Origin of the sequence: Butyrivibrio sp. DSM 10294, from assembly GCF_028539135.1 — a bacterium.
Classification (GTDB): domain Bacteria; phylum Bacillota; class Clostridia; order Lachnospirales; family Lachnospiraceae; genus Butyrivibrio.
Window position 1 is genome coordinate 288358 of the sequence record NZ_JANSWL010000088.1, and the last position, 226362, is coordinate 514719.

General features: G+C 43.1%; 177 protein-coding genes, 1 tRNA gene, 1 other RNA gene and 2 pseudogenes (1 of these 181 only partly in view). 16 read left to right on the forward strand and 165 right to left on the reverse strand.

The annotated features are described in order from the left end of the window. The 37 genes from NXH67_RS17360 to NXH67_RS17535 all read right to left on the reverse strand — a co-directional run. A protein-coding gene (locus NXH67_RS17360; RefSeq protein ID WP_272798184.1) for an NADH-quinone oxidoreductase subunit 5 family protein crosses the window boundary here: on the reverse strand, positions 1-899 show its start. Its footprint begins 979 nt before the window's first position; only the first 899 of its 1878 coding nucleotides appear in the window; it begins with the start codon at positions 897-899; the stop codon falls past the left edge of the window. Between the two features lie 95 nt (positions 900-994). Beyond that, positions 995-1291 carry a metal-sensing transcriptional repressor gene (locus tag NXH67_RS17365; RefSeq protein WP_022778520.1) on the reverse strand — a complete coding sequence of 99 codons (297 nt, stop codon included), beginning with the start codon at positions 1289-1291 and terminating at the stop codon, positions 995-997. A gap of 173 nt (positions 1292-1464) precedes the next feature. Further along, positions 1465-1908 (reverse strand): MarR family winged helix-turn-helix transcriptional regulator, encoded by a 444-nt coding sequence (locus tag NXH67_RS17370; RefSeq protein WP_022778519.1) that lies wholly within the window; start codon positions 1906-1908, stop codon positions 1465-1467. Positions 1909-2012: 104 nt separating this feature from the next. Continuing rightward, entirely contained in the window at positions 2013-2291 is a 279-nt protein-coding gene (minE, locus tag NXH67_RS17375; RefSeq protein WP_022778518.1) for a cell division topological specificity factor MinE, read from the reverse strand. A gap of 13 nt (positions 2292-2304) precedes the next feature. Beyond that, positions 2305-3084: a septum site-determining protein MinD gene (gene minD, locus NXH67_RS17380; RefSeq protein WP_022778517.1), complete on the reverse strand. Its 780-nt coding sequence runs from the start codon at positions 3082-3084 to the stop codon at positions 2305-2307. A 24-nt stretch (positions 3085-3108) separates the two neighbouring features. Beyond that, positions 3109-3855: a septum site-determining protein MinC gene (minC, locus tag NXH67_RS17385; RefSeq protein ID WP_022778516.1), complete on the reverse strand. Its 747-nt coding sequence runs from the start codon at positions 3853-3855 to the stop codon at positions 3109-3111. A gap of 186 nt (positions 3856-4041) precedes the next feature. Continuing rightward, positions 4042-4995 carry a translation elongation factor Ts gene (tsf, locus tag NXH67_RS17390; protein WP_022778515.1) on the reverse strand — a complete coding sequence of 318 codons (954 nt, stop codon included), beginning with the start codon at positions 4993-4995 and terminating at the stop codon, positions 4042-4044. A gap of 189 nt (positions 4996-5184) precedes the next feature. After that, positions 5185-5952 (reverse strand): 30S ribosomal protein S2, encoded by a 768-nt coding sequence (gene rpsB / locus NXH67_RS17395; RefSeq protein ID WP_022778514.1) that lies wholly within the window; start codon positions 5950-5952, stop codon positions 5185-5187. Positions 5953-6320: 368 nt separating this feature from the next. Further along, on the reverse strand, positions 6321-7193 hold the full coding sequence (locus tag NXH67_RS17400) for a hypothetical protein (RefSeq protein ID WP_272798185.1): 873 nt from the start codon (positions 7191-7193) through the stop codon (positions 6321-6323). 4 nt (positions 7194-7197) lie between these two features. Beyond that, positions 7198-8325 carry a DUF6115 domain-containing protein gene (locus NXH67_RS17405; protein WP_272798186.1) on the reverse strand — a complete coding sequence of 376 codons (1128 nt, stop codon included), beginning with the start codon at positions 8323-8325 and terminating at the stop codon, positions 7198-7200. A gap of 82 nt (positions 8326-8407) precedes the next feature. Beyond that, complete coding sequence (locus NXH67_RS17410; RefSeq protein WP_272798187.1) at positions 8408-8800, reverse strand: hypothetical protein; 393 nt, start codon at positions 8798-8800, stop codon at positions 8408-8410. A gap of 94 nt (positions 8801-8894) precedes the next feature. After that, complete coding sequence (locus NXH67_RS17415) at positions 8895-10472, reverse strand: DUF342 domain-containing protein (protein ID WP_272798188.1); 1578 nt, start codon at positions 10470-10472, stop codon at positions 8895-8897. An 18-nt stretch (positions 10473-10490) separates the two neighbouring features. Then, the gene (locus NXH67_RS17420) at positions 10491-11264 is read right to left on the reverse strand and encodes a FliA/WhiG family RNA polymerase sigma factor (RefSeq protein ID WP_022778509.1); all 774 of its coding nucleotides are present in this window, start codon (positions 11262-11264) and stop codon (positions 10491-10493) included. A 19-nt stretch (positions 11265-11283) separates the two neighbouring features. Then, positions 11284-11685 carry a hypothetical protein gene (locus NXH67_RS17425; protein WP_022778508.1) on the reverse strand — a complete coding sequence of 134 codons (402 nt, stop codon included), beginning with the start codon at positions 11683-11685 and terminating at the stop codon, positions 11284-11286. Next, complete coding sequence (locus tag NXH67_RS17430) at positions 11682-12167, reverse strand: chemotaxis protein CheD (protein ID WP_022778507.1); 486 nt, start codon at positions 12165-12167, stop codon at positions 11682-11684. The genes NXH67_RS17425 and NXH67_RS17430 overlap by 4 nt, the downstream gene beginning before the upstream one ends. A 14-nt stretch (positions 12168-12181) precedes the next feature. Next, positions 12182-12814, reverse strand: a complete 633-nt coding sequence (locus NXH67_RS17435) for a chemotaxis protein CheC (RefSeq protein ID WP_022778506.1) — start codon at positions 12812-12814, stop codon at positions 12182-12184. Between the two features lie 15 nt (positions 12815-12829). After that, positions 12830-13324 (reverse strand): chemotaxis protein CheW, encoded by a 495-nt coding sequence (locus NXH67_RS17440; RefSeq protein ID WP_022778505.1) that lies wholly within the window; start codon positions 13322-13324, stop codon positions 12830-12832. Between the two features lie 24 nt (positions 13325-13348). Then, positions 13349-15472, reverse strand: a complete 2124-nt coding sequence (locus tag NXH67_RS17445) for a chemotaxis protein CheA (protein WP_272798189.1) — start codon at positions 15470-15472, stop codon at positions 13349-13351. 140 nt (positions 15473-15612) lie between these two features. Then, positions 15613-16683 carry a protein-glutamate methylesterase/protein-glutamine glutaminase gene (locus tag NXH67_RS17450; RefSeq protein ID WP_022778503.1) on the reverse strand — a complete coding sequence of 357 codons (1071 nt, stop codon included), beginning with the start codon at positions 16681-16683 and terminating at the stop codon, positions 15613-15615. A 2-nt stretch (positions 16684-16685) separates the two neighbouring features. Continuing rightward, entirely contained in the window at positions 16686-17405 is a 720-nt protein-coding gene (locus tag NXH67_RS17455; RefSeq protein WP_022778502.1) for a flagellar brake protein, read from the reverse strand. Between the two features lie 33 nt (positions 17406-17438). After that, a complete protein-coding gene (locus NXH67_RS17460) occupies positions 17439-18377 on the reverse strand; it encodes a MinD/ParA family protein (RefSeq protein WP_022778501.1) in 939 nt (312 codons plus the stop codon). A gap of 13 nt (positions 18378-18390) precedes the next feature. Further along, complete coding sequence (gene flhF, locus NXH67_RS17465) at positions 18391-19677, reverse strand: flagellar biosynthesis protein FlhF (RefSeq protein ID WP_272798190.1); 1287 nt, start codon at positions 19675-19677, stop codon at positions 18391-18393. A gap of 1 nt (position 19678) precedes the next feature. Next, a complete protein-coding gene (gene flhA, locus NXH67_RS17470) occupies positions 19679-21736 on the reverse strand; it encodes a flagellar biosynthesis protein FlhA (protein ID WP_022778499.1) in 2058 nt (685 codons plus the stop codon). A 50-nt stretch (positions 21737-21786) separates the two neighbouring features. Next, entirely contained in the window at positions 21787-22941 is a 1155-nt protein-coding gene (flhB, locus tag NXH67_RS17475) for a flagellar biosynthesis protein FlhB (protein ID WP_022778498.1), read from the reverse strand. Continuing rightward, positions 22916-23701 carry a flagellar biosynthetic protein FliR gene (locus tag NXH67_RS17480; RefSeq protein WP_022778497.1) on the reverse strand — a complete coding sequence of 262 codons (786 nt, stop codon included), beginning with the start codon at positions 23699-23701 and terminating at the stop codon, positions 22916-22918. The genes flhB and NXH67_RS17480 overlap by 26 nt, the downstream gene beginning before the upstream one ends. A 21-nt stretch (positions 23702-23722) precedes the next feature. Then, positions 23723-23995: a flagellar biosynthesis protein FliQ gene (gene fliQ / locus NXH67_RS17485; protein ID WP_022778496.1), complete on the reverse strand. Its 273-nt coding sequence runs from the start codon at positions 23993-23995 to the stop codon at positions 23723-23725. Positions 23996-24040: 45 nt separating this feature from the next. Next, on the reverse strand, positions 24041-24979 hold the full coding sequence (gene fliP / locus NXH67_RS17490) for a flagellar type III secretion system pore protein FliP (RefSeq protein ID WP_272798191.1): 939 nt from the start codon (positions 24977-24979) through the stop codon (positions 24041-24043). Beyond that, complete coding sequence (locus NXH67_RS17495; RefSeq protein WP_022778494.1) at positions 24979-25320, reverse strand: flagellar biosynthetic protein FliO; 342 nt, start codon at positions 25318-25320, stop codon at positions 24979-24981. The genes fliP and NXH67_RS17495 overlap by 1 nt, the downstream gene beginning before the upstream one ends. A gap of 16 nt (positions 25321-25336) precedes the next feature. Continuing rightward, positions 25337-26569: a flagellar motor switch phosphatase FliY gene (gene fliY, locus NXH67_RS17500; protein WP_022778493.1), complete on the reverse strand. Its 1233-nt coding sequence runs from the start codon at positions 26567-26569 to the stop codon at positions 25337-25339. Between the two features lie 3 nt (positions 26570-26572). Further along, positions 26573-27556: a flagellar motor switch protein FliM gene (fliM, locus tag NXH67_RS17505; RefSeq protein ID WP_022778492.1), complete on the reverse strand. Its 984-nt coding sequence runs from the start codon at positions 27554-27556 to the stop codon at positions 26573-26575. A gap of 40 nt (positions 27557-27596) precedes the next feature. Continuing rightward, complete coding sequence (locus NXH67_RS17510) at positions 27597-28136, reverse strand: flagellar basal body-associated FliL family protein (RefSeq protein ID WP_022778491.1); 540 nt, start codon at positions 28134-28136, stop codon at positions 27597-27599. Between the two features lie 20 nt (positions 28137-28156). Then, complete coding sequence (locus NXH67_RS17515; RefSeq protein WP_022778490.1) at positions 28157-28990, reverse strand: OmpA/MotB family protein; 834 nt, start codon at positions 28988-28990, stop codon at positions 28157-28159. Next, a complete protein-coding gene (locus NXH67_RS17520; RefSeq protein ID WP_022778489.1) occupies positions 28990-29793 on the reverse strand; it encodes a motility protein A in 804 nt (267 codons plus the stop codon). The genes NXH67_RS17515 and NXH67_RS17520 overlap by 1 nt, the downstream gene beginning before the upstream one ends. 67 nt (positions 29794-29860) lie before the next feature. Continuing rightward, positions 29861-30037 (reverse strand): flagellar FlbD family protein, encoded by a 177-nt coding sequence (locus NXH67_RS18475; RefSeq protein ID WP_022778488.1) that lies wholly within the window; start codon positions 30035-30037, stop codon positions 29861-29863. Positions 30038-30371: 334 nt separating this feature from the next. Next, positions 30372-31583: an ATP-grasp domain-containing protein gene (locus tag NXH67_RS17525; protein ID WP_272798192.1), complete on the reverse strand. Its 1212-nt coding sequence runs from the start codon at positions 31581-31583 to the stop codon at positions 30372-30374. 34 nt (positions 31584-31617) lie between these two features. Further along, positions 31618-32958: an MATE family efflux transporter gene (locus NXH67_RS17530; RefSeq protein WP_272798193.1), complete on the reverse strand. Its 1341-nt coding sequence runs from the start codon at positions 32956-32958 to the stop codon at positions 31618-31620. Further along, positions 32955-35021: a glycogen debranching protein gene (locus tag NXH67_RS17535; protein WP_272798194.1), complete on the reverse strand. Its 2067-nt coding sequence runs from the start codon at positions 35019-35021 to the stop codon at positions 32955-32957. Before NXH67_RS17535 ends, NXH67_RS17530 begins: the two co-directional genes overlap by 4 nt. Positions 35022-35326: 305 nt before the next feature. On the opposite strand from NXH67_RS17535, the gene NXH67_RS17540 reads away from it, so the two are divergent. Continuing rightward, a complete protein-coding gene (locus NXH67_RS17540; RefSeq protein WP_272798195.1) occupies positions 35327-36424 on the forward strand; it encodes a PD-(D/E)XK nuclease family transposase in 1098 nt (365 codons plus the stop codon). Between the two features lie 483 nt (positions 36425-36907). On the opposite strand, the gene NXH67_RS17545 is transcribed toward NXH67_RS17540, so the two are convergent. The 6 genes from NXH67_RS17545 to NXH67_RS17570 all read right to left on the reverse strand — a co-directional run bounded on the left by NXH67_RS17545 (position 36908) and on the right by NXH67_RS17570 (position 46747). Next, positions 36908-40045: a flagellar hook-basal body complex protein gene (locus NXH67_RS17545; protein ID WP_272798196.1), complete on the reverse strand. Its 3138-nt coding sequence runs from the start codon at positions 40043-40045 to the stop codon at positions 36908-36910. Between the two features lie 160 nt (positions 40046-40205). Next, complete coding sequence (locus tag NXH67_RS17550) at positions 40206-40637, reverse strand: TIGR02530 family flagellar biosynthesis protein (RefSeq protein WP_272798197.1); 432 nt, start codon at positions 40635-40637, stop codon at positions 40206-40208. A gap of 39 nt (positions 40638-40676) precedes the next feature. Then, positions 40677-41357, reverse strand: coding sequence for a flagellar hook capping FlgD N-terminal domain-containing protein (locus NXH67_RS17555; protein ID WP_272798198.1), 681 nt, complete (start codon positions 41355-41357; stop codon positions 40677-40679). Between the two features lie 65 nt (positions 41358-41422). Next, the gene (locus NXH67_RS17560; RefSeq protein ID WP_272798199.1) at positions 41423-42934 is read right to left on the reverse strand and encodes a flagellar hook-length control protein FliK; all 1512 of its coding nucleotides are present in this window, start codon (positions 42932-42934) and stop codon (positions 41423-41425) included. A gap of 80 nt (positions 42935-43014) precedes the next feature. Next, the gene (locus tag NXH67_RS17565) at positions 43015-43287 is read right to left on the reverse strand and encodes a hypothetical protein (protein WP_272798200.1); all 273 of its coding nucleotides are present in this window, start codon (positions 43285-43287) and stop codon (positions 43015-43017) included. Continuing rightward, on the reverse strand, positions 43262-46747 hold the full coding sequence (locus NXH67_RS17570) for a carbohydrate binding domain-containing protein (protein WP_272798201.1): 3486 nt from the start codon (positions 46745-46747) through the stop codon (positions 43262-43264). Before NXH67_RS17570 ends, NXH67_RS17565 begins: the two co-directional genes overlap by 26 nt. 169 nt (positions 46748-46916) lie before the next feature. Here NXH67_RS17570 and NXH67_RS17575 point away from each other — a divergent pair, with 169 nt between their 5' ends. Then, positions 46917-47681 (forward strand): AraC family transcriptional regulator, encoded by a 765-nt coding sequence (locus tag NXH67_RS17575; RefSeq protein WP_022778416.1) that lies wholly within the window; start codon positions 46917-46919, stop codon positions 47679-47681. Between the two features lie 154 nt (positions 47682-47835). Here the strand turns inward: NXH67_RS17575 and NXH67_RS17580 are convergent, their stop codons facing one another. From NXH67_RS17580 to NXH67_RS17675, 20 genes are all read right to left on the reverse strand, one after another. Next, a complete protein-coding gene (locus tag NXH67_RS17580) occupies positions 47836-48786 on the reverse strand; it encodes a hypothetical protein (protein WP_272798202.1) in 951 nt (316 codons plus the stop codon). Beyond that, the gene (locus tag NXH67_RS17585; RefSeq protein ID WP_272798203.1) at positions 48787-49254 is read right to left on the reverse strand and encodes a flagellar export protein FliJ; all 468 of its coding nucleotides are present in this window, start codon (positions 49252-49254) and stop codon (positions 48787-48789) included. Between the two features lie 13 nt (positions 49255-49267). Then, positions 49268-50623 carry a flagellar protein export ATPase FliI gene (gene fliI / locus NXH67_RS17590; RefSeq protein WP_022778419.1) on the reverse strand — a complete coding sequence of 452 codons (1356 nt, stop codon included), beginning with the start codon at positions 50621-50623 and terminating at the stop codon, positions 49268-49270. A gap of 1 nt (position 50624) precedes the next feature. Then, complete coding sequence (locus NXH67_RS17595; RefSeq protein WP_272798204.1) at positions 50625-51518, reverse strand: FliH/SctL family protein; 894 nt, start codon at positions 51516-51518, stop codon at positions 50625-50627. Next, positions 51511-52551 carry a flagellar motor switch protein FliG gene (fliG, locus tag NXH67_RS17600; RefSeq protein ID WP_272798205.1) on the reverse strand — a complete coding sequence of 347 codons (1041 nt, stop codon included), beginning with the start codon at positions 52549-52551 and terminating at the stop codon, positions 51511-51513. Before fliG ends, NXH67_RS17595 begins: the two co-directional genes overlap by 8 nt. 105 nt (positions 52552-52656) lie before the next feature. Continuing rightward, positions 52657-54273, reverse strand: a complete 1617-nt coding sequence (fliF, locus tag NXH67_RS17605; RefSeq protein WP_272798206.1) for a flagellar basal-body MS-ring/collar protein FliF — start codon at positions 54271-54273, stop codon at positions 52657-52659. A gap of 153 nt (positions 54274-54426) precedes the next feature. Beyond that, complete coding sequence (gene fliE / locus NXH67_RS17610; protein WP_022778423.1) at positions 54427-54768, reverse strand: flagellar hook-basal body complex protein FliE; 342 nt, start codon at positions 54766-54768, stop codon at positions 54427-54429. 52 nt (positions 54769-54820) lie between these two features. Beyond that, positions 54821-55273 carry a flagellar basal body rod protein FlgC gene (flgC, locus tag NXH67_RS17615; RefSeq protein WP_022778424.1) on the reverse strand — a complete coding sequence of 151 codons (453 nt, stop codon included), beginning with the start codon at positions 55271-55273 and terminating at the stop codon, positions 54821-54823. Positions 55274-55304: 31 nt separating this feature from the next. Next, positions 55305-55700 (reverse strand): flagellar basal body rod protein FlgB, encoded by a 396-nt coding sequence (flgB, locus tag NXH67_RS17620; protein ID WP_022778425.1) that lies wholly within the window; start codon positions 55698-55700, stop codon positions 55305-55307. A gap of 239 nt (positions 55701-55939) precedes the next feature. Next, positions 55940-56719 carry a GTP-sensing pleiotropic transcriptional regulator CodY gene (codY, locus tag NXH67_RS17625; protein ID WP_022778426.1) on the reverse strand — a complete coding sequence of 260 codons (780 nt, stop codon included), beginning with the start codon at positions 56717-56719 and terminating at the stop codon, positions 55940-55942. Positions 56720-56885: 166 nt separating this feature from the next. Beyond that, entirely contained in the window at positions 56886-59000 is a 2115-nt protein-coding gene (topA, locus tag NXH67_RS17630) for a type I DNA topoisomerase (RefSeq protein WP_272798207.1), read from the reverse strand. Between the two features lie 116 nt (positions 59001-59116). Then, positions 59117-60271: a GGDEF domain-containing protein gene (locus tag NXH67_RS17635; protein WP_272798208.1), complete on the reverse strand. Its 1155-nt coding sequence runs from the start codon at positions 60269-60271 to the stop codon at positions 59117-59119. Between the two features lie 286 nt (positions 60272-60557). Beyond that, positions 60558-63305 carry an FAD-dependent oxidoreductase gene (locus NXH67_RS17640; RefSeq protein ID WP_272798290.1) on the reverse strand — a complete coding sequence of 916 codons (2748 nt, stop codon included), beginning with the start codon at positions 63303-63305 and terminating at the stop codon, positions 60558-60560. A gap of 152 nt (positions 63306-63457) precedes the next feature. Continuing rightward, positions 63458-63802, reverse strand: coding sequence for a hydrogenase maturation nickel metallochaperone HypA (locus NXH67_RS17645; RefSeq protein WP_272798209.1), 345 nt, complete (start codon positions 63800-63802; stop codon positions 63458-63460). A 126-nt stretch (positions 63803-63928) separates the two neighbouring features. After that, the gene (hypB, locus tag NXH67_RS17650; protein WP_022778431.1) at positions 63929-64597 is read right to left on the reverse strand and encodes a hydrogenase nickel incorporation protein HypB; all 669 of its coding nucleotides are present in this window, start codon (positions 64595-64597) and stop codon (positions 63929-63931) included. Between the two features lie 36 nt (positions 64598-64633). Further along, a complete protein-coding gene (locus NXH67_RS17655) occupies positions 64634-65755 on the reverse strand; it encodes a DUF5692 family protein (protein ID WP_272798210.1) in 1122 nt (373 codons plus the stop codon). 233 nt (positions 65756-65988) lie between these two features. Then, a complete protein-coding gene (gene hemZ, locus NXH67_RS17660) occupies positions 65989-67551 on the reverse strand; it encodes a coproporphyrinogen dehydrogenase HemZ (protein WP_272798211.1) in 1563 nt (520 codons plus the stop codon). A gap of 30 nt (positions 67552-67581) precedes the next feature. After that, entirely contained in the window at positions 67582-68250 is a 669-nt protein-coding gene (locus NXH67_RS17665) for an MBL fold metallo-hydrolase (protein ID WP_272798212.1), read from the reverse strand. Continuing rightward, entirely contained in the window at positions 68250-70538 is a 2289-nt protein-coding gene (locus NXH67_RS17670) for a RelA/SpoT family protein (RefSeq protein ID WP_022778435.1), read from the reverse strand. Before NXH67_RS17670 ends, NXH67_RS17665 begins: the two co-directional genes overlap by 1 nt. Before the next feature lie 5 nt (positions 70539-70543). Next, positions 70544-71068 carry an adenine phosphoribosyltransferase gene (locus NXH67_RS17675; RefSeq protein WP_022778436.1) on the reverse strand — a complete coding sequence of 175 codons (525 nt, stop codon included), beginning with the start codon at positions 71066-71068 and terminating at the stop codon, positions 70544-70546. 162 nt (positions 71069-71230) lie between these two features. Here NXH67_RS17675 and NXH67_RS17680 point away from each other — a divergent pair. After that, positions 71231-71303, forward strand: a tRNA-Thr gene (locus NXH67_RS17680). 55 nt (positions 71304-71358) lie between these two features. Here NXH67_RS17680 and glgB read toward each other — a convergent pair. From glgB to NXH67_RS17750, 14 genes are all read right to left on the reverse strand, one after another. Continuing rightward, complete coding sequence (glgB, locus tag NXH67_RS17685) at positions 71359-73863, reverse strand: 1,4-alpha-glucan branching protein GlgB (RefSeq protein ID WP_272798213.1); 2505 nt, start codon at positions 73861-73863, stop codon at positions 71359-71361. Between the two features lie 69 nt (positions 73864-73932). Beyond that, the gene (locus NXH67_RS17690; protein WP_272798214.1) at positions 73933-75183 is read right to left on the reverse strand and encodes a DUF1015 domain-containing protein; all 1251 of its coding nucleotides are present in this window, start codon (positions 75181-75183) and stop codon (positions 73933-73935) included. A 96-nt stretch (positions 75184-75279) separates the two neighbouring features. Further along, positions 75280-76449: a phosphoglycerate dehydrogenase gene (locus NXH67_RS17695; RefSeq protein ID WP_272798215.1), complete on the reverse strand. Its 1170-nt coding sequence runs from the start codon at positions 76447-76449 to the stop codon at positions 75280-75282. Positions 76450-76469: 20 nt separating this feature from the next. Next, entirely contained in the window at positions 76470-77549 is a 1080-nt protein-coding gene (gene serC, locus NXH67_RS17700; protein WP_022778439.1) for a 3-phosphoserine/phosphohydroxythreonine transaminase, read from the reverse strand. Positions 77550-78044: 495 nt separating this feature from the next. Beyond that, positions 78045-80129: a glycogen debranching protein GlgX gene (glgX, locus tag NXH67_RS17705; protein WP_272798216.1), complete on the reverse strand. Its 2085-nt coding sequence runs from the start codon at positions 80127-80129 to the stop codon at positions 78045-78047. 48 nt (positions 80130-80177) lie between these two features. After that, positions 80178-81695, reverse strand: coding sequence for a L,D-transpeptidase (locus NXH67_RS17710; RefSeq protein ID WP_272798217.1), 1518 nt, complete (start codon positions 81693-81695; stop codon positions 80178-80180). Between the two features lie 14 nt (positions 81696-81709). After that, entirely contained in the window at positions 81710-83395 is a 1686-nt protein-coding gene (gene ilvB, locus NXH67_RS17715) for a biosynthetic-type acetolactate synthase large subunit (protein WP_272798218.1), read from the reverse strand. A 27-nt stretch (positions 83396-83422) separates the two neighbouring features. After that, the gene (gene ilvD, locus NXH67_RS17720) at positions 83423-85099 is read right to left on the reverse strand and encodes a dihydroxy-acid dehydratase (RefSeq protein WP_026668683.1); all 1677 of its coding nucleotides are present in this window, start codon (positions 85097-85099) and stop codon (positions 83423-83425) included. A gap of 18 nt (positions 85100-85117) precedes the next feature. Next, a complete protein-coding gene (locus NXH67_RS17725) occupies positions 85118-86716 on the reverse strand; it encodes a glycosyltransferase family 39 protein (RefSeq protein ID WP_272798219.1) in 1599 nt (532 codons plus the stop codon). A 73-nt stretch (positions 86717-86789) separates the two neighbouring features. Next, entirely contained in the window at positions 86790-87893 is a 1104-nt protein-coding gene (gene leuB, locus NXH67_RS17730; RefSeq protein ID WP_022778445.1) for a 3-isopropylmalate dehydrogenase, read from the reverse strand. Between the two features lie 23 nt (positions 87894-87916). Then, positions 87917-89281 (reverse strand): TrpB-like pyridoxal phosphate-dependent enzyme, encoded by a 1365-nt coding sequence (locus NXH67_RS17735; protein WP_022778446.1) that lies wholly within the window; start codon positions 89279-89281, stop codon positions 87917-87919. 79 nt (positions 89282-89360) lie between these two features. Further along, entirely contained in the window at positions 89361-89720 is a 360-nt protein-coding gene (gene yajC, locus NXH67_RS17740) for a preprotein translocase subunit YajC (RefSeq protein ID WP_022778447.1), read from the reverse strand. Positions 89721-89825: 105 nt separating this feature from the next. Beyond that, positions 89826-91007, reverse strand: coding sequence for a tRNA guanosine(34) transglycosylase Tgt (tgt, locus tag NXH67_RS17745; RefSeq protein ID WP_272798220.1), 1182 nt, complete (start codon positions 91005-91007; stop codon positions 89826-89828). A gap of 13 nt (positions 91008-91020) precedes the next feature. Continuing rightward, positions 91021-92142, reverse strand: coding sequence for a M15 family metallopeptidase (locus NXH67_RS17750; protein WP_272798221.1), 1122 nt, complete (start codon positions 92140-92142; stop codon positions 91021-91023). A 207-nt stretch (positions 92143-92349) separates the two neighbouring features. Here NXH67_RS17750 and aroC point away from each other — a divergent pair, with 207 nt between their 5' ends. Beyond that, positions 92350-93450 (forward strand): chorismate synthase, encoded by a 1101-nt coding sequence (aroC, locus tag NXH67_RS17755; RefSeq protein ID WP_272798222.1) that lies wholly within the window; start codon positions 92350-92352, stop codon positions 93448-93450. Positions 93451-93550: 100 nt separating this feature from the next. Here the strand turns inward: aroC and NXH67_RS17760 are convergent, their stop codons facing one another. Next, a complete protein-coding gene (locus NXH67_RS17760; RefSeq protein WP_022778451.1) occupies positions 93551-94630 on the reverse strand; it encodes a lactonase family protein in 1080 nt (359 codons plus the stop codon). A gap of 163 nt (positions 94631-94793) precedes the next feature. Between NXH67_RS17760 and NXH67_RS17765 the strand changes: the two genes are divergently transcribed. The 4 genes from NXH67_RS17765 to NXH67_RS18330 are packed head-to-tail and all read left to right on the forward strand — an operon-like array spanning position 94794 to position 98538. Continuing rightward, a complete protein-coding gene (locus NXH67_RS17765) occupies positions 94794-95867 on the forward strand; it encodes an ABC transporter ATP-binding protein (RefSeq protein ID WP_272798223.1) in 1074 nt (357 codons plus the stop codon). A 22-nt stretch (positions 95868-95889) separates the two neighbouring features. After that, positions 95890-96681, forward strand: coding sequence for an ABC transporter permease (locus NXH67_RS17770; RefSeq protein WP_272798291.1), 792 nt, complete (start codon positions 95890-95892; stop codon positions 96679-96681). After that, entirely contained in the window at positions 96678-97457 is a 780-nt protein-coding gene (locus NXH67_RS18325) for an ABC transporter permease (RefSeq protein ID WP_330676768.1), read from the forward strand. The genes NXH67_RS17770 and NXH67_RS18325 overlap by 4 nt, the downstream gene beginning before the upstream one ends. A gap of 10 nt (positions 97458-97467) precedes the next feature. After that, positions 97468-98538 carry an ABC transporter substrate-binding protein gene (locus NXH67_RS18330; protein ID WP_330676769.1) on the forward strand — a complete coding sequence of 357 codons (1071 nt, stop codon included), beginning with the start codon at positions 97468-97470 and terminating at the stop codon, positions 98536-98538. A gap of 71 nt (positions 98539-98609) precedes the next feature. Here the strand turns inward: NXH67_RS18330 and NXH67_RS17780 are convergent, their stop codons facing one another. The 26 genes from NXH67_RS17780 to NXH67_RS17905 all read right to left on the reverse strand — a co-directional run bounded on the left by NXH67_RS17780 (position 98610) and on the right by NXH67_RS17905 (position 131234). Next, positions 98610-99302 (reverse strand): hypothetical protein, encoded by a 693-nt coding sequence (locus tag NXH67_RS17780; protein ID WP_272798224.1) that lies wholly within the window; start codon positions 99300-99302, stop codon positions 98610-98612. Positions 99303-99443: 141 nt separating this feature from the next. After that, positions 99444-100880, reverse strand: coding sequence for a GH25 family lysozyme (locus NXH67_RS17785; RefSeq protein WP_272798225.1), 1437 nt, complete (start codon positions 100878-100880; stop codon positions 99444-99446). Continuing rightward, positions 100873-101967, reverse strand: a complete 1095-nt coding sequence (locus tag NXH67_RS17790) for a S66 family peptidase (protein WP_272798226.1) — start codon at positions 101965-101967, stop codon at positions 100873-100875. Before NXH67_RS17790 ends, NXH67_RS17785 begins: the two co-directional genes overlap by 8 nt. Before the next feature lie 20 nt (positions 101968-101987). Beyond that, the gene (locus tag NXH67_RS17795) at positions 101988-103121 is read right to left on the reverse strand and encodes a class II aldolase/adducin family protein (protein WP_022778457.1); all 1134 of its coding nucleotides are present in this window, start codon (positions 103119-103121) and stop codon (positions 101988-101990) included. Between the two features lie 28 nt (positions 103122-103149). Continuing rightward, the gene (locus NXH67_RS17800; protein WP_272798227.1) at positions 103150-104391 is read right to left on the reverse strand and encodes a glutamate-5-semialdehyde dehydrogenase; all 1242 of its coding nucleotides are present in this window, start codon (positions 104389-104391) and stop codon (positions 103150-103152) included. A 110-nt stretch (positions 104392-104501) separates the two neighbouring features. After that, positions 104502-106115, reverse strand: coding sequence for a response regulator transcription factor (locus tag NXH67_RS17805; protein ID WP_272798228.1), 1614 nt, complete (start codon positions 106113-106115; stop codon positions 104502-104504). A gap of 19 nt (positions 106116-106134) precedes the next feature. Then, positions 106135-108024 carry a cache domain-containing sensor histidine kinase gene (locus NXH67_RS17810; protein WP_272798229.1) on the reverse strand — a complete coding sequence of 630 codons (1890 nt, stop codon included), beginning with the start codon at positions 108022-108024 and terminating at the stop codon, positions 106135-106137. 59 nt (positions 108025-108083) lie between these two features. Then, positions 108084-108929, reverse strand: a complete 846-nt coding sequence (locus NXH67_RS17815) for a carbohydrate ABC transporter permease (protein WP_272798230.1) — start codon at positions 108927-108929, stop codon at positions 108084-108086. Continuing rightward, positions 108922-109833, reverse strand: a complete 912-nt coding sequence (locus NXH67_RS17820; RefSeq protein ID WP_272798231.1) for a carbohydrate ABC transporter permease — start codon at positions 109831-109833, stop codon at positions 108922-108924. Before NXH67_RS17820 ends, NXH67_RS17815 begins: the two co-directional genes overlap by 8 nt. Positions 109834-109941: 108 nt before the next feature. Beyond that, positions 109942-111297, reverse strand: coding sequence for an ABC transporter substrate-binding protein (locus NXH67_RS17825; protein WP_272798232.1), 1356 nt, complete (start codon positions 111295-111297; stop codon positions 109942-109944). Between the two features lie 139 nt (positions 111298-111436). Next, positions 111437-112039, reverse strand: coding sequence for a histidine phosphatase family protein (locus NXH67_RS17830; protein WP_022778464.1), 603 nt, complete (start codon positions 112037-112039; stop codon positions 111437-111439). A gap of 26 nt (positions 112040-112065) precedes the next feature. Continuing rightward, positions 112066-113799 (reverse strand): NAD(P)/FAD-dependent oxidoreductase, encoded by a 1734-nt coding sequence (locus NXH67_RS17835; RefSeq protein ID WP_272798233.1) that lies wholly within the window; start codon positions 113797-113799, stop codon positions 112066-112068. A 17-nt stretch (positions 113800-113816) separates the two neighbouring features. Continuing rightward, a complete protein-coding gene (locus NXH67_RS17840; protein ID WP_272798234.1) occupies positions 113817-114080 on the reverse strand; it encodes a hypothetical protein in 264 nt (87 codons plus the stop codon). A 390-nt stretch (positions 114081-114470) separates the two neighbouring features. Further along, positions 114471-115700: an aminoacetone oxidase family FAD-binding enzyme gene (locus NXH67_RS17845; RefSeq protein ID WP_272798235.1), complete on the reverse strand. Its 1230-nt coding sequence runs from the start codon at positions 115698-115700 to the stop codon at positions 114471-114473. After that, entirely contained in the window at positions 115697-117340 is a 1644-nt protein-coding gene (locus tag NXH67_RS17850) for a polysaccharide biosynthesis C-terminal domain-containing protein (protein WP_272798236.1), read from the reverse strand. The genes NXH67_RS17845 and NXH67_RS17850 overlap by 4 nt, the downstream gene beginning before the upstream one ends. A 24-nt stretch (positions 117341-117364) precedes the next feature. Further along, positions 117365-117868, reverse strand: a complete 504-nt coding sequence (gene ybeY / locus NXH67_RS17855; RefSeq protein WP_022778469.1) for an rRNA maturation RNase YbeY — start codon at positions 117866-117868, stop codon at positions 117365-117367. Next, positions 117852-119045: a hypothetical protein gene (locus tag NXH67_RS17860; RefSeq protein WP_272798237.1), complete on the reverse strand. Its 1194-nt coding sequence runs from the start codon at positions 119043-119045 to the stop codon at positions 117852-117854. The genes ybeY and NXH67_RS17860 overlap by 17 nt, the downstream gene beginning before the upstream one ends. A gap of 29 nt (positions 119046-119074) precedes the next feature. Next, a complete protein-coding gene (locus tag NXH67_RS17865; protein ID WP_022778471.1) occupies positions 119075-120109 on the reverse strand; it encodes a PhoH family protein in 1035 nt (344 codons plus the stop codon). Positions 120110-120143: 34 nt separating this feature from the next. After that, positions 120144-120623 (reverse strand): 23S rRNA (pseudouridine(1915)-N(3))-methyltransferase RlmH, encoded by a 480-nt coding sequence (rlmH, locus tag NXH67_RS17870; protein ID WP_272798238.1) that lies wholly within the window; start codon positions 120621-120623, stop codon positions 120144-120146. Further along, positions 120620-121666: a hypothetical protein gene (locus NXH67_RS17875; RefSeq protein ID WP_272798239.1), complete on the reverse strand. Its 1047-nt coding sequence runs from the start codon at positions 121664-121666 to the stop codon at positions 120620-120622. The genes rlmH and NXH67_RS17875 overlap by 4 nt, the downstream gene beginning before the upstream one ends. A 121-nt stretch (positions 121667-121787) precedes the next feature. After that, positions 121788-123173 (reverse strand): NADPH-dependent glutamate synthase, encoded by a 1386-nt coding sequence (gene gltA / locus NXH67_RS17880; protein WP_022778475.1) that lies wholly within the window; start codon positions 123171-123173, stop codon positions 121788-121790. 105 nt (positions 123174-123278) lie between these two features. Beyond that, positions 123279-124154 (reverse strand): sulfide/dihydroorotate dehydrogenase-like FAD/NAD-binding protein, encoded by an 876-nt coding sequence (locus NXH67_RS17885; protein ID WP_272798240.1) that lies wholly within the window; start codon positions 124152-124154, stop codon positions 123279-123281. A gap of 110 nt (positions 124155-124264) precedes the next feature. Beyond that, a complete protein-coding gene (locus NXH67_RS17890) occupies positions 124265-125716 on the reverse strand; it encodes a chitobiase/beta-hexosaminidase C-terminal domain-containing protein (protein WP_272798241.1) in 1452 nt (483 codons plus the stop codon). 6 nt (positions 125717-125722) lie between these two features. Further along, a complete protein-coding gene (gene folD, locus NXH67_RS17895) occupies positions 125723-126586 on the reverse strand; it encodes a bifunctional methylenetetrahydrofolate dehydrogenase/methenyltetrahydrofolate cyclohydrolase FolD (protein WP_022778478.1) in 864 nt (287 codons plus the stop codon). Between the two features lie 41 nt (positions 126587-126627). Then, positions 126628-128304 (reverse strand): formate--tetrahydrofolate ligase, encoded by a 1677-nt coding sequence (locus NXH67_RS17900; protein WP_272798242.1) that lies wholly within the window; start codon positions 128302-128304, stop codon positions 126628-126630. A gap of 50 nt (positions 128305-128354) precedes the next feature. Then, positions 128355-131234, reverse strand: a complete 2880-nt coding sequence (locus NXH67_RS17905; protein WP_272798243.1) for an FtsK/SpoIIIE family DNA translocase — start codon at positions 131232-131234, stop codon at positions 128355-128357. A 183-nt stretch (positions 131235-131417) separates the two neighbouring features. On the opposite strand from NXH67_RS17905, the gene NXH67_RS17910 reads away from it, so the two are divergent. Beyond that, positions 131418-132011, forward strand: coding sequence for a hypothetical protein (locus tag NXH67_RS17910; RefSeq protein ID WP_022778481.1), 594 nt, complete (start codon positions 131418-131420; stop codon positions 132009-132011). 98 nt (positions 132012-132109) lie between these two features. Here NXH67_RS17910 and NXH67_RS17915 read toward each other — a convergent pair whose 3' ends face one another. The 22 genes and pseudogenes from NXH67_RS17915 to NXH67_RS18020 form a co-directional block, all read right to left on the reverse strand. Next, entirely contained in the window at positions 132110-132913 is an 804-nt protein-coding gene (locus tag NXH67_RS17915; protein ID WP_272798244.1) for a LytR/AlgR family response regulator transcription factor, read from the reverse strand. Continuing rightward, positions 132894-134210 carry a sensor histidine kinase gene (locus NXH67_RS17920; RefSeq protein ID WP_272798245.1) on the reverse strand — a complete coding sequence of 439 codons (1317 nt, stop codon included), beginning with the start codon at positions 134208-134210 and terminating at the stop codon, positions 132894-132896. The genes NXH67_RS17915 and NXH67_RS17920 overlap by 20 nt, the downstream gene beginning before the upstream one ends. Before the next feature lie 119 nt (positions 134211-134329). Next, positions 134330-152092 carry an MBG domain-containing protein gene (locus NXH67_RS17925; protein ID WP_272798246.1) on the reverse strand — a complete coding sequence of 5921 codons (17763 nt, stop codon included), beginning with the start codon at positions 152090-152092 and terminating at the stop codon, positions 134330-134332. A gap of 299 nt (positions 152093-152391) precedes the next feature. Beyond that, positions 152392-153072, reverse strand: a complete 681-nt coding sequence (locus NXH67_RS17930) for a hypothetical protein (protein WP_272798247.1) — start codon at positions 153070-153072, stop codon at positions 152392-152394. Positions 153073-153075: 3 nt separating this feature from the next. After that, a complete protein-coding gene (gene proB, locus NXH67_RS17935; RefSeq protein WP_272798248.1) occupies positions 153076-153897 on the reverse strand; it encodes a glutamate 5-kinase in 822 nt (273 codons plus the stop codon). Positions 153898-154019: 122 nt separating this feature from the next. Next, positions 154020-154375, reverse strand: a transfer-messenger RNA (tmRNA) gene (gene ssrA, locus NXH67_RS17940). Between the two features lie 79 nt (positions 154376-154454). After that, positions 154455-154925: an SsrA-binding protein SmpB gene (gene smpB, locus NXH67_RS17945; protein ID WP_022778942.1), complete on the reverse strand. Its 471-nt coding sequence runs from the start codon at positions 154923-154925 to the stop codon at positions 154455-154457. A 617-nt stretch (positions 154926-155542) separates the two neighbouring features. Continuing rightward, positions 155543-157519 (reverse strand): annotated as a pseudogene (rnr, locus tag NXH67_RS17950) (ribonuclease R); the annotation flags it as partial. A 108-nt stretch (positions 157520-157627) separates the two neighbouring features. Continuing rightward, entirely contained in the window at positions 157628-157867 is a 240-nt protein-coding gene (gene secG, locus NXH67_RS17955; protein WP_022778940.1) for a preprotein translocase subunit SecG, read from the reverse strand. Positions 157868-157960: 93 nt separating this feature from the next. After that, on the reverse strand, positions 157961-159508 hold the full coding sequence (gpmI, locus tag NXH67_RS17960) for a 2,3-bisphosphoglycerate-independent phosphoglycerate mutase (protein ID WP_272798249.1): 1548 nt from the start codon (positions 159506-159508) through the stop codon (positions 157961-157963). A gap of 130 nt (positions 159509-159638) precedes the next feature. Continuing rightward, on the reverse strand, positions 159639-160043 hold the full coding sequence (locus NXH67_RS17965; RefSeq protein WP_022778938.1) for an acetolactate synthase: 405 nt from the start codon (positions 160041-160043) through the stop codon (positions 159639-159641). A gap of 47 nt (positions 160044-160090) precedes the next feature. Further along, positions 160091-160765, reverse strand: a complete 675-nt coding sequence (locus NXH67_RS17970) for a thiamine diphosphokinase (RefSeq protein WP_272798250.1) — start codon at positions 160763-160765, stop codon at positions 160091-160093. An 11-nt stretch (positions 160766-160776) separates the two neighbouring features. Further along, positions 160777-162177, reverse strand: coding sequence for a tetratricopeptide repeat protein (locus tag NXH67_RS17975; protein WP_272798251.1), 1401 nt, complete (start codon positions 162175-162177; stop codon positions 160777-160779). A gap of 182 nt (positions 162178-162359) precedes the next feature. Beyond that, positions 162360-163001, reverse strand: a complete 642-nt coding sequence (locus tag NXH67_RS17980) for an RpiB/LacA/LacB family sugar-phosphate isomerase (protein WP_272798252.1) — start codon at positions 162999-163001, stop codon at positions 162360-162362. A 112-nt stretch (positions 163002-163113) separates the two neighbouring features. Further along, a complete protein-coding gene (locus NXH67_RS17985) occupies positions 163114-163980 on the reverse strand; it encodes an HAD-IIA family hydrolase (protein WP_272798253.1) in 867 nt (288 codons plus the stop codon). 17 nt (positions 163981-163997) lie between these two features. Then, positions 163998-165230: an ion transporter gene (locus tag NXH67_RS18410; protein WP_272798254.1), complete on the reverse strand. Its 1233-nt coding sequence runs from the start codon at positions 165228-165230 to the stop codon at positions 163998-164000. Continuing rightward, positions 165230-167311, reverse strand: a complete 2082-nt coding sequence (locus NXH67_RS18345) for a DEAD/DEAH box helicase (RefSeq protein ID WP_330676773.1) — start codon at positions 167309-167311, stop codon at positions 165230-165232. The genes NXH67_RS18410 and NXH67_RS18345 overlap by 1 nt, the downstream gene beginning before the upstream one ends. A gap of 194 nt (positions 167312-167505) precedes the next feature. After that, positions 167506-168060 (reverse strand): CDP-diacylglycerol--glycerol-3-phosphate 3-phosphatidyltransferase, encoded by a 555-nt coding sequence (gene pgsA, locus NXH67_RS18000; protein ID WP_272798255.1) that lies wholly within the window; start codon positions 168058-168060, stop codon positions 167506-167508. Continuing rightward, on the reverse strand, positions 168057-169412 hold the full coding sequence (gene rimO, locus NXH67_RS18005; protein WP_272798256.1) for a 30S ribosomal protein S12 methylthiotransferase RimO: 1356 nt from the start codon (positions 169410-169412) through the stop codon (positions 168057-168059). Before rimO ends, pgsA begins: the two co-directional genes overlap by 4 nt. A 3-nt stretch (positions 169413-169415) precedes the next feature. Next, a complete protein-coding gene (gene rpoZ, locus NXH67_RS18010; protein ID WP_022778929.1) occupies positions 169416-169709 on the reverse strand; it encodes a DNA-directed RNA polymerase subunit omega in 294 nt (97 codons plus the stop codon). 47 nt (positions 169710-169756) lie between these two features. Continuing rightward, complete coding sequence (gmk, locus tag NXH67_RS18015; protein WP_022778928.1) at positions 169757-170398, reverse strand: guanylate kinase; 642 nt, start codon at positions 170396-170398, stop codon at positions 169757-169759. Continuing rightward, positions 170391-171278, reverse strand: coding sequence for a YicC/YloC family endoribonuclease (locus tag NXH67_RS18020; RefSeq protein ID WP_272798257.1), 888 nt, complete (start codon positions 171276-171278; stop codon positions 170391-170393). Before NXH67_RS18020 ends, gmk begins: the two co-directional genes overlap by 8 nt. A gap of 210 nt (positions 171279-171488) precedes the next feature. Between NXH67_RS18020 and NXH67_RS18025 the strand changes: the two genes are divergently transcribed. After that, positions 171489-172988, forward strand: a complete 1500-nt coding sequence (locus NXH67_RS18025) for a tagaturonate reductase (protein WP_022778926.1) — start codon at positions 171489-171491, stop codon at positions 172986-172988. A gap of 525 nt (positions 172989-173513) precedes the next feature. Here the strand turns inward: NXH67_RS18025 and NXH67_RS18030 are convergent. The 5 genes and pseudogenes from NXH67_RS18030 to NXH67_RS18050 form a co-directional block, all read right to left on the reverse strand. Beyond that, a complete protein-coding gene (locus NXH67_RS18030; protein ID WP_272798258.1) occupies positions 173514-173879 on the reverse strand; it encodes a hypothetical protein in 366 nt (121 codons plus the stop codon). A gap of 123 nt (positions 173880-174002) precedes the next feature. Continuing rightward, positions 174003-174575, reverse strand: a complete 573-nt coding sequence (locus tag NXH67_RS18035; protein ID WP_272798259.1) for an imm11 family protein — start codon at positions 174573-174575, stop codon at positions 174003-174005. An 18-nt stretch (positions 174576-174593) separates the two neighbouring features. Continuing rightward, positions 174594-174860: pseudogene (locus tag NXH67_RS18040) on the reverse strand (AHH domain-containing protein); the annotation flags it as partial. A gap of 12 nt (positions 174861-174872) precedes the next feature. Continuing rightward, on the reverse strand, positions 174873-175517 hold the full coding sequence (locus NXH67_RS18045) for a polymorphic toxin-type HINT domain-containing protein (protein ID WP_272798260.1): 645 nt from the start codon (positions 175515-175517) through the stop codon (positions 174873-174875). An 11-nt stretch (positions 175518-175528) separates the two neighbouring features. Beyond that, positions 175529-175972, reverse strand: a complete 444-nt coding sequence (locus NXH67_RS18050) for a hypothetical protein (protein ID WP_272798261.1) — start codon at positions 175970-175972, stop codon at positions 175529-175531. Positions 175973-176027: 55 nt separating this feature from the next. Here NXH67_RS18050 and NXH67_RS18055 point away from each other — a divergent pair, with 55 nt between their 5' ends. Then, positions 176028-176564 carry an IS66 family transposase gene (locus tag NXH67_RS18055; protein ID WP_272798292.1) on the forward strand — a complete coding sequence of 179 codons (537 nt, stop codon included), beginning with the start codon at positions 176028-176030 and terminating at the stop codon, positions 176562-176564. Between the two features lie 37 nt (positions 176565-176601). Here NXH67_RS18055 and NXH67_RS18060 read toward each other — a convergent pair whose 3' ends face one another. The 3 genes from NXH67_RS18060 to NXH67_RS18070 all read right to left on the reverse strand — a co-directional run bounded on the left by NXH67_RS18060 (position 176602) and on the right by NXH67_RS18070 (position 178663). Next, entirely contained in the window at positions 176602-177123 is a 522-nt protein-coding gene (locus NXH67_RS18060; protein ID WP_272798262.1) for a GNAT family N-acetyltransferase, read from the reverse strand. Positions 177124-177392: 269 nt separating this feature from the next. Further along, entirely contained in the window at positions 177393-178193 is an 801-nt protein-coding gene (locus NXH67_RS18065) for a hypothetical protein (RefSeq protein WP_272798263.1), read from the reverse strand. Beyond that, a complete protein-coding gene (locus NXH67_RS18070; protein WP_272798264.1) occupies positions 178190-178663 on the reverse strand; it encodes an RNA polymerase sigma factor in 474 nt (157 codons plus the stop codon). The genes NXH67_RS18065 and NXH67_RS18070 overlap by 4 nt, the downstream gene beginning before the upstream one ends. Before the next feature lie 120 nt (positions 178664-178783). On the opposite strand from NXH67_RS18070, the gene NXH67_RS18075 reads away from it, so the two are divergent. Next, positions 178784-178963, forward strand: coding sequence for a hypothetical protein (locus NXH67_RS18075; protein WP_272798265.1), 180 nt, complete (start codon positions 178784-178786; stop codon positions 178961-178963). Between the two features lie 233 nt (positions 178964-179196). Here the strand turns inward: NXH67_RS18075 and NXH67_RS18080 are convergent, their stop codons facing one another. From NXH67_RS18080 to NXH67_RS18090, 3 genes are all read right to left on the reverse strand, one after another. Then, positions 179197-180927: a sugar ABC transporter substrate-binding protein gene (locus NXH67_RS18080; RefSeq protein ID WP_022778925.1), complete on the reverse strand. Its 1731-nt coding sequence runs from the start codon at positions 180925-180927 to the stop codon at positions 179197-179199. A 136-nt stretch (positions 180928-181063) separates the two neighbouring features. Continuing rightward, complete coding sequence (locus tag NXH67_RS18085) at positions 181064-181936, reverse strand: carbohydrate ABC transporter permease (protein ID WP_272798266.1); 873 nt, start codon at positions 181934-181936, stop codon at positions 181064-181066. 14 nt (positions 181937-181950) lie between these two features. Continuing rightward, the gene (locus NXH67_RS18090) at positions 181951-182898 is read right to left on the reverse strand and encodes an ABC transporter permease (protein ID WP_022778923.1); all 948 of its coding nucleotides are present in this window, start codon (positions 182896-182898) and stop codon (positions 181951-181953) included. A gap of 310 nt (positions 182899-183208) precedes the next feature. Here NXH67_RS18090 and NXH67_RS18095 point away from each other — a divergent pair, with 310 nt between their 5' ends. Beyond that, positions 183209-185008 carry an Rqc2 family fibronectin-binding protein gene (locus NXH67_RS18095; protein ID WP_272798267.1) on the forward strand — a complete coding sequence of 600 codons (1800 nt, stop codon included), beginning with the start codon at positions 183209-183211 and terminating at the stop codon, positions 185006-185008. 3 nt (positions 185009-185011) lie between these two features. Here the strand turns inward: NXH67_RS18095 and NXH67_RS18100 are convergent, their stop codons facing one another. The 15 genes from NXH67_RS18100 to NXH67_RS18170 form a co-directional block, all read right to left on the reverse strand. Then, positions 185012-186103, reverse strand: a complete 1092-nt coding sequence (locus tag NXH67_RS18100) for a hypothetical protein (protein ID WP_272798268.1) — start codon at positions 186101-186103, stop codon at positions 185012-185014. Positions 186104-186217: 114 nt separating this feature from the next. Then, entirely contained in the window at positions 186218-187777 is a 1560-nt protein-coding gene (locus NXH67_RS18105; protein ID WP_272798269.1) for an ABC-F family ATP-binding cassette domain-containing protein, read from the reverse strand. A 152-nt stretch (positions 187778-187929) separates the two neighbouring features. Then, entirely contained in the window at positions 187930-189120 is a 1191-nt protein-coding gene (gene mmsB / locus NXH67_RS18110; RefSeq protein WP_022778919.1) for a multiple monosaccharide ABC transporter permease, read from the reverse strand. Positions 189121-189123: 3 nt separating this feature from the next. After that, a complete protein-coding gene (gene mmsA / locus NXH67_RS18115) occupies positions 189124-190668 on the reverse strand; it encodes a multiple monosaccharide ABC transporter ATP-binding protein (RefSeq protein ID WP_026668747.1) in 1545 nt (514 codons plus the stop codon). A gap of 225 nt (positions 190669-190893) precedes the next feature. After that, the gene (gene chvE / locus NXH67_RS18120) at positions 190894-191988 is read right to left on the reverse strand and encodes a multiple monosaccharide ABC transporter substrate-binding protein (RefSeq protein ID WP_022778917.1); all 1095 of its coding nucleotides are present in this window, start codon (positions 191986-191988) and stop codon (positions 190894-190896) included. A 216-nt stretch (positions 191989-192204) separates the two neighbouring features. Further along, on the reverse strand, positions 192205-193272 hold the full coding sequence (locus NXH67_RS18125; RefSeq protein ID WP_022778916.1) for a sugar ABC transporter substrate-binding protein: 1068 nt from the start codon (positions 193270-193272) through the stop codon (positions 192205-192207). Positions 193273-193312: 40 nt separating this feature from the next. Next, positions 193313-194923: a response regulator transcription factor gene (locus NXH67_RS18130; protein ID WP_272798270.1), complete on the reverse strand. Its 1611-nt coding sequence runs from the start codon at positions 194921-194923 to the stop codon at positions 193313-193315. Positions 194924-194951: 28 nt separating this feature from the next. After that, entirely contained in the window at positions 194952-196433 is a 1482-nt protein-coding gene (locus tag NXH67_RS18135; protein ID WP_272798271.1) for a sensor histidine kinase, read from the reverse strand. Continuing rightward, on the reverse strand, positions 196426-197505 hold the full coding sequence (locus tag NXH67_RS18140) for a substrate-binding domain-containing protein (RefSeq protein WP_272798272.1): 1080 nt from the start codon (positions 197503-197505) through the stop codon (positions 196426-196428). Before NXH67_RS18140 ends, NXH67_RS18135 begins: the two co-directional genes overlap by 8 nt. 2 nt (positions 197506-197507) lie before the next feature. Beyond that, positions 197508-199169 carry a putative polysaccharide biosynthesis protein gene (locus NXH67_RS18145; RefSeq protein WP_272798273.1) on the reverse strand — a complete coding sequence of 554 codons (1662 nt, stop codon included), beginning with the start codon at positions 199167-199169 and terminating at the stop codon, positions 197508-197510. Between the two features lie 143 nt (positions 199170-199312). After that, positions 199313-200758 (reverse strand): glycogen synthase GlgA, encoded by a 1446-nt coding sequence (gene glgA / locus NXH67_RS18150; protein WP_272798274.1) that lies wholly within the window; start codon positions 200756-200758, stop codon positions 199313-199315. Continuing rightward, complete coding sequence (gene trpS / locus NXH67_RS18155) at positions 200758-201852, reverse strand: tryptophan--tRNA ligase (protein WP_272798275.1); 1095 nt, start codon at positions 201850-201852, stop codon at positions 200758-200760. The genes glgA and trpS overlap by 1 nt, the downstream gene beginning before the upstream one ends. Positions 201853-201916: 64 nt before the next feature. Next, complete coding sequence (locus tag NXH67_RS18160) at positions 201917-203131, reverse strand: cobalt-precorrin-5B (C(1))-methyltransferase (RefSeq protein ID WP_272798276.1); 1215 nt, start codon at positions 203129-203131, stop codon at positions 201917-201919. 339 nt (positions 203132-203470) lie between these two features. Beyond that, positions 203471-203767, reverse strand: a complete 297-nt coding sequence (locus NXH67_RS18165; protein ID WP_155830788.1) for a hypothetical protein — start codon at positions 203765-203767, stop codon at positions 203471-203473. Between the two features lie 334 nt (positions 203768-204101). Then, entirely contained in the window at positions 204102-205943 is a 1842-nt protein-coding gene (locus tag NXH67_RS18170) for a C1 family peptidase (RefSeq protein WP_272798277.1), read from the reverse strand. A gap of 118 nt (positions 205944-206061) precedes the next feature. Between NXH67_RS18170 and NXH67_RS18175 the strand changes: the two genes are divergently transcribed. Beyond that, complete coding sequence (locus NXH67_RS18175; protein ID WP_272798278.1) at positions 206062-207795, forward strand: ABC transporter ATP-binding protein; 1734 nt, start codon at positions 206062-206064, stop codon at positions 207793-207795. Here NXH67_RS18175 and NXH67_RS18180 read toward each other — a convergent pair. The 4 genes from NXH67_RS18180 to NXH67_RS18195 all read right to left on the reverse strand — a co-directional run bounded on the left by NXH67_RS18180 (position 207788) and on the right by NXH67_RS18195 (position 211951). After that, positions 207788-208483 carry a C39 family peptidase gene (locus tag NXH67_RS18180; RefSeq protein WP_272798279.1) on the reverse strand — a complete coding sequence of 232 codons (696 nt, stop codon included), beginning with the start codon at positions 208481-208483 and terminating at the stop codon, positions 207788-207790. The two genes, NXH67_RS18175 and NXH67_RS18180, sit on opposite strands and share 8 nt — an antisense overlap. Further along, positions 208483-208950 carry a GNAT family N-acetyltransferase gene (locus NXH67_RS18185; protein WP_272798280.1) on the reverse strand — a complete coding sequence of 156 codons (468 nt, stop codon included), beginning with the start codon at positions 208948-208950 and terminating at the stop codon, positions 208483-208485. Before NXH67_RS18185 ends, NXH67_RS18180 begins: the two co-directional genes overlap by 1 nt. A 4-nt stretch (positions 208951-208954) precedes the next feature. Next, positions 208955-210631 (reverse strand): penicillin binding protein PBP4B, encoded by a 1677-nt coding sequence (pbp4b, locus tag NXH67_RS18190; RefSeq protein ID WP_272798281.1) that lies wholly within the window; start codon positions 210629-210631, stop codon positions 208955-208957. Between the two features lie 147 nt (positions 210632-210778). Beyond that, positions 210779-211951 carry an acyltransferase family protein gene (locus NXH67_RS18195; RefSeq protein WP_272798282.1) on the reverse strand — a complete coding sequence of 391 codons (1173 nt, stop codon included), beginning with the start codon at positions 211949-211951 and terminating at the stop codon, positions 210779-210781. 235 nt (positions 211952-212186) lie between these two features. Between NXH67_RS18195 and NXH67_RS18200 the strand changes: the two genes are divergently transcribed. Then, positions 212187-214091: a TaqI-like C-terminal specificity domain-containing protein gene (locus tag NXH67_RS18200; protein WP_272798283.1), complete on the forward strand. Its 1905-nt coding sequence runs from the start codon at positions 212187-212189 to the stop codon at positions 214089-214091. A gap of 98 nt (positions 214092-214189) precedes the next feature. Next, positions 214190-215218 (forward strand): 3-deoxy-7-phosphoheptulonate synthase, encoded by a 1029-nt coding sequence (locus tag NXH67_RS18205; RefSeq protein WP_022778903.1) that lies wholly within the window; start codon positions 214190-214192, stop codon positions 215216-215218. Positions 215219-215307: 89 nt separating this feature from the next. On the opposite strand, the gene NXH67_RS18210 is transcribed toward NXH67_RS18205, so the two are convergent. The 9 genes from NXH67_RS18210 to NXH67_RS18250 all read right to left on the reverse strand — a co-directional run bounded on the left by NXH67_RS18210 (position 215308) and on the right by NXH67_RS18250 (position 226016). Beyond that, positions 215308-216192 carry a tyrosine-type recombinase/integrase gene (locus NXH67_RS18210; protein ID WP_022778902.1) on the reverse strand — a complete coding sequence of 295 codons (885 nt, stop codon included), beginning with the start codon at positions 216190-216192 and terminating at the stop codon, positions 215308-215310. Beyond that, the gene (locus NXH67_RS18215; protein WP_272798284.1) at positions 216176-217984 is read right to left on the reverse strand and encodes a DUF6020 family protein; all 1809 of its coding nucleotides are present in this window, start codon (positions 217982-217984) and stop codon (positions 216176-216178) included. The genes NXH67_RS18210 and NXH67_RS18215 overlap by 17 nt, the downstream gene beginning before the upstream one ends. Next, positions 217984-219279 (reverse strand): diaminopimelate decarboxylase, encoded by a 1296-nt coding sequence (locus tag NXH67_RS18220; protein ID WP_272798293.1) that lies wholly within the window; start codon positions 219277-219279, stop codon positions 217984-217986. The genes NXH67_RS18215 and NXH67_RS18220 overlap by 1 nt, the downstream gene beginning before the upstream one ends. Before the next feature lie 128 nt (positions 219280-219407). Further along, positions 219408-220085, reverse strand: a complete 678-nt coding sequence (locus NXH67_RS18225; RefSeq protein WP_022778899.1) for a uracil-DNA glycosylase — start codon at positions 220083-220085, stop codon at positions 219408-219410. A gap of 19 nt (positions 220086-220104) precedes the next feature. Further along, on the reverse strand, positions 220105-220866 hold the full coding sequence (hisF, locus tag NXH67_RS18230; RefSeq protein ID WP_272798285.1) for an imidazole glycerol phosphate synthase subunit HisF: 762 nt from the start codon (positions 220864-220866) through the stop codon (positions 220105-220107). 27 nt (positions 220867-220893) lie between these two features. Beyond that, positions 220894-221511, reverse strand: a complete 618-nt coding sequence (gene hisH, locus NXH67_RS18235) for an imidazole glycerol phosphate synthase subunit HisH (protein WP_272798286.1) — start codon at positions 221509-221511, stop codon at positions 220894-220896. Between the two features lie 36 nt (positions 221512-221547). Further along, a complete protein-coding gene (locus NXH67_RS18240; protein WP_272798287.1) occupies positions 221548-224193 on the reverse strand; it encodes a hypothetical protein in 2646 nt (881 codons plus the stop codon). Beyond that, a complete protein-coding gene (locus NXH67_RS18245) occupies positions 224190-225008 on the reverse strand; it encodes a hypothetical protein (RefSeq protein WP_272798288.1) in 819 nt (272 codons plus the stop codon). The genes NXH67_RS18240 and NXH67_RS18245 overlap by 4 nt, the downstream gene beginning before the upstream one ends. A 102-nt stretch (positions 225009-225110) precedes the next feature. Continuing rightward, positions 225111-226016, reverse strand: a complete 906-nt coding sequence (locus NXH67_RS18250; protein WP_022778894.1) for a chemotaxis protein — start codon at positions 226014-226016, stop codon at positions 225111-225113. Between the last annotated feature and the right edge of the window lie 346 nt (positions 226017-226362).

Consider the following 226362-nt stretch of genomic DNA (forward strand, 5'->3'; position numbering starts at 1 on the left):
AATCTGATGAGCATGTAGACACCGATCTTAACCATGGTCGCTGAGTGAAGCAGCGCACTGGAAGGTGTAGGTGCCACCATGGCGCCGAGAAGCCATCTTGAGAATGGGAACTGAGCACTCTTGGTGAGAGCCGCAAATGCAAACAGGGTTGCAGGAATAATTACGAACTCTGCAGCTCCTATATCGGTAATCTCACTAAGGTTGGACATTCCAAGCTGAAGGTTGCAATACATAAGGCCTGCAGCGAAACCTACTCCACCGAGAAGGTTCATCCACAGAGCACGGAAGGAGTTGTTAACAGCTTCCTCTGTTCTTGTATAGCCAATCATAAGGAATGAGCATACGCTTGTGATCTCCCAGAAGAAATAGATCCATCCAAGATTGTCGGATGAAATAAGACCAAACATTGCTCCAAGGAATACAAACATAAGAGCAAGGAAATAGTTTGATCTGTCTGCTACATCTGTGTGATGATGATGATAATCTTTCATATAACCACTTGCGTAGATACAGATAAGAATACCTACAATACCTACAATAAGGTACATAACGGCAGCAAAGGTGTCGATACGAAGATGTGTATTGCCTTCCACTGCATTACCTGAAAGGTCCATCCAGAGCACGGGAATTGTACCTACAAGTGAAATTATAATTGCATAATACTTTTTGTACTTGATACTTAAAAAGCATACAAGACACATAAGAAATACTTCGCCGGCCATAATTACATAATTGGGGATCTCCGCATCCTCCAAATACATAAATTGTGAAGTATCACCGGACATAAGTACGTTAACGGCAACATAAATAGCAGCAGCCATAATAGTAAAACCGCCGAGCATGATTACAGCGCTTCTGAAAGGAGAATAATATCTGAGAAGCCCTATTATTATTGCCATTAAGAAAGGAAATAAAATTAAGAAATAAACTACATTAAGAATTGGGATAGCCAAGGTGTTTTCGCCCCTTTCACATACATTTTCGTAAGACTGGCTTACGAATTTTTCATAAATTTGTCGATGGCGTCATTAAGTTCATGAATTGCGTCATCATCGCCGTCCTGAACAGCATGAACAATACAATGACTGATGTGCTCTTTTAGGATTGCCTTGCCTGTGTTGTTAATGGCACTTCTCACAGCTGCCAACTGAATGAGAACTTCTGTACAATCCCTGTCATCTTCTACCATTTTTTTGACCGACTCAAGGTGTCCGATAGCCTTGGACAGTCTGTTGACAATGGCCTTCATGTTTTCAGGATCATGGTGATGATTATGATTGTGTGAACTCATAAAAACCTCCATAATAAATGTGCGTTTTTGTTAATTTTTTGACTTTTAACAGTGAAAAAATTTTTATCCCCAAAACCGCACATTTGACCGATGTTTATTATATTTCTAATAGCAGAAAAAATCAATAAAGATTATGTGTTAATTGATATAATTGAAAGAAAAAAGCATAAAGTTTATCTAATATTTCCGATAATCTTATACAAAAGGTCATAGAGAAGTTTGGCCTCTTCTTTGCTAAGGCGGACACAAGCTCCCATCTCTGCCGGAATATCAATAGCCATGTCCTTAAGCTTCTCACCTTCTTCTGTGATTGTTACAACAAGATTACGTTCATCCTCACTGGAACGAACCCTTGTTATGTAGCCCTTGGATTCAAGTTTCTTGAGAACAGGTGTAAGAGTACCGGAATCAAGATAGAGACACTCTCCAAGAGTCTTGACGTTGACTGTCTTCATCTCCCAGAGAACCATCATAGCAATATACTGAGTGTAAGTAAGGTCTATCTTATCAAGATAAGGCTTATACTTTCTGATGATTTCCTTTGCACAGGCATACAGCGGAAAACAGAGCTGATTGCCCAGCTTAAGTTGTTCATACTTTTCATTTTCATTACTCATAACAAAAAACTCCCACGTAAATAGATTTTATCCTATTTAATATTATCACACTGCATTAAATTTTGCATGGTTTTTTGCAACATGAGTTATTGAATATTTATGCATCATTTAACGTTGTGATTAATGTTTTTGATCGGAATATTAGCATAAAGAGCCGGTGCCGATTTACCACCGTTATCCTCTCCGTCCATCTGAGTAATATTGATGTCAATATTGTCCATATCAATCTCAGCGTACTTGGATAATACTTCTATGATATCGCTCCTGATCTTCTGCATTATCTCCGGTGAGCAGGATGCTCTGTCGGAAACGAGTACAAACTTAAGTCGGTCCTTTGCAACATCACTGGAAGATTTCTTCTTGAAAAAATCTGATAATTTCATTACAAAGTCCCCCTTATCTTTTCTTAAACCAGGAGAAAAGCCCTTTTCTTGCCTCAAGATCAAGGAAAGGAACAGACTCTCCGATTACTCTTCTGCAGATATTCATGTAAGCCTGTCCTGCAAGAGAATTGTCACCTACAAGAGGCTCACCGTTATTGGTGGCGATTACGATATTCTCATCATCCGGAACCTGTCCAATGAGGTCTACTGCAAGAATATCTATAACATCCTCAGCTGACATCATGTCGCCTCTCCTTATCATATCAGGACGAAGTCTGTTAACGATAAGATGTGTCTTCTTGATCTCATTTGCTTCCAGAAGGCCTATAATTCTGTCTGCGTCGCGAACTGCAGATACTTCCGGAGTTGTCACAACGAGTGCTCTGTCTGCTCCGGCAATGGCATTCTTGAATCCCTGCTCAATTCCTGCGGGGCAATCAAGAATAATATAGTCATATTCCTTCTTGAGCTCATCAGTAAGCTCCTTCATCTGCTCAGGTGTTACAGAGGTCTTATCTCTTGTCTGAGCTGCAGGAAGAAGGAAAAGATTCTCATATTTCTTGTCCCTGATAAGTGCCTGCTTAAGCTTGCAGTTTTTCTCGATTACATCAACCAGAGTATAAACGATCCTGTTCTCCAGTCCCATTACTACGTCGAGGTTTCTGAGTCCTATATCAGTATCAATGAGGACTACTTTCTTATTGAGCTTGGCAAGGCCGGTACCCACATTAGCTGTTGTGGTGGTCTTACCTACGCCTCCCTTTCCGGATGTGATTACAATAACTTCTCCCATATGTTTCCTCCAAAACTTAGATTATCAGATCCTGTAAAAAGATCTTAAAAACTGATGGCCATAGCCTGTCTTAATAATATGTCCATTCTCAATATAAGCTACTTCAGGTTCATCAACACTGTTCATTAGTTTTTTCCTGCGAAGCTTAAGCTTGGGACCTTTCTCTGCATCAGGTGAAATAGCAATGGCATCTGCTATTCTTACCTGCAGAGGATTGAGCTTCAATGCCATAACAACAGAGTCCCTGTCACCATCAGCACCAGCAAAAGCGTTGCCACGAAGCTCACCAAGTATAAAAATGCTGCCATAGGAAGTCACGCTGGCGCCGGGCTTAACATCTCCAAGAACAATAACGCTCTCCTTGCAGGAAATGTCCTGTCCGGATCGTAGATTACCCTTGATGATTCGTGCATTGGATGGATCAACTTGTGTAAACTCCGATGCTTCCTCCTGCTTCTCGGCTTCCGGATTCTGCAAAGTGCGGCGAAGGATTGCTTCAGCCATAAACTGATCAATCTCAGATTCCTCATTGATAATGCAGGAAATTGTAAGCTCAGAATTCTCTTCAATTATCTCAACGACTCTTGTTTCCTGCTCGTCATCCAGATCTCTTCCTCTGATAACAAGACCCATACTGCTCTTACCAAAGAAGGCTGCCGCTTCTTTGAATTTGTCTGCTATTTCTTTTTGTAACAATTCAAAGGGATATTTATCATCCAGAACCAGGATGATGCCTGATTTGGTACCTTTAATAGTAACTTTCTGATTCAATGATGGTCACCCAACCTTTTAAAAAATTCATACCCATCAATTATATGCCATTTAACATCAAATTTAAACACAAAAAATCCGCTTAAAATCTGACGAAATACAGTCTTTGACTGCATTTTCATTTAAAAAGACCGGGCTCTTTAAAGAACCCGGTCTCAAAAATCATATTATTGAGTCTTCGCTGAATTAGTTAAGACCTGCAGCCTGCTTAGCTACTTCCTCAGCAAAGTTCTCGTTCTTCTTCTCGATACCTTCGCCGGTCTCGAAACGAACGAATCTCTTGATCTTGAGGTTAGTTGAGTTAGCCTTACCAACCTGTGCAAGGTACTGGCTAACAGTCTGCTTGCCATCCTCAGCCTTTACATAAACCTGCTCGTTAAGGCAGATCTCCTTGAACTCCTTGTTAAGACGTCCAACAAGCATCTTCTCGATGATCTCCTGAGGCTTTCTCTTGCCCTCGGGAAGCTCCTCGTTCTCCTTCATAGCCTGAGCAAGAAGGATCTCCTTCTCGTGGTTTCTGTACTCCTCAGAGATGTCCTCTGAAGAAACGAACTTAGGATTAAGAGCTGCAACCTGCATAGCTACGTTCTTAACTGCGTTCTTGATGTCATCGTTAACAACATCTGTCTCAGCCTCTACGATAACTGAGATTCTTCCGCCACCGTGTGTATAAGGAACTACAACACCGTTAGAAGCAACAACCTTCTCGAAACGTCTGATAGAAAGCTTCTCTGAGATAACTGCTGTGATCTCGATAAGAGCTTCGTTAACTGTCTTGGACTCATCAAGATTCCACTTCTCAGCCATGAATGCGTCAAGATCAGCTGCATCTGAATTAACAGCCTGAGTAGCAACTGCCTCTACGAATGCCTGGAACTTCTCGTTCTGAGCAACGAAGTCAGTCTCTGAGTTAACCTCAACAACTGCTGCTGTCTGATCATCCTTAACAGCTACTCTTGTAAGACCCTCAGCTGCGATTCTGCTGGCTTTCTTCTCAGCCTTCATGATACCGTTCTTTCTAAGGTATTCTACTGCTGCGTCCATATCTCCGTTAGTCTCTGTAAGAGCCTTTTTGCACTCCATCATACCTGCGCCGGTAGACTCACGTAACTCTTTAACCATTGCTGCTGTGATAGCCATTTATTTTTCCTCCATATTATGTTTTAAATATAACGAATTGCTCCATTGCTTCGCAATTCTACAAACATTCTAAAATAGATATACTCATTCTTCGTATATCTATTTTCTCATGCTTGTTAAGTCTTCAAGGTCGAATACATCTTAATGCAAGCATTGATGTATTCGACTTTGAATCCATTTATCATTCAATTACTCAGCTGCTACAACTTCCTCGATATCAGAAGCCTCTGTCTCAGCGTCAGCTGCAACATAGTCAGCTGCTGTATCAGCCTCAGCACCCTGATTAGCCTCGATTACAGCGTCAGCCATCTTACCAACGATAAGCTTAACGGCTCTGATAGCGTCATCATTACCGGGGATGATGAAATCAAGCTCCTCGGGATCGCAGTTTGTATCGCCGATACCGATAAGTGTGATGCCAAGTGACTCTGCCTCCTGGATGCAGATTCTCTCCTTCTTAGGATCTACTACGAAGATAGCGTCAGGGATTCTCTTCATATCTCTGATTCCGCCAAGGTTAGCCTGAAGCTTGGAAAGCTCCTTCTTAAGCTGAGCTACTTCCTTCTTAGGAAGAACATCAAATGTTCCATCTTCCTGCATCTTCTCAATAGCCTTCATTCTTGCGATTCTTGACTGGATGGTCTTGAAGTTTGTAAGCATACCGCCAAGCCATCTCTCGTTTACATAGTACATTCCGCAACGCTCTGCCTCAGTCTTAACTGCGTCCTGAGCCTGCTTCTTTGTTCCAACGAAAAGGATTGTTCCACCCTGCTGTGCAATCTCGAATACTGCCTTGTAAGCCTCGTCAACCTTAACAACTGACTTCTGAAGGTCGATGATGTGGATTCCGTTTCTTTCTGTGAAGATGTAAGGAGCCATTTTAGGGTTCCATCTTCTTGTCTGGTGTCCGAAGTGTACACCTGCCTCAAGTAACTGTTTCATTGATACAACGCTCATGATATTACCTCCATTTGGTTTGTTCTTCCGTACAATCCTAAGCCCCATATCGCACCGCGGCGCGTCTTCCGTAATGCAAGGCTCTCAAACTGATCGGATATCATATCCGACACCGGAATGAGTCTGAATGCACGTGTTTATTTGTTTCCGCTGTTTCTTCAGGGCATAATTCACCCATAAGTCCACAGCTTTTTTACTATAGCATACAGTTTTTAATATTTCAAGAGGGGAATCAAACAAGATTTTTAGAATAACCGAGTAATTGGATGAGTTTTTATACCAATGGGGACGGTTCTGTTTGGTATAGTTTTTTGAAAAACTTTACCAAACAGAACCGTCCCCATTGGTATAAAAACTCATCCGGTAAATTATCCTCTACATATGATATTAGCAATCTGCTCATAATCAGATCCTGCTGGAATTGTCTTTGCCCCGCTTCTTATATATCTGTCCTTGTTATGCTCTATCAGGTAACGATTGAAATTGGTAGCATTATCAATGATGCCTTCTTTATATAGAATGGCAGCAACAGAATCGCTGCTCATACCACCGGGAATCGATACCGTTTTTGTTTCGGAAGTCTTAAAGCCATCGGTGGTAACAGGAGTATCATTCTCCGTTATTTCGCTCTCAGTCATGGCAACCTGAGTAGTAGCTTCCTCCTGCTTATTAGCATCAGACTGCTGTGTCTCAGATGAAGAATTTTCGTTGGTCTTGTATGATTCATCAGTCTTGGCCACATCTTTGTTTGCTTTATCAGTATCAGAATTTTTATCTGATTTATCTGATTCAGTCTTATTCTCTGTTTTTACGTCTGCTTCAGTTTTTCCTTCTGCTGACTTATCCGTTTTAGTATCTGAACTTGCCACTTCGTCAGAGTCCTGTTTAGAAGTTCCAGCAACTTCTGCTTTCTGATTTTCTCCTTCCGGCGTTTTCTCAAAAAGGTCCGAAATTGATTGATCTGTCGAAGCGACCCCTTGGTTGTTTTCTTCAGGTATCTTTTCTCCTGTTTCACCCAGTGACGAATCGGATGTAGTCTCATTATTGTCATCCTCCTGTTCCTGGCCGGAATATTGTGACAAAACCCCTGTTCCCGCCTCAACCATACCGAGAGTCTTGGCTCTCTCTATGACTTCAGCATCGCTGATTGTTTTCTTACGGCCTCCCAAGGCGAAGCCCATAACAATCGCGGTAAGAATTACTCCGATGCCCATTCCGCGAAGGTAATACTTGAGTTTCATCTGGTCATTTTACCTTTCTGTGTTTATTGGAAAGATCTATTACTAGCTTAACTTCACCTATTCCAAGCCCAAGCTCTCTGGCTATTACCATATTGGACTTGCCGGCTTTGTGCATCTCTATGATCTGCCTGTTCTGAGATATTGGATCATTGGCAGTTAATTCCTGCATATTCCTGTCGGGGTTCTCACGTCTGGGCGCATCGTTTATTGAAACAACCTTGGCCTGAGACGGCACTACAACTTCCTTGGAAGTATTGCCTATTACATGAAGATTGTTGTTCTTATCAGTGTTAACAACTTCTGACCTAATCTGACTCAGTTCCTTGAGCTCCTTAAGATTGCTCTCATCAACATATCCGCTCTCTATGGCAAGTGGAGCCTGTGGTACTTCGATCTTGTCGGGCTGCAATGGTTCAAAGGAAGGTTCTACGCTGTTGCTCTCAGCTCTGGCGCTTGCAGCAATTGCTGCTTCAATTTGTGCAGCCTGCTGAGTTCTGATGGGCTCAGGTCCGCTGACAGGAGTTTGCTCTATCTGGAGATTTTGTTGACCCGCTTCCGCAAGTCTCTGAAGTCCTGATACAGGCTTTTCTTTATATGGAATATGAATTCCGCTGAGCTTATCCTCCTCAGTATCAAGAAAGATTGCTCTGACATTTTCTTCTTTTGCTGCTCTTATTGCGGCTGCTTCCTGTTTGGCATCTCTTGCCGTTGCTTCGGCATCGAGAACAGCCTGTTTAGCTTCATCTGCACGCTTGGTAACCTCAGAGACAACTGAGGTGAGATTCTTATGCTTATCATTAAGCATATCGTACATGAACATTACTTCATCATGATTTTTGTGAATATCGTTTATGACAGTATCGGAATATTCTCCGATCGCAGAAAGTTTTTCGTTGGAAATGCGCTCCATGGCGCGCTCAGTTCTGTCAAGTGAATGATCAACAGTGTCATCAACCATGTTCTCAATGGTCTCCTTCTGATCCTCCACTTCACGCCGAACAAGCTCACGGATCTCCCTCTCCATGAGCAGCTTATCTTCTTCGTCCAGTTCTTTGCTGGCCGGAAGAAGGTAGCCCAGTATAATTGCTGCGAATCCCGCAACAATAAGTACAATCTCCGTAATGCTAATCATATCTCCGCCCAATACCCCACAAAAAAACGCACGCGCATACAATATATTGTATGCATGATAACTAAATTATAATATATTTATACTAAATCTTCAAATCAAATCCAGAGGAAATACTAAGATCGACAGGTTTTCCGTTTTTGTCTAACATACCGCTTGATATTTTCTCCATTTTCTCAAGAGAAAGCTGCTTTTCCAAAATTGCATTTTTCTCTTCTCCGCCTCGTGAACCCCTGCGATTCTGGCCACCGTCGCCCATATACTCATTGCTTCCCTTTTCCTGAGCATCAGAATGAAGCTCTCCCTGCCCTACGTCATCCTTCTGATTGACCTGATTCCTCTGGTTGTCAACCTCTTCATTGAACTGGGTCTGGAAATTCTGTTGATTAATTAACGGTCTTGCATCCTCGGCAGCCTTGATCGTGGACACTTCACTTGAGGCAGCAATAACACCGAAGTCAATTCTATTAATAGACATGACTACCTCCTCTCATTGCTGTTCATACCTGTAATGACAAAAGCTTTATGTATCCCCATACACGTAATGCAAGCTTTTTGTCACCTTAATTATATCAAAAAGGCGCCAAACGTACATCCCCTTTATCAACAACAAATCGCGTATGTTGTGCTTCTTTTTTGACTATCATAGAAAGCTCACCAATATTGACTGTAACTCCCGGGTAAGCAATGCCTTCAACCAGTACTTCAGCCTCTTTCTGTTCCTGAAGTTTTTCCATTAAGACGCCGTATTCTTCTCCTTCAGATTCCATTTTGGCTTTAAGAGCCTTATCGAGCTCCATAAGCTTTTTTACGTTTGCAATTTGATCAGGAGTAAGTTTGGCACCTGCCTTGAGTAGTTTGCCAAAACCATCCAACGTAGGTCTCATCGCTTCAATTTGCTTACCTGCCTCAGCCATGGACTTCTGTATTTCTTTTAGTCTTAGTTTAACCTGAGGATCTGCACCTACTTCAACTATTGTATTTGTGCCCATTTCCGATCCCAGAACCTTGGCTTCTATCTTTTCCGCAGCTATAACCTTACCGCCGGCGATGAAACCTCTTTTACCTGTTACGTTAACTTCGGTTCCGGATATAACCTGTGAATGTAGTATGCACTCGCATGTTACTCCGCCTTTGGCAGTAATCTTTGCATTCTCAATAAACTTGGCGATGACGTTACCGCCGGCGATGATATTTCCTCCGGCTTTAGCACCAACTTCCAGTATTACGTCGTTTCCTGCTTCTATTGTGGCACCTTCCACAATACCCTTAACGATAACATTTCCTCCGGCTTTCACACTGAAATTGGAGGCAACAACGCCTTTTACTTCAACGCTTCCCTCGCAGTCTATATTGCCTGTTTTAACGTCGACATTTTCAACCACCAGTACGTCAGAAACAGTAATCTTTCCTTCTTTAATCGTTACGTGACCGGATTTAGCTGCCGTAAGCGTGGTCTTATCCTCTGACAGCGTAGTGTTCTTGCCGAACTTGATCATTGAAGGTTTAACAGGTCTTGGCTTAACAGTCTCTCCATATACATTGGTTCCCGGTTCGCCCTGTTCTTCAGGATGATATGTGGCAAGAAGCTGCCCTTCCTGTACATTATTGATAATATTCAGATTAAAATAATCAACGCTCCCATCGGGCTTAAGAGTTGGCTTTGGTCTAAGACTTTTGTTAAAGTGGTATTCCACTTCCCCGTCGCGGCCTTCCTTTACAGGTTTTCCCTTGGCAACAACTATCTCTGTGCAGTACCTCCTTCTCTCAAAGAAACCATGAATTGCATCATTTTGTATTCCAAAAGTTATCTTCCTGTAGGCAAGACTGTCATAAATCTCTTTTTCCTGCATAAGCTCTGCGCCTTCAGAAGGAGGATAAAAAAAGGCCGTAACAGTCATACGGTCCTTGGAAACGTCGAATTTTACAGCTTCTCTTTCAGGCAAAATCTGCGCTTCAGAAAAAATGTATACTTCTCCGTCGGCCTTCGTCACAGCTTCATTTACAATAACAACGTCATGTTGAATTTTTCTGTCGTCCAAATAGTCCCGGACATCATTAACATTTAAGGGTTCACCTCCATTAGTTGGAGCATAAACCCTTAATCCAGTACCTTTTGGAGTGATAACAAGCTGAAAATACCCATCCATGCCAATACTCCTTATCGATTATCTGGAATTGGTGAGAATTCCCAAATAGGCTCCGAGCTTCTCTCTCATTTTATGAAGAGCCTTGGTATGAAGCTGGGATACTCTCGATTCCGATACCTCCAGAACTTCGCTTATCTCTTTAAGAGTAAGTTCTTCATAGTAATACAATAGAATTACTTTTTTCTCTTTATCTGTCAAAAGCTCAAGTGACTGCGCCAGCATTTTCTTAAGCTCTTCTTTTTCAATTGCTTCCTCGGGTTTAACAAATCCAGCGCTTCTGTTATTTACATCCTCCGGTATATCTGCGCCCTGGTCCATAAATTCGTTAAGTGAAACGACTCCGGTAACCTTCATCTGGCTCTGCCAGTTGGCGTATTCATCCTCGGAGATTTCCATCTTTGCCGCTATCTCGGCATCTGTGGCCACATGTCCTTTATCTCTTTCAATCTCACGGATTGCGGCATCAATTTTTTTCTGTCTCTGTCTTATGGTTCTTGGAATCCAGTCCATCTTTCTTATCTGGTCCAAAATCGCACCACGAATACGAAGGCTTGCATAGGTCTCGAATTTAACGTCCTTCATCAGATCGAACTTATCTATAGCATCTATCAGACCAAAGATGCCATAGCCTACCAGATCGTCGTACTCAACGTTAAATCCAAGGTACATGCTAAGTCTTCCGGCCACAAGCTTAACCAAAGGAGCATACTCCAAAATAAGCTGTTCCCTCAGTTCCTGCGTTTTATTCTTATGGTAATCTTCCCATAATTTATTCTTTCCCGCTTCATCCATGCGTCACAACCCCAAATTCTCAGAATATATTATTTGCGGGGAAATCCTGATCTTCACTTATCTGTGTTTCATCTCCCGCTTCAGCTTCCATAGCTTTTCTGGCTTCCTCGGCAAGTCTGTCAGCCTCTTCTTTTTCCGCCAGAAGCTTTTGGTAGTTAATTTCCAAAAATCCGGTTATCATCTTCTCGGTAATAAAACCAATAATCAGGAAAATGACAACAGATGAAAAAACAATAACAAACCAATCCCCCACCGGATAGCGCTTAAAGTACGTAAATACCGCAATCACGGCAGTAGCAGAAAGCACTATCAGTGGTGTGATCAGTTTAGTATTGATCTTTTTGATAGCTTCGATGTTATCAAAAGAACTATTTTTTTCTCTGGTTTCCTCGTTTTCGAGGTTTTCTGTATCCGTACTCATATCGTTTTCTCAGGCTTTCCAACAGCTCTGATTATATAGTTCCCGTTTTCCGGATAAAAAATGACTGTTCTTCCATATGAATCACCTGTATCCTGAGCAAGAACAGGTATGTTCAGTTCTTTAAGCTTCTTAAGAGAAGCCGCAACATTCCTATCACCCACACGCATTGTCTGGTTATTTGACTGGAACGCAAACATCTGGGCACCTCCGGCGATCTTGGCGACAAGCCTCGATCTGGACGCACCTTTAGCCACAATCTGTTTAACCAGTTCTTCAATACCGGTGTCGGCAAATTTGGGAATATTGGAATTGTTCTTTATCTCAGTGGAGTCAGGCAACATAACATGTGCCAGTCCGCCAATCTTGGTCACCGGATCCCTTATGGCTATGCCTACGCAGGAACCTAGCCCCAGTGTGGTTATACCGTCGGGGCTTACGCAAATATTCAGATCGGCCATTCCAACCTTAATAATCTGACTCATAAAATGCCCCTTCGTTAAAGTGAAATATCTCCCATTCCCAGTGAAGAGAGAATCTTTGTATAGCCATCCACATCAGGTAAAAGAATAAAGTAACCGGATAACTTAAGCTCATCAAAAAACTGTGTTTCAATAAGGAGTATCTTATCGCCCATCATACCGAACTGAATTGCCGGTACTGACAGTATAGCCGCAGCCATATCAATGGCAACGTACGGAATTGATGGAACAAGCTTGAGGTTCGTCATCATTGACAATGAATTAAGGTATGAACCTGTGATAATATTGCCGACTTCCTTAAGAGCCGACATCTCAACCTCATCAAAATCAGCTTCCTCAGGTTTACTTCCGGTTCCCATCAGTTTATCTACAAGATGTCTTGCAGCCTGTTTTCCCAAAAGGAACATGATACTTCCGTCTATATCTCCTTCAACGGCGAGGTAAATACCTGCCATGATCTTCTCTGCACCGCCCATAAGGTCTCCGACATCCTTAAAGTCAAGAAGTCGTACCTGGGGCACAGACATATCAACCTTGGTTCCGATCATCTGTGCAAGAGCTGTTGTGGCATTACCGGCACCGATATTACCAAGCTCCTTTAAGACATCGAAATACTGGCTGGATAAGCTGTCCAGACTCATTTCTCCCATGTTTCATACCTCCAATCAGCTTGCGCTTGCTGCCTTCTCTTTAATTTCCTTTTCTGAAACTACCGCATCAAGATCAAGAATTGATACAAGTCCTCCATCATAGTGACCAACTCCGCTTACGAAGGTTGTTTCCTCTTTGCTCTTCTTGTCATCATAGCGAACCTTCTCAATATTGTTGGAGCCAAGTGTAAGAACCTGGTTAACCTGGTCAACAATGATTCCAACAAGATCGCCCTCTGAAGTCTTAAGAATAATGATTCTGGACTTATTGGTAATCTCTTCCTCTGCGAGCCCCATCTTCATGCGAACACTCATAACAGGAACAATCTCGCCTCGGATATTTATAACGCCCTTAAGATAATCATCAACCTTAGGCACACGGGTAATCTGCTGCATTCTTACAATGTTATCAATAAATTTGATATTGATACCATATTGCTCTTCATCGATTTTGATAACGATATACTGAATAAGTTCTCCTACATCAGCGGTATCTCTAAGTTCATTCATAACGATTTCTCCTTTTCATCTTCATCAGAAAATTGAATTGGTATCAAGAATAAGAGCAATCTCACCGTCACCAAGAATAGTAGCGCCGCTGATGAGCTTACACTTATTGGTATATTTGCCAAGAGGCTTGATAACGATTTCCTGCTGCCCCATGAGTTCATCGATTACAAGACCTGCGAGCTGATCGCCCTTTCTTGCGATAACAACAACCATGTCTTCGTCAGGTGATCTTGTGGACTCAGTATCAAGAACTTCGTTAAGTCTGATGAGAGGAAGTACGCTTCCACGAAGGTTGATAACCTCTTTGTTCTCAACAAGCTTAAGATCTGCAGGATTAACATCCTCGATACTCTGAATTGAATCCAGAGGAATCGCATATTTTTCATTTCCGATAACAACCATGAGAGCCTGGATGATGGCAAGGGTAAGAGGAAGTCTGATAACCCAGGTTGATCCTTCACCAAGCTTGGTCTTTACAGTTACTTCACCGGAAAGTGATTCAACTTTAGATTTAACAACGTCAAGGCCTACGCCTCGACCTGAGATTTCGGAAACAACCTTTGCTGTAGAGAAGCCGGGATGGAATAAAAGCTCTACGCACTGTTTCTCTGTAAGAAGTGCTGCCTGCTCAGGAGATACGACACCTTTTTCGATGGCCTTATTCTTAACTGCCTCGGCGTCAATACCGTTACCATCGTCACCAACTTCGATAACAACGCTGTTTCCGTCCTGATAAGCATGGAGGAAAATCTGTCCAACTTCCGGTTTGCCACGCTGAGCACGAAGCTCTGCAGACTCAATACCATGGTCGGCACTGTTTCTGATAAGGTGCATCAGAGGATCGCCGATTTCATCAACCACGGTACGGTCCATTTCTGTCTCTTCACCGGTCATGGTCAGTTCCATCTTCTTGTTCAGAGTCTTGTTAAGGTCTCTGATCATACGAGGGAATTTCTGAAGAACGCTCTCGATAGGAACCATTCGAACTTTCATGACCGATTCATGAAGGTTGGTGGTTACACTCTCAAGATACTCTATCTGTTCATTTACGTTACTTACGCCTGATGTATTGGCTGCGGAAATAAGTGAGTTCTTAGCAATAATAAGCTCGGATACAAGGTTCATGAGAACATCGAGCTTCTCTATATCTACACGGACTGTTCTGTTAACAACGGGCTTACCAACAGGCTTCTTGCCGCCTGCTCCGCCGCCGGCTGCTGCAGGTGCGGGAGTATTGGCTGCGGGTGCTGCTGCAGCTGCTGGAGCTGCTGATGCTGCGGGCGCAGGTGCTGCTGATGCTGCAGGTGCTGCTTCTTCCTTATCCTCTGCAGCTTTCGCGCCGCTGGGATCAAATTCGCCGCAATCACAGCTCTCAACTTCAGAAACAGCCTTAACTATCTCTTCTACCTTTTCTTTTGCCTCATCAGTAATAAGGATAAGGGAGAAAGTGAATTCAAACTTTTCATCCTCAATATCCTGAGTTGTGGGATCAGAAACAGCGATCTCACCGATCTCTTCCAGTCCCTTGAATACAAGGAAACCTCTCGCAGCCTTAAGGATGCAGGATTCCTGGATATGAACGGTAACGCCGAAAATATTCTTACCCTGATTTTTGGCTTCTTCCAATGTGGATTTTACTGACGGATCAAGGCGAATTGCCCTGTAGTCTGATGCTCCGTCGGCTCCGGGAGCTGCATCGCCACCATCGCCGGAAGCTGCCTCTGCTGCAGGTGCTGCTGCGGGAGCTGCATCGCCGTCACCACTTACACCATTTCTGATATCAGCAAGAGACTTTATGATATTCTGATGTTCCTCAGTTCCTTCATCCTGATTCTCGGTGATATTGTCAACATATCCCTGAATAGCATCAAGGCACTGCAAAAGAACGTCGATATCGGCAGATTTGATCTTGATCTTGCCGGCACGAACATCGGAGAATACGTCCTCCATGTCGTGGGTAAGGTTCTGCATTCTGGTATAGCCCATGGTTCCGGCCATACCCTTCATGGAGTGGGCAGATCTGAAGATCTCATTAATACAATCTTCATTCTCAGGATCCTGCTCCAGAACCATAATATTATCATTAAGGGACTGCAGGTGCTCCTTAGCTTCATCGAGAAAGACACTTAGATACTGGGAAACATCCATAACCTATATACCTCCATAAGAAAAGTTAAGTACAAAAGTACACGTATATTATCGCATACTTTTGTACTAAATATCGACATTTCATATAGAGGAATTTGCTAAAAGTCTGTTAAAGAATAATTAAAAAGTAATGAAATCCCTCAAGACACGCCGACATTCATAATGATTTCCCGGGCAATGTCATCGAGTTTTACAACCTGATCAACAAGTCCGGCCGTTGCAACTGCTTTGGGCATTCCGTAAACGGTACAGGTACTCTCTTCCTGTCCGATCACATGTACTTTTTTCTTAGTCTTCAGATTTTTAATTCCTTCTGTTCCATCAGCACCCATACCTGTCATAACTACACAACAAATCTCATCATAATCGGATTCCATGAGAGATTCGTACATGAAGTTAGCACAAGGTCTGACGCCTTCTCTGGTGGGACCATCCATATAGTGAATAGTGCTTTTGCCCCCGTTTTTCACTATATGCATATGTTTGCCGCCCCTAGAGATGTAAACCGTTCCCGGCTGCAGGATATCTCCTTCAGCTGCCTCCTTAACCTTAACCTCTGAGAGAGAATCAAGTCTCTCCGCAAGAGATGCGGTAAAGCCTTCCGGCATATGCTGAACAAGTACAACCGGCGTTTTCAGATTCTTAGGAAGTTTTGGTATTACTGCCTGAAGAGCTCTTGGTCCTCCCGTAGAGCTTGCCACTGCTACAATTCTGTTACCTGTTATCTTGCTGGCAGATTTGCTGACAAGATCCACAACCTTCTTGGTTTCTTTCACATCTTCCATGGAGAAACTCTTGGTTGAAACAGGTGCCTTGGAATCGGCTACGGCTGCCAGAGTGTTAATAAAGGTCTTGGTAAAGTCCTCTCCCCTACACTCCGAAGCTCTATCCGGCTTATGAACGAAATCCAGTGCTCCCAGATCCAGGGCATCCATGGTAACCTTGGCACCCTCTTTCGTGTCGGTGCTGGCCATCATGATCTTGGCCTTGATCTTGGCCTTATTCAGCTCCTTGAGCATTGTGATTCCATCCATTCTCGGCATATTAATGTCGAGAACAACGGCGTCATAGGTCTTCTTTTTAAGTAAATCAAGTCCTTCAACACCGTCTTTAGCCTTATCTACTACCTGAAATCTTGAATCTGAATTAATGATATCACTGAGGACGGTTCTCATAAGTGCAGAGTCATCAATAATCAAAATTTTTTTCATAATTAAGTTTGCTTCTTTCTTATTTTTCGTTCTTCTTCAAAGATAAAATGTATAATATCTTCTCTGGAAGTCTCGTCAATGTAAATATACTGAATTCTGTGTTCATACAGGCCAGGCTTGGCTTCCAGCTCTTGAACCTTTAGAACATTGCATATCATTTCGTACTCTTTATCGTTAATATTTCCCGGTAGTCTATAGGAGCAGTAGATCGTACTTCCTTCCTCGTACATGAAGTTGGCAACAAATCTCAGGCCTCCTCCGCTGATATCTACCACAACACTTTTTTCAAGGGAACCCGGATCAACAAGATATTTTCTGTTTCTCTTGAAGGCTTCAAATTCTTCGGTGCTACATAACCTTGACTTAAGTTCCAAAGCGCAGCTGAATCTGTAATATTCCCTTCGTTGGAGCTTTTGCAGGTTGCTCGTCAGATCCAGCACCAAAATATACATGTTGTCGCTTCTGTACCGGTCTACAATCCTGGAATAGCATTGGAAAAGTCCCTTGGTGGAGTAAAAGCACAAACTGTACTCTCCGTCCACAGGCAGCAGCACAAGTTTTCCCTTCTCAAAGGGCATCAGCACCTCTATCCTGTCGTCAGAGGTGATATCCATGACCTTACTCATGTAGATCTGCTTTGTCCTAGCATCCTCATCCATCCAGATTTTGCCGGTAGCTTTCAGTTCTACTCTGTTTCCCGGTGAAATGTAATCAGCCAGCATAAATTGTCAGTTTCTCCATTTTCTCATAAGAAATTAGTTGGTAGTGTTTTGTAAATTGACAGGGCCGCTTGTCCCCGGCATTTGAGCACTGCTCAGTTTCCTGCCTGTTATGATATGTGAGAAAAAAGCAGCCATTCCCCTCTGCTTAATCTCCTTTGCCTCAGCCGGACTTACCAGTTCTCCGGCGATTCTCTCAAAAGCCTTAACCGACTTGGCATTGGGATACTGAAGTGAAACAGGTGACTGTTGCATCACGCTCCTTGACAGCATCTGATCCTGCGGTATCGCCCCCATATAGGTAAGTGGGAGTTTCAAATATCTTGCGACGACAGCATTTAATTTGTTAAACAACTGCTGACCTTCTTCGTCGGAGGATACCTTGTTGGAAACAACCTTGACCTTGGTGAAGTCTCTTGAGAACCTCGGCGTCTGATTAAGAGCCTTCAAAAGCGAATAGGAATCCGTAATTGATGTCGGCTCCGGAGTTGTAACCAGAATAATCTCACCACTGGCTACAAGGAACTCCATTACTGCACTGGAAATACCCGCTCCTGTATCTATTATTATTATATCAGCAATTGCATCAAGTTCGGCAAGATTTACGATAATATAAACAAGATAATCGCGGCTTAGATTGTACATGCCGGATATTCCTGATCCGCCTGAGATAAAACCGACTCCTTCAGGTCCCCAGGTTATGATATCCTTGATATTCTTGCCCTGATAAATAAGATCCGATAGATTATGTCTCGGAATGGTTCCGAACATTATCTCTATATTGGCCAGTCCGAAATCCGCATCGAGAATAATAACCCTCTTACCCATTTTTCTGAACTGAACCGCAAGGTTTATGGCCACATTGGACTTGCCTACACCTCCTTTACCGCTGGTAACGGTAATGATTCTGGCAAGCGGTCTTTGGGGCACACCCTGACTTTTTATGATATTTCGTAGTTGTTGTGCCTGATCCATAATAATCCCCGAATTAATTCTTTCCACCCAATAAATGTTTAACGATACGCTGAGCGTCAAATACGGCTATATCATCCGGAACATTCTGACCGTTGGTGATATATGCTATAGGTGCCCCTGTATGCATTCTGACATTATAGAGGTTACCCTTGGCTCCGGTTTCATCCATCTTGGTAAAGATCAGCTTGTAAGCCACCATGGATGAATAACAATCAGCAATTTCTATCAGATCTCTGTACTTGGTAGTAGCTGACAAAACGAGGAAATTCTCACATTCCATCACATCCTCCAGAACTCTGATAAAGTTCTCAACGCTCTCCTTGAGTTCCTCGTTCTTAAGCGAATGTCCGGCCGTATCTACCATGATGTAGTCATAATCCTTGAAATCTTCTGCAGCCTGCCTCATCTCATCCTCGGAGTATACAACTCTGAAGGGAATTCCGATTATTGAAGCGTAGGTTCTTAGCTGCTCCGCTGCTGCAATTCTGTATGTATCAACTGTCAAAAGTGCTACTTTTTTCTTCTGATTAACTGTAAGATCCGTTGCCAGTTTGGCAATTGTAGTGGTCTTACCAACACCGGTGGGTCCGACAAAGATCTCTGCTCTCGGCCCGTTCTCAACGTTATCTATGGGTTCGGATTTGCCAAACTTAAGTACCATCTTCTGATATACATTGGACAGAGCAAAGTCAAAGGGCATTCCGGGTTTACATATTTTCTCAACTTCATCCGTAAGCTGATTGACATAGATCTCATCAACTTCATTCTCTATAAGAGTATTATACAACAGTTTTATGAAGGACAGAGTCTCCTCGGAGATGTCGCTCTGCTTGGGCGTTCTCAGGGTCTCAAGTCCTGATTTGGCAGGCTCCTTAAGTTCCTTTGAAACGTCATCTTTTTCACTGAATTTAATATTTTTCTCCAGGAGGCTACTGAGATTATCGAGTTTTTCCTCGATAGCGCTGCTCTCATCGATGATATCCTTTGGCCTTGCGGGCGCAGAAGGCATTGACTGTGTAACGGCGCCGAGAGCCTGAGCTGTATCCTTCACTGCCTCATCGATTACAGGCTTTCTCGGAGTCGGCCTTGAGTTCTTATCGGGAGAAAAAGTCCTCTGCGGTTTCTCTGTCTCCTCCTCAAGAGCCACCGTCACCTCGATTTTCTGAGACTGAAACAGCGCAAGAAATCCGCTTTTTTTCATGGGTCTTACGTTCATAACGACGATGTTCTGCCCAAGCTCCTTCTTAGCCTCATCTGTTGCTTCACTTTCAGTTTTTCCAACATACTTTTTAATGATCATATTATGCAGTTACCATCCCCACTGATTGCAATTCTATGTTAGGTTCCACTTCGTTGTAGGAAATTACAACCAAATCCTTGTAGTAATCCTCGGTCATCTTCTTGAAATACATTCTGACAATGGGCGAAGCCATTATAATAGCTTGTTTGCCGGCTTCCTCCAGCTTTTGTACCTGTTCCCCTACAGCATTCAGAATGGATTTCGTTCTGGCAGGATCCAGAGTCAGATAAGCTCCGGTCTCTGTCTGTTTTACGCTGCTTAGGATCTCCTGTTCAACCTTAGGATCCAGAGTGACTACCGAAGTTGTTTCACCCACAGCAAAATATTTGCTTGAAATTGCTCTCTTAAGACTCTGTCTTACATACTCCGTAAGAATATCGGGATCTCTTGTGGACGGAGCAAAATCAGCCAGTGTCTCAAATATCGTAACAAGGTCTCTGATAGATACGCCCTCACGCAGGAGATTCTGAAGCACTTTCTCAATCTCTCCAAGACTCATGAGCTTAGGCACAAGCTCGTCAACAAGAGCGGGATTGTTCTCCTTGAGATTATCAACAAGATTCTGCACATCCTGTCTGGTCATAAGCTCGGCGATGTGCTCTCTTATAATCTCAGTAAGGTGCGTAGCAATGATCGATGGCGGATCTACTACAGTGTAACCAAGGCTCTCCGCCCTCTCACGCTGTCCTTCCGTGATCCAGATCGCAGGTAGATGGAAGGAAGGCTCGAAGGTTGGAATACCAGTGATCTCGTCCTCGACATGTCCGGGATTCATGGCCATATAATGATCAAACAAAATTTCGCCATCACTTACCTGTATACCTTTAATTTTAATGATATATTGATTAGGATTCAACTGAATATTATCCCTCAGTCGAATGATGGGAACCACCGTACCAAGTTCCAGTGCTACCTGACGCCTTATCATAACAACTCGGTCAAGAAGGTCTCCACCCTGATTGACATCAGCAAGAGGTATAATACCGTAGCCAAACTCAAGCTCTATAGGATCAACCTGAAGAAGGCTGGTAACATTCTCGGGCTGTCTGATCTCCTCAGCCTGCTGTTCTTCAGGTGTAGCAACTTCCGTCTCTGTCTTGACCTCTTCAATAGTTCTGCTGGCAACTCTTCCAAGTAGGATAAATCCTGCTCCGAAGGTAACATACAGTACCGTAGGAAGCGGTGATAAAATACCAAGTCCTGCAACTACACCGCCTACAAGGTACAACGTCTTTGGCATACCAAATAGCTGATTGATAAGCACATGACCGAAATCCGCTTCTTTTGATCCCTTGGTAACCAGAATACCGGTACTCATGGAGATCATCAGGGAAGGAATCGAACTTACAAGACCATCGCCCATGGTAAGGATTGAGTAAGTATCGATAGCTGCATTTACATCCATTCCACGTCTTAAAACGCCCATTGCGATACCGCCCAGGAGGTTGACTGCCGTGATAATAAGTCCCGCGGTAGCATCACCCTTTACATACTTGGTGGCACCGTCCATGGCTCCGAAGAAGCTGGCCTCTTCCTGAATCTTCTCTCGTCTCGCCCTTGCTTCCTGATCCGTAATGGCTCCGGTGTTAAGGTCGGCATCAATAGCCATCTGTTTACCGGGCATAGCGTCCAAGGTGAATCTTGCTGATACTTCAGCTACACGCTCAGAACCTTTATTGATGACCATCAGCTGTACGATGATGAGAATTACATATACGATGGCACCTACGATCAGATCGCCGCCACCCACGAAGGAACCAAATACCGTGATAACCTGTCCCGCACTTCCCTGGGTAAGAATAAGTCTTGTGGAGGATACGTTAAGGGCGATTCTGAAAATTGTGGTAAAAAGCAGGATTGTAGGGAAGAAAGACATCTCCAGAACATCCTGTGCAAACATTGCGGTGAACATAATTACAAAGGAAAGTGACATATCCATCGCAAGAAGTATATCCAAAAGCCAGTCCGGGAGCGGGATGATCAGCATTACAACCGCTGCCACGATATACAGCGCCAGGCCGTAGTCATATATTCGATCGACTATTCTTTTTTTATCCATCCCATGTCCCCCTTTCTAAGTATTTGACAGTACAGCTAAAAAAAGTACTATCATACCTTGCCCTGTAAGTGATAAACATATGCAAGAACCTCAGCAACCGCCTTGTACAGCTCCGGCGGTACCAGCTCGCCGACTTCAACGTTGGCATAGAGCATCCTGGCAAGGGGCTTGTTCTCAACAATCTCAACGCCGTTTTCTCTGGCTGTTTCCTTGATCCTCTGAGCCAGATAATCGGCACCTTTGGCGATGACCATTGGTGCTTCCTGTTCCTCAGCATCATATTTGATGGCCACTGCGTAATGTGTAGGGTTGGTGATGACTACATCGGCCTGAGGGAGCTGCTGCATCATACGTCTCTGGGACGCCTGCATCATTCTCCTTCTCTGAGCTGATTTAACGGCAGGGTCTCCTTCGGAGTTCTTGAACTCGTCCTTAACTTCCTGCTTGGTCATCATCATATCTTTGTTAAACTTGCGTCTCTGATAAATAAGATCCGCTAAGGCAATTATCATGTATGCTATGGCAATTCGAAGTCCCAAGTCAAAAATAAGATTTCCCATAAGGCCAATTGCCTGTCTGAGAGGCATGTCATACAAAAGGAACAGGCTCTCATCTCTGCCGATAAAAAATGAATATATAACCACAGCCATAACAAGGAGCTTAAGTATTGACTTAGCCAGCTCGAAGAGTTTTCTTGTCGAAAAGATCTTCTTCATACCTGAGATAGGATTGAGCTTGGAGAGCTTAGGCTGCAGCGGCTTGGAGGTTGGTTTAAATCCTACCTGAACAATGTCGCTCAAGAATGCGATCAGGAAACCTATCAGGAAAAATGGTGCACACAATAGCAGCATTGTCAGCATTGCGTTATTAAGCGTGCTTGTTATATAAGCCCAGGGAAGATGTCCGTCATAGGTTCTGGCAATATTTGGAATGTTGTCATACACTCTTCCAAATATACCTACAAAGTTCTCGCCCATGAAGCCATAGCCAAAACGAAGTATCAAAAACAAAGCGAGTAAGCTGAAGGCAGTGGCGATTTCCTGGCTCTTCGCAACCTGCCCTTCTTTTCTGGCATCATCCAGCTTTTTGGCGGTGGGCTGCTCGGTTTTCTCAGCACCGTTGGCATCTTCAGCGAAGAACTGCAGGTTATATTCTATTCGAAGCTGAAACCTCTCTTCTTCAGCCGCTCTGCAAGCTGTAAACAAATCTTTCCATCAGCTCCTTCATGTTAATGAAAATAAAGTTGGCAGCATCATCCAGCATTGTAACGGTGATGAACATTATCATTAGTCCAACGATGATCTTGATCTGAATACCAACAGAGAACATGTTCATCTGCGGCGATACCTTAGCCAGTACGCCAAGTACAACGTTGGTAATAAAGGTGATGATAAATACCGGAAGACAGATTCTGAAACCTATAACAATGTAATCCCTCATAAAAACAAGCATGGATTCAAGGAATCTGTCGGGATTGATCACCGCACCGTTTATCGGAACAAGGGTAAATGTATCTGCAAGTGCCCTAAGTATGTACTGATACATTCCCGTGATAATAAGCATCATTGTGAGAACCTGTGAATAAATTGTTCCCGTAATTGAAACCTGCTCGTTGGTATTTGGGTCAAACAGCGAAACCATTGACAGACCGATCTGCATATCAACGACGGTTCCTGCGAAATTGGCTATCAGTTCACAGATCATGACTGCGTAGCCGATAACCCAGCCGACCATAACCTCTTTTAACACAATAACGGTGTATCCGGTTATCGTATTGTATGCCGGCGGATTAAAAGGCACTGCACCGTACAAAAGTATCGCAAGTAGCAGGCCAAAACCTATCTTAACCAGGTTAGGTGTCTGTCTTCCTCCAAAGAAGGGGGCGACGAATATAAAGCTTGTAACTCTTACAAAGATCAATAGAAATATCTCAAGATCTCCGTAGCTGAAGGAATAATCAATCATGGCCCCGTCCTCTCCTTCGCCTTATCGGACATATTTGGAAAAATCCGACCAGAGAGAAATGATATATCCCGATAATTCGGTAAGCATCCAGTTGCCAAGAAGCATTATCATTACAAATACTCCGATTACCTTGGGCACAAAGGTAAGGGTCTGTTCCTGAATTGACGTAACGGTCTGAAAGATTGAAATAATAAGACCGATTACCATCGATGTCAAAAGGATAGGCAGTGACATCTTGATAACCATATAGAGGGCTTCGCTGATTATTAAGTTGATATCTGAAATTGTGATCATTATCTTCCCTCCCTCATATGGTTTAATGACTTAATTCTTAAAATATCAATAGAACGATTTCACCAGATTGCCGATCACAAGACTCCATCCGTCAGCCAGGACAAAGAGCAGAATCTTGAAGGGCAGCGAAATTGTTGTGGGCGGCAGCATCATCATACCCATACTCATAAGTACCGACGCCACAACCATGTCTATTACAATAAAAGGAACATAGATCAAAAATCCTATGATAAATGCAGTACGAAGTTCACTGACGATGAAACTTGGAACCAGAACAATATTGGGAATGCTCTCCAGCTCGCCATCCCACTCTATTTTGTCAATCTCCATGAAAAGCCTTACATCCTTGGTCTGAGTCTGGCCGTACATGAACTGCCTGAAGGGCTTCATTGCGGTGTCAAAAAACTCCTTCTGATTCATCTGACCGTCTTCAAAGGGCACAACCGCCGTATCATAAGCCTCTTTTAACGTAGGCTGCATAATGAACAACGTCATAAAAAGAGCGATTCCGATGATTACTATATTGGGCGGCGAAGTCTGAGTACCTATAGCCGTTCTTGTAAAGTGAAGCGCAACAATGACTCTGGTAAAAGAAGTCATCATTACGATAAGAGTCGGTGCAAGAGAAATAAGCGTTAAAGTAATGAGTATCCTAAGCGCACCGTTGAGGGATCCGTTGCCGTTGTCATAGGTTACCGTAACGGTATTGGCAATATTAAGTTCCTGAAGGTCTTCAGGATCCTCGGATACGCCAGGCGGATTGATATTGGTCCTCTCATCCTTCTCCCCCGTCAGATGCTGATCCTCATCAAGGGTTGGATCCGTAGGTGTTGAATCCTGGATGATATTCTCCGTAGCACCGGCTGAAATAGGAATGGAAAAAGAAAGAAATGCGAACATGCCAATTAAAGCAAGAGCTGAGATCAGCCCCTTCTTAAGATTGATTTTCAGATTGTGATTCCCATCTCCCCTTAGTCTCTTCATTAACCCTTTTTCTCGCCTTTAAATTTTTCAAGTATATCTTTGAAGCTAACGTTTTCCTGAGTTTCATCCTTGATGATAAGATCTTCCTTATTCACATCACCAAGTGATGTTACCTGGTCCTTGGACACTGCTATGGCGACGTATCTGCCGCCTATCTGAACTATCTGAATATACTTGGTCTGAGAAATCCTGCAGGTTTCAATAATCTTGATGTTTTTGCCGGTATTTCCCATTCCGCTCTGATAATTCGCGATCCATTTGGTGACATAGTAGGCTGCCGCAAGAACCAGGATAAAAATGATCAGGACCGAAATAAACTGTAAATATGTACTCCCCGTCATTTGCGGTCTCCCTTTTTTACTGAACGATCTCCGTTACACGGACACCGAAACTTTCTTCGATAACTACTACTTCTCCCTTAGCTACGAACTTACCGTTAACCAGTACGTCAACAGGCTCACCGGCAACCTTATCAAGCTCTATGATGGTTCCGGGTGCAAAATCAAGAATATCCGCAATGGGCTTGGCTGTTCTTCCAAGTTCTACGGTAACCTCCAATGGTACATCCTTGATAATACCGATGTTCTCGCCGCCTGCCATAATGGTGGTTCCACCTGCAAAATTCTGGAACTGAGCAGGCTGGATATTCATATTCATCATCTGGGGCATCATCTGCATCTGAGGCATCATCTGCATCTGAGGCATTCCCATCTGGGGCATACCCATCTGAGGCATTCCCTGCATCATTGAAGGATCCTGAGCAGGCATAGGTCCGGGTGCCGGAGCAGCTTCCGGAGCGGGCGCGGGTGCCGGAGCAGGTGCAGGTTCAGGAGCAGCTTCAGCGCCTGAATCACCAGAAATAACTGTATCCTTCAGAGTCTTGGCAAAATCTATGGGATACAACTGCATAAGCGTTGAATCTACCAGATCTCCGACCTGCATCTTGAAGGAAATTCTTACGAAGGTTCCTGTCAGGAAATCCGCAATATCCGAAGGATCGTCATTAATCATGTCAAGAAGGGTAGCCTGCGGTGGGCTGATATCTACCTTCTGATTGATCATGGTGGAAAGAGACGTAGCCGCAGCACCCATCATCTGGTTCATGGCCTCAGAAATGGCTGACAGCTGGAGCTCTCCGATCTCACCTTCCGTATTGGTACCGTCTCCGCCCATCATAAGGTCGGTGATTACCATTACGTCGTGTTCTTTCAGGATCAGGATATTGGTTCCGTCAAGACCTACGGTGTATTTGATCTGGATAAATACGCAGGGTCTCTCATAGTTATTGATCACAGTCTCCCAGGTAGCAAGCTCAACCTGTGGGGTTGTGATATTTACTTTCTGGTTAACAAGGGAATACAGCGTTGTTGCCGATGATCCCATGCTGATATTGGCCACTTCACCGATGGCATCCTTTTCGGAATCCGTAAGAAGTGACTCATCTATTCCGCCTGCAGCAGGCGCCGATGCGGCAGCAGCCTCGGCCGGAGCATCTCCTGCTCCATCACCGCCGGCATCACCTCCACCGCCGGAAGTATCCATACCGGCCAGTAAAGCATTAATTTCGTCCTGGGATAACATTCCATCCATGCTCTACTCATCCTCCTCTCTTACAACCGACGTAATTTTGACGGCATACTTGTCTTTGGCAGTTCCGGGCAATGCAGTAAATTTGAAGAGATTTCCTACATATATCTGCATGTCCGTATTTACTCTGTTATCAAGCCTTATTATGTCTCCGGCCTGTAAATGTACAAAATCATTAACTGAAACATTGCACTTACCAAGTATCGCTTTTACAGGAACATCAACGTGCTTGACCATGGTTTCAAGGGTCTCTTCATAGTCCTCGTCGTTGTTCTTCTGCATTGTTGAGAACCAGAACTTGGTATTGAGCTTGTCCATAACACTCTCAAGAGTGAAGTATGGAAGACAGACGTTCATCAGACCTTCCGTATCACCGATCTTGATGTTAAGCGTTACGATGGCGATCATATCCGTCGGTGAGATAACCTGTGCAAACTGCGGATTGGTCTCAATTCTCTCCATTACGGGATTGATGCCTGCTACGTTCTGCCAGGGCTCTACCATCAGCTGCATACAGATGGTAACAAGCTTCTCTATAAGGGGCATCTCAATGTCGGTGAAGGGTCTTGGTTTATCAAGGGTTCCTCCCTCACCTCCAAGCATTCTGTCAATAAAGGAAAAACCTATATTTGCCTGCAGCTCCAGAATGATGGTTCCCTGCAACGGAAGGAAATTGATAACTCCAAGGATTACAGGGTTTGACAGGGCGTTACTGAACTCGGAATATGTTACCGTCTCAGAGTTGGCCACTGATACCGATACATTCTTACGAAGATACAAAGGCAACGTGGTAGACAAAAGTCGGCCATAGTGTTCGTAGATCATCTCCAGAGTACGAAGGTGTTCTTTTGAGAACTTCGCGGGACGTTTAAAGTCATAGTCTTTGACTTTCTTTTCGTCCGCGGCCTGCATTTGGTCTACATCAAGCTCACCGGTTGAGAGTGCTGCCAGCAGACTATCTATTTCATTTTGTGACAGTACTTCACTCACAATGTCTCTCCTCTCTTAAAACTTTTTTCTGTAAAAAACATTACTGATACAGCACACTTGAGAAGCTTACTTCATAGATAAAGTTGGAACCGAACAGATCCTGAACAGATTCAAGGATCTCATCCTTAACAGTAGCTTCGTTGGCCTGAATCTCTTCCATAGTGTGTGATGACAGAACTTCCTGAACCTTAGCCTTTATAAGGCTCTTCTTTGCTGCCATTGATTCGGAACTTCCCATTGTTGCGTAGTCCGTATTGGCTGTATTAAGTGAGAATACAACTTCCACAACCATGTAATGTGTCTTTCCATCGGCTCCTGCCTTCAGGTTGATTGTCATCTTGTCATCGCCGGTAAGTTCGAAGGTAGCAAGGTTGTCAACGCCTACAGGCTGAACTGCCGAGCCCCCGAAGCCTCCGCCGGAGCCTCCGCTTGCTTCAAGTTCAAGAGCAGCTGCTATATCCGATATCAGTTTGGCTGTCTGGGAATTGGTGGACATGACGCTAAGAAGCATAAATCCTGTCATTCCCAGATTGATAACAAGTAATGCCAGAATAATGATGGATAAAAGGTTCTTTTTCATTGTCTGTTTTTTCCTCCTGCTCAATAAGAAGCGCTAAGTGGATTGTAGATCTTAATTTCAACTCGTCTGTTTCTTGCCCTGCCTTCGTCCGTGGAATTATCAGCAATTGGGTCGTATTCCCCTCGTCCTGTATGTACAATCTTTGAAGGGTCCAGGTTGGTGTTCTCTTGAAGATAATAGAACACCGACAGAGCTCTTCCGGAACTTAGCTCATCGTTATTGGAATACTTTCCTTTTCCTCCCATGGGTATGTTGTCTGTATGTCCCTCAATCTCGATGGTTCCTCCGGCGTAGGTCTCAAGGATCTGTCCCACTTTGTCAACGACGGGAAGTGCGTCCTCCTTAAGATCAACCTGTCCGGAATCAAAAAGTATTGCGCCCTGGATTGTGAGCTGCACATACTGACTTGTGTAATTTACATAAACCTGATCTTCTATCTCTCCCTCTTCAAGAGCTTTCTCAATCTTCTCAGCAAGCTCAGCGGATGCTTCCAGCTGTTCCTCTTCCGCTGCCTCCATGAGTTCCTGCTGTTCCATCTCTCCCACCGCATCTCGTTCCTCCTCAGCGTCATCACCGCTCTGGGCAAGGCCCATTGATGTGGTATAAGCAGATAACTCAGTCAGCTGGGACACACCGTCTCCAATAAGTGCTCCCTTGCCAATTGCCATCTCACCTCCGGAAAAGATACCGAAGGCTGAACTGAAGGATGCTGCCACCTCTTCAAACTTCGCTGCATCCATACTGGCCATTGAGAAAAGCAAAACGAAGAAGCAAAGAAGAAGATTCATCAGGTCACCGAAAGTTCCCTGCCACGCAGGCAAACCCGGTTTAATCTCTTCAGGTTTCTTTGCCATTATTCGCCGCCTCCATCGCTGGAACCATTCTCTGCCTCATAAGCTGCCCTGTCGGCAGGTGAAAGGAATGATTTAAGCTTTTCTTCGGTAACACGGGGGTTTTCGCCGGCCTGAATCGATAACAGACCTTCAATGATGATACTTTTTGCCATATATTCCGCATTGTCCCTGGCTTTTAACTTATTCTCCGCCGGGTAACAATACCAGTTAGCAAGAACTGAACCATAGAATGTAGTGATAAGAGCAACCGCCATGGACGGTCCGATTGAAGAAGGATCTGACATGTTCTGAAGCATCAGAACCAGTCCGAGAAGTGTACCGATCATACCCCAGGAAGGGCCCATGCCGGCAACGTCTCCGTAGAATGAATAGTTTTCTTTATGTCTTTCGGACATGGCATCGATCTCGGCTTCCAGAATGCTTTTTACAAGCTCCGGTTCTGTACCGTCGACGATAAGTCCTACGCCTTTTTTCATGAAAGCATCTTCAAGATTACCTGCCGCTTCTTCCAGTGCAAGGAGTCCTTCCTTACGGGCTGTATTGGACAGGTCGATGATCTGTTTGATGGTGCCCTTGGTGTCAAAATTGGGCATCTTAAAGATAAGGGTGTAAGCCTTCAGACCGTTAATGAAACTTGGCATGGTTCGCGAAGCAAGAACCGCCATGAAGGCTCCTCCGAATGTGATCATAGCAGAAGGAGCATCCAGAAAGTACTTTACACCGGTGATTCCGGCACCGAACACAATACTCAGGATCATGAATATGAAACATAATACTACACCAAGTAATGACGCTATATCCACGTAATATACCCCCTTATAGTATATTTGTACTACCTGTTCATAAGAAAATCACAAAAGACCAACAAGGTCATCCTTCCTGGATCATTTTTACAATCTCATCCAAGCTCTCTTTAACAATAAGTTTCCTTCCCCCGCTTAGAATTATGACTGTGTCCGGACTTGATTCAATTGTCTGAATACACCGAGAATTAATGACTATTTTTCGTGTATCCATCTTGGTCAAAATAAGCAATTGGCTGTCCATGTCATCTCATCCCCCGATGAATTTCATTTAGCCTATTATTTCAAGAATTTTGAAATTTTATTTCTGTCTATCTATATTTTATCATTTTTATCCCCCTAAATCTCCATGTAATGTTCACATTTTGGTCACAAATGGAGAATAATTTCATTTAACGAAAAATTATATGAAATTAATTTGCTAAAACAATAAATATAAAAAGGCATAATACTATATATTGTGGTATTAAAATAATTGTACCACTTATAAACGTAAAAAACAGTAATTTTTTGATAAAACAAAAATGGCGGCTGAAAATTTATTTTTCAGCCGTCATTTTATTATATAAAATAAGTTCTTAAGCGATTTCACGAACAGCGCAGCCCTTCTTGGCAAGAACTGTTTTCATGAAATTTTCAGCCTGCTTTGAAGTCTTGAATTTGGCGATATACATATACTGACCCATAGCTTCCCAATCTGATTCAGGCATAAAACGGTCGATCATAACAGCTTCGCCGAACTTCTCCATGAGCTCTTCATGGGAGAACTTGTAGCAGAAATGCTCTTTTCTTGCTGCATAGGCGCAGTAATAGGTATCCTTGGAAACCAGTTTCTTTAAATCCTCTCCCTTGACCATTCTTGCGTACAGGTCATAGATATCGCAGGAGCCTGTAAAGTTCATCATATCAAGAGTGAAACCGCCGGGAGCTCTCATGTTGTGCTCAAGTACTGATAAATCGCCCTTCTTCCCGATTCCAGGATAATCCTGGTCAAGTTTGATAAATTCAATATGAGCAAGGCCTGACTTGGCACCAAGGGTATCGATTATCTTTTTTCCAAGAAGATGCACATTAAGAGGCACCTTGGGAATTGTAAAGTAAGATAAATCATTTCCTTCAGCGACAGCATCCATGATAGGATCACATTCCATAAACTGCTCGAATACTATCTCACCATTGGCATCATAGATAGCATTGAATGCACAGATTCTTCCGGAGAGGAACTTCTCCATAACATAAGTAGTCTCGGGAAGCTCATCAAAAAATGCCTTCAGTTCCTTGTCATCTCTGATCTTCCAGGTTCCGGATGCCCCCATTCCTCTCTCGGGCTTAACAATAACAGGATAGCCAACCTTCTTGGCGAACTGCTTAGCCTTTCTAAGGTCAGTTATTGTGATCTGGGGTGCTGTAGGGATCATGGCATCTGCATACATCTGATGCATCATGGCTTTATGTACGTATTTATCAATCTCGCTGCCCTTAACGCCTGTATTAACATTGAAATCCTCGCGGAGTCTGGCGTCATTTTCAAGCCAGAATTCATTCTGGGATTCGATCCAATCTATTTTTCCATAGTTAAATGCGAAATATGCTACTGCCTTGTATACCTGGTCATAATCCATAAGTGAATCAACCTTGTAGTACTCGGTAAGTGCCTCCTTAAGCATATCAGAAAGCTCATCATAGGGAGCATCGCCGATACCAAGGACATTAACGCCGTTCTTTTTTAATCTGTCGCAAAAATTGCCGTAGCACTCAGGATAATTAGGTGATATAAAACAAAAATTCATTACTTCTCTCCTTTTTTACTCGAAAACCAAAAGCTCATCCCTTAACACTAATCCATTCCCTTACGGGTTCCTCCCCTTTTTTACCGTTAAATACTATGTCTGCGCAGACGAGAAGTATGCATAATAATTCTGTCAGCGGAAATGCAATCCATGCACCGTTTATTCCGATAACCTTTATCAGAACAACGGCAAGTCCCGCAATCATCAGGTTCTCAGCTATTGAAAAGACATTTACCAGAGTAATTTTCCCCTGACTCTGATAAACCTTCAGAAGAAGATTCAGTGCTGTGTTGAAGATCAAAAATGACGGGAACACCAAAAGCATGTCTCTTGTCATAATATAAGCCTCTTCATTAAAATCAAAATAAAATGATGCGATCATGCCGGAAAAGATCATAAGTACAGCAGCTGCAGTGACAGAAAGAGCTGCGCCGATCTTCATGGCAAAGCTAAACCCCTGGATAAAGCTCTTTTTATCCTTACTTCCGTAGTACATACTTCCGATAAAGAGGAAGGCTCCAGCACAGCCCTGGGGTATTGCACCAAGGAAGCTGCAGAGAGTTCCCTGAACGTTAGCTGTTGCAATGGCGGGAATGCCAAAGCTGCTGACAAGGACTCTGTTAAAAACATAAGCCTTAACTACGGTTCCCAGCGTAAACATAAGGTTCGGCGAACCAAGTCTGATGGCTTCAGGCATATCCTTGAACTTAAGGTTCTTAAAGCCAAGCTTCAAAAGTCTTCCGCTCTTGGTAAAGCCAGGAAGCATGATGGCTGCGGATAGAAGGTAGCTTACTGATGAAGCCAGGCCCATTCCGAAGGTTCCCATGTCCAGCACCAGTACATTAACCAGGTCAAGAATTATGTTTGAACTTATCATTGCCACAAGGCCGAAATAGGATTTTTTTGTATCGTCGTTCAGAGGCAGAAAGATCATAAATATGGCACACAGGACGTCCCCCACAAATCCAAGGGAATATCCCGAAATGTAGTCCATAAGGAGCTGCTTTGAGCTTTCATCTGCTCCAAGAAGCTGTGACAGCGGAGCTCTGAACAATATGCATATAGCAGTGGACAGTATGCACAGAAGGGCCGCCATAAATATACAGGTTGAAAAAAGTGCGCTGGCTTCTTTACTATCCTTTTTTCCCATGGCGTTACTACAGAGGATCTCAAAGCCTGTAATAAGGATCATGAAAAATCCCACCGCTGAGATAACAGGTGCAAAAAGGCCTATTGCTCCAAGGGCCTCAGAGCCAATGTATCTGCCGGTAATAACGCTGTCGATCAGAGCGTTTGTTGCCGACACCAAAATACCGATTATCTGGACCGGGAGTAGTTTTAAGTATTCTCTTTTAATATCTTCCTGTTTCTTCACTTAGAGCTCCTCCTTGTCTTTTTTGCAATAAGGATTGTAAGGCTACGGGGTTCTAATGTAATACTGTCGTTTATATCAGTTTTCTTATACTTCCTGTTGGCAGAGGTTACGTAAAGGCTCCATTCAAAGCCTTCCGGAACGATGGGGAGTCCTAAAGTCTGGTCTTCCCAGAAAGCGTTCACGCCGCAGTATATGAAGCAGTCTTCATCTGCATTGTGATCAGCCTTCGTCTCAGCATACATAAACCCGAAAGTTAAGAAAGGTGCATTCTCATCAAGCTCCCAGGGAGTGGTTCCATGGAAGGAAAGCTCCGGGTAATCGCTTGAATTCTTGTCAGTTCCTTTATATGTGGATCTAAGAACAGGATGATCCTGCCTAAGTTTAATTACTTCTTTAAAGAAATCGTGTACGTCCTTGTGGGCCTTCTCGTTTTTCCAGTTAATCCAGGAAATCTCGCTGTCCTGTGAAAAGACATTGTTGTTACCCTTCTGTCCGTTTCTGATCTCGTCACCTGCAAGCATCATGGCAACGCCGCGGCTTAGCATAAGAAGCGCGAAGGCATTTTTTACCTGCTTGCTGCGAAGGCTCTCGATCTCTTTATCATCAGATTCACCCTCTACACCGCAATTCCAGCTGTAGTTCTCATGGATTCCGTCTTCGTTGTTCCAGCCGTTTTCTATATTGTGCCTGTCATTGTAGGAAACCAGATCATTCATGGTAAAGCCATCGTGGCAGGTCACATAGTTAACACCAAAGTGTGTGTAAGTTTCGTTGTAAATATCAGGAGATCCCTTGATGCGCTTTATCAGCTCAGGGCCTGCGCTTTCATCACTCTTGATGAATTTCCTGATACAGTGTGAGAACTTGTCGTTCCACTCTCCCCAGCGGGAATCAGCGGGGTAACAGCCCACCTGATAAAGTCCTGAAGCATCGATAGCTTCAGCTATCAGGATTGCATCTGCGAGAATAGGATCTTTTGATATCATGTCGAGGACAAGAGGGTTACTCATTACTTCCCCTGTGGCGGATCTGCTGAGGATCGCTCCTTCGTCAAATCTAAAGCCATCCACATGATACTCATCCTTCCAGTATCTGAGGCAGTCCACGATAAAACCTGCCACCATGGGATCATTACATTTAAAGGTGTTGCCGCAGGCTGTGTAGTCTGCATACTCACCGTTCTCATCAAGAATATAGTAGTAACGGTTATCTATGCCGCGGAAATTGTAGGTAAGGCCCAGCTTTCCGTTATATTCCGCGGTGTGATTAAACACAACGTCAAGGATTATCTTTATACCGTTTCTATGAAGCTCCTGAACCATGTTCTTGAATTCATGAGCTATGCCGTCTGGAGTATTACTCTTGGCATAAGCAGCCTTCGGGGCAAAAAATGAAACCGTGTTGTAGCCCCAGTAATTGTAAAGAGGCTCTCCGTTGTAGGAACCGTTATCCTCCAGATCGTCAAACTCAAACACAGGAAGAAGCTCGATACAGTTGATTCCCAGGTCCTTGAGATAAGGAATCTTCTCTACAATGCCGTTATAGGTTCCTTTGCAATTTACCTTGGATGCAGGATCGTTGGTAAAACCTCTGACATGCATTTCATAAATTATTAAGTCGTTGTAGGAAAGGTCATTCAGTGGATTATCATCCCACCGGAACTCCTCTGTGAGAATCTTGCCTCTCATGGGAAGTGAAACATCCTTGTGCCACTCTTCTCTGCCCGTTACGCTCTTAGCATAAGGGTCAAGAAGTGACCAATCAGGATTAAACCTTAAGCCTTCAGAAGGCTCATACCTTCCTTCAAATCTATAATTATAGGAAATCATCTTTGGATCCAGTCCATAGACGATGATCGAATAGTTGTTGCCCTTTTTGAACTCCTGTGGAATCCTGATGTTTGCAAAAGCAGGTCCGTTGTCTTTTTTATATAGTTCAAGGATACATGCTTCAGCGTCTTTAGAATTTATGGAAAAATTGATTCCACCGTCACCTGTCAGCGACGCACCAAAAGGCAGCGCATGCCCCGGAGCACACTTAACTCCATCAAAAATATAGTTCATAGATTTTTTCCTCATAATCTAAACGAAACGCAAACGGCAATATTTAATCATAAAATTTTTCTAAAATCAATACAAAATACTGTTTTATAATTCACGTATTTTTATTACATTTGTATAAGGCCATTATCTGCAACTAAATTTCACAATTACTTCACGATTTTTGCCTGTGAATGTGCTATTATCCTTATGTCAGCAATTCTTGCTGATTTCAATTTGGGCTATGCCCTTCAATTTTGACTGATCGTCAAAGAATCCCAAGTATGCTTGTACACAGGGTTAATAAACATTAAAGAAAGTGAGATTTTATGGAAGAAACAAAAGAATCAAAAGAATTACAGGAATTAAGACAAAGAGTAATTAACAATTTATCGATGCCCGAAGATGTTAAGCAGAACCTGCTGGATATCTTTGACAACAAAAAGCTGGCCTCCATCGCAACAGATACAATCAGTAAACTCGTCCTCTCTCCAGACATCCATCCCGAGAGATTCGATTATCTAATGCAGCACGTAACCGGAGACTATACCATCTTTGCAAATAGCTCCGCCACAAATGAGCCACCGGTAGATTCATTCGAGGCCAAGAAATCTATAACTGATATCCCCTCTTGGCTTAAGGATGAGCGATATGCAGATCTGGAAATGCAGCAAGTGGCACAGGAATTTATATTTAACAGAATTGATATCTATTCCTCCAAGGCACTGCTTCTTCAATATTCTGCCAAAGCAGGAAAATCCAAAGGAGAAATCAACTATTCAAATATCTTAGATGTAATATTCGTCGTACTAATGAAGGAATCTCCCAAACTTTTCAAAAACTTTGACAGCTCAAGATACATACATCGTGTAAACAAAGCTATATCTGACACAGGTATGGAGTTCCCTATGCTCAGAAATATAGCATTTGTACAGTTAGATAAGGCTCTTGAACAGTTTGTGAACAAAACCTATAATGAAGATGAAGATTTAGAGCTTCTTACATTGCTCGCCATGATTGCAGATATCAATCATCCCGCTGTAAGAGAGGCAATACGAAGCAATCCTTTTCTTTTAGATCTTTATAAGGACGTTGCCAAGTTTTCAGAGAATCATGAGGTTAGAAAAATGATAACTAATGAAGAACTTGAAATGCTTACCATAAATAGTTATAAGCATCAATTCAGAGAAGAAGGCCTCGCCGAAGGACGTGAAGCCGGTCTTGCTGAGGGTCGTACAGAAGGCCGTGCAGAAGGCCGTGCAGAAGGCCGTGCAGAAGGCCGTGCAGAAGGTGAAAGCCATATAAGCCTTGTATACAAATGGCTCCTTGATTCAGGACGCAATTCCGACATGGTAAAAGCCCTTGATGATCCTACGTTCAGAGAACAGATCTGTAAAGAATACGACGAAGCAAACAAGCAAACCTAAGCATTTTCATATGCCTCGACTCCTTGAGTCGAGGCTTTTTCTATCTTCATAAAATCTCCTCTCTCCCCCAAACCAGCATGGACATGGTGTGGATAAATCCGCCATCACTTTGATTACACTACAACGCCTTAACGATTATTAAAATTTTAATATTCCCACTTGTCAATATCCCAAACGGGGAACCATTTTTGTTTGTTTCTAATATCCGTACACAGCTCCATTAGAAGAAACTACGCAAGGCGGTCCATGAAAATATTCGTAAAAATTCATCGATTTCGGTTCTATGGAAATGAGACCTATGAAATGCGAGTGCCTTATGCACGACCATTTCATGCACAGGGCTCATTGCAATGCCCAGAACCGTGAGATGCATTTTTACGAATATTTCAGTAACCACCCTGCATAATCCCCCATGGAGCGTCCGGGTATCCACCAACACAAAAATTCCCCGCTGCCATAGACAACGGGGAACCAAAATTTTAATTATCTCTTAAGGTTTGTAAGCTCCTCAAGAAGTGTGTCGGATACGGTGATAATACGGCTATTGGCCTGGAATCCACGCTGTGTCGTAATCATCTCCGTAAACTGTGACGACAGATCCACATTAGACATCTCCAAAACACCCGTACTCATATAACCACCATCAGTTGTAATATCCTGAATAGTTGCCTCACCTGAGTTAAGTGATGACTTATACAGGTTATCTCCTTCCTTGGTAAGACCTGAAGCATTAGCAAACTCAGCAGATGCAATCTGTCCAAGAAGCTTAGTCTGTCCATTTGAATAGGTTGCAAAGATCTGTCCGTCTGTAGAAACTGTAACACCATTCATCTCACCTACCGCACGTCCGGTATTAAGAGACTTCTTGTCACCCTTAACAGCCTTGATCGTAGCTGAACCATTGGTGTTGTAGTTGGTTACTGTTGAGAAATCAAGCTCGATGGTACCTTCTTTTGCAATCTCATCCTTATCATTCTCATTCTTAACCTGGAAACCAAAGGCTTCGTTTCCTTCATAGAACACTCTGTCCTCTGCGAAATACATGCTAACCTTCTGGTTATCTGTATTTCCGTTAGCAGAAATGATCTTACCTGTTGCTGAATCGAACAGAAGTCTTACTGTCTGAGAACCTGTTGAAAGTCTGATACTTCCGTCTGTAGGATCGATCTTATATGTACCGTCTGTACCATACTGTCTTGCGTCGCTATCGGATAATCCATATACATCCCTAAGAACTCCGGCGTATCTGGTTGTTCCTGTTGAAAGGAGATCCTTGATATTTCCTGAGATCGGGATAGTTGCATCTGTTCCGTCGAGGTTTTTATACTTACTTGTTCTGTTCTTATTCTTTACCTGATATCCATCAGATGCATTTCCGTCTGTGTAGTAATTGTTTGTATCGATGCTTATAGGATCTGAGGGCTTGGAATAAGAAACTGAAAGCTGTGATGCATTGATCTTAACGTTATAGTTGATACCTGCGTCAGAATATTCGCTCTTATCAAGGTTGAAAACTGTCTGAAGCATGTCTTCATCAAATTTGCTTATATCAGCTTCAGTCTCATTGAAGTAATAGCCGTAATCTCCGGCTGCGCTTGTGTTCCAGAGGATGTAGTTGGGAACATCAAGTGAATAACCGTTAGTTGTTGCTGTAGTTACAGGATTAAGGTTGAAGGACTTGGTGATCTTATCAGCTTCTGTGTAAGCTCTGGTAACTATTGTCGTAGGTGTTCCTGTTAAGTTCTCAAGCTTGAAATTTTCTGCATCGCTGCCGTATTCAGCTTTTAAATCCTGAAGAAACTTGGTTGCTGCGATTACATTTTTTTCTTCCTGACTTCCCGGTGTAATTGTATTTCCGGTCTTATAACTATTCAGGTTGGTCTGCATTGTAGTGATTGAATACTCTTCGTCTTCAGATATTGAAGAACCATTTATAGCATCGAGGGCAGTCTTGATAACTGTAATATTGTAAGGATATGTACCAGGTGCATAGGGTGTTCCGTCTACAGTATACTGTTCGGTAGTATCCAGATCTTTTATTGTATGATCGTCAGGATCAGCTGTCTTTGACAATGTGGCTTCTCCTGCAGGAAGATATTCAATGTTGAGGGTCTTTCCATCAAATGAATACTTAAGTCCTGAGGTTACATCAGCGGGAAGAACATCCTCGAGTCCGCTAAACTGAGTCTTATATGCAAGAAGTGTGTTACTTGTGGTATTTGTAAGGCTCTTTTTTGTCTCAAGTGCGAGCTTGTTATAGAATGTGATCTTATCACTTGTTGCGCCATGCTCAAACTCGTAGTTGTAAGCTGCTGTTGCATATGCGGAAACATCGGGATTAAATACTTTGCTCAGAGTCTTCTTGGAAAGATCTGCTGCTGATTCGGGAGCTTCCGTCTCAGGAATGGCACTGTAGATCACAGTATCGTTAGGGTCATTGGGAATATAGTAATTAGCCTTGGCATTTACATTGCTCTTATACTGGAAATTTGCGTTAGCGTATGCGTAATCATCCTGCCAGTTCCTGGTAATTGTAATGGATCCGTCAGAAGCAATGCTGTAGGTTGAAGTTGTTGAAATTCCCGAGAACTTAGCCTTATCTTCAGTTGTCGAAGGATTAAGGAGCTGCTTGTCTGTTATTCCGTAGCAGGTCTCAAGAAGTCCTGCATACTCTTTTTTACTATAAGTTGTTGATAAGATATCTTTCAGCTGACCCGTCTGAGGAACAAATGCTTCGTTGAAAAGAGCTGATCCTGAAGGCAGGTAAACAGTTGTCTCTTCTGTTGTATTATCAGTCTCAACTTCGTATTTTTCCTTGTTAAAAGCCTTAATATCGTTATCTGTAGTCTCAACGCTTCCGAATTTTACTGATGCAAGTCTGTCATCACCGATAGAAGTTCCGTTGGAATCAAGAATATCCATGAGCTGAATGGAAAACAGGTGATCATTGGGATCCTCTGTATCCTTAACGTTGAATTTTGCTGTGTAGAGATAGCCCTTGTTGTCGTAGAACTCAAGAGTTACTGTCTTTCCTTCGTCTGAATTGATGTTCTTGTCGTTGTCATCAAGGTTTCCACTGAAAAGTCCCTGAGTTGTTGATGCAGGGCTATAGGTTGTATTGTTGGCGCTCATGATCTGAAGATTTGAGAGCTCGCCATTTTTATTGATTGTGATCTCACCTGTCTCAGGATCTTCAACTGCATTCCAGCCCATTACGAAATAACCGTTTGACTGCATTGCCAAGTTGCCGGCACCGTCAATGTAGAAGGAACCGTCACGGGTGTAGAGGTTTTCTTTACCGTTATTTACTACAAAGAAAGCCTTACCGGTGATCATGATATCAAAGGGGTTATTTGTTGTCTGGGTTGCACCCTGGGATTCGATTGCGGTGTTGATGGCACCTGATTTTGCACCAAGACCAATCTGGCGGGCATTCACACCACCCTTAGTAAGGGTTGCGCCGGATGCTGACTGTGTGGTCTGATACATAAGGTCTGAGAAAGTGATAGACTGTGATTTAAAAGATGTGGTGTTAACATTGGCAATGTTGTTACCGATAACGTCCATCTTAGTCTGGTGGGTCTTAAGTCCTGCTACACCAGAATAAAGTGATCTCATCATAAGGCAGTGTCCTCCATCAAATATGAAACGATCTTGCGATTGATTTTGGACGAATGCGTGAATTGCTTAGATTAAGATGCTACCATCTGTCAGTCAGGTAGCTGAGATTTCCTAACACCGGCAGGAACTTCTGCCTTTCCGGTCCTTCGGGCCAATCTGCTTAAACAATCACTGCACCGTCTATATTCGTAAATATGCTATTTTTAGTCTCTGTCTGGTCCATTGCTGTAACCACTGTGTGGTTTGGCACGTTCACTATAAAAGCCAGCTGGTCCACAAGAATGAGCGAATCTTTGATGCCCTTCTGTGATGCCTCTATAGTTCCCTGGTTAAGTCTGTCCATCTGATCCTTCGTCAGAACTATCTCTCTGTCGTTAAGTCTGTTTGCTGCGTGCTTGGAAAACTTTAACTCTCCCGTGCTGATATTATTATCGGCATTTTCCCGCACTTTATTTAGGATAGATGCAAAAGAATTTTCACCTACCGGAAGGTTTTGCTGCGTATTCTTTTTCTCTGCTCCCGTGACAGAACCGGTCTTGATCTGATCCTGGACCTGTCCGATGGACATAAAGCGATGATCATCTATAGTCATCTGTTTTTTCCTCCATCGTTAATAGTTGTTTAAAGCGTATTATTCCTCAATCTTGAAGCTCCTGTAATCGTCTCCTCTGATCTCATCAATACGTGCTACATACTGCTTCAGAGCTGTTAAGTAGTTAGGATTCATCATGTTGCGTGCCTTCTCACCCATGAGATTCATGTAGTAGTTGTACATGGTATCAATTGTAAGGCCATGCTCTTCTTCACTGATCTCATCCAGGTTGGAAGGAAGCTTGTCGATAGCCTTCTGGAAGTCTTCAACAGCCTTGATCGCATCTGTGTAATCCGTATCAAGTACTTCCGTAACATCATCGATTGAATAATTGGTACCGTTGATGTTAAGGTATGCCTTGTTTCCGCTGAAGGTAACGTAATCTACAACGCCCTCAACCTGAGTTGACTCACCGGTATCGGCATTGGTCTGGGTGATCCTTACGGTCTTTCCTACCATCTCAGATGCTCTTGAAAGGCTCATGGCGTTGGCCATGTTGCTGAGCTGCTCAACCTGAGTAAAAGTAGCGTACTGATTGATGTATTCCGTATTGGATGTGGGCTCAAGAGGATCCTGATACTTCATCTGTGCTACCAGAATCTGCAAAAAAGAATCCTTATCATAGCCGGTAGGCATAACGTTTTTATTCTTGGTAGAATTATCGAGATTTTGGACTTCGCCATTCTTAATAATTGCACTCACTGAATTTTGATCTGCCATATCTTTCACCTTTTTTCTTTATGCAGGAAAGAGCTTGTTACCGCTCCTTCCTGCGATTTTACCTGTTATGCACTGAAGTCGACTGAATTTCCGTTCATTGCCATCATCTGAGCCGCGATTCTCTCTGCTTCCGACATTTCTTCCTCTTCAGCTTCGCCGATCTGCGTCAGGTTAATTCTGCGAAGACCCTTTTTACCACTCTTGGTATTCTCCTCAGGTTCGTTACCTCGGTCCTGCTGCTGAAGGTTCTGTTCAAAAGCGTGTGATGCGATCGTAACTTCAATTGATGTTACCTTAATTCCCGCTTCGTCGAACTTCTGCTGAAGCTGTGTCATCTGAGCTTCAACCGCCTCTTTTACAATTTGGTTCTGTGCTGTAAACTTGGCTACGATTCCTTCCTTGGAGCTGGTGAGCATGATGTTCACATTTCCAAGAGATGCGGGATGGAGTGAGAGCTCCATTGTGGTCTTATCCTCTGTTGCCATGATTGATATCTTTTCCGTAAGCTGTCTTACGATATTCTCCATCTGAGCTCTGTCCGTGTAAGAAAGAGCTCCCGTAGCCTGTACATCTACCGCTTCTGTTATGTTGTTTACAATCTGGTTAAAAAGATTTGCAGATTCAGATCCGCTTTGGAAATTCTGCTTACCGCTGTCAGTGCTGCTCTTCTGAGTGCTTACTACTGTAGCGATTTCTCTTTCCTCTGTGGTCTGTATATCTTTGAATCCCTCAGACTGTGATGCTTTGGTTTCTTTGTTATCTGTGATGGGTTTTGGATCAAGGTCCACTTTCTTGTGGGCTGTTTCGATGAGTTCCTCATCTACTTTGTTGGAAGAATCCACATGAGATTCGAAAGTCTCTTTGAAAGTCGGATCCTTAACAACTTCTCCAAAATCCTCTTCTGATAGGTCGAACTCATTCATAAGTTCGCTCTTCATACCTTCCGCACCCTCCATGAGGTCCTGCAGTGAAGTATATATATCAGAATCTGTTATGAGGTTCAGGGCTTGTTCCTGACCGCCTGCTGCTGTAACCACCTGCTGTAGATTCTCTGTACTTAACAGATCTACAAAGGTTAATCCCAGAAGCTCCATTACGTTTATCAGTTCTTCTTCCGAGATATCAAGCACATCGGTAATCTCTTCAGCGAGTTCTTCTCCTGCCTTCTCAAGCGCTTCTTTTAAGTCGTCTCCGGGTTCAGCCTTATCTTCCTTCTGAATATTGCCCTTACCATCTTTTGTAGTCTCTGTGTTTTGTACCTGTTTGTTATCGTCTTTAACTACAGTCTTCTTGTAATCAGTATTAAGAGCTTTATCAGTTGTATCAGCCTTAGTCTGCGTAGTTTCCTTTACTTGAACATTCTGCTTGGTATTATCCTGTGAGATATAGACTTCTTTAGCCGTATCCCTTGATCTGTTCTGAATAACCACATCCGATATCTGATTCAGGATATTGTCAAAACTTGCAGCTGCCTTATCGGCATTGTTCTTCTGACTGATATTTACGGAAGAATTGGTGGCAGCCCCGGTCATGTAGGTCGTGATCATAGCACCTACATTCGTAGCTGTACTACCCATTCTGTTTCCTCCTTTTTTCAAGGTGCAGGAACTTTTCTGTATATCCAGCTTATACACATACTCAGTCCATAATTCTTCACTCAATATATCGGCCAAATTCCCCAATACTTAACCTCTCTCACCCCTAAATTTCCCCCCTCAAAATTTCGCAATTTTCCTATATAAACCATACTCTTCCTCATACTGATTACTATCTTCATCCATATTCCTACCATCCTAATTCCCCTCCTCATCTCAATCCTCATATCTATACTCAATAAAAAGTCCACTAATTGAGAAAGGGGCAGACCCGTTAAAGGTCTGCCCCAAAGGGGGGTATATGAAAAATCATTTAATGAGAATGCCGTTTTCATCGAAGGAATAATAACTTCCCCACTTCTTAATCGTCTCGTTCCTAGCAAGTACTCCATCAGCCTTAGCATAATACTTCTTCTCGCCATCAACCTTAATCCAGGTCTGTCTCTGTACTGATCCTTTCGCATTGCTGTAGTAGAGATCATCACCAATACTAAACAATCCTGTACGAAGCTTGCCTTCTTCGTCATATGCGTAGGTGCTGCCCCACTTCTTTACAAACATTGACTTAGCAATCTTACCATCGTTGAGTGCGTAGTAAGTTCCATCCTCTAATCTGATGTAATCACATCTTACCATTGAACCGCTCTTTTCCTTGAAGTAATATGTTGCTCCGTTAATCTCGCGGAATCCGGTAAGCTTATTTCCATCAGCATCTACATAGTAGGTTGAACCCCACTTTGTAATAAGTGTTCCTTCTGGCTTCTCTGGCTCAGTAGGTTCTGTCGGTTCATCACCGGGCTGAGGATCAACAGGCTGATCAGGATCTGTAGGATCTTCAGGTGAAGGCTCCTCAGGGTCTGTAGGATCTTCAGGATCTGCAGGCTGACTGGGATTTTCTTCTTCAACTTCCTCAAGTACGATGTTATCGATATATACATCATGCTTCTGAGTAATTCTTACGCCGTCAACTGAACCCATTGTGATGTTGAATCTTGACTTTGTATCTGTAGGTGAATTCATTGTGAACTCACTTGTAAAGGTCTTGTACTCATTGCCGATCTGAACAGAACCGGTGTTGCTGTAGTTAGTCCAGCTTCCCTCAAACTGCTGCATACAATACTTAATAGTTCTGTCGATACTGGACTTAGCCATGAAGGAAAGTCTGTAGGTCTTGCCCTGCTCAAGAGTAATTCCATCCTGGTTGAGCTGTACATACCAGTCATTATCAGCTGTATCTGATACTGTATCTTCGATAGTGATAGCAAATGCATTGTCATTGCCGTTCATGCTGTCAATCACATAATTAGCAGTAACAGAATCATGAATATAAGGTGAGAATCCTGCAAGTCCTGCATTAAAGGAACCGTTCTTGATAAGTGCAGCCTCTGTGAGGAATACGTTATCAATATAGTATGTTCCTGCCTCATTGAAATGGAATGCTACATATGAAACATCTCTGTCTTTATCTTCTGTGATATCAAGCTTCTTTGCAAAGCTGCTGTTCTCAGATGTAGCCTTTGCTTCAAAAGCATTGCCGGCAACATCAACTGAAACGCTTCCGTTACCCTCTTCGTTTCTGATATCAAAGCTTAACTCATACTTGCCTCTTACGATAGGTGAAAGCTTGTTCTGAGCTACTTTAACAATCTGTCCCTCAGGAACTGTAACCTTAAGCTCTCTCTTACCGCCTGCATTTACAACTGAAACGTACTGAGCATCCTCTTCGCTGATCTCCCAGTATCCAAGTCTCTTATCGCCCTGATCAAAAGCACCGTTGTATACATAGTTGCCGTCAGGTCTTACTGTCTTAAGATTATCTTCCTTAACCTCTTCACCGGACTTGTGTGTAAGTCTGATATTTGAAAGAGCTACAGCAGCTGTGCTGCCAAGCTTACCAAGATTGAACTCAAGACATCCGTTTACGTCACTCTTCTCATTCATTGTGAATGTAAGAGTATAATTCTTTTTCTCTGTAGAAAGAGATACATTTGTATCCTGCATATATCTGATCCAGCTTCTGTCAGGACCTTCTACATCTACAACAATATCTCTGTCTTCTGTAGCATAAGCATCAAAGCTAAGTTCATACTCCCAGCCCTTGTGCATAGGAATTCCGGGTTGCATTAGCTGAATGCTGTAATTCTGTTCTCCGACTACGGAAGGGGTAATAACGATTTCGCCGTTGTTGATAGCAAATTCTGTACCTTCTGCGTCACTCTCAAGGTGAAGCTTGAAGTTGTCATCAACATCTCCCTCAGCACCTTCAAAAGTAATAGCCTGTGAAAAATCACCGTTAATTACATAGTTACCTGTCTCATCAGCTTCTCTGAAGCTCTTCTCAACCTTCTCAGGTCTCTTGGCTTCATTCTCAAGTCTCTCATACTCTTCCTGAGACTTCTGATATACTCTTACATAATCTACTTCGAACTTCTGCTCGTTCATTGCTTCGTAAGCAGCATCATCAGGGAATCCAACCCAGCTGCCACCTACTGCAAGGTTAAGGATAACGTAGAAGTTCTGATCGAAAGGTGCAGGATAAGTTACCTGATTATCATCATCGGTTCCTGTGTACCAGTCGTTAGTCTCAAATACCTTCTCGCCGTCAACATACCATGTGATAAGTCCTGGCTCCCAGTCAACTGCAAATACATGATACTCATCAGCGTAGTTGCTGTCCTTAAGTACATTGAAGCCCTGATTCTCCTTGTGTCCTGTTGAAGAATCATATCCATAATGGATGGTGTGGAAGGACTTGCTGACATTCTGTCCCATTACTTCCATGATGTCGATCTCACCACATCTTGGCCACTGTCCATAGAAGCTCTCGTTGGTAGCCATGAGCCAGAAAGCGGGAAGATATCCTCTTCCTACAGGAACCTTTGCTCTTGTCTCAAATCTTCCGTAAGTAAAGTCATGCTTACCCTGGGTTGTGATACGACCTGATGTGATCTTTCTGTCTGAAGCTGCGCTTCCGCCCTGGCTGCCGCCGAAGGCTGTTGCAGTAAGAGATGCAACAGATCCGCCATACCAGTAATAATTGTTATTCGGATCAAGAATTGACAGCTCGATCTTTCTATCTACATCTGCTGCAGCCTTAAGTGAAAATCTGTAGCTATGTCCTGCCTCAAGACTAACTCCTGACTGCTGAATCTGAATGTTCCAGTTAGCATCACCGGCGCTTACTACATTAACCTTCATGCCCTGTTCAACATATTCAATAGTTCCTTCACCGGGAGCATTTGCACCAAATGACCAATCTGAAGCTAAAAGCTCTGCATCATTATCAGCGCCTTCTGTAATATCCTTAAGTGAAATATCTGATACAAGAATTGTACCGGGAGCCTGTCCCTCTGCTGTATCATCGATCTTACCGAAATTAACCTGAATAGCACCTGTTGAAGTGGCCTTATTCTCAGGAACAGATATATCAAATGAAATATCTGTCTTAACTATTTCTACCGCCACTTCTTCCTCGGCATTTTCTTCCTTGGTCTCGCCGCCTTCTACATGGGGCTTGATCTTAAGTGTGCCTTCGCTTACCTCGATATTGCCCTCATCAAGAGCAGTGTATCTCTGAAGTTCATTGTTAACCCATCCGGGTTCGTGCTGTTCTACGTTCCAGTCATCGGTATTCAGTGTGTCCCCATCGAATTCCTCTGACCATACAAGGCTGTAACCATCGTCGCCTTCCTGCTGTTCCTCCGCCTTAACAGACTTGGTAAACGCAGTCATGTTGAAAGCCATTGCCATGGACAGCGCCACAGGCAAAGCCCTCTTAAAAAATACTTTCTTCATACCCATTCTCCCTCGTTACTCAAAACAACTTAGTATATTGTTCCTTCGAACATGCACTATACTACCAAACGCCCATGGAAACATATATCAAATGGATTGAAAAAATAACATAATCTTGACATTTTATGCTAAAATAAAGTCATGATTTTGTTAAAAAAAGGATTGTATTATGGCCTATAAAATATATTCAAATAATGATCTTTATAATAATGATGATAACTTCGTGCACAGACAGCAAAACGATGAGCTTCTTTTCTACAGCCAGGTTGTGGAAGGCGATATCGATGCGATAATGGAGAACTGCCGACAGCACCGCTTTCTTGACAAAGAAGGTGTCGGCATTTTGTCAAAAGATCCTGTAACCAACCTTAAATACCATTTTGTTGTAACCGCCGCCATTATGTCCCGTATCTGTATTGACGGAGGAATGGACATGGAGGATTCCTTCAGGCTGAGCGACTACTACATTGGACAACTGGATTATATCCAGAGCGAAAAAGAAGTTGAGCTTCTTCATAATAAAATGATTCAGGATTACACCAAAAGAATGAATAAGCTCAAAAATACCAAGGCACTGTCCAAGCCGGTATCAGATTGCCTTAGTTTTATTCACAGTCATATAAAAGACAGGATTACAATTGAAGATATTGCAGATTATACAGGGAAATCCATTAGTTATATTTCAAGACTTTTCAAGAACGAAATGAATATCGCAGTCAGCGACTATATCAGAAAGGCCAAGATAGATAAAGCCAAGAATATGCTAAGATACAGCACTGTTCCGCTTGTGGAGATTTCTTCTTATCTGTCCTTCTCTTCTCAGAGTCATTTTATTAAGCTGTTCAAAGAAGAGACAGGAATGACTCCCAAGAAGTACAGAAGCCAATACTACGGTACCGGTTGGCAGATATCGAGCGAAGAGGCTGTGGAATGATAAAGGTGCCTGTCCCCATTAACAGATAAAGGTGCCTGTCCCCATCAACAAACTGTGAACAACATAATCTTCCGGTAGTTTAAGAAGTTCACAATTTGTTAATGGGGACAGGCACCGTTATCTGTTTATGGGGACAGGCACCTTAGCGCTATCGTCATCCAGTCACCTTCGTCGACTTCTGCTCCAGCGCATTAGGCTCCAGGAGCTGAGTCAACTTGGCTGCATTTGGTTTCTCCATAGCAGCAAGCACATCGGCACGATTCTCTATAGTCATCTGAGCCAGTATCCTGGCAACCAGCTCAATCTGATTCTCAGATACCATCTCATCAAATATCTTCGCACATTGCTTAGCCTTCATACCCGAATAGGTCTTGGCAAAGGCCTGAATAGCAGCTTCATCCAGCTCATCCTGCTTGATCTTCTTGTACAGTTCAGCAGCTGTATCGGGATCGATCATCTCATAATATGAAGCAAAGGCTGATGGATCGGGAGAACCTTCACCATATACGATACTGTTATAAAAAGCAGCTCTTTCTTCATAGAATTCCTTTTGCTGTTTTTCAAAAGGAGCAAGTCTCGTAACTTCTGCTTCCAATCTCTCAATTGTGGCGGCGTAGGTGCTGTTCTGTGACATTTCTTCGCCAAGAACCTTCTCAAGACTGCCAATATATGCCTTGGCATCTTCCAAGGTATTGATGCCGCCAGAAGCCCCTTCAGAACTGTAATCCGAAATAAGCTCCGCCTGCTGCGCCGGCTGAGTAACACCTCTGGCGCTGTCAGGAAGGATCAGATTAAGCCCGGGCACATCCTTAATTAGCGGTGCCAGGATGTCAGATCCGAAGCCTCCCACATCAAGCTTTATCAAAAGGGCCATAATTGCAAGCCAGATAAGAATGATCAGGAATGTTATAACAATAGTAGCGAAGCCGCCGGCGTTATCGCCGTTGATCTCCGCTGTTCTGTCCGCAAATTCCTGCGCCTTTTCCTTCTGCTCTTTTCTCTGCTCCTTTAATTTTTTCTGATATTCTTTTTTATCCGCCTTAAGTTTCGCTCTGGCAGCCTTGGGGTCCTCCGGTGGTGCCCCCATTGATTTTATATCAGCCATTTACTCCTCCGATGCATTTTCTCTCTGTCTTTTTGTATAAGTAAAACTGGTTCTTTGATCAGTCTCTTTTGCTTCTTCCTGCTTCTCTTCTTCAAGATATTCTGCAAAAGCCCTGTCTCTCAAAGTCTCCTGCATCTTTCTTTCCTGAATCGCCCTGGTGAGGCGAATTCTGACTTTTTCAACTTCCGCCTCCTGTTTCCTTACGATTTTAAGCTGCGCAACGATCATGGAATCCATCTGAGCGGTAGCATACTGATTATCAAGTATGTCCTGAAGTTTGAGGCTTGCTTCATTACGAAGTTCCTCTGCCTCCTGAAGATACTTTTCTTTTCTGTCCACATATTCGTTCAAAATATCAATCTGACGGTTAAGCTCAGCCTGGGTCTCGGCAAATTCCATTTTGATCTGGCCTTCGGTCTTTTGCTTGATATTAAGAACACTCTGCATTCTGTAAACAAATCTTGCCATAGGCAATACCTATTTAATCATTAAAAATATCAAGAAGCATGCCTCGTATCTGCTCAAAAGTAAATTTCTCATCAGTCTCCTGCATCAAAAAGGCATTTACTCTTTCAATTTTGGATACGGCATAGTCAATGTTCTTGTTGGCGCCAGCCCTGTATGCTCCGATATTGATCAGATCTTCTGCATCGTTGTAGGTTGCAAGAACGTTTTTGAGCTTACCCGCAGCTTTTTTGTGCTCAGGATCCGCAATGGCTGACATACATCTGGAGATTGAAGCGAGTACATCAATCGCCGGATAATGGTTCTTCTGAGCAAGCTTACGATTGAGAACGATATGTCCGTCCAAGATACCACGGGCTGTATCGGTGATAGGCTCGTTCATATCATCACCGTCAACGAGAACTGTATATAGTCCTGTTATTGAACCCCTCCTGGATCTGCCGGCTCTCTCAAGGAGCTTGGGCATCTCAGCATATACACTTGGCGGATATCCTCTTGAAACGGGCGGTTCTCCGCTGGCAAGCCCTATCTCCCTTTGCGCCATAGAAAAACGTGTAAGGGAGTCCATCATAAGAAGTACATCTTTGCCCTTATCTCTGAAATATTCTGCGATAGAAGTGGCTGTCTTGGCAGCCTTAAGTCTCTCAAGTGCAGGCTTGTCGGAAGTAGCACAGACAACTATGGACCTCTTCATACCTTCTTCTCCAAGGTCACGCTCTATGAATTCTCTTACTTCCCTTCCACGCTCTCCGATAAGAGCAATTACATTTATATCGGCCTGAGTATTTCTGGCAAACATGCCAAGAAGTGTGGATTTACCAACACCGGAACCTGCAAAGATTCCGATTCTCTGGCCCTTTCCAACGGTGAGAAGGCCGTCAACAGCCTTGACACCAAGGGATAACACATCAGAAATAGGATCCCTGGTCATGGGATCCGGTGGCTGATTCTCAACCGAATACGCAACGCCGCCTTCAAGTGCAACGCCTTTACCATAGCTGGTGCCATCGATTCTTCCAAGGCCGTCGAGGGTCTTACCAAGAAGTCCCTCTCCCACATTCACACGAAGCGGGGAATCCGTATTCTCCACAATGCTTCCGTTGCCGATACCGCTGATATTCTCATAGGGCATCAGCTGAACGTGATTGTCTTTGAATCCAACAACTTCTGCCATGGAAGGTCTTACCACTCTGTCAGTGAGGTCATCATCCTTTTTCTTGGGGTAAATAAGGCAGATATCGCCAAGCTTGGCAGATGGACCCGCAGACTCTATGGTAAGTCCTATTACATTCACCACTTTACCCGACATTCGGTAAAATGGAGCGTTTTGCATCTTTTTGTACTTTGCAAGATCAATTGAACTGTTTAACATATCATCTCTTTTTTCTGTCAAAAGAAAGGAGCTTCAACTTTCTTGATACTTCCGAGAGCTCAACTCCCAGACTGCAGTCAAATACTCCGCTGTCGGACTCTATCATGCATTCGTTTTCCTTAAGAAGCGGATCTTCAATGATCTCCATAGTTGTATTGGGAGATGTAATACAGGCATCTATTGCCTCTTTCTGGTCCATGATATCATCATAATCATCGGAGGATACATGAACGATCAGGTTATTTCCGGGTTCAATCCTTGAGAGGGTACTCTTTAAGAGGTGAAGTATTATCTCTTTATCCTCTCGAAGATCAACGTTAAAAACATGTTCATAGATCTGTGTAAGAACATCCACCATCTCAGGTTCCAGCTCATCCACAAGGGCCTGGTACTCTTTTTCCAGATCTCCTCTCTGGCTTTCTATCTCAGCCTTCAAGGTTTCGGCAGCCATGACCCCCTCCTGATAGCCGGCATCATATCCTTCCTGTCTGCCGGACTCGATGGCCTGCTGTCTGTACTGTTCTGCATCAGCCTGAGCCTGCTGAATGATCATATCAGCCTGTTCCTGGGCCTGCTGAAGCTTAAAATCAATCTCAGCCTGCATGGCCTCCATATCGAATTGATTGTCATTACTCTCCTGAGGTTCGGAAAAATCCCCCAGCATGCTCTGATCTTCAGTAAGCTGCGACAGCTGCTCCATCTCTATTCCGGGGATAAAATCATCTCCGCCATGGCCCTCTTCATAGCCCTCTTCCTGAGCCATCTGAGCCCTTTGACGCTTGATTTCCTGCTCCCTGGCGGCTTCTATTTTTTTATTGGCCAGTTCGTTACTGTCGATAACACGTTTTTCTGTGTCATCATAGTTCACGAACATTCCTTTAAAAAGATTAGACAACTAATTCATCACCTCCGCCTCTGGAGATTACGATCTCGCCGGAATCCTCAAGCTTTCTGATAACATTAACGATCTTCTGCTGTGCTTCTTCAACATCCTTCATACGTACAGGTCCCATGAAGTCCATATCTTCCTTGATCATGGAAGCAAGACGCTTGGACAGGTTGTTGAAAATTGCGTTCTGTACATTCTCGGTAGCACCCTTAAGTGCAAGACCAAGGTCTGCGTTCTCAACTTCACGCAGCACTCTCTGAATGGATCTGTCGTCCAGAAGAAGAACGTCCTCGAATACGAACATTTTCTTTCTGATCTCGTCTGCAAGCTCCGGCTCTTCGATTTCCAGAGTTTCCATGATATGTTTCTCTGTAGCACGATCGACGGTATTGAGGATCTCTACTACTGCATCTACACCACCTACGATAGTGTAATCCTGGTTTACAAGGGATGATAGCTTTGATTCCAACACTTTCTCTACTTCCTTTATTGTATCCGGACTTGTACGGTCCATGGCTGCTATACGCTTGGTAACGTCCGCCTGTCTGTCCGGCGGAATCGCTCCAAGTATCATGGCACTCTGTGCAGGTGACATGTAGGACAAAATAAGAGCGATAGTCTGCGGATGCTCATCCTGAATGAAGGTAAGTATCTGAGAAGGCTCGGTCTTACGGATAAACTCAAAGGGCTTAACCTGAAGTGAAGCGGTAAGCTTACTGATAACGTCAAGAGCTTTGTCCTCACCAAGAGCTTTTTCAAGCAGCTCTTTCGCATAGGTAATACCACCTTCCGCAATATACTGCTGCGCAAGGCACACTCCGTAGAACTCCTCAAGAACAGCCTCTTTTATCTGAGAAGTAACACTTCTGGTATTGGCAATTTCCAGGGTGAGCTCTTCAATCTCTTCATCCTTAAGATGCTTAAATATGGCAGATGATTTCTCCGGTCCAAGGGCAATAAGGAGAATCGCTGCTTTTTGTGTTCCTGTAAAGTCGGCAATCAGGGAATTGCCGCCATCCATTTCAGCTGTTGGTTCCATATATTACTCCCCACATATTGAATAATTTACTATGGTGATATATGCATGATTTCATAAACCAAACAATTTGTGCAAGCACATTGTTTAGTTTACTCATTCCGAATATCACCCATAGTCTTCGTTCAGCCAGTTACGAAGTAGTGTCGCTGCTGCTTCAGGATTCTCCTCAACAAACTTCTCGATAAGTCTCTTGGTCTCGGAGCCGGTATCCATCTCGATATCTTCAAGCACTTCTTCAGGCTGGGATTCAAGGAGCTGTTCAACAGAAAGAGGCTCGGGTTCGGGCTCTTCTTCCTGCTTCTTGGAAGTCCACATGCTTCTTACGATGATAAATGCAAGAAGTCCAAGGATAATAAGGATCATCACGATCTGAAGAATATCGGTAAGAGTGATGTTCGATCCTGTTCTATCAAAATAGATATATTCAGTATAAGCCGCCATAGCTACATTTTCAGCTGAAATGCCGGTAGCCTTGGCAACTACATTGATCATCTCTTCGGGGACATCTTCTTTGACAGGCTCTGAATTGGCGACCTTGTACTCGTCCCAGGTCATATTATTGTTGTCGGCGGCTTTATAATCTTCCTCTTTTCTTACCACATAGTTGATAGCGGTGACGGATATGGAAGACTTGTCGTATTGAACAGCGCCGGGATTGTTTTCTTTTACAGTAATCTTCTCGTTAGGAAGATAATCTCTTGATTCCTCAGTGATAGTTGAGGAGGAATTGGTATTGTCCTGAGTCACATAGGTAGTCTCATCGCCCTCATTGGAGTCTGTTCCGGGAATACCGCTTACTCCGTTGACATTCTCTGCATTGTAGATATTCTCGTGACTGAGAACGCCCTGGGTCTGTCCGTCAGCAGGTGTATACTGATGATCTGTTACCTTCTCATTGGAGAAATCCATAACCAGATTGCTGGCAACTTCGACGTTGTCATAGAGCTTGGTTCCCAGAAGAACTTTTCTTACTTCTGATTTAACCAGCTGCTCCGACTTGGCCTTAAGTGATAACTGCGAGCTTGCCATACCGGCCATTGTAGTCTCTTCACTACCGGTAAAAAGCATATTGCCTGCTGTATCAAGAATAGTAATGTTATTGGTAGTCTTATTTCCGACAGAATTGGCAACCGCCCTTGCAAGGTAAGCTGCGTTATCCTCATTAAACTCAATCGTATCATCGAGAGTCAGAAGCACGAACGCAAATGCTTCCTCTTTATTTCCAATGAGTGTTCCGTCATTATCGGGAATATTAAGCTTGACCTTAGCAGTCTGAATAGCATCAAAAGTACTTATGAAATCCTGCTCAAGCTGACTTTCCAGATATTTGACATATTTCTTTTGTTTGTCGGATTCTGTTGTGGAGAAGCCTCCGTTAGTTACATTTTCAAAGGCATAGCTATAAGCCTGGATATCATTGGCTTCAAGGAGAAGACTCGTCTCTCCTCTGTCTTTTTTAAGAACCCTGAATTCCAGTCCGTCCTCTGACATTTTGTAATTTACTGAATTTGAATCAAGAAGTTCTTTGATCTGGGCAGCTTCCTTGCCGGACTGTGCCGTGGTCAAAAGAACATACTGAGGCTGGTTGAGCACTGTAACCAGAATGATCACAGTAAGCAAGATAACAGCGCCGGCCCCAACGATAAGACGTTTCTGGCCCGCGGTAAATTGATTCCACCAGTCGAGGATTTTTTGCCATATGGCCCGTAATCTTTCAGGCATTTATCTCCCTCCCCTAAAAAAGCATACTTCCACTACGAATGTTCCACTCAGAATCCGCATTATCATGCTACTTCCTCGTGTACGTTCGGCCATTTCATAAACAAAATTTTATGTGCAAGCACAAAAATCATGTTTACTCATGCCCTATATCGCTCAAATCTGCATCTGAGTCAGTTCTCTGTATGCAGACAGAGCCCTGTCACGCACTGCAATGGTATACTGAAGAGCTGTCTGGGCCTTCTGAAGTGCAATAGACAGGTCATGCGTATTATCTGTCTGTCCCAAAGCCCATTTGATCTCTTCGTTCTCGGCATCCGACAGATAGGCATTGGTAGTATTGATATTCTCCACCGCCTGATCGAATATGAATTTGAAGGAATCGTTCCCCTCTTCCTCCTTGCCAAGAACATTGTATACTCTGCTGTTGGTTTTCTCCGCGTTGCGGATAACCTGCGAGGATACATTTCTAAGTTGCGAAATATCCAGTGATGCCATAATTTAATCTCCCAAATTCAAGGCCCCTTGTGAAAGACCTGTAAATCATTTGTTATGAGTTACCCAGTTCCAAACCACGTGTAGCCATACTCTTACTGGCATTAAAAGCTGTTGCATTAGCCTCATAGGAACGGCTGGCGTCAATGAGGTTTGTCATTTCAGTAACAGTATTTACATTAGGATAAGTAACATATCCATTCTCATCAGCATCGGGATGTGACGGATCATATACGATATTCATTTGTGTCCAGGTATCGTCCCTAACTTCCACAACCTTAACGCCCCTGCCGGAATAATGATCCAGCTTTTCATTAAGGATTCTGGAAAATGGAGTCTGTGTGCCCTTCTCTGCGAAGGTTACAACCTTTCTGATGTACGGAGATTTGGCTCCATCCTCAGTTCTTGTAGTATTGGCATTAGCGATGTTCTCCGAAATAATGTCCATTCGAAAACGCTGCGCCGTCATACCTGATGAGTTGATATTGAAGGAATCAAAAATACTCATGGGCGTGCCCTCCTTGAAACATCATCAAATATTATGATGACTTTGATGCGGCCTGCAGGTTGGCGAATTCATTTTTGAGTCCTGCCATAAGACCCTGATATTTAACCTGGTTAGCTGCAAGGGTGACATTCTCCGTATCGATATCCACGTTATTCTTATCAAGTCTGTAGGAGAAATTGGAATAATCGTTGACTACTCTTGGCTGCAAATGCTTGTCTTTAAGATCTGCGACTTTGGCATCCATAGTTTTGTATCTGGAATTGCCAAGAGCCCTCTCAAGTTCATCCTCGAAATTGAGGTCCTGTCTCTTATAACCGGGAGTATCGACATTGGCGATATTGTTGGCAATGATCTCGTTTCTCGTCCAGGAGGCATCGGCAGCCTTGTCGAGAACATTGATATAATCAAACACATTGCTGTTTATCATAGTCCCTCCATTCATTACAACTAAACATGGACACTCTATCTTATTATATTAATGATAAGATTTTTTAATGAAAAACACAAGGGTTTTGCACTTTATATTGTGTTTTTATGAGCGTCTTACTACAAAATATACACTTGCAATCTTCGAATAATCAAAAAGGGATTTATCAACTTAATGATAAATCCCTTCATCAATGTCACATCCTGATAATAATTCATTTCAATATTATTGTCGGCTGTTTACATCTCTTGCTTTAGCTTTTTGATTTCGTTAAATACAACATCGTTGGTTACCTTGATGTAGGTTCCCTTCATTCCGGAAGATCTGGATTCTATGACTCCTGCGCTCTCGAATTTCCTGAGGGCATTGACAATTACACTTCTTGTAATTCCCACCCTGTCGGCAATCTTACTGGCAACCAGGACTCCTTCCATTCCGTCAAGCTCTTCGAAGATATGGATGATAGCCTGCATCTCCGAGAAAGAAAGTGTGCTGATAGCTGATTTAACAACCGCAAGTTTTCTACTCTCCTCGGCATTTTCCTCATTTACAGCCCGAAGCATTTCAAGCCCCACCACTGTGGTTCCGTATTCACAAAGAATAATGTCATCTATATCGTAGGGTGCCTCGGTTTTATAAATGAAAAGTGTACCAAGTCTCTCCCCTGCGATTTCGATAGGAGTTATGATCGCCTGGAATTTGGAAAAATCAATTCCTTCAAATCCAAGGGTCTCCAGATTAACATTCTCTTTGGTGGAAAGAATTGTTAAAAGCCTCTCGTTCAGCATTGGGTCGATAAAAGAACCTACATTGTCAACAAGCAGATCACTTAACGATTCCACGTTGGCACTTTCACCAATGCCCAAGACTTTACCCTTTTTGCTTATAACAAACATATTAGAGGATAATATGTCGCATAAAACTCTGCAGATATCGTTGAATACGACCTTGCCCGAATTACTATTGTGAAGAAGTTTACCAATTTTTCGGGTCTTATCCAGTAGCTGTACACTACTCATTGCATCTCTCCTTTAATTTGTTATTTCCCCTGTGTTATAGTTATCGAAATACCGCTAATAAAACTACTACACTATTGTTATGATAGCATAAAAAAATAGGCGCTTCAAACAATAAAGCGCCTACAATTATGAAAAAAAGCTTAATTTATCTAAAAATTTAATATATTCACTCTTCTGTCTTCTTTTCAGGCTTGGCTTCAACATGACCGCATTCCTGGTTAAGACATACGATCTTGTTGCCCTTAGCTGCCATAACGCCGCCGCAAACAGGGCACTTCTTGGCAACGGGTCTTGCCCAGCTCATGAAGTCGCAATCGGGATTACCGATACATCCGTAATAGATTCTTCCCTTCTTGGTGCGCTTCATTACAATATCTTTGCCACACTTAGGGCACTCAACACCTATTTTTTCAAAATAGGGCTTGGTGTTCTTGCACTCAGGGAAACCGGGGCAAGCAAGGAATTTGCCGTGAGGGCCGTACTTGATTACCATGTTTCTGCCACAGTTCTCGCAGATCTCATCGGTTACTTCATCCTGTACCTGAACCTTCTCAACCTCTGCCTCAGCAACCTTAACAGCCTTGTCAAGATCGGGATAGAAATTCTCAATTACAGTCTTCCACTTAACTTCACCCTCAGCGATTCCGTCCAGAAGCGCCTCCATGTTGGAAGTGAAATTAACATCAACAATCTGAGGGAAAGCATCATTCATCATCTTGTTTACAGCCTGTCCAAGCTCTGTGATGAAGATTGCCTTGTTCTCTTTGGTTATATAATGTCTTGCAAGAATTGTTGAAATTGTAGGTGCATAAGTACTGGGTCTACCGATTCCAAGAGCCTCAAGGTCATGAACCAGTGAAGCTTCTGTGTAGTGAGGAGCAGGCTGAGTGAAGTGCTGAGCACTGTCAAAGGACTCGAAGCTAATCTTGGTATTGGTATCAAGATTCTTCATGAGAACATTTTTCTCAATCTGATCATCCTCATCAGTGTATACATTCAGGAATCCATCAAAAACAGTCTTGGACGCAGCAACTGTAAATCTGTGCTTGCCTGCGTCAATCTTGACTGAAGTTGTTTCATATTTGGCAGCCGCCATACGGCTTGCCATAAATCTTCTCCAGATCAGCTGATAGAGTCTGAACTGATCTCTTGAAAGATAATCCTTGACCATTACTGGTGTATTCTCAATGTAGGTAGGACGAATTGCTTCGTGAGCATCCTGGATCTTACCTTCATTCTTCTTGGCTGTTGCGCCCTCTGACAGATACTTATCGCCAAAGTTCTCAGTGATATATGCATTGGCTGCAGCTACTGCCTCAGCGGACACACGGGTTGAATCGGTACGAAGGTAAGTAATAAGACCTACAGTACCCTGCTTGCCAAGCTCAATTCCTTCATAGAGCTGCTGTGCAACTCTCATAGTTTTCTGAGTTGAGAAGTTAAGGCTCTTGGAAGCTTCCTGTTGAAGTGTTGAAGTTGTAAAAGGAAGCGGAGCCTTCTTGGTTCTCTCGCCCTTCTTAACATCGCTTATCTGATACTTGGCACCCTTAAGCTCCTGACAGATCTTCTCAAGCTCTTCCTTGTTCTTGATCTCTTTCTTCTCACTGCCTTCACCATAATAGTGAGCAACAAGAGGTTTCTTCTCACCCTCTGCCTTAAGGTTAACATCAAGTGTCCAATATTCACTTGGAATAAAGGAATCTATCTCTTCTTCTCTGTCAGCGATGATCCTGAGTGCAACAGACTGTACTCTTCCTGCACTGAGGCCTCTCTTAATCTTAGCCCAGAGAATAGGTGAAATGCTGTATCCAACCATTCTGTCAAGAACACGTCTTGCCTGCTGAGCATCAACAAGATTCATATCGATGTCTCTTGGATGCTTCATTGCTTCCTTAACAGCGTTCTTGGTAATTTCATTAAAGGTAACCCTCTGCACCTGTGCATCAGCCTTATCAAGCTTAAGTGCTGTAATAAGATGCCAGCTGATTGCCTCACCCTCACGGTCCGGGTCGGTTGCGAGATATACTTTGTCAGCCTTCTTGACCTGCTTACGAAGCTCTGCAAGAACGTCTCCCTTTCCTCTGATGGTAATATATTTGGGTTCATAACCGTTCTGGATGTCTACCCCCATCTGGCTCCTTGGAAGATCTCTGACATGTCCGTTGCTGGCTGCAACCTCATAGCCTGTTCCCAGGAACTTCTTGATAGCTTTGACCTTGGTAGGTGACTCCACGATCAGAAGTGAATTTTTCTTTGAACTTGTTGATTTACTTGTAGCCATTACTGATTAATTGCCCCTTCATAAAAAATAATTGAATTAACAAATGTGATTTTCGGTCACTTTCTTATTAATATACATTTTTAAAGTTTTCGTCAAGCAATTATTTTTCAAGGCCTTTAAACAGTTGCCCTTCTTCTGTCCTTGAGATGATGTGACAGCTTTTCCTCATACATGCGTCTGTCTATGGATTCCATGAACTCCTTGACCTTCATTCCGCTATCTTTATCGTATACAAGAGCGCCCGCACTTACGGAAAGATTCATCTCTTTTTTGTTGCTCCAATCAATATCTGCAATGGATTCCTTGACATTCTCTATTCTTCTGTCGAGTTCCTTGGTGTCATTGATCCTTGTAATTACACAGAACTCATCTCCGCCGAATCTTCCAACAATATCATTATCATCAAAGCTTACTCTGAGTACTTCCGCAATACACTCAAGAACTTCATCACCGGCCTTATGTCCGAATTTGTCATTGATGGTCTTGAAGAAATCTACATCGATCATAATTGCAGCAAAATCCCTGTCCTGAGACTGTAATATGGCATTTCTCATAGCCATGTCAATTCCTCGTCTGTTAACAACTCCGGTAAGATAATCCAGGTTAATGTCTCTACGCTGAACATAGATAAGAAGTATCATGCAGGCAAAAATGGTTGCAGCATACTCAAGATTGATATTGTACAGCATTACCTGCAGAAATCCGCCTACTGCAATAATTAGCGGGAAAGTAATTATAGGAAGTCTGTAGCTTCTGATTATTCCCCTTCTGAACACCAATACATATGCCATTACCGCCAGGCATAAAACCACATGTGTGATACCTCTTGGAATAAACAAAGGTCCTCTGTTGTAGATACCGTCTGTATAGTAATAAAACCAGCCTTTTGAAAAAACAGCTGAAAACGTAACTAGAACAAGATTAATAAATGCATAAGCTTCAAGAGGTATAATAAACATTTTCCTCTTTTTCTTATCTGCATATATCGTGTAACAATCAATATATTTAAGCGCAAACAAAAATCCAAAGGGATCCAACGCAAAAACGCCGTAAGAAGCAATCATCTGCAGTATTATGAAATGGCCGCCAAGAGCTATTCCTATGTCCCCAACAGCGGAAATACCCACAAGCACAGCAACCAGTCCAACCAGTCTGATAAATGCCTTATTTGAGCGTGATTTCTTATCGTTCTCCTGGAAAAGAAGAAGCATCACAGCAAGAAATAACGTATAGATATTTAATACAAATCCCCCATTTGACAACAACAGCATATTTCTTCTCCCACGTAAAGTACGTTTTTCTCCTCCAAAAATTTAGCTAAACGAAAAAAACTTTGAATATACTTTTACTATATCGAAAGAAAATAATCAAGCGTTCACTTTACTTTAGTCAAATAAAGTGGCAGTACCCATCAAGGGTTCTGCCACTTTTGATTGTAATTATGAAATTTGCATAAAGTAATTATTAAATTTTTACAGGCTAATTTAAGTTATATGTCAACTAATTTAGTTAACATGCACTCAAAATTAGCATTCAAAATTTCGTATTAAAAATAACTTAATCTTCGAGCCATTTAGTCTCTTTATCAGTTTTCTTAGTAAACGGTCTCTTGATAGCCTGCTTAATGCCGTTAGGAAGGATATATTTAAGCTTCTCTTCCGCCGTTCTCATTGTTGAAGCATCCGGGTTATCCCTTGTAAGCTTGATGGCATCGAATTCGCAGCGTGTTGTGCAAAGTCCGCAGCCAACGCACTTGTTGGGATCTACAATTGAAGCTCCGCAGCCAAGACAACGGGATGTTTCCTTCTTGATCTGCTCTTCGGTAAATACCTTCTTGGTATCACGGAAGGTAAGCTCTCCGGGTTTCTTGGCATCAGCGGGAACCTGACGTCCAACATGGTCATAGTCCTTAACAAGAATATCATCCTTATCAAGCTCAATGAAGAAGTTAGGATCACGGCCGATTGTAAGTGATGAATGAGGCTGTACAAATCTGTGAATAGACTCAGCACCCTCTTTACCGCAGGCAATAGCATCAATGGCAAATCTTGGTCCATAGAACATATCGCCGCCTACGAAGATATCCTTAACTGTTGTCTGGAAAGTCACCTTATCAGCTATAGGAGCAGGTCCTCTGAATTCCACTGCTTCATCCTTAAGGAGGTCACCCCAGATAGTAGCCTGTCCAACTGAAAGGATAACGTTGGAACATGCGATTTCCATGGTCTCATTCTCATCATACTGAGGATCAAAACGTCCTTCGGCATTCTTAACCTGAGTACACTTCTTGAATACGATGCCCTTTACCTTGCCGTTCTCTGAAAGGATTTCCTTGGGTCCCCAACCGCCTCTGAACTCGATTCCTTCTGATTCAGCGATCTCGATCTCTTCAGGAAGAGCAGGCATGATATCGCGGGTCTCAAGTGATACCTGAGTGATCTTGGGAGATCCGCAGCGGATAGCTGTACGGCTTACGTCGATAGCAACGTTACCACCACCGATTACTACTGTATCGCCTGTAAGCTTATAATTCTCATCATCAATAACATCGTGAAGAATATCAACACCCTTGATCACGCCTTCTGCGTCCTCTCCGGGAACATTTACGCCGCGTCCACCCTGGCAGCCGATTGCGATATAAAATGCCTTATATCCCTCATCTCTGAGCTGCTTAAGAGTAATATCCTTACCAACCTCAACACCGAGACGAATGTCTACACCGAGGTCTCTTAATACATCAACCTCAGCCTCAACAATGTTTTTCTCCATAACGAAGGAAGGAATACCATAGGTAACCATTCCGCCGGGTTTCTTGTTCTTATCAAACAGTGTAGGCTTGTAGCCCTTAAGTGCGAGATAATACGCACAGGAAATACCTGCAGGGCCGGCGCCTATAATTGCAACCTTCTCGTCAAAGCCGCCGCCAAGCTTAGGGATTACCTTCTCAGGTACATATCTTGTCTCTGCGTTAAGATCACGCATAGCAACAAACTTCTTTACCTCATCGATAGCAAGAGCCTGATCGATGGTGCCTCTTGTGCATGCATCCTCACAACGGCGGTTACATACATGTCCGCAAACTGCAGGAAGCGGATTGTACTTCTTGATAAGTGCAAGAGCCTCGTCATATCTACCCTGAGAAGCCATCTTGATGTAACCCTGAACAGGAAGGTGTGCAGGACAAGCTGTCTTACAAGGAGCAGTTCCTGTCTTATGTGTGTTTATACGGTTGATGTCACGGTAGTCCTCAGTCCACATATCCTGTGACCACTTCTGCTCTGTAGGAAGAGGCATCTTGGGATATACAACCTCTGTGCCATCCTTTTTGCAGAGCTTCTGTCCAAGGGTTACTGCACCTGCAGGACATACTTCTACGCAGCGACCGCAGGCAACACAGTTATCTTTTTTAACATGAGCCACATATGCAGATCTTGACATATTTGGTGTGTTAAAGAGCTGTGATGTACGAAGAGCATAGCAAACATTAACGTTACAGTTACAGATAGCGAAGATCTTGTTCTGACCATCAATATTGGTGATTTGGTGAACAAATCCGTTGGCCTCAGCCTGCTTGAAGATATCAAGGGCTTCCTCGCGGGTAATGTAACGACCATCCTTCTGTGTCTCAACAACATAATCGGCCATATCACCGATAGCGATACACCAGCCTTCAGGATCATCGGCGCAGCCCTGTTCAAAGGTCTGTCTTGATCTTCTGCAGGAGCAGGGTGAAGCTGCATATTTGCCCTCATATTTATCAAGCCAGTGAGAAATATGCTCGAGATTAATGGACTCACTCTCCATCTCAATAGCCTTCTCAACAGGAATAACATGCATTCCTACGCCGGCTCCGCCCATGGGAACCATATGTGTAAGACCCTCAAGAGGAATACGGCTCATTCTCTCAAAGAAAGCACCTGCTTCGGGATGAGCTTCAAGAACCTTGTGGTTCATATTTCCGAACTCAGCAGATCCGGGAACGTACATAGGAAGAACATACTGTTTCTCATGCTTATCGTTCTCGTAATTCCACTCAATTACGCCATTGTAGGACATCTCATCAAGCTGCTTCTGAAGTTCTTCTTTGGAATACTCAGTACAAAGCTTAGCAATCTCCTCAAAAGTTCTGGGTTTACGCTTCTGCATTTTAAGCGCGATCTCACACTGTTCATCTGTGATCAGATTGTAAAGCCCCCAGTACTCAGGGCTTTCTTTGGTAATCTTTTCAAGTCCGAGCTTGATCTCTTTTCTGTCAGTTACGCACTTTGCAAATTTTGCAAGGGGCTCACGGAAGGGGGCGTTCATATCAACCGTATCTGGAATAATGCCGGCTCTGGGATCAACCTTATTACGGTTTGGATCCAGAGAATAAGGGGTCATCAGATCATTCATATCAAATTGATTTTTATCCATGTACTTTTATCCTCATCTTTCTAATCGTTAACAGTTCCCATGTATCAGGTCGCCGATATTTCTTTTATCATAAATTCATTACCTTTCAGCAGGTAGGTTCGTTCACTGCCGCAGTTGGGGCAGATCTTGCCATGTGCAACAGTTTCGTATTCGGTCTTACAATCCTCACAGAAGCTGACCGCCGGAAGACCCTCAATAATCAGTTCTGAATCCTTCATAAGTTCAGTTCTTGCAGAGGCCCACTTCCATGCATCCTGCAAAAAAGAAGGTACAACTCCCGATACTTCTCCAAGCTGAAGAGTCACCGAATGAATCTTTTCTATTTCATTTTCTTTACCGACTTCGGTAAGATCATCAATTATACGAAACACTACTCCTAATTCGTGCATTTTCCCTCATTTCTATATAAAAAAACGTTCTTTTGGGCAAAAAATCGTGCGATAAGCCGGAGAAAGATAAACTTCCCCTTGTTTATCGCACGATAATCTCAGTTTTAATGCAATAGCAAGAATAAATTATCTAATTGCTTCTTCAATATTCTCAGAAAGCCATTTAGCCCACTCTTCCATTCCTTCACCTGTCTTAGCACAGATAGGAATGATCTTAGCCTTGGGATTTCTGAAAAGAATATTTTCTTTGCATTTCTCAAGATCAAAGTCAAAATAAGGCATTACATCTATCTTGTTAATAAGTACCACATCGCAAATCGAAAACATAAGCGGATACTTGAGAGGCTTATCATGTCCCTCAGGCACCGAAAGGATCATCGCGTTCTTGGTGCTGCCCGTATCAAATTCCGCAGGACATACAAGGTTGCCGACATTCTCTAAAATAGCGAAGTCAACATCCTCAACTCCCAGCTCTCTGATGCCTTGTCTTGTCATGTCGGCATCGAGGTGGCACATACCACCGGTATGAAGCTGGATTGACTTAACTCCTGTTGCTGCTATTGTTCTTGCATCAACATCAGAGTCAATATCAGCCTCCATAACACCGATTCTGTACTTATCCTTTAAAAGTTCGATAGTACGTGTCAGTGTAGTTGTCTTGCCTGATCCGGGCGAAGACATAAGGTTAAGGAGGAATGTCTTGCTCTCCTTAAGTTCGCTTCTGAGCTTGTCAGCGTCCTGATCATTGCTCTCAAAAATGCTTCTTTTAACTTCGATTACTCTTACATTATCCATTTTTTCTGCCTTTTCCTTCAGCTTTTTATTTCTATATTATCTTTCGGCACGGTCTAATGCAAGCTGAAAATCCTTAGTATCTGTAAATACTTCGTTAGCGTAAGGATTCTTACCAATCTTAACGGATCTCTTGATGATCTCAGCAATACAGATCACATTGATAGCGATTGAAAGAATTGCTACAACACCCTGTGATGTTGGATTAGCTGATACTCCCAAAGCAGAAATTGCTTCGCCTGCTGCTACAGTCTTGCCTGCTCCGCTCTGATAAATCTGCATAGCAGAGTTATACAGCATCTCTGTATTAACACCAGCCTCTGTAGCACCACCGTAAACAGAAGGAAGTGCAGCCTGGAATCTGCCGATAAGCTGGAATGTAGGAACAACCTGAGCCCACATACACCAGATAGCAAGTGTGTTGGCACGGTTCTGGATCCATGCGCCCTTGTTCCAGAATGCATTAGCAAATGTAGGAGCAAGAAGAAGTGCAACACCGCAGTACCATGAATGTGTAGGAAGGTTGAGGTATGTATACTCGAAGTTCCATACATCATAAGCAAGGATGAACCAAACTGTCATATCAGGCCAAAGCATATCAGCGTGATTCTTATCCTTAGAAGAATAAAGATGTACACAGCCTGTCATACAGAAGATGTTGATCAAACCTGCAATTGCATTAACAACATTCCACCATCCGCCATAGATGAATACACCCTCATTTGATGCCCACCATGCACCTGAAAGGTCGCCGGTTATAGAAGCTGCAGCAAGAGCAGATTCCATATCTGAAACAACAGCGATTAAAATATTAGCAGCAACGATGAACCAAGGGAACCACTTGAACCATTTCTCTTTGCCAATGCCCCATTTGTACTTGATCATCATGAAGCCTACGCAGCCGATATCAGCAGCATAAAGCTTGAAATAATGGAACCATCCGTCCATGTATGCAACAGTAGGATTTTCCTTTCCTCCGAACATACCAAGATGTGCAAGAATGAAATAAATAGTAAGAATAGTAGGGATGATAACAAATACAAGAATACCACCCTGCTTTGTTCTACGACCGATCTCATTCATAAGAATGAGACCAACAAAAACCATGACCCAACCGATAAGTTGCATAGATGCAGTATTTCCATAAAGTTGGAATAGCATAAAAAAACCTCCTTGTGATATCGCTCTCTCCTTAATAATTATCGATATCGTTATTTTTTTGACATTAGTATAGCATAATGCACAATATTTAGCAATATTTGAGCAGTGTTTTAGGGCAAAAGGGGGCACTTAATTTATAAATATTAGTTTCCGAAATCATGAGAAATACTGCGTTTTATCACAATTATAATATTTTTGGTTTCCAATTATGTGAACAAATATTCATACGTTAATTATTTATCGCTAAATAGTTCACGTTTTCTATTTATCATTTCATCGATCTGTTCCATGTATAATTTCACATCCTTAACATTGTCACAGCGTTCAATCCTGCCATCATATCCGTATACTCTCTTAGTGACAGTGCCGGCTCCAAGAGCTACAATTGACTGAACTTCTTCATTAATTAGGATGTTATATATTCCGGCTTTGCCCGGTGCTGCATAGCCTGTATTCTCAAAATTTCCGCTGATATTCTTCTGCCTGTAGAGATAATATGGAGTAAGCCCCATATCGGCTGCACCGAATGCAGCAATCTTCATCATTTCTTCTGTATTATTAAATGAAGCAACATCGCCTTTTTGCGAGAATCCTCGAATTTCCTTCTCCTTGAGTATCTCAGCAAGCCTTGATCCTCTCTTTATTGCCAGCGAATGAACCGTAAGATCATCGGGACCGAGTTTTTTAATCTCATCCATTGTGTATCGCACATCCTCTGAAGTCTCACCGGGAAGTCCCAGGATGATATCCATGTTGATATTATCAAAGCCCTCTTCTCTTGCCATATGGAAAGAATCTATAAGCTGAGCCACATTGTGCTGTCTTCCGATGAGTTTCAAGGTCTCATCTCTCATAGTCTGCGGGTTGACCGAGATTCTGTCGCACCCTTGTCTCTTCATAGCCTGTAGCTTTTCCCTGGTTATGGAGTCCGGTCTTCCGGATTCAACTGTAAACTCTTTTACTCTGGATGTATCAAGTTTCTTGTGAACATATCCCAATAGCTCATCAATCTGATCCGGCAAAAGTGTTGTAGGTGTTCCTCCGCCTACATATATTGTATCCAGTGTCTTACCTTCGAAGGCGTCAGCCACATAGTCTATTTCCTTCTTAAGACATTTAATATAGTCTCCTACAATATTCTTGTAGGCTCCAATCGGATAAGATGTGAACGAACAATACAGACAGGTCGTAGGGCAAAAAGGAATTCCTATATATAAGCTATAGCCGTTCTCATAATCGATATCCTTAAGAATTTCCTTCTCACGTCTGGCAATTCTGATGCTGAGATCAATCTTCTCATCACTTACAAAATACATATCCTTCATATATTTCCTGATCTCATTATCGCTGCCGCCCTTGTCCACGATATTCATGGCGATTCTGGTGGGCCTAATGCCTGTAAGATTACCCCATGGCAGTTCCTTACCGGTTTTTCTGCTAAGAACCTTGTATATCAGTTTCTTGAGTGCATTCTTGGAATTATCCAGTTCCTGCGTAACGCCGTTGGTGGAATGGCTTGCCCCCTGGGCATTTTTATCCTTGTCAAAAAAGTCTGCGCTATCCATAATGTCCTCAGATACCTTAAGGGTTATGGTTCCGCAGCTTCCTCCTTCGCACTCCTTTATATCAAAATAAATAAAGGATATCTCATCATTATCAGAAATATCCTTCTCCTTGTCTTCATTATCTCCGGGTCTACCCACGATCATCCTGACATTGTCCATAGGATAGAATGCTTTGAACAATGAATGAATGTCATACTGAAACCTGTCCTCACTGAGGTAAATAACCTGCATTTTAATTTCTCCGTTTATACATTCAATAAATCAAGTATAATCCTCTCCGCAGAAGGGATTGTAAACTCTCTCATGACCTATGGTGGTCATCTCACCATGCCCCGGATAAACATAAGTATCATCCGGAAGTACAAAGAGCTTCTCACGAATGGATCTGATAAGTTCGCCTGTGGAACTTGTAGGGAAATCGGTTCTTCCCACCGACTCCTCAAAAAGAGTGTCGCCACAGATAAGAATTCCGGCTTCCTCGAAATAATAACAGCACCCGCCGGAAGTATGTCCGGGAGTAAAAATAACCTTGCACTTCATGCCGGCAGCCTCAATCTCTTCTCCGTCTCTGTAGAAATCATCAGGAGTTATGGTAAGTCTCATACCGTAATCATTGGAAAGATTGAGGTAAGGATCTTTGCACATTGCCATCTCTTTTTCATGGCAGCCAATCCTGGCACCGGTAAGCTGTCTTAGCTTCTCGGCTCCGCCAATATGATCGAAATGCCCATGTGTAAGCAGAATAAGGTCTACAACAAAGCCCTTCTCGGTAAGCTTGTCATATATCATCTCACCTCTGTCGGCGGGATCAAAGAAAATAACATGCTTCTTGCCGTCTTCAAATGTCTTTTCGTCATCAAAGACAAAGTAGCAGTTGGTTCCCACCATACCAAGTGTCATTGCTCCGACCTGTAGATTCTGTTTGCTCATCAGCCTGTTGTCCTTTCGATGTCGATAACGGAGTCGATCTGTCTGATCTTCTCAACGATGTCACGGAGCTGATCCCTTGAAGATACCTGGAAGGAAGTCTCCATTGTTGCAAGTCCCTGCTTGCTGGTTCTGGTATTCATTGACAGAATATCAATATCCTTCTCCGAAAGAGTTCTTGATACGTCTGCAAGTAGACCTGATCTGTTGTTGGCAAAGATTTTGATTGTAGCAGCATACTTGCCGTCTCCGGAAGTATCTGATTGCCATTTGGCTTCAATAAGTCTTGTCTTATCCTCTTCCTGCATCTTGATGACATTGACGCAGTCTCTTCTGTGTATTGAAACGCCTCGTCCTCTGGTAACAAATCCGCAGATTTCATCACCGGGTACGGGATTACAACACTTAGAGAAACGAACCGCAACGTCATGTACACCTTTAACGATAATGGCGTTATCATGGCCGGATATCTGAGGTGTTACATTGGACTCCGCAACTGCAGCAAGAACCTCTTCATCCGTAATATTGCGCTTGTGCTCTTTCTCTCCAAGCTCAAGCATTTTGTTGATGATCTGGCCTTCCTTGAGTCCTCCGTGTCCGACTGCTGCAAGTACAGCATTCCAATCATGGAATCCGTATTTCTTGATAACAATGTTCTGAATCTCAGGTTTGGAAATAGCAAAAAGATCTATTCCCTTACTTCTGCAATATTCAATAAGAAGATCTCGTCCCTTTGAGATGTTCTCTTCCTTAAATTCATTTCTGAACCACTGATTGATCTTGTTCTTGGTAGAAGAAGCCTTGGCAATAGCGAGCCAGTCTCGGCTTGGTCCCCTTGAATTCTGGCTGGTGATGATTTCAATTCTGTCGCCGTTCTGAATCTTATAATCAATGGGAACCAGCTTGCCATTGACCTTGGCGCCTATCATCTTGTTACCTACTGCGCTGTGAACACTGTAAGCAAAATCAATAGGTGTAGAGCCTGCAGGCAGATTCTTAACTTCTCCCGTAGGTGTAAAGCAATATACATCCTCAGAGAACAGGTTAAGATCGGACTTAAGCAGAGTCATGAACTCCTGGTTATCCGACATGTCCTGTTGCCACTCAAGAATCTGGCGAAGCCATATGAGCTTCTCTTCCTCACCGTTCTCAGCCTTCTTGCCATCGGAGGTCTCTTTGTATTTCCAATGGGCTGCGATACCGTATTCAGCAGCTCTGTGCATATCATAGGTACGAATCTGGATTTCAAAAGGCTGACCGGTCTGTCCAATCAGTGTTGTGTGAAGAGACTGATACATATTGGGCTTGGGCATGGCGATGTAATCCTTGAATCTACCCGGTATAGGCTTGTACATCTCATGGATAACGCCAAGAGCCGCATAGCAATCCTTGACAGTCTCAACAATAATTCTTATAGCAAAAAGATCATATATCTGATCAAGAGTCTTGTTCTGATTGCGCATCTTTTTGTAGATGCTGAAGAAATGCTTGACTCTTCCGTTGACTTCTCCGATGATTCCGGCATCCTTGATAGCATCGCGAACGCTCTTACAGATTTCTTCAACATATCTTTCTCTCTCACTCTTGCGCTGTGCAACCTTGTCAACCAGCTCATAGTAAACATCCGGTTTAAGATACTTGAGTGAAAGATCGTCAAGCTCAACCTTGATCCTGCTGATACCGAGTCTTGAAGCAATAGGTGAATAAATATCTATTGTTTCCTGAGCAATTCTCTGCTGTTTCTCGGGAGGCATATGATTAAGAGTCCTCATATTATGAAGTCTGTCCGCAAGTTTGATGAGGATAACTCTTATATCCTTAGCCATAGCAAGGAACATCTTGCGCAGGTTCTGAGCCTGCATATCGATCTGTTCCTGTGTTTTGTTAGTATTGTCCGGTGAATCAGATGACAGCTGTAAAGCAGTCAGTTTGGTTACACCGTCAACCAAAAGGGCAACATCGGCACCGAATTCTTTTTCAATTTCTTCTTTAGTAAGAATGGTGTCTTCAACGACATCATGAAGAAGCCCTGCAGCGATAGTCTCTTTGTCCATCTCCAGGTCAGCAAGGATAATGGCAACACAAAGAGGGTGAATGATATATGGTTCACCCGATTTGCGTCTCTGGTCCTTGTGAGCGTCATCTGCCAGCTGATATGCCTTCTCAATGAGTGAGATATCATCAGAAGGGTGATATTTTCTCACCCTCTGAATAAGTCCCTCATACAGCACGTCAGGGCTCTGAAACTCCTTAATGGCCTCAATTTTTCCGTCGTCAAAATGCTGCGCCATTAAAATTACTTCCCTTCGTAGCTGATAGCTGCATCAAGTCTGTAGTCCTTAAGTCTTTCTCTTCCGTTGAGGCCCTTAAGCTCCATAAGTACAAGGATTCCGGCAACCTCACCGCCAAGTCTCTCAACGAGCTTGATCATAGCTTCGATAGTTCCGCCTGTAGCCATAAGGTCATCTACAAGAAGAACCTTCTGTCCGGGCTTGATTGAATCCTTGTGAAGCTCAAGAACAGCCTTGCCATACTCAAGATCATATTCAACCTCGATAGTATCGCAGGGGAGCTTGCCTTTCTTACGAACAGGCACAAGAGCCTTGCCTCTGTTGTATGCTATAGGTGCGCTGAAGATAAAGCCTCTTGACTCAGCACCAAGTACAACATCAAAATCAAGGTCTTTTACAAGATTCTGCATCTCATCTATAGCAAGCTTAAACCCGTCAGGATCCTGTAAAACAGAAGTGATATCCCTGAACATAATGCCCTCTTCAGGGAAATTGGGTATCGTTCTTACGTAATCTTCTAATTTTTTCATCGTCATTTCCTTTCCTAATCAAAAAACTTTGACATTTTATTATAGCATAAATTGTAGAAAATATACTAATTTCTAAGAAATCTAAGTTTTAAAAGCCTTGAAAAAGGGTTTTAGAAAATGTATAATCTAATTTGTGCTTGATTTAAGCGCAATTTAACAACTGCTGGAATAGCGCAGTCGGTAGCGCAACTGATTCGTAATCAGTAGGTCGAGGGTTCAAGTCCCTTTTCCAGCTCGTCAAAAGCCGGTAGCAAATTTATTGCTTCCGGCTTTTGTTATTTCATTCGATATTATTTACTTTTCTTATCGGTCGAAGCTTTTCTGCCGGTAGTCTTCTGTGATGTCTTGTTAGCAGATGTCTTCTTTGCAGCTGTTTTTTTAGCAGCAGGTTTTTTGGCAGCCGGAGTAATGCTCTTTACCGCTTCCTCTGTAACGATACTGAAGATTCTCTCTTCTTCAATCTTCTCGTACTTGGCTTCGATAGCCTTCTCCTGCTCTGCAAGTTCTCTCTCATATTTAAGTCTGAGTTCTTCGAGAAGTCTTGCCTGTTCCTCGTCTCTTCTCTCCTGAAGAGCTCTGAGGCTCTCCTGGCGCTCAGCTTCTTTCTTGATCTCTTCCTCTTCCTTGATGGCGCGGATCTTCTTCTCCTGCTCTGTGTAAGGAACATAGTTAAAGATAGAGATTGAAGCGGGAGCAAGCTTAATGGAAATAGAATAATCCCTTCCGTCAACCTGCTTTCTCTTAGCTTCCATGCGACCTTCGTTAAGAATTCCGGTGCCGCCGAAGCTAATATTGTCTGAGTTAAATATCTCTGTATAACGTCCGTCTACAGGAACACCAATTTCGAAGTCTCTCTCAACGCCAGCCATATTTGCAACCACAAGAAGAGTCTCCTTGTCGCTGTCGCTCTTTCTTACAAAAGAAAGCATACATTCATTGGAAGCAAGGTCGTTTATCCACTCAAATCCGCTATCAGAGCTGTCAAGCTGATGAAGTGCATCATGCTTGAAATACAGTTCGTTAAGTGTCTTAAGAAGATTCTCAACAAATACAGCCTGATCAATAGTAAGGGCATCAGGTTCCATATACAGGTGTTTTCTTCCGGGATGAACCATCATAAAGCTAAGTGCCAGTCTCAAGTTAGCCATCTTCTGTGAAGAATCACCGGGCATAAGATAGTACAAGCCCTCAAGTCCTTTTTCAAGGTTCTCATGAGTAAAGGCAAGTATAAATCTCTCTGTATAGCTGTAAATAAGGCTGAAAGTAACCTCGTCATGATGCCCCGACCTAAACAAAGGATCATTTTGCATATAGTCAAGGAAATCATGGGTCCAGCCGTTGTTCCATTTATAATCAAAGCCAAGACCGCCATCATCAACGCTGTCAGTAACCTGAGGCCAGCAAGCAGTCTCTTTAGTAATTACGAGAACACCGGGTTCATCCTTGTGGATAATGGTGTTGAGCTGCTTGAGGAATTCAAGAGCCTCAAGATTCTCATTACCGCCGTAGATATTAGGCATCCACTCACCGGGCTTTCTGTCGTAGTCGAGATAGAGAATTCTGGACACATCAGAAGTTCTGAGTCCATCAATGTGGAATTTCTCAATCCAGTACAGGGCATTGGAAATAAGGAAATTGGTAACTTCCTTCCTGCCATAATCAAAGATCAGATCCCCGGACTTGGGATGAATACCGATTCTGGGATCAGAATACTCATAAAGCGTTCTTCCGTCAAAATCAGAAAGGCCGCAGGAAGCCTTGGGGAAGAATGTAGGAACCCAGTCAAGGATTACTCTTATGCCATTCTGATGCATCGTATCAACAAACTTCATGAACTCTTCCTGAGTTCCACTGCTCTCATCCAGTGCAAAAAAATCAAGAATATGATAGAAATGTCCGGGAACATGCTTCATTACAGGCATAAGCTCAACTGTATTAAAGCCGTGGTTCTGTACATATTCGAGAACATCGCCAGTAACTTCATCCATGCTGCTCTTTTTGCCATGTCTTCCGGCAAAGGCCTCAAGAGAAATCTCACAGATTGAAAGAGGATCCTCATCCACATTAAACTTCCTTCTTGCAGCCATCCACTTGTCATCGTTCCATGCAATTGACTTAACATTCTTGATAACGGAAATAACACCGTTCTCGCCTTTGGACTCAACAGCATATGGATCAGGCCTCTTCATTACAAGGCCGGATCTTGTCTTGATCTCAAACTGATAGCCGTCATTTTCCTTTGCACCGGGAATAAAGATCTCGAAAACTCCAATAGGATCAAGTCTGTGCATCTGGCACACTCTTCCGTCCCAATCATTGAAGTCGCCGATAACACTGACTCTGGCAGCTGAAGGTGCCCATACAGCAAAAGATGTGCCCTCAACGCCGTTTCTCTTCATAGGATGAGCTCCCAATTTTTCAAAGATATGATAGTGAATACCACTTCCGAGTTTGATGAAATCCTCTCTGTCCATAAGAGGCCCAAAGGCATAAGGGTCATCCTTCTTTTCCTGTCTGCCGTCGGGATATTCGATGATAAGTTTGTATTTCAATTTATCAACATAAGGAATAATAGTGGCAAAAAAACCTGCTTCATCCGCCAGTTCCATTTCAAAGGTCTTCTTCTGGTTCTCAATATAAACGCTTACTTTCTGCGCATCAGGATAAAATGCCTGAATAAGATAGCTGTTCCCCACTTTATGAGCACCAAGTATTCTGTGTGGATTGTCCCCATCTGAATAAATGATCTCCTCTATCTCAGGCCAGTTCATCATCTTGTAAAGTTTATTATTCACTTATTTCCCCTCCGAATTATTAAAAATTTGTCTATTGACTGATTAGTCAGTACACTATTCAAATTCACACTAAATTGTACCACAAATATCGTGTATAAATAACCCGCTAAGAAGCTTGGGCTCAAACCAGGTTGATTTAGGAGGCATCAGCCTTCCCGCATCAGCTACTGCAAAGAGTTCTCCAATTGATGTTGGATGCATTGAAAAAGCAAGCTTCATATCCTTGTGGCATCTGTTCTCAAGCTCACCAAGCCCTCTGATTCCACCTACGAAATCAATTCTCTTATCAGTTCTGGGATCCCCTATACCCAGAATAGGTGACAATACTTCATTCTGAAGAACGGAAACATCCAGACCTTCAACCGCATCATCGGGAACGATCTCCTTATGGATTGCAAGCCTGTACCACTTATCTTCAAGAAAAAGTCCAAATTCGCCCTTATTTTCAGGATGAACCTGCTCTTTTTCCTCTGTAATATCGAATTTCTCAGAGAGCTTATCCATGAATTCGCTTGCAGACAGCCCATTCAGATCCTTAACCACTCTGTTATAATCCATGATCATAAGATCACTGTCCGGGAAAAGAACGGAAAGGAAGTATTCAGACTTAAGCTTGCCTCTTACCTTGCCCTCGTTTTCTTCTCTTTTCTTAAGGCCAACCTTCACCGCGGAAGCGCATCTGTGATGACCATCGGCTATATAGACAGAATCAATTGTCACAAATACGCGGCAGATTGTCTCTGTTTCCTCAAGATCATCGATAACCCATACTCTGTTGAGCACTCCGTCCTCAGATGTGAAATCATAGACGGGTGTATCAACCTCTTTTACCCTGGACACCAGCTCAGAAAGAAGTCTGTTCTCTCTGTAGCACAGGAAAATAGGCCCGGTCTGAGCCTCGCAGTTATATACGTGTTTGATTCTGTCCTCTTCCTTATCTGCCCTGGTGTTCTCATGTTTCTTGATAACGCCCTTAAGATAATCTTCTATGGAAGCGCAGGCAACAATTCCGGTCTGTGTCCTGCCATTCATTGTCTGTTCATATATATAGTAGCAGGGCTTCTCATCCTGAATGAAGTCGCCCTTTTCTATTTTCTCCCAGAGCATATCATGCGCCTTCTGATACACTTCAGGAGCATACATATCATGCTCCGGTTCAAACTGAGTCTCAGGCCTGTCGATAGCCAGGAAAGATTCAGGTTCTTTCTGCACCTTCTCATATGCTTCCTGTCTGTTAAAAACATCATATGGCAAAGAAGCTATAGTCTGAGCCTTCTCCCCGCAAGGCCTGTAAGCTTTAAATGGTTTGATATCAGCCACTTTTTTCTATCCTCCGTTCTTATAAAATAATCGGGTAGGAACGCTAAGCACGTCGGCAGCCGTTCCCACCCGAATATTATAGCATAAATGCTGTATTTATACGTCTTTTCTAACGATTCTGACTCTTATAACGTCATCAATCTTTTCCATTTTGCTTACAAGAGCATCCTCGATCTCGTCCTCAAGATCAATAAGAGTATAAGCATAGTCGCCTCTGGACTTATTGGTCATATCAGAGATATTGTAACCTGCATCACCAAGAAGTGTTGAGAACTGACTGATCATGTTAGCAACATTCTTATGGATAATCGCAAGACGAGGGCCATGGCAAACGCCCATGTCGCAGTTAGGAAGATTAACTGAGTTGCTGATGTTGCCGTTCTCAAGGTAGTCTTTGAGCTCAAGGACAGCCTTAACTGCGCAGTTATCTTCTGACTCCTCTGTAGAAGCTCCAAGGTGAGGAATAACGATACATCCGTCATGACCTGCAGTTGTAGGGTTCGGGAAGTCAGTTACATACTTGCGGATCTTGCCTGAATTAATACCCGCAAGAATATCAACCTCATTGCAAAGGATGTCTCTTGCCAGGTTAAGTATGATAACGCCCTTCTTCATCTTAGCAATAGCATCTGCATTAATCATACCCTTGGTTGAATCAAGAGCAGGTACATGGATTGTGATGATATCACATTTGGAGTAAATGTCATCTACATTTGTTACATGCTTAACATCAGATGAAAGTCTCCATGCAGCGTCAATTGAAAGATATGGATCGTATCCGTATACTTCCATTCCCAGCTGTCTTGCAGCATTGGCAACTCTTACACCGATAGCTCCAAGGCCGATGATTCCGAGCTTCTTGCCTAAAATCTCAGTTCCTGCAAATTTCTTTTTGGACTTCTCGGTGAGTCTGGCGATGTCAGGATCACCTGCGTTTGCCTTAACCCACTCTGTTCCGCCGATGATGTCTCTTGATGCGATGAGCATTGCTGCGAGAACCATCTCTTTAACACCATTTGCATTTGCTCCGGGTGTATTGAAGACAACGATACCCTTCTGAGCACATCTCTCTAAAGGAATATTGTTAACGCCTGCGCCGGCTCTTGCAACAGCAAGAAGAGTATCTGAAAACTCCATCTCAAGCATATTGGCGCTTCTTACAAGAATACCTTCTGCTTCATCTACACTGTCTACAGCCTGATACTGATCTGTGAAATTATTAAGGCCGATCTTAGCGATGGGATTTAAACATTTATACTTGTACAAGTCTCTGTCCTCCGATTCTATTAGTTATTCTTCTCAAACTCGTTCATGAAGTCTACAAGCTTCTTAACGCCCTCAATAGGCATAGCGTTGTAAATACTTGCTCTCATGCCGCCTACTGTTCTGTGGCCCTTAAGGCTTACAAAGCCTGCCTTGGTAGCCTCAGCGATAAACTTGGCATTGAGCTCCTCTGAATCTGTAACAAAAGGAACATTCATAAGTGATCTGTCCTCAGGTCTTACTGTTCCCTTGAACATCTTGCTCTGATCAAGATAGTTGTACAGAACAGCTGCCTTCTCCTCGTTTCTCTTCTGCATCTCAGTAAGGCCGCCCTGCTCCTTGAGCCACTTGAATACCAGTCCGCACATATAGATGCTCCAGCAGTTAGGTGTATTGTAAAGTGAACCGTTGTCAGCCTGTGTCTTCCACTTAAGCATTGTAGGTGTGTAAGAAGGAACATCATCTGTGATGAGGTCTTCTCTGATAATGGAAATAACAAGGCCTGCAGGTCCTACGTTCTTCTGAACACCACCGTAGATAACACCGTACTTGGTAACATCAACGGGTTCTGAAAGGAAGCATGAAGAAACATCAGATACAAGAATATGTCCCTTGGTGTTGGGAAGAGTCTTGAACTTGGTTCCGTAGATTGTATTGTTCTCGCAGATATATACGTAATCAGCATCCTCAGGAATATCAAGATCTGAGCAATCAGGAATATACGAGAAGGTCTTATCTGCACTTGATGCAACCTCGATGGCCTCTCCGTACTTCTGAGCCTCCTGATATGCCTTCTTGGCCCACTGGCCGGTGATGATGTAAGCAGCCTTCTTGTTCTTCATAAGGTTAAGAGGAACAGCTGCGAACTGCTGGCTGGCTCCGCCCTGTAAAAAGAGAACCTTGTAATTGTCAGGAATATTCATAAGATCTCTGATATCCTGCTCGGCAGTCTGAATAACGCTGTCAAAGGTCTTGGATCTGTGGCTCATCTCATTGATGGACATACCGCAGCCATTGTAATCAAGCATCTCTGCTGCAGCCTGTTTCAAAACTTCTTCCGGAAGCACTGCCGGACCAGCTGAAAAATTATAAACTCGTGACAATTTAGTATTCCTCCTACACTTTTATGTTTAGATTGGTTTGTGTCAAAATCCATGCCCCGGCGGTTTCAAATCCAAATCCTAAGTATCGCTCATAGTGCTGAACACTACGCTGAACCCTGGGCAAAAAATCAAATGCATAAGGCATTTGATTTTTAGGTTTCATCTCCGTAGCACTAAAATCGCTCAACTTAGGACTTGGATTCGAAACCGCCGGGGCATGGATTTTGACACTTCGCCAAGGCAAATACTTTAACAAGTTGAATTGGTAAATAAATAAATTAATATCATTTTAACCTTGATTCAAAATTTGTCAAGAACGTGATTCCATAATTGATGTTATTTAATATTTTAAATTATAAAATTCGAAATGAAAAGTTAAAAGATTATTAAATAAATACAGACTAAAGCATCATAACAAAATTGATGTTTTAGTCTGTCAATCTCAGAGTTTATCTGTATTTATAGCTATTTTCCAAAATTCTTCAATCCAAATTTTTAGATTGCCACGAGTATAATTGTTGATCGAGGTTGTAGTTCAATTGTCTCTTTGTTTGAATATTTTTTAATTTTTTTGAAGTTAAAATCAGATGAATTTGTATCAAATTTTATGTGCCAATTCATGTTATTGGGAATGATTGGAAGATGAAAAATTCTCTTTTCCCAATATGAATTAACCAAAACATAAATGAATGTATCTTTTTTTGTGCCAAATTTTGTATGGTCTTCCGCATATAGGTATGCAAAAGACAGATTGGAAGCATTCTCATCCAGTTCCCAAGGGGTTGTGCCATGGAATGACAGCTCCGGATATCCGGTGCCGTTGGGACCAAAATCATAACTTGCTGAAGTCAATACAGGATGAGCCTTCCTGAAAGCAATAAGGTTTTTCACATATTCAAAGAGTTCTCTGTTTCTGTCAATATCGTTCCAGTCAAGGTACGATATCTCATTGTCCTGACAGTAGGCATTGTTATTGCCTTTCTGAGAATTGGCAAATTCATCCCCGGAGAGAAACATAGGCATTCCTCGGCTGGTTAGAAGGATTGTCATGAAATTCTTCATCTGCTTAAGTCTGCATTCATTAACCTCAGGATCGTCGCATTCGCCCTCTGCCCCGCAGTTCCAGCTGTAATTGTCATTGGAACCGTCTCTGTTATCCTCACCGTTTCCTTCGTTGTGCTTATCATTGTACGATACCAGGTCATTAAGCGTAAATCCATCGTGACAGGTAATGAAATTTACTGACAGTAACGGACTTTTACCTCCGTACAGATCCTCCGAGCCACGTATTCTTCTATACGCTTCAGGCGCAAGCTCTCCTGTTCCTTTTACAAATTGCCTTATAGCATCACGGTATTTTCCATTCCATTCGGCCCATCTGTTGTATGAAGGAAAACTTCCTACCTGGTACAACCCGCCTGCATCCCAGGCCTCTGCAATAAGAACACTCTTGCCAAGGACAGCATCATGAGCAAGACTCTCAAGAAGTGGTGGATTCATCATAGGATGTCCATCCTCATCTCTGGACAAGATAGATGCCAGATCAAACCTGAATCCGTCCACATGGTAGGAAAATACCCAGTACCTTAGGCAATCCAGAATAAAGTTTCTGACAACAGGATTATTGCAGTTCATAGTATTGCCACAACCGCTAAAGTTATAGTAACCTCCATCCGGCGTCAAAAGATAATAATTCCTGTTATCAATACCTTTAAAAGAAATATAAGGGCCGTTTTCATTCCCCTCAGCTGTATGATTAAACACCACATCCAATATTACTTCGATACCATTTCTGTGCAGGTGCTTTATCATATTTTTGAGCTCATCGCTCTCCATACCAAAGGGCGCAGATGCAGCATACCCTGCTTTTGGTGCAAAAAAACCCACAGTAGAATATCCCCAGTAATTCAGGAGTCTTTGTCCATTTACTACTCTGGAGTTCTCAAATTCATCAAATTCGAATATAGGCATCAATTCGATACAGTTTATACCAAGCTCTTTTAGGTATGGAATCTTTTCAAGAATTCCTGCATAAGTTCCCTTGTATTTCACACCACTGGACTGATGAGCCGTAAAAGACCTCACATGCATCTCATAAATAATCAGATCCTGCTGCAGAAGCTCTAACGGCTTATCGCCTTCCCAATCATAATCTTCTCTGATTATCTGTCCTCGATGCTGAAAATCATCTTTCCCCCGCTCCTTCCCCCAAACAGAACGCCCGGAAATTGATTTGGCGTATGGATCAAGGAGAACTTTGCTCTTATCAAATCGAAGCCCCTTTTCCGGCGCATATTCACCGTCGAACCGGTATCCATACTCAACAGTCTCGATGTTTAAGCCAAATACCATCATGGTATAGACATCCCCGATACGAAATTCCTCCGGAAAAGGTATCTCAACAAAGGGTTTATTTGCTCCGTGATTAAACAAAAGGAGCGTACAGCCCCTTGCCTCAGTGGAGTAAATACTAAAGTTTACTCCTCCATCGGTGACTGTCGCTCCAAAGGGCATAATACGCCCGATTCGATATTCAAGTCCTTTTATCTTGTTGGTAGGAAAAGTATCAACAAGTCTCATATAAATGCCTCTCGTCAAATAACGAAACACTTTATATCGGTAGCACTATTAATAATATAACACTACAGGGGTTCCTACTTCCACCACTTCCCACAGCTGACTTACCTGGGACTCAGGGCAGTTAATGCAGCCATGCGAACCGTCGCGTTTATAAATTTCTTCTCCGAATTTGTTTCTCCAGTTAGCATCATGAATACCGACTCCCTTGTGTACACCAAGCCAGTAATTGACGTAGGAAACATAATCAGCGCCTCTAAGATAGGTGTGATAGCGTTTGTTGTAAATGTTGTAGACTCCTGTCGGAGTACCTCTCCCGCGATTAATATTACCGGTAACCACGGGCATCTCCATATTGAGCTGTCCGTCAACGTAGTAGCGAAGCTCCTGCTTGCCCATATCTACTTCGATATAGGTTTGACCAAGCTCTTTAGCAGCATCGAAGGATTTTACACCATCAGCCATAGATATTTCTCTTTTAACGGATGCAGATTTGGTATCTGCCAAAAATGCCGCCTTAAGATATTCGAATTCTTCGTCAATCTCAATAAGACTTCCGTTTCCTCTGGAATTATCCCTGTAAAAAACTTCAGTTCCGGTGCCGTTTTTATAATTTTCAAGAAATCTGGAGGTATCGTAGGTCTCTTCAATTCCCTTGAGGAATTCATACATCTTGCGTTCACTGATGATCAGATTTCCATCATAGTCAAAAAGAAATCCATCTTCAGCCAGAACGCCTTCCTCCTCAAGATCCATTATCTCCCTGTTTCCGGCGATAAAGAGTCCCATACCGGGAGTTTTTTTGTCATACTCCTCTTCCAGCGCTGCCTCCAGATCCTTATCTGTAAGTATCCATTTCGATACCTGCTCCTTATTGACAGGTATCTCCTCGCCAATTACAGAGTAGCTGATACCGCAGCTCTGGACTTCATCAAGCTTGTCAAAGAGGGCAATTGTCCTTAGATCCTGCTCAGAGAGCTGAAGCTCTTCGTAGCAGCCTTCTGTTTCCGACAGATCAAGTGTAGTCTTATGCGTATCATAAGCAATATTTACAGCATTAAGAATATTTTCTTTGTTCGGAACAAGATTGTAAGCATCGTGAAGTTCATACCCGTTGCCCTTAACTATAGTGACATTGGGAATCTCTTTTTCTTCAAAAATCTCCCACGCTGCAACCTTATCAAGAAGAAGCGATCTGTCATAAGTTATATCAGGCTCATATTGAACAACCAGATTCTTAAATACGTTAAGTCCCCATGCATATGGGTTGGAATTATCAATGAACTCTCTCAGAGGCCCTGTAAAATCCACTTTCAGGTTCACATCCTCAGGTGATATTACCAGTTCTTCTCCGTCTGTGCCTTTAATGACAAAATCTTCGCACTTGTACTGCGCCACAAGTTCAGTATTGACCTGTTCCACGGTCATTCCGGTGCAATAAACACCATTTATCCAGGTAAAACATGGAAATCCGTCGGTATAGTACATTCCAAGAAGAACATAAAGGCCGGCGAAAATCACCAGCCCAATTGTTATAAATAAACCAAAAATTTTAAAACCTTTTTTCATACTCCCCACTTCTTTTAATTCTTAGACTTTTCCGCAAGATCCTTGGCGTCAAAGGTCTCGCTTAAGGAAGCTCCGGGTGAAACCATAGGGAATACCTTGTCATCCTCTTCTATTATGCATTCAAGAAGAACAGGCTTCTTGGAGGCTATAGCCTTCTTAAGAGCAGGTGCAACCTCAGACTTCTTGCTGATACGAATTGCATCGCAGCCAAGACTCTCGGCTACCTTGCAGTAATCCACTTTGTCCTCAAAAATAGTCTGTGAATAGTGCTGTGAATAGAACAAAGTCTGCCACTGTCTTACCATACCAAGAACATTGTTGTTGATAACAATCTCAATGATAGGAAGATTATATCTTGATGCTGTGGCCAGCTCATTCATATTCATTCTAAAGCAGCCATCTCCCGCAATATTTACGCATAGCTTGTCAGGGTTAGCTACCTGAGCACCTATGCAGGCGCCAAGGCCGTAGCCCATGGTTCCAAGGCCTCCTGAAGTAAGGAAGGTTCTGGGTGATCTGAATTTGTAATACTGGGCAGCCCACATCTGATGTTGTCCTACATCAGTAGAGATAATCGCATCGCCCTTGGTAAGCTTATCAAGCTCCTCGATGATATAAGGGCAGGTAAGCTTGTCAGTCTCATAGGACAGAGGGAATTTCTTTTTATAATCACTTATTTTGGCAATCCATTCCTTGTGATCCATCTTTTCAAGTTTTTCATTGAGATCCCCCAGAACCTGCTTAAGGTCACCAACAATAGCATAGTTTATTCTTACGTTCTTGTTGATCTCAGCAGCATCAATATCTATCTGAAGAATCTTAGCTTTGGATGCAAAAGTCTTGGCATTGCCGGTTACTCTGTCAGAGAATCTTGCACCTAAAGTGATCAAAAGGTCACACTCCGAAACGCCAAAGTTAGAGGTTTTGGTTCCGTGCATACCGATCATGCCTGTATAGAGCTTGTGAGTTCCGTCAAATGCACCCTTACCCATAAGCGTATCGCATACAGGAGCATCAATGAGCTCTGCAAACTCCTTAAGTTCCTTGGATGCTCCGGAGATAACAGCGCCGCCTCCGACATAGATAAAGGGTCTCTTGGAAGCCTTGATCATCTTAACCGCAGCTGCAATTTCATCGGAAGTATACTTTTTCTCAGGCTCTTCCTCAGAAATCTTCTCCTTACGATAATCGCAATGTGCCGCAGTAACATCCTTGGTGATATCCACAAGTACAGGACCGGGACGGCCTGTTCTTGCGATCTTGAAAGCTTTTCTCAAAGTCTCGGCAAGATCCTTAACATCTTTTACAATATAGCCGTGCTTAGTGATAGGCATTGTAATTCCGGCGATATCAACCTCCTGGAAGGTATCCTTGCCAAGAAGAGGCAGATTAACATTACAGGTAATCGCAACCATAGGCACTGAATCCATATATGCGGAAGCAATACCTGTAACCAGGTTGGTTGAACCGGGGCCTGAGGTAGCCATACATACGCCCACCTTGCCTGTTGATCTGGCATAGCCGTCTGCCGCATGGGCAGCTCCCTGCTCATGGGAGGTTCTGATATGCAGGAAGTTGTCCTGCTGTTTGTACAATTCATCGTAGATATTAAGGATTGTTCCTCCGGGATAACCAAAAACGGTATCTACTCCCTGTTCCTTAAGACATTCAAGAACAATCTGTGCTCCTGTAAGCTGCATTTTTTCACACTCCTCGTCTGGCAAATATTATTTTGAAGTACCGGGAATCTCAAGGATTGCTCCTCTGTTTCCGCTGGTAACAAGTTCTCTGTATCTTGCAAGATAGCCGGTTGTTACCTTGGGCTCTCTTGGCTGCCACTTAGCTCTTCTTGCAGCAAGCTCCTCATCGGATACCTTGACATTAAGAGCATTATTAGGAATATCAACGCTGATGATATCGCCTTCTTCAACAAGTGCGATAGGTCCGCCAACAGCAGCCTCAGGAGATACGTGTCCGATGGACGCTCCCCTACTTGCTCCGGAGAATCTTCCGTCTGTTATAAGTGCAACAGTTGAGCCAAGGCCCATTCCGGCGATAGCTGATGTAGGATTGAGCATCTCTCTCATTCCGGGGCCACCCTTAGGGCCTTCGTATCTGATAACTACTACATCACCCTCTTTAATCTTGCCACCAAGAATTGCGGAAATAGCATCTTCTTCACAGTCAAATACTCTTGCAGGACCCTCATGGGTCATCATCTCAGGTGCAACTGCAGATTTCTTGACGATACCTGTATCAGGTGCAAGATTGCCCTTAAGAACAGCAATTCCACCTGACTGCATATATGGATTCTCAATAGGTCTGATAACTTCAGGATTGAGATTAGTTACACCTTCAAGGTTCTCCTTGATAGTCTTACCTGTAACTGTAATAAGATCGGTATTCAAAAGATCCTTCTTAACCAGCTCAGACATTACAGCAAGAACACCGCCTGCCTCGTTCAGATCTTCCATGTAAGTAGGACCAGCAGGAGCCAGATGGCAAAGGTTAGGGGTTCTTGAAGATACTTCATTAGCAATCTCCATGTTGAGATCAACCCCTGCCTCATGTGCGATAGCAGGAAGGTGAAGCATTGTATTGGTTGAGCATCCAAGAGCCATATCCATAGCAAGCGCATTCATAAATGCTTCCTTGGTCATAATATCTCTTGGTCTGATATTTTTCTCAATAAGATTCATTACTGCATAGCCGGCCTTCTTGGCAAGTCTGATTCTTGCAGAATATACCGCAGGAATAGTACCGTTACCGGGAAGTCCCATTCCGATTGACTCTGTGAGGCAGTTCATGGAATTGGCTGTATACATACCTGAGCAGGAGCCGCAGGTAGGACATGCCTTTTCTTCGTACTCGCAGAGCTTGGCATTGGTCATCTTGCCTGCAGATACCGAACCAACTGCTTCAAACATGGCAGAAAGTGAAGTCTTGTGACCATCTACTCTTCCTGCCATCATAGGACCGCCAGAAACAAATACTGTAGGAATATTAACACGGGCAGCTGCCATAAGAAGTCCCGGTACATTTTTATCACAGTTGGGTATGCATACCATTCCGTCAAAAGCATGTGCCTTAGCAAGACACTCAGTGGAATCGGCTATAAGATCTCTGGTAACAAGGGAATATTTCATTCCGATATGTCCCATGGCAATGCCGTCGCAAACAGCAATAGCAGGAACAACTACGGGCATACCACCGGCTTCTGCAACCGCAAGCTTAACAGCCTCAGTAATCTTATCCAGATTCATGTGTCCCGGAACGATCTCATTGTATGAGCTGACAATACCGATAAGAGGTTTTCTTCTCTCCTCTTCGGTAAATCCAAGTGCATTAAATAAACTTCTGTGTGGAGCCTGCTGAAGGCCTTCCATAACTCTGTCACTATTCATAGCCATGTTCTCTCTCCTTTACCTTGTATAAACCAAAAAATTTTCATTTTCATATCTGACATGCATTGATTCAATATAGTCCCAGTTAATATCATCGTGAAATGCATAGAATTTCCAATGATTTTCTCCCAGATATTCATCCTCGAGAAGGACCTTATCAAGAATCACCAGATCACATCCTGTTACATCCGTATTCAGACAATCAATGTTCCAACCAAATTTCAAAAGATATCTCTGATCACAGTCCAGAGCGGCAATCTTGCTCTTATTTGAAACATTCGCAACATACAGTGAGTTGAAAAGATCATTTTCCCTCTCACCCAGCTGCATATTGAACTGAGGACCCGAAATACGTATCAAAAAGTAGATAAATATCACCAAAACAGGTAAATACACAAATGCTGAATTATACCATTTATCTGTTTTATTAATTATCTCAATTTCCTTATGGGGTGCATTATCAGCATCTGTATTTTCCATAATACCGTTGTAGATGCGAATGCCGAAGTTAATGATTTTCTCCAAAACTCCGCAGATACACAGCGATATTAGAACTCCTCCAAAGAAAAAGCTCTCAGCATAAGGAAGTTCGTGCCTGATTACAAGCATAAATCCCACAAGAATAAAATTAACAATAACAATCAAATTAATAACGGTTCTGCTGTACTCAAAGTGTCTGATACATTCTACCAGCAGTACCGATAATCCTGTTACCAGGAACAAAATGACTACCATGCTGACGCCGGGAGTGATCATCTCAAGAACTTCAAAGATCCAATTACCAAATTGCCTGCTGAAAGCCTGCGTATCAATCTTTTGTACATACGCCTGCGACATCATCAGATCCGCACCTGTAAACCAGGCTTTCCCCGGAGTTCTCAGAAGTACTGAGGACTTAAGCCCGCCGTATTTCTCCATGGCACCTTCCGCATTGACCAGCAGATTGGTTCCCAATGACAGCCACACTGCAGAATATAAGAACATGGTCACAATCATGGAAACAGCTGAAACTCCAAGTATACCCTTAAGCTTTCTGTAGTATATGTTCTCGGAATTGTTCCCATATACGCTGCGACTTCTCATTCCATTGATAAAGAGGAATGTAAAAGCCGCAACACAGGTAGGTAAAACCCATAACACACTTATCGGCACAGTATAAATGCCAAGCACCATGAAGAATCCAAGGAGCTTAAAATGCGGTTTCCTGCTCTCTCCCGCTTTGCATATATCTCCCAAAAGATATATGCCGGCAAGAAAACATGTGGTTCCAAGTGTATAACCTCTTCCCTGAACACTGAACTCATTCACCATCTTCATGGAAGCATATAGAATTGTCGACGCCAGTGGAAGTCCGTGAGAATAATATCTTGAAGTTATCTTGTACATAAGTATCAGATTGACGATTGCACAGACAAAAGATACTCCTCTAAGTCCCAGATAAGAATTCCCAAGCAGTGTAAGTATTGAAGCAATAACCGCATAACCTATATGGTCATTTGGCATAGTCCAGTGCAAAGCCGAATAAACAGGACCTCTGCTGATGAAATTGTAATAGGTATACAGTTCCGTAAATACAGGAGTAATGGCAAACATTCTCCATAAGTAATAGGCTCCCATCCCGATAATAAATAACGTGACCGCAATGGTCTCTGGTTCATGGGGTAAAAAATTGTATACCTTCTTTTCAGTTTTAGCTATTAATGATTCGTTCAGCAATCAGGTCTCCCATTTCGCTGCAGCTGGTCTTGGTAAATGCCGATTCTTCTGACTTAGGCAGAATATCAACGGTTCTATAGCCCTCTTCCAGGACTTTTTTAACAGCATTCTCAATTGCATCAGCTTCCTTGTCAAAGTTGAAGCTGTATCTAAGCATCATTGCAGCGGAAAGTATTGTAGCTATAGGATTGGCAATGTTCTGTCCGGCGATATCCGGAGCACTGCCGTGACTTGGCTCGTAAAGTCCAAATGTCGTGTCATTAAGTGAAGCACTGGGAAGCATACCAATGGAGCCGGTAATCATGCTTGCTTCATCGGAAAGGATATCCCCGAACATATTCTCAGTAAGGACCACATCAAACTGAGCAGGATCCTTAACGAGCTGCATTGCACAGTTATCTACAAGCATATGTTCAAGAGTTACATCGGGATAGTCCTTAGCAACTTCCTCTACAACCTTTCTCCAAAGTCTGGAGGAATCAAGGACGTTAGCTTTATCTACACTTATTACGCTCTTTCTGCGCTTTCTTGCAACATCGAAGGCGCGGATGGCAATACGGCGGATCTCGCTCTCCTTGTAAGTAAGTGTATCAGTTGCTACAAGTTCGCCCTCTACTTCATCAGTATGTCTATCGCCAAAGTAGAGTCCACCGGTAAGCTCTCGCATAATCAGCATATCAAAGCCCTTCTCGCCGGTTGAAGCCTTAAGAGGACATGCATCCTTAAGCTGAGGATAAAGGTAAGCAGGTCTTAAATTAGCGAATAGATTAAGACTCTTTCTAAGTTTAAGAAGTCCGGCCTCAGGACGAAGTGAAGGCTCAAGCTTGTACCAGGGCGATGTAGAGGTGTTGCCTCCGATAGATCCCATAAGTACTGCATCTGCAGCCTTGGCATCGGCAATCGCCTCATCGGTAAGAGGAACACCGCAGGCATCTATTGAACAGCCGCCCATCAGAATATCTTTGTAAACAAATTCATGCCCAAAAACCTCGGCAACCTTATCAAGAACCTTCTTAGCTTCTGTAACAATCTCAGGTCCGATTCCGTCACCGGGAATACAGGTAATGTTCTTCTTCATAATCTCCTCCGTAAATATTTGAGTTAAACCTGCGGAAGCTGTGAAAGTGACTTCTCAAGCTCAGCATCAGAAGGGATATAATCTGACATATCACCGTCGTTGAACTTCTGATATGCCACCATATCGAAATATCCTGTTCCTGTAAGACCAAATACAATGTTCTTCTCTTCTCCTGTCTCTTTACACTTAAGAGCCTCATCGATGGCAACTCTGATAGCATGGCTACTCTCAGGTGCAGGAAGAATACCCTCAACTCTTGAGAACATCTCAGCAGCTTCAAATACACTGGTCTGTTCCACAGCTCTTGCTGAGAGAAGTCCCTGATCGTACAGTTCGGAAACAACTGAGCTCATGCCGTGATAGCGAAGTCCTCCGGCATGGTTGGCTGAAGGCATAAATCCGCTTCCGAGAGTATACATCTTGGCAAGAGGACATACCTTACCGGTATCACAGAAGTCATACGCATATTTACCTCTTGTAAGTGAAGGACAGGAAGCAGGCTCAACAGCAATAATGTCATAATCAGCTTCACCTCTGAGCATCTCTCCAACGAAAGGAGAAATAAGTCCGCCAAGGTTAGATCCGCCACCTGCGCAGCCGATGATGGTATCTGCCTTGATTCCGTATTTATCAAGAGCTGCCTTGGTCTCAAGACCGATAACAGACTGGTGAAGAAGTACCTGAGAAAGTACAGATCCAAGAACGTATCTGTAGCCTTCCTTGGAGGTAGCTGCCTCTACAGCCTCTGAAATAGCACATCCAAGAGATCCGTTGGTTCCGGGGAACTCAGCGTTGATCTTTCTTCCAATCTCAGTATCCATAGAAGGTGAAGGTGTTACACTTGCGCCAAAGGTGCGCATTACTTCACGTCTAAAGGGTTTCTGCTCATAGGAAACCTTAACCATATATACATGACAGGCAAGATCAAAATATGCACAGGCCATGGAAAGTGCAGTTCCCCACTGACCTGCTCCGGTCTCTGTGGTAACGCCCTTAAGGCCCTGCTTCTTGGCATAATATGCCTGAGCAATAGCGGAATTAAGCTTGTGAGAGCCTGAGGTATTGTTTCCCTCAAACTTGTAATAGATATGAGCGGGAGTTCCAAGCTTTTTCTCAAGGAAATAAGCTCTTACAAGAGGTGAAGGTCTGTACATCTTGTAAAACTCTCTGATCTCATCCGGAATCGGAATGTAGGCATCGGTATCATTGAGCTCCTGAAGTGCCAGTTCGTGGCAGAAAATGTGTGACAGCTCATCAACTGTTACCGGCTTAAGTGTTGCAGGGTTAAGGATGGGTGCGGGCTTCTTCTTCATATCTGCCCTGACATTGTACCAATCCTTGGGTAATTCGTTCTCCTCTAAGTAAATCTTATAGGGTATGTTACTCATATTAACTCCTCCCAACGCGTATTTTTAAAAAGCCCGATTGGGTGACCCCAACCAGGCTTTCATAAGAGTCATTTTTGACTTACTTCTTCTTGGTATCGTTTGAATCATCAGATGTTACAACAGCATCCTCAGGCTTCTCAACCTCTACGATTGCTTCCTTAGCCATGGGGATACGGCAATTCTTGTTATTACCAAACTCAACAATTACAGTGTCATCATCGATATCGATAACAGTTCCAAAGAAACCGCCTGTTGTACGTACGCTATCGCCCACTGCAAGAGCTGAAAGAACCTGAGCCTTCTGCTTCTGCTCCTTCCTCTGAGGACGAATCATAATAAAGTATAAGAATCCGATGAAAACAACGTAAACCGCGATCATCATAAATGTGCCGCCTGCTGTAGCTCCCTGTGCAGCATCAGCTGTAAGTAATAATCCCATAATATCCTCCAAAAAACTTAAGATTAATAATACACCAATAAATAATACTAAAGATAAGATGATAATTCAAGTATGCAATATTTAACCTTTTTTTACATTACAAAATTAACCTTTTCGCCAATTTCGTGCAATGTTATATCCGTCTGAAACGGTATTTGCGTCAAATTCCTGCATGCCTTCCAGTTTCTTTTTCTTGTACTGAGCAAAGTTTCCGGCTTCTATGGCATCTCTGATTTCTTCCATCATATGATTGTAGAAATACAGATTGTGAAGAACACAAAGGCGAAGTCCCAGCATCTCATTGGCCTTAAGAAGATGCCTGATATAGCCCTTGGAATATCTCTGACAGGCAGGACATTTACAGCCTTCCTCTATAGGGCTGTCATCCAGCTCATATCTGGCATTCAAAAGATTGATATGTCCTCTGTTCGTGTATAGATGACCGTGACGACCGTTTCTGCTTGGATATACGCAGTCAAAGAAGTCTACTCCTCTTTCAACAGCTTCAAGAATATTGGCAGGAGTTCCGACTCCCATGAGATATGTAGGTTTATTCTCAGGAAGATAAGGCACTACTGTCTCCAAAACATGGTACATCTCTTCGTGGCTCTCTCCTACAGCAAGACCGCCTACCGCATATCCATCCAGATCCAGATCACTGATGATCTTGGCATGCTCTATTCTGATATCATCAAATATCGCTCCCTGGTTAATACCAAACAGCATCTGATGCGGGTTAACCGTATAGGGAAGTCCGTTGAGCCTGTCCATTTCAGCCTTACAGCGTTTAAGCCATCTTGTTGTCCTATCCACCGACATCTGAACATATTCGTGTTCAGCCTTGGCGGAAGGGCACTCATCAAAGGCCATGGCAATTGTCGAGCCAAGATGAGACTGAATCCTCATACTCTGTTCCGGTCCCATGAAGAGCTTGTGACCGTCGATATGTGAGTGGAAGTAAACTCCCTCTTCCTTGATTTTTCTTGTCTTAGCAAGAGAAAAGACCTGGAACCCGCCTGAGTCTGTAAGAATAGGCTTATTACAGGACATAAACTTATGAAGTCCCCCCATTCTGTAGACCACATCGTCCCCCGGTCTTAAGTGCAGATGATAGGTATTGGACAGAACCACCTGAGTATCGATTTCTTCAAGATCCTGCGTTGAAACACCGCCTTTAATGGCTGCCACTGTAGCCACATTCATGAAAACAGGTGTCTGAATCTTGCCATGAACTGTAGTGAACTCAGCTCTCTTGGCATTTCCGTCCTTCTTAATTATTTTATACATTCAAACCTCTTATTTATTTAACGTAAATACTCCAGAATTCCTCCAGGCAGATATCATTTTCCGATATAAATGTGGCTGCGTCAACCCCAACATATCTGAAATGCCATGGCTCGAATTCTATACTGGTAATATCCTCTTTTCCCTTGGGGTATCTGAGGATAAAGCCATATTTGTAACTGTTGGCGGCCAGCCATTTGCCGGCTGCAGTATTACCAAAGCCTTCATCAAGGCTTGAATACCCATCACTTATGATATCAATAGCAAGTCCGATCTGATGCTCGGATGCTCCCGGAACGGTAACTGCCTGAGATGCCAGATTAAAAGCATCCATATAGGACATACCGCCTTCCATGTATCTCTTCACCTTGTTATTAAAGAGCATCGTCTGTCTGTCCATATCTCTATAAGGCGAACAGATAATCAGGCTGACTCCGTCCTTCCTTGCGGCTTTCATCATATCAAGAAGCGGTGTGATTATTCTCTCATCGCAGCGAAGATTGCCGCTGATGGTTCCGAGATGGAATTCATAATCATCCGGTATAGGATGCTGTTTGTTAACAAGAATAAGCTTCCAGTCATCGCTGTTAAACTCAGTCGTTCCTGATTCTGTATCTACGGTAGAATCCTCTTCCTCATAAGAGTCATCTCCCGTAGCATTCAGAATATCGTCAAGGGAAGCCTGCTTCTGTGGATCCAGATGTTCTGCCTCTGCAACATCAGGGTTCTCGCTGTCCTTGGCCTCCTCAATAAGTGAAGTATCGACATCTTCAATAACAGCAAGTCTTGCGTCGGATTCTGTAACAACAGTATCTGAAATTACAGTATCAGAAACAGCCTCCGATGAAAGACTGTCATTAACCGGAGTATTAACCTGTGTTGCAAAGCTGATTCCCACAGACATTGTCGGATATGCAAAGCTACTGCTGGTTGCAAAAAACAGTACTATGCACGCAAGAGAAGTAAAACGCTTGGCGTTTCTGTAGAAATAAAACAGTACATTGTAACAAAATATCATTGATAAAGCATAGGCTATACCTAAAAAAGAAAGCCTTTTGTGCTTTCGATTAAACTTCTCAACCTTGGAAACCACCTTCTGCTTAAAGGTAAGTTTCTTCTGCAAATTCCCCGCATTCATATCAGAAATCCCCTCAGATTCGGATATTTTGAAAATTAAAATAAAATTACGCTTTACATTATAGCTCGAATTTATGATAATTTCATTAGTTTTTGCTAATATTCCATTAACTTATTTGGTCAAAATAAAAAGATGGCGCAGCCATGGGTGTTAGCTTATAATAACTTTTAAATACAATTTGAGAAATTATTCGGAAAAGAGGTATTTATGGCAGGTTCAGGCTTTGGTAAAAATATCAGAATTTCAACCTTCGGTGAATCCCACGGAACAGCTTTGGGTGTCGTGATTGACGGCTTCCCCTCAGGCATGGAGCTAAACCCGGAGGACATTCAGAAACTCCTTGACAGACGTAAGCCCGGAACCAGCGAGGCAACAACACAGAGGAAGGAAGACGATCTGGTTGAGATACTGTCCGGAGTTTTCGAGGGTAAGACCACAGGAACACCTATTGCTCTCCTAGTCCGCAACACTTCCCAGAGATCTTCTGATTACAGTGATATCGCGAACTATTATCGCCCCGGTCATGCTGACTTTTGTTTTGATGCCAAATATGGATTCAGAGATTACAGAGGCGGCGGTAGATCCTCCGGAAGAGAAACTGTAGGCCGGGTTGCCGCAGGCGCTCTTTGCAAGAAGCTTTTGTCGCAGATGGGCATAGAAGTTATGGCATATACCAGATCCATCGGTGACGTTGAGATTGACTATTCCTCTTTTGACAAAGATGCAATTACCAGAACACCTACCTCAATGCCTGATGTCAAGGCCAGTGAACGAGCCATGGAACTAATCAGAAAATGCCGTGAAGAGGAAGATTCCATCGGCGGCACGATAGAATGCAGAATAACAGGCGTTCCTGCAGGAGTCGGAGAACCTGTTTTTGACAAGCTTGATGCTCTGTTGGCACAGGCCGTTGTAAGTATCGGTGCTGTGAAGGCAGTGGAATTCGGAGACGGTATTTCCGTTTCACGATACAAAGGTTCCGAAAACAATGACAACTTTATCATGTCAGGTGACAAAGTTACCAAGAAAACCAATCACAGCGGCGGCATTATCGGTGGCATAAGTGACGGCAGCGACATTCTTCTCCGCGCTCATATCAAGCCCACTCCAAGTATTGCCAGAACTCAGCAGACCGTTAACAAGTCCGGAGAAAATATCGATATCAACATCCACGGTCGCCATGATCCCGTTGTTGTTCCCAGGGCTGTCGTAGTCGTAGAAGCCATGTGTGCCATTGTTCTTTTGGATCTCATGATCTCAAACATGTCCAGCAGGGCCTCTTATATTACCGATTTCTATAACAAATAACTATAAGCATTACCTTTTTACTGATTATCTGTCTCATACAAAAAGCCATGTATCTCGACTCGTCAAGATACATGGCTTAAATAATCCGGTTATTTATCTATTACTTTTTCTCTTTTACATTATCAAGCTTATGGAATACAATGCAGTTCGGTCTTGAAACAGGAAGCTCAGGTCCGTTCATTACAAGTGTCCCCTTGTCCATATCCACTGTGAAGAATGTAAGTGAATCAGACTCGTGGTTAAGGGATACAAGATGCTTGTTATCAGGGAAAAGAGCTGCATCCTTGGGATACTCTCCCGCTATAGGAAGCTGAATCTTCTTGGTAAGAAGACCGGTCTCCTTGTCAACCTTATATACTACAACATTGTTCTCTCCTGCTGTTGAGCTAACGAGATAATTGTAATCCTCGGAGAATGTAAGAGCTGAGCTTGCAACGCCAAGAGAATCCGACTCATCTGAATTGGATACTGACTGAATCTTAGTGAATTCAGGCTCTCCGTCGATCTCTTCATACTGATATACGTCTATACCGCACTTCTGTTCAAGGCATACATAGAGGAACTTGCCGTCCTTGGAGAACTGCATATGTCTGGGTGATGATTCCTGATCGCAGTGGATAACATCAACCTCTTTGATCTTACCTGTATTAATGTCCAGAGAATAAATATTAACTCTATCCATACCAAGATCTGCAGCAAGCAGATATTTGTTGTCCTTGGAAACCTTGATGCACTGTACATGAGGTACATGGTTTCTGCCGGCTGCTGTGCCAAGACCCTTGTGATATCTCTCATCGGTTATCTCACCGATGGAACCATCCTCGTTAAGTTTGAGGATTGTGACCTTGCCATCATGATATCCGGCGGTTATAAGATAATTGTCATGCTGATCTTCATTGAGATAGCATCCTCTCATTCCGTTAATTGAAGCCTCATTAAGAAACTCAAGGCTTCCGTCTTCAAGAATATGATAGGACTCAACACCCGCATCGGTAATGGAATAAAGAGTCTTGTTGTCATGAGAAATGCCTATATATGAGGAATTGGTGATCTCAACCTTCTGTTTCTCTGTAAGTCGTCCATTCTTGAGATCCACGTCATAGATCCTGATTCCGTATTTGGTACCAAGTCCTGAAGTATAGCTTGAAACATAAGCTACATACTTGTCTTTTCCAGCCATTGTAAAACATGCCTCCTAAGCCTTATGAATAATCTTGCATTTAACATCATTCTAACACAAGAAAAAAAAACTTTAAATATGTAAAAAGTAATTGACACTAGTGCTGACTTTATTAAAATAAAGTAGATTGTTTATAATAATAAGTAAAAAGAGGAGTATGAAAATGGGAAAAGATCTGATAACTCTTGAACATATCACGAAATCTTACGACGGCACCACTATTCTGGATGACCTTAATCTTTCAATATATGAAAATTCCTTCGTTACACTGCTGGGGCCTTCAGGCTGTGGTAAGACCACAACCCTTAGAATAATCGGAGGCTTTGAGAAGCCTGATATGGGCCGTGTCATTTTTGACGGACAGGATATCACCTCTCTCGCCCCCAACAAGAGACAGCTCAACACTGTCTTTCAGAAATATGCTCTTTTTACCCATATGAATATCGCTGACAATATCGCATTTGGACTTAAGATCAAGAACAAATCCGATGCATACATCAGAGACAAGATCAGCTATGCGCTGAAACTGGTTAATCTCGAAGGCTACGAGAAACGTATGCCCGACTCACTCTCCGGCGGTCAGCAGCAGAGAATCGCCATCGCCAGAGCTATTGTTAACGAACCCAAGGTTCTTCTTCTGGACGAGCCACTCGGGGCACTGGACCTTAAGATGCGCCAAGACATGCAGTATGAGCTTAAGAGACTCAAAGAAGAGCTTGGCATCACCTTCATCTACGTAACCCATGATCAGGAAGAAGCTCTTACAATGTCAGATCATATCGTTGTAATGAACCAGGGCTACATCCAGCAGGAAGGCTCACCGGAGAAAATCTACAATGAACCTGAGAATGCCTTTGTTGCAGACTTTATCGGTGACAGCAACATCATCCGTGCAACCATGGTAAGAGACAAATTGGTTGATATTCTCGGTGCGAAGTTTGACTGCGTAGATACAGGTTTCGGTGAGAATAAGCCGGTTGACGTTGTTATAAGACCTGAGGACGTTGAGCTTGTCGCTCCTGAAGCAGGAACCATCGAAGGTGTCGTAACAGGCCTCACCTTCAAAGGTGTACACTATGAAATGGATGTAATGGCTAATGGCTATGAATGGCTTGTTCATTCAACCAAGCTCTCTGAAGTAGGTTCCAAGGTTGGTATCAAGGTAGATCCTTTTAATATTCAGATCATGAACGTACCTGAGTCTGAAGATGAGGAGGCAATCAGTGAAACTGTTTAAGAATAAAAAAAGCGCCTATCTAATGTCCTCTCCATACATTGCCTGGGCCCTGATTTTCATCGTGGTTCCCCTTTGCATGGTCATTTACTACGGCCTTACCGACTCCCACGGCGCCATGACTTTTTCAAATATCGCCACAATTGCCAAACCCGGATACCTCAAAGCACTTAGGCGCTCTGTTGGTCTGGCCCTTGCCAGCACACTTGTGTGCTTTATATTGGCCTATCCTTTGGGAATGATCCTGTCCTCCATGAAGCTTAAGAGGAATACTTTTCTTGTAACCCTCTTTATACTGCCCATGTGGATGAACTTCCTGTTAAGGACTCTTACCTGGATGACTCTTCTGGAAGGCAAAGGTGTTATCAACACAGTGCTGGAATTCCTGCATCTGCCTACAATAAACATCATCAACACGCCTTCAGCCATTATCCTTGGTATGGTATATAACTTCCTGCCCTTCATGATCCTTCCGATATACAACTCACTGTCAAGGATCGATGACAACGTGATCAATGCAGCAAGAGATCTGGGAGCTAACTCTTTACAGACCTTTTTGAGAATAACACTGCCCTTGTCAGTTCCCGGTATCATCAGCGGAATCACAATGGTATTTATACCGGCGCTTACAACCTTCGCGATTTCCACAATGCTGGGCGGATCCAAGATACTTCTGATCGGTAACGTCATTGAGCAGGAATTTACACAGCTCTATGACTGGCATCTTGGTAGCGGTCTCTCCATCGTGCTTATGATCTTCATCCTGATCAACATGGTGGTTGAATCAATATTTGATAAACAGGGAGGGCTTTCATGATGAAAAAAGTATTTGAAAGAGTATACCTTGCTCTCCTTTTGATCTTTATGTATGCCCCCATAGTTACTTTGATCGTTTTGTCCTTTAACTCAAGTAAATCAAGGGCAAAATGGGGCGGCTTTACCCTGAACTGGTATGTGAACCTTATGTCCGATGAGGCTGTTGCTTCAGCCCTTGTGAACACTCTTGCCATCGCTGTACTGGCCACTGTTTTTTCAACGATCATCGGAACCTTCACCTGCATAGCAATGATAGGAATCAGCAAAAAGATGCGCTCAGTCATCATGGGCATAACCAATATTCCCATGATCAATGCGGATATTGTAACAGGTATATCACTGATGCTGCTCTTTAGATTCCTTCACTTAAATTCAGGTTTTTCAACTATTCTTCTGGCTCACATAACCTTCAACATTCCCTTTGTAATGCTGAGCGTTATGCCAAGAATCAAGAACATGAACTTTTATGTATATGAGGCAGCACTGGACCTTGGTGCTTCACCTGCTTATGCATTTTCCAAGACTGTTTTGCCGGACCTTGTTCCCGGTATAGTGTCCGGAGCACTCATGGCCTTTACCATGTCACTTGATGACTTTATCATCACTTACTTCACCAAGGGTTCGGGCTTTGAAACACTTTCAACCCTTATCTACAGTGAGGTCAAAAAAGGTATTAAACCTGAAATTTACGCTCTTTCTGCAATAATCTTTGTCGTAGTGCTGGTTCTTTTGTTCATCGTCAACAGAGCACCTGCAAGTAAGACAAATAAAAAATAAAGGGGAAATTATGAAAAAAAGAATTATATCAATGATTCTTTCAGTCGCCATGACAGTATCCGTATTTGCCCTGTCCGGCTGTGGCTCCGATTCCGCCTCCGGAGAGAATGGCAAGCTCTATGTATACAACTGGGGCGAATACATTGACGAAGAAGTAATCGATGAATTTGAAGAAGAAACAGGCATCAAGGTAATATACGATACCTTTGAGAGCAACGAGATCATGTATGCCAAACTGGCTCAGGACTCCTCAGCCTATGATGTTGTGTGCCCTTCTGATTATATGGTTCAGAAGCTGATACAAAATGACCTGATTCAGGAGCTTGATTTTGGCAGCATTCCCAATTCAGCCAATATCGGTGCCCAGTACTATGAATCCGCTTCCGACTTTGATCCCGGCAACAAATACGCAGTGCCCTACTGCTGGGGAACCGTTGGTATCCTCTATAATAAGACCATGGTTGACGATGTGGTTGACAGCTGGGATATCCTGTGGGATGAGAAATATTCAGGTCAGATTCTTATGCAGGACTCAGTAAGAGACGCATTCATGGTATCCCTCTTAAGAAACGGTTATTCCATGAATACCAAAAACGAGGATGAACTCAGAGTCGCCACCGATGACCTCATTGCGCAGAAACCTCTCGTACAAGCCTATGTTATCGATCAGGTAAGAGACAAAATGATCGGCGAAGAAGCAGCCCTTGGCGTTATCTATTCCGGAGAAGCCATTTATACCGCCAGAGAGAATCCTGACCTTGTATATGTGGTTCCCAAGGAAGGCACCAATGTATGGATTGATTCCTGGGTTATCACCAAAGGCTCCAAGAACGTGGAGAATGCTAAGAAGTGGATTGATTTCATGTGCAGAGGCGATATCGCTCTTCGTAACTTTGAATATATAACCTACTCCACTCCCAATACCGTGGCTCAGGAGAATATCGAGGATGAGGACATCAAAAATTCCAAAGTGGCCTTCCCCGATCTTAGCACCTTCCCCACTGAGTCTTACCAGTACCTTGGTGAAGATGGAGATAAGCTCTATAACGATTCCTGGATGGAAGTAAAATCAGTAGATTAAAATAAGGCAAAATTAAGGCCAAGAGGATTACAACTAACCTCTTGGCCCATTTTTTCTGTAAAGTAAATATCTTATGGCCAGTTCTTATATACACCGTTCACACACACGCCTGCATATCCATTGGCAATCATCACCGCCTTATCGGATTCAGATATCATAGGTGTGGCATTATTTCCCGATACAACGTCAAAATAGTTACTTCCGTTATTTGCAACTCCCTTAAGTCCTATGGAAGCCATATTTCCTGCTCCCTTGGATAATGAGAAGGATGCCATCGCAACTCCCTTTGAATTGTACAGCATAGCAATATTTCCGGTTCTTGTGAGCGTTCCGCTACCGCCGGCGATTGGTACTGCAATAGACTCTGATGTTGCAGCTGCTTTCTGAACATATACTTCTATGTTGTCATGAAGATCCTTGGTAGGCACTTTATCATCATCTACATAGAAATGGAAAAAGACATTCTTCTCTTTCTCATCTGCTCCGATATGAAGCTTAATATATTCGGTACCGCTCTTGAAAGAGCACTCACAATAAGTCCCTGTACTGGTATGAGGTCCAACAAAATATGTATAGTTGTAGGTAGACCTAAACCACACCTCCTTGCATCCGCCGGCATCAATAGAAAGAACCGTATCACCAAAGTCAAAACAAGCAGGTATCTCGCTATAGGCATAGGCGGTATTTCCGGTAAGCCCCACCATCAGTAACAATGAGAAAAGAATTCCAACAATAGTTTTTAAAGAACGATTCTTACTAAACATATATACACCTCTCTCATAACAAAAATATGTTGTCCATCTATTTTATTATAGCCAATGTCCACTTAGGTAAACGATTAAATTTCTCTAAATATCATAATTTTGTTATTACTATTGCAGTGATTTATATTTCAGAAACCGATTTTATTTCAAAACATTCATATCAACATTGCCGCCAATTCCGGGCACCTGTCCTTTGGAGGTATACTGCCACATATCATAGCGGGTAGCTGTATAGGTTGGCAGATCCACATATTGGGCAAGCCATATCTTATAGTCAAGAAGACTTCCGGTGTTGATGCGATTCTCAAACCAAAGCTTGTTGGAATATACACCGCAGGAATATCCGGCGTTTTGAATCGTAGACAGGAAGGCTCTTGTAACTGCAGTACGCTCATCCGCACTTATAGCATCTCCTCGTCCGTTACTCTTCTCAACATCAATATAAACAGGATACTGAAGGCTATAGGGACTTATCAGCTCAAGAACCATGGAAGCCTCTTCCACAGCCTCTGCCTCATTAACAGCCTGCGAAAAGAAGTATACACCCACATTTAAACCTGCATTCTTGGCGCCGTTTATATTTTCGGAGAACATCGGATCCACAATAAGGGCTCCGGAGCTGGAACCTCTGTAGCCGCATCTTATGATGGCAAAATCAATACCCGCTCCCTTAACTGCACCCCAGTCAATATTTCCGTTATGCTTGGATACGTCAATTCCTTTGGTTCCGGCGTGAGCCTGCTCCACCTCTTCATTACTTGGCTGCTCAGGTTCGGCCGGTCTGTCAATGGTACCTGACTGAGCCTGCCTGCTTATTTCGGCAGCCCCTGCCTCCTCTTCTATCTGTGCAATCAGATCCTCAGCATCCTCTGAAATATCCTCATCATAGGATTCCTGAGGTTCTGTAGCTGTTTCCGCAGCGGCATCAGAGCTTTTGCCATCAGCTCCGCCTGTTGTTTCATCCACATCCTGAACTTTGGTATCTTCCTCTGCCACGTTGACCTGATCCTCGGTTTTGATCTCATCGGAGACATCAATCTTGGCATACTGGATTTTCTCAGCAACTGTAATGGTCTGGGATTTGGATGCTCTGTAGGTGGCATCGCCCTCAGTAATATCAGACATAAAGACTGTTATATCTCCGGTGGGTACTGTAGGAATATAGATTATTCCATCTCTGTCGGTATCATCGTAGATATTTGTGCCTTCACTGCTCTTAACAGACACGGTAAAAGGTACCTTGTCTATCAGCTTACCTGTCTCGCTGTCGGAGAACTTGATCTTCAGGTCTTTTTGAATAGACCTGAGCGAAATATCTACCACACAGTTTCTTGGCTCCCTTGACGCTCCCGCAACCGAAGAGTTGTCAATTCCGTGCTCGGCTCTAAGAGTGTCTCCGTCAATTGCCCCTACACTCAGAGCTTCCAGCGCACTGACTTCCTCAAATATGTTACTGTCTTGTGAACTTGCTAAATCTTCGCTCTCACTGTCATTTCCAAAAACAAAGAGTCCCATTATTATCACAATAATCAGGACTCCAGTTAATGCCAGAAGAACTCTTTGCATTGTTTTAACCATTTAAATAATCAACCCTCATATCGTTTCCTGTTACTGTTACGCTTGCCTTAGCCCCCATAACAAGCGCAAGTTGCGGATCCAGATGTCCGAAATCAGCATCCAGGATTATCGGCACTCCCAAGCCTTCCAGCATGGCTGTAACCGCATTGTACTGATCAACACCCATTATGTTGCTCTCAAAAGCTCCATAGGGTCTTCCGATAAGAAATCCCTTCGCACTGTCAAACCATCCGGCTTCCCTCAGATTCCAAAGAGATCTTCTTATTTCCAAAGTAGTAAAATCACAGGCTTCCAGCATCCAGATAACATCCGGATTCTCTTCATTGAACTTCTTCATGTTGTCAAATCTGGTACCTACAAGATGTTCCAGCACATCAAGACAACCTCCGAGGAGCACTCCGCTCATGCTAAGAGTCTGTGAATCCCCCGCCTTAACCGCCTTGCCTCCTACGCAGTCATAAGAAACCAGTATCTTATCCGCATCATAATCATAAGGAACGCTGAATAACTTCTCAAGGCTCGCCTCATCTCTTGGCGCTCCGTCCTCGAGAGGCGAAGTTCTTGGCCTTGGTCTTACGAATCTGTCATAGCCGGTAAAGCTCGTGCCTGTCCCTTCCAAAAGAGCAAATACATCATCCTCAGGCTTTTCCCAAGCCTTGGAAAAATGGCAAATGCAAGGTCCGTATATTCCCATTACACCGCTAATAGTAACCAAAGGGAATATAAAGTTGGTATTATCGGAATATCCCAGAAACCACTTAGGCTTAGCGGATTTAAGCGCTTCAAAGTCCACATAGGTTATGGTCTCGTTCATCAGCTCACCGCCGCCGGCAGATATAATAGCATCCACATCATCTCGTGTGTAGAATTCAACCAGTTCTTTGGCACATACTTTGGGGTCTGTGCTGATTCCTATACCGTCGCCGGTAAATACTGTCGGTCCCTCAATGATGTTGTAGCCACGTTCCTTAAGCTTTTTTACAGCCACACCGTACATTAGACTGTAGGGTTCAATAGACGGTGCAAATGCCGGAGCTGTGATTCCTATTGTATCTCCCTTGGAAATATATTCAGGTCGTTTAATCATAAATACTCCCAAAGAGCTGATTATCTGCTCTTTTTATTCTTGGTGTTCTTCTTGGAGGAATGAATATCCGCAAGTCTTGAATATGACTTCCTGTAATGTCTGTTCATCTTGTAGCATTCAAGAAGTGACAGATAATGTCCTTCTCCGTGTCTCATTACCGCAATATAAGCAATGCAGCCCTTATCAAGCACTGTAGCCACTGCCATTGCGTCATCCTCATTACTGCCTACGCAGTAAGCGCCGTCATTAAGCGCAAATATTGCATTGACATTTTTCTTGATATTATGGAAGTTCTGACCATCCTTGCCGTGCTCGTTGCTGGGAACCTTAACGCTGTAACCTATGAGCTGTGCAAAGTCATCCAACAGAGGCCTCATATGACTGGCTCTTCTTGATACTGTCATGACCGCTTCGGATTTGTTATGGATGATATACTTAACATCCGGTCTTCTTCTGTAGATTTCTTCATGAATACGCTTAACTCTCTCCGGTGTATCAGCTATATCGTAGATGATAACGCCTTCTTCCTTGTGAGAGTTAAAACCGACCTCTACACCATGATGCATATCGGTCTTGCATACATCGATAAGGAAATTGTTGCAGGCAACCTCCATATTCTCGGCTTCGTAGATTGCTTCTCTTGAGTTCTTGCCCATGCAGATAGTGCCATGATTGGCCATTATAATTCCATTTGAATCACTGTACTTTTTTACCGTGCGATATACATTGTCGGCGAGCTTCTCAGTGCCGGGGAGTGCGTAAGGTGCAACGGGAATCATAATGTCCTTGTCTTCTGAATAAGTAACTATCTTCTTAAGGCCAAGAGTGCCTGCGCAGGAAGCATACACCTGGTGTGTGTGCACTATGAACCTGATATCGTTACGAACCTTGTAGCAGGCAGCATGTACAGCCTTCTCACTTGATGGTTTGTACTTGCTTTCGTAGGACAGATCGTTAATGTTGACTGCCACTATCATCTCGGGAGTCAGATCTTCATATCTGATTCCGCTGGGTGTTATGAGAAAATGCTCTGCATCGATCCTGCAGCTGATATTCCCCCAGGTTCTAACCAGCAGTCCTATATCGTGTAATTCTCTGGAAACCTCTATTATGTGCTCCTTGGCCCCAAGAAGTTCCTCTTTGGTCAAAGCCATATGTAACCCTCCAAAATCCCCATATAATTTATCTTATCTGACCATTTCCCAAAATCTGGTACTTATAAGATGTAAGCTCCTTAAGTCCCATGGGACCTCTTGCATGAAGCTTTTGTGTGCTGATGCCTATCTCAGCACCAAAGCCGAACTCGAATCCATCGGTAAATCTTGTGGAAACATTGTGATAAACACAGGCTGCATCCACTCTTCCCAGGAACTTCTCTGCAGTCTCTTTGTTCTCTGTGATAATGGACTCAGAATGTCCGGTGTTGTATTTGTTAATATGGTCTATCGCTTCATCCACATTTTTAACTGTCTTAACAGAAATAATATAATCAAGATACTCTTTGCCAAAATCCTCTTCTGTGGCGTCCAGCGCATCTGCAAGAACTGCTTTCGCCTCCTTGTCGGCTCTGATCTCTACATTGTGCTCCTTCATAGCCTTGGCAAACAATGGTAAAAAAGCATCCTTGATATCTTCATGAACAACCAGCGATTCAGCTGCGTTACATACGCCAATTCTCTGGGTCTTGGCATTGATGATGATTGGAATTGCCTTCTCAAGGTCAGCATCCTTGTCCACATAAATGTGACAATTGCCGGTTCCTGTCTCGATAACGGGAATGTTGGAATTCTCCACAACTGCTCTGATAAGCCCCGCACTTCCTCTGGGAATAAGAACATCAACATAATCGTTCATCTGCATGAACTGTGTTGTAACGCTTCTGTCCGTATCCTCAATAAGCTGAACCGCATCAGGGTCAATTCCCTGCTGTGAAAGTGTATTTCTGATGGAATTGGTGATGGCGATATTGCTGTTTATGGCGTCGCTTCCACCCTTTAATATAACTGCGTTACCGGATTTAAAAGTAAGACTGAAGGCATCTGCCGTAACATTGGGTCTCGATTCATAAATGATTCCGATAACTCCAAGAGGCACTCTTACCTTCCTGATATGAAGACCGTTTGGTCTGTCGAAACTCTCTATTTCAGTGCCGATGGGATCCTCCAGGTCTGCAACCTGCCTAAGTCCCTCAGCCATAGCCTGAATTCTCTTATCATTAAGCATCAACCTGTCCAGCATGCCGGGATGCATGCCGTTTTGCTCACCGCGCTCATAGTCTTTCCGGTTGGCGGCGATAATGTCGGCAGAATTCTTAATAAGCCCGTCTGCTACTGCTAAAAGAGCTTTATTCTTCTGATCTGTCGTCAGATTCTGAATTGTATACTTAGTGCTTTTGGCCCTCTTACAAATCTCTAATAATTCCATACCAACCTCCTCAACAACTAAAAAACGCGCTCCTTTGATTATACCTAAGAATATGAGCATATTCAAGTTTGTAAGAAACTAACGCCCGGTCAGAGGCCTGTCAGGCCCTATCATTCGCTTCTTGTCATACTCCTTGGGGACGTGCCGTAGAACTTTTTAAACACATTGGAAAAATAGCTTACATCGCTGTATCCCGCCTGCTCCGCGATAGCCGATAGCTTTTCTTCGGTGCTTGTGATAAGCCTTTTGGCCTCCTGCATTCTGTACTGGGTAATATACTCCGTGAGGGTCATGTTCATCTCACTCTTAAACATCTTGCGAAGGTAGGTCTGGTTTACACACAGAGCCTCGGAAATATCCGAAATAGACATCCCTGCGTTGGAGTAATTGCCTTCGATATATTCCTTTGCAGCCTGGGCCACATCATGTTCTTTACTTACCTTTTTGCCCTTTTCAAATTCGATTCTCTTCTTGTAAAGGTAAATGACATTTTCCCTCATCTTCTCCGGGGTATCGGCAGATGCAAAAAACTTCTCCGGAACAAAATCATCCCCGTATATCTTATCAAGTGAAAAACCTGAACTGATAATATTGGTCATCAAAATACTTACGGCGCTGCTAAGAAGATTCATCTCAGTAAAACCGCCTGCTCCATCCCCTGATGCAGCCTGATTTCTTTCCCTTATCCTGTTCCACAGCTCATTTATGACATCCTCGGCATCCTCAGCCTGAAGGCTCTCGATATCCTTGTTCAGCCTGAAAATAGCATCCAGTGAGGTGTAGGAAACACTATCATTATTGTTTCTAATGTCCAAAAACCTTCCAAAGCCCTTTCCTGCCAGATAGTTAAGGGCCTTTTCATAAGCTCCCTTCACCGCAGAAATGTTGTCCGCTCTGGACAGAGCTATAACACTGTCTATTTCAAGCTGATTTTTGACAACCTGAATAAGATCGGAAAATTCATAACCCTTATAGCTTACAAGCTCCTTGTCATCATCAAATCTCATAAGCACAACAATGTTATTCTCATAGTCATGGAAGATCCTGAATTTACCCTGGATCTCAAGCTTATCCTCAAGCATTCTGGCAATGAGCCTCTCCCAGTTCATGAGGCTTTCAACAGAGTCCGCCTTGTCCCCCATGTCAGTGATGTCAAACTTAAAAAGAGCAAGAAGAAGCCCCTTTTCCTTGGCTTCTTCAGGTATCTTATCCCTGTCCGCCTCGTCGTAAAAAAGAGATAAAGCCTCCTCTTCACTTTCCCTGCCACTTCCGCAGCCGGCGTAAACAAGAGCCCTGAGCCTGTCCTCCAGATTCTTCTGTCCCGGAGTCATGTCAGTATTCTCAACAGCCTTTACGATATTGTCCTGAAGCTTCAAAAGGCTCAGGATAAGCTCCTCTTTTTCAAAGGGCTTGACTATATAGTCACAAACGCCTATCTTTACAGCCTTTCTGGCGTACTCAAATTCGTTGTTTCCCGTTATGAGAATAACTGATATATCAGGATAGTCCTTGGTAATACGCTCAGCCAGTTCAAGGCCGTTTATATAGGGCATGGTAATATCTGTCAGAACCACATCAGGATAGTACTCTTCAATTTTCTCCAGCGCTTCCTTCCCGTCATGGGCCTCGCAGCAGATCTCAAATCCATAGGCATTCCAGTCAATGCAGCCCCTTAAATATTCAAGAAAGATCGGCATGTCATCTACGATCATTATCTTAATCATGTTCTGATTCTCCGGTTCATTATTCTGTGTAAGGAAGCGTGATCACAACCTTTGTGCCGCTCCCCTTGGTGCTCTCTATCCTTGCGCCGTACTCATTGCCAAAATAGAGTTTAATTCTGTGAGAAACACTGTAGAGACCAAAATGGCTGCCTCCCTTAGTGGAATCATGGTCTGAAATCCCGGCGTCTTTTTCCGGAGCGTCAGAATCATCCATGGTCATACTCTTGACGTCCTCAGAAAGCAGGCTGTTCAGTTGTTTTAGCTCCTCAGCATCCATGCCTATTCCGTCGTCTTCAACGATCAGCTCGCAGGAATTGCTTTCGCCACGAACCACCATTTTTCCGGACACTGTTATCTTGCCCCACTCTGCCTTATTCTTGATACCGTGATAAATAGCATTCTCAACCAGAGGCTGCAGGGTCATCTTTGGAATCTGGCAGTTATCTATAGCCTCGTCGATATCTATCTCATAACTGAATTTATCGCCGTATCTCATGGTCTGAAGGTCCAGGTAATCCCTTATTATCTGACTTTCTCTCATAACCGTTACTATCTCTTCGCTGCCGGACAGAGAGTTTTTGTAATAATTTGCCAGTTTCTGAGTTACCCTGGCTGCTTCCTTGGAACGGTTCATTTCAATAAGCATAATGATTATATCCAGCGTATTATACAGAAAATGGGGCTTAACCTGCTCCTGAATAAGAGCCAGCTCATATTCTCTTTTCTTCTTGGCCTCGTCATCAACCTGCTTAAGAAGCTCAAGATTTCTCTGGGTCATATAGTTGAAGATTCGTCCCAGCCTTCCGATCTCGTCCTTGTATTTAAACCTGAATCTGAAACTCATATCCCCTTCAGCTATCTGCTCCGCACCGTCATGAAGCATTTTTAGGGGCCTGGTGATCATGTTTACCGAGACTGTCATTGACAGTAAAAGAAGTATCGCCGTAAGTCCGAAGGTTGTGCTCAGGATAAAACGAAGGTCTTTACCGGTAACATTGAACCTGTTCAGATTGGTAACTCCCACGATCATCCAGTCATACTGTTTAAGCGTATCTCTTGCTATAAGATATTTTTCCTTGTTGTATTTTATGCTGTTTTCTTTTCCCTGATAAAGAGAGTTAATAAGCTCTGTATCATTGTAGATAGGGTCCTTGGCATCAGACATGGAAATACAAACGCCGCCAGGATCATAGAGAAAATAGTAACTGATATCACTGTAGGAGGATTCGATAAGATAATCCTTATTCATGTTGATAAAAAGATATCCGAAGGGAGTTCCTGTAAGCACATTTATAACGTGCTTGCCCATGGTTATGATCTCCTTATCATCTCTTGTCATGATATTTTCAGTAGGATTCAGGAGAAAAGTCTTTCCTCCCGCACTTTGAAGCTCTTTTACATATTCGGATTCCCTGATTTCTTTTTCCATGCCCTGAAGCACCGGGTCCGTTGCGTAATAATGCCCCTGAGTATCAATGAAAACAATTGATGAGATTCCGTTATAGATAAGCAGTGACTGGGATAGCTGGGATATGATCCTGGAATCCCTTGTAACCTGCTTCATAGACTTGTCATTATAAAGGCCGCTGAATTCTATAGTCAGATTGTTGGAACAGAGCTCACCATTTTTCAGAACCGAATCAATCCTGTCGGACATGATCCTGATGTTCTCTTCGATGTGCTTGTTACCACGCTCCATAATGGCTCTGTTATAAAAAAACAGCATCAAAACAGTCAGCACCGCCATTGGGATAAGCGCTACCAGAAATGTCATGAATGCCATTTTATACTTGATGGATATGTTTCTGGCTCTTTCCTTGCCGATGCTAAGTCTTCCGGACCTGTAGGCCTCCATGTCCTTCAGGGACATATCCACGATATTCTTATTTTTAGCTTCAGGATTTTTCATAATGAATTAATTATAACATAAGAACAGCCAAGGGTATTTATCCCTTGGCTGCTACATGCTTAGCCCTTAACTGCTCCGCCGATTGTCATTGCGCTTTCAACCTGCTCTGAGAAGATTGAGTAAACAATGATGGCCGGGAATGAAGCAATAACCATGGTTGCTCCCATTCCGCCCCAGTCGGTTGTGAACTCTCCCTGGAAGAAAAGTACTCCAAGAGGAAGAGTCTTAAGTGCGGGAATACTTCCCACAACTACATTTGCCAGAATGAACTCATTCCAGGCATTGAGGAATATATAAATGATAAGTGTTACTGTAGCGGGTCTTACCAGAGGCTCAATTATCATGAAAAAGGTCTGATAAATTGTAGCTCCGTCCATGCAGGCTGCTTCCTCAAGCTCCATAGGAATTCCTTTGAAGAATCCGTAATAAACCATGCAGGAAAAAGCAAGGTTGATGGCTATGTAAGGAAAGATCAGTGACCATCTTGTTCCCATAAGGTGGAAGTTCTGTACCACCTTAACTACAGGGATCATAATAGCCTGAACAGGAATAAACATTCCAAGTCCCAGGAACAGTCTTGTGAAGGTTCTGCCCTTCCATACCATTCTGCTGGTAGCATATGAGAATAACAGTGCGCAAAAGATTGTAAGTGCCACAGTTCCCACAGAAACCAGTAAGCTGTTTAAGAAATACAGCGGTACATCATATTTGGTCCATGCTGTGATGTAGTTCTCATAATGCAGTGGCCAGGGAAATCCGAAAGGATTGGTAACAAAGATTTCCTGGTTGGTCTTGAAGGAGTAAAACAGCATCCAGATCAGTGGATATATGGAGAATGCCGCATAGATCCAGCAGAAAGCCACAAAAACGTAATGAAGTATTGATTTTTTACCTTCGTTATGCACTTCTCTTCCTCCTCGATCTTTCTTCTTCCTTCTTCTGGTCTTTTTCCCTGAAGATGAAGTTAATAACAAGCATTATCAGCATACACTCGATAACCATTATTGATGCTGCTGCTAGACCATAGCCGTAATTGGACTTCTTGAAGGCTGCATTATACATCATGTAGGTCAGTGTAAAGGTTGACTTGTTGGGGCCACCGCCGGTCAGGATGTTCATTTCGGTGAAGGCCTTGATACCACCTGTCAGTGAAATGATAAGGCAGAACTTGTAAGTCTCTGCAAGAAGAGGGATTGTGATCTTCATGTGAGCCTTAACGTTTGAGCATCCGTCGATTCTTGCTGCCTCATAGTAGTCAGAGGGGATAGACTTGATGCCCGCAACAATAAGTGCGAACTGATATCCCATCCACTGCCATGCGTTAACAAATGCAATAACATAAATAGCCTTGTATCTGTCACCCAGCCAGTTCTGTCTGAAATCTGAGCCAAAAGCCTCGAACAACTTGTTAAGAAGTCCTTCTCCGCTTAAGATTGCGCCCCAGAGCTGACATACAACGGTAACTGAAAGAATAACGGGGATGAAATATGCAACACGCAGGAACTTTCTTCCCTTCATCTTTTTATCAGAAATAGTAATGGCAAATACCGTAGCAAAAAACATCTGATAAACAGTGATAATAACCGCAAAGATCAACTGGTTTCTGTTAGATGTATAAAAAACTCTATCGCCAAACAGTTCCAAGTAATTCTTAAGACCTGTAAAATTCGGAATTGTGAGACCATTCCAGTCTGTGAAGCTGTAAGCAAAGACCTGGATGATCGGAATAAAATCAAATATTAAAAATACTACCAGTGCCGGCACAACGAAAAGAAAGATCGCCAGCTTGTTACCCATGTACTTTTTCATGGTGTTCTCCTATAAGTGGTGGTTAAGAAAATGAACGATTATTTTGCAATGGAATGGAGTGGCCGAAGTTTCAAGCCACTCCATGATAGTCAAGATTGTGAATTTGTATTACTGAGCATCTGCTACGTTCTCAACGAACTCGTCTGCTGTAAACTGTCCGGAAACAAGTCCCTGTGACTCAGACTGAATTGCATCGTTGAATGTAGAATTGGTAAGTCCCCATGTGAACTTAGTTGTTGATGTGATTGTAGGAAGTGTGTCTGAAAGCTTCTTCATCATTGCAGGATACTCAGAGTCAGGCTCTTTTCCTGTATCAAGTGCAACAAGAGGATTGTGTCTGTACATAACCTTAGCTTCGCAGTACTTCTCTGTGATGAACTCTGCTACTTCTGCTGCAAGAGCTGCGTTCTCTGAATCAGGGTTTACAGCAAAGCCTGATGCTGATCCGCCGCCTGAGAATGCTGCCTTACCAGCCTCGTATGAAGCCTCGTCAGCTGCAGGATAGAACATCCAGTCAACGTTGTCGCCAAGTTCCTTGGTTGCATCTTCAATGTACCACTGACCATTGATGAACATAGCAGCTTCGCCTGAAAGGAACTTCTGTGAAGCCTGGTCATAGTTGGTTGTTGTAGCATCTTCCTGGTAGAGTCCTGCTGCAACGAGCTTCTCCATCATCTTAGCAGCCTCAACGTAGCCCTCATCTGTTACAGATGCTGTGCCCTCGTCAAGAGCCTTGATTCCGCCTGTAGCGTATCTTGTAGCAATTACGTCATAAGCAGCTGCTGTGTTCCAGCCTTCCTGTCCGAAAAGTGCAAGAGGAGTGATTCCCTTACCCTTGAATACTTCGATGCAGTTAAGAAGATCATCATATGTCTTGGGAACTTCAAGTCCGTTCTCCTCAAAGAGAGCCTTGTTGTAGTACCAAAGAACATATTCCTGACCCGAGAATGGGAATGCATAGATGTTCCCATCCTCTGCGTAGGCAAGATCCTTGTTTGCATCATAGAGCTTGTCAAGGAATCCTGTTGACTGTGCTACGTCGTTAATAACCATGATCTGGTTTGACTCACGGAATGTATTGATAAGGTCTGTGCTTGCCTGATAGATATCAGGGAGCTGACCTGTAGCTGCAAGGGTCTTAAGTGTCTGGCCGTCATCCTGAGCCTGAACGATAAGGTTAAGCTCTACATTAGGATAAGCCTCTTTAAGCTGCTCTACAGCGTAATCATAAGGAACCTTGGTGTCATCATCTGCATACTGTGTGTAGATGCTAAGTGTTACCTTATCTCCGGAAGCTGTCTCTTCTGTCTTGGTCTCTTCTGTCGTGGTTTCAGCTGCAGGAGTCTCTGTCTGTGTCTCTGCAGGAGCTGCTGTGTCAGCAGGAGCTGAAGAACCTGTGCATCCAACAAGTGTTGATGCAGCAACTGTCATGCAAGCAATTGCACTAACTAATTTCTTTTTCATAAAAATACCCTTCCCTTCCCTTTATGCTGTTTCCGAGGCATTCGGAAACTTAAATATTGAGTACAGTACTCATTATAGGGAAGGCAAGGATATAAAAAAATGAGATATTCAAAATTGTTTTTGTAATTTTTAAAATATATCAGATATTCTTACAATGCTCCGTCATATTGGTCCTTACTACGCGAATTCCATTGTCAGTCACATTCCACTCGTGAATACAGGTATCACCGCAGGCAAAATAGACATCGGTTACCACAGGGAGTTTAAGAGCCGAACGATACAGCTGATTGATCATCCCGCCGTGGGATACAACAGCTATCTGGTCGTTCTCAGAGGCCTCGCTAAGAATGCGCTGCAGCACTTCATCAGCTCTTTTCCTGAATTCAACCTTGGATTCCTGTCCATAAACGGCCTGGTCTATCGGAAGATCCTTAACAGGCGGATATTTCTCGTTGGCTTCTTCGTAGGACAGTCCTGCAAGAAGACCGTTGTTAAACTCCATAAGATTCTCATCAAATATTATCGGAAGGCCGGTCTTTTCCGCGATATGTCTGGCTGACTGAGCTGCCCTTTTTAACGTACTGCAATAGATTTTATTTACCCGATAGTTAGAGGCTACGTATTCAGCCATTGCTTCAGCCTGCTTGTGGCCCCTTGGTGTCAGCTCAAAATCTGCTCTTCCTTCATGTACCTTCAATATGTCTGCTTCAGATTCACCATGTCTTATTATCAGTAATTTCATATTGCTCCTATTTCGGTCTGTTTAGTTCAATTGAGTATCTGTCTTGCAATAAGCTCTGCCGTATGCATGCCATCCATAGCGGCGGACATAATGCCGCCGGCATAGCCTGCACCTTCTCCGCATGGGAAAAGACCTTTTACATTCAGAGATTCACCATTCTCATCTCTTCCAATCCTAACAGGAGAAGAAGTTCTGCTCTCTACTCCGGATATAAGGGCATCATCATTGTTATACCCCTTGATGGTATGGCCAAACTTCTCCATCCCTTCAATAAAAGCCTTGTTTAGCTCGTCCGGCAGTATCTTATGTACTTCTGCGAATTCATAACTTCCTCTCATCGAAGGAAGGTTGAAAGATTTTCTGGCTGTAGCATTTAACTTAGTTTCTTCGCTACCGATTTCATTTTCTCCTGTAACAGCCTGTTTAAAGTCTATATAATACTCGACGGGAATCTTGCCCCCGGCCAGTTCATAAGCCTTTTCCTCGAGTTTTCTCTGAAATTCGACTCCCGACAGAACGTCATCGGATCCGAAATCCTTGGGATCAACGGTTATAATAATAGCGGAATTGGCGTTTTTACCATCTCGCTTGTTATAGCTCATTCCATTGATTGCAAGTCTACCCTCTTCAGAAGAAGCATTAACTACATATCCTCCGGGGCACATGCAGAAGGAATAAACACCTCTTTTGTCTGAAGCGGTCGCAACAAGCTTATATGGCGCTGCTCCAAGACTTCCGGTCTCTTCCATGCCATATTGTGAGAGATTTATAAGGCCCTGCCTGTGCTCAACTCTATAGCCGACAGCAAAGGGTTTGGGCTGCATTTCAACCTTGCAATCCTTAAGCATATAGAAGGTATCACGGGCACTGTGGCCTATGGCCAGAACTACTGCGTCTGCAGCTATTTCTTCATTGGGTGTCTTAACCGCCGTAATCCTGCCATTATCATAAACTATATCCGTAACCTGCGTTTCGAACCGAACCTCTCCGCCATTTTCAATTATCCTGTTCCTCATATTCTTCACCACATCGCAAAGAATATCAGTTCCGATATGAGGTTTAGCCTCATACATGATATTATCATTGGCACCGTTGGCTGTAAAAATCCTTAGTGCCTCTCTTCCACGGCCATCCTTATCCTTGACCATTGTATTGAGCTTGCCATCGGAAAAAGTTCCTGCACCGCCCTCACCGAATTGCACATTAGTCCCGGTATCCAAATCTCCGGTCTCCCAGAACTTATCAACCAGTTCCATTCTCTTCTCAACCTGTGCGCCTCTCTCCAAAAGAAGTGGCTTAAAACCGTTAAGTGCGAGCTCATATGCGCAGAAAAGTCCCGCAGGTCCTGCACCTATAACAATTATATTTTTACCACTGCTTCTTGCTTTTTCTCTTAGCTCCTCAGAAGACTTCTTTCCTTCATTAACAGGGTCAGATGAGTCCTTGCCCCCATTACCGAGAGCCATATTCCAGAAATCATACTTCTTTTCCTTGATAACAGAAGTATTCTTATCTCGGCACTTCTTAACTATTGATTCTTCATTTCCTGCCTTAACCTTCAAATCCACCATGAAAATGTGGTATATCTCCGGCTTTTTCCTGGCATCGATGGAGTGCCTTATTATCTCGAATTCACCTATACTGTCCTCTGAAATTCGTAAAAGCTTAGCAGATTTCTTCTTAAGAACTCTGCTAAGCTCCTCCCCATTCAGTTCTTTATTCTTATCATGTAAAAGCTTAATCTGATTAATTCTGATCATATTATTACCATTTCTTATTAAACATAGCTGTTCTTAATCAGCTTCCCAATATCTCTGTCATAGGTATACTCAGGACAAATGCTCTCATATTCCTCTTCATCCTCTGGCAGAAACTCACTCCACCCATAGACTCTGCATAGCATCGCTTCGAAGTTGTCCTCATTTACGTCATATGCCCCTTCAACGAACCTGACCTGAGACAATAGCTCCTCTTGCCCTATATTCTTGCCATAAAACAACCTGTCTTTTTTATATTTCCAATACTCAATAGCAATAATCATAGACCACCACTACTCTTTCAATAAATTGATTATCATCAGCATTGTAAACAGTTAGTCGTCTTAGTACATATATCTATACCATTCCAATAAAACCAGGATTGCTATAAGCATTACTTACACAAGTCGAATAGTACGTATTGTAACCGTATATATGACAGTGACCTGTGTATAAATTTATCCAGTCATGAAAATTGTTAGGTGCATATCGTCGGATTCAGTATCTGCGGCCTTCCAGTGCACAGTGACCGGTGGGGCCATGCATCCGATCATGTCGATTTTGGTGCTCAGGGCTCATTGAAGCGTTTAGCGCCATGAGACATGATCGGATGCATGCCCCACCGGTCACGTCCGTGAAACCAACACGTCCGGGAAACCAACATACTCTCGGCTTCAAATCGACGCCGCTGTTCCGGCAATGCTGCCACTCGTAAATGCCCACTGTAAATTGTAGCCACCGCATCTTCCATCAACATCAAGAATTTCACCTGCAAGATATACTCCGGGAAGCTTCTTGTAGGACAGATCACTTCCAACATCTCCCAGGCTTACACCACCGGTGGTTACCTGAGATGCCTGATATCCATAGCTCTCTGAAAGCTTAAGTTTAAGATTCCTATAATTATCAAGAATACAATCAGCCATACTTACCGAAATATTCTTCATTCGCATAGTCGGGCTAAGCTTCATTCTGCTAAGCACCATGTCATTTACATTACTGTTGGCAAAACCGTTCAGGAACTCTGCCAGTGTTCTGTCATCCTTTAGACGAAGCATGTCATTCTTAAGGGACTTAAAATCCTCGTCATCATAATCCGGGAAAAAGTTAATCACTGCATAAACAGGCTTTTTTTCCTCTACAAACCTTACAATCTCTCTGCTGGCCTGCATAACGGGAATACCCGAAATTCCATCCTTGGTAATCTGAAGCTCGCCGTATTCAGTAGCGATAGCTTCATTTCCTAGAGTGAAGGATATCTCTGAGATAGTCCTTACTCCGTTTTCCGGCATCATTTCTTCAGGATCAACTTTAAAGCCCACCAGTGCCGGATAAGTCTTCTTAATATTCATTCCTATCTGAGAACAGATATAATAACCATCTCCTGTTGACAGGGTGCTCTTGGCTCCTGACAGCGAACCTGTGCTTATAACACATTCGTCTGCCATGTACTCAGCTGTTGCGGTCTTAATAAGCAGCTTGTGCCGGCCGTCATCACACCTTGAAACTGCCTTGAACTGTTGATTGTATATAACCTCAACTCCAAGTCTGTCAATTTCATTCTTAAGCGCATTTACTACTGTCTGAGCCTGTCCGGAAGCAGGATAAATATAGCCATCCTCGCTCTTTACCACAACTCCGAGAGATTTCATGAAGCAAATAACATCTTCTACGCCGTAGATTCCTAGCCATTCCTTCATACGTGCTCTTGCTGAGAGATTGTAATACTCCTCTCTCATATCGAGATTAGTCAGGTTACAGCGGCCGTTTCCCGTCATGGATAGCTTCTTGCCCAACCTGTCATTCTTTTCCAAAATGGTGACATCCGCACCGTTTCTTGCAGAATAGATTGCTGCACACATTCCGGCAGCTCCGCCGCCAATAACAAAAATCCTCTTACTCAATTCCATTCCTCATATTCCTCAGGCTGCATCCTGCTTGCTATGCCGTGGAAGACACCGCCCAAAGGTATAAACCTAAGCTCATAGGTCTTGATTCGCTTAAGCGCAATGATGATCAGCATATAAACAATCCAGAATACCAATATGCAGATGAGTAGCGTAAGTGCGTCTCCTATGAGATTGACAAATATCATATTGATGAAATAGATGACAAGTCCGGCAGCTGCAGAAGCCGCAACCGGGAGCAAAAATGTACTCATAAACTCCTGTCTGTACTTGAGCATCTTAAATATCATCGAGAAACTAATAATATCATAAATCAGAAAACTGACAATATGCGTCAGAACAATTCCGTATAATCCAAGGTCAAGTACCACACCAAAGACAATATTTCCGATAACAAACACTCCCCAGCCTACAGAAAGATTGATTACCAGAAGAAGTGACTTACCCATGTGACTCATTAGCCATGAGCCAAATACAGCAAGGCAGGCAAGAAAAATAACAGGTGCAGCCAGTGTAAGTAGCGAGTTGGTGGTATCATTGCTCTTTCCAAACAGTGCAACATTAATTGTCTCTGAAAGGGCAAGGCACACAATAGTCACCGGAATAAAAACAACAGTAGAATATCTGATAAGCTTTTTAAGCCTGTCTCTTGCGACCTCATATTCATCGCGTTCAATCCGGGCCATTACCCTGTTCCAGGTCTTGATGAAAGGAAGACAGCATATTACGGAAAGCGCTGTAACTACAGGAAATACCTTACCCGACAGCATTCCATATTGAAGAAGAAGTTCGGTTCCTGCCGCATCCTTTTTATGAATGGCCATATAAATGCCCTCACTCAAAAGACTCATAAACGCAGGTGTCAGGTATAGATATAAAATAGGCCTTATACCGGAAATAACATCATTCTTATTATCAAGATACCTTGGCGCACCGTTTTTAATTATATCTGCGATTTCATTCTTCCTGATGGAAAAACTGATCATGATCTGAATAAAACAAATTATCGAAGCAATCAAAAGTCCGATGATGGAGCCTATTGAGCCATAAATAGCACTGTATTCCTGAACATGAAACAGCTCATTGACCTTGAGTCCGTAGAAATACATTATTACAGAAATTACTGTACCGGAAGCAGCGGCCGTTACAGCAAATAAAAGGTCGGAAATAACTATAGGCCTCGTATAACCAAGTCCCTGAAGGTATCCTCTGTACACGCCCTGAGCTCCGAATATCAGTGACATTATTGCTACAATCAAAAACTGCAGATAGCCTCTTCCCGACCCAAACAGGTTCTTGGAGATCACATAGCTTAAAGCAGCCAATAGTGCTCCTGTCACAAAGCTGATAAATACAAACAGCCTTCTGGACCTCTTCATATTGGTCTCTGCGTTAAGGAACTGACTTCTCCTGGCTCTTATTCGCACCATCAGCCATACGGCCTTTTGAACCGCAAGGACATAGCATCCGTAAAACATATAGAAAAAAGCAAAGGGAGCCGCCCCAAAACCGGAACCCAGATCCCCATATATCCTGTTACCTATGATCTTAAAGATCATGATTACTACAACAGACCAGAAAACAACAGATGTCAGAATGTCAGGTCTGATTCGTTTTTCCTCGGTGTAGCTTTTCATACAACTGCTCTCCCCAAATGTGAATTAGTCCCTTGTAATCCCCAAAAGATTCAGGATGTTCTCCTGTTTTGCCTCCATCACTGCAGCCTCCTCCGGCTCCATGTGATCATAGCCGCACAAATGCAGCATACTGTGGGCAATAAGAAACGCGAATTCCCTCTTTTCGCTATGGCCGTACTCCTTGGCCTGAGATCTCACCCTGTTCTCATTGATAACAATGTCACCGAACATAATATTTCCGGTATCCGGATTAAGAAGATCCACCTGTTGTTCTCCGTCAATAACTGAGAAATCCCCCGGTGTCTCATAGCTGACATTTGGAAAAGACAGGACATCCGTAGGCTTGTCAATCTCTCTGAATTCATTGTTCATCTCACGGATACCCTCATCGTCCGTGATAATAAGGCTGATCTCCACTTCATGCTCACAGCCTTCCTCCTCAAGAACCTTGGAAGCCACAGTCTTAGCCACTTCTTCAATGTCGAATTCAAACTCGGCATCAACTTCATTTTCAACGTAAAAAGTCATAATATAATTTCTCCCTCTTCAGGATCTTTCGCATGGTATCGAATTCCTTGAAGGTCACATCATAGTCCATTAGTTCACCGGACTCTCGTTTCTTTTTGAAAATGCCTTCAATTAAATCATCATAATTTATTGTAGCATTTTTATTCTGTTTTATCAGAAGCATAATTGAGGCAATTACAGTTTCGCATATCTGAACCGTCAGAGCCTCTTTTGATCTGGCACTTCCCTTCTTAGGGGCGATATATTCATGCAGATACTCAACAGCCTCCACAGGAAAGTCATTCTCGGTGTATAAAGGCTCAACATCCTTCCACTTGGTCTTATTCTCGGGAATTCCTATCCTGTGATAATAAGCGCAGGTCTTGATGGCTCTGGAATTAAGGCCAAGCTCATGTGCAACTCTCTCTGCCAGGTAGGCCGTATGAATAGCCCTGAAGTACTCATCCTTGTCCTTTTCCTTAAGGTTGGCTAAAAGGCTGTATTCAGGATCGTTGATATCCATGTATCTGTCATTTGTCTTTCTGATGACGTAAACGCCAAACATATTAAGAAAGATCAAAAGAATTGTCAGGTTCATCATCAGATTCAGAACAGGAATGATCATAAGATTAAAAGACAGCGTTCTGTTCTGAAAAAGCACATCATAAGCAACCAGCAGTATCGTCTGCATCATCATCGATATTGCAAGAGGATACCCAACAGCAGTGGTTTCCTTAAGATCTCTGAACATGGCGATTGCAACTGCTCCTGCCAGCACATATAGGAACAATTCGCCGATTCCGCCGTTTTCTTCCATCATCACAGAAATCAGCAGGAATCCCATTCCACTCACAAGGCCTATCTCAGCGTTGGAAAAAAGTGACAATATCACAAATAACGCCATATAGGGCCAGAACTGATTAGGAACAAAAGGAAGAACCACCGACAGTATCAATCCGGCAAAATAGCATATTACAAAGGGAAGTTTTTTGTCATAGTTCTCATAAGACAAAGCTCCCTTGCCTCTGGAAATCGCATCTGTCAGCATAAATACCACTGTTCCGCTGATAATAAATCCGCTGATGGTATTACGAAGTATCAGTTCATAGCTCTTACCCATCACGATTGAAAAGACTAAAACGGTAAGGCCTGTGAGCATAAACATTGCTCCGTAGATCAGCTTATACTTTTTGTCCAAAACACTCTGTGTATTCTCGCTCCCCATTGTCAGTGACGCTCCAGCTTCCTGATACTCTTGGTTTTCTGCTTATTGGCAGCTTTCTTCTCATAATCCTCATAGGCCTTAACGATCTTCTGAACGAGCGGATGACGAACAACGTCGCTGCTGGTAAGTGTGCAGAAACCTATATCATCAATGTTCTTAAGAACGCTCTGGGCAATATCAAGTCCTGATTTTACATCAGGAGCAAGGTCCTTCTGCGTAGCGTCACCGGTAATAATGACCTTGGACCCAAAGCCTATTCTTGTAAGGAACATCTTCATCTGCGCCGGTGTGGTATTCTGAGCTTCATCAAGAATAATAAAGGCGTTGTCCAGCGTTCTGCCTCGCATATATGCAAGGGGAGCCACTTCTATAAGGCCCTTTTCCATGTTTTTGATGAAATTCTCTGTACCCATAATCTGATAAAGAGCATCATATAATGGCCTGAGATAAGGATCTACCTTACTCTGAAGGTCACCGGGCAAAAATCCCAGCTTTTCTCCGGCTTCTATGGCAGGTCTGGTAAGGATGATCCTGCTGACCTCTTCCCTCTGAAAAGCCGTAATAGCCATTGCCATTGCAAGATACGTCTTACCTGTTCCGGCAGGTCCAAGACCGAATACGATCATTTTGTTTCTGATGGCATCGATATATTTTTTCTGTCCCAGTGTCTTGGGTTTAATCGGCTTACCTGAAATTGTATGGCATATAACGTCCTTGTCTATGTCTACAAGAATATTGTCATTATTCTTATAATGCTCTGCCTCACGGCTGGTATCTTCCTTGAGAGAAATGGCGTAATCAACGCTTTGCTCCTCTATGCGAGATCCTCTTCTTGACAGCTGTACAAGTTCTCTTATGATACCTGATGCCTTATTAGCACCTTCTTTATCGCCGATAATACGAAGCTCGCCGTTTCTGTCGATAATCTCTACATGAAGGCTGTTCTCGATCTTACGTATGTAGTTGTCGTTTTCCCCAAATATATTTCTCTCATCCTCTGCGGATAAGGAAAGTCTAAGCTCTGTTATTTCACTCATAAAATACTAATCCCCGTCTAAACTTAATGGTCCCTTACTTGTGATAAGGCTCCCCACTTATAATCTTATATCCTCTGTAAATCTGCTCCAGCAGAATTACTCTCATCATCTGATGCGGAAAAGTCATGTCGGAAAAGCTGATTTTCCCGTCTGCCCTTGATAAAACGCTGGAATGCAGACCAAGTGACCCGCCTATAACAAATTGAATATGACTGACACCACATATTCCTTTGTTATTTATAAAATCAGAAAAGCTCTCAGAAGAATATTTCTTGCCATCAATCGCAAGTGCGCAGACAAAAGCATGGTCATCAATGTTCTTAAGTATACGCTCCGCCTCTTTTTTCTTGATCTGCTCTTCTATAGCTGCAGGGGCATTGTCCGGAGTCTTCTCATCCGCCACCTCAACTATATTTAACTTGCAGTATCTGGAAAGCCTCTTGGAATACTCAGCGATCGCATCATTCCAATACTTTTCCTTGATCTTACCTACTGTAATTATCGTAATATTCATTTTCTGATCGTTCCACCTGTCAAAAGACCTTTTACCCCAAGATCTTTGTTCTTGGATTTAGCCATATAGAATACGGTTTGTTCCTCTTGTCTTTTCTTAAGAACAGGCATGTTGCCCTTTTTGTCGTCCGACATACCTTCAACTCTCTGAAGGCTTCCGTTCACACATTTGCCAAGCCATTCAGTGCAATTGCCGTTCATATCCACATCGATGATATACATATCTCCGTTGTACAAGCCGCCGACAAAGTTTCCGATTGCGTTCTGCAGATATACATCATCAGAATTCATGTAATCCGGATTGTAGTCGAAATGCTCCTGACCTTCTCCCTCAGGCTTGTCATCCTTCCAACTTCCCGTGTACATATGCTCTGTAACCACATATGTGCTGTATCCAGGGAAAAAACAGAACCATGCGCCTTCACCGGATCGTAGTCCCTGGGACCAGTCGCCATAGTAATACTGATTGTCAGTATATACAGCTAAACCTTTTCCTTCAGGAAGCCCCTGGTCATTCACATCGCCCAGGTAGTAAAAATCAGAAGTTCCCTTGAGGCTGTAGGACATAGCCTCGAACCGATCCAAATGAGCAAGATCTCTTACAGCATCAGTATTTCCATCCTGCCAGTATGTAAGCATCTCCTGGAGCTGAGCCTGCTTGTCATAGGATACATTCTTATAAACATCTTTAAGAAGAGGACCGGTTGTTGCATAAAAGCCGTTACCGGAAACATCTCCCTTAGCGGTCTGAAGATACTCCGAATACTGCACAGTCGATTTGCCTGATGAAGCAGTATCGGCCTCAGAAATTGAATTGTCTGATGAGCTATCAGGATTATCTGATGAGCCTGCGGATGATGCTGTATCTGCTCCCTGATTGCTACCGGATGCATCCATGGAAGCATATTCCACTGTATCGTCCGCCGGTCTTTGATCATCGCCTTTTTTTCTGCCTGAAAGGGCAAGAAAAGGTACGAGAATAAGTAAAATTACAGCTACTATCCCTGCGGTAATAGCCACCTTGATTTGTTCTTCTCTTTCCATAATTCCTCCAAAAACAGTCTAGATAATTATATCATAGATGTCTCTTATGGAATAATAAAAAGCACATTATCCATAGGTTTTCTACAGATAATGTGCTTATATTTCTTAGTTCAAAACGCTATTACTTATTAGAAAGATACTCATCGATACCCTTAGCCGCTGCCTTACCTGCGCCCATTGCAAGGATAACAGTAGCTGCACCAGTAACAGCATCACCACCGGCAAATACACCCTTCTTGGAGGTCTGTCCTGTAGCTTCCTCAGCAACGATGCACTTTCTTCTGTTGATCTCAAGTCCCTGAGTTGTGCTGGAAATAAGAGGGTTAGGTGATGTTCCAAGGGACATGATAACTGCATCGCACTCAATCTCAAACTCAGAACCGGGAACCTCAACAGGACTTCTTCTTCCTGACTCATCGGGCTCTCCAAGTTCCATTCTGATGCAGGTGATGCTCTTAACCCATCCGTTCTCATCCTCATGGATCTCAACAGGGTTGGTGAGAAGGTCAAAAATGATACCCTCTTCCTTAGCATGTCCAACCTCTTCCTTACGTGCAGGGAGCTCTTCCTCACCTCTTCTGTATACTACGTGAACCTCTGCTCCGAGACGAAGAGCTGTTCTTGCAGCATCCATAGCAACGTTACCGCCACCTACAACTACGCACTTTTTGGGTCTCATGATAGGTGTTCTTGAATTCTCATCGAAGGCCTTCATAAGGTTACTTCTTGTAAGGAACTCGTTGGCTGAAAATACACCCATAGCCTGCTCACCGGGGATATTCATGAATCTGGGAAGTCCGGCACCTGATCCGATAAATACAGCCTCAAAGCCTTCCTTCTCCATAAGATCGTCTACAGTAACGCTCTTACCGATAACTACGTCGGTCTCAAGCTTAACACCAAGCTTCTTAACGTTCTCAATCTCTTTCTTAACTACTGCGTCCTTAGGAAGACGGAACTCGGGAATACCATATACAAGTACGCCGCCTGCCTCATGAAGAGCCTCGAAGATTGTTACATCATAGCCCATCTTGGCAAGATCGCCTGCACAGGTAAGTCCTGAAGGACCTGAACCGATAATGGCTACCTTCTTGTTCTTCTTCTCCTTAGCGCCCTCGGGAACTACACCCATCTCTCTTGCAGTATCAGCAACATATCTCTCAAGCTTACCGATTGAAACGGCATCACCCTTAATTCCTCTTACGCACTGTCCCTCACACTGGCTTTCCTGAGGACATACACGTCCGCAGACAGCAGGAAGTGCACTGGACTTACTTATTGTCTGATAAGCGCCTTCTACATCACCCTCTTTTACCTGCTGGATAAATGCGGGGATGTCGATTGATACGGGACAACCCTGAACACATTTGGGGTTCTTGCAGTTAAGGCATCTTGTAGCTTCTTTTTCGGCTTCTTCTTTATTATAGCCAAGGCATACTTCCTTGAAGTTGGTTGCACGCTCTTTGGCATCCTGCTCTCTGACAGGAACTCTTACAAATCCATCCATCTATATAATCTCCTATCTGAATCTTCTTTTCTCATGTTTATTCGGTCTTCAAGGTCACATAAGCTCCAGCGCAAGCGCGGATCTATGTGACTTTGAATTCCTATATCATGTACAGTTGCCGCATCCGCCATGATGTGTCTTGCCTTCCTGAGCCTTGAGGTAAAGTCTGCCCTCTTCGGTCTTGTAGAGTTTCATACGGTTCATGGCCTGATCAAAATCAACCTTGTGTCCGTCAAACTCAGGGCCGTCTACACATGCAAACTTAACCTGCCCGTCAACAGTAAGACGGCAGGCACCGCACATTCCGGTTCCGTCTACCATGATAGGATTCATGCTGACAATAGTATGAATTCCAAGCTCCTTTGTGAGCTTGCATACGAATTTCATCATGATCATAGGTCCGATAGCTACGCAGTGATCATACTTGTTGCCTTCATCCCAAAGATCCTGAAGAGCCTTGGTAACCATACCGCTTCTTCCATATGAACCGTCATCTGTTGTGATATGAAGGTTACAAACAGATTTGAATCTGTCCTCCATTATTACAAGATCCTTGGTCTTGGCTCCGATAATAACATCACAGTCCACACCGTGCTCCTTAAGCCATTTAGCCTGAGGATAAACAGGAGCTGTTCCAACACCGCCTGCGATGAATACGATTTTCTTTTTCTTGAGTTCATCTATGCTCTCTTCGCAAAGATCCGAAGGCTTACCCAAAGGTCCTACAACATCGGCAAGCTCATCGCCGGCCTTGAGTTTGGACAGTTCGTAAGTCTCAGCTCCAATAGCCTGAACTACAATCTCTACAGTTCCCTTCTCTCTGTCATAATCGCAAATTGTAAGCGGGATTCTCTCTCCATCTTCATCAACGCGAATAATAAGGAACTGGCCCGGTAAACACGCACTTGCCACACGCGGAGCTTCAACAATCATCTGAAAAATGTTCGTAGTAAGCTCGTTTGCCTCTAAAATCTTGAACATAGTAATCCTCCTACATTGTAATTTCATACTTTTTTCATATTAAACGAAGCCGAATAGAAATTCAATCTTTATTTCTTTAAATCATTAAAGTATCAAAAAAATTTCACAAATCATCGATTCGAAATTGTTATCAGCGTATACTTGCCACTGGAGTCGTAGCCTAGTCTATTGACAGTTCCGTCGTGGGTATTTACCGCATAAATAAGACCCGTTGGCACCGTCGTACCATCATTGAGAACATGATTCTCAACAACCATATAGTACTCTCCGGCTCCTTCTATCTCGATATCGGATGTATAAATATACTCATTATGGCCTTCCTGACCACGAACCTTGCCTCCGGCATCAAGAAGAATATCAAGTCTTACCAAAGTGTTAACCAGCATATTTACAGCCTGCTCTGTGGAAACAAGGCGGGTGTAAATCAGGTGATAATCTCTTTCAACAATATCACTGCTGTTACCCTCTGCATCAAATGCAGCAAATTTAAAATGTGAAGTACCAACAGGCATTGTGATCGGAGACACGTACTGAATACCCTCTTCCATTGTGGGATCAGAGCCATCGGTTGTATAAAAAATTGTGAGTCCGGCGTCGCATACAGCGACGATCCTTGTATTCTGATTGTATTCCCCGCTGGCTTCCAGAATATCCGGATCCTTTGGTTTGCCTCTCTCAATTACAAACTTGTTCTCTATTACAGCACTTGCAATGCCATAGTCATTGATGGCCACTGTTTTGACTACATATTCACCCTCAATATCAAGAATGATCTCGTTCTCATAAGCAATGCTCTCTGCATCCGGATCCTGTCCGTTGACTGTGTAATATATCTTGTCGGAAGATCCGTCATTCATGAATACCGATACTGAAACGCTGTCATCAAAGTTTCCTCCTGCCGGAGCCATGACCGGAGAATGAGGAACGTATTTATCCTTAAGAGCCATCACCACCGGATCTGTACTTTCGCTAAACAGTGCTGCGATCTTGTCTGATTCACCGCTCTGACTGTATATTGAAATTATGCTCTCATAGGCATTGTTAATCTTGTCTTCCGTAAAAGCGGCTGAATTAATAATAAGCTGTAAAGCCTCAACAGCCTTATCATTTTCCCCATTCTCAAGATAATAATCTGATAATCTGAAAATTATATCTGAATTGGTAGGGTTTTCAGCGTTACCTTTCACAAGATACTCAATTGCTGCATCAAGATTGCCGGCATTACGGGCTGCTTCAGCCTCTTTCATGTACTTGGCAGCTGAGCCCTGATTCAAAAGTCCGTAGACGAAAATGCCCGCAGCTATCAGTAAAACTGCTGCAAAGACAGCATAAAAGATAAAGCGCCTGCCATAAAGGTTTTTGAGAAAAGCTATCCTCTTTTCCTTATTTTCCCTCTTAAGACGCTCCTCTTTGTTGAGCTCCTCTGCAACTCCTGAAAGAGTGGCATTTATTTCGTTTTCAACTTCAGGTTCAAAATCCGGGACAAAATTAATCTCCGTACCACAGCTGTCGCAGTACATATGTCCTTCAGGTATTTCGAGTCCGCAATTGGGGCATTTCATCTGATATCATTTCCTCTTAGAATGCATAATTGCTGCTTCATAGCAGTTATTCATCAGCATTGCGATGGTCATAGGTCCTACGCCGCCGGGAACCGGAGTAATATACCCCGCAACCTCCTTGGCACCTTCGAAGTCCACATCACCGCATAATTTTCCATCTTCATTTCTGTTGATGCCAACATCAATTACTACAGCGCCTTCTTTGATGTAGTCAGCCTTGATCATCTTGGCCTTGCCGACAGCTGCAATAAGAATATCCGCTCTCTTGCACACCTCTTTAAGGTCAGCCGTTCTTGAGTGAGCCACTGTAACTGTGGCATTCTCTCTAAGCATCAAAAGTGACATTGGCTTACCCACAATATTGGATCTTCCTACTATCACACACTCTTTTCCTGATATATCAATGTCCTTACAGCCTCTCTTAAGAAGCTGAATGACGCCTGCAGGTGTGCATGATACGAAGCCCTCCTCACCGATGCAAAGTGCTCCGACATTCATAGGATGGAATCCGTCAACATCCTTGGTGGGGGCAATGGCATCGATGACTGTCTTTTCATCGATATGTTTGGGAAGAGGCATCTGAACAAGAATTCCGTCCACCTCTTCCTTGTTGTTAAGTTCATCTATAAGCTTAAGAAGCTCTTCCTGAGTGGTCTCCTTGGGAAGTTCATAGGAAAGGGAATTGAATCCGATGTACTCGCAGGCCTTTTTCTTATTTCTGACATAAACCTGTGATGCGGGATCCTCACCCACAAGGATAACTGCCAAAGTAACCTCTGTACCCTGCTGCTTCAAAAGAGCTGTCTTCTCCTTTAACTCATCCTTGATCTGCTGTGATATTGCTTTTCCGTCAATTAACTGCGCGCTCATGGTATCCTCCGTAATATTCCTGATATCTCATCCGTGATTATTTAGAACAGCCCCGTTATCTTGCCCTCATCATTTACATCAATGTTGAATGCGGCAGGAGTCTTGGGAAGTCCGGGCATTGTCATAATAGTTCCTGTAAGAGCTACGACAAAACCTGCTCCGGCGGAAACATATACTTCACGAACCTGAATATTATAATCCTTAGGTCTTCCGAGAAGTGTAGGATCATCAGAAAGTGAGTACTGAGTCTTAGCCATACAAACAGGCAGCTTACCAAAGCCCATCTCTTCTATCTTGTCCAGCTGCTTAAGTGCAGAGCCGGCGAACTGTACTCCATCAGCGCCGTATATCTCTTTGGCAACTGTAGTAATCTTATCCTTAAGTGACAGCTCATCGGGATAAATAGGTGTGAAGTTGCTCTCTTTGGTCTCAAGTGTAGCAATAACCTCTTTTGCGAGAGCTTCTCCGCCTTCGCCGCCCTTAGCCCAAACCTCTGAAAGAGCGAACTTGCAGTCTCTCTCCTCGCAGAACTTTCTTACATACTCTGTTTCAGCCTCGGTATCTGTAAGGAAGGAGTTAAGTGTTACAACAACAGGAACTTTATATTTCTGAATGTTTTCAATGTGCTTTTCAAGATTTACGATGCCCTTTTTAAGCGCATCAAGGTTCTCGGTTCCAAGGTCGCTCTTAGGAACGCCGCCGTTATACTTAAGAGCTCTGATGGTTGCCACAAGAACAACAGCATCAGGCTTAAGACCTGCCATTCTGCACTTGATATCAAAGAATTTCTCTGCGCCAAGGTCAGCGCCAAACCCTGCCTCAGTTACGCAATAATCTGCCATTCCGAGAGCCAGTTTGGTTGCTCTTACAGAATTACAACCGTGAGCGATATTGGCGAAAGGTCCGCCGTGAATAAGAACCGGGTTATTTTCAAGGGTCTGAACAAGATTAGGCTTGATTGCATCCTTAAGAAGAGCCGCCATAGCTCCGACAGCATTGAGATCACCTGCTGTAACAGGCTTACCGTCTCTGGTGTAAGCAACTATGATCTTGCTAAGCCTCTCCTTGAGATCATTCATATCCTTAGCAAGGCACAGGATTGCCATGGTCTCAGTTGCAACAGTTATAACGAAATGGTCCTCTCTGGGAACACCGTCTGCCTTGGCTCCAAGGCCCACAACGATATTTCTGAGAGCTCTGTCGTTCATATCTTCACATCTCTTCCAGATTACCTGTCTGGTATCGATTTCCAACTGATTGCCCTGCTGGATATGGTTATCCAAAAGAGCAGCCAAAAGATTGGTGGCTGATGTGATAGCGTGAAAATCACCTGTAAAATGAAGATTGATATCTTCCATAGGAACAACCTGGGCATATCCGCCTCCACAGGCTCCTCCTTTTATTCCGAAACAAGGTCCCAGGGATGGCTCTCTAAGAGCAAGAACAGTCTTATAGCCCAGTCTGTTCATAGCATCTCCCAGTCCGATACTGGTTGTGGTCTTACCTTCCCCCGCAGGAGTAGGATTGATGGCGGTTACAAGAATAAGCTTGCCCTTCTTGTTTCCTTCAGCCTTTTTAAGATATTCTTCGGTAAGCTTAGCCTTGTACTTACCGTAGAATTCAAGGTCGTCTTCAACAATTCCGACTTTCTGTGCCACATCTCTGATGTGGAGCATCTTCGCTTCCTGAGCGATCTCGATATCACTTTTTACAGCCATAGGTCTCTCCATTTCCGCAGAATTAACTGCTTTGCTCTTCCCATATACAATTAAACAACATCTGACTCAGTCCCGTTAACATAAGCATCGAATTCTGCTTTGGTCATAAGAACCTTCCTTGGCTTGGTGCCTTCCTCGTCCCCCACGACTCCGGCTTCGCAGAGCTGATCCATGATCCTGGCCGCTCTGTTAAAGCCAATTTTGAAGACTCTCTGCAGCATTCCGATGGAAGCTTTTTCCTTTTCGATGATTATATTTCCAGCCTGAACGAAATATTCGTCAAGCTCTGAGCCTGAATCGCCGCCTGCAGAACCTGAAGAACCTCCGCCAAAGCTCTGCATGCTGTTAATCTGTTGTTCAACATCTTCGCCATAGGAAACATCAATCTTCTGATTCCTAAGGAAATCTGTGACTGCCTGTACCTCTTTATCCGAAACAAATGCGCCTTGTACTCTGGCAGGCTTGGTATAGCCCTGCGGATAAAAGAGCATATCACCCTTACCAAGAAGCTTCTCGGCGCCGTTGATATCAAGGATTGTTCTGGAATCCACACCGCTTGATACCGCAAATGCCACACGGCTGGGCATATTGGCCTTGATAAGACCTGTGATAACGTCCACGGAAGGACGCTGCGTAGCAATAATAAGATGGATACCTGCTGCTCTTGCCAGCTGAGTAAGTCTGCAGATGGCATCCTCAACTTCATTTGCGGATACCATCATAAGATCTGCAAGCTCGTCAACGATAACAACCAGCTGAGGAAGAACAGTCATGTTGGGATCATCACTACTCTCTGCTATCTTGTTATAGCCCTTAAGGTCTCTGACACCGGAATCGGCAAATTTCTTGTATCTGTTGGTCATCTCGGCAACAGCCCAGTTAAGCGCTGCCGCAGCCTTCTTGGGATCTGTAACTACAGGTATCATAAGATGCGGTATGCCGTTATATACCGAGAGTTCAACAATCTTAGGATCGATCATGATCATCTGAACTTCTTCGGGCTTAGCCTTGTAAATAAGGCTCATGATGATGGTATTGATACAAACCGACTTACCTGAACCTGTCGCACCTGCAATAAGAAGGTGAGGCATCTTGGCGATATCTGTAACGACAGTCTTACCGGCTATATCCTTACCCACTGCAAAAGCAAGCTTGGAATCAAAATTCTTGAATTCAGGAGATTCCAAAAGGTCGCGGAATGCAACCATTGTGTTTTCCTTGTTGGGAACCTCGATTCCAACAGCGGCTTTGCCGGGAATAGGCGCCTCAATACGTATATCCTTGGCTGCGAGATTCATCTTGATGTCATCTGCCAGTCCAACGATCTTGTTTACTCTTACTCCTGCCTCCGGCTGAAGCTCAAATCTAGTAACTGCAGGTCCCTGGCTGATATCTGTTACGGTTACATTGACGCCGAAGGTCTTAAGAGTATCCTGCAGCTTAAGTGCTGTTTCTTTGAGCTGTCTTGCAGAATCTGAATTCTTGTTTCTGCTACCTTTTTCAAGAAGAGATACGGGAGGAAAAACGTATTTCTTAGGAATCTTCCTCTTATGTTCCTCAATCTCCTGCTCCATTCCGGGGCTGGTGGTATGAGGTCCTGCAGTACCGCTAAGGGCCTGCTGCGTAGCTGATGAAGGTGCTGAGCCATCGATCTTGGAAGATGCATTTGGATTCCTTGAAATATGATCCTGTGCATGAATGACATAATCACCATTCATGCCATTCCCCAGATCTTCTGCATGGATAGGCACATCCGGCAGTATATCCTCATGATTGTCCTCTGCCCTTAGTGTAGCTACGGGCTTAACAGACTTAATCTGCCTGATCTTGGAGTCAACAGGCTCTGCATCATGCTCCTCCCCTTCATAGGAAGGTGTCTCCTGAACCTCATCATCCTCCTCATCAGAGTAGTCATCATCATAACCCATTCCGTGGATCACCGGACCTGTTCTCAGAACTCTCTGTCCATCAGGCTCAACGTCTGTCTCTATACCCTTATTCAGAATAATCTCATGAATATCGTCGTGAATTTCCTCGTCAGGAATAAATACTCTTTCGTTCTTGTCGGAGTTCTTATCTCTGCGCTCTTTCTCCCAGGCTTCGAACTCATCCTCGGACTCATCATCTTTCTCAAGAGCTGTGTCTATCATTACTCCGCTGACTTTTTTCTCCATGCGGAGGATCTTCTCATCCTCTTTCTGCTCGATGGCAAGACGTTTCTCTTCTTCTATCTGAGCTCGTCTCTCCTCCATCTTCTCTCTGCGTCGCTCAGCATAATCACGGTAGTTCTCAGCCTCTTCTCTGGTCTTGTCAATAATGCGTCTGCCATGCTTCTTGATACCACCAACGAAAGAATGCTGTGTAAATACCACAAGACTTGCAACTCCCAGAAGGAATATCAAGAGAAGACTTCCTGCCAGAGAAAGATATTTGTAGCATACATAAGCAAGGGATCCCGAGAAGAATCCTCCTCCGTTGTGCGCCATTCTGGCTGCGCCGTAAATAGCCGCAATATCATACCTCTCTGCATTCTGAGGTCGTCCTGTTATCAGTTCCAGTATAATTCCTATTAAAAAGAACAGAACAACACCTGAAACAATCTTCCTGATGGAAGCATTGGAGCCGAAATTGGCGATACCGATAAGCACGCCTCCCAGCATCACAATAGGTGCCACGTAAGCCGTAAAGCCGAATAATCCAAATAAAATGTCACTAAGAAAATTGCCGAATTTGCCGCAGATCCTGAAATTACACAGGAACAGAAAAATAGTAAGCGCGATCATCGCAATGGTTATGATCTCGCTCTTTAAAGAATAATCAAACTCCTCATCAGCCATTCTGGCTCTCTGAGCCTTGGCTCTTGATGTTCTGGCTGACCCTGAGCTCTTCCTGCTGTTTTTAGTTCCCCTTTTATTACTATTTGAAGCCATGTTTTCCCCATTAACAAAACTTATTTTAGTTCAAATAAAACTTATACAAAACTCAATATAGTATATCATTTTTGACCCCTTTATGCTATACTATCTACTGATTTTGAAGCATGAATTAGCTTTATACGCCGTAAAACGGCTATGGATAACATTTTAACATGTATTTATGAACAAGGAGGCAAAATGGAGTTCACACAGGAATTAGACACCGGTCTGTTCAAGATGATCGGCAATACAGAAACTTCTTTAAAGATCAGAGACGTAGCTGAAAAGTGCCGTCTCGTTAAGACAGAGCATGGAATCAAGGTTGAGATGACCTACACCGGCCCCAACGCCAGCAAATATATGCAGTACATCGAGAAGAACAAGGAAGAGCTTACCAAGTATCTTATGAATCCCGATGAGGCAGACCTCTATGAGTGGATGGAGCAGTCACACCAGACCGCCATCACCCTCAAGAAGCACGAGAAAGAGAAACTCATCATCTACGTTAACTACGATCCCGAGACCCGCTCAGCTATGACAGGTATCGCCGATGAGAATGTTACCATGAAGCTGGGTGCTCCTCTTATGGAGATCAACATCGACGAGCTCACAAGAGACCAGTTCAAGCTCAAGATCTACAACATGCTCCTTCTTGCAGATGAGATTGCAGTACTTATGGGCAACGCAGAGCTTCGCAAGATGGCCAACATCCAGATCGTTAAGACCTATCTCTCACAGCTCTATGACAAGTATCATGAGAAGGATAACGAGGATTTTAATATTTTCAACTAAATTAATCATGAATAATCGAGTATGCTGACTCCTAGTCGATTTCGCACACGAACAAAAGAGGTTATACCTGCTACGGTATAGCCTCTTATTTTTCATTTCTATTCATTCTTAAACATCAGCGTTCCCAGCGTATTCTCCGCCCAGGAATACTGGGACATATACTCTCCTCTGAAAGAATTGATAGCTGCGGGATTATCCTTTTTATACTCATAGTAATCGCAGTCTATCTGTGATACGTCAAGGCCTATGGCACCATACTTTCTGATGATAACGTCCTTACATTTCAGCTCAGTGAACACCTTTATAAGATCGCTGATCATATTTCTGATATAAGATTTGTGGTCTGCTCTCTCTTCCGACTCCTCGAAAATACCTTCCTCAAGCTCAGAAATTGAGCACATTCCGTCCCTGTCTATAAGATATGCAAGCAGTTCCTTGGTTTTTACGTAATGGAAATTGACGGGTGTACCATTAACATACACTTCAAAAGTGCCGAAAGCCCTCACTCTGACTGCCTTTGATCCCAACATCTCAAAATGGGGCGGGTACCTTAAATTCTCAATTTCGGTCCTCAGCATCTTTTCTGTCACAGGTTTCATAAGATAGCCACTGGCCCTAAGCTTGGTAAAAGCTTCTTCCAGATATTCGCTATATCCTGTTGTGAAGATGATATTTACTTTGGGATTGACGCTCTCTTTGATTTCCTTAGCCAGCTTCATCCCATCCATTCCCGGCATATCAATGTCGAGAAAAACAATGTCGGGATTAATATCTTTTGCAATGTTCAGAGCTTCCACCGAATCAGTGGATCTTGTTATCTCAGCGTCCTCAATTACCTCGCATATCGTATTGCACAGAGTTTTCACTGCAAGTTCTTCGTTATCAACCACCATTATTTTCATCTTTGTTTTCTCCCTTAATCTCGAGGGTCACCACCGTTCCTTTTCCGGGCTGACTCTCAATTTTAAGATCGCCGCCGCACATATTCCGCAGCCTGTAAGCCGTGCTGTACAGGCCTACGTGGCGCTTTCCGTTTGAATCTGTCGTCAGTTCCGTTAACGAAATCTTACTTGCATCAAATCCATCACCTGTATCGCTTACAGTTACATAATAACCGCTGCTCCCCTTCCCGGATCTTATGCTTATGCTTCCGCCCCGGTTTTTCTTTTCCACCGCATAGTTTATGGCGTTCTCAACCACCGTCATCAGCGCAAGGGGTGGAATTTTGAAATCCACTGCATTTATATCATATTCGACATGGATCTTATCTCCAAATCTGATGGCCTCAATGGAAAGATAGTCTTTTACATGTTCAAGCTCTTTTTCAAAAGGAATCAGACGATGATTATCGATATCAATAAGATTTGTTCGAAGATACCCTGCAAACAAAGAGATAGCGTGCTTAGCCTCAACCTGTGATATGTCCACAAGCGAATAAATACTGTTGAGCACATTGTAAATAAAATGAGGCTTTAGCCTGCTGGTGACAAGATCTGCCTGCATTCTTGAAATCTCAGCCTGATGCTGCATGGAAAGAAGATCTCTTGCCACCTGAATAAAGCTGTGTATGAATGCAACAGAAAGTGTAACCAACAGTGGCATGATAGTAACATCCTTGATAACACCCTTAAGAAACGAGCCTATAAGCGGAACAAAAATAAACATCGTAAAGCCGATTCTCTCACGATGATTAAAATATTTCCATCGTCTTATCAGGATAACGATTGCAAGAGCGCACGTTACATATCCGCCTACCTGTCCAATTATATATAGTGAGTCATATCCGATAGAATCAGCATTTTGAGTATAAATGCCTCCCACAAAATCCGTCACAAGCCAAAAAAGGCCGTATACTCCGCTGATGATCCCCCCTGCCAGGGCAGCTATACTTATTTTGGAATCTGCTTTTTCATAGGAATCCAGATAGAGAATAAAAAAGCCAAGGACCCCAAAATATGACAGATCACTAACTCCTGCCAGAAATGCTTCAAGCCATTTATGGGTCTCATAAAAAGAGACATTATACAGAACAAGGTTATCTGCAGCGCCGGCAAAAAGCATTATTATGTCGCTTAACATCATCATAAAGAAGATGTTAAGGCTTTTTGTTTTGCTGTATCCCGCTTTTACATTTCCCTGAAGTATTATCAGCATCATAATTGCAGCAAACAGCTGCAGATAAAAATTTAAATACGCCATGTATTAAAATCGCTCTTTCTCCTGCAAACGAATAACACCGATGATTTATAGAATAATTATACTATAAATCATCGGTGTTACAATAATTCATGTATTCATTTTCGACAACGCGTTATCACTTAGCCAAAGATTACCTTGAACAGATTCATCCTCATTGTGGTAATCCTGAACCTTACAGTCTTACTTCCGATGGTCTCTGTTCCATTTCCGGTTACCATGATCGTGGCGTTACCCTTATTGATGTTGTTGATGTAGCTTACAGTGTAGAGTGAAGGATCCACATCTGTCCATTTCTTATTTATCTTGACCATTACGCGGATCTCAGGCTCGATTGCATAGCCGGTGTACTCCTTTTTACCAACCTTTACATTCTTACCCTTCTTGTTCTTTTCCTTAGCTACTATCTTAGCCTTGCTAAAGTCGATTACTTCCGTCTTCTTCCTTATTACCGTGTAAGTACCGGATGCCTTCGTGTCTGAATAGTTGCCTCTTCCGGTAACTACGATCGTTACGACCTTATCGTTTTCTTCAGTTCCAAGGGTAAGCTTTTCATTAGAGCCAAGTTCCCTGTCACCAACGTAATACCTGAAGGTGTAATCCGATTTCTTAAGCTGCACTCCGTCAATTGATACATAAGGAGCAGATCTGTACTTGCCGGGCTTCTTGTAAATAAGGTCTTTGGCTTCAACCCTGGCCCCTTCTATCGATGCCCGAGAAATCTCATAGGTAACGGTAAGTCCCGCATGTCCCTTATAGTTGTTAATAAAGGTAATTCTGCATCTTCCGTTTCCTACCTTCTTGTTGTTAGAATATTTCAGCTTATAATCTTTTCCTTCTACCAGTTCATAGGTCTCTGTGGAGTCAGATGCATCTGTTCTGTTTACCTTGACGCTGATAGCCGGAACAGCGCCTCTTACATTGTAGTATACAACCGCGTCAGGATTGGAAAGTCCGGCAACAGCTTCGGATTCCCTGTCAGGTTTGATTGTGAATGTTTTAACCACACTGCCTTTATAGTTGCCGATACCGGTTACCATAACCTTGGCTTTACCTGCATCGATGTTCTTGCTGTAGCTTACAATGAAGTCCTTACCCTGCTCAAGTATCTCCTTGGAAGAACCTGCGGTAACGGTCAGCTCGCCAGGTTCCTCAGCACTTGTTATCTTAAGTTCCTGAGGTTTGCCATTAAATACATGGGCCTTGGCATTAAGCTTAACCTTAATGTTGGCTTCCTTCACTGTCTGCATAGTAACAACTTTGACAGGTATATCACTGATGCTGCCGGTAAAGTTGCCTCTTCCGGTAATGGTTATGGATGTGTCTTCCCTTATGGCAAGCTTGTTGCTAAGGGTGTAATCCTTGCTCTTAAGCTTATATCCGCTATAAACGATTGTCGGAACAAGCTTCTTGCCTGACTTAACGTTCATCTCATCAGGGTGTACCAAAAGTCCTCTCTCCTTAGCTTCTCCAAGATCAGCAGGAAGGATATGAAGTTCAAGCACTTTCTTTGACTTATAATATCCCTTACCGGTGACTCGGATAGTGGCAGGCTTCTTCTTACTGATGTTCCTGTTGTTACTGTAGCTTACGGTATAATCTATGCCTTCTCTGAGGACGCCATCAGCCTTGCTGGTTGCTCTGATAAGCGGCTTGATGGGCTGAGAAGTATAAACTATCTCGTATCTGCCTAGTTCTTCGTTGTAGTGAACACCGTCGTAAGGATTGTCGAAGAGTTCTGCGAAGTAGATACCGAAGTCTTCGTTTTCTTCATCTTCGTTCTTCTCCCAGCCTGCATAAAGGGTGATGTCCTCTTCTACAGCTGTATCAAAGTCGTAGAGGTTCAGACACTGAGGTTCCAAGTACCAGTCGATAAACTTATATCCCTTAGAAGTAGGATCAGGTGAAGGTCTGGTAGCCTTCTGGCCCTTTACTATAGCCTGGGTGGCAGGTGCAATACCTTCTTTGCCATTTAGATCAAAGATCACCTTGATCGCATCCTTTAGAATAACATTGGCGCTTATGATGACACCACCTCCGGAAGGATGTGTAAAGCTATAGGTTCCGTCTTCATTCTTGATAACTGTTATAGGGTTGCCGTCCGTATCGGTTACTGTTATATTCTCAACCTCATAGCCTTCATCAGCTTCAACGGTTATTATTACTGTCTCGTTGGCAGCAGGTGCAGTCGGAGCTATGGTAATCTTGCCATGTTCAGGCTGATTTATTACAGGAGGTACGATGGGCTTAGGCGCTTCACCGCCTCCGCCACCGCCGCCACCGCCTCCGCCGGAGTCACCACCGCCTTCGGTCTTGTCATAGCCGATAGCATAGGTTGAATACTTGCTGGCATATATAAATATATACTTAAGGAGAGTATCAACATAGTAACGGCCATCTTCAAAATCAGCTTTCAAGGGCTTGGAATCGCATTTAACAAAAGCTTCAGGGGATGCTCCATGCTTACGATATACAACTATCCCTGCTTTCTGCGTATCAAACGGAACAGCAATTTCAAGAACTGTAGTGTTTTCATTTCCAATTTTTTTAGGTTCTCCCGGTTCAACTGTTCCATTAGGCTCAATTCTGCTGATTGTTCTAAACAGAGAAATATCAAGGAATGTATCTATTACCTTGTCATCTGTCGCCAGAGCCTTGATATCATTTGCATCTGAACCTGTAACATCCTCTTCCGCTTTCTTTTCTACATCCAGCTTAATCTCTACATCCTTTTTACCAAGGGCAACTTCCAACTTTTGTTCAGGGGTGATAATATCGGCAAGGCCATCTACTGCCACAGGAGGTGTATCGTTCCCCATGACATTTACTATACTTGCCATTGACCCCTTGGTCTGAGGAATATGGAAATCTATGCTGGCTGTTTCGTTAACCGACACAGCAATCATTCTTGTCTCTGTGAATTCTCCGTCAAGAGTACGAACGACTACGTTATACCAACCATCCTCCAGGTCACTAAAAGGCTCAATATTAGCCGGTTGTCCAACTATTGTTGTTCCCGTCTTGGATGCAATCGCATTACTGCCCTTTTCAATGGTAACCAGAACAACAGTCGATTCATCCGAGTCGGTAGTAATATTTACCTCAATGGTTCCTGTGCCTGGGACGGAAGGTGTTGTGGTCGTCGAAGGTACATGGAAGTACATTTCTTTGCCGCTTTGTTCACTTTTATTTTTCGCTGTTGCAAATGCATAGAACTTATAATCCGTATCCGGAGATACAGTAAGGTTGTAGCTTATCGTACCATCGCCATTATTCACAGCAGACACCCTGGTTTCAGATTTATCAGTAAGTTTCTTATAAGAAAAACCGGTTGTGGCAGTATCGACAATAGGCCAAGGTGATACAAAGCCGTTTAGAGTTACCTGCGTTGAACTTAAATTCGTCACCTGAGTTGTTTTAACCGTAATATCACTGGCCATGGTATCTTTAGTTTTTGAGACAACTTTCAATTGTCCCGGGTGATAGCGAATACTATATTTATCGGATGGAAGTCCTGAAAGGATAATCGCGTCATTATAAGTACCTGCTGTCGATGTGCCTGTAGTATAAGCAACAGTTGGCAACCTCTCCCCAAATATACCAGACCTTGTATCACTGCCCTTAAATCCGTCATAAACCACTTCTGTTCTTACATATTCATCTTTTAAGTCAGACAGTGAATCACCGACCTTTACAACCAAATCTCTTGCATAAACATCAAGTGTTGCAAAGCTTATACTAAAACTAATCTCTTTTGGCTGAGCAACATAATTCCTGTTTGTATTAGGAATGGTTAGGATTACTTTATAACTTCCGGGCTCTGTAGGCGCAGCTTGTAAAACTGTGCCGTCGCTCTTTTGGTAAGTCACAATTAATTCAGATTCTGTAATCTCACCACCTGCTGCGCTGGCAGTTGAAAATCCCTTGATGGGCTCTCCTGTATACTCAGTCGAAACAACATTTCCTGTAACTTCAATTGTTGTAGTGCGCCTTGTTGGCCATACTGTAAGGGTTCCCGATTGATAGTGAATATTGTAGTTTACTGAACTCAGTCCCTTAGGCGTAATTGTATAACTTCCGGCAGGATCTCCTTTCTTGTACGAATATGTATAGGACAGCTTACCTCCTATATTTACATCTGTTTCACCATTCTCAAATCCTGCATAGGTTACTCCGTTATTTGTGGGATCCTCATTGTAGTAAATATCTGCATCTTTAGCGGTTACCGTTATTGTCCTCTTTACAATAGTAACCGTGGAGGAGCCTGCAGCAACAACCTCATCGCCCTTGATTATGTAGTAATAGATAGTTGTTGATCCTACATCTCTTCTCTCAGGACTTGTCTCATATCCGCTGCTCTGTACGTCCGAGACTGAAGGATTATTAAGAGGTATGGTGGTATAGTATACAGTTGGTGTAATTCCTTCCTGAACATCAGTTATCTTAACCTCTATACCATGATGTTTGCCGTCATATTCATAGGATCCGCCGCCTTCTACCTTGACGTTGAATCCAAGATCTGCGGTAAGAAGGTGATATGTTCCGTTCTTGGTAATTGCTTTGTAGTTGGAGGTAGTGTCTACCGAAACATTGATCGGATAGCTGCCTACATTGTCATTTCCTGTAAGGGCATTTTCACCATTCTTTGCATTTATGCTTACGTTGAATCTGTCTCCTGCAATAGGCTGCCTGCTCAGTGAATAAGTGAGCCTGTTAAGAGACGTTCCCTTAGTACTGAACTGGTCGTCAGCAGTTACTGTTATTTCCATCGGATAAATGGTAAACGGAACAGGCTTGCTGGCAAGTTCAGGATAGTTATCTGTTCCCTCAACTATTGCCTTAACATAGTATTTTCCTGCATTTGTAGGCGGAGTCTTTGTAAACGGTCCATTTGCGCTTTCACTGAAAAAGTATTCAGGTGTTCCAAAATCAGGCTGTGATATCGGTGTATGAGGTTCATCGCCATAGTACCAGCTGGGAACAGTGGGCTCTGACTTAAAGCTGTTGACACCGGTGTTAATAGTCCAGTCATGAACTGTAGTGTCAGCGTTTCCGTTGATCATGTAGCTTCCGGCCTTATCGCCTGAAAGTGTCAGAGCCCTAGCTCTATAAGAGTCAACATCAACTTTGGTGTTGTTCTCATATGTAGCAACAACCACGTTATCAGTGCTCTCTAAGTTGGTTACCTTAGCTGTTACACTCTTTTCTGTTGAATCATAGGTGAAGCTGTCCTTATTCCACCTGAGAGTAACCTCCTTGGGCTCTACTGTAAGTACTCCGTCTACAGGAGTGAAGGTATAGTTCTGTGTAGCTGTAACAGATGGAGTGATCGTATAACTATGGCCGGCATCTGTTGCTGCACCATACTGATTATAGCTGTAAGAATATGTAGGACTCAGGCTCTCACTAACTGCTGTATCACTTCCTTCGAAGCCGCTGTAACGAACATCGTCTGCGCCTGTTTCAGGAGCTTCACCATAAGTAATGGTCTTAGGCATAGCAGTCACTGTAACTTCCTTCTGTGTTATTGTAATGGTCTTAGATCCTGCTACTGAAGGATAATTGTCTGCGGTGATGTAGTAATAAACCGTTGCTGTGCCAACATTAGTCAGAACAGGAGATACACTGTAGCCACTGCCATAATTGGTGGCGGTGAGTTCGCTGTTGCCATAATATACTTCGCTATTTACTGCTTCCGGAGCCGGTGTAACTGTGATTCCATGAGGCAGGCCATCGTAAATTCCATTGTAGTCAGCAGCCGAATATGGCAATGTCTCACCTGTATTCGTGATGGTATAGATGCCGTTATAGGAGGTCACCTCATAATTCTCTGCTCCTATCGCTCCGATGCCGCCTGTAGCGATCCTTATAGGATATATTCCTGCAGCAGAGCGGTTGGTTGCGGTTGTAGTAACACTTACTCCCAGATTGTCACCGGGCACAAGACTTCCTGTCATGACATAGGAATCTGTTCCGGTCAGATCGACGATCTCAGCGCCATAGGCTCCGGTCTGATCCTTAGCAGTAAGAACAATCTGTCTCTTAGCAATGGTGAACTGTACACTACTTGTGACAGTACTGTAGTCAGAAGTTCCTGCGACAGTTGCCACTACCCAGTAGGTTCCTGCCTTGACAGGTACCCCACCCTCTGATAAAGCGCCGCTGTTTCCACTACTTGTCTTATCCGAGGAAATCTCACCGTTATTATCAAGATAATAGGTATAAGTTATACCCTCTGTACCATATTTGGCTTCAGCAACAGGGATGTTGGCATCATCGCCATAGGTCCAGCCGTTAAGAGAAACCTGCCTGGTAAAGCTGTTGTTATCATCAGCATTTATATTCCATACATGGCTGATATATGTACCGTTTTCCAAGGTGTAATTGTTTCTGTCAACGCCTTTAAGGGCTGTTGCAACAGCTGTATAGTTGCCGGCTGCTGTATTAACGTTATCGGTATAGCTTGAAACTTCTACATCGTCTTCGCCAAAGACATTACTAATTACGGCAGTAACCACCTTGGAGGTTCCGTCGTAGGTAAATATGTTCATGCTCCAGGACAGTGAAACAGATCTTGGATAAACCGTAAATGTAGCAGGCCTGTAATTTGTATCACCTGAAGGTTTATGGGTAATAGTATATGTTCCCGCAGGAGACCCCTGTTTGTAATTTGTCGTATAGTTGGTATCATTAAATCCCTCCGGCATTGGATCACCATAATACACTGCCGGCATACCGCTTATGTCTGTGTTTGTTGTGGTTGTGCTTCGGGTATATTCTATTGTTACAGGATCCAGTCCGTCATAATTATCCGTTCCGGGAACATATACCTGCATAGTATATTTATTATTGACAGAGTCATAACTTATTGCTGTTTTAACCGCTACTTCACCATACTTGGCAATACCAATATAGTTGAGTGAATCAGCCTCATCCGGGAAACCATTGCCTGTTGCATAGAGAAGTTCCGCAGTTACAATCCAGGCATTATCAGTAGCCTTGACTATTGACCAGGATTTTGTCCTGGCATCATTGTCAAGGTCCAGCGTATAATTGGACGCCTTTTCTCCAGTTATTCCCGTAATCTTGGCAGTATAATCACCAACATCTACAGCGCTGGTTTTGTAGAACAAGGATTCTATAAGCCCGGTCTCATATGTAGCTGAGACATAATTTCTGTCACAGGTCTCAATTCCGTTCAGTGTTGCTTTAATACCCTGCTCTTTTCCCGTATAACTTAATGATGTAGTCTCAGGCCATGTTACTGTAGTGATTTCCTTGGGATTAACAGTAAGTCTGCCGGAAATATATTCCACATCGTAATTGGACGAGCTAAGTCCCTGACCTATTATGCTATAGACATTATCTTCGGAGCTCACATCACCATATCTTACATAATCAGTACTGTAACTTATCATGCTGCTTCCGAATATAGTATCTGCGCTGTCTCCGGTCTTAAGTCCTGACACATTAAGGCTTGAAGCAGGATGTTCAGATACCATGCTGTTCATAACATCAGCCGGATCTTCACCATATGTCAGAGTGGCATCAGGTACCGTAACCGTTGCGGTTGCCTTATTGAGCTTCACCTTAACTAAGCCATATGCAGAATTATAGTTTTCACATACAGCGGAATAGTAAACAATGTGTGTTCCGGCATCGCGAATCTCAGGGAAGTTCCTCATATCTTCAGTAAGAACGGTAGAGCCGTCTATAACCGCATTACTGTAATAAATTGTTGCAGAGTCCGAAAGCCTTACAGTCTTGGCCGATACAGATGCTGCATGCGCCCTTCCATCGTAAATTCCCTCATAGTTCTCTGTAACCATAGTAAGGTCAGCTGCTCTTACAGTATAAACAGCATCTATTACAGTGATATTGTAGTTCTCATTTTCTCTGAAGCTGACTGTAATAGGATAAGTTCCGACACTATAGCCTTTCTTGGCTGTGGTTGCAGCCTTTGGTCTAAGGGCAGTCAGATCATCCTCCGTAAGTTCAGGAGTCGCAACATAGCTAAGTTCTGAAATAGCATTTCCATATATACTCTCAGCTGCAATCGCATTGATCTGTACCGATTTTTGACCAATGGTGAAGGTCTTGGTAAAGGTTCCTGTCAGATTCCGCTTACCGGTTATGATTACAGTGGCAGTTCCCTTTTCAATATTGTTGGAATATGTTACTTCATAATCATCTTCGGTAATAATACTGCTTGCTTCACCAAAAGGTTTCCAATTTGCTATTACAGCGGGTGTCCTCGGTGTACCATCATATGTGTAAGATGTCTGGGACAGTGTAAATATGCTGTCAAAAGAATCTTCACCCGTGAGATTGCAGGCATCTACATAGAGGTCTGAAGGCAGATATGTCACATTCTCATTAGAGTCAGAATAAGTAGCCTTTGTAACTACTTTGTTATAAGGCCCGCCAACTGCATAATATCTTGTAACGATCTGTCCATCAACAAATGTATATTCCTTCCACTCGGAGCTACCGAAAGTAACATGCTTATTTTCAAGCTGTACTTCTCTTGAGCGCTTAGTAATAGTCACGTTGGAAGATCCTGATAAAGGACTGTAATTATCGGCAATGATATAGTAGTGAACCTTATAAGTTCCGACATCTGTAAAGGTCGGACTTGTAGCTGTTCCCGTTCCGTAATTACCGGCATTAAGCTCTTCTGTACTGTAATAGATTGTAAGGCCTGATATACTACTGTCTGACTGGTCATTTATGCCTGTGACAGTAACTGCACCTAGGCCATGTCCATTTCTGTCATATACGTGGCTACTACCCGCTGCGTCAACGGATGCACTCATTCCATTGCTTCTTGTTATGCTATAAGCGCCATTAACAGTCTCAGCAGAAATATTTGGGTTAGTTGTTGTTATAGAAGGTATTATCGTATATTTGCCAACATTACTTGATGATGTAGCATCAGTCGAAGCGGTGATGCCAAGACCAGTCTTCTCCGTCTCGGACACTGCACCATGAGCTACCATGTATGTATAAGTGAGTGGTACAAGCTCTGCGCCATAAATGCTGGATTTATCAACAGCTGTTACCTTTACAACAGCAGGGCTGATTGTAAAGCTGATCATCTCCGATACAGTTCCGTCATAATCAGATGTTCCATCCACCTTTGCTCTTACCTTGTAGGTGCCTGCAGCACTTGGAACTTCCTCTGACCATCTCTTGAATATGTTATCGGTTAGATTATTGGCAGAAGCATATTCAAAGTAAACCTCGCCGAAGGTAGATGTTGCCACCGGCGAAGGCGCTACATCCCCATAATACCAGGTTGATGATGTAAGAGTAGGCGCACTGACTGTATTTGTTGCTTTTGCAATCGACCAGTCAAGAACTGCGTCTGAATTCTCGGAAGCAAGCTTATATTGATCGGAGTCGGTACCAAAGAATCCGGTAACTTTAGCAGTATATCTTCCGACATTAGTTGCAGTATTGGTGAATTCCTGAGTTAATGCATATACAGGTGTTAATCCTGTTACTGCTACATGGACGCTATTTTCACCAAGTTTATAGAAAGTAGCTGTTACTCCCTGCTGCGATCCATTATAGATAAGAGAACCATCCGACCACTGAACATAAAGGGGAGTCTTATCTCCATCTCCGGATGCTTCACCTACTACAGAAACTGTAAAACTATGGGTTCTGGTACTCTCATCGTCCAAAAGCACATAGTTTGCTGCTTTTTCACCCGCAAGACCATTTGCAGTTGCTGTATATTCGCCTGCCTCGGTTGCTGTGTTACCTGAATATGATCCAACAGAGATAACATCATCATTAACAGTCTCCACAACCGTAGCTGTAATACCTGCCGTCTCGCCGGATTTAATCGTCACAGCATTCGCCGACCAGGTAAGGGTTACAGGCTTAGGGTCAACCTTCAATGTTCCCGGCAGACAGGTATATGTATAGTTAGCGGTGTCTATTGCTGTAGGTATTATCGAGTAACAGCCCACATTGCCATATTGATCATATGTGTATGTATAAGTCACTGTGGGACTATCTGCGTGACCATCTACAAATCCATCTGTCGTATATCCATCATTCTCCGGTGCATCTCCGTATTTGATAGTCTTTTGTTTAGCGGTTAAAGTCACCGGTTTCTTGGAAATAGTAACTGTAGCTGATCCTGTAACGGCGCCATCCACATTGGCTGAAGTAACCTTATAGTAGGTAGTATAAGTGCCTGCATTTGCATAGACAGGTTTATCAGCGGAATATGCGCCGTTTTCTGCATCCGAATATGTAATAGTTAACTCTTCGTTCTCCAGCACAGATCCCGGTGTAACGGTAATACCGTGTGCTGCTCCGTCATATATTCCTGAATAGCCATAAGCCGTGGCCCAGATCATATTGTTGCCAACAGGGGCCTTTGTTACGGTGTAGGTACCCGGCTGTGTTGTTATATTATAGTTATCGCTTGGTGTATAGCTTATCCTGATCTTATCGGTATAGGTTCCTACCGAATATCCCTTTTGAACCTCTGTAGATACGCGGATATCAAGGGATGCCAGGTCATCATTGTGTATGCTTCCGTTTGTTACTTCATAAGACAGTTCTGCAATATCTGCTCCGTACGCGCTTGTGGCATCTTTTGCCTTGATGGTTACAGGAGCTTTGGTTATTTCAAAGGTCTTGGTTATTGTTCCGCTGTAGTTCACATCATCGCGATAAACAATGTTGCCCTCGTGATCTCTTGCTATTACTTCGTTGCCGTCCTGATCAAGCTCTGTTTCAGGAACTTCCGCAGTAATAGTAACTGTAGCTATGCCCACATTTTTATTATCAGTATAAGTTACTGAATAATCATTTTCAGAAATGAGATTAACAGATACGCCATTTATTGAATCAGTATCAGTTGCAGTAATTGCCGGTGTCTGTTCTGTTCCGTCATATTGAACAGAGGCTGCAAGCGAGAACATATCAGCAGTCAGAGGTTTTCTGCCTATATTAACATAGATCGGATCCAGATCATCCAGGATGTAGTTAGCTGCATCGCTCCCCACAAGGTCAATTGTATGCATATTTACAGCCTTGTGCGCCCTTGCTGTAGGTGAATACATTTCAGCAGTATCTGATGCTGTAAGATTAACATCATCACCTACTACCAGACCTTCAAGAACTACATCTTCCTTAATAAGCTGAACGATGATGGTTCCATCATATATACGATCTCTGGCTCTAAGTCCGGTTACAGTAATATTTCTCTTATGAATTGTAAAAGCAATATCTGTAAGCTTTGTTCCGGTTGTGCTCTCTCCTTCAGAAGGCATCTCATCAGGATAATCCTCTACCGTCATCTGTGTGAGTGTTCCTGAATAGTCGCCCTTACCGGTAACGGTAATCTTAATTTTTCCTGCATTCCTTGTACTGCTACTATCATTGGAAGAATCGTTATCTCCCAGATCATTTGAGAAGCTAAGTTCATAGTCAACTCCCTGAACAAGCTCTGTCGTTCCGCGAAGTACGCGTACTGTAGGAGTCTGACTATAGCCATTATAGGTAAAGTCTGTCTGCGACAATTCAACATTGAAATCGCCTGTGTTAAAAGGCGTAGGAACCCAGACCGCCTTGATGGTGGTCTGATCTGTATTATTTATGGTAAAGGTTGAACCGGGAGCCCTTGCACCGCTGCCATTTATACTCCATCCCGCAAAGGTCTTACCACCGTTTGAAAGATTCTCACCCGATTTTAAAGTTACTGTGCTTCCGCTTCTGTATATAGTAGAATCCGTAGGAAGCAGGCCTTCCTCAGGTGATGAAGGCATAGTCGTGCCATTTGAATATACATAAGATAGTTTATAGTAGTAAAAAGAATTATCACTTCCGGCTGCTACCGAAGTTTCCAGTACCGTGCTATCCAGCTTAAGAGCAGCTGAAGAAGAATTATAAGTCACAATGCTGTAGACACCGGTACTGTTTTTGTTCATCCTGGTATTTCCAAAATAAAGATCACCAAGATCCGCCGGTTCTCCGTTTAAACTGGTATGAACTGTTGTTGTATAGCGGCTAAAGGTAATGTTTTTGGTCGGATTTGGTGCATCATCAGTAAAGCTGATGTTATAGGAATCATCAAGCTTCTCTCCGTTAATAAAAACATTGTAAGTTCTGCCTGTAGGCAATAAGGTATTATCGAAGACAACAGGGCTGCCATCTCCGGGTTTTCTCGTTAAGAAGATTGTTTCCAGTCCATCGGTAGAGCGAAGCTCCACAGTCTCAAGCTCATCGGCTGTAAGTCCTGCCGGGGTAACATTAACGGTTATTGTTCCGTACTTAATGTCACAGATTTCGCCATAGGCAACTGTCGCCTCCGCATCTTTACCGTCTACGTAAATAGGATAACTTGTAGTGAGAGATTCATCCTTAAGTCTTATTGCAGAAAAAGTATACCAATCCACTGAATTGGCTGTTTCAACGCCCTCTTCCATAAGAATTGGAGCATCGTCACCTATAAGAGTTACAGCAGAAGGATGCTTGCCGCTTACACGGACTTTGATGGTCTCATATTTCACAACTGCAGAGTTGTTTGCTGAAACCGTCACTCCCGGTATTACCTGTCCATTGACTGTAATAGGGAGAGCTCCGGATACACTGTCGCTGGCTTTTCTTACTTTGGTATAAACATAAGTCTTATCTGCACCGGGAGCTACAATATTATTGCCAATCTTTATAGTTCCGACACTTTGGCGCTGACCATCTACCTCTACTGTGACAGTATAGGTGTCATAAGCCATTGGCTCATGAATAGTCATAGATACAGTATCATCATCCATGATTCCTGCCATGGTATCGGTAATTGCAGTAAATACCAAATCACCTGCCATTCCTTCTGGAATTGTGAAGGACTGTCCAACGGGATAAAGTTTATCTGTACCTTTAACTAAATCTATTGATTTAACTGAATCATAAACACCAAAACGTGTCAGCTGCCAGCCTTTAAAGTTTACCTTTCTGTCATTATTTGAATATTCTGGTAAATTGAATGTCTTAGGTGTTCCAAGGGTATAAGAACCTTCAGTTATATGATTACCGGAGCCTACATTATATGTGATTGAATAATTGACTGATCCGGTATAAGTTTGTTCATTCTTACTTCCGCCGGTAGTACCACTAGAACCTCCATTACCTCCGTTTCCTGCCTTTCCTTTATGACTGTCATTATTTTCTCTTACCCATCCATTAGCACCGGTTCCTCCGTTACCAGGGCTTCCACCATTTCCTCCATTACCGGAAACTTCGCCTTTACCATCGTTGTTGTGATAATCAATATACTCACTTGTTGATCCGTATCCTCCGTAGCCGCCATTTCCGCCATAGCCACCTCCGCCTCCGCCGGCTCCGATACCATATTTACTCCATATATATCCGGCGGAGGCACCGCCACCGCCGCCTCCGCCACCGGCTCCGCCGGCTCCGATAGCATTTCCTTTGCGGCCACCACCACCGCCGCCTCCGCCGGCGCTTCCGGAGGCACCTCTCGAATCATCTCCTTGCTTACCAAATTGACTCATTGTTCCAGCAGAACCACTGCCACCTCCACTACCGGCATCTCCGGCTTGAATAGATTTGGTCAGGGACGTTGATATATAAACATTTCCCATGGATAAGGATGTATCATTTCCTGCAGATCCAACGGATCCCCCGTTTCCGTTCCCACAATCATCTTTATCAATACTCCATGCAGAACCACCACTTCCTCCTGCTCCACCTGAAGCGCCTCCAGAACCAATTCCTGCACCTGAACCTCCGCCTCCATATCCACCTGAACCTCCAGCTTTTAAGGAAACATTGTCACTACTTGAACTATAAGTAGCACTGGCTCCATTATTTCCTTTTCCCCCATTTCCACCTCTTCCACCTTTAATAGTGGCAGTTCCATTACCTAGCAGATAAAGATTTGACCCACTGGGAAGATAGATTCCCGGTCCACCTCCTGTTTGACCCGAACCTGCACCACCTGTGACTGTCAATGTCTTATTTGTAGGTATATAGATATAAACATCGCCACTAACAGATAATCCTGCATTTCCTGTTGATCCAGTCCTAGTAAATCCAACTGCATCGTTCACAACATATGTGCCAGTTCTCAATGAAGAACCGCTTAATACATATACTCCTTCTGCTACAGAAGTAGACTTCGTTGTGCCTTCTGTATATGTACCGTCCCTATCTAAAGCCTTTACCGTAAGTGTATGTTCTACATTAGTCTTTGGCTTTATAAGCACATAATTTCTCAAAAAATCCTGAGCCTCTGCCATCGAGATTGGAGTTGCAAACTCAAGTTTTTTAGACATGGCACCATCTTTTGCGACGGGACTAAGTGATGAACCCGGAAGTATATTTATTTCTTCAATATTCGTTCCGTTTATAAACAGGTATTTTATAGATTCTACGCCGGGATCGAACCCACTTATGGTGAGGTTGGACATCTTGTAATAGATACCGCTGTTGCCATTTACTGAACCATCAGAATTTGTCCTTACCACATCATTGATTGCTATCGTCGGATAGGAATACTGGGCATAGAGATTCACATTCGCTATGACAGGAGTGCTATAATCATATTCAGCACCAATTCCTGCCCCGGGAATTATCTTTTCTGTACTCCACCATGCAAAACTCATTCCTGAATATAGTACATTCCCCTTGTATACAGGAACAGTTTCACCATATTTGACAACAATTTCCCTTACTACCTCCCAATCATAGTTGCCGCTGGTTTTATTCTTGATATAGTTATGGAATGATACCTTGTTGTATCCCCTCTCCAACAGCTTATGATCGGAATCGATTGTCAGAGTTTCTACAACCGTTATTCCAGGTATTGTCACATAGTAAATCTTCTCGTCACCACCTGGGTTACCTTCATTGTCAAAATCATTTACCAAGACATGGTTTAGCGCATAGGCAGCAGGACTACTTCCGTAAGGCCCGGTAAACTCATAGTATTCCACACCGTTTGTCATGGAAATTCTGTCGGTGGGAGTAATTCCGTCAAGCTCTATTCTCGCTGAATAGAAGGTGAATGCAGCATCTCTCTTTTCAGTAACTGCCGCCACCTTTGTGTGCATATCGCGTCCATTTATATAAACGTCGTATTCTGTTTCATTTTCTTCAAGCAAACGGATATAATGTGTCGTATTTCTACTTGTAAGAGCTGCTCTGTATTCAGGCGTATGTACAATGGTTCCGTCCGTTACAGATCTTAAGGTCACTACAGCATCCGTCCACGGTGCATCATCCGTAATGCTTATGTTGATATTGTGGTATGTTCTTTCTTCATAATAATCATTCAGCTTATAGTCAGCTCCGATACTCTCGCCTTCAATGAAGATATCGTAGCTTCCTTCATTTGCAAAATTGTCAGACTGGATATACTGAATAAATGCATCTTTTTCTGAATCCCAGAACATGGTATATTTTGTAACACCGCTCTGTCGAAGGGTTATAGTACCGATACTATCCGTATATTCATCATTAAGTTTCAGCTTTGCAGTAACAGTATTGTAGCTTACGGCAACCGCTTTTCTCTGAGAATCGGTGGTCGCATCAAACGTAAGAGTCTTTCCGGTGTTTAATCTGTTAACGTATACATCATAGGTTCCGTTAATTACAGCACTGTTAGAATACGCTCCTCCAAGATCATCAAGGGTATATTTAAGAGCAGAGCCCTGGTACAGTTCTACTCTCTGTCCTGGCCAGAGGCTTCCGTCAAGCTTAAGTGTTACATCCGCCGTATTAAGAACCTGATACATAATGGGATGAAGGGTTATGTCCTCGTCGGTAGGCAGGGCATCGCCCGGCTGATAGGAGGTTCCGCTTCCGTCCGGTCTGGTATTCCATTCCACAAATACGTAACCTGCGCGGTCCGGTGCAGCGGGAGCAGGAACAGTCTGACCTTCAGTGACATATTCAATCTCGTTTGCTTCGATGTTGCCGTTGCCGTTCTTATCGATCATGATCCTCTTTCGAAGAACAACCTTACCGGCCTGACCTGCGCCGAGAAGTATGGATTTGCAGACTGTCTCACCTGCAGGTATGGATATGTTTTTCCATGAAACGGTAAGTGTTGAATCGATTCCGGACTGGTCTTTTTGTAGATTGGTAAAGACATTGCTGGTGTGGCTTGAATAACGACCTGTCCACAACGTCTGGGCATCCTGAACCGTAGGTCCTCCGTAATAGAGCCTGAATTCGTTTGTGCCATCAGTCATTACCACATACTTATCAGCAAAGGGATCTGTTGTACTTTGTCTGGGATATATTGTGAGAGGTGCATAGTCATTGGAACCTATCTGAACGTCAGCGGCGAGACCGATATTGAAGTTATTTACATCAGAATTTCCTTTATTCCAGATATAATAGCTGTATCTTACAAATTTGTCTTCCAGACTGGCGCTTGTAGCAACATAAAGGTCTCCGGAAACCTGTTTGAAAGGATCTCCCGAAGTTACTACTGCAAGGCCTGTGCCTCCGCCAGTGGCATTTGAGGTGTTAAGCTTATAGTAAGCTCTATATCCGTAATTAGCATAAGTTGTCTGAATTTGCGACGTAGTTGTACGACCGCCGCTCTTACTTGACAGGATACCAAAGGAGTTAATGGATCCCGTAGAGCCTGAGTTCTTGTACTCATAGGTCATGTAAGTTCCGGTAGCCGAAGACTTGGTCCTTTTCCACAGGGCATAGTAGTCCTTACCGGCTACAGGAGTTGTTATCTTAGTGCCTGTGCAGGCTTTGTTATCATACCAACCTACGAACTGAAGGGTGGTCTCATCACATGTAGGTGTAGGGAAAGCTGTTACGCTGCGCTTTGATTCGAACTTGAAAGAGAGGTCGTTTTCCTCAGGCTTAGCAGATACTTCCTGCCAATTGGCGATATCTTCTATAACTCCAAGGCCGGTATGAAGTGTAACAACATTTGATGCACCCAGCAGAACGAAAGGCGAGAATGTATCCGCTTCAGCGGTGATCATCTCCTGTTCTACGCTTGTTTCAAGCTTTTCAGCTTTGTCTTTCTTCTCGTCAATGTGGTAAATATCGTATTCATCATTATCAAGGGAGTCAGAATCGGGGTTTGAAAAAGCAACTTTTACAGAACCTTTATCAGTATCAGGCTGAAGCTCATTTCCATCTCTGTCAACGACAGTGATGTCAAAAGCATACATATCACTTCGTATCTCTGACTTAGCTTCAGCATCTTCGCTATTTGAATTATCATCATCTTCACTTTCAGCTTCAGCCAAAGCAGGATCATTCTCATCTTCGGCGGAACTCTCATCTTCTTCGTTTTCTCTATTTGAAGGCTTTACATCCTCTTCCGGTGTTTCTTCACAGATCTGTTCCGGAATTTCTCCGGTTCCATCAGGATCGGATTCCGAAACCTCTTCTTTTTCTTCTGCTTCCTCAACGGTCTCCTGTAATTTCAGCAGCTCTTTTTCATCGAGGATTCTCTTTACGTTTAGCGCTGCATCAGAAGGGAAAACTCCTTCATCTGCAGTTACCGTAATCAGGATGCCATCAATTTCCACACTCTGATTAAAGGCCGAGTCCTCACTAAGAAGGACCGCCTCATCAGGACTGCTCTGAAGTTCAAGACTATCATCGCCCGGGGCGTCATCCATATCCTCATCAATATAGATGTCCTCAAGCTCATCAGCTTCCTCATCGGTTACCGGATCATCGAAGAGCATTGATTCATCTTCCAGGACTTCGATGCCATCCCACTCATCAGTCTCATCCGTAAACTGCGGATCATAGTCCGCCGCCAGAGCTGTGGCAAAATCAGCATTGGTGAAGGCAAGTATCATCGCCAGCAATAGCGCCAGTCTGCGCAGTCTGCTCCTTGTCTTGCTTTCTCTCATTGTTTTGTTTTTCGACCCCTTCATAAGTGTTACTCCTTTCAAATATCCTTATTCAGAAAATCCATAAAAGGAATTGAATTATATTTATGTATAGCAAAACATGGGCATACAGCCCCCTCTATAGCCCCATTCTATCAATGAAACCGTCACCCAATCGGCACTAAATGCCCATTTTAAGCGGTTTTTCGGCTTTTTTAAGAAAAAATTAAGGATGAATACACAATTCCTGTGCATTCATCCTTATTTCATTTATACTTTTTCTATTTGGGTTATTATTTCATTTCAGGTTAATATCTATATCATTGCAGATCTAACCTGTCTATTGTAAAGAGGCATGGTATAACCAGAAAATTGCTTCCTTTAGCCTTTACCCTGTCAAAATGAGACTCCGGACCAGCTTTGATCCATTTATCTATCACAATGGATTCTTCATCCGCATTCCTGATATTTACGTTGTTTCGTGGTTCTTCATAATATGAGAAAAGTATGTTCTCATGTAACGAAATGAAAGCGTACTTATCTCCCTTCAAAAGGCCCTCATGCACTATTTCATCATGATATCTTACGTATGATGGCAATTTGTCCGGAAAAACAAAGGCAACCCTTCCTATGCGATCTTTTCGTGCTGTTGTTCTCTCTTTTTCCCACATATCCAGATCGTCTTCAGGAATATGATGGTAATAAACATTTATCATTGGTGCAAAAAATCTATCACCGTCTTCTTCGGGCCAGGGCTTAAGATATGGCTTTAAGTCGCTCATTATCCTATCTATATCAAGGCAGCTTTTTTCTCCCACCGGGACTATCTCTTCTAGATACAAAAAGCCCATATTTTCATGACGATAAAAAGAGGCATTGCATACAATACCCTTCTCGATCAATTTGGTAAAAGCAGCTTTACACCGGTCAATGATCCCCTCCATAGGGACATCATTGTTCAAAGCCTTAAAACTGCACCTGTACTGGCTCCTTATCAACATACTTCACAGCTCCTGAATATGGTCCTGATTTTCCTTCGCAACGAACAGTGTACCCACTTTTTTCTTCTCTATGATGTCGTATAGCTTCTCTGGGTTCTTGCCATTGGTGATAAGCACATCGATTCCGTGATCTGTGGCAAGCTCTGCGGCCTGTAGCTTGGTGATCATGCCGCCGGTGCCTCTGTTGGAACCGGAGCCGGAAGCTGCGGCCCGAAGTTCATCGGTGATCTCCTCTACCCTGCTGATGAGCTTGGCTTTAGGGTCTTTACTGGGATTACCGTCGTAGAGGCCGTCTATATCTGAGAAGATGATCAGCTTACTTGCGTTGCAGAAAACTGCTACCAGCGCAGAGAGCATATCGTTATCGGAAAAGAGCTTGGTCTCTGACTCGATCTCCGTGTGGCTGACAGAGTCGTTCTCATTAACTATAGGAATAATATGGTTCTCCAAAAGAGCATCAAAGGTATTCTTAAGGTTCTCACTTCTCTCGGGATTGGATAGATCCTCGTTGTCGAGAAGGATCTGGCCCACCATTCTGTTGTACTCTCCAAAGAGCTTGTCATACAGGTGCATCAGCTCTGTCTGTCCCACAGCGGCAGCGGCCTGCTTGAGCTTGATCTCCTTGGGTTTCTGTGGAAGGCGCATCTTGTTAGCTCCCACCGCAATAGCTCCGGAAGATACCAGCACCAGGTCATAGCCCAGATTCTCTACTCCTGAGATTGCTCTGCAGAGATGATCGATCGCTCTTATATCAATATTTCCACTCTCATTGGTGATAGTGGAGGTTCCCACTTTGACAACAATTCTCTTTTTGCTGACGCTCATTTTATCAAACGCTCACTTTCTCACTTTAATCTAATAAACTATATTTTTAAAGTTTAAACCAGATTATTGATATTCGCAAGTATAAAAAAATGCTCAGCCATATGTATCTGTTGGCTAAGCATTAATGGATTAGAGGGGAGTCGAACCCCTGTCCAAAAATTCATCCCCTGTCCTTCTACTATCATAGTCAATTATTCCGGAGTTCTGCACTCCTGTTCCCTCTCTGCCCCGGAAATTGACAACCAAGACAGATCGGTAGCTTCATGATACGACCATAACCGCAAAGCTTAAGCTATGTCGTTTCCTACAAGTTTTGACGCCGATTGCTGAATATGTAGGTGTACTCAGGTCGACGAGCTGCCATTAGGCAGCAAGTGCTAAATTATCGTTAGCGTTTAATTTTAATTTGAGGTTTGACGCACCGTCCTGCGGATAGCTTCTCCAGCTTCAAAATCCCTGTCGAAACCTTTACTAACCCTTATTTAATTGTGATGCTCACTTAGTATATCGCCTAAGTGAGCAAATTTCAATATACTTATAGTTTAGTTTTTGCACTTTTATCTAAGACTCACCTTGTAGTCACGAAGAGCCTCTCTCTGCTGGTCCTTCTTAGCCATATCAGCGCGCTTGTCATAGAGTTTCTTACCCTTGGCAACGCCAATCTCAACCTTGACTTTGCCGTTCTTTAAATATACTTCAAGGGGAACCAATGTGTAGCCCTGAACCATCTTCTGCTGATCCAGCTTTCTTATCTCAGCCTTGTGAAGAAGGAGTCTCTTAACTCTTAAGGGATCCTTGTTAAAAATGTTGCCCTTCTCATAGGGACTGATGTTCATGCCCATGATAAAAGCCTCTCCCTTGTCGATGCTGATCCAGGACTCCTTGATGCTGCACTTGCCCTGGCGGATCGACTTAACCTCAGTTCCAAAGAGCTCTATTCCGGCCTCGTACTTCTCCTCGATAAAATAATCGTGGTAAGCCTTTTTATTGTTTGCTATCAGCTTTCTAGCCTTATTATCTTCTGCCATTTCTATAGATTCCTATCATTAATTTCCTGTGACTAATCTAATATATTACATTTGGAGGAAAAAAGCACGTAACTTATGGTTTACTTTTTTCTTTTCCCTTTGCCCTGGGCACTTCTTGCTGCCTTGCTGGTGGCTGACTTCTTGTATTTATGAACCTTATAGACCTTGCGGGTGCTCTTTTTATCCTCGGAAGAAGAGCTCTTTTTCTTGCGGAACTTCCCGGTCTTGGAATCGGGCTCGTACTGACTAAGGTCGATGAGTTCTCCATCATACTCGACAAGACGTCCGTGGGATTCCTTCTTAGCTTCTTTCTTGGAAGTTTTCTTTCCGGTTATTTTCTTATCGATTGCCTTTTTATCAGATTTCTTATCGGTTGCCTTCCTGCCTGCGGCCTTGTCTGAAGACTTTGTCCTGGATTTCTTTGATCTATCTGACATATCAGAAACATCTTCCATGAACAGCTCTTCATCTTCGTCCATTGACTCCCCTGCCTTGTCAGCGGCAGCGATTTCTCTTAACTTCCTTACCTTATTGGCTCTGTCATTGGCAACCTTCCTTGCTGCAGGAACTCTGCCATAATCCTCATATCCGTCATAATCATACTCATCCTCATCGAACTCGTCCTCTTCGTTAATAAGTCTGAAATCGATGGACTTGGTGAGTCTGTCAGCCCCTGTCACCTTGATCATAACCTTCTGGCCAAGAGTATATTCCTTGTGAGTACTCTCACCTACAAGTTTCATATGAGTCTCATCATAGACATAGAAGTCATCATTCATATCCGCAGCTCGAACCATTCCTTCGCAGGAATTCTCCAGCTCTACGAACAATCCCCAAGCAGTTACGCCGGATACAACTCCTTCAAAGCGCTCACCCACATGGTTCTCCATATACTGAGCCTTCTTGAGTTTATCTGTCTCTCTCTCAGCTTCCTCAGCTCTTCTCTCAGTCTCAGAGGAGTGCTTGGCCACTTCATCAAGTATCTCTTCATAATGTCTTGCCTTAGCCTCAGTCATCCTGCCTCTTAAATGATCCTTGATTATCCTGTGAATCTGAAGATCAGGATAACGTCTTATAGGCGAAGTAAAGTGGCAGTAAAAATCAAAAGCAAGTCCAAAGTGCCCTGTGCACTCCGTACTATACTTAGCCTGCATCATACTGCGAAGGGTCATTCTGCTGATAACCGCCTCTTCCTTGGTTCCTTCTATACCCTTAAGGAGCTTCTGAAGTTCCTTGGGTCTTACACCTTCATCTTTTCTTGTTCTGATGTGATGTCCCAAGTTATTGACAAATGCAGCCAGTGAAGCTATCTTCTCCGGATCCGGCTGCTCATGAATACGATAAACAAAGGGACTCTGCATATAGTAAAAATGCTCTGCCACAGTTTCATTTGCTGCCAGCATAAAGTCCTCGATAAGCTTGGTTGCTACATTTCTCTCATGAGGAACAATGTCTATGGGATTACCTTCCGGATCAAGTATTATCTTGGTCTCGGCAAAATCGAAGTCAATAGCGCCTTTCTTCTCACGCTTCTCCCTAAGTATGGCTGACAGTTCTGCCATTTCCTCAAACATGGGAACAAGTTCCTTATACTTCTCAATTTCAGCCTCATCCTTGTCACGAAGGATCTTGGCTACGCTGGTATAGGACATACGCTCATTGACGTTAATAACTGATTCAACGATATCGTGGTCCACAAGTCCGCCGTTTTTATCAAATTTCATAAGACAGCTAAGAGCAAGTCTGTCCTCTCCGTGATTAAGGGAACAGATACCGTTTGAAAGTCTGTGAGGCAGCATGGGAATAACACGGTCCACCAGATATACACTGGTTCCACGCTTAAATGCCTCCCTATCCAGAGCAGAGCTCTCCTGCACATAATTGGTAACATCCGCAATATGTACCCCAAGGTGATAAAAGCCCTCTTCATCAATATGGAGACTGACAGCATCATCAAGGTCCTTGGCATCTTCACCGTCAATGGTAACCATCTGAACATCTCGAAGGTCAGTTCTGCCGTACATATCTGCTTCACTGATGGTATCAGGACATCTGTTGGCCTGATTAATAACCTTCTCAGGAAACTCGCTCGGAATGTCGTAGCTCTTAACGATGGAGAGAATGTCTACACCGGGGTCATTTATATTGCCGATTACCTGTATAACCTTGCCCTCGGGCTTACGTCTCTCGGATGCACTTCCGTAGTAAGTAAGCTTAACCACAACCTTATCTCCGGTTACGGCAGCTCCGTGATGCTCAATAGGTATGAAAATATCGTCTTGAAGCCTGTTATTGTCAGGAACCACAAAGCCAAAGTTCTTCTCTGCCTGATAGGTTCCAACCACCTCTTCAAGGCCTCTTACAAGGATGTTTCTGATTCTTCCCTCAGCTCTTTTGCCGCCATTATCAGGAAGAAGCTCTACCTCTACGGTGTCTGAGTGAAAAGCGCCATGGACGTATTCCTCGGGAATATAAATATCCTCGTCTCTTCCCTCTACCTGCACAAAACCAAAGCCTCTGGCATTACCGATAAAGGTACCCACAAGCAGGTCTTTGCTTTTTATCTTACCGCCGTTAAGGCTTTCTTCCATACGTTTTAAACGTTTACCTTTACTCATCATTACCTCTCAAAATTAAAGTAAAGAAAAGGCACTCTGTAAAAAGAGTGCCTTAAAAATACATATGTATCCCGGTGCTATTGATCAAGCCATCATATTAAGCACGATTGCAAGGATAACGAAAGCGAATGACAAAACAATTGTAACTGTCTTGAGAACGCCCTCTCTTGAACGGCCCTTGTTCTTGCCCCAATATGTATTCTCAACTGTTCCCTGGATTGCTCCAAGACCCTGGCTCTTTCCTTCCTGTGCAAGCACAAGAACTACTAAAGCAGCACAAACTAACATGAATACCACACCGATAACTATTGACAATACTTTCACGAAATTAACCTCCCAGATTATTATCGCTTTATCTAACTAATACATAATACCATATATTGATACGATTAGTCAATTTACGATAAAAAATCCATATTATTTTTTAATAAGAAGGCTCTGACCGGTCATCTCGGCAGGCTTCTCTTCACCCATGCACTCGATAAGTGTAGGAATGATGTCAGCAAGGCATCCGCCTTCCTTAAGTGTATATGCAGGATCATAGTTAACAAGGATGAACGGAACAGGATTGGTTGTATGAGCTGTCCAAGGCTCGCCTGTCTCATAATCGATCATCATATCTGCATTACCGTGGTCAGCGCAGATAAACATGGTTCCGTTGACTGCCTTGATAGCATCAACAATCTTGCCAACGCACTCATCAACGGTCTCGATAGCCTTGACCGCTGCAGGAATAACACCTGTATGTCCTACCATGTCAGGGTTAGCAAAGTTAGCAACAACTACATCATACTTCTGAGAGTTGATTGCATCGAGAATCTTCTCGCATACTTCAGGAGCGCTCATCTGAGGCTTGAGGTCATAGGTAGGAACATCCTTAGGGCTGTTAACAAGAACTCTGTCCTCGCCCTCGTTAGGCTGCTCAACACCACCGTTAAAGAAGAAGGTTACATGAGCATACTTCTCTGTCTCAGCAATTCTTGCCTGCTTCATTCCCTTTGCTGCAAGCCACTCACCGAAGGTATTGTTAAGAAGAACCTTCTTGAAAGCAACCTCCTTGTTAGGAATAAGAGGATCATAATCTGTGAAGCAAACATAAGTTACATCAAGTCTCTTACCCCTGTTAAACTTATCAAACTCATCATCGCAGAAGCAATGTGTGATCTCTCTTGCTCTGTCAGGACGGAAGTTATAGAAAATGATTGAATCGCCATCCTTGATAGTTGCTACAGGAGCACCGTTCTTCATAATTACTGTAGGAATTACAAACTCATCAGTCTTGCCGTCCTTGTAGCTCTGCTCCATGCACTCATGAGCGCTGTTAGCCTTGTTGCCCTCGCCCTTGGTAAGTGCGTTGTATGCATACTCTACACGATCGTAGTTGTTATCTCTGTCCATAGCGTAGTAACGACCGGAAATTGTTGCAATCTGACCTACGCCAAGCTCCTTCATCTTGTCCTCGAGCTGCTGTACGAAATCAATTCCGCTCTCCGGAGGAGTATCTCTTCCGTCAAGGAAGCAGTGAACATATACCTTATCAAGGCCGTTCTTCTTAGCCAGCTCTAAAAGTCCGTAAATATGTGTGATGTGGCTGTGAACACCGCCGTCTGAAACAAGACCGTACATATGAAGAGCTGAATTCTTGGCCTTGCAGTTATTGATTGCTGCCATAAGACCTTCGTTAGTGAAGAAATCGCCGTCCTCAATGGACTTGGTGATTCTTGTAAGCTCCTGATAAACAATTCTGCCGGCACCCATGTTCATGTGGCCAACCTCTGAGTTACCCATCTGTCCGTCAGGAAGTCCTACTGCAAGTCCGCTGGCATAGCCCTTAACAAAAGGGTAATCCTTCATAAGGCCGTCCATTACAGGGGTGTTAGCCATAGCAATGGCATTTCCCTCAGCGTTATCGTTAAGTCCGTATCCATCAAGAATTAAAAGAACTGTAGGTTTAGAACCTCTCATTATTTATATCCTCCATTTTATAAAGCCCGGGCTTCCGGGCGTTAAATATTCGTCCTTGCATAGTATACACAATATCAGGGCAATATGACAAGTATTTAACAAAACCTTTATATTTCTAAAAAAGCTATAATCAAAGGCACTTGTATCCCTTGTTGATAAGAATATTTTCAACCTGCTTGGTATCATCGGTATGCATTACCATGATAGGAGCACCGGATTCTCTGTTAAAAGAAAGATAAGTGTAATTTACGTTGATATTGCTGCCGTAAAGAGTCTTAAGAATCTTATCAAGAGCTCCTACTTCATCGGGACACTCTATAGCAAGCACCGGAGTGGTTTTGCAGATGTACTCTTTTTCCTTGAGCACTTCAAGACATTTCTCAGGATCTGATACAACCATTCTGATAATTCCATACTCTGCGGAATCATTGGTTACGGAACCTAAGATGTTGATGTTGTTTGCCCCAAGAATACCGGTGATGTTCTGAAGACATCCCTTTTTGTTCTCAGCGTAGATAGAAATCTGTTTTAACATTTTGCTCCTCCTTGGCCTCCCGGCCTAACTGTCATATTCGGTCAGAGTTACATCTCTGCAGTGATAAGAAGTGTCCCTTCTCTCACAGTAATCTCTGCCTCTTCATCGATAATGAATTCATTGCTGACTCCAAGAGGAAAATCGTTACCAAGTTCCCCATTTTCCATTGTGTACATAAGGCCACGAAGTGTTACACCCCTTGAAATCTCCGAAACAGAAAAAACAGATATCATTCCGCTGTTTCCTCTGTGGAATCTTATAGTTTCGTTCTCGGCGATCAGAACTATCCGGTTCTCTTCCATAATGTATCCGTTACCGCCGTGATGCTTGATAAAAAGAAGGGTCTGAATATTGGCAAGACTGTGGTCTATTCTGCTCCCTCCAAGGCATCCGTATAGCATAAACTTCCTATACCCCTTGGAAAAAGCAATTTTAACAGCCTTAATCGTATCGGTGTCATCCTTTCTGACATCAAGTTTCACAATTCTGTCCGGATCGCTCTCAGCAATCTCCTGTAGACTCCTGACTGCCGCCGGCCCGGCTTGACTTAAGGAATCAAAGTCCCCAACGATAAGGTCAGGCAATATCCCAAGCTGCTCAGCGTAGAGATACCCTGCATCGCAGGCTATGACAAGGTCTTCCTCGCCAATAGGTATCTCCATTGGCACGAAATGCCCTGCCGATATGATTATGCACTTAGGTTCCGATTTATCCAGATTCATGTATATTCCCGTTATGCTCTGATTCTTGATTCTATGGTGTCGATATCCATTATCCACTCATTATCGCCGCCCCAGTCCCCTACGATGGTCTCCTCGGTGGTTCCATCCTCATAGGTGATGGTGGTATCCAGCCTGTAATTCATCTTGGCTACCTTGGTGGATTTGCCGGATGTTATATAGCTAAGTAAGTATGTAACAGAATACTTGGTGTGAGGATACAAGTTACCGTCAATTGCAGCAGGCTCATAGGAAATGGAATTTCTCTGAACACCGTCGTCCTCAAAGAAATTAGCCCACAAGGTGATGACACCCTTGGTATCAGGATTCTCCTCAAAGTTCAAAAATCTATAGCTGTAACCATCCTCATTTTTGTTGATGATAATGGCTTCTCTGCTGATGGAAACATAGGTGGTATTCTCCTGAGGAGTCTCCTGATTATTAAGGAAAACATCCCTGAGAGCAAGATACTCATCAGAAACCACGAAGTCTCTGAGTTCATCCACATTGCCAACATCAAGCTGAACAAATATATCTGCGAAAATATTCTGAACGTCAAAAGCATTGGTAAGACACGCCTTAACCGAATCAATATCCTGAGAGCTTCCAACTGAAGATATCACTTCATCCAGCAGTGAATTATAAGAAGAAGCATCTTCCATACCTATGGTAAAAGACTCAGAATATGGCACTGCATATTTCAAAATAACGTTCTTAAGTTCCTCTGAATTGTGGCCGGCATAAACCGTTATCATACGTCTTACAAGCTCAGCGTACTTATCAAAAGAACCTGTTCTGTCACCGGTATTTGTGCATTTATCCCCTCTGAAAAGTGCATTGACGTCATAATTATAAGAATCATTAAAGCATCTCTCATAAGCAGCACTGAGGAGTTCAATCGCATCTGCGTTATCACCGTTTTCTTCCAAAACACTGACAAGTTTCTCAACCGTGTCAAAACTTGCTGATGCACTATTCATCTCACTTATGGCTTCATTCATTATAACTGTGTGATAGTCCTTAAGAAGCAGCTCATTCTCTGTATTTTTGAATCCGTCATAGAGAGTTGTCTTGGCGGCCTCAGTATTATCAAGGCTTAAGTACGCTCCTGCCAGATTGGAATATGCAGCCACAGACTTAGGGTCAATCGCAATCGCCTTCTCATAGGATTCAATTGCAGCCTCATAGTTAGCTGATTCAGTGTACTTGTTGCCTGCGGCAATCGCATTATTAACCTTAACAAAAGGCAAATGACTGTATATTGTAAGACCAACCGCTATCACAACCGCAGAAGCACCGGTTATAACGGCTGCCATTCTGTAATCGAGTTTCTTTCTTCTTTTTCCTCTTCTTTTTCTTGAATTATAGCCCCTTCCCATGGTAGAGCTATAAACATTATCTTTTCTGTAACCCAAAACTAAAAACCATCCCTCTTAAAACAAAGGCAAAAACTGCCATTAATTACTAAAATCCTGTGCCAAAAATGCTCACACAAGCTAAAGTATAGCACGAAAATTCTTATATAAAAAGAGAAAAAACGTGTGGAACCGCAAAAGTAGTCCCACACGTTTCATCACCTGATTTATTCGGTAAAAGATTATTTCAAAAGCTCGTGAACAGCCTCTTTGATGCGCTCATCCTTGGCATTTGCATCGAAGTACTCAAGGAAATGCTCTCCTGAAAGTGCGCCCTTAACCAGGTCTCTGTCAAGCTTGTTGAGAATGTCAACAACGTCCTGATTGTAAGTAACCTTCTTAACCTCATCAAGGATCTTCTTGTTGCGCTGCTCAAGAACTGCTCGCTCTCTGGGATATCCCTGTCCGCTCTCCTCTGAGAACAGCTTCTCAAAAGTGTACTCAAGGTTAAGCTCTGCGCCCCAGCCTGACTTAAGTGCGAAGTTCATGGAAATTGCATTACCATCGTTGATCTGTGCAAAAGTATAAGCATCAAGAGGATCTGTAACATGTCCGCAGATAACTCCGGGGAAGCTGTTGCAGGCAAGCATTGCGCCCTCACCTGTTCCGCAACCTGTGATAACGTAATCAACAGCGCCTGAGTTAAGAAGAACGCAGGCAAGAATACCATTCTGTACATAGGTAAGCTGTGCCTTGTCCTCAGCTGAATACATTCCGTAGTTAAAAACCTCAAAGCCATGCTTGTCAGCAACCTTCTTGAGTGCTCCGTAGATCATCTCATTCTTGGCTGCCTGGCTGTTTTCATTTATAAGTGCTATCTTCATCTCAAATAACCTCCATTTGATATTTTTTGTCTCAATATACGAATATTTTATTAACAAAAAAATGAAGTGTCCACCGTAAAAAAGTCTTTGTGCTCAATTTTCAAGATTTTAGTCAAAATCTCTTTCTGAGCATTTCTCCCATCTCCTTGATGGAATCATAAACCACGTCCGGCTTCACCTCGGAACCGGGTATATCCATGAGCTTCGTCTCTCCTGTCATAACAAGAACACCGATAGCTCCGTTGTTTACGCCTGTGGCAACATCCGTATATATTCTGTCGCCCACAAATGCAATCTTATCCTTATCCATGCCTGTGGCATCTACGATCATCTCCACAGTTTCGTTAAAAGGCTTCCCCACATACTTGGGCTTCTTGCCGGTGGAGAGCTCTATGGCTGCGCAAATTGCTCCGCAGTCAATAATAAATCCGCCCTTCATTGGACAATTAATATCCAGGTGAGTCGAAAGGAAAGTAGCACCATTTCTGATATAAGTACAAGCATTGGTAAGTCTGTTGTAATTAAGTGTCTTATCAAAAGCCACCACAACTATATCCGGAATATTGGCGGTATCCGCAGGAACAAATCCATCCATTTCATCTACCTCTGGCTGAAAAAGATTGATCCCGCCTTCTCTGAAGGTTTCATACAGGGACGGTGTCCCGAGAAGATACACACTTTTCCCCTTATAAAAACTATTAAGGTAGCGGATCATCACATCTCCGGAGGTCATGATCATATCCTTTGAAATATGGCAGTTCATCTTCGCCAGCTTATCAATATAAGCAGCCGATGACTGGGATGAGTTGTTGGTAAAAAACATGTATTTCTTACCTGATCTTTCTACACTGTCAAGGAAATCAAGAGCGCCGTCCAAAATGTCATTTTCCAGATAAAAGGTTCCGTCCATATCAAGGACGAAAAGCTCAGTGCGATTCAGTACTTCCTCTTTTGTTGAATTTTCAAAGTATTTTTCCATAACTTATCAGGTAGCTCCTATACATTTTCGTTTTGTACATGCTTGCCATATAACAAGACTGTGTCTCCGGCCTTGATCGTTAGCCCTCCCTTTGGAACCATCGCTTTACCGTTTCTTCTTACCATGAAGATGAAGCTCTGTCTGGAAATATCGATATCTCTTATCGCAGTACCATTCCAGGAATGGCCTTCATTTATCACGATTTCTTTTATCTCCACAGGCTGAACATCCTTGGTCTTCTCAGCACACATAACTATGAGATCACCGGGATTAAGTACCGTATCCCCTCTGGGAATAATGGTCTCTTTGACTCTTTGTATGGCTACGATCATAACGTCCTTAGGAAGGCCCAGGTCTACAATCTTCTTACCGGTCCATCTGTCTCCTGCAGAGAGTTTGACTCTGATAAAATGAATATTCTCTTCCTCTGTGAAGTCGCCAATGGACTTAAGTCTCTGATATTGTTCAACGAAGCCGGCAGAAATAATACCTGTAGGTATGGCAACCATGCCGACTCCAAGAAATGCAATGAATATTCCGAGGATCTTACCCAGGGTTGTCACAGGATAAATATCTCCATATCCCACAGTTAGAAGTGTCGATGCTGACCACCAGATTCCTGAAAAGGCGTTTTGGAATACCTCAGGCTGAGCCTCATGCTCAACACTATACATACACAGGCTTGATCCCATCATAAGTATGAGGATAATAAATACCGAAGCCATGAGCTGCTGCTTTTTGCGGCTAAGGATCTCGGTGATAACATTCATTTGGTCATAATAGGAATTGATTCTGAAAAGACGAAGAATCCTGGCAATCCTGAACATTCTGAAAACTGCCGTCCCCGCCGGGAAAAATACCGGTAGATAATAGGGTAAAAACGATAACAGATCTATTAATCCGGTAAAGGAAAAGACATATCGGACAATAGCACCTTTTTCTGTCTCCTTGGGATACAGTTCATTAGCTGTGATGAGACGCAGTACATAATCCACTGCAAAGAAAAAGGTGGTAATTGCCTCAATAACAAGAAGGAGCTTACCATACCGCTCCATCATATTGTCAAAAGTAACCGCAAATGCGCAAAAAAGATTAAGCAAAAGGGCAATGATACTGATAACGTCATAGAACCTGTTGATAGGTTCATCAATGACGCCCACACTAACCATGTTAAAAATCTTGGCTCTGAAAGCCTTACTCATAACAAACAGTTTGTGTTTCCCAGAATCATTCCCCTTTGATTTGGTCATTATTTCTCCTTGTTCTTTCTTCTGCCAAAGCTCTCCATTACAAGATCGCTGACATCCTGAAGATAATCAAGACTTCTTTTTTTATTTTCCTGCTTAATGGCCTTCTTCTCGGCCTTGCTGACATTCATGGTGTCGGAGTCCTGGCCCACATACCAGGCCTTGGTCTGTCCCTCACCCTTTATGTTGATTCTTCCTACGTTCTCGAAGCCATCAGCTTTTTTGTTCTGAGAAGCTCTGCTCTTCTTGGAATAATCTGCGTGATTCTCAGATTTGTTGCCGTTCTTGCTCTCAGCTTTCTTTCTGTCAGCCTTGATGCTCTCAATAAGGCTGACGTCAAGTCCTGTATTTACAGCCTGTGATCCATCAGGTTTTTGCTTTCTGCGAGGTTTCTGGAATACTTCCTCAGAAGAACTTACCTGCTTCTCCTGATATCTGTCGTTCTTTTTGTTAAAGCGCTGGCCCTGGTCCTTGCGGCTCCTGCGATCCTTGCGGTCCTCAGAATTCTTACGACTATCGCGCCCCTTACGTCCTTCACGATCCTCTGACGACTTCCTTCCATCCCGGTTCTTGCGGCCCTCTTCTAAACGACGTCCGTCGCGGCTTCTGCGCCCATCTGAGTTCTTGCGGCCGTCACCGGAGCGACGTCCGTTTCTTCTATCGCCACCGTCCTTGGAATCTCTCCTTCTTCTGTCGCTCTTTTCAAACAGAACAAGATCTTCAAGGTCTGCGCCCATCTTGAGCTTCATGAATCCGGCAGCAAGCTGCTCTGCAGTATACTCGCCCTCTTCAATCTTCTGATTGACGAACTCAAGAGTTGATGCGATATCGCCATTCTCAATAATATCGATTACTTCCGCAAATACCTTCTGGGATTTGGCTCTTGTAATCTCTTTAGCGGAAGGAACTCTTCTCTCCTCAATCCTGGTATGGCAGATTCTCTCGATGTCACGAAGCTTGTACATCTCTCTGCCGCCTACCAGAGTAAAGGATCTGCCGCTTCTGCCGGCACGTCCTGTTCTTCCGATTCTGTGTACATAATATTCAATATCCTCAGGGATATCGAAGTTAAATACTGCCTCAACACCGCTGACATCAATACCTCTTGCAGCTACGTCAGTAGCGATAAGGATGTTGATCCTGCCATTTCTGAAGAGATTCATAACTGTATCTCTCTGGTTCTGTGACAGATCTCCGTGGAGTCCGTCGGCAAGATAACCCTTGCCCTTAAGGCTCTCTGTGAGCTGGTCTACCATTTTCTTGGTATTGCAGAAAATAAGGCTTCTTGCAGGATCATAATAATCCATAAGTCTGCAGAGGACCTCTTCCTTCATCTTCTGGGGAACTCTGTAATATGCCTGCTCGATGGCGGCAACGGTGATCTCCCTGGGAGTCATCTTGATGTATTCAGCATCCTTCTGATAGGTTCTTGTGATCTTAAGAATAGGTTCGGGCATTGTAGCTGAGAAAAGAGCAGTCTGTCTCTCTTCAGGCATTCCCTGAAGAATAGTCTCGATATCTTCTCTAAAGCCCATGTCAAGCATCTCATCCGCCTCATCAAGGACAAGAACCTTAACATCCTTCATCTTCATTGTGTGACGTCTCATGTGATCCATAACACGTCCGGGAGTTCCTACAACAATCTGAACTCCGGCAGATAATGCTCTTATCTGCCTTGAAATATCCTGTCCGCCGTATACAGCCAGGACTTTGATTCCATGCATATATTTTGCAAAATCTCTGATATCATCGGCTGCCTGCATTGCAAGCTCTCTTGTAGGGCAAAGTACAACCGCCTGCAGGTGCTTATTCTCGGAATCTATGCTCTGAAGGAGCGGAATTCCGAATGCTGCTGTCTTGCCGGTTCCGGTCTGGGCCTGTCCTATAAGGTCCTTGCCTTCCATCATAACAGGAATAGCAGCCTTCTGGATGGGTGACATGTATTCAAATCCCATCTCAGTAACAGCTCTGATGATTCTCTCATCAAGGCCGGACTCGTCATATCTTATCTTAGCTTCTTCTTTCTTCTTGCTTTCTTTTTTTACTTCTTCTACTTCTTCAAATAATTCTAAATCTTTACTCATAAAACTCTCTTACTTCTAAAACAATAACTATAATTTACTACGCGATATACGCGATTCTTCGCTTACGCTCTCGAATCGCTACGTACATTCGGAATCCGCACTATCGTGCTACTTCCTCATGTACTTTACGTCTACGAGGTTTCAAGTAACTGCATGCAAGCATTCGTACTTGAAACTTCGTATCCGCATATCGCTCACATCTCACCGCTCATAACATCTTTGTTCTTCACGAGATAATCGACAAGTGAAACAACGGTCAGGGCCAGAGCGATCCACATGATAACCTGGGTAAGGATCTGCACAGCGGGAATTCCAAGATTGGCGATCATAAGAATGACCATGATCATCTGGAAGGTTGTCTTAAACTTGCCCCAATAGCTTGCTGCTATTACTCTTCCGTTGTCTGCGGCGATAAGTCTGAAACCGCTTATAACGAACTCTCTGGCGATAATGATGATAACAATCCAGGCAGGAATGCGGTCAAGCTCTATAAGTGCGATCATAGCACTGCACACAAGTAGCTTGTCTGCCAAAGGATCCATAAATTTACCGAAATCAGTGATAAGGTTATATTTTCTTGCAATCTTGCCATCAAGCATATCTGTGAGGCTGGCAATTATGAAAATTGCAAGGGCAATCCATTTAAAAAGTTCTACAGTGGACTCCTGCGCAGGTCTGAATAACAGAAAAAATACAAAAAACGGAATCATAATAACTCTGGCTACTGTTAACTTGTTCGGTAAATTCATTCTTCCATCTCCCCTATTAAATCATATTCGTTAGATCCTGTAATACGAACCTTCACGTAATCACCTGTCATAAGCTCTCTCTGAACACCACTCACAAAAAGATATCCATCGATATCCGGGGCATCCTTATAGGTCCTTGCCACATAGGACAGCCCATCGTCATATTCGGTGTCCATGATCCTGCCTTCTATGACAGCATCAACAACTTTTCCCACCATCTTCTCCGCAGCTTCAAAGGCAATCTTCTGCTGAAGCTTCATAAGCTTGTTTCTGCGGGTTACTTTAACCCTTTCAGACACCTGATTCGGCATTGTAGCAGCCGGAGTATCTTCCTCCTGTGAATAAGTAAATACTCCCAGTCTGTCAAACTTAAGGTCCCTTACAAGCTCCATGGTCTGATTATGATCTTCTGCCGTTTCCCCGGGGAATCCACTGATAAGTGTGGTCCTTATACAGATATCGGGAATTTCTTCTCTCAGATGCTGAACCAGAGCCCTGATCTCTGCGTTGTTAGTGCGCCTTCCCATCTTTTTGAGCACCCAGTCAGAACCTGACTGAATGGGAATATCCAGGTACTTGCAAATCTTAGGTTCATTCTTTATTGTCTGGATCAGCTCCTCATTGATCTCCTCAGGGTAGCAATACAGGATCCTAATCCATCTAAAGCCCTCTATCTCGCATAGCTTGTGAAGAAGCTCCGGCAGTTTTTTCTCCCCATAGAGGTCTGTTCCGTATAAAGTTGTCTCCTGAGCCACAATAAGAAGCTCGGTAATTCCCTGAGCAGCCAGATTCCTAGCATCCTCCAGCAGTTGCTCCATAGGTACACTTCTGTAATTGCCTCTAACCTTGGGGATTATGCAATAGGTGCAATGCTTGTCACACCCTTCTGCAATCTTGAGATAATTAAATAGACCTCCTGTGGTAATGACTCTCTTAAGGCCTCCCACAGGCTTCCTGTTGATATCATCGAAATAATTCTTGTGAGAAAAAAGCTCATCTCTCTTGATAGTCTCATCAAGTGCTTCAAGAATCTTATCAGTAGATGAAATTCCAAGGATCTCATCCACTTCGGGAATCTCAGTCTGGATCTCTTCCTTGTATCTCTGAGCAAGACAACCGGTCACGATGAGTGCCTTAAGCTGTCCTGCCTTCCTTCTCTCTGAGAGTTCCAAAATTGTATTGATGCTCTCTTCCTTCGCATCATTGATAAAGCAGCAGGTGTTAACAACTGCTGCTTCCGCTTCTTCCTCGTCATCTGTAAATTCGTAGCCGCGGTCTGCCAGCATTCCAAGCATTACCTCGGTATCTACTCTGTTTTTGTCACATCCCAGTGACACAAATAATATTCTCATAAATTATTCTTCTACTGATTCCTCTACGGTAACGTCTTCGTTCTCAGTAACAAGTGTTTCTCTCTCCTCATCTGTAAGGATTCTGAGAGTATCCTGGTTCATCTCGTCTACTGCGATTGAAAGAGGCTTCTGCTTATCCTTAACTCTTACCATAGGCTCATCACCTGCGATAAGCTGTCTTGCTCTCTTGGCAGTAGCCATAACTACTGAATATCTTGAGCTGATTACAGGCTCCTCACCCTCTTCAACTCCCTTGTTAACTACTTTCATAAGATCAACATATGAAGGATGTATCATAATATTGTATTCCTTTCCTGCGGTAATCCGCATATCCGCTAAAATGATTATAACTCATTAAGCTCATTTCTGATAGTATCTATAAATTCCTGATTCCTTGATGTGTCAAAATGTGCAGCGGTGATAATGTCGTTCACCTGTTCAACGCACTTATCAAGATCATCATTTATAACAATGTAATCGTAGTTCTCTATGCCAAGGGATTCCTCTTTGGCTCTCTCAAGTCTTCCTTTGATGACTTCCTCTGTTTCTGTGCCTCTTCCGCACAGTCTGGTCTTAAGAGTCTCAGCTGAAGGGGGCATAACGAACAAAAGCACCGCATCATTATACTGCTTTTTGATCTGAAGTGCACCCTGAATTTCTATCTCAAGGATTACATCTATTCCCTCAGCAAGCTTATCCTCAACGTATTTCCTGGGAGTTCCGTAATAATGATTGACATATCCGGCATGCTCTATCAGTCCGTTTTCATTAATAAGCTTCTCAAACTCTTCATTGCTAACAAAGAAATACTCTCTGCCATTCTCCTCGCCGGGTCTGGGATCTCTTGTTGTGGCAGAGATTGAAAGAGCATAATTGTCATATCTCTTAATAAGCTCCTTCATTATTGTACCCTTGCCTACTCCCGAAAAACCAGAGACAACGATTATAATACCTTTGCGCTTGTTGTGCAATACTTCATTACTCAATGTTCTGAATCTGCTCCCTTACTTTTTCTATATCGGTCTTAAGAGCAATTCCTCTGTCGGAAATCTTAAGATCTGTGGATTTGGACAAAATAGTATTGGCCTCTCTGTTCATTTCCTGTGCAAGGAAATCGAGTTTTCTTCCGATACCGTCCTTGTCATCACCCACCTGAAGTGTCTCCTTGGTGGCCATAATATGGCTTCGAAGCCTCGTAAGCTCCTCATCTACACATACCTTGTCGGCAAATATGGTAACTTCCATGGCAAGCCTGTTCTCATCAACCTGCTTGTCTTCCAACAGATCTGCGATCTTCTCACGAAGTTTCTGCTTATACTCCTGTATGATCTCAGGGGAACGCTCTGTAATATATTCCACATTTTCATACATTCCGTCAAGCTTTTGTGTAAGATCTGCGGATAAAAATTCTCCTTCTTTGATTCTGGAGTCAAGGAACTGCTTGCCGGCCTCATTAATGGCCTTCTTAAGTCCGCTCCATACCTCCACTTCATCCAGTTCTTCCTCTTCCATGGTAAATACTTCAGGGAACTTGGAAAGAGCTGAGATCCTGATATCGTTATCAAGACCAAAATCACTGGCCATCTGTTTAAGATATGTGAAATATTCCTCAGCTATAGCCTTATTGTATTTTACTCTGGAATCCGATTCTGAAAAATCCTCGTAACTGATAAATACATCCACCTTACCGCGCTTCATATAGTTCTTTAATTCGGTTCTGATGGCGGATTCAAATGCATTGAATTTCTTGGGCATCTTGATGTTGATATCAAGATAGCGATTATTAACAGACTTAAGTTCAACAATATATTTGCGCTGTCCCTCTGTAACTTCACTTCTGCCAAAACCAGTCATACTGCAGACCATAAGTAGAATCTCCTTTATTTTAGGGCAAAAATTTACATAAATCATTATAATACAGCGCTTTTTCAAGGTCAATGCTGCGTTCCGACCACATTTATAAAAAAAGTCAAAATTTGCTATTGTAAACGCTTACATATTTTGCTATAACATTATATAGATTAAGACTTAGATGAAGCGTTTTGTAAGCGTTTACATTTTAGGAGGAATAGGGTTATGGAATTATTAAATTATGATGTATTGGCCAAGTCAGGCTATGAAGGTTTTGTTCAGAAGGAAGCACCCGTTCGTGTTCTTCAGTTCGGTGAAGGTAACTTCATGCGTGCATTCGTTGATTACTTCTTCGACATCAGCAATGAGAAGGCAGGCTGGAACGGCAAGGTTGCTCTTGTTCAGCCTATTGCACAGGGTCTCACAGAGCTTATCAACAAGCAGGAGGGTCTTTATACATTATACCTTCGTGGAAGTGAGAACGGCCAGAAGGTTGATGCCAAGAGAGTTATCTCCGCAGTTGACTGCTGTCTCAATCCTTATGACAAGGCAGACTACGACAAAATGATGGCTATCGCAGAGAGCGATGACCTTGATATTATTGCATCCAACACAACTGAGGCAGGTATTGCTTACGATCCTTCCTGCAATTTCGAGGATGTTCCCGCTGCCAGCTTCCCCGGCAAGCTTACACAGGTTCTATTCAGAAGATACAAGGCAGGTAAGAAGGGCGTAGTTGTTCTCTCCTGCGAGCTTATCGACAACAACGGCAAAGAGCTTCTTAAGTGTGTCAACCAGTACATTGATCAGTGGCAGCTTGAAGAAGGCTTCAAGACCTGGGTTAACAATGATAACATCTTCTGCTCTACCCTTGTAGACAGAATCGTTCCCGGAAGAATCCGTGATGCAAAAGAAGTTGCAGCGCTTGAAGAAGTTAACGGATATCACGACGAGCTCATCGATGTAGGTGAGATCTTCGGAGTATGGATCATCGAAGGACCTGCTGAGCTTGAGACAAGACTTCCTTTCAAGAAAGCTGGCGTTAATGTTCACGTTGTTCCCGATGTAATGCCCTACAAGCACCGCAAGGTTCGTATCCTTAACGGCGCTCATACAGGTTTCGTACTTGGCGCTTACCTTTCAGGCCAGGATATCGTTCGTGACTGCATGCAGAACGAAGCTATTTCAGGCTTCATGAACAAGATGCTCAATGAGGAAGTTATTCCTACTCTCGTAGATCACCTTGATGAGAATGATCTCAATGAGTTCGCTGCTGCTGTTAAGGATCGTTTCAACAATCCTTTCGTTAACCACGAGCTTATGAGCATCTCTCTTAACTCAACAAGTAAGTGGAAGGCAAGAAACATGCCTTCATTCCTTCAGTATATCGACAAGAACGGCAAGCTTCCCGTTTGCCTTACTATGTCACTGGCAGCATACATTGCTTTCTATTCAAACGATGTTCAGGAACTTACTGAGGCAGGCCTTGTTTGCAAGAGACCTGCAGGCAATACTTATACAGTAAGTGATGACAGATGGGCTCTTGAGTTCTTCTATGATCACAAGAACGATTCTGAGGAAGACCTCGTTAAGGCTGTTCTTGGAAATGAGAAGATGTGGGATCAGGACCTCAACAAGATTGCCGGTCTTACAGATGCAGTAATTGCAGATCTGAAGATGATCCGCACAGAAGGTGCTGAGAAAGCATATGCCAGCTGCCTTTAATAATTAAGCTTTTTCATTCAATTTTTCATTATCTTCCTATAAGAAGCCGCATTCGTTTTTACGAAATGCGGCTTCTTTGCGCAAAATCGTTAAATTCTTAAGATTGTGTCTACTGTGTGAAACGTGACAACCATGCCCCATTCAGGTCACTTCAAGGACTGATTTTTTGTGTTCTTACGCAATACCGCAAAATTCTAACGAAATGTTTAGATTTCTTTACAAACCCGCTCCTTTGCTGTATTCTAAAGGTACAAAGAGAGAGAAATAGATTTCAAATCTGCTTCTTCAAGGAGTAACTTATCCTGCGGCCGGCGCGTCCAATGTGTCGGGAAATAATCCGGCATGATAAGTATCTTTCAAACACTAAGCTTATTGGGGATTGTCACAGACCAATAATCTGCACATTAACCATTCACACCACGTGGTTACCACTGTGCGTTCTTAATGTTGCCCTTTTATGGGTTTTATTCAACCTCATAAGCTTAGTATTTGATCCTTCACAAAGTAATCTACATTTATAGACAATTATTTTCTAAATAATATTTCAATATCACCGTCTACAAATCCTGTTCCAACAGCTGTTAATCCTTTTAAAGTATTGGCATATTTCCCTTTCTCAAGATATTCCTTTATAATTTCAATCACATTATCAAGTATGACTTCCCATTCTTCATCAGCCTCCCATGTAAACAGGTTCTCTCGAGAGCCAAAATCGGTAATTTCATCACATGCCCAATCATCATCTTCTTCATCAAAAGATGCAGTACCAACTATTTCCACTGACCAATTATCATCTGTGTCTTCATAAATATTGAAATTTACAGCTATAACTTCTTCCGGAAAGCCTTTCTTCAAGTATGCATTTAACCACTCTTCAAATTTTTCGTACATTTTTGTTCATCCCTTCTAAATAACATTATAAAATTTCATAAATATCATTAAGTCAAAGCACAATTCTAAAGTAGTATGGGTGCCAAGACACACTTTTGGCACCCATATAAACATATTTGATTCTTATAAATCACTTAATTCAATCTCTTTGAAAGAAAAGCCAGTCAAACCATTATCGTCTATCAGTTTTTTTATGTTATCAGAGCAAAACATCACAACCATATGCTCTTTAAGTCTGAACAGATCATGGCCCTGTATAGCACTATGCTTCAAAACATATTTCCATATTGCGTAAGCCTTAGGCTCTTCATCGTGTAATACTCCAAAACTTGATTTTTCAAAATCAATGGCATTTTCTACCACATCAAGGATATTCACAATATAGCCCTTTTCTTCAGTGTTGCAATTACTATCGCATATTTTTATTGGTATAAACTGAACGCAATCATTCAACTTGTCTCTCAGCACATGATACGTATTTTCTGTTATGATAAACCACGCATTAACATTTAAGATATAATCAGTCTGCACACTGCCTTTATCAAAATCATAATAATAAAATAACTCTCCTTTATATTCAATTATTTTACCATGATCAAAATCGTGATAATCATACATTCTTTCATCACTTAATTTTGTGCAGAAAATACATTTATCGCGTTGAGTATTATCAAATCCTAGTTTGTAATATTTCATACATGCATTCCTTTCGTATTATCTTGGTTTCGCATATAATATACTTGGATTGTTCATTATAATTGTTTTAAGATTATTAAATTCCCGCATAAAAACATTAACGTCACCTTTAGCTATTTCATCAATATCTTTAAGATGCTCCAGCATAAAATCATGATAAGCGTTTGTATGCCTGCCACAGTGATTGTTCATCAATTCAATATTCCATTTACCACCAAGTTTCAAATCGTAATTTTCCAGAATCTTTTCGAACTGCGGAGTATATGTTTTGTTCTTATTTGAAAAGAAATGATGCTTTTATGGTTTAGCAACTTTTTTAGGAGTTTGCTTTGCTGCATCTGCAATATTTTCCGCACCACACTTATTATGCACCAGCACATTTGTACTGCCGACAAAATACGTGTGGTAATCTTCAACTGCAAAGTTGTAGACGGGTACTGCGTTTTGGAGCTGTTCCCAACGCTTGATCAGAAGGTGAAGCTCATTGCCTTCATTATCAACAAGTGTGGTTCCTTCCTCAAGGTCTCCTGCAAGTACAAAACCTATATTCTTTACATAGAAAGGATGGGCAGGTGTTGTTGCAATCGCCTCTCCATCTATTTTCAAATGGATAAGCTCTGTGGTCTCATGAACATAGGTTTCAAGAACTCTCTTGTAGGTAACATCTCCTGTTTCCGGATCTTCTGATAGGACAAATTCTCCCTCTTCTATCTGCTCGATTGGAATCGCTCCGTCAATGGTCTGCACCAGGGTTCCGGCAACAAAGCAGTGGTTATTTGTCATTCCACCGGTGATAAAGCCTTCTATCAATCCGGTCATGAAGCTATCGCATGCCCCATCGATGGCAGCCTGTTTCGTCTTTTCCAAATCTCCGCCACTGGTGACATAAGCTATTCCACCATTTATTCCCTCGTTAGATACTGAACTCGTGGGAATGTACATATAACTTTATGTCATAGATTAGGAAAAATATCTTTCACTATCTTATTTTGAGGATCTAATTCAAGTATCTCTTTGGCAATCTTTTTTGCCTCTTCCTCTTCAAAATCCACGTCCGGAACTCTATAGAAAAATAGCATCATTTGTAAATTTTCCACATTTCTATTTTGCTCTAATATTTCTCTCTGATGATATAGTGCCATAGCATACGCACCTTCCATCCAGTTGATACTAAAGCAAAGAATATCTACTGCTAATTCCAGCCAATCTATATTGTTAGTTCTTTTATACATAAAAATAGTAAAACAATAAAATGTTAGATTTTGCTGATCAAATGATTCATCGTGTATCTGTTTTATTATTTTATCTGTATCACATTCATCAAATTGTGCTGCTTCTTCAAATAATCCCTTCTTTATTTTTTCGAATATCTCATTTTTTATTTTCATTTCATCCATACATTTCACACCTTATTACATAATCAATTATTCTAATAAATGGTATCTTTTCTTAATTCTAAAATGCTCCGGTCATCTCTCTAGAGATATGCAGAAGATAGTCGATTATTCTGACCATCCCTGGGCCAAGGAGTTGAAGGATTACCTTGCAGGCATACTTCATGAACGGAACATACTTGTGGAAAATGGCGTAGAGTCCTTCGGAACCAGGTATTATACAATCATGGAAGAAATCGATAGAATCCTGAAAAGAGCCGACGAGCAGTTCGCTACATCAAAGGGCAAATATAATGAGTCTGATGAAAGGAAACTGATAAATCACCTTAGGAAGTTCAAGAAAAGTAACTTCCTCTGGATAAAGGACTTTTCAGTGCCACCCACAAATAACCTTGCAGAAAGAAGCCTTCGCGGTATTAAGGTAAAGCAGAAAGTATCCGGGCAGTATCAGGACATCAAGAATGCAGGATTCTTTGCTGATGTAAAAAGCTATATCGCTACCTGCAGCAGAAATGACATTCCACCTTTTCAGGCTCTTACCAAACTGATGGAAGGAAATCCATATACCCTAAAAGAAATATTAGGCGGAGCATAACTCCGCCCCGTTACTGTGCATTCTAGCCTCGGTTTTGTCACTCACCCAGATAACGATATTCAAGTCCGAAATAGCGATTATCAGTTTCCTTACTCAGATAATCATACCCTTCCTCTGATGCAATCTGAAAGTCACACTTTTCATGGGTTTTTAAAGATGCTATATTCTTTTTGCTAACGCAATCACAAAGCCTGAACGGTCCTGCTTTTTTCAGCTCTTCAACGACATTAGACAAGAGTAATGCACCATATCCATTTCTTCTATGATCCGGACGCGTCTCTAGCGCTTCAAGATAATATACGTCTCTTTGAACCATGCATGTTCTTAGCGCACTGAGCCATTCTCCATTCTCTTCATATATCCAGTAAACACTATCCTCTCGCTTGAAAAAATCATTCTTTAAAAAATCGCAAAAATTCGTCTCCACAAGCTTAACTGCTTTTTCTTTATCCTTTTCGTCTGGATAAAAATACTCGGTATTATCATAATTACTCTCTGAGTATATATCCATCAGTTTTCTTTCATCCAAGTCACTATACTTCATTATTTTTCTAAGCATAACAATACCTCCCAAATGCAAACAGAAATATTGTAATCTTCATGATAGAAAAAATAAAGAACATCTTACGCAATTAACTGTGAATAATAACATAATTTTTGTTACAGTTCATCCCCTAGTTTAGACTGTAAGAAATAGCCCTTCCATCATCACGCCCTGTTATACCCATAAAAAAAGCAGCACACAATTCAAATATGGATCATGTACTGCGCAAAAGCTACATATATAGCTGATGGAATTATAGGTACAAGACAAGGTTAGCGTCAGCTTCACTTATGCTCGATAATCTCTTTCGCCATGGAATAGAGGTCATCCGCAGATAGATCATTTCCTGATGTTTCCAGAAGGTAAATTACATTATCCATCTCAAAAAGCAGTGTGGAAGCGTAGGTTGTTTTCCTCTCTAGTGATCCATAATAAATAAAAAAGTGGTTGTCTGATTCTGCTCGTTCCAGTTCCTCATTTGTCAGCGTTCGCTTCTCCGCTGCCGGAACTGACAGATACTCGTTCAGGCTATAATAAAGAGTTATTCCATCAATTTCTGTCTGATCGGTAGCATTTTGGGCATCCTCACTATCTTTTAGGTGAGCACTTGCTATTACAGGGTTCATGTGGATTTCAAGATCAGCTTTGTTCTCACACGTATAGTGGATATTTACGGCTTTATCCTTGGATATTTTATTGTTACCGCCGTCAAAAGCATTTGTTTCTGACAGGTACATATATTGAAACTTATAGCCATTATTGAAGGCTTCTACTGCCGAAATATCTATCTGTGCCGCTTTTTCATATTCTGTAAGATTTTCAAAATGCCTTGTTCCTGATAAATCAACTTTTTTGCTGGTCAATTTAGCCGGATTACCGATAAATGCAGCAGCGATCAGACCTAATGTCATTAGGCACGCAGCCGCTAAGACTGCGTATTTCTTTATGCTGATATTTCTTTTCTTGCCAGATATACCGGTGATCGGAGTTGTATTAATCATCCTCTGTATCATCCTGTTTTTGGCAGCATCTGATAGTGTCAAATTTGCCATAGCGTCAAGATATTCTGCATTTCTGCTCATCATTGCATGTCCTCCCTTAGTGTCAGTTGTAGTTTTTTCCTGGCTCTTGATAAAAGAGTCCTTACAGATAGTTCTGTTTTTTGAAGTATTGAAGCAATCTCTTTTATCGAATACCCTTCGTAATAGTACAAGAAAATGCATATACGGTAGTTATGCGGAAGCTTCATTACTTCTTCAGTAATGCCTGTTTCGTGTGATTCCGTGGCCTTGATATCTCCCAGTTCTTCCAATGTAGTTGTGTTTTTGAAGGCTGAACTCTTGAGTACATCTTTGCAGGCATTGATCGTAGTTCTGATGATCCACGCTTTCTCATGTTGCTGGTTTTCAAAATGGACATCTGAAGCGATATATTTCAAGAAAACTGTTTGACATATATCCTCTGCGTCTGATGCATTTTTCAGATAGTTCACGCCTATGCGATATATCAGGTCACCGTAGCTTTCAACCAGTCGCCGTGCTTCTTTCTCCTCCATATGTTTGCTCGCTTTCTATTGTTTTTGAATCTCTCTACTTATAATACGATTGATATACCACAAACGTTACAGTAAAATATAAAAATGTTGAAGGTACATGTTTACTGGAGGAAAACATCAATGACTTTTAGAGAAAAACTGGAATCTTTACCTGAATCAGAATGGAAAAATAGTAAGGTAATGATTAAACCAATAGTAAATGAAAAAGAGCTGATATATGCAACTTATGACTGTCAGGTTACCAAAGAACAGCAGGATCTTGTAAACCCTTCCTGGTTTGAAATTGGAAAAACCGTTTAACATGTATTTACTACTTTTATACGAATGAAAAATATCCCGGCAAATATTTGGTGAAATCGCGTAGGCTTGCTCCTACTCGATTTCGCACACGAACATTCCGCACTTCGTGCTCCATGTTCTTATAACCGGCAAATGAATTTGTATGCAAGCATCCATTCACTTGCCGGTCTTGTGCAACAAAAAGAGGAGCTAAACTTCAGCTCCTCTTGTATTACAGCGATATAAATTATTTCTTATGGAAGCATGTCAGCATCGCCGAAGTACTCAGCCCACTTCTCTGCACGCTCGTCGATGATTGCCTGTCCGCCGCTTGAGAGATAATCTGCAAGATAGCTGTCCCAAACAGAATCGAAATCAGCTTCTGAAGCAACTACTGCGTTATCATAGATCTGATCTCTCTTAGCAGAAAGTGTATCACCTACACCTGCCTCTGCTGTGATCTCACCAACGTTAACATTCTTGGGCTCAAGGCCGTCTGCCATAGCGATCTTGTTAGCCTGATCTACAAGCTCAGGATCTGCCTCAGCATAACCGTAAGCAAGTGAAAGTGCTGCAAGAGCCTCATCGCCGAAGTATGTTCCGTTACATGTGATTGTGTAGTCAATGTTCTTACCTGAGTTCTGGATTGCATCGCCTGTTGCTGCAATGATCTGGATAGCGCCGCTGTCGAGAACTTCATGTGTAACGCCCTCATCACCTGCCTGGAGGTATTTGATTGTCTCAGGCTTAGAGATGAAGTCAAGGTAAAGAAGAGATGCTAAAGGCTCATCGTTGGTTGTAGGGAAGAAGATCTTTCTGTCGCCTGCTGAGCTGTAGAGCCACTTTGAATACTTGCCTGCTGAGTTCTTGAAGCAGTCAACAGGAATAAATACAGCGTCCTCGCCTACGTTTCTCTTGAGGTTAGCATTGATGCTGTCCTCACCGTTTCTGAATACATAGTCCCAGTTGTGCTGGAATGCGCCTACATAGCCTGCTTTGATCATATCGTCCTCAGTTGTGTCGCCACTTCCGTAAAGAACGAAATCTTTCCACATAAGGCCTGCATTGTACCACTTGTTAAGAAGTCTTACAGCTTCCTTGGTTGAAGCCTGTGTAACCATTCTGTCATCGAATCCGTTGATGTAGTACTCTTTGTCTGTGATGTTAGGATCCATGTAGGATGTGATGATGTTGGATGCTCTCCATCCGATATCATAGCTTGCTGAAAAAGGAACCATCTTGGAAGCATCACTGCCAAGAAGTGTATCAGCATTGTCTCTGAAAGCGATAAGCATGTCTTCGAATTCCTGAGTTGTTGTAGGAACAGAAAGTCCAAGCTTGTCGAGCCAGTCTTTACGTACAAAGGTAACGATTCTCTGCTGCTCTGCTCTCTTACCTTCAAGTGCCCATACTGTGCCGGTCTTGGGATCCTTGTCCCAAAGCATGTTAGTATCACCAAGCCATGTCCAAAGGTTAGTAAGATCGCCCTTATAGGTCTCGATCATCTCGCTAAGATCGATAACGCCGCCCATCTGAGCATAAGTAAGAACTGTAGGATAGCTGTAGGTCACGCAGATATCAGGAGCTTCCTGAGCTGCAAGAAGGTTGTTGATGTCATCAACCTCTGTCCATCTGGGAACCTTTTTGAAGGTAACTTCTACGTTGTGCTCCTCGAGCATTCCCTTCTTGATGTACTCTGTGTACATGTTGTTCTCAGGATCTGAGCCGCCGTCATTTCCTCTGTCGTAGATCTCAACTGTGATCTGTCTTGTCTCTGCAAACTTACCATCTGTAAGCTCAGATGATGTTGCCTCAGCTGCAGGCTCAGCAGGTGTCTCTGCTGCGGGTGCCTCTGCTGCAGGTGCCTGTGTATCTGCTGCGGGTGTCTCAGCTGCAGGTGCGCTGCCGCCTTCAGAAGATCCGCATGCAACTACAGAAAGAACCATTGCAGATGCAAGTAATACTGATAAAACTTTGTTTTTCATATTGACCTCCCTTCAAATGAGTCAATTAATATTTATTTAATCCAATAAGGATTAAGTTCAAGGTAGTTCTGATCTCGCACGTTGTGCTCGCCATAACAAGAATTCGCACTAAATTCGAAAATACCTCATTAAGTGCTCATTCTTTGACCGCACCCATGGTCACGCCATGAATGAAGTACTTCTGCAGGAAAGGATAAATGCACAGGATCGGAATGGTTGAAAACATTACGATGGCAGCCTTAAGGGACGCTGACAGTCCCGGGGTTGAGAAGCCTTCCTGTGTAGCAACCTCAACCTGATTGATATTGTTGATGATGTTGTACAAAAGGAGCTGTAATGTGTAGTACTTGGCCTCTCTCATGTACATCAGGGCATCTGAATATCCGTTCCATCTTCCTACCGCATAGAACAGAGCGAGTGTAGCCATAACCGGCTTGGAAAGCGGTATGTAGATCTTGGTCAGGATCTCGAAGAACGTCGCTCCGTCAATCTCAGCGGATTCACGAAGGCTGTCCGGTATTCCATAGAAGAAGCTTCTCATGATGATCATGTTATAAACGCTCATGACACCCGGAATAATGAGAACCAGAGGGTTACTCAGAAGGTTCAGCTTCTGCATCAGCAGGTAGTTCGGAATTGTTCCTGCGTTAAAAAACATTGTTATTGTTATGAAGATATTGATGGCTTTTCTTCCGCGAAGATTCTCGAAAATCAGCGGAAATGCACATAAGGTAGTCATTGTCAGTGAAAGTACAGTACATACAATCGTAAGAAATACTGTCCACACGAAGGCTCTTATGTACTTGGGGTCCTTAAGGACCGTTGCATAGGCATTTAAGTTAAAGCCCTTGGGTAAAAGATATACCTCATTTCTTACCAGATAGTCTGTTCCGCTAAGGGACTTGGCAAGAAGGTTAATCATAGGTATCACGCACATCAGGCTTATTACAAGGCAGAAAAGCACAAATACTACGTCCCAGGCTTTATCTGCATCGGATTTAATTTTCATTTGCTCGCACCTCCTTACCAGATTCCTCTCTCTCCAAGCTTACGGGAAATGAAATTCGCCATAAGAAGGAAGAATATTCCCACTACAGACTGGAACAATCCAACCGCTGTAGTAAGTGAGAACTGCAGACCCTTGATACCGACTCTGTACACGAAGGTTGCGATAACGTCTGCCACACGCATTACCAGATTGTTCTGGAATGCAAAAGGACGGTCAAATCCGCCACCGAGGATATTACCAAGGCTCATGATAAGAAGAACTACAATCGTAGGCTTGATTCCCGGAAGGGTGATGTGCCACATCTTGCGGAATCTTCCGGCTCCGTCAACGGAAGCAGCTTCATAGAGCTCCGGGTTGATACCTGCTATTGCTGCCAGATATACGATTGATCCCCAACCAAAGTTCTGCCAGATACCAAATCCGATATAGCTTCCGATCCAGTGTTTTCCGTCATTAAGGAAAGGAATAGGATCAAAACCCATCTTGCTGATGACCATATTTACAAGACCATCTGTAGGAGCAAGAAGCTGCAGAGCCAAGCTGTAAATAATGACCCATGACAGGAAGTGAGGCATGTAAGCAATCGTCTGAACCACTTTCTTGTAATGCTTGAAGCACAGTTCATTAAGTATTAATGCAAAAATAATTGGTGCCGGGAATCCAAAAAGAAGATCCAGCAGATTAAGTGTCAGCGTGTTTCTAAGAGCATATTTAAAGTCATTGTTCTTAAATGCTTTGATAAAGAATTCAAAACCATGATTATCTGCCAGCGGCAGCTCCCATATGCTCTTAACAAGGCTGTACTTTTTGAAGGCGATCTGCACATAGACCATTGGTGCATACTTGAATATCGTCAAATAAAGAAGCGGCAGGAAAAGCATTGCATATAACTGCCAGTAGCGCTTCATATAGACGCCAAAAGATTTCGAGTTCCCCGAACTCGTTTGAGATTTCTTCCCCATAAAAATCCTCCCAGTTTTTATGCGAATTGCACATATAAATTTGAGGTTATTATATTTTTTCTTGTCATGTTGCACTTCTCATTTGTTGCTTCATGTTTACTATATGTTGCTTTTAAAGGTACTTTTTACCGCAAAAAAATCAAATTGTGCAACTTTTTCAATGTGTACAGCAAAATAAGCAAAGTGACGCATAATAATCCAGATAATGTTGTAGTTGCATGAATATTTTGTATCTTTGATTGAATCTGTGATACATGGTACAATATAGCCTGCATTTATAGTTATTCTTAATCATGAAAGGTAGTAAACAATGGCTTTTGACGGAATTACAGTTGCAAACTTAACCAAGGATTTAAATGACCTTCTGACCGGAGGCCGTATCTATAAAATAGCCCAGACAGAGAGCGATGAACTTCTTATCACAGTCAAGCTCTCCTATGAAAATATTGATAAATATCAGATCAAGCAGGCAAGAGTAGTCATGTCCGCAGACGCTTCTCTCCCGCTGGTCTATATGACCGATGACAACAAGCCCTCCCCCATGACTGCCCCCAATTTCTGTATGCTTCTTCGTAAGCACATCCAGAATGGGCGCATTATTTCCATCACTCAGCCGGGAGGCCTTGAGAGAATTATCAGATTTGAGATTGAGCACCTGGATGAGATGGGCGACCTTCGTCACAAGGTCCTTCTCATCGAGATCATGGGCAAATACAGCAATATCATCTTCACCGATGAAGAGGACATGATCATCGACAGTATCAAGCACATTCCCGCTTCTGTCAGCTCGGTAAGAGAAGTTCTTCCCGGAAGACAATATTTCATCCCTTCCCAGGATAAGATCAATCCTCTTGAAACCACAGCAGATGAATTCTCCTCCAGCGTTCTCAGTAAAGGAATGCCTGCTTTTAAAGCAATTTATTCAAGCTACACAGGCCTGTCTCCCATCATATCTCAGGAGATCTGCTACAGAGCAGGTGTTGATGCCGACAAATCCGCAGCAGCCCTTGATCCTTCCGAATCAGTCAAGCTCTACAGAGCCTTTGATGAAGTTATGGATCTGGTTAAAACCGGTAATTTTACCCCTGTTATCGTTTATGAGAAAGGCGCACCTAAGGAATATTGCTCCATTCCTCTTACTATCTATGGCAATCAGAATGGTAATTCAAATGAATCAGGTTTTAATACCACTCAGATGAGCAGCATTTCCTCACTCATCGAGCAATATTACGCCGAAAAGAACGTTGTAACCCGTATCAGACAAAAGTCTGTGGACCTTCGCAAGATCGTTCAGACCGCCCTTGAGAGAAACGTAAGGAAGTACGATCTTCAGACCAAGCAGCTTCAGGACTCCGAGAAAAAAGACAAATACAGAATCTACGGAGAACTCCTCACTGTCTACGGCTATAGTGCCAAGGAAGGCGATAAGAACATAACCGTCAACGACTACAACACCGGAGAAGATGTTACGATTCCCCTGGATCCTACTCTCTCCATAAGTCAGAACGCCAAGAAGTATTTTGACAAATACACCAAGCTAAAGAGAACTCAGGAAGCCCTCACAGAGCAGATGCAGGAAGTAGCTCAGGCCATCGAACAGCTTGAATCCATTGCTACTTCTCTGGACATCGCCCAGAAGGAAGCAGACCTTGCCCAGATACGTCAGGAGCTTGCTCTTTCAGGTTATGTTAAAGCTCATACCCAGGGCAAGAACGGTCGCAAGGAAAAGATAACCTCCAAACCTTTCCACTATCTCTCCAGCGACGGATTTGATATCTATGTAGGCAAAAATAATATTCAGAACGATGAACTCACGTTCAAAACCGCAAATGGCGGCGACTGGTGGTTCCATGCCAAAAAGATCCCCGGCTCCCACGTTGTTCTGTTAACCGGAGGTAAAGAAGTCCCTGACAGAGCCTTCGAAGAAGCTGCCGCCCTGGCCGCTTTCTACTCCAAGGGTAAAAATCAGGAAAAAGTCGAGATTGATTATCTAAGGCGTAAAGACGTAAAAAAGCCCGGTGGGGCTAAACCGGGCTTTGTAGTGTACTACACCAATTATTCAATGGCTATTTCACCGGATATTTCCGGTCTGAAACTGATCAGCGATTAATTATCATTCGCCTCTTTTGGCAAAATAAACTCCGCCATAATCGGATTCCTTGTAATCTACGGCTTCATAATCAAGAGAATATGCCGCCTTTAGAAGTACTGCTCTTCCATCTGTAATTCTGAAGGTGGCATTATGATTAAAGGAAAGGCTGTCGGAATCCTCAAGATTGCCGTCATAAAAGTTAACATTAATAATACCGTTATCTCTTAGAATAATTCCTGCAATGGTATTACCATCAGCCTTTATTGCTTCCACAACCTTCTCTGTTCCTTCATAACCAAGGAGTTCTTCTTCTGTTATTTCCCTGCCTTCATACTCTTCGAATTCACCGCTGTCCTTATTGTAAAAATAATAATAAGGCTTCCAGGTATGTCCTGTGCCATCAGAGCATCCATCGTAGCAATCAAGTGTTACAATTGCCGTTCCGTCACTAAGTCCGGCACAGGCTCCCATCTCGGAGATACCAAGCCTGTAGGCCTTACCGTCTTTTACCCCGAATACAAGATTGTTAACTGCAGTAGCTGCCGCTCTGTATGAAGGAGCAAAGAACATCGGATGATCCTTGGACACCTCATTAACACCTGTTCGGATGACATATTCTTCATTTGGTTCATTTATAATGAGTTCAAGATCTCCCCAGGCAGTATTGATATCCTCTGAGATATTGGTTACTTCATCATCATCAACGTAATATACAGCACCATCTACGTCAACTTCACCATAGTCTTCATATCTTGTGCCTACTATAGCAAAGGCCTCTTTACTGCCGTCTCCGTCAAAATCATCGCAAATATAGTACTCTATGCTGTCTGTAACTTCTGCCTTAAGTTTATTGTAGTATTCGTCATCTGATTCTGTCGGGTTCTCAACCTGAACTTGATCAGTAGTAGCTGTAGCAGCTGCCTCTTCCGATATATCTATTGAAGCCTCATCACCAGAAATATTTGAATCAGACTCATATGTTATTATCTCCGAAATCTCTGACATATATGCATCAGGTATATCTGTGGTAGCACTACTGCCACATCCACTAAGGCCTGATACGATCATAGTTGAAACTGCCGTCAACATTATTCCATTAATACTCTTTTTCATAATAAATCCTCCCGGTGCACATATATAAACAGGCATATTCCTTAACATCGCAATAATCCGCTGCCAAAACTGCAAATTTATATTCCCCATTTTGCAGATCTTAAAGAATAATTATCACACTCTTGTTGTCCACTTGGAGCAGTCCATGATCTCAGTTGCGAAATCCTGATAGAAATCAGGTTCATGGCAAACCATCAGAATACTGCCTTTGTATTCCTTAAGCGCTCTGTGAAGCTCTTCCTTGGCATCTACATCAAGATGGTTGGTAGGCTCGTCCAGAACCAGAACATTGGACTCTCTGTTAATAAGCTTACAAAGTCTGACCTTGGCCTGCTCACCACCTGATAAAACCTTACACTTGCTTTCGATATGCTTGGTGGTAAGTCCGCATTTTGCAAGGGCTGACCTAACCTCATATTGGGAAAAGCCCGGGAATTCATTCCAGATTTCCTGCATGCAGGTGGTCTCAATATCAGGAGACATCTCCTGCTCGAAGTATCCGATCTCTACGTTCTCTCCAAGCTCCACACTTCCGCCCAGGGAAGGGATAAGTCCCAGAATACTCTTAAGAAGAGTTGTTTTACCAATACCGTTGGCACCGGTAAGGACAATCTTGGAATTTCTCTCCATTGAGATATTCAGAGGTGTGGACAATGGACTGTCATATCCGATAACAAGGTCCTTGGTCTCAAATATCATCTTGCCGGGAGTTCTTGCAGTCTTGAAGTTAAACTCAGGCTTCGGCTTCTCCTGGATTTTTTCAATGATATCCATGTTATCAAGTTTCTTCTGTCTTGACATTGCCATGTTTCTTGTGGCAACTCTGGACTTATTTCTTGCAACGAAGTCCTTGAGCTCGGCAATCTCCTGCTGCTGACGATTGTAAGCTGCCTCTCTCTGTGCCTTTTTGGCCTCATAGACTTCCATAAACTTGTCGTAATCTCCAACATATCTGTCAAGGCTGTGATATTGTCCGTCCATGTGATAAATGATATTTACCACATTATTGAGGAAGGGAATATCATGGGATATCAGAATAAAAGCGTTGTCATATTCCTGAAGATATCTCGTAAGCCATACAATATGCTCAGCGTCGAGATAATTCGTAGGCTCGTCAAGAAGAAGGATGTCAGGCTTCTCCAATAAAAGCTTTGCCAGAAGAATCTTGGTCCTTTGTCCTCCCGACAGCTCGGTTACGTCCCTGTCAAGTCCCAGCTCAAGGAATCCCAGTGCTCTGGACACTTCTTCAATTTTGGAATCAATAAGATAAAAATCTCTGTTGGTAAGAAGATCCTGAATAGTTCCAAGTTCCTCCATATATGCTTCAAGAGTTGTTTCGTCCGCTTCTCCCATGGCATCACAGATTTCATTCATTCTGCGCTCCATATCAAAAAGAGGCTCATAAGCTGACGCAAGAACGTCTCTGATGGTCATTCCCTCTTTTAACACTGCGTGCTGATCAAGATAGCCCACCTTGACGTTCTTGGACCACTCAATCTTACCTGCATCAGGCATCAGCTTGCCTGTGATTATATTCATAAAGGTGGATTTACCCTCTCCGTTAGCACCAACAAGGCCGATATGCTCTCCCTTAAGGAGTCTGAAGGATACATCCTCAAAAATGGCTCTGTCACCAAAGCCATGGGTTAAATTTTCAACATTCAAAATACTCATAACATATCTCTTTCTTCTTAAATCTAAACAGTCACGGCTAATATCTTACCTTATTTCACAATAATTAACAATAAAAATGAGGCCACAGCATAAAAGCTGTGGCCCCTAAAGGGAATTGCATATGGGATGCATTGGCCTTTCAAATTATTAGATCAGTTCTTGGCAAAGAGCTTACCGCCTCTCTTTGATACTACATCAAAGATAACAGCTGCAAGAAGAACCACGCCCTTAACCACTTTCTGCATGTTGGCATCTACGCCCATAAGTGACATACCAAGGTTGATAACACCCATGAGAACCGCACCGACAATAACTCCGGGAACTGTTCCGATTCCGCCGTAAGCAGATGCTCCACCGATGAAGCAGGATCCGATAGCGTCCATCTCATAGTTCTGACCGTATGTAGGCTGAGCTGATGTAAGTCTTGCGATTGTGATCATTCCTGCAAGTGCTGCAAGGAATCCCATGTTGGTATAAGCAAGGAAGTATACCTTGTTGGTGTTGATACCTGAGAGCTTGGTAGCCTTCTCATTACCACCAACTGCGTAGAAATAACGTCCAACAGTTGTGTTGTTGGTGATGTAACCATACACAAGGACAACAACCATAACCCAGATGAGAACTGTAGGAATACCTTTGTGCTGTGCAAGCTTGTAAGCAAAGATAAGAATAACTGCTGTAATTGCGATAAGCTTGATAAGGAATGTAACAAAAGGCTCTACATCATAGTTCTTTTTAACTCTCTTAACACGACCTGTAACCTCAATAAGAATGAAGATACCTGCTGCAACAAGACCGCCAAAGAGACATGTAAGGTTGAGCTCTGCTCCGCCGAAGATATCGTGAACATAGCAGTCAGCACCGCCACCGAAAAGGTTAACGAAGGCTGTCTTATCCTTGATAGAAACGGTAAGACCGTTGAGCACTACGTTGGAAAGTCCTCTGAATGCAAGCATTCCTGCCAGTGTTACGATGAAAGGAGGAATTCTTACGAATGCGATCCAGAAGCCCTGGAAAGCACCGATTGCTGTACCGATGAGGATCATGATAATGATTGAGAGCCAGATGGGAACATTTAAGTTAACCATCAGAGTTGCTCCAACCGCACCAACGAAACATACAACAGATCCAACTGAGAGATCGATGTTACCACCTGTCAGTATGCAAAGAAGCATACCGGTTGCCAGAACGAACACGTAAGCGTTCTGTGAAATAAGGTTACTAACGTTCATGGGAAGAAGGATTGCTCCTCCTGTCTGCCATGCAAAGAAACCAAGTACCACCAGAAGAACCAGTACCATGGTATTTTTCTTAAGAAAGCCCAAAACCTGTTCTTTACTCATAATTTATTCCTCCCCTTTTCCGGATGACTGTAAGATATAAGTCATAATCTTTTCCTGGGTAGCATCTTTGCCATCCAGTTCTCCAACCATTCTGCCTTCATTCATAACATAAATTCTGTCACACATTCCCAGAATCTCCGGAAGCTCGGAGGAGATCATAATAACAGATTTGCCTTCGGATACCAGCTGGTTGATAATGCAGTAAATCTCGTATTTAGCGCCTACGTCGATACCTCTTGTGGGTTCGTCGAGAATAAGGATATCAGGATCGGCAAACATCCATTTTGCCAGAAGGACTTTCTGCTGGTTACCACCTGAAAGATTTCCTACATTCTGCTCTACAGTAGGGCATTTTGTTTTAAGTTTTTCTTTGTAATCAACGGCTACCGCAAATTCCTTGTCTTTGTCGATTACATTGTTTTTGCTTACTTCATCAAGATTAGCCAGCGTTGTGTTAATCTTAATGGGATTGGAAAGGATAAGACCGTTTCCTTTTCTATCCTCAGTTACGTATGCAAGTTTATGTTTAATAGCCTGCTGAACGTTGTTAAGGTGAACTTCTTTACCGTTGATAAAGAGCTGTCCGGAAATATTCTCACCATAGCTCTTACCGAAAATACTCATGGCAAGTTCTGTTCTGCCTGCTCCCATAAGTCCGGATATACCGAGAACCTCGCCCTTTCTTACGTTCAGATTGACGTTGTTGACTATTTTTCTCTCACTATATAAAGGATGGTAAACATTCCAGTTCTTTACCTCCATCATAACTTCGCCGATATGAGGCTCTCTCTTTGGGAATCTGTCGGAAAGCTCTCTTCCTACCATTCCCTTGATGATCCTTGCCTCAGAGAAGTCGTCCACGCCCTTGGTAAGGGTCTCAATGGTGGAACCGTCACGGATAACCGTGATCTTGTCGGCTACATAGGATACCTCATTAAGCTTATGTGAAATAATGATGGATGTGAGACCCTGCTCTTTTTTGAGTTTGAGCATAAGATCCAAAAGAGCTCTTGAATCAGTCTCGTTAAGTGATGATGTAGGCTCATCAAGAATAAGAAGTCGTGCATTCTTGGAAAGAGCCTTTGCGATCTCAACCAGCTGCTGTTTACCAACACCAATGTCCTTGACCAGTGTTTCCGTGCTCTCCTTAAGTCCTACTATATCCAGGTACTTACGAGCCAGCCCGGAGGTTTCGTTCCAGTTAATTCTGAACTTGCTTCCTCTCTCATTTCCGAGGAACATGTTTTCTGCGATTGTCATGTAGGGAATAAGCGCAAGCTCCTGATGGATAATAACAATCCCCTTACCTTCACTATCCTTGATATCATTGAATTTACAAACTTCGGAATCATATACAATGTCACCTTCGTAGGATCCAAACGGATAGATACCGCTGAGAACGTTCATAAGTGTTGATTTCCCGGCACCGTTCTCTCCTACCAGCGCATGTATTTCTCCCTCTTCAACCTGGAGATTAACATTATCCAAGGCCTTGACACCAGGGAAGGTTTTGGTGATATTCTTCATTTCCAATAATATCTTCGCCAATTTAACCCCTCCTTTTCCCATATTATTATTTAAACTTTTTTCATTTGGTGAATTTTACTTTTTTCAATGATAACCGGATTGCTTCGCTACCGCTCTCGCAATCCGGCATCTATTCGGAATCCGCAAATTTGCTTCGCCAATTGCTACTTCCTCATATCTGTTAAAGTCATAAAAACAACATGCTTAACATGCAAGCATGTAAGCATGTTGTTCTATGACTTATTATCACTTAAGCTGATCCTCTGTGTAGTATCCGGAATCGATAAGAAGCTGCTTGTAGTTGTTTGCGTCTGCAAATACAGGCTCGCAGAGGTATGAAGGAATGATGCCTGTGCCGTTGTCATAGGTCTTAGTATCGTTAACGGGAGCGTCTGAGCCCTTCATGATAGCGTCAACCATCTCTACGGTCTTGGAAGCAAGTGTACGTGTATCCTTGAAGATAGACATTGACTGCTTGCCTGCGATCATGTTCTTAACGTTAGCAACGTCACAGTCCTGACCTGTGATGATAGGCCACTCAGCTGTGTAGTTAGCCTCAAGAGAGTTTGTAACACCAAGAGCTGTTGAGTCGTTTGAGCAAAGAACTGCGTCAATCTTGGTTCCGTCAGCATAGTTAGCTGAGATGATGGCATCCATTCTTGACTGAGCATTCTCTGTTGACCAGTTAGCTGTAGCAACCTGATCGAACTCTACCTGACCTGACTTAACAACGAGCTTGCCGGCATCGATGTAAGGCTTAAGAACGTCCATAGCACCGCCATAGAAGAATCTTGCATTGTTGTCACCGGGGTCACCTGTGAAGCACTCAAGGTTGAAAGGACCTGCAGCGTTGTCAAGATCAAGCTGATCTCTGATGTACTCGCCCTGCTTTGTTCCAACCATGTAGTTATCGAAGGTTGCATAATATGTAACAGCGTCTGAGTTCATGATAAGACGGTCATAAGCGATAACCTTGATGCCCTGCTCCTTAGCCTGAGCAAGAACTGTTCCAAGTGAATCACCATCGATAGATGCGATTACAAGAACCTGAGCTCCTGAGCTGATCATATTCTCGATCTGAGAAACCTGTGTAGCGATGTCGTTAGATGCATACTGAAGGTCTACATCATAGCCGGCTGCCTTGAGCTGCTGCTCCATGTTAGCACCGTCCTGATTCCATCTCTGGAGATCCTTAGTAGGCATTGCAACACCAACCTTGCCGCCTGAACCACCGGCTGATCCGGTAGACTCGGAACCTGTAGAAGCAGCATTGCCGCAACCTACAAGAAGAGATGCAGCCATAGCTGCACAAAGAAATACGCTTAAAAGTTTTTTCTTCATAATTGCCCTCCCAAATTATTGAGTTGTTATTTTTTTGCAGAACTTTTTGTCCTGCTCTTTACATTATCCAAGTTAACATATTTTAAATAGCAATGATTTACGACATTCTTCACTTTTTTACTATGAATCAGCAAAATAAAACGGACATGCTAGCATTTTTTTGCTATCATGTCCGCACTTTTTCAAAAATGTGCTATTGTAATAAATATTTATCGATTAATCGGGCATTTTGCCTGGAACATTCAGATATACATCTTCCTTGAGATGGAAACCGCTTCCGATAATTATCTCATTCATGTTTTTCTCGGTTACATTTACAGGATCAATTCTGAAAAAAGGAACCTCATAGGTGCCATCATAATAAACCGACAGATTCTCTGAATCCAGCTCCTCTCCTCCTGCAAGCTTGACTGCACAGACAGCTGCCTGCTGAGCAAGCTTCTCAATAGGCTTGTATACAGTGGATAACTGAGTTCCTTCCACTATTCTCTGACACGCTTCCAGATCGGCATCCTGTCCGACAACCAGTTTTTTACCTGCAAGTCTCTTCTCGGAGAGCACATGAACAACTCTGCCTGCAAGATCATCATTACCGCACATTATTGCATCAGCTTCCATTATCAGATCCATATTCTCATATACGTAGTCACTTGCAAGCTCCGCTCTCCAGCCATCAGCATAAAAGGTATCAAGAATCTCGCAGCCATTCTCCTCCATGATCTTGTCAAAGCCTGCATCCACCATGTGAACATTACTGTCTAAAGGAGAACCGCAGATTTTGACCACTTTGCAGGCATCTGCCTTGTTATTTACTATAGTCTCTCCCATCAATTCTCCGACCTTCTCATTGTCAAAAGAAATATAGAGATCCACATCTGCATTGGTTATCAGTCTGTCATAGGCTATGATCTTGATTCCTTCATCCTTGGCCTTTTTAACAGAATCCTTGAGAGCTTCTGAATCAATACAGATAATCACAATAACATCCATACCCTGCTTGATGAAGTAGTCGATTTGTTTTTTCTGCTGCTCAATATCTCCGTTGGCATTCTGGACATTAACCTCTGCCCCCAGCTCTTTGGCCATGGAAACAAAAATGTCCCTGTCCTTCTGCCATCTCTCGATTACAAAAGAGTCAAAGCACATACCAATCTGTGGTTTGTCATCCTCAGACTTGGATGGCCCCTGCCCGCTTGTATTTTCCGGCGCACATCCGAATAAAAATGTAAAAGAAAGCAATCCGGCAAGCATAACAGCCATTTTCTTAAGTATTGTTTTTTTCATCCCCAAATACCTTCTAATCCTCTTGCATACCTTTATTATGTCACACGCTTTCGGCTAACTTACCATCCTTGTACTCCGTAGGAGTGATCCCCACATTCTTCTTAAAGCTTCTGCTGAAATAGTTAGGATCGGTATAACCGCAGGAAAGACAGATTTCCTTAATTGACATATCAGTATCTGACAACAGTTTCTTGGCGTTATCAATCCTTAAATTGGTAAGATATTCGATGAAGTTAAGTCCGCTCTCATCTTTAAAAATCTTGCTGAAATAGTAAGGTGAGATGTTGACCTTACGAGATACATCATCAAGCGAAATATCTTTGCTGTAATTATCCTCAATAAACTGCTTGGCGGTCTTGATAATATCGTTTGACCTCTCTTCACGTTTGTTGATAACGTTTCTACAGGCACTTGTAAGTTTTTCCATGAACCAGTCTCTAAGTTCTTCTGTGGTTGAAAGCCCCATGATCTCCGGCAGATAATCCGTTCTTCCTGAATATTTGTAGGTCTGACCGCCGTTCTGATATGCCAGATGCTCTGCGTAAAGCGAGAATTCCAGGACCTTAAGCCTCATCGACATTATATCTCCGTCATTGGCTCTTACACACATCCAGTCTGCGTATTTGTCAGCAATGACTTTCATACCATTGAGATCGCCCTTAGCTACCGCATCAAACAAAGGCTTCTCCAGCTGAATAGGATAGTCGTCCTCATAGTTGCAGCTGATCGTAAGATCGTCTACATGGGCAACCGAAGCCGTTGTTGCAATAAGTGCGTTCAAAGCCTGTCTGTAAGATTCTCCCAGTTCTTTCAAGGGCTTTACGCCGCCTACGCCTATTCTGAAGGTTATGTCAGTCTTTTTCCTAAGATATCTGGTAAGATCTCTGGCCCTCTCGATCAGTTCTGTTCTCTCGCCGTATTCCATCTTTGCTCTCTCATAGGGAACCAGCACAGCAATCTTGTTGGCCATTACGCTTCCGACTTTGCAGGAAAAGAAATCCTTGACACCCTCTCGTATCTCCTTATACTTGCCTGAGAGCTTGACTGAACTTCCAACCGCATTGGTCATATGATTGCCTTCCTGAGCATCACCACAGACGATTGCAAGCATATATCCGTAGTTCTCCTTGATGCCGAGAATGCTTCTGTAGCTCTCCACATCCTCCTCGAAATGCTCCTGTAAAAGAATGTCATAGATAAGTCCACTCTCGATAATGGGTTCGATGGTCTCGAGTTTTTCTTTTATCATCAGCTCGTTGCTTCTCTTCTCCCTGTCTTCATCAATCTGCTCCATGGCCTTCTTAAGAACCTTGACCACCTTGTACCTGTCCATGGGTTTCATGATATATTCCATAACCCCAAGTTTGATTGCTTCCTTGGCATAATCAAATTTATCATAGGCAGACATGACAATAAAAATCGTCCCGGGACAAAACTGCTTCATCTCACGGATGGCATCTATACCGTTAATTCCGGGCATATGGATATCGATAACCGCTATATCCGGTCTGAATCTCTCAGCCAGTTCTATTCCGCTCCTGCCGGTCTTGGCGAATTCTACCTCGCACTGATTTCCAAATTCCTTTTCGATGATGAATTTCATTGAATCGATAACAATACCTTCATCATCAGCGATCATTACTCTGTACATTTTTTACCCCTATATCATTCCCTATATATCATTCTGCAGCGCGGCTGAAGGGAATCCTTATAAGCACTTCCGCTCCCATTCCCTGTCCGTCGCTCTTAATATCTATTACATCTTCTTTTCCGGTAAAAAGACGAAGTCTTGATATCACATTATCCATACCGATTCCGTTATTGTCGTACTGATTCTCGTCGTTATGCCAGTTACCGCTTAGTATCCGGCTGATGTTCTCACGGCTGATTCCTTTGCCGTTATCACCGATTCCTATGCAGACGTTGTCATCCTCTCTATACACTCTGAGAGTAATCTTTCCCTCACTACCCATTTCTCTGATGCCGTGGTTAACAGCATTTTCAACAATTGGCTGAAGGATCATGGCAGGCATCACCATATCAAGAAGACGTTCATCCACCTGTTTCTCATAGCCGATGTCTCCGGAGAATCTTACGTTCAGAATCTGGATATAATTATCCACCAGCGTAACCTCATCTCTTATCCGAACCTCAGTCTGCTGATTTTTGATATTATATCTGAAAAAGTCTGCCACAGTCTGAACATATTCATAAGTCCTGTCGGCGCCTTCCATCATGGCCAGCTGAGCGCCGGCATTAAGAGTATTAAACAAAAAATGCGGATTGATCTGGGCCCGCAGGTACTTAAGCTGAGCGTCCTTAAGATGGGACTCCATCATAAGTTCCTTCTCCTGCATGTCCCTTTCCTTCTCCATACTCTCGGTAAGACGCTGAATATACTGCTTGATGCTGACAAGCATCTTACTGAAGGCGTTGTTCACAATTCCGATCTCGTCCTGATAGGCCACTTCCGGCAGTGTTACGTCAAAGTTTCCATCAGCAACCTCATTGGCTGAATCCGACAGTTTCTTCAAAGGAAGCATCAACGCTCTGACAAAGCTTGTTACAATAACAACGTTTCCTATCATAACCAGTGTCATAACGATAAAGCTTATAAACTCAAAGCTTCTGAACCCTCTTGCCATAATTGTATAGCTATCGGAGTTTGATACAAACAGCTCCTGGTTAAGACTTCTAAGGTATTCATTTATATAACCATAGAGCTGAGTAGCTTCTTCGTAGTAATTTCTGTATTTCTCAACATTTCTTCCGCGCTTGGCTTCAACGGTTTTGCCAACGACATCAAGGTAATCTCCCGTCATGTTGCGGATGTTTCTCTCCATTCTGGTGAGTGCATGATCAGTTACCCTGTCATCAAGGGTACCGGCCTTATCCTGAAGTCTCTGGGCGCTTCTAAAGTACTCCTCCAGTGAATCACTGGTCTTGGAACTAAGGTAGACGGTCATGGAGTCCTGAACGTCAGACAAAGCGGTTCCAAGCTCATTGAGGGATCTGTTACCTTCATACACCTTCTCCATCTCAACAGCCATGGCATTCATACCAAGCATCAGCAGAAGGTTAACGATGAAAATAAGGACATTGGTAAATATACAGACACTGATGATTTTAAATTGGAGGGGCTTATTAAGGAATCTATTCATCGCCTTCCTCCTTTTTCAGGAATTCTGCAATATTGTCCTGACTTATAAGTGTAATATCAGCTGAATAATACTGGCTGGTATTGCCGTATTCATAGTAATCATCAAGAGCCTTGACTGAGTACTCTCCCAGCTGTTTGGTATCAATAGCGATTGTTGCATACAAAACGCCTCTGTCCACAGCACTGACTATAGAATCAGAGTCATAGTAACCAAGAATATATACCTCTCCTACCTTGTTAAAATCAACCACCGCCTGATAAGCACAGACCGTATCAAGCTCATTGAGGCACAGAATAACATCAGGAATATTCTCCATAAGGAAAATATCTCTTATGGATTCTTCCACGGCAAAAGCATTGGTATTATCCACTGCAACTGTAGAAATAGCATACTCTGCATCAGTTATATTTACCTGTCGAAGAGAATCCTGAATCGCTGATATTATGATATTCTGCCCTGAATCTCCCGCATCCGCATTAACAAGAACGGCAATCCTAAGAGGCAATCTCTGGCCGATATTGTCAGACTCGATACTGTCTCTTCTTTTCTCCTTGACGATATTGTTGATCTGCTTGCCGTATTCACGACCGATATTGTAGCTACCAACACCCACGAAGCTCATCCTGGTGGACTTGGTATTGTCATTGTACAGTGTAACAACCGGAATATCCTTCTGCGTGGCCTCATCAATAAGCTCTGTCATCTCATCGGTCTCATTGGCATAGACAATTATACCGTCCACCCTTGAGGCTATAGCTATCCTCATCAGCTCCTCACAGGAGTACTCTCCCGAGATGTTCTGCCCCAGCAGTTCCACATAGATTCCCTGCTCTTTGGCCGCATCCAGCGCCCCCTTGTAAACCGACTGCCAGAAATCAGACTTATAATTATCGGTTATCATCACATAATATCTTCCGTATTCGTTGCTCTCCTGCTTGGTCCTGAAGTTCTTCATATAGAATCTGAATAAAAGCGAACCAACAATAAGCGTCCCCACAACAAATATCAATGTAAAGCCCAGGAGAATATATTGTCTTCTTATGCTCTTTTCAAATGATCTTTCTTTGTTCATATTTATAGAATCCTGAGTTTTTTAAGTAGTAATGCTATACTTGCACCCTTAGGAAATCTTCTGATATCTTCCTCAGAGGCACCGCCTGACCTTATAAGAACCGCAAAATACACAAATACTGCAACAAGAACAGCTATCAGAGTAGCCAGAATATTGGCAAAATACTCTCTTGGAATAAAAAGCTTAAACAGACTATCAAAGCTCCAATGTACCAAAAAGGCCACAATTCCCATTACCACGGCGGATATTGAAGGAAGAAGATATGTCTTTTTGAAATCATTATTTATCGGTATGCGCTTTTTCATGACCATATTGTTAAGCACACACATAAGCAGCGAATAAACGATAGTAACTATACATAGCGCCACATCACCAAGATTGGTAAAAATAAGAAGTGCGGCAAGGAGCAGAGCCTGAATCACCAGAGTAATAAAGGCATTAATAACAGGCGCGTTGACTTTACCGATTCCCTGAAGCACTGCATTGGTCACAGTTGACAACGAGTAGAAAACAACCGTGATCGCAAGGATCATCAGAAGCATTGAAGCTTCGGAAAGAGATGCCTTCTGCGGGAAAAGGATCATCATAATAGGCCTTGCAAGAGCAAAAAGTCCAACGCTACTTGGAATAGATATCATAAGAATTACTCTAATAACCTTGGAAACAGTTGCTGCTGCACTTTCCTTGTCACCTCTGGCATAAGATGTCGAGATCTCAGGTATCATAGCCGCAGCTGCAGCACTTGCAAGAGCTATGGGAAGGTTTGTTATCAGCATGGCCTTTCTGTTAAAAATACCGTACTGGGAAACAACCAAAGTCTCTTCAATCCCCTTAACATTCATAAGAATTCTGGAAAACAGCGTCCAGTTGAGGAAGCTTGAAGCATTATAAATACAGGTACTAAGGATAAATGGCGTTACGATCATAAAGATAAGCCTGAATATCTCTCTGTTTGACATATCTTCACTGGTATCACGGGCAATTCTCTTTTTAAATGCCTTAGCATTGACGTGATATACAAACAGCATGAACAAAAGGGCCACCAATACTCCGGTGCCGGTTCCCAGGGAACTACCGATAGCACCATAGACCGCTCTCTTGGAAGGATCTTCTTCTCCTGCTATTTTTGTAAGTATCAGAGCACCACCCACACTTACAAGAGCATTAAAGATCTGCTCTATAAGCTGGGAAATTGAAGTTGGAACCATAGTTCTGTGGGCCTGAAAATAGCCTCTCAGAACGCCAAGGAATCCAAATATGAATATTGTGGGTGCAAAAAATCTAAGGACAGTAGCGGATCTTCCCGCTGCAAGAATGTCAGCAAAAAATAAAAGTATCAGAGTTCCTATCATGCCAACAGTAGCCACGTAATATAGCGCACATTTAAATATCCTGTGGGCATTACGATACTCTTTTACCGCAAGTTTACCTGCTATGATCTTGGACATAGCAGATGGAATACTGTAAGAAGAAACCAAAAGAACAATGGTGTAAACAGAATAAGCCGCGCTGTAATAGCCGTTGCCTTCATCTCCGATTATTGCTGCCAGCGGGCTGGTATATAAAACGCCTATTATCCTGCTGATGATTCCTGCTATTGCAAAAATACCGGCCTGGACAAATAAACCGCCTTTCTTTTGTTTATTATCAGTATCTTTGTTCATCTATTATTCAGAGCGTTATGCTCATTACTCTCCCAATTTTTAGCTGTTAAAAACACAGCCATACCCATTTTGCAATAAAAGAATATAGGTGTCAACTAAAGCTGACACCTATACCGTTTCAATAATCATTATTCAAAATTTCGTTATGGCTTGAGCCAGTCATACATCTCCTGATACTTCTCAGCGGAAACCTTCCAGGAGAAATCAACTGCCATGGCTCTGTCTATCATCTTATTCCACTCACGCTTCTGATCGTAGTAAACATGCTCAGCCTCTCTGATGGTACCAAGCATCTCGTGAGCATTGTAATTAAGGAAACCAAAGCCTGTTCCGGTGCTCTCGAACTTGTTGTAAGGCTCAACGGTATCAATAAGTCCGCCTGTCTGTCTAACAATCGGAATTGTGCCGTATCTCAAGGCCATCAGCTGTGACAGTCCGCAGGGCTCAAACAGCGAAGGCATCAGGAACACATCGGAAGCAGCATATATCTTGTGAGACATAGGCTCTGAGTAATAGATATTGGCAGAAACTTTGTCATTGTACTTCCAGTCGAAATGACGGAAGGAATTCTCGTACTGCTCTTCACCTGTACCAAGAACCACCAGCTGAATTGCATCCTGGCAGAGCTCATCAAGTACATAGTTAATAAGATCAAAGCCCTTCTGGTCGGTAAGTCTTGATACAATACCGATCATCATTACCTTGTCATCTTCCTTAAGGCCCAGCTCCTTCTGAAGAGCTCTCTTGTTCTTGATCTTCTCCTTGCGGAAGTTGATGGCATTGTATTTGTAAGGAATATATTTGTCTGTCTCAGGATTGAACTCATCATAGTCAATACCGTTAACAATTCCTCTAAGATCGTGGGCTCTTGCACGAAGAAGTCCGTCAAGCTCCTCACCGTAAAATTCTGTCTTAATCTCTTCTGCATAGGCCTTACTTACAGTAGTAATGGCATCCGAGAATACGATACCGCCCTTAAGAAGGTCTGCATCCTTGAAAAGTCCCAGTTTATCCGGTGTAAAGTAATAATCCGGAAGCCCTGTGATATCCTGAACCGCTCTGATGTCCCATTTACCCTGGAACTTCAGATTGTGGATTGTCATAATAGCCTTAATTCCGCGATAGAACTCGCTTCCCTGGAATCTCTCCTTGAGATAAACAGGGATAAGACCTGTCTGCCAGTCAGGACAGTGAATAATATCAGGTCTGAAATCCAGAACCGGAAGCACAGAAAGGGCTGCCTTTGAGAAATATGCGAATTTCTCGATCTCAAAAAGCACATCATCCCCGTAGGGCTTCATTCCGTTGAAATAGAACTCATTATCAATGAAATAATACTTGATTCCATCTATTTCTGCTTTAAATATACCAACGTATTCGTTCTTCCAATGAAAGTCCATGTAGAAGTTGGTTACATACTCCATCTTGTCCTTCATTTTCTGGTTGATACATTTATAAAGCGGAAGTATAACTCGGACATCGAAATATCTCTTATCAATGTCCTTAGGAAGAGAGCCGACAACATCGGCAAGTCCACCGGTCTTAATAAAAGGTACTCCTTCAGAAGCTACAAACAGAATGTTTTTCATTAGTCTTCCATCTCCTCGTACTTTGCAGATTGCATTGCAATAAGCTCTTTATCATCAAAGTAGTTGATCTTCATGGCATTCTTAACATCTGAAAGAGTCTGTGCAGCCACAGCCTCAGCTACTTCGCTGCCTTTCCTTAGTACTTCATATACATAAGGAATATCCTTCTGGAATTCCTTCCTTCTCTTACGGATAGGCTCAAGCTCAGCCTGGATTACTTCATTCAGGAATCTCTTAACCTTAACATCTCCGAGACCGCCTCTTGAATAGTGATCCTTCATCTCCTGGAGATTAGCATAATCAGGAGCAAACTCAGCAAAATGCTCATCTCTTGCGAAGGCATCCAGATAAATGAATACAGGATTGCCCTCAACCTGTCCGGGATCTTCAACCCTTAAGTGATTGGGATCCGTGAACATGGACATAACCTTCTTCTTGATCTCATCAGGCTCCTCAGAGAGGTAGATGCAGTTGCCAAGAGACTTACTCATCTTGGCCTTGCCGTCTGTGCCGGGAAGGCGAAGACATGCAGCGTTATCCGGTAAAAGAATATCGGGCTCAACAAGTGTTTCACCATAAACAGAGTTAAACTTTCTGACAATCTCTCTTGTCTGCTCTATCATAGGCTCCTGGTCCTCACCAACGGGAACGGTGGTAGCCTTGAATGCTGTAATATCAGCAGCCTGGCTGATAGGATATGTAAAGAATCCTACAGGAATGCTGGTCTCAAAATTTCTCATCTGGATCTCAGACTTAACGGTAGGATTTCTCTGAAGTCTGGAAACAGTAACGAGATTCATATAATAAAATGAAAGCTCTGTGAGCTCAGGAATCTGTGACTGGATGAATAATGTAGACTTTGCGGGATCAAGACCCACTGCCAAATAGTCAAGAGCAACCTCAATGATATTCTGTCTTACCTTCTCCGGGTTGTCCGCATTATCGGTAAGAGCCTGCGCATCGGCGATCATAATAAAAATCTTATCAAAGCCACCGGAATTCTGAAGTTCCACCCTTCTCTTAAGTGAACCAACGTAGTGTCCTACGTGAAGTTTGCCGGTAGGACGGTCTCCGGTCAAAATTATCTTACTCATTTCCCCAATTCTCTCCTAACAATTCATTCTTTTATGTAAAAAAACATGCTTATATTAGAATACATTATTTTAGCTTAAGTGACAATGCAAATTGTTCCTGAGAAACCTTTACAAGCACATTTTTTGTATCCATTGTCTGCCCAAGAAGTCCATACTCCTCCGAAAAAAGTGCAACGCCAAACCGAAGTTTCCCCTGACAGCGCATTCTAACGCAGTTTGCTATAGCCATCATGATGCTGTTCATAACCCTGTCTCTTAGCCCCCAGCTATCCAAAAGTGCCAGTATCTCATCGCAGGTTATACATCCCATTACGGTTCTGACCTGAATCGCAGTTCCTCCAACAAGTGCTGTATGAGCAGCAAATATTTCTCTTCGTCCATCCGAAGCATAGGAACTGGTATTCATGATACCTGCGGCGAGTTTAACAAGTTTGCCCACATTTCCCACAAGAAGCATGTTCTCAACGCCGGATTCAACGGCCTTATCTATGGTATAGCCCGGGAAATTGTAACATCTTATGGCAGTGTCAAGATTGACATGAAGCTGAGAACTGATCTTGTCTGCACAGTAAGATCCGGGACTTACCAGAATACTCTTAACACCAAAACCAATCTGCTTACCTATCTGGGCATCTATCGATTCCGTAATATCTCTTTGATGAATCGTTGATACCTGTCCGTAATCTCCTATTATGGTAATGCCACCGCTAAAGCCCGACTGAACCATAGGCTGTTTGGCAGCTATCATCATTCCCTCCGGGCAGGATATGGTTATCATCAGAATCTGAGCTCCGTCGGAAATATCAACCACTCCGGCAACCGCATCAAATATCAGCATTCGCGGATTCTTTTCAATGAGATAATCTCCGCTCTTTATATCCGGCAAAGGCGACATTGCAGTACCTATGCCCTCACCTCCCTGCATAAAGAGGTTGTTGTATCTTATATCTATGTGCGCTTTTTCGTTTAATTTTCTAAGATCTTTTATTCTTGAAACATTAACGACGATCCTGGCCCTGTCTCTGATATCCGGAGCAATGCCGCCCTCCATGATCGCATAATACTCCGATGAATCGTCATTGCAATTCATATCATTCCTGAATACTGAGATATTCCTGCTACCTCTCTCGTGGGTAACGGTAACCGATTCGGTATCAATTCTAAACAGCAAATTGGCAGCAGCGGCTTTTGCGGCAGCGGCCGCACAGTCACCTGTTGAAATCGGACTTTGTACCATATTGTGATTAGTAACTGTCGAAACACCCGGCATCACGTTCATAATTGCCCCTCTCATAGTGGCTAAATATATGATTCATCCTAAGTTGTGTATAATTTTCTCACAATAATATTATACAATATTTCGTATGATTCCAAAATAAATTAAAAAAAATAAACTAAATATCGTATTTTGATTATTTATTATTTCGACTTACTTTATGTTTTCTTTATAAATCGTCCATATTTTGTCCAAATTTAGCCTTTAATATATACAATATCAGAAGTACAAAACTTCTGACTCCCCCAACAAAACTTTTTTCATACCGGGTCGATCGGCTCCCCACTGGTCGACCCCTCCTCCCAAAAATTAAAGCACCTCGATGAGGTGCTTCTTTTTATGTTATGCGGAGATTGCACAGGCGTCATTAGCCTGCTCCATGCTCTCAGACTCTTCGGTTGTGATCATATCTGTCTTCCTGGGACCTCTTACGCCAAAGCTGCCACTGTAGCGAAGCTCCTTAAGAGCCTTGCGGACATCCTTGAGCACCTTGTCTATATCTTCGGATTTCTGACAGATAACCGTAGGAACACCGCTTCCGTTAAATTCTACTCTGAAGCCGGCATCCTTAAGTGTCTTAAAAGCCTTAAGTTTATCTGTTGTACTGATCTGTTCGAGTTCCTTATCGTTCTTTCCCATATATATTGTGCCTTTCTTGTTGATAAACACAATATATCACAAAAACGTATAAATTTCAAACGCTTGTTCTAAGATATTTGCACAATTTGATTTACGTTTTTTCGTGCATTATTTTTATAAATAATTATCTAAATACTGTTAATTATTTTCACTCATCACCGATATAAATAATGAGAATAAAATTCTCACTCCCCCAACAAACTTTTTTCATACCTGGGCTGTGTATCTCCCCAATATACAGCCCTCCTCCCAAAAAATCTTGTGAAAAGCAAAAGAGACGTTTCGTAGACGTCTCTTTTGCTTTATGGGTTTTTATATTTTGCATAACCAAATATTATCTTGAATTAGTATATGCTTTTAACAAAAAGTCTTTATCCTTCTGAGCTTCCATGCCTATACCATCATCGGAAATATAATAGCTAAGTCCGCTTGCTTCGTAGCTGTTGTGGACATTTCCGGTTAGATTGTTCCATTCATCATAATTGGCAGTACCGGTATTGTCTCCTGCTCTTTCATAAGGAAGGCGAGCCATGGTAGCCGGTTCCACAAGTATAAAAAATCTGTCGTCCTTATTAAGTTCCACCGGATCTGAAAGTGTATAGGTATGATAACCACCGCTTATGTTTGACACTTTTGTACTGCTGACAGGTTCTCGGAGCTTAGCAAATTCCACGATATTTGACTTATTATCTTCATTGCCTTCCCCTTCAGGATTAAGAAATACCTTAATCTCATATTGCTGATATGTCTCAAGGCTCATAAATCCTACAGCCTTCAGCATTTCATCTGATGAAGCCGTGTACATAACACCGTAAGGATTGGTCGAGGCAGTGTATGCAGTAACATAGTTCTGGGAATCATCAAGAGCGCTTACAACATTGTCGATGAATCCGCATACCTGGTAATTGTTGTCATACCAGTTTTTTTCTCCCTTCATAGCCACAGAATAAGCGGCCACATTATTGTCGCAGGTAGTCTCATCATAGTAGGACAGGTAGAAAAACCCCTTATTTCCGGAACCTGTTCCCCAGCTGTTGCGGCAAAGCCATGCCCCGTCAGCCTCTGGTTTTTTGACAAAATTGGCAGCGCTGTAATTATCGTCCCATCCCAGAATTATGATTTCATGATTGGCTGTCGGAACCTCCACACCGGGGAAATTCGAATAAAGGTTACTATAGTGCCCGGACCAGTATTTTCCGTCTGCATTAACTGATGCCGTCACACAGCCATGTTCCATGATCATCTGTTTGATCAGATCCCTGTTCTCTTCAGATGCAAGTATTTCCCCTACTTCCTGAACATGATAATCTGCAGCGTAGGCATCCGAAGGAGCATTTCCGTTTTCCTCAAATACATAGCTCTGACCATAAACGGCGTTAAAAGAATCATCTCCCTCATCATTTACCGGTCCCTTCCAGGCCGTAAGAAGGCTAATGCAGTAGTTAGTAACTCCGCCCATGGAAATATAATTGGTACCATAATCAAATATCCAGGCACCGTCCTTATTATCCGCATTCACAAGCTCTCTGTAGTCATCATCTATAGCGCTATCTTCTGACCCTTCGGCTTTATGCATATTGTAGTATGCAAGGTGCTTCTCGGAGAGATTAATAGCTGAGTAATCCAAGCTGCTATGGTGAGACAAAATGTCGCTCTCAACCGCTGCAATAGCCGAGTAGGCCCAGCACAGATAGGTATAGCCCTGATCCTGTACCTCTGTTACATATCTTCTGCCACCCACATCTCTGGAATCATAGCTTTCAGGAATCTCTGATTTGGAAAAAGAGCGAATATCAACCGGAATAACATCTTCAAAATCAGGGTTACTGTAAAAATCCCCTATATCACCTTCGTCAATTCTGAGAGCTTCCTGTAAAACTACGGTGCTTACAGGCTCAACTTCTTCAGAAACAGGTTCATTGGTATCTGAAGTAATCTCCTCAACATCTATAATATTCTGTTCAGTCTTAATATGTGATTGTTCCTCTGATGAAGCAGAAGGCCCGATAACGCCCTCAGCTGTAAGAAGCTCCTCTTCCTGATTGTAGGCGCCGGGCACAGGTTCCCCGTCTCTTCTGGAAGTGTTTTTCGGAACTAGAATCATTTTACTTATAACGAAAATAAGAACTCCGATTATTATCAGAATAACCGCAGCCAAGATCACTTTCTTTTTCACTTTTTCCCCTCATAATAAAAAAATAACTCTGCTTACATTATAGCATTATTATTCTCATTCAAGTACAATAGGAAATGCATATCTATGCATCAAAATAATCATAGAGGGAGCTCATATAATGAAACTCATCAAAAAATTTATTCCCTATTACAAGCCCTATATCGGTGTTTTTCTGCTGGATCTGGTCTGTGCGTCCATTCTTTCTGTGATCGACCTGGCATTTCCGCAGTTCCTACGAATACTCAGAAGTACTCTTTTCCTTGAAACACCGCAGGTTATTCTCTCCAGACTTGGAGTTATCGCCGCACTTCTGATCATAATGTATATCATCAGAAGTCTCTGCAGATATTATGTAACCTATCAGGGACACATGATGGGAGCCCGGATGGAATCCGGTATGAGAAGGGAACTGTTCGAAAGATTCGAAGCTTTTTCTTTTTCTTATTACGACACCCACAACACCGGCGAGATGATGAGTAAACTCATCTCCGATTTATTCGACATCTCAGAGCTTGCCCACCATGGCCCGGAAAATATCTTCATTTCAATAGTCAAAATAATCGGCTCCTTCATCCTCCTTATGAGGATCAACGTCCCCATGACACTGTGCCTCGTAGTAGTTGTAATTTGCATGGCAATATTCGCAATCCGCCAGAACGGTAAGATGCGTGCCACCTTCTCCGACAACAGAAAAAAGATTGCCGGCATCAACTCTTCTCTTCAGGATACCCTTGGAGGCATCAGAGTCGTCAAGTCCTTCACAGGTGAGGAAATTGAACAGCAGAAATTTGACAGATCAAACCTCGCCTTCCTTGATTCCAAGCAGGCCAACTACCGTCAAATGGCCAAGTTTTTCTCCGGCAACAACCTCTTTGACGGTCTTATGTATGTTACAGTGCTTATCGCCGGTGGCTATTTTATTGCCAAGGGCCAGCTCACAGGTGAAGATCTGGCAATATATGCATTGTATATCAATATTTTTATTGGTCCCGTGAATGTTCTAGTGGAATTTACAGAGCAGCTCCAGAAGGGTCTTGCAGGATTTGAGCGTTTTACAGAAGTTATGGACACACTCCCCGAGATAACAGATAGTCCCGACGCAGGCACTCTGTCTGACGTTAAGGGTGTTATAGATTATAAGAATGTTTCTTTCTCATATGAGAAAGAGGAAACCGTATTACATGACATCAATCTCCATGTTGAAGCCGGTAAATCCATCGCAATTGTCGGACCTTCCGGCGGAGGAAAGACAACTCTGTGCTCTCTCCTTCCTAGATTCTACGATGTCACCGGCGGCTGTGTATGCATAGACGGAACAGATATCCGCACTGTAACTCAGAAATCCCTACGTGCTTATATTGGAATAGTTCAGCAGGATGTCTATCTATTTAACGGAACCGTCAGGGAAAACATTGCTTACGGTAAGCCCGAAGCAACCATGGAGGAAATTGTTGAAGCGGCAAGAAGTGCCGATCTTCTTGAATTTATTGAGAGCCTTCCCAAGGGCTTTGAAACAGAGGTTGGAGAAAGAGGCGCAAGACTCTCAGGCGGACAGAAACAGAGAATAGCCATCGCCAGAGTCTTTCTTAAGAACCCGCCAATCCTTATCCTTGATGAAGCCACCAGCGCCCTGGACAATGAAAGCGAGCGATATATCCAGGAAAGCCTTGATAAACTGTCCGCAGGTCGCACCACCATCACCATCGCCCACAGACTGTCCACTATTCTTGGTGCTGATGAAATCATCGTTCTTGACGGCGATGGCATCAAGGAACGAGGCACCCACAAAGAACTCATCAATAAGGGTGGTCTCTACGAGAAGTATTATCGCATGCAGCTTGGCGCTATTTAATAAGTTCAATGGTATTGAAGGATCCGAATATTGACTGTGAGATGTCCTTGGCAAAGGCCTCATAGTCAATATAATGGTATCCGCTGCTCCAACCGTCTATAACTCTTATCATTGGATACAGCTTATCTCCCACTTTCCAGATGCTATAGCCTGCCACGACTATGGTGTGGTCCTTATAATATCCCCTCGCAATGTTCATAATAACAGGTCTTCCGGCAGATATTTCTTTTACCACCTGGTTCTCAAAGTTCCAGATATAGACCCCTTTGCATCTAACCTTAACCCCATATGTCTTGAAGGCTTCCTTGGTTATTCCTGAGATAAAAAGAGGAAACGTACCGACTTTATCAGTATATCCATAGCTCTCGGCTATCTCCTCCACCACCTTGTAGGTCTCGCGGATATCCTCAGGAATCCCCGGAATATTCCTTGTTTTCCGATAATAATCCAGCACCCTTGTAACCGCTACAACAGAACAGTTCCTGGTTTTGCGGCCGCTTATCTGTTCCATGGACTGCTGATTCATGACTACGCCACGGCCACGCTTAACAAGAACTCCCTTTTGGCCATACTGCTCCTGCAAATACTTGGAAATATTGCTGATTCCGCCGTAGGGCTTCTTTTTGGCCTTAGCTTTTTTCTTATTCTCTTTTCGTTCTTTGGCACTTTCTTTTATCTTGTCAATCATCAGAGAATAGTCTCCATTCCAACCTTCTGCGGCTTCATCCCAACGGATTCATAGAATCTCTGAGCACTCTCGTTGCAGCTCCAAACATTAAGTGTAAGGTTATAACAACCACTCTTTTTGGCAAAATCCTTGGTATATTCATACAATGCTCTTCCAATGTGCTGGCCTCTCAAGTTCTCAAACACGCACAGATCATCGATATAGAGGGTCTTGATGTCCGTAAGCACATTGTCATTTTCAAACTGCTTGAAAATACAAAAGGCATATCCGAGAGTCTTATCATTTTCATCAACAGCCACAAAAATAGGTCTGTTATCATCCTTAATAAGCTCCATCAGCTCATCATCGTTGTATTTATTTCCAATCTTGAAAATATCCGGTCTTCCCACGTGATGAACCATATCCACCTGAGCCAACAGCTCGTGAACCTCCGGAATATCCTTATTTTGTGCTCTTCTTATTGTCATAGTATTATTGTCCTTCCTTAAGATGTTCAAGTACAGCTTCCTTGCTTGCAAGGTTCTTCCTGGCTGGGTGATCCTCAGACATTTTCTTCTTAATAGCTTCTTCAGCGCTGTCTCTCATACTCTCGCAGCACTGTATCAGTTCTTCCTTCACATCCCGGTCCTCATCCATTCCGATGTAAAGTATCTCCGGAACGAACCCCAGATTGGCAGTTGTGTACCAGTTTCCGTTAAACTTATTTGCATTGCTCTTTTTATTGGTCACAGGAGAATTGACCTTGTTGGTAAGAATTGCAATCACCAGTTTCTTCTCAGGGTCTATCATCACCAAAGTTCCGGTCCAGCCCTGATGTCCGAAGGTTCCTGAGCCGGCCTTGCTGCCAAAATATTTGGTTCTCTCCATATCCCCTTGTCTCCACCAGCCAAGTCCCCACTTCTTGTTATCGGAAGAAACAGGCGCTGTGAATTCATCTATTACTTCCTTGGAAAAGAACTCAATATCCCCACATTTGCCGGTGAGCATCACATTTGCCAGCCTTGCTATATCCGTGGCATTGGAAAAAAGGCCCGCATGTCCCGAAAAACCTCCCATGCAATAATATGCCTTCTCATCATGTACCTCTCCCTGAATGGTCTCTGTTCTGATACCATCATGGAAAATATATCCGTCCCTGGTATTGCCGTTAAGCTCAGTAGCCGCGCAATCCTCCTTGGAAAAGCCGTTCTGAAGCGGATTATACGTAATATGAGTAAGACCCAGAGGTTCGCAGAAGTTCTCTTTGATATATGTATCCAGATTTACTCCCGCTATCTTCTCAACTACAAAGCCCAGGATCATATAATCAACATCCGAGTAGACTGTCCGGGTACCCGGCTCATACAGTAGCGGCGTCTTACATATGCACTCGTAGGTTAGTGTCTTGGCATCTTCGTTAGCTTCATGAGATGAAAATAAGATATTGGTATAAGAGGGATCATATTTCTGAGTAACCTGATCCACATTGGGATTGCCATATCTTGGATCTGCGGGAAAACCTCCCTGGTGCTTTAGAAGATCCGAAATCTTAAGCTGTGCCTTCCAGTTCTTCTGAGTTTCAAGGTCCGCTCCTGTGCCGCCCTCATATTGAATATCGATGGTGTCCTCAGCAAATTCGGGTCCCAGAACATCAACCAGTTTACTTGAAATATCCATCTGACCGTCAGTAACCATCTTCTGAATAGCATAGTTAACACCAAACATCTTGCTTACAGAAGCAAGATCGTATAACGTGTCTGTTGTAACTGCGGGACTGTCCTCTTTGACACTGCCATCCTGATTGTAGCTGCATAGCTTACCCCATGCATTCTCATACACCAGCTTGTCTTCCTTGATTATAGAGAGCTGAGCACTGGTGAAGCCATAATCAATATCAGTTTCGATAATATCCTCAATAAGGGCGATACATTCATCATGTATTCCAACCTCTGAGGGAATCCCCCTGACAATCTCCGAAGCAGTAACCTCCGGTTCCTGCTCAGGCTCCTCCAAGTCAAGATTCTCTATACTTGCAGGTTCAAATACCACTTCAGGTGTGGCAACCTCCGCCGCCTCTGTAGCTGCACATCCTGTAGCTGTCATTACCAGCATTAACAATAAGGCAATAATACTGTTCTTTTTCTGATTAAAAATGCTGTTTCCCCTCATATAACGCCCCATTCTTCATAGCTCTTTTTATGATACTACAGATTAAACCCCTGCGCACTACATGAACTTACGGATTTTCAGGAAATAAAAAAGACAGAGCACGGTCAGGAAACAACCGGCTCTGCCTTGTAGGTCGAAATTGTAATCTTAAGCGGCCTTAGCCTGCACTTTTTTTTCCTTGTGAAGAATAAGGCTATGTATCTTCTTAAGAATAAGAGCTGAAGGAATGCCAAGAACATAAACAACTGCCACATAAAGAAGCAGGTTCTTGATTCTGAAAGGAGACTTAACTCCGCCGTCAAAGGTGTATGCACACAGCTCTACGAAAATTCCATGGATCAGGTAGAACTCAAGAGTGATGCTACCCATGAACTTGAGGAATTTGTTACCGATCTTAACCTTCATTCCAAGAAGAAGGATTGCAAGTACAAATACAATACAGATAGCAGATTCAGCACAAACGCTTATTCTTCTGCGAAGTATTGTATCAGGTGCGCCCCAGTTCTCTCCGTAGTAGCCATAGATGTTGCACATAGCTCTTGACCAGAGGTAAACAGGATATACAGCCAGTACAGTAACAGGCATAACTACAAAATAGGTCTTCTTGAAGAATGAAACAAGCGCTTTCTCAAACTTGGCAAAAAGGATACCAACAGGGAAGAGAATAACACAGTTGTACCACCACTCGCCTCTGATCCACAGATCGTTGTGGTTGATGGTTGTTCCGAAAAGTATATAAGCAACAACAAGTGCTGTGGTTACAGCTACGGCAATGCCATCCTTCTTGATGAATCTGAAGCACAGATAGAAAAATGCATAGAAGAAAGGAAGCACTATCACGTACCAGGTGTAAGGGTTACACAGCTTAAGGCTGGTGAGATATAAAAGAACATCGTTCCCCTTCATCTTCTGTCCAACGATAAGTCTTACCGCAAAATAGATAAATGTAGTGGAATAAAGAGCAAGAATAACAGGAAGTATTCTTCTTCCAAAGAAGCCTTTGAGATAATTGGGCTTACTGTGGAAGCTCTTGTACACGCCATATCCGTTAAAGAAGAAGAAAACTGCCACGAACATAAATCCAAGAGGTACAAAAAATCCCAGTCCCTTCTGAATTCTTGTAGGCGGATTGATCCAGGAAGCACAGGTCTTCTGTCCTACATGGTGAAGCATGATGCACACTGCCAAAAATCCCTGCAGTGCCTTGCTCTGCTCAAGTGAAAGGAACTCGTCATTCCATTCCTTTCGTCCGTATACCTTTGCCCCAAACAAAAGTAATACCGGCAGTATGAAATATACTGCATAAATAAGTTTATCCATTAAAAAACCCTCCAACATTAAATAGTCTAGAATCAATAATAACCATGGGTAAGATATTTCACTACACAGATGTTTTGGAATACTTCCCAGATATTGCGCAACTTTGACAATTATTTATTTAATTCGGAGCGATTTTAGGAGATATGCACAAAAAGCCCTGCTGATTTTTGTGCTTTACAATTACCACTCAAGTCATGATAATAAATGTATTATCTTGATTTTAGGGGAATTTGCAGTGGCTTTAAAAAATGCAGAAGACAACAGCATACTTACAGTAAAACAGGCATCCGAGATACTTGGCATCTGCACAGCAACCCTTAAGAACTGGATCAAACTCGGTAAGATTCCCGCGACTTCAAGGAACAATCACTATTATCTGTCAGATAAGGATGTCACAGCCTGCGCCAAGGCTCTGGAGACCGGAAGTACTCTCCGCAGCCGCCGCAACAAGAGGCTCTCCGATTCCAATTTTATCCCCAGATCTTATATAGATTCTTCATCCGGCAATTACAGAGCTGTAATTGATATAGTCAATTCTACCCGCACGTCACAAGCAGATACCGAAGATATTCTGTCCTTCTATTCTGCTATGCTCATGAGAAAAAGCGGATTATCAGATAGCACTATCAATCAGCTCATATCAGATATTTCTTCAGATATTACTGGATCGAAGACCTATACGCATGATGAAGCTTTCTCATATGAGCTTATACCCGTTCCCGGAGAAGATACCCTGGGAATGTTGTATTTATCTCTACGGGGACTTCGTTCCAAAAAAGCAACCGGTTCCTACTACACTCCTTTTTACGCCGTGGACCTGTTGTGCCGCTCAGCCTTTGCAGGAGCTGATATACATAATAAGACCATCTGCGATCCTGCCTGCGGAACCGGCAACTTCCTTATCAGACTTCCAAAGATCGTTACATTTGATAATATTCATGGTTACGATATCGATCCGATTGCAATTGCCCTTGCAAGAATAAATGTTGCGATCAGATATCATGCAGATGATAAGAAGTCGCTTAAGATAATCTGTGACAATATCCGTGTAGCTGACTTTCTATCCGGAAAATGCAGGAGTTCTTATGACATTATCATAGGTAATCCTCCCTGGGGCTACAGCTACTCCCCAAAGGAAATCGCCCGGTTAAAGAAGAGCTACCGCTGCGCTGCCACCACAGGAAGGCCCGAGTCCTTCTCTCTTTTTACGGAAAAAGCACTGTCAGTCTCAAAGGAAGTAACATTTCTGATTCCGGAGACCTTTTTGGAATCAGATGCCCATAGAAACATCAGAAACCTGATCCTTGATACCTGCTCAGTCAAAAAAATCTCCTACCTCGGAGAAATATTTGATAAGGTCCAATGTCCCTGCATTATTTTGAGCATTATAAGAGCTGTGGATGATAACAATAATATAGAAGTTTCCTTCTATAAAAGAAGCAAAAACAGGATGAAGGAATCACGTAACTTTTTGGCCTCGTCCAATAGGCTCTCTTCATCTTCTTTCCAGATCATCTGCGATGACACCAAGTATCGTATCATCCTGAAGATGCAGGAATCTGATCACTTTTGTCTTAAGGATAATGCGGATTTTGCCCTGGGAATTGTAACCGGTAATAACAAACAGCGCCTCTTAGATACTCCTTCGCAGGGATATGAAGGAATAATCAAAGGAACAGATATAGACAAGTTCAGATTAAAAGAGCCCTCTTCCTTTGTTCAGTTTGATCCGGGTAGCTTCCAACAGGTTGCACCTGTCCAATATTACAGAGATAAGAATAAGCTTTTCTATAAATTCATTGCTCCGGAGCCGGTAGTTGCTCCCGATGACAAGGGTTATGTCTCACTGAACAGTGCCAACATTCTCATTCCGAGAAAGGAAGGCTATTCCGCCCGCTATATCATGGCAGTTCTTAACAGCTCCTGTATCAGTTTCTATTACAGGAACACCTGCCGGAATATGAAGGTTCTAAGGGCAAGGCTGGAGGCACTTCCCATCCCGGTCTGCGATGACAATGTTATGAAAGAGATTGAGGCTCTGACCTATTCCAATGAGGGTATTATGGAGCTAAACCTCAAGGTCGCGGCACTTTTTGGTCTAAAAAACGAAGAAATACAAGTAATTTCTGATGATTACTGATATAATATAGCCGTATTTTTTGTGAAAATAAACAGTATACTTTTACAGTTCAACTTGCTATAGTATTAAAGTGATTTATATTTGGAGGTAATATTTTTATGTCTTTTGAATACATTCAGAAGCTCCCAACACCTGATGAGATCAAGGAAGAATTCCCATTAACCAGGGAGCTTGAGGCGGTAAAGAAACAGCGCGACGCCATGATATCCGACGTTTTCACCGGTAAGAGTGATAAGTTCCTTGTTATCGTAGGTCCCTGCTCTGCCGACAATGAGAACGCAGTAATCGATTATGTCTGCAGACTTGGTAAGGTAGCGGAGAAAGTGCAGGACAAGCTCCTTATCATTCCCAGAATCTATACCTACAAGCCCAGAACCACAGGCGAAGGCTACAAGGGAATTACATCACAGCCCGATCCCGAGGGCGAAACCGACTTCCGTGCAGGCCTTGCTGCCATGAGACACATGCAGCTCAAGGCAATTCAGGAGACCGGTCTTACAGCAGCTGATGAGATGCTCTATCCCGAGAACTGGGGATATGTATCCGATATCCTCTCCTATGTGGCTATCGGTGCCCGTTCCGTTGAGGATCAGGAGCACAGAATGACTGCCAGCGGCTTTGACACCCCTGCAGGAATGAAGAATCCCACCAGCGGAACCTTCAGTGTCATGCTCAATTCCGTTTATGCAGCTCAACAGTCTCATTCCTTTATCTACAGAGGCTATGAGGTAAAAACCAACGGTAATCCTCTTGCTCACTGCGTTCTTCGTGGTTCCAGCAACAAGCATGGTCAGTCTATTCCCAACTATCACTACGAGGATTTAAGACTTCTCCTTGCTCTGTACAATCAGCGCGATATCGTCAATCCCGCTGCAATCATTGATGCCAACCACAACAATTCCAACAAGCAGTTCAAGGAGCAGATCCGTATCGTCAAGGAAGTTCTTCATTCAAGATCTCTCGACAGCGATATCAAGAAGCTTGTTAAGGGTGTTATGATAGAGAGCTACATTGAGGAAGGCTCCCAGAAAATCGGCGAAGGTGTATATGGCAAGTCCATCACAGATCCCTGCCTTGGCTGGGCTGACACAGAGAGACTCCTTCTTGAGATGGCAGATCTAGTTTGATCTTCAATTGATTTATTCATGCATATTAAAAGCCACTGTTCATCAGACAGTGGCTTTTTTGTATCCTATCACAATATGAGTTTGTACTATCAGTTCCTAAGTCTCGCCCATTCAAACGGATCTTTGCTCTTATGCTTCTTGGACAGATACTTTGAGATAGTATTAACATCTGCAAATCCCATCATCTCCTGAACCGAATCAAGGTCCGCTCCATTCTCCACAAGATGCACCGCAAAGGAATGTCGAAGAGAAAAAGGAGTAATATCCTGCTTGATTCCTGCCTTCTTAACATACGTTTTGATAAGCTTCCACAAGCCCTGGCGGCTCATATGGGTTCCGCTGCAGTTAAGAAATACAGTATCATCATCTGTATTTTCTCCCAGAAGCTCATTTCTTGCACCGGTGAGGTAATCACTAAGAGCCTCCTTGGCCTTTCTGCCGTATGGTATAAGTCTTGAACTGTTCTCATCGCCAAGTCTCAGGCAGCTGATGCTAAGATCAATATTCTCAAGCCTTAGGTCTGTAATCTCCGATGACTTAAGCCCCGTAGCATACAATAGTTCCAATATAGCCTTATCTCTTTTACCCTTGGCATCATCCTTGAACTTCTGTGAAAACAGCTCTTCTATCTCAACAGTTGATAATATCCTCGGTTCACTCTTCTCAATCCTGGGAGCTTTCAGTGTCTCGGATGGATTGTCGTTAATATTGCCGTTCTCCACAAGGTATCTGAAAAAGGTCTTAATGGAAGTATAATGCCTAGTTATGGATGAAGCGGCAAAATGCTCTTCCCTTAGGCTTGCCGCATAAGCCGATAATTTGTCTACTGTTACGTCAGATGCCTCAGAAATTCCGTTTTCTCCCATGAACTCAGCCATTCTGAGAAGGTCACGCTTATAAGAAATAAGAGTATTTTCAGAAGTCTTTTTTACGTTCCTAAGATAATCTGTAAACTCATCAATCTGCCTCCGCATTTTCTCTCCTCCCAAAACACAGCGCAAGCCAAACAGGCGCTGACAAAACAAGGCTGTAGCCATATCTGAAATCCACCACAGGAGACGCAAGAAGAAGCGTTCCGGTAAGAAGAAGCAGCAGAACAATCGGAAGCACTTCCGCTCTTTTACCAATGCCAACTACAGTACATATGATAAGCGCCCAGGTATAGGCACCAATGCACCACAGCATACCGTAAAGAGGCATGAAACCCGACAGCTTGATAAGGATTTCCTTAATCTTGACAACAGCTATACCTCCGATCAAAGGCTTCCAATACAGCCCCAGATCATTGCCCATTATTCCGTCAATGTCTCCTACCTTGTAGGCTACATCCGGATATATATATCCTCCCGTAAGGTCGAACCAGGCCTTGATATAGTCCCCGGGATACTTAAGTCCCAGTCTGACCCATAGGGCAAAATATGTACTCTTATTATTCTCTATAACCTCAGGATGACCTGCTCGCACCAGCTCCTTGATGTTATCTGCAAAGTCAGGGGCGTAGAGCTCATGAATATATGTAGTATCAATAACATCCCTTATAAGCTTCATATCACCATCTGCAACATCTCTGTCATTAACAAGTACTGCCGCAACCTGCTGAAGCGGAACAGATAGATTCTCTGTAAAATCAGGACTATCAATACCCAGCCTGCCAAATACAGGACCTTTTACAATAATAACCACAGCAAAAACAGCAAGCACTGATACCAGAATTCCCATCAGATTCTTCCTGAATCTGACCACTACCAGAATCCCCCATACAATGAACGCATACCAGGCATTGGATCTTAATAGACAAAAAAGTATGCCAAGAACCGAAAAGCTGACATAATCCTTCCAAGTAAGTTCCTTCTTCTGCGTCATGCTTATAAACCTGCAGATTAGAAGAAGCGCTATTCCTGCAAAAGGAATGTCTTTCCAAAGCGTAACAGCGAACACACAGTTAAAGGGCATCAGTGCAAAAAAGGCCAAAGCAAGCCATTTGCACCATCTGGCGCATTGCCCCGCCAGCCTGTCCACAAGACACACACCTCTTGCACAACAAAGTGCAAGAAATATCATCTGAAACAGTGTATAGAAGCTAATCGCACTTACAGCATCACCTGTGATCGCCATTCCAATTGAATAGAATATCTTGATAAGAAACGTATGCACCACCGGATGATGATTGAACCAGGGTCTTACTCCCACAATCTGCTCATACTGAACCAATGAATCTGCAGTCATAATTCCCGGAAACTCATACAGGAAATATGGAAAATAACAGATTAAGCAAAGAAACGCAGATAATATAAACAGCTTAGCGCCATGTATGCTGCCTGAAATCGGAATATCCTTAGACTTATCTAAGAAATACCCCTTACTCTTCCCTGCTCCCGCAGCTCCTATAAAATACTTGCTCCACCTATATCTGATCTCCATGACCAGCAGAAGACCTATACAGAAAACACCGCAAAATACGATTGCCAGTGTAAGAAGCTTGAACAATCCGCTGTCAAAATTTGAGATCAGCCGGACTCCTTTTACATAAAGCGCTGCGCCGGCTGCAAGAAATGAAACACCTGCGCCAACAGCAATAGCACTCTTTTTCGCCGAAAAGATATCTGCATCCCTCTCACTTAGCCTCTTCCACTCCGACAGAATCAGCACAAAAAAGACTACTGTCAGAGGGTTTCTGACAGTAATCCCGGATAGCAGCTGTATTGCCCAGCAGCTAAGAAATGCTGCCAGGCCGTATATTATCTTCTCTTTAGCAAATTCCTTCATTACGATGTACGCTCTTCATCCATAATCTTGGACAGTTCGGCAAAAACAGAGAGGCAATCAAAGGTAGAGAAATAATCCCTTGGAGTCTCTGCTCTTCTTATAAGTTCAACACTTCCGTCAGCCTTAAGAAGCAGCTCTGCGCTCTTAAGCTTACCGTTATAATTATATCCCATAGCAAAGCCGTGAGCACCTGTATCGTGGATAAAGAGGTAATCTCCCATATCAATCTTGGGAAGCTGTCTCTCAATAGCAAACTTGTCGTTGTTCTCGCAAAGAGATCCGGTTACATCATATACATGGTCAAGAGGAGCATCCTCCTTGCCCAGAACTGTAATATGGTGGTATGCGCCATACATTGCAGGTCTCATAAGGTTGACTGCACAGGCATCCACACCGATATACTCCTTGTAAATGTGCTTCTCATGAATAGCCTTGGTAACAAGTGCGCCGTAAGGAGCCATCATGAATCTGCCCATTTCGGTATAAATGGCAACATCTCCCATTCCTGCAGGAACAAGGATTTTCTCATACTGCTCCTTAACTCCTGCGCCGATCGCAGCAATGTCATTGCCCTCAGCATCAGGTGTATAAGGAATTCCAACTCCGCCTGAAAGATTGATGAAGGCCACATCCGCACCCGTTTCCTTCTCAAGTTCAACAGCAAGTTCAAAGAGCTGACCTGCAAGCGTAGGATAATACTCGTTGGTAACGGTATTGCTGGCAAGGAAAGCATGAATACCGAAGTGCTTGGCTCCCTTGGATTTAAGAATCTTGAAAGCCTCAAAGAGCTGATCCCTTGTCATTCCGTACTTGGAATCGCCCGGATTATCCATGATTCCGTTACTCATCTTGAAGACTCCGCCCGGATTGTAACGGCAGGAAATTGTCTCGGGAATCTTGCCAATAGTTTCCTCCAGGAATTCAATATGTGTAAAGTCGTCAAGATTGATAATGGCGCCAAGTTTGTCTGCATAAGCAAACTCCTCTGCCGGTGTATCATTCGAAGAAAACATTATGTCCGCCCCGGAAGCTCCAACTGCGCTACTGAGCATAAGCTCTGTCTTGGATGAGCAGTCGAAACCGCAGCCGGCATTCTTAAGCAGCTCCATAAGAATAGGATTGGGAGTAGCCTTAACAGCGAAATACTCTCTAAAGCCCTTGTTCCAGGAAAATGCGTCATATACTGCTTTGGCATTATCTAAAATCCCCTTTTCATCATAAATATGAAAGGGTGTGGGGTACTTCTTAACAATCTCTTCTATCTGAGACTTGGTTACAAACGGTTTCTTCATAATAGCCTCCTGAATGCATACTTATACATAAATAATATACACTTTAACATGTTAATGCGGTACACCGCAAGTGACAATATGCCTATGCTAACACAAATGTCCCGAAATTATTAGTGTAAATTGTATAATCCTCAAATATCCTCAATCTGCCAATCTATGGGCTCCAATCCGTTAGCCTTAAGAAACTCATTGCACTTGCTGAAATGTTTACATCCAAAAAAGCCTCTGTAAGCCGACAACGGACTGGGATGAGGTGCCTCCAGGATTAGATGTTTGGGGTTATTTAGCATGCTCTTTTTCATCTGAGCAGGCTTTCCCCAGAGCATATATACCACCGGTCTGTCCTGTTCATTGACAGCCCTGATAATTGCATCTGTAAACTGCTCCCATCCTTTTCCCTTGTGAGAATTGGCAGCATGCGCCCTTACTGTGAGCACTGTATTCAAAAGAAGTACTCCCTGATCTGCCCACTTTTTAAGATATCCGTTGTTGGGAACCTTACATCCCAGATCCTCCTGAAGCTCCTTATAAATATTTACCAGAGAAGGAGGCGTATCTGCCTTGCCGGGCAATACTGAAAAAGACAGGCCATGGGCCTGTCCGGGTTCATGGTATGGATCCTGTCCCAGGATAAGAACCTTCACATCCTTAAGTGGTGTAAGGTGAAGTGCATTGAAAATATCATCTGAAGGGGGATAGATTACGTTTTTGCTGTATTCCTCCTTCACAAATTTATATAACCGGGCATAATAGGGTTTCTTGAACTCTCCCCCTACTGCCTCGTACCAGTCTCCTGTTATCATTGACATACTGAATTACCTTCTTCGTTTATAGTCTGACAGGAACATTTCTGTCTCTGAGATACTCCTTGACCTCTGAGATTTCAAGTTCCTTGAAGTGGAAAAGTGAAGCAGCCAGTGCCGCATCTGCCTTACCATCAGTAAGAGCCTCATAAAAATGCTCCTTGGTTCCTGCTCCGCCTGAAGCAATAACAGGCACAGGAACTGCCTCTGCGATGGTTCTTGTAAGCTCAATATCATAGCCTGCCTTGGTTCCGTCGCAGTCCATGCTGGTGAGAAGTATTTCTCCCGCTCCAAGATCCACAGCCTTTTTGGCCCACTTGACTGCATCAATACCCATATCTATTCTTCCGCCGAACTTAAAGATATTCCAGCCGCTTCCGTCCTCTCTCCTCTTGGCGTCAATGGCAAGAACAACGCACTGGCTTCCGAATTTGTCTGCAGCTTCGGCAATTAGCTCCGGTCTCTCAATAGCCGCTGAATTAACAGCAACCTTGTCTGCCCCTTCTCTCAAAATAGCCCTCACATCATCGACGGTTCTTATACCGCCGCCAACAGTGAAAGGAATAAACACTTTTCTGGCAACCTCCCTTACCATGTCGGCAACGGTTGCACGTCTCTCGTTGGATGCTGTAATATCCAGAAACACAAGCTCGTCTGCTCCGGCCTTGGAATAGGCCTCACCTACAAGCACCGGATCCCCGGCATCAACAAGATTAACAAAATTTATACCCTTAACTACTCTGCCGTTATTCACATCAAGGCAGGGAATAATTCTCTTAGTAAGCATAATTTTCTCCGATATCTGGTGTAGTCCTTAGATTTCAAGGAAGTTTTTAAGTATCTGCATTCCAACATCTGCGCTTTTTTCCGGATGGAACTGACAGGCAAAGACATTGCCTGACTCTACGGAAGCATCTACCTGAACATTGTAATCACAGGTAGCTGTCACGATATTCCTATCCTCTGCATGTAGATAATAGGAATGAACAAAATATACATATGAATCCTGATTGATTCCCTTGAACAGACGTCCCTGTCTGGGGAACTTAAGACTATTCCAGCCTATCTGCGGAATCTTGTAGGAATTACCCTGAGAATCCGTCTCAGGAATCCTGCAGAGTTTACCACGCAAAATGCCCAGGCCGCTTACTCCATCCGCCTCCTCGCTGGAATCGAATAAAAGCTGCTGGCCCAGGCATATTCCCATAAATGGAAGTTCCTTGGATACCACCTCTTTAATTGTAGGTATCAGATCATATTCCGATAATCTTCTCATGGCATCGCCAAATGCACCAACCCCGGGAAGTACCACTCTGTCGGCAGAAAAAATCTCCTTCGGGTCTCTGGTAACTATTGTAGACGCGCCAAGATATTCAAATGCTTTTTCGACGCTTTTAATATTGCCTGCATCATAATCGATAATTGCAACCATTCGGCAAAGGCCCCCTTGATTTAGTAATCGACGCCTTTACTGAACCGGTTTCAATGTACCGACAATCTCCATAACTTTGATCGTATAATCCCAGTCCTTCTTGATGGAATTGATAGACTTCACATCCTCTTCTGTAAGGCCATACTCCTCTAAAAGCAACGATTCTATTTTAGAATACACACTCTCAATCTGAATTTCAACATTGAATTGTGCCGCCTCTTCTAAAATATCCTCTTTGTTTCTCATGGCCGTAAGAAGAATATCAAGAGCCTCTTCCTTCATGTTCATGGCTTCAAAGTTTTCATGAGCCGTCAGATATCTGTCTCCCCAGGCCAGGACCCTTGACTGCTCATACATAAGAGTCTGCCTCTCATCCAGTTCCTTTCCATGAAGAACCTTGTAGGTTGTTACATAGTCCTGATGAATATATGCACTTTCAGCTCTCTCTTTAGCAAGCCTCTCGGGAAGAACCAATGAAGGAATAAGTACCAGTATTCCAAGACTCGCTGCAAAAAGGAATGAGATTGCAACCTTTCTGGGAGATATTGCCTTTTCCGGAATGCTGGGATCCTTCTGAGGTTTGGGCTTTTTCTCCTTCTTCGGCTTCGGCGGCTTTTCCTTCTTGGGCTTTGGCTCCTTCTTTGGCTTTTCTTTCTTTGGCTTCTTTTCTTTTTTCTTTTTCTCTTTCTTAGGCTTCTCATCACCAAGTTCATTCAGAACCTGCTGGTTTTCATCGGTAAGACTGGCCAGTTCTCCATTAGGAGCTATCTCCTCGTCTTCTCTTGTAAGAGCGGTGAATAAGCTTGCAAGAAGCGCTTTTAATCCGCCTTTTTTCTTTTTCTTTCCTTTTTTATCTTCCGGAGCATCTTTGCCTGTACCTCCGGCCGATTCCGGTATAGCTGCAAGATCCTCAAGGGAAGGTTCGGTTCCAAGATCTCCGAAGCCATCCTCTGTCAGTGCATCCAGAATATCTTCTTTGGGCACATCTTCTTCCTGGCCATCCCCGGCGTCAGATGCTCCCTCACGCGCAGCTTCATTCTCAAGATCCTCAATATCATCGCTCGCAAGGCTGTTCATAAGAGCGTCCAGATCAGGCATTGCTGTATCTTCGGAGCCCTCCTCGGCTGCCTGCGTATTATCTGTTTCTCCGTCCTGAACCTCAGCAACTTCTCCTTCAGCAGAACCGCTGCCTTCCTCTCCGCTAAGGAGATCATCGAGACTTGCTTCCAGGTCATTTAAATTAAAGTCGGCTGACACATCATCCAAAGACAAACCTTCATCAGGTGGATCTGTTGCTTTGGAAGTACCTGCATCCAACTCGTTAAGCTCTTTCTCCATGGATTCCAGGTTGAAATCATCTTCCTCCGCAGCCTCCCCACCGTTTTCAGTAGTAGGATCGCCGCCATCAAAGGTAAATCCTATATCATCGCCAAGACCGGCATCCTCAGTTCCCTCAGAAGGAATCTGTGCCTCTTCACCCGCGGTATCAGCAGCAGGTTCCTCAGCCAAATCATCCATTGACATGTCATCAAGTGTCAGCTCATCAAGCGCCATATCATCAAGAATAGCTTCATCGGATACTTCTCCCGCATCAGGGACAGCTCCTTCCTCAGCGCTTGTTCCGTCAGGAGCGGCCTCGTTTGCAGCATCTTCTCCCATATCAAGTCCAAGCTCAGCCATTCCCGCCATAATATCATCCAGGCTTTCTACCTGATCATCAGCGACCGTATCGGGCACAGGAGTATCCTCAGCAGGAACTTCCTCAGTAATAGACATATCCGCGTCAGGTATGCTCTCAGCCGGTGCTTCTTGAACCTCTGCCTCAGGAGCCTCTTCTTCAGGAATAATACCTTCATCCATTGCCTGTTCAAGAGACTCGGGACTTAATTCATTAATATCAAGATCCGCCAATGAAGCCAGATCTCCAAGTGCTTCCTCTCCCGACATAGGCTCTTCGTCCTGAATATTGTCAAGAACATCACTTAAACTATCCTGCGCCTGTCCCATTTCAGGGTCAGAGAGATTATCTCCCGGCATATCGTCCAAAAGATCCGTCAAGATCTCTTCCGGCGTCTGTCCGGCGTCAGAATCAATATCTTTACTTATGGATGCTGCGTTATCTTCCGGTATAATAACTTCCGGAGCCATTTCCATAAGGGCGTCGTCGCCATCTTCAATATCAACCAGAGGTTTAGCCGCCGGAGGTATAATATCCTCCATTGATGTCTCTCCACCCTCAGATGGAGCATTCTCAGCGGCATCAGAAAAAGACTGATCTGCGAATTTGCCACTCTGTATCTCAGCGTCCATTCTTTCAGCATCAGCTATTGCTTCATCAAGAGCTATCTCTTCGGGATCCCTTACATCCAGGTGTGAAGGCTCGTTGCCCACAGTAAATTTAGGAATACCCACATCTGTCAGCGATTCAATCTCATCAAGAAGGTCAGCCATCTTTCCATCAACAAACTCTCCATCTTCAAGCTTGTTAAGAAGGCTTCCTATCTCATTCAGATCCTCATTGCCATTGGAGTTTTGCACCAGACTTGCCATTTCCTCATCTGCAGCCTGTGACGGCGCATCAGAAGACCCCTTAGTAGACATCCTATTAAGGGCAGATTTGGGATCTTTATTATTCGATTGCACGTTGTTCAACAGACTATCAAGATACTCTTCGTTAGTCATAGTCCATTACACTCCTGCAAAATATAATCAACCGAATTCATCTTTATCGAATCTGTTCTGTCTGCAATTTCCGGAGTATGATGATAGAGCCTCTCGTGAACTCTCACAAGATGTGCTTTTTCATTCATAAAAACGACCTTTTCAAAGGGCCATCGTACAACAGTTGGATAATCAAGACCTACTCCCAATTCCAGTAAAAGAAGTTTTGCATTAACGGTTCCTGTAAGATACTTCAGATACTTATCCCAGCCGTCTTTATAGGGAGCCTCATTATATTTTATCTTTTTATATTCAGGTCTTTTCTGATTAAGATACCATTCTTTCCCATCTCTGAAAGGTTTGGCAAAAGTAATTCCTTCCTGCCAGTAACCGTCATGCTCAGTGATGATCGAATGTATCTTATCTACCACTTCTCTGAATTCCTCAGTCTTCTCTGCATTTAAAAGTCCATCGGATTCATCATTGGTCTGAAGGAACATAAAATTACCACAAGGATAAACTGCTCTTTCATAGTCAAAACCAAATAAAAGTGCATCCTGAAGAAAAATGTCGCTTACGATAAAATGCTTCTTATCTCCAACAAGCTTACGAAGTCCCCTGTAAGCATCTGCTACCTTATTATCGATATTGTAATAGGCGTATTCATATTCTACGATAGGTAGAAGCCACTGATTACCCTCATTATCACAATACTCTAAGATATTTTTGTATCTGGAATCGGATCTTATCCCCTTTTTTACCCAATTCCACTCATCACCTATGCCTATAATGCAAAGGTCTGAGTCCTGTAACATTTCCTTAAGCGCCTGTGCCATAGCTGTCACTACTCCTTAATTTAAAAATCTCCCTTCATTGAGACAGTCACTGAAAACACGTTTCATAACTGAGCCAACAAAGGGAGTTTCAGTCAGTTAGTATTAGCCTGCACTTGAAGCATTTACAAGTTCATCAATTACAGATACGAGATTTCCGATTTCCGGCTTGGACAACTGTCTGTCGGCTCCAAGAGATTCTCCTTTTCTTCTCATTTCCTCATTAACAAGTGATGAGAATATGATAAGAGGAATATCCTTGGTGGCATCGTCACTCTTTACCAGTTTGGTAAGTCTGTGGCCGTCCATAATAGGCATCTCGATATCAGTGATAATACATTTGATATTGCCAAGCTCGTTTCTGTCCTTGCAAGCCTTGATGTAATCGTATGCAAGCTTACCGTTTTCAAAATGTCTCACATTATTATAGCCCGCCTTGTTAAGAGAATCTACAATGAGCTTATTAAGCAGCTGTGAATCCTCTGCAAGAACAATCGGAACCTCATTACGAGGTCTGGGTCCGATGTCGGAAAGAGCATCCATATTAAGACCCGTATTGGGATTAATATCAGATACGATTTTCTCAAAGTCGAGAATGATGATCAGCTGATTCTCAAACTTGATGATACCTGTTGAGATACTCTCCTCAGCCTTGGAAATCGTTGCATTGGGCTTGATGATATCTGCCCAGGATACTCTGTGAATACCTACAACAGAGTCAACGTGGAATGCAATATCAAGCTTATTGAAATTGGTGATAATGAATAGTCCACCGGCCTTGGATGCGCCTCGCTGCAGGCAGTTTCTAAGGTCAATGGCTGTGATCATCGTATCACGGGGCATAAATATTCCCTCTATGCTGGGATGAGCATTAGGTACCGGTGTTACTTCCTGATACACAATAATTTCCTTAATCTTTGCTACGTTAATTCCATAGCAATGGTCATCGATTTTAAATTCAAGGACTTCAAGTTCGTTATTACCACTTTCAAGCAGGATTTTTGATTCCATTCGTTCACCTCGCGCCTTAAAAAGAAAAAATTATTAACATAAAACCGATTGAAAATTGTTTAAATTTCCTTTTTAAGTATAGCACGTTTTAGTCAAAATAAATATAAAAAAACAAAAAAGACGGGCATTTGACCGTCTTTTAAGATTTCATTTATAAGTTTTTTATATATTTAGTATTTCGTTTAATTTTGCTTGTTTATGTAGTTTTGTACCTTCAAAACCGAACACTGAACTATCTTAAATCCATTTTCCCTTTGTTCCTATACCAACTATTCGTTGGATAAGCCCTCGACCTATTAGTACACATCAGCTGAACACGTTACCGTGCTTACACCTTGTGCCTATC

What these genes read in the sequence shown, in the direction of transcription:
- NXH67_RS17365 (WP_022778520.1), bottom strand. Translation starts at nt 1,291, where the DNA reads ATGAGTTCACACAATCATAATCATCACCATGATCCTGAAAACATGAAG.
- NXH67_RS17370 (WP_022778519.1), bottom strand. Translation starts at nt 1,908, where the DNA reads ATGAGTAATGAAAATGAAAAGTATGAACAACTTAAGCTGGGCAATCAG.
- minE (WP_022778518.1), bottom strand. Translation starts at nt 2,291, where the DNA reads ATGAAATTATCAGATTTTTTCAAGAAGAAATCTTCCAGTGATGTTGCA.
- minD (WP_022778517.1), bottom strand. Translation starts at nt 3,084, where the DNA reads ATGGGAGAAGTTATTGTAATCACATCCGGAAAGGGAGGCGTAGGTAAG.
- tsf (WP_022778515.1), bottom strand. Translation starts at nt 4,995, where the DNA reads ATGGCTATCACAGCAGCAATGGTTAAAGAGTTACGTGAGTCTACCGGC.
- rpsB (WP_022778514.1), bottom strand. Translation starts at nt 5,952, where the DNA reads ATGAGCGTTGTATCAATGAAACAGTTACTTGAGGCAGGTGTACACTTC.
- NXH67_RS17400 (WP_272798185.1), bottom strand. Translation starts at nt 7,193, where the DNA reads ATGAAACTCAAGTATTACCTTCGCGGAATGGGCATCGGAGTAATTCTT.
- NXH67_RS17405 (WP_272798186.1), bottom strand. Translation starts at nt 8,325, where the DNA reads ATGATTAGCATTACGGAGATTGTACTTATTGTTGCGGGATTCGCAGCA.
- NXH67_RS17410 (WP_272798187.1), bottom strand. Translation starts at nt 8,800, where the DNA reads ATGTCTATTAATAGAATTGACTTCGGTGTTATTGCTGCCTCAAGTGAA.
- NXH67_RS17415 (WP_272798188.1), bottom strand. Translation starts at nt 10,472, where the DNA reads ATGGATGGGTATTTTCAGCTTGTTATCACTCCAAAAGGTACTGGATTA.
- NXH67_RS17420 (WP_022778509.1), bottom strand. Translation starts at nt 11,264, where the DNA reads ATGGATGAAGCGGGAAAGAATAAATTATGGGAAGATTACCATAAGAAT.
- NXH67_RS17425 (WP_022778508.1), bottom strand. Translation starts at nt 11,685, where the DNA reads ATGAGTACGGATACAGAAAACCTCGAAAACGAGGAAACCAGAGAAAAA.
- NXH67_RS17430 (WP_022778507.1), bottom strand. Translation starts at nt 12,167, where the DNA reads ATGAGTCAGATTATTAAGGTTGGAATGGCCGATCTGAATATTTGCGTA.
- NXH67_RS17435 (WP_022778506.1), bottom strand. Translation starts at nt 12,814, where the DNA reads ATGGGAGAAATGAGTCTGGACAGCTTATCCAGCCAGTATTTCGATGTC.
- NXH67_RS17440 (WP_022778505.1), bottom strand. Translation starts at nt 13,324, where the DNA reads ATGAATGAACTTAGAGATACCGCTGATGTAGGAGAACTTATTCAGTAT.
- NXH67_RS17445 (WP_272798189.1), bottom strand. Translation starts at nt 15,472, where the DNA reads ATGGATGTTTCCCAGTATCTAAGTGTCTTTCTCGATGAAGCTAAGGAG.
- NXH67_RS17450 (WP_022778503.1), bottom strand. Translation starts at nt 16,683, where the DNA reads ATGAAAAAAATTTTGATTATTGATGACTCTGCACTTATGAGAACCGTC.
- NXH67_RS17455 (WP_022778502.1), bottom strand. Translation starts at nt 17,405, where the DNA reads ATGCTGGCTGATTACATTTCACCGGGAAACAGAGTAGAACTGAAAGCT.
- NXH67_RS17460 (WP_022778501.1), bottom strand. Translation starts at nt 18,377, where the DNA reads ATGGATCAGGCACAACAACTACGAAATATCATAAAAAGTCAGGGTGTG.
- flhF (WP_272798190.1), bottom strand. Translation starts at nt 19,677, where the DNA reads ATGATCATTAAAAAGTATGTTGGAAAAACTGAAAGTGAAGCAACAGAT.
- flhA (WP_022778499.1), bottom strand. Translation starts at nt 21,736, where the DNA reads ATGGATAAAAAAAGAATAGTCGATCGAATATATGACTACGGCCTGGCG.
- NXH67_RS17480 (WP_022778497.1), bottom strand. Translation starts at nt 23,701, where the DNA reads ATGATTGATTATTCCTTCAGCTACGGAGATCTTGAGATATTTCTATTG.
- fliQ (WP_022778496.1), bottom strand. Translation starts at nt 23,995, where the DNA reads ATGATCACAATTTCAGATATCAACTTAATAATCAGCGAAGCCCTCTAT.
- fliP (WP_272798191.1), bottom strand. Translation starts at nt 24,979, where the DNA reads ATGAAGAGACTAAGGGGAGATGGGAATCACAATCTGAAAATCAATCTT.
- NXH67_RS17495 (WP_022778494.1), bottom strand. Translation starts at nt 25,320, where the DNA reads ATGACGGGGAGTACATATTTACAGTTTATTTCGGTCCTGATCATTTTT.
- fliY (WP_022778493.1), bottom strand. Translation starts at nt 26,569, where the DNA reads ATGGATGGAATGTTATCCCAGGACGAAATTAATGCTTTACTGGCCGGT.
- NXH67_RS17510 (WP_022778491.1), bottom strand. Translation starts at nt 28,136, where the DNA reads ATGAAAAAGAACCTTTTATCCATCATTATTCTGGCATTACTTGTTATC.
- NXH67_RS17515 (WP_022778490.1), bottom strand. Translation starts at nt 28,990, where the DNA reads ATGGCAAAGAAACCTGAAGAGATTAAACCGGGTTTGCCTGCGTGGCAG.
- NXH67_RS18475 (WP_022778488.1), bottom strand. Translation starts at nt 30,037, where the DNA reads ATGGACAGCCAATTGCTTATTTTGACCAAGATGGATACACGAAAAATA.
- NXH67_RS17525 (WP_272798192.1), bottom strand. Translation starts at nt 31,583, where the DNA reads ATGAATTTTTGTTTTATATCACCTAATTATCCTGAGTGCTACGGCAAT.
- NXH67_RS17535 (WP_272798194.1), bottom strand. Translation starts at nt 35,021, where the DNA reads ATGAACTATATTTTTGATGGAGTTAAGTGTGCTCCGGGGCATGCGCTG.
- NXH67_RS17540 (WP_272798195.1), top strand. Translation starts at nt 35,327, where the DNA reads ATGGAAGAAACAAAAGAATCAAAAGAATTACAGGAATTAAGACAAAGA.
- NXH67_RS17545 (WP_272798196.1), bottom strand. Translation starts at nt 40,045, where the DNA reads ATGATGAGATCACTTTATTCTGGTGTAGCAGGACTTAAGACCCACCAG.
- NXH67_RS17550 (WP_272798197.1), bottom strand. Translation starts at nt 40,637, where the DNA reads ATGACTATAGATGATCATCGCTTTATGTCCATCGGACAGGTCCAGGAT.
- NXH67_RS17555 (WP_272798198.1), bottom strand. Translation starts at nt 41,357, where the DNA reads ATGGCAGATCAAAATTCAGTGAGTGCAATTATTAAGAATGGCGAAGTC.
- NXH67_RS17560 (WP_272798199.1), bottom strand. Translation starts at nt 42,934, where the DNA reads ATGGGTAGTACAGCTACGAATGTAGGTGCTATGATCACGACCTACATG.
- NXH67_RS17565 (WP_272798200.1), bottom strand. Translation starts at nt 43,287, where the DNA reads ATGAAAACGGCATTCTCATTAAATGATTTTTCATATACCCCCCTTTGG.
- NXH67_RS17570 (WP_272798201.1), bottom strand. Translation starts at nt 46,747, where the DNA reads ATGAAGAAAGTATTTTTTAAGAGGGCTTTGCCTGTGGCGCTGTCCATG.
- NXH67_RS17575 (WP_022778416.1), top strand. Translation starts at nt 46,917, where the DNA reads ATGGCCTATAAAATATATTCAAATAATGATCTTTATAATAATGATGAT.
- NXH67_RS17580 (WP_272798202.1), bottom strand. Translation starts at nt 48,786, where the DNA reads ATGGCTGATATAAAATCAATGGGGGCACCACCGGAGGACCCCAAGGCT.
- NXH67_RS17585 (WP_272798203.1), bottom strand. Translation starts at nt 49,254, where the DNA reads ATGGCAAGATTTGTTTACAGAATGCAGAGTGTTCTTAATATCAAGCAA.
- fliI (WP_022778419.1), bottom strand. Translation starts at nt 50,623, where the DNA reads ATGTTAAACAGTTCAATTGATCTTGCAAAGTACAAAAAGATGCAAAAC.
- fliG (WP_272798205.1), bottom strand. Translation starts at nt 52,551, where the DNA reads ATGGAACCAACAGCTGAAATGGATGGCGGCAATTCCCTGATTGCCGAC.
- fliF (WP_272798206.1), bottom strand. Translation starts at nt 54,273, where the DNA reads ATGCCTGAAAGATTACGGGCCATATGGCAAAAAATCCTCGACTGGTGG.
- fliE (WP_022778423.1), bottom strand. Translation starts at nt 54,768, where the DNA reads ATGGCATCACTGGATATTTCGCAACTTAGAAATGTATCCTCGCAGGTT.
- flgC (WP_022778424.1), bottom strand. Translation starts at nt 55,273, where the DNA reads ATGAGTATTTTTGATTCCTTCAATATCAACTCATCAGGTATGACGGCG.
- flgB (WP_022778425.1), bottom strand. Translation starts at nt 55,700, where the DNA reads ATGATAAACAGCAATGTGTTTGATTATATCAATGTTCTCGACAAGGCT.
- codY (WP_022778426.1), bottom strand. Translation starts at nt 56,719, where the DNA reads ATGAGTAGTGTACAGCTACTGGATAAGACCCGAAAAATTGGTAAACTT.
- topA (WP_272798207.1), bottom strand. Translation starts at nt 59,000, where the DNA reads ATGGCTACAAGTAAATCAACAAGTTCAAAGAAAAATTCACTTCTGATC.
- NXH67_RS17635 (WP_272798208.1), bottom strand. Translation starts at nt 60,271, where the DNA reads ATGCTGTTGTTGTCAAATGGGGGATTTGTATTAAATATCTATACGTTA.
- NXH67_RS17640 (WP_272798290.1), bottom strand. Translation starts at nt 63,305, where the DNA reads ATGAACGCCCCCTTCCGTGAGCCCCTTGCAAAATTTGCAAAGTGCGTA.
- NXH67_RS17645 (WP_272798209.1), bottom strand. Translation starts at nt 63,802, where the DNA reads ATGCACGAATTAGGAGTAGTGTTTCGTATAATTGATGATCTTACCGAA.
- hypB (WP_022778431.1), bottom strand. Translation starts at nt 64,597, where the DNA reads ATGGATAATGTAAGAGTAATCGAAGTTAAAAGAAGCATTTTTGAGAGC.
- NXH67_RS17655 (WP_272798210.1), bottom strand. Translation starts at nt 65,755, where the DNA reads ATGCTATTCCAACTTTATGGAAATACTGCATCTATGCAACTTATCGGT.
- hemZ (WP_272798211.1), bottom strand. Translation starts at nt 67,551, where the DNA reads ATGCAGGTTATTTACCTCAGTGAGGACAGGTTTCAGTATGACATTCAT.
- NXH67_RS17665 (WP_272798212.1), bottom strand. Translation starts at nt 68,250, where the DNA reads ATGAGCAAACAGAATCTACAGGTCGGAGCAATGACACTTGGTATGGTG.
- NXH67_RS17670 (WP_022778435.1), bottom strand. Translation starts at nt 70,538, where the DNA reads ATGGCGCAGCATTTTGACGACGGAAAAATTGAGGCCATTAAGGAGTTT.
- NXH67_RS17675 (WP_022778436.1), bottom strand. Translation starts at nt 71,068, where the DNA reads ATGAAAAAATTAGAAGATTACGTAAGAACGATACCCAATTTCCCTGAA.
- glgX (WP_272798216.1), bottom strand. Translation starts at nt 80,129, where the DNA reads ATGAGACTTGTTGATACTTTTCCTACCAACAAGATAAAAGGACTTGAA.
- NXH67_RS17710 (WP_272798217.1), bottom strand. Translation starts at nt 81,695, where the DNA reads ATGAAAAAAGGTTTTAAAATTTTTGGTTTATTTATAACAATTGGGCTG.
- ilvB (WP_272798218.1), bottom strand. Translation starts at nt 83,395, where the DNA reads ATGCAGCTTACAGGAGCACAGATTGTTCTTGAATGTCTTAAGGAACAG.
- ilvD (WP_026668683.1), bottom strand. Translation starts at nt 85,099, where the DNA reads ATGAATAGTGACAGAGTTATGGAAGGCCTTCAGCAGGCTCCACACAGA.
- NXH67_RS17725 (WP_272798219.1), bottom strand. Translation starts at nt 86,716, where the DNA reads ATGGGAGCCTATTACTTATGGAGAATGTTTGCCATTACTCCTGTATTT.
- leuB (WP_022778445.1), bottom strand. Translation starts at nt 87,893, where the DNA reads ATGAAGAAGAACATTACCTGTATTCCCGGTGACGGAATCGGACCTGAG.
- NXH67_RS17735 (WP_022778446.1), bottom strand. Translation starts at nt 89,281, where the DNA reads ATGAGTAACATACCCTATAAGATTTACTTAGAGGAGAACGAATTACCC.
- yajC (WP_022778447.1), bottom strand. Translation starts at nt 89,720, where the DNA reads ATGGGATTATTACTTACAGCTGATGCTGCACAGGGAGCTACAGCAGGC.
- tgt (WP_272798220.1), bottom strand. Translation starts at nt 91,007, where the DNA reads ATGTATAAAATAATTAAGAAGGACGGAAATGCCAAGAGAGCTGAGTTC.
- NXH67_RS17750 (WP_272798221.1), bottom strand. Translation starts at nt 92,142, where the DNA reads ATGAATGCGGGGAATTTGCAGAAGAAACTTACCTTTAAGCAGAAGGTG.
- aroC (WP_272798222.1), top strand. Translation starts at nt 92,350, where the DNA reads ATGGCAGGTTCAGGCTTTGGTAAAAATATCAGAATTTCAACCTTCGGT.
- NXH67_RS17760 (WP_022778451.1), bottom strand. Translation starts at nt 94,630, where the DNA reads ATGGCTGGAAAAGACAAGTATGTAGCTTATGTTTCAAGCTATACTTCA.
- NXH67_RS17765 (WP_272798223.1), top strand. Translation starts at nt 94,794, where the DNA reads ATGGGAAAAGATCTGATAACTCTTGAACATATCACGAAATCTTACGAC.
- NXH67_RS17770 (WP_272798291.1), top strand. Translation starts at nt 95,890, where the DNA reads ATGTCCTCTCCATACATTGCCTGGGCCCTGATTTTCATCGTGGTTCCC.
- NXH67_RS18325 (WP_330676768.1), top strand. Translation starts at nt 96,678, where the DNA reads ATGATGAAAAAAGTATTTGAAAGAGTATACCTTGCTCTCCTTTTGATC.
- NXH67_RS18330 (WP_330676769.1), top strand. Translation starts at nt 97,468, where the DNA reads ATGAAAAAAAGAATTATATCAATGATTCTTTCAGTCGCCATGACAGTA.
- NXH67_RS17780 (WP_272798224.1), bottom strand. Translation starts at nt 99,302, where the DNA reads ATGTTTAGTAAGAATCGTTCTTTAAAAACTATTGTTGGAATTCTTTTC.
- NXH67_RS17785 (WP_272798225.1), bottom strand. Translation starts at nt 100,880, where the DNA reads ATGGTTAAAACAATGCAAAGAGTTCTTCTGGCATTAACTGGAGTCCTG.
- NXH67_RS17790 (WP_272798226.1), bottom strand. Translation starts at nt 101,967, where the DNA reads ATGATTAAACGACCTGAATATATTTCCAAGGGAGATACAATAGGAATC.
- NXH67_RS17795 (WP_022778457.1), bottom strand. Translation starts at nt 103,121, where the DNA reads ATGGCTTTGACCAAAGAGGAACTTCTTGGGGCCAAGGAGCACATAATA.
- NXH67_RS17800 (WP_272798227.1), bottom strand. Translation starts at nt 104,391, where the DNA reads ATGGAATTATTAGAGATTTGTAAGAGGGCCAAAAGCACTAAGTATACA.
- NXH67_RS17805 (WP_272798228.1), bottom strand. Translation starts at nt 106,115, where the DNA reads ATGATTAAGATAATGATCGTAGATGACATGCCGATCTTTCTTGAATAT.
- NXH67_RS17810 (WP_272798229.1), bottom strand. Translation starts at nt 108,024, where the DNA reads ATGAAAAATCCTGAAGCTAAAAATAAGAATATCGTGGATATGTCCCTG.
- NXH67_RS17820 (WP_272798231.1), bottom strand. Translation starts at nt 109,833, where the DNA reads ATGAAAAAGTACATGGGTAACAAGCTGGCGATCTTTCTTTTCGTTGTG.
- NXH67_RS17825 (WP_272798232.1), bottom strand. Translation starts at nt 111,297, where the DNA reads ATGAAAAAGAAATTAGTTAGTGCAATTGCTTGCATGACAGTTGCTGCA.
- NXH67_RS17830 (WP_022778464.1), bottom strand. Translation starts at nt 112,039, where the DNA reads ATGAAATTACTGATAATAAGACATGGTGAATCTGAAGCAGACATATTG.
- NXH67_RS17835 (WP_272798233.1), bottom strand. Translation starts at nt 113,799, where the DNA reads ATGATCAGAATTAATCAGATTAAGCTTTTACATGATAAGAATAAAGAA.
- NXH67_RS17840 (WP_272798234.1), bottom strand. Translation starts at nt 114,080, where the DNA reads ATGATTATTGCTATTGAGTATTGGAAATATAAAAAAGACAGGTTGTTT.
- NXH67_RS17850 (WP_272798236.1), bottom strand. Translation starts at nt 117,340, where the DNA reads ATGAAAAGCTACACCGAGGAAAAACGAATCAGACCTGACATTCTGACA.
- ybeY (WP_022778469.1), bottom strand. Translation starts at nt 117,868, where the DNA reads ATGACTTTTTACGTTGAAAATGAAGTTGATGCCGAGTTTGAATTCGAC.
- NXH67_RS17865 (WP_022778471.1), bottom strand. Translation starts at nt 120,109, where the DNA reads ATGAGTGAAATAACAGAGCTTAGACTTTCCTTATCCGCAGAGGATGAG.
- rlmH (WP_272798238.1), bottom strand. Translation starts at nt 120,623, where the DNA reads ATGAATATTACGATAATTACAGTAGGTAAGATCAAGGAAAAGTATTGG.
- NXH67_RS17875 (WP_272798239.1), bottom strand. Translation starts at nt 121,666, where the DNA reads ATGGAAAGAGAAGAACAAATCAAGGTGGCTATTACCGCAGGGATAGTA.
- gltA (WP_022778475.1), bottom strand. Translation starts at nt 123,173, where the DNA reads ATGGATGGATTTGTAAGAGTTCCTGTCAGAGAGCAGGATGCCAAAGAG.
- NXH67_RS17885 (WP_272798240.1), bottom strand. Translation starts at nt 124,154, where the DNA reads ATGTTCAAGATTTTAGAGGCAAACGAGCTTACTACGAACATTTTTCAG.
- NXH67_RS17890 (WP_272798241.1), bottom strand. Translation starts at nt 125,716, where the DNA reads ATGAAATGCCCCAATTGCGGACTCGAAATACCTGAAGGACATATGTAC.
- folD (WP_022778478.1), bottom strand. Translation starts at nt 126,586, where the DNA reads ATGAGCGCGCAGTTAATTGACGGAAAAGCAATATCACAGCAGATCAAG.
- NXH67_RS17900 (WP_272798242.1), bottom strand. Translation starts at nt 128,304, where the DNA reads ATGGCTGTAAAAAGTGATATCGAGATCGCTCAGGAAGCGAAGATGCTC.
- NXH67_RS17905 (WP_272798243.1), bottom strand. Translation starts at nt 131,234, where the DNA reads ATGGCTTCAAATAGTAATAAAAGGGGAACTAAAAACAGCAGGAAGAGC.
- NXH67_RS17910 (WP_022778481.1), top strand. Translation starts at nt 131,418, where the DNA reads ATGGAGTTCACACAGGAATTAGACACCGGTCTGTTCAAGATGATCGGC.
- NXH67_RS17915 (WP_272798244.1), bottom strand. Translation starts at nt 132,913, where the DNA reads ATGAAAATAATGGTGGTTGATAACGAAGAACTTGCAGTGAAAACTCTG.
- NXH67_RS17920 (WP_272798245.1), bottom strand. Translation starts at nt 134,210, where the DNA reads ATGGCGTATTTAAATTTTTATCTGCAGCTGTTTGCTGCAATTATGATG.
- NXH67_RS17925 (WP_272798246.1), bottom strand. Translation starts at nt 152,092, where the DNA reads ATGAGAGAAAGCAAGACAAGGAGCAGACTGCGCAGACTGGCGCTATTG.
- NXH67_RS17930 (WP_272798247.1), bottom strand. Translation starts at nt 153,072, where the DNA reads ATGTTGATAAGGAGCCAGTACAGGTGCAGTTTTAAGGCTTTGAACAAT.
- proB (WP_272798248.1), bottom strand. Translation starts at nt 153,897, where the DNA reads ATGAGCGTCAGCAAAAAGAGAATTGTTGTCAAAGTGGGAACCTCCACT.
- smpB (WP_022778942.1), bottom strand. Translation starts at nt 154,925, where the DNA reads ATGGCAGAAGATAATAAGGCTAGAAAGCTGATAGCAAACAATAAAAAG.
- gpmI (WP_272798249.1), bottom strand. Translation starts at nt 159,508, where the DNA reads ATGAGAGGTTCTAAACCTACAGTTCTTTTAATTCTTGATGGATACGGA.
- NXH67_RS17965 (WP_022778938.1), bottom strand. Translation starts at nt 160,043, where the DNA reads ATGTTAAAACAGATTTCTATCTACGCTGAGAACAAAAAGGGATGTCTT.
- NXH67_RS17970 (WP_272798250.1), bottom strand. Translation starts at nt 160,765, where the DNA reads ATGAATCTGGATAAATCGGAACCTAAGTGCATAATCATATCGGCAGGG.
- NXH67_RS17980 (WP_272798252.1), bottom strand. Translation starts at nt 163,001, where the DNA reads ATGAAGATAGCACTTATAAATGAAAACAGCCAGGCAGCCAAGAATGAG.
- NXH67_RS17985 (WP_272798253.1), bottom strand. Translation starts at nt 163,980, where the DNA reads ATGGAAAAATACTTTGAAAATTCAACAAAAGAGGAAGTACTGAATCGC.
- NXH67_RS18410 (WP_272798254.1), bottom strand. Translation starts at nt 165,230, where the DNA reads ATGACCAAATCAAAGGGGAATGATTCTGGGAAACACAAACTGTTTGTT.
- NXH67_RS18345 (WP_330676773.1), bottom strand. Translation starts at nt 167,311, where the DNA reads ATGAGTAAAGATTTAGAATTATTTGAAGAAGTAGAAGAAGTAAAAAAA.
- pgsA (WP_272798255.1), bottom strand. Translation starts at nt 168,060, where the DNA reads ATGAATTTACCGAACAAGTTAACAGTAGCCAGAGTTATTATGATTCCG.
- rimO (WP_272798256.1), bottom strand. Translation starts at nt 169,412, where the DNA reads ATGAGAATATTATTTGTGTCACTGGGATGTGACAAAAACAGAGTAGAT.
- rpoZ (WP_022778929.1), bottom strand. Translation starts at nt 169,709, where the DNA reads ATGATACATCCTTCATATGTTGATCTTATGAAAGTAGTTAACAAGGGA.
- NXH67_RS18020 (WP_272798257.1), bottom strand. Translation starts at nt 171,278, where the DNA reads ATGGTCTGCAGTATGACTGGTTTTGGCAGAAGTGAAGTTACAGAGGGA.
- NXH67_RS18025 (WP_022778926.1), top strand. Translation starts at nt 171,489, where the DNA reads ATGGAATTATTAAATTATGATGTATTGGCCAAGTCAGGCTATGAAGGT.
- NXH67_RS18030 (WP_272798258.1), bottom strand. Translation starts at nt 173,879, where the DNA reads ATGTACGAAAAATTTGAAGAGTGGTTAAATGCATACTTGAAGAAAGGC.
- NXH67_RS18035 (WP_272798259.1), bottom strand. Translation starts at nt 174,575, where the DNA reads ATGAAATATTACAAACTAGGATTTGATAATACTCAACGCGATAAATGT.
- NXH67_RS18045 (WP_272798260.1), bottom strand. Translation starts at nt 175,517, where the DNA reads ATGTACATTCCCACGAGTTCAGTATCTAACGAGGGAATAAATGGTGGA.
- NXH67_RS18050 (WP_272798261.1), bottom strand. Translation starts at nt 175,972, where the DNA reads ATGGATGAAATGAAAATAAAAAATGAGATATTCGAAAAAATAAAGAAG.
- NXH67_RS18060 (WP_272798262.1), bottom strand. Translation starts at nt 177,123, where the DNA reads ATGCTTAGAAAAATAATGAAGTATAGTGACTTGGATGAAAGAAAACTG.
- NXH67_RS18065 (WP_272798263.1), bottom strand. Translation starts at nt 178,193, where the DNA reads ATGATGAGCAGAAATGCAGAATATCTTGACGCTATGGCAAATTTGACA.
- NXH67_RS18070 (WP_272798264.1), bottom strand. Translation starts at nt 178,663, where the DNA reads ATGGAGGAGAAAGAAGCACGGCGACTGGTTGAAAGCTACGGTGACCTG.
- NXH67_RS18075 (WP_272798265.1), top strand. Translation starts at nt 178,784, where the DNA reads ATGACTTTTAGAGAAAAACTGGAATCTTTACCTGAATCAGAATGGAAA.
- NXH67_RS18080 (WP_022778925.1), bottom strand. Translation starts at nt 180,927, where the DNA reads ATGAAAAACAAAGTTTTATCAGTATTACTTGCATCTGCAATGGTTCTT.
- NXH67_RS18085 (WP_272798266.1), bottom strand. Translation starts at nt 181,936, where the DNA reads ATGAAAATTAAATCCGATGCAGATAAAGCCTGGGACGTAGTATTTGTG.
- NXH67_RS18090 (WP_022778923.1), bottom strand. Translation starts at nt 182,898, where the DNA reads ATGGGGAAGAAATCTCAAACGAGTTCGGGGAACTCGAAATCTTTTGGC.
- NXH67_RS18095 (WP_272798267.1), top strand. Translation starts at nt 183,209, where the DNA reads ATGGCTTTTGACGGAATTACAGTTGCAAACTTAACCAAGGATTTAAAT.
- NXH67_RS18100 (WP_272798268.1), bottom strand. Translation starts at nt 186,103, where the DNA reads ATGAAAAAGAGTATTAATGGAATAATGTTGACGGCAGTTTCAACTATG.
- NXH67_RS18105 (WP_272798269.1), bottom strand. Translation starts at nt 187,777, where the DNA reads ATGAGTATTTTGAATGTTGAAAATTTAACCCATGGCTTTGGTGACAGA.
- mmsB (WP_022778919.1), bottom strand. Translation starts at nt 189,120, where the DNA reads ATGAGTAAAGAACAGGTTTTGGGCTTTCTTAAGAAAAATACCATGGTA.
- chvE (WP_022778917.1), bottom strand. Translation starts at nt 191,988, where the DNA reads ATGAAGAAAAAACTTTTAAGCGTATTTCTTTGTGCAGCTATGGCTGCA.
- NXH67_RS18125 (WP_022778916.1), bottom strand. Translation starts at nt 193,272, where the DNA reads ATGAAAAAAACAATACTTAAGAAAATGGCTGTTATGCTTGCCGGATTG.
- NXH67_RS18130 (WP_272798270.1), bottom strand. Translation starts at nt 194,923, where the DNA reads ATGTACAGAGTAATGATCGCTGATGATGAAGGTATTGTTATCGATTCA.
- NXH67_RS18135 (WP_272798271.1), bottom strand. Translation starts at nt 196,433, where the DNA reads ATGAATAGATTCCTTAATAAGCCCCTCCAATTTAAAATCATCAGTGTC.
- NXH67_RS18140 (WP_272798272.1), bottom strand. Translation starts at nt 197,505, where the DNA reads ATGAACAAAGAAAGATCATTTGAAAAGAGCATAAGAAGACAATATATT.
- NXH67_RS18145 (WP_272798273.1), bottom strand. Translation starts at nt 199,169, where the DNA reads ATGAACAAAGATACTGATAATAAACAAAAGAAAGGCGGTTTATTTGTC.
- glgA (WP_272798274.1), bottom strand. Translation starts at nt 200,758, where the DNA reads ATGAAAAACATTCTGTTTGTAGCTTCTGAAGGAGTACCTTTTATTAAG.
- trpS (WP_272798275.1), bottom strand. Translation starts at nt 201,852, where the DNA reads ATGAGTAAGATAATTTTGACCGGAGACCGTCCTACCGGCAAACTTCAC.
- NXH67_RS18160 (WP_272798276.1), bottom strand. Translation starts at nt 203,131, where the DNA reads ATGAACGTGATGCCGGGTGTTTCGACAGTTACTAATCACAATATGGTA.
- NXH67_RS18165 (WP_155830788.1), bottom strand. Translation starts at nt 203,767, where the DNA reads ATGGGAAAGAACGATAAGGAACTCGAACAGATCAGTACAACAGATAAA.
- NXH67_RS18175 (WP_272798278.1), top strand. Translation starts at nt 206,062, where the DNA reads ATGAAACTCATCAAAAAATTTATTCCCTATTACAAGCCCTATATCGGT.
- NXH67_RS18180 (WP_272798279.1), bottom strand. Translation starts at nt 208,483, where the DNA reads ATGATTGACAAGATAAAAGAAAGTGCCAAAGAACGAAAAGAGAATAAG.
- NXH67_RS18185 (WP_272798280.1), bottom strand. Translation starts at nt 208,950, where the DNA reads ATGACAATAAGAAGAGCACAAAATAAGGATATTCCGGAGGTTCACGAG.
- pbp4b (WP_272798281.1), bottom strand. Translation starts at nt 210,631, where the DNA reads ATGAGGGGAAACAGCATTTTTAATCAGAAAAAGAACAGTATTATTGCC.
- NXH67_RS18195 (WP_272798282.1), bottom strand. Translation starts at nt 211,951, where the DNA reads ATGGATAAACTTATTTATGCAGTATATTTCATACTGCCGGTATTACTT.
- NXH67_RS18205 (WP_022778903.1), top strand. Translation starts at nt 214,190, where the DNA reads ATGTCTTTTGAATACATTCAGAAGCTCCCAACACCTGATGAGATCAAG.
- NXH67_RS18210 (WP_022778902.1), bottom strand. Translation starts at nt 216,192, where the DNA reads ATGCGGAGGCAGATTGATGAGTTTACAGATTATCTTAGGAACGTAAAA.
- NXH67_RS18215 (WP_272798284.1), bottom strand. Translation starts at nt 217,984, where the DNA reads ATGAAGGAATTTGCTAAAGAGAAGATAATATACGGCCTGGCAGCATTT.
- NXH67_RS18225 (WP_022778899.1), bottom strand. Translation starts at nt 220,085, where the DNA reads ATGTCAATGATAACAGGAGACTGGTACGAGGCAGTAGGGGGAGAGTTC.
- hisF (WP_272798285.1), bottom strand. Translation starts at nt 220,866, where the DNA reads ATGCTTACTAAGAGAATTATTCCCTGCCTTGATGTGAATAACGGCAGA.
- hisH (WP_272798286.1), bottom strand. Translation starts at nt 221,511, where the DNA reads ATGGTTGCAATTATCGATTATGATGCAGGCAATATTAAAAGCGTCGAA.
- NXH67_RS18240 (WP_272798287.1), bottom strand. Translation starts at nt 224,193, where the DNA reads ATGACTAACGAAGAGTATCTTGATAGTCTGTTGAACAACGTGCAATCG.
- NXH67_RS18245 (WP_272798288.1), bottom strand. Translation starts at nt 225,008, where the DNA reads ATGGCACAGGCGCTTAAGGAAATGTTACAGGACTCAGACCTTTGCATT.
- NXH67_RS18250 (WP_022778894.1), bottom strand. Translation starts at nt 226,016, where the DNA reads ATGGAATCAAAAATCCTGCTTGAAAGTGGTAATAACGAACTTGAAGTC.